The sequence below is a fragment of the Mycobacterium lentiflavum genome (genome assembly GCF_022374895.2).
Classification (GTDB): Bacteria; Actinomycetota; Actinomycetes; order Mycobacteriales; family Mycobacteriaceae; genus Mycobacterium; species Mycobacterium lentiflavum.
On sequence record NZ_CP092423.2, the window covers coordinates 2,732,233 to 2,962,918 of the forward strand.

207 protein-coding genes, 3 pseudogenes and 2 riboswitches (2 of these 212 running past the window's edge) are annotated in these 230,686 nt (G+C 65.7%); of the genes and pseudogenes, 117 read left to right on the forward strand and 93 right to left on the reverse strand.

Annotation, left to right across the window (positions count from 1 at the left end; genetic code table 11):
• From MJO58_RS12755 to MJO58_RS12765, 3 genes are all read left to right on the forward strand, one after another.
• On the forward strand, positions 1 to 2,737 hold the 3' portion of the coding sequence (locus MJO58_RS12755) for a non-ribosomal peptide synthase/polyketide synthase (protein WP_239723024.1). It extends 28,382 nt beyond the left edge of the window; 2,737 of the gene's 31,119 nt are visible here — the last part of the coding sequence; its start codon lies beyond the left edge, outside the window; the stop codon is at positions 2,735 to 2,737.
• Positions 2,738 to 2,905: 168 nt separating this feature from the next.
• Positions 2,906 to 3,202, forward strand: a complete 297-nt coding sequence (locus tag MJO58_RS12760; RefSeq protein ID WP_239723025.1) for a hypothetical protein — start codon at positions 2,906 to 2,908, stop codon at positions 3,200 to 3,202.
• 106 nt (positions 3,203 to 3,308) lie between these two features.
• Positions 3,309 to 4,049 (forward strand): SDR family NAD(P)-dependent oxidoreductase, encoded by a 741-nt coding sequence (locus tag MJO58_RS12765; RefSeq protein WP_090601820.1) that lies wholly within the window; start codon positions 3,309 to 3,311, stop codon positions 4,047 to 4,049.
• Positions 4,050 to 4,091: 42 nt separating this feature from the next.
• Here the strand turns inward: MJO58_RS12765 and MJO58_RS12770 are convergent, their stop codons facing one another.
• Entirely contained in the window at positions 4,092 to 5,123 is a 1,032-nt protein-coding gene (locus MJO58_RS12770; protein ID WP_239723261.1) for a GGDEF domain-containing protein, read from the reverse strand.
• A 259-nt stretch (positions 5,124 to 5,382) separates the two neighbouring features.
• Here MJO58_RS12770 and MJO58_RS12775 point away from each other — a divergent pair, with 259 nt between their 5' ends.
• The 4 genes from MJO58_RS12775 (at position 5,383) to MJO58_RS12790 (ending at position 9,349) form a co-directional block, all read left to right on the forward strand.
• Positions 5,383 to 6,258: a maleylpyruvate isomerase N-terminal domain-containing protein gene (locus MJO58_RS12775; RefSeq protein WP_175364420.1), complete on the forward strand. Its 876-nt coding sequence runs from the start codon at positions 5,383 to 5,385 to the stop codon at positions 6,256 to 6,258.
• Between the two features lie 78 nt (positions 6,259 to 6,336).
• Complete coding sequence (locus MJO58_RS12780; RefSeq protein WP_090601825.1) at positions 6,337 to 6,558, forward strand: hypothetical protein; 222 nt, start codon at positions 6,337 to 6,339, stop codon at positions 6,556 to 6,558.
• Positions 6,559 to 6,772: 214 nt separating this feature from the next.
• Positions 6,773 to 8,242, forward strand: a complete 1,470-nt coding sequence (locus MJO58_RS12785; protein ID WP_090601827.1) for an MFS transporter — start codon at positions 6,773 to 6,775, stop codon at positions 8,240 to 8,242.
• 78 nt (positions 8,243 to 8,320) lie between these two features.
• On the forward strand, positions 8,321 to 9,349 hold the full coding sequence (locus tag MJO58_RS12790) for an epoxyqueuosine reductase (protein WP_239723026.1): 1,029 nt from the start codon (positions 8,321 to 8,323) through the stop codon (positions 9,347 to 9,349).
• On the opposite strand, the gene MJO58_RS12795 is transcribed toward MJO58_RS12790, so the two are convergent.
• Positions 9,346 to 10,035 carry a DUF899 domain-containing protein gene (locus MJO58_RS12795; RefSeq protein WP_239723027.1) on the reverse strand — a complete coding sequence of 230 codons (690 nt, stop codon included), beginning with the start codon at positions 10,033 to 10,035 and terminating at the stop codon, positions 9,346 to 9,348. The two genes, MJO58_RS12790 and MJO58_RS12795, sit on opposite strands and share 4 nt — an antisense overlap.
• 212 nt (positions 10,036 to 10,247) lie before the next feature.
• Between MJO58_RS12795 and MJO58_RS12800 the strand changes: the two genes are divergently transcribed.
• Both MJO58_RS12800 and MJO58_RS12805 read left to right on the forward strand, forming a co-directional pair.
• Positions 10,248 to 11,015 carry a class I SAM-dependent methyltransferase gene (locus tag MJO58_RS12800; RefSeq protein ID WP_090601839.1) on the forward strand — a complete coding sequence of 256 codons (768 nt, stop codon included), beginning with the start codon at positions 10,248 to 10,250 and terminating at the stop codon, positions 11,013 to 11,015.
• A gap of 99 nt (positions 11,016 to 11,114) precedes the next feature.
• Positions 11,115 to 11,381 carry a hypothetical protein gene (locus MJO58_RS12805; protein ID WP_139043272.1) on the forward strand — a complete coding sequence of 89 codons (267 nt, stop codon included), beginning with the start codon at positions 11,115 to 11,117 and terminating at the stop codon, positions 11,379 to 11,381.
• Between the two features lie 52 nt (positions 11,382 to 11,433).
• Here the strand turns inward: MJO58_RS12805 and MJO58_RS12810 are convergent, their stop codons facing one another.
• A complete protein-coding gene (locus tag MJO58_RS12810) occupies positions 11,434 to 12,087 on the reverse strand; it encodes a C39 family peptidase (RefSeq protein WP_090601841.1) in 654 nt (217 codons plus the stop codon).
• A gap of 500 nt (positions 12,088 to 12,587) precedes the next feature.
• On the opposite strand from MJO58_RS12810, the gene MJO58_RS12815 reads away from it, so the two are divergent.
• The 5 genes from MJO58_RS12815 (at position 12,588) to MJO58_RS12835 (ending at position 18,923) form a co-directional block, all read left to right on the forward strand.
• On the forward strand, positions 12,588 to 13,625 hold the full coding sequence (locus MJO58_RS12815) for a sulfate ABC transporter substrate-binding protein (protein WP_090601844.1): 1,038 nt from the start codon (positions 12,588 to 12,590) through the stop codon (positions 13,623 to 13,625).
• Entirely contained in the window at positions 13,622 to 14,509 is an 888-nt protein-coding gene (gene cysT / locus MJO58_RS12820; RefSeq protein WP_239723028.1) for a sulfate ABC transporter permease subunit CysT, read from the forward strand. Before MJO58_RS12815 ends, cysT begins: the two co-directional genes overlap by 4 nt.
• On the forward strand, positions 14,506 to 15,321 hold the full coding sequence (cysW, locus tag MJO58_RS12825) for a sulfate ABC transporter permease subunit CysW (RefSeq protein ID WP_239723029.1): 816 nt from the start codon (positions 14,506 to 14,508) through the stop codon (positions 15,319 to 15,321). The genes cysT and cysW overlap by 4 nt, the downstream gene beginning before the upstream one ends.
• Before the next feature lie 145 nt (positions 15,322 to 15,466).
• Positions 15,467 to 17,644 carry a glutamine synthetase III family protein gene (locus MJO58_RS12830; RefSeq protein ID WP_239723030.1) on the forward strand — a complete coding sequence of 726 codons (2,178 nt, stop codon included), beginning with the start codon at positions 15,467 to 15,469 and terminating at the stop codon, positions 17,642 to 17,644.
• A gap of 148 nt (positions 17,645 to 17,792) precedes the next feature.
• Positions 17,793 to 18,923, forward strand: a complete 1,131-nt coding sequence (locus MJO58_RS12835) for a hypothetical protein (protein ID WP_239723031.1) — start codon at positions 17,793 to 17,795, stop codon at positions 18,921 to 18,923.
• Here MJO58_RS12835 and MJO58_RS12840 read toward each other — a convergent pair.
• The 3 genes from MJO58_RS12840 to MJO58_RS12850 form a co-directional block, all read right to left on the reverse strand.
• Positions 18,914 to 20,605, reverse strand: coding sequence for a serine/threonine-protein kinase (locus tag MJO58_RS12840; protein ID WP_090601859.1), 1,692 nt, complete (start codon positions 20,603 to 20,605; stop codon positions 18,914 to 18,916). The two genes, MJO58_RS12835 and MJO58_RS12840, sit on opposite strands and share 10 nt — an antisense overlap.
• Positions 20,606 to 20,871: 266 nt before the next feature.
• Positions 20,872 to 24,111 carry an MFS transporter gene (locus MJO58_RS12845; protein WP_239723032.1) on the reverse strand — a complete coding sequence of 1,080 codons (3,240 nt, stop codon included), beginning with the start codon at positions 24,109 to 24,111 and terminating at the stop codon, positions 20,872 to 20,874.
• A gap of 33 nt (positions 24,112 to 24,144) precedes the next feature.
• Positions 24,145 to 25,218, reverse strand: coding sequence for an adenylate/guanylate cyclase domain-containing protein (locus MJO58_RS12850; RefSeq protein ID WP_239723033.1), 1,074 nt, complete (start codon positions 25,216 to 25,218; stop codon positions 24,145 to 24,147).
• 662 nt (positions 25,219 to 25,880) lie between these two features.
• Here MJO58_RS12850 and MJO58_RS12855 point away from each other — a divergent pair.
• A complete protein-coding gene (locus tag MJO58_RS12855; RefSeq protein ID WP_090601865.1) occupies positions 25,881 to 27,653 on the forward strand; it encodes a cyclic nucleotide-binding and patatin-like phospholipase domain-containing protein in 1,773 nt (590 codons plus the stop codon).
• On the opposite strand, the gene MJO58_RS12860 is transcribed toward MJO58_RS12855, so the two are convergent.
• Together MJO58_RS12860 and MJO58_RS12865 are read right to left on the reverse strand one after the other, a co-directional pair.
• The gene (locus MJO58_RS12860; protein WP_090601867.1) at positions 27,632 to 28,033 is read right to left on the reverse strand and encodes a response regulator transcription factor; all 402 of its coding nucleotides are present in this window, start codon (positions 28,031 to 28,033) and stop codon (positions 27,632 to 27,634) included. The two genes, MJO58_RS12855 and MJO58_RS12860, sit on opposite strands and share 22 nt — an antisense overlap.
• A gap of 48 nt (positions 28,034 to 28,081) precedes the next feature.
• On the reverse strand, positions 28,082 to 29,302 hold the full coding sequence (locus MJO58_RS12865) for a sensor histidine kinase (protein WP_239723034.1): 1,221 nt from the start codon (positions 29,300 to 29,302) through the stop codon (positions 28,082 to 28,084).
• 379 nt (positions 29,303 to 29,681) lie between these two features.
• Here MJO58_RS12865 and MJO58_RS12870 point away from each other — a divergent pair, with 379 nt between their 5' ends.
• Positions 29,682 to 31,124 (forward strand): adenylate/guanylate cyclase domain-containing protein, encoded by a 1,443-nt coding sequence (locus MJO58_RS12870; RefSeq protein WP_239723035.1) that lies wholly within the window; start codon positions 29,682 to 29,684, stop codon positions 31,122 to 31,124.
• An 8-nt stretch (positions 31,125 to 31,132) separates the two neighbouring features.
• Here the strand turns inward: MJO58_RS12870 and MJO58_RS12875 are convergent, their stop codons facing one another.
• Positions 31,133 to 32,926 carry a serine/threonine protein kinase PknE gene (locus MJO58_RS12875; protein WP_239723262.1) on the reverse strand — a complete coding sequence of 598 codons (1,794 nt, stop codon included), beginning with the start codon at positions 32,924 to 32,926 and terminating at the stop codon, positions 31,133 to 31,135.
• Positions 32,927 to 33,061: 135 nt separating this feature from the next.
• Positions 33,062 to 33,403: a hypothetical protein gene (locus MJO58_RS12880; protein ID WP_090601877.1), complete on the reverse strand. Its 342-nt coding sequence runs from the start codon at positions 33,401 to 33,403 to the stop codon at positions 33,062 to 33,064.
• A 358-nt stretch (positions 33,404 to 33,761) separates the two neighbouring features.
• Here MJO58_RS12880 and MJO58_RS12885 point away from each other — a divergent pair, with 358 nt between their 5' ends.
• A complete protein-coding gene (locus MJO58_RS12885) occupies positions 33,762 to 34,247 on the forward strand; it encodes an SRPBCC family protein (RefSeq protein WP_239723036.1) in 486 nt (161 codons plus the stop codon).
• Between the two features lie 17 nt (positions 34,248 to 34,264).
• Here MJO58_RS12885 and MJO58_RS12890 read toward each other — a convergent pair whose 3' ends face one another.
• The 5 genes and pseudogenes from MJO58_RS12890 to MJO58_RS12910 all read right to left on the reverse strand — a co-directional run bounded on the left by MJO58_RS12890 (position 34,265) and on the right by MJO58_RS12910 (position 38,281).
• Positions 34,265 to 35,023: a pyrimidine reductase family protein gene (locus MJO58_RS12890; RefSeq protein ID WP_090601882.1), complete on the reverse strand. Its 759-nt coding sequence runs from the start codon at positions 35,021 to 35,023 to the stop codon at positions 34,265 to 34,267.
• Positions 35,020 to 35,460 (reverse strand): flavin reductase family protein, encoded by a 441-nt coding sequence (locus MJO58_RS12895; protein ID WP_090608958.1) that lies wholly within the window; start codon positions 35,458 to 35,460, stop codon positions 35,020 to 35,022. Before MJO58_RS12895 ends, MJO58_RS12890 begins: the two co-directional genes overlap by 4 nt.
• Before the next feature lie 145 nt (positions 35,461 to 35,605).
• Positions 35,606 to 36,695 (reverse strand): annotated as a pseudogene (locus MJO58_RS12900) (zinc-binding metallopeptidase family protein).
• A gap of 69 nt (positions 36,696 to 36,764) precedes the next feature.
• A complete protein-coding gene (locus MJO58_RS12905; RefSeq protein WP_239723037.1) occupies positions 36,765 to 37,892 on the reverse strand; it encodes an FAD-dependent oxidoreductase in 1,128 nt (375 codons plus the stop codon).
• Positions 37,892 to 38,281 (reverse strand): hypothetical protein, encoded by a 390-nt coding sequence (locus tag MJO58_RS12910; RefSeq protein ID WP_239723038.1) that lies wholly within the window; start codon positions 38,279 to 38,281, stop codon positions 37,892 to 37,894. The genes MJO58_RS12905 and MJO58_RS12910 overlap by 1 nt, the downstream gene beginning before the upstream one ends.
• A 166-nt stretch (positions 38,282 to 38,447) precedes the next feature.
• Here MJO58_RS12910 and MJO58_RS12915 point away from each other — a divergent pair, with 166 nt between their 5' ends.
• Together MJO58_RS12915 and MJO58_RS12920 are read left to right on the forward strand one after the other, a co-directional pair.
• The gene (locus MJO58_RS12915; protein WP_090601893.1) at positions 38,448 to 38,894 is read left to right on the forward strand and encodes a DUF1003 domain-containing protein; all 447 of its coding nucleotides are present in this window, start codon (positions 38,448 to 38,450) and stop codon (positions 38,892 to 38,894) included.
• A gap of 79 nt (positions 38,895 to 38,973) precedes the next feature.
• The gene (locus tag MJO58_RS12920; RefSeq protein WP_175364421.1) at positions 38,974 to 39,825 is read left to right on the forward strand and encodes a hypothetical protein; all 852 of its coding nucleotides are present in this window, start codon (positions 38,974 to 38,976) and stop codon (positions 39,823 to 39,825) included.
• Positions 39,826 to 39,954: 129 nt separating this feature from the next.
• Here MJO58_RS12920 and MJO58_RS12925 read toward each other — a convergent pair whose 3' ends face one another.
• Complete coding sequence (locus tag MJO58_RS12925; RefSeq protein ID WP_239723039.1) at positions 39,955 to 40,875, reverse strand: TIGR03619 family F420-dependent LLM class oxidoreductase; 921 nt, start codon at positions 40,873 to 40,875, stop codon at positions 39,955 to 39,957.
• Positions 40,876 to 41,085: 210 nt separating this feature from the next.
• Here MJO58_RS12925 and MJO58_RS12930 point away from each other — a divergent pair, with 210 nt between their 5' ends.
• On the forward strand, positions 41,086 to 41,697 hold the full coding sequence (locus MJO58_RS12930; protein WP_239723263.1) for a PadR family transcriptional regulator: 612 nt from the start codon (positions 41,086 to 41,088) through the stop codon (positions 41,695 to 41,697).
• On the opposite strand, the gene MJO58_RS12935 is transcribed toward MJO58_RS12930, so the two are convergent.
• On the reverse strand, positions 41,694 to 43,397 hold the full coding sequence (locus MJO58_RS12935) for a 3-ketosteroid-delta-1-dehydrogenase (protein ID WP_239723040.1): 1,704 nt from the start codon (positions 43,395 to 43,397) through the stop codon (positions 41,694 to 41,696). The two genes, MJO58_RS12930 and MJO58_RS12935, sit on opposite strands and share 4 nt — an antisense overlap.
• A 102-nt stretch (positions 43,398 to 43,499) precedes the next feature.
• Here MJO58_RS12935 and MJO58_RS12940 point away from each other — a divergent pair, with 102 nt between their 5' ends.
• A complete protein-coding gene (locus tag MJO58_RS12940; protein ID WP_239723264.1) occupies positions 43,500 to 44,615 on the forward strand; it encodes a 3-ketosteroid-9-alpha-monooxygenase, oxygenase component in 1,116 nt (371 codons plus the stop codon).
• Positions 44,616 to 44,629: 14 nt separating this feature from the next.
• Positions 44,630 to 44,929, forward strand: a complete 300-nt coding sequence (locus tag MJO58_RS12945) for a ferredoxin (RefSeq protein WP_434086350.1) — start codon at positions 44,630 to 44,632, stop codon at positions 44,927 to 44,929.
• Positions 44,930 to 44,956: 27 nt separating this feature from the next.
• Here the strand turns inward: MJO58_RS12945 and MJO58_RS12950 are convergent, their stop codons facing one another.
• The 8 genes and pseudogenes from MJO58_RS12950 to MJO58_RS12985 all read right to left on the reverse strand — a co-directional run bounded on the left by MJO58_RS12950 (position 44,957) and on the right by MJO58_RS12985 (position 53,127).
• Positions 44,957 to 45,739, reverse strand: coding sequence for an SDR family NAD(P)-dependent oxidoreductase (locus tag MJO58_RS12950; RefSeq protein WP_239723042.1), 783 nt, complete (start codon positions 45,737 to 45,739; stop codon positions 44,957 to 44,959).
• A 17-nt stretch (positions 45,740 to 45,756) separates the two neighbouring features.
• Complete coding sequence (locus MJO58_RS12955) at positions 45,757 to 46,833, reverse strand: hypothetical protein (RefSeq protein ID WP_239723043.1); 1,077 nt, start codon at positions 46,831 to 46,833, stop codon at positions 45,757 to 45,759.
• 13 nt (positions 46,834 to 46,846) lie between these two features.
• Positions 46,847 to 47,864, reverse strand: a pseudogene (locus tag MJO58_RS12960) (alpha/beta hydrolase).
• A 1-nt stretch (position 47,865) separates the two neighbouring features.
• Positions 47,866 to 48,738: an SDR family NAD(P)-dependent oxidoreductase gene (locus MJO58_RS12965; RefSeq protein ID WP_239723044.1), complete on the reverse strand. Its 873-nt coding sequence runs from the start codon at positions 48,736 to 48,738 to the stop codon at positions 47,866 to 47,868.
• Positions 48,735 to 49,214 carry a nuclear transport factor 2 family protein gene (locus MJO58_RS12970; protein ID WP_239723045.1) on the reverse strand — a complete coding sequence of 160 codons (480 nt, stop codon included), beginning with the start codon at positions 49,212 to 49,214 and terminating at the stop codon, positions 48,735 to 48,737. Before MJO58_RS12970 ends, MJO58_RS12965 begins: the two co-directional genes overlap by 4 nt.
• A 71-nt stretch (positions 49,215 to 49,285) precedes the next feature.
• The gene (locus MJO58_RS12975) at positions 49,286 to 50,305 is read right to left on the reverse strand and encodes an acyl-CoA dehydrogenase family protein (protein WP_239723046.1); all 1,020 of its coding nucleotides are present in this window, start codon (positions 50,303 to 50,305) and stop codon (positions 49,286 to 49,288) included.
• A complete protein-coding gene (locus MJO58_RS12980) occupies positions 50,302 to 51,441 on the reverse strand; it encodes an acyl-CoA dehydrogenase family protein (protein WP_239723047.1) in 1,140 nt (379 codons plus the stop codon). Before MJO58_RS12980 ends, MJO58_RS12975 begins: the two co-directional genes overlap by 4 nt.
• A gap of 96 nt (positions 51,442 to 51,537) precedes the next feature.
• A complete protein-coding gene (locus MJO58_RS12985; protein WP_239723048.1) occupies positions 51,538 to 53,127 on the reverse strand; it encodes an acyl-CoA synthetase in 1,590 nt (529 codons plus the stop codon).
• Between the two features lie 103 nt (positions 53,128 to 53,230).
• Here MJO58_RS12985 and MJO58_RS12990 point away from each other — a divergent pair, with 103 nt between their 5' ends.
• Together MJO58_RS12990 and MJO58_RS12995 are read left to right on the forward strand one after the other, a co-directional pair.
• Positions 53,231 to 55,171, forward strand: a complete 1,941-nt coding sequence (locus MJO58_RS12990; protein ID WP_239723049.1) for a flavin-containing monooxygenase — start codon at positions 53,231 to 53,233, stop codon at positions 55,169 to 55,171.
• A complete protein-coding gene (locus MJO58_RS12995) occupies positions 55,168 to 56,067 on the forward strand; it encodes an SDR family NAD(P)-dependent oxidoreductase (protein WP_434086351.1) in 900 nt (299 codons plus the stop codon). Before MJO58_RS12990 ends, MJO58_RS12995 begins: the two co-directional genes overlap by 4 nt.
• Here MJO58_RS12995 and MJO58_RS13000 read toward each other — a convergent pair.
• The 8 genes from MJO58_RS13000 to MJO58_RS13035 form a co-directional block, all read right to left on the reverse strand.
• Positions 56,064 to 56,690, reverse strand: coding sequence for a Dabb family protein (locus tag MJO58_RS13000; protein ID WP_239723050.1), 627 nt, complete (start codon positions 56,688 to 56,690; stop codon positions 56,064 to 56,066). The genes MJO58_RS12995 and MJO58_RS13000 overlap by 4 nt on opposite strands.
• Entirely contained in the window at positions 56,683 to 57,030 is a 348-nt protein-coding gene (locus tag MJO58_RS13005; protein WP_239723051.1) for a hypothetical protein, read from the reverse strand. The genes MJO58_RS13000 and MJO58_RS13005 overlap by 8 nt, the downstream gene beginning before the upstream one ends.
• Positions 57,031 to 57,090: 60 nt before the next feature.
• A complete protein-coding gene (lipP1, locus tag MJO58_RS13010) occupies positions 57,091 to 58,014 on the reverse strand; it encodes a LipP1 family hormone-sensitive lipase (protein ID WP_239723052.1) in 924 nt (307 codons plus the stop codon).
• Positions 58,011 to 58,856 (reverse strand): IclR family transcriptional regulator, encoded by an 846-nt coding sequence (locus MJO58_RS13015; RefSeq protein WP_239723053.1) that lies wholly within the window; start codon positions 58,854 to 58,856, stop codon positions 58,011 to 58,013. The genes lipP1 and MJO58_RS13015 overlap by 4 nt, the downstream gene beginning before the upstream one ends.
• A 103-nt stretch (positions 58,857 to 58,959) precedes the next feature.
• Entirely contained in the window at positions 58,960 to 59,400 is a 441-nt protein-coding gene (locus MJO58_RS13020; protein ID WP_239723054.1) for a pyridoxamine 5'-phosphate oxidase family protein, read from the reverse strand.
• Positions 59,401 to 59,490: 90 nt separating this feature from the next.
• Positions 59,491 to 60,963, reverse strand: a complete 1,473-nt coding sequence (locus MJO58_RS13025) for an FAD-dependent oxidoreductase (protein ID WP_090608968.1) — start codon at positions 60,961 to 60,963, stop codon at positions 59,491 to 59,493.
• A complete protein-coding gene (bphC, locus tag MJO58_RS13030) occupies positions 60,963 to 61,883 on the reverse strand; it encodes a biphenyl-2,3-diol 1,2-dioxygenase (RefSeq protein WP_090601896.1) in 921 nt (306 codons plus the stop codon). Before bphC ends, MJO58_RS13025 begins: the two co-directional genes overlap by 1 nt.
• 14 nt (positions 61,884 to 61,897) lie before the next feature.
• Entirely contained in the window at positions 61,898 to 63,082 is a 1,185-nt protein-coding gene (locus tag MJO58_RS13035) for an acyl-CoA dehydrogenase family protein (RefSeq protein WP_090601898.1), read from the reverse strand.
• 176 nt (positions 63,083 to 63,258) lie between these two features.
• Here MJO58_RS13035 and MJO58_RS13040 point away from each other — a divergent pair, with 176 nt between their 5' ends.
• The 3 genes from MJO58_RS13040 to MJO58_RS13055 all read left to right on the forward strand — a co-directional run bounded on the left by MJO58_RS13040 (position 63,259) and on the right by MJO58_RS13055 (position 66,233).
• Complete coding sequence (locus MJO58_RS13040) at positions 63,259 to 64,830, forward strand: flavin-containing monooxygenase (RefSeq protein ID WP_434086368.1); 1,572 nt, start codon at positions 63,259 to 63,261, stop codon at positions 64,828 to 64,830.
• The gene (locus MJO58_RS13045) at positions 64,827 to 65,630 is read left to right on the forward strand and encodes a mycofactocin-coupled SDR family oxidoreductase (RefSeq protein WP_239723056.1); all 804 of its coding nucleotides are present in this window, start codon (positions 64,827 to 64,829) and stop codon (positions 65,628 to 65,630) included. Before MJO58_RS13040 ends, MJO58_RS13045 begins: the two co-directional genes overlap by 4 nt.
• Positions 65,631 to 65,744: 114 nt before the next feature.
• The gene (locus MJO58_RS13055) at positions 65,745 to 66,233 is read left to right on the forward strand and encodes a nuclear transport factor 2 family protein (protein ID WP_239723057.1); all 489 of its coding nucleotides are present in this window, start codon (positions 65,745 to 65,747) and stop codon (positions 66,231 to 66,233) included.
• On the opposite strand, the gene MJO58_RS13060 is transcribed toward MJO58_RS13055, so the two are convergent.
• The 3 genes from MJO58_RS13060 to MJO58_RS13070 all read right to left on the reverse strand — a co-directional run bounded on the left by MJO58_RS13060 (position 66,230) and on the right by MJO58_RS13070 (position 67,950).
• Positions 66,230 to 67,093: an alpha/beta fold hydrolase gene (locus MJO58_RS13060; protein WP_239723058.1), complete on the reverse strand. Its 864-nt coding sequence runs from the start codon at positions 67,091 to 67,093 to the stop codon at positions 66,230 to 66,232. The genes MJO58_RS13055 and MJO58_RS13060 overlap by 4 nt on opposite strands.
• A gap of 170 nt (positions 67,094 to 67,263) precedes the next feature.
• Positions 67,264 to 67,704, reverse strand: coding sequence for a nuclear transport factor 2 family protein (locus tag MJO58_RS13065; RefSeq protein WP_090601906.1), 441 nt, complete (start codon positions 67,702 to 67,704; stop codon positions 67,264 to 67,266).
• Between the two features lie 63 nt (positions 67,705 to 67,767).
• Positions 67,768 to 67,950, reverse strand: a complete 183-nt coding sequence (locus MJO58_RS13070) for a hypothetical protein (protein WP_239723059.1) — start codon at positions 67,948 to 67,950, stop codon at positions 67,768 to 67,770.
• Positions 67,951 to 68,130: 180 nt separating this feature from the next.
• Here MJO58_RS13070 and MJO58_RS13075 point away from each other — a divergent pair, with 180 nt between their 5' ends.
• The 3 genes from MJO58_RS13075 (at position 68,131) to MJO58_RS13085 (ending at position 71,556) form a co-directional block, all read left to right on the forward strand.
• Positions 68,131 to 68,556 (forward strand): PPOX class F420-dependent oxidoreductase, encoded by a 426-nt coding sequence (locus MJO58_RS13075; protein ID WP_239723060.1) that lies wholly within the window; start codon positions 68,131 to 68,133, stop codon positions 68,554 to 68,556.
• Positions 68,557 to 68,607: 51 nt separating this feature from the next.
• Positions 68,608 to 70,866: a molybdopterin-dependent oxidoreductase gene (locus tag MJO58_RS13080; protein WP_239723061.1), complete on the forward strand. Its 2,259-nt coding sequence runs from the start codon at positions 68,608 to 68,610 to the stop codon at positions 70,864 to 70,866.
• A gap of 183 nt (positions 70,867 to 71,049) precedes the next feature.
• Positions 71,050 to 71,556 carry an isoprenylcysteine carboxyl methyltransferase family protein gene (locus MJO58_RS13085; protein ID WP_239723062.1) on the forward strand — a complete coding sequence of 169 codons (507 nt, stop codon included), beginning with the start codon at positions 71,050 to 71,052 and terminating at the stop codon, positions 71,554 to 71,556.
• 4 nt (positions 71,557 to 71,560) lie between these two features.
• Here MJO58_RS13085 and MJO58_RS13090 read toward each other — a convergent pair whose 3' ends face one another.
• The gene (locus tag MJO58_RS13090) at positions 71,561 to 72,406 is read right to left on the reverse strand and encodes an SDR family NAD(P)-dependent oxidoreductase (protein ID WP_090601920.1); all 846 of its coding nucleotides are present in this window, start codon (positions 72,404 to 72,406) and stop codon (positions 71,561 to 71,563) included.
• A gap of 171 nt (positions 72,407 to 72,577) precedes the next feature.
• Between MJO58_RS13090 and MJO58_RS13095 the strand changes: the two genes are divergently transcribed.
• Complete coding sequence (locus MJO58_RS13095) at positions 72,578 to 73,594, forward strand: alpha/beta hydrolase (RefSeq protein ID WP_239723063.1); 1,017 nt, start codon at positions 72,578 to 72,580, stop codon at positions 73,592 to 73,594.
• Between the two features lie 33 nt (positions 73,595 to 73,627).
• Here the strand turns inward: MJO58_RS13095 and MJO58_RS13100 are convergent, their stop codons facing one another.
• Positions 73,628 to 73,831 carry a hypothetical protein gene (locus MJO58_RS13100; RefSeq protein ID WP_239723064.1) on the reverse strand — a complete coding sequence of 68 codons (204 nt, stop codon included), beginning with the start codon at positions 73,829 to 73,831 and terminating at the stop codon, positions 73,628 to 73,630.
• A gap of 128 nt (positions 73,832 to 73,959) precedes the next feature.
• Here MJO58_RS13100 and MJO58_RS13105 point away from each other — a divergent pair, with 128 nt between their 5' ends.
• Entirely contained in the window at positions 73,960 to 76,677 is a 2,718-nt protein-coding gene (locus MJO58_RS13105; protein ID WP_239723065.1) for an FHA domain-containing protein, read from the forward strand.
• Positions 76,678 to 76,710: 33 nt separating this feature from the next.
• Here the strand turns inward: MJO58_RS13105 and MJO58_RS13110 are convergent, their stop codons facing one another.
• The 3 genes from MJO58_RS13110 to MJO58_RS13120 all read right to left on the reverse strand — a co-directional run bounded on the left by MJO58_RS13110 (position 76,711) and on the right by MJO58_RS13120 (position 78,445).
• Positions 76,711 to 76,866 carry a hypothetical protein gene (locus MJO58_RS13110; protein WP_239723066.1) on the reverse strand — a complete coding sequence of 52 codons (156 nt, stop codon included), beginning with the start codon at positions 76,864 to 76,866 and terminating at the stop codon, positions 76,711 to 76,713.
• A 140-nt stretch (positions 76,867 to 77,006) separates the two neighbouring features.
• A complete protein-coding gene (locus MJO58_RS13115; RefSeq protein WP_239723067.1) occupies positions 77,007 to 77,831 on the reverse strand; it encodes a hypothetical protein in 825 nt (274 codons plus the stop codon).
• Positions 77,828 to 78,445 carry a TetR/AcrR family transcriptional regulator gene (locus MJO58_RS13120; protein ID WP_090601931.1) on the reverse strand — a complete coding sequence of 206 codons (618 nt, stop codon included), beginning with the start codon at positions 78,443 to 78,445 and terminating at the stop codon, positions 77,828 to 77,830. The genes MJO58_RS13115 and MJO58_RS13120 overlap by 4 nt, the downstream gene beginning before the upstream one ends.
• A 189-nt stretch (positions 78,446 to 78,634) precedes the next feature.
• Between MJO58_RS13120 and MJO58_RS13125 the strand changes: the two genes are divergently transcribed.
• From MJO58_RS13125 to fadD1, 8 genes are all read left to right on the forward strand, one after another.
• Complete coding sequence (locus MJO58_RS13125) at positions 78,635 to 79,825, forward strand: acyl-CoA dehydrogenase family protein (protein ID WP_239723068.1); 1,191 nt, start codon at positions 78,635 to 78,637, stop codon at positions 79,823 to 79,825.
• Positions 79,826 to 79,828: 3 nt separating this feature from the next.
• Positions 79,829 to 80,950 carry an acyl-CoA dehydrogenase family protein gene (locus tag MJO58_RS13130; protein WP_239723069.1) on the forward strand — a complete coding sequence of 374 codons (1,122 nt, stop codon included), beginning with the start codon at positions 79,829 to 79,831 and terminating at the stop codon, positions 80,948 to 80,950.
• Complete coding sequence (locus MJO58_RS13135) at positions 80,943 to 81,443, forward strand: MaoC family dehydratase (protein WP_090601940.1); 501 nt, start codon at positions 80,943 to 80,945, stop codon at positions 81,441 to 81,443. Before MJO58_RS13130 ends, MJO58_RS13135 begins: the two co-directional genes overlap by 8 nt.
• A 7-nt stretch (positions 81,444 to 81,450) precedes the next feature.
• The gene (locus MJO58_RS13140) at positions 81,451 to 81,891 is read left to right on the forward strand and encodes a hotdog family protein (protein ID WP_175364424.1); all 441 of its coding nucleotides are present in this window, start codon (positions 81,451 to 81,453) and stop codon (positions 81,889 to 81,891) included.
• Entirely contained in the window at positions 81,888 to 83,099 is a 1,212-nt protein-coding gene (locus tag MJO58_RS13145; protein WP_090601946.1) for a thiolase family protein, read from the forward strand. The genes MJO58_RS13140 and MJO58_RS13145 overlap by 4 nt, the downstream gene beginning before the upstream one ends.
• Before the next feature lie 4 nt (positions 83,100 to 83,103).
• Positions 83,104 to 83,514 carry a Zn-ribbon domain-containing OB-fold protein gene (locus MJO58_RS13150; protein ID WP_090601950.1) on the forward strand — a complete coding sequence of 137 codons (411 nt, stop codon included), beginning with the start codon at positions 83,104 to 83,106 and terminating at the stop codon, positions 83,512 to 83,514.
• A gap of 133 nt (positions 83,515 to 83,647) precedes the next feature.
• Positions 83,648 to 85,261, forward strand: coding sequence for a flavin-containing monooxygenase (locus MJO58_RS13155; RefSeq protein ID WP_239723070.1), 1,614 nt, complete (start codon positions 83,648 to 83,650; stop codon positions 85,259 to 85,261).
• Positions 85,262 to 85,265: 4 nt separating this feature from the next.
• On the forward strand, positions 85,266 to 86,870 hold the full coding sequence (gene fadD1, locus MJO58_RS13160) for a fatty-acid--CoA ligase FadD1 (protein WP_090601954.1): 1,605 nt from the start codon (positions 85,266 to 85,268) through the stop codon (positions 86,868 to 86,870).
• Between the two features lies 1 nt (position 86,871).
• Here the strand turns inward: fadD1 and MJO58_RS13165 are convergent, their stop codons facing one another.
• The gene (locus tag MJO58_RS13165; protein WP_239723071.1) at positions 86,872 to 87,717 is read right to left on the reverse strand and encodes a DMT family transporter; all 846 of its coding nucleotides are present in this window, start codon (positions 87,715 to 87,717) and stop codon (positions 86,872 to 86,874) included.
• 97 nt (positions 87,718 to 87,814) lie between these two features.
• Here MJO58_RS13165 and MJO58_RS13170 point away from each other — a divergent pair, with 97 nt between their 5' ends.
• Positions 87,815 to 88,555: an SDR family oxidoreductase gene (locus MJO58_RS13170; RefSeq protein WP_239723072.1), complete on the forward strand. Its 741-nt coding sequence runs from the start codon at positions 87,815 to 87,817 to the stop codon at positions 88,553 to 88,555.
• On the opposite strand, the gene MJO58_RS13175 is transcribed toward MJO58_RS13170, so the two are convergent.
• Together MJO58_RS13175 and MJO58_RS13180 are read right to left on the reverse strand one after the other, a co-directional pair.
• Positions 88,552 to 89,433: an alpha/beta fold hydrolase gene (locus MJO58_RS13175; RefSeq protein WP_090601963.1), complete on the reverse strand. Its 882-nt coding sequence runs from the start codon at positions 89,431 to 89,433 to the stop codon at positions 88,552 to 88,554. The genes MJO58_RS13170 and MJO58_RS13175 overlap by 4 nt on opposite strands.
• Positions 89,434 to 89,491: 58 nt before the next feature.
• Complete coding sequence (locus MJO58_RS13180; RefSeq protein ID WP_239723073.1) at positions 89,492 to 90,037, reverse strand: hypothetical protein; 546 nt, start codon at positions 90,035 to 90,037, stop codon at positions 89,492 to 89,494.
• A gap of 588 nt (positions 90,038 to 90,625) precedes the next feature.
• Between MJO58_RS13180 and MJO58_RS13185 the strand changes: the two genes are divergently transcribed.
• From MJO58_RS13185 to MJO58_RS13195, 3 genes are read left to right on the forward strand one after another with little or no spacing between them, the layout of a single operon-like run.
• Complete coding sequence (locus tag MJO58_RS13185; protein WP_239723074.1) at positions 90,626 to 92,248, forward strand: class I adenylate-forming enzyme family protein; 1,623 nt, start codon at positions 90,626 to 90,628, stop codon at positions 92,246 to 92,248.
• Complete coding sequence (locus tag MJO58_RS13190) at positions 92,235 to 93,008, forward strand: class II aldolase/adducin family protein (RefSeq protein ID WP_239723075.1); 774 nt, start codon at positions 92,235 to 92,237, stop codon at positions 93,006 to 93,008. Before MJO58_RS13185 ends, MJO58_RS13190 begins: the two co-directional genes overlap by 14 nt.
• Positions 93,009 to 93,056: 48 nt before the next feature.
• Entirely contained in the window at positions 93,057 to 94,325 is a 1,269-nt protein-coding gene (locus tag MJO58_RS13195) for an amidohydrolase family protein (protein ID WP_239723076.1), read from the forward strand.
• A 4-nt stretch (positions 94,326 to 94,329) separates the two neighbouring features.
• Here MJO58_RS13195 and MJO58_RS13200 read toward each other — a convergent pair whose 3' ends face one another.
• Positions 94,330 to 94,668 (reverse strand): hypothetical protein, encoded by a 339-nt coding sequence (locus MJO58_RS13200; RefSeq protein ID WP_239723077.1) that lies wholly within the window; start codon positions 94,666 to 94,668, stop codon positions 94,330 to 94,332.
• Positions 94,669 to 94,886: 218 nt separating this feature from the next.
• Between MJO58_RS13200 and MJO58_RS13205 the strand changes: the two genes are divergently transcribed.
• The gene (locus tag MJO58_RS13205; RefSeq protein WP_239723266.1) at positions 94,887 to 95,708 is read left to right on the forward strand and encodes a class I SAM-dependent methyltransferase; all 822 of its coding nucleotides are present in this window, start codon (positions 94,887 to 94,889) and stop codon (positions 95,706 to 95,708) included.
• A gap of 14 nt (positions 95,709 to 95,722) precedes the next feature.
• Here MJO58_RS13205 and MJO58_RS13210 read toward each other — a convergent pair whose 3' ends face one another.
• Positions 95,723 to 96,445, reverse strand: a complete 723-nt coding sequence (locus MJO58_RS13210) for a hypothetical protein (RefSeq protein WP_090601981.1) — start codon at positions 96,443 to 96,445, stop codon at positions 95,723 to 95,725.
• 210 nt (positions 96,446 to 96,655) lie between these two features.
• Here MJO58_RS13210 and MJO58_RS13215 point away from each other — a divergent pair, with 210 nt between their 5' ends.
• Entirely contained in the window at positions 96,656 to 96,880 is a 225-nt protein-coding gene (locus MJO58_RS13215; protein ID WP_090601984.1) for a hypothetical protein, read from the forward strand.
• 49 nt (positions 96,881 to 96,929) lie between these two features.
• Here the strand turns inward: MJO58_RS13215 and MJO58_RS13220 are convergent, their stop codons facing one another.
• A complete protein-coding gene (locus MJO58_RS13220) occupies positions 96,930 to 97,949 on the reverse strand; it encodes a nitronate monooxygenase (protein WP_239723078.1) in 1,020 nt (339 codons plus the stop codon).
• A 93-nt stretch (positions 97,950 to 98,042) separates the two neighbouring features.
• On the opposite strand from MJO58_RS13220, the gene MJO58_RS13225 reads away from it, so the two are divergent.
• Both MJO58_RS13225 and MJO58_RS13230 read left to right on the forward strand, forming a co-directional pair.
• The gene (locus tag MJO58_RS13225; protein WP_239723079.1) at positions 98,043 to 99,665 is read left to right on the forward strand and encodes an arylsulfatase; all 1,623 of its coding nucleotides are present in this window, start codon (positions 98,043 to 98,045) and stop codon (positions 99,663 to 99,665) included.
• A 237-nt stretch (positions 99,666 to 99,902) separates the two neighbouring features.
• Positions 99,903 to 100,892 carry a Gfo/Idh/MocA family protein gene (locus tag MJO58_RS13230; protein ID WP_239723080.1) on the forward strand — a complete coding sequence of 330 codons (990 nt, stop codon included), beginning with the start codon at positions 99,903 to 99,905 and terminating at the stop codon, positions 100,890 to 100,892.
• A gap of 10 nt (positions 100,893 to 100,902) precedes the next feature.
• On the opposite strand, the gene MJO58_RS13235 is transcribed toward MJO58_RS13230, so the two are convergent.
• On the reverse strand, positions 100,903 to 101,721 hold the full coding sequence (locus MJO58_RS13235; protein ID WP_239723081.1) for a sugar phosphate isomerase/epimerase family protein: 819 nt from the start codon (positions 101,719 to 101,721) through the stop codon (positions 100,903 to 100,905).
• The gene (locus tag MJO58_RS13240) at positions 101,718 to 102,290 is read right to left on the reverse strand and encodes a preprotein translocase subunit SecD (protein WP_090601999.1); all 573 of its coding nucleotides are present in this window, start codon (positions 102,288 to 102,290) and stop codon (positions 101,718 to 101,720) included. Before MJO58_RS13240 ends, MJO58_RS13235 begins: the two co-directional genes overlap by 4 nt.
• Positions 102,291 to 102,468: 178 nt before the next feature.
• Between MJO58_RS13240 and MJO58_RS13245 the strand changes: the two genes are divergently transcribed.
• From MJO58_RS13245 to MJO58_RS13275, 7 genes are all read left to right on the forward strand, one after another.
• Positions 102,469 to 103,176: a TetR/AcrR family transcriptional regulator gene (locus MJO58_RS13245; protein ID WP_239723082.1), complete on the forward strand. Its 708-nt coding sequence runs from the start codon at positions 102,469 to 102,471 to the stop codon at positions 103,174 to 103,176.
• A gap of 269 nt (positions 103,177 to 103,445) precedes the next feature.
• Entirely contained in the window at positions 103,446 to 104,648 is a 1,203-nt protein-coding gene (locus MJO58_RS13250) for a cytochrome P450 (protein ID WP_090602002.1), read from the forward strand.
• Positions 104,648 to 105,484 carry a mycofactocin-coupled SDR family oxidoreductase gene (locus MJO58_RS13255; RefSeq protein ID WP_090602005.1) on the forward strand — a complete coding sequence of 279 codons (837 nt, stop codon included), beginning with the start codon at positions 104,648 to 104,650 and terminating at the stop codon, positions 105,482 to 105,484. The genes MJO58_RS13250 and MJO58_RS13255 overlap by 1 nt, the downstream gene beginning before the upstream one ends.
• A gap of 34 nt (positions 105,485 to 105,518) precedes the next feature.
• Entirely contained in the window at positions 105,519 to 106,487 is a 969-nt protein-coding gene (locus MJO58_RS13260; RefSeq protein WP_090602008.1) for an enoyl-CoA hydratase/isomerase family protein, read from the forward strand.
• A gap of 19 nt (positions 106,488 to 106,506) precedes the next feature.
• Positions 106,507 to 108,855 carry a CaiB/BaiF CoA transferase family protein gene (locus MJO58_RS13265; protein ID WP_434086352.1) on the forward strand — a complete coding sequence of 783 codons (2,349 nt, stop codon included), beginning with the start codon at positions 106,507 to 106,509 and terminating at the stop codon, positions 108,853 to 108,855.
• A complete protein-coding gene (locus MJO58_RS13270) occupies positions 108,852 to 109,616 on the forward strand; it encodes an SDR family NAD(P)-dependent oxidoreductase (protein ID WP_239723083.1) in 765 nt (254 codons plus the stop codon). Before MJO58_RS13265 ends, MJO58_RS13270 begins: the two co-directional genes overlap by 4 nt.
• A gap of 4 nt (positions 109,617 to 109,620) precedes the next feature.
• Positions 109,621 to 110,880: a hypothetical protein gene (locus MJO58_RS13275; protein ID WP_239723084.1), complete on the forward strand. Its 1,260-nt coding sequence runs from the start codon at positions 109,621 to 109,623 to the stop codon at positions 110,878 to 110,880.
• Here the strand turns inward: MJO58_RS13275 and MJO58_RS13280 are convergent.
• The 11 genes from MJO58_RS13280 to MJO58_RS13330 all read right to left on the reverse strand — a co-directional run bounded on the left by MJO58_RS13280 (position 110,877) and on the right by MJO58_RS13330 (position 124,856).
• Entirely contained in the window at positions 110,877 to 112,238 is a 1,362-nt protein-coding gene (locus MJO58_RS13280; RefSeq protein WP_239723085.1) for an HNH endonuclease signature motif containing protein, read from the reverse strand. The two genes, MJO58_RS13275 and MJO58_RS13280, sit on opposite strands and share 4 nt — an antisense overlap.
• Before the next feature lie 88 nt (positions 112,239 to 112,326).
• Complete coding sequence (locus tag MJO58_RS13285) at positions 112,327 to 113,439, reverse strand: M24 family metallopeptidase (protein WP_239723086.1); 1,113 nt, start codon at positions 113,437 to 113,439, stop codon at positions 112,327 to 112,329.
• Positions 113,429 to 114,664: a M24 family metallopeptidase gene (locus MJO58_RS13290; protein ID WP_239723087.1), complete on the reverse strand. Its 1,236-nt coding sequence runs from the start codon at positions 114,662 to 114,664 to the stop codon at positions 113,429 to 113,431. The genes MJO58_RS13285 and MJO58_RS13290 overlap by 11 nt, the downstream gene beginning before the upstream one ends.
• Positions 114,664 to 115,830 (reverse strand): amidohydrolase family protein, encoded by a 1,167-nt coding sequence (locus MJO58_RS13295; protein WP_239723267.1) that lies wholly within the window; start codon positions 115,828 to 115,830, stop codon positions 114,664 to 114,666. The genes MJO58_RS13290 and MJO58_RS13295 overlap by 1 nt, the downstream gene beginning before the upstream one ends.
• Before the next feature lie 36 nt (positions 115,831 to 115,866).
• Positions 115,867 to 119,382 carry a carboxylic acid reductase gene (gene car, locus MJO58_RS13300; protein ID WP_239723088.1) on the reverse strand — a complete coding sequence of 1,172 codons (3,516 nt, stop codon included), beginning with the start codon at positions 119,380 to 119,382 and terminating at the stop codon, positions 115,867 to 115,869.
• A gap of 34 nt (positions 119,383 to 119,416) precedes the next feature.
• Complete coding sequence (locus tag MJO58_RS13305) at positions 119,417 to 120,364, reverse strand: SDR family oxidoreductase (RefSeq protein WP_239723089.1); 948 nt, start codon at positions 120,362 to 120,364, stop codon at positions 119,417 to 119,419.
• Entirely contained in the window at positions 120,358 to 121,587 is a 1,230-nt protein-coding gene (locus tag MJO58_RS13310) for a cytochrome P450 (protein ID WP_239723090.1), read from the reverse strand. Before MJO58_RS13310 ends, MJO58_RS13305 begins: the two co-directional genes overlap by 7 nt.
• A 28-nt stretch (positions 121,588 to 121,615) precedes the next feature.
• Entirely contained in the window at positions 121,616 to 122,293 is a 678-nt protein-coding gene (locus MJO58_RS13315; protein WP_239723091.1) for a TetR/AcrR family transcriptional regulator, read from the reverse strand.
• Between the two features lie 80 nt (positions 122,294 to 122,373).
• A complete protein-coding gene (locus MJO58_RS13320) occupies positions 122,374 to 123,249 on the reverse strand; it encodes a DUF4344 domain-containing metallopeptidase (protein WP_239723092.1) in 876 nt (291 codons plus the stop codon).
• A gap of 67 nt (positions 123,250 to 123,316) precedes the next feature.
• On the reverse strand, positions 123,317 to 123,940 hold the full coding sequence (locus MJO58_RS13325; RefSeq protein ID WP_239723093.1) for a hypothetical protein: 624 nt from the start codon (positions 123,938 to 123,940) through the stop codon (positions 123,317 to 123,319).
• Positions 123,941 to 124,046: 106 nt separating this feature from the next.
• Positions 124,047 to 124,856 carry a SigB/SigF/SigG family RNA polymerase sigma factor gene (locus MJO58_RS13330; protein ID WP_090602042.1) on the reverse strand — a complete coding sequence of 270 codons (810 nt, stop codon included), beginning with the start codon at positions 124,854 to 124,856 and terminating at the stop codon, positions 124,047 to 124,049.
• Positions 124,857 to 125,330: 474 nt separating this feature from the next.
• Between MJO58_RS13330 and MJO58_RS13335 the strand changes: the two genes are divergently transcribed.
• The 4 genes from MJO58_RS13335 (at position 125,331) to MJO58_RS13350 (ending at position 129,267) form a co-directional block, all read left to right on the forward strand.
• Positions 125,331 to 126,212, forward strand: coding sequence for an SDR family NAD(P)-dependent oxidoreductase (locus MJO58_RS13335; RefSeq protein ID WP_239723094.1), 882 nt, complete (start codon positions 125,331 to 125,333; stop codon positions 126,210 to 126,212).
• A gap of 346 nt (positions 126,213 to 126,558) precedes the next feature.
• Positions 126,559 to 127,962 carry a WS/DGAT/MGAT family O-acyltransferase gene (locus MJO58_RS13340; protein WP_239723095.1) on the forward strand — a complete coding sequence of 468 codons (1,404 nt, stop codon included), beginning with the start codon at positions 126,559 to 126,561 and terminating at the stop codon, positions 127,960 to 127,962.
• Positions 127,963 to 128,104: 142 nt separating this feature from the next.
• Positions 128,105 to 128,890, forward strand: coding sequence for a heavy metal-binding domain-containing protein (locus tag MJO58_RS13345; protein ID WP_090602051.1), 786 nt, complete (start codon positions 128,105 to 128,107; stop codon positions 128,888 to 128,890).
• The gene (locus MJO58_RS13350; RefSeq protein ID WP_090602053.1) at positions 128,890 to 129,267 is read left to right on the forward strand and encodes a DUF5073 family protein; all 378 of its coding nucleotides are present in this window, start codon (positions 128,890 to 128,892) and stop codon (positions 129,265 to 129,267) included. The genes MJO58_RS13345 and MJO58_RS13350 overlap by 1 nt, the downstream gene beginning before the upstream one ends.
• 75 nt (positions 129,268 to 129,342) lie before the next feature.
• Here the strand turns inward: MJO58_RS13350 and MJO58_RS13355 are convergent, their stop codons facing one another.
• From MJO58_RS13355 to MJO58_RS13370, 4 genes are all read right to left on the reverse strand, one after another.
• A complete protein-coding gene (locus tag MJO58_RS13355) occupies positions 129,343 to 130,125 on the reverse strand; it encodes a cutinase family protein (RefSeq protein ID WP_434086369.1) in 783 nt (260 codons plus the stop codon).
• A gap of 131 nt (positions 130,126 to 130,256) precedes the next feature.
• Positions 130,257 to 130,730 carry a hypothetical protein gene (locus MJO58_RS13360; protein ID WP_090602056.1) on the reverse strand — a complete coding sequence of 158 codons (474 nt, stop codon included), beginning with the start codon at positions 130,728 to 130,730 and terminating at the stop codon, positions 130,257 to 130,259.
• 31 nt (positions 130,731 to 130,761) lie between these two features.
• Entirely contained in the window at positions 130,762 to 131,430 is a 669-nt protein-coding gene (locus MJO58_RS13365; protein WP_090602060.1) for a TetR/AcrR family transcriptional regulator, read from the reverse strand.
• 290 nt (positions 131,431 to 131,720) lie between these two features.
• A complete protein-coding gene (locus tag MJO58_RS13370; RefSeq protein WP_239723096.1) occupies positions 131,721 to 132,320 on the reverse strand; it encodes a TetR/AcrR family transcriptional regulator in 600 nt (199 codons plus the stop codon).
• A gap of 212 nt (positions 132,321 to 132,532) precedes the next feature.
• Here MJO58_RS13370 and MJO58_RS13375 point away from each other — a divergent pair, with 212 nt between their 5' ends.
• Positions 132,533 to 133,078 carry a class I SAM-dependent methyltransferase gene (locus MJO58_RS13375; protein ID WP_239723097.1) on the forward strand — a complete coding sequence of 182 codons (546 nt, stop codon included), beginning with the start codon at positions 132,533 to 132,535 and terminating at the stop codon, positions 133,076 to 133,078.
• 10 nt (positions 133,079 to 133,088) lie between these two features.
• On the opposite strand, the gene MJO58_RS13380 is transcribed toward MJO58_RS13375, so the two are convergent.
• The 4 genes from MJO58_RS13380 to MJO58_RS13395 form a co-directional block, all read right to left on the reverse strand.
• Positions 133,089 to 134,459, reverse strand: coding sequence for a DEAD/DEAH box helicase (locus MJO58_RS13380; RefSeq protein WP_090602072.1), 1,371 nt, complete (start codon positions 134,457 to 134,459; stop codon positions 133,089 to 133,091).
• A 304-nt stretch (positions 134,460 to 134,763) separates the two neighbouring features.
• The gene (locus MJO58_RS13385; RefSeq protein ID WP_239723268.1) at positions 134,764 to 135,045 is read right to left on the reverse strand and encodes a nitrile hydratase subunit beta; all 282 of its coding nucleotides are present in this window, start codon (positions 135,043 to 135,045) and stop codon (positions 134,764 to 134,766) included.
• Positions 135,046 to 135,135: 90 nt separating this feature from the next.
• On the reverse strand, positions 135,136 to 135,846 hold the full coding sequence (scnC, locus tag MJO58_RS13390) for a thiocyanate hydrolase subunit gamma (protein WP_239723098.1): 711 nt from the start codon (positions 135,844 to 135,846) through the stop codon (positions 135,136 to 135,138).
• Entirely contained in the window at positions 135,843 to 136,700 is an 858-nt protein-coding gene (locus tag MJO58_RS13395; RefSeq protein WP_239723099.1) for an SH3-like domain-containing protein, read from the reverse strand. The genes scnC and MJO58_RS13395 overlap by 4 nt, the downstream gene beginning before the upstream one ends.
• Before the next feature lie 126 nt (positions 136,701 to 136,826).
• Between MJO58_RS13395 and MJO58_RS13400 the strand changes: the two genes are divergently transcribed.
• Positions 136,827 to 137,660 (forward strand): enoyl-CoA hydratase-related protein, encoded by an 834-nt coding sequence (locus MJO58_RS13400; RefSeq protein ID WP_090602077.1) that lies wholly within the window; start codon positions 136,827 to 136,829, stop codon positions 137,658 to 137,660.
• On the opposite strand, the gene MJO58_RS13405 is transcribed toward MJO58_RS13400, so the two are convergent.
• Genes MJO58_RS13405 through MJO58_RS13440 form a run of 8 tightly spaced genes read right to left on the reverse strand, consistent with a single transcriptional unit; the run spans position 137,657 to position 146,302 of the window.
• Positions 137,657 to 139,357, reverse strand: coding sequence for an FAD-binding protein (locus MJO58_RS13405; RefSeq protein WP_239723100.1), 1,701 nt, complete (start codon positions 139,355 to 139,357; stop codon positions 137,657 to 137,659). The two genes, MJO58_RS13400 and MJO58_RS13405, sit on opposite strands and share 4 nt — an antisense overlap.
• The gene (locus tag MJO58_RS13410) at positions 139,354 to 140,730 is read right to left on the reverse strand and encodes an aromatic ring-hydroxylating oxygenase subunit alpha (protein WP_239723101.1); all 1,377 of its coding nucleotides are present in this window, start codon (positions 140,728 to 140,730) and stop codon (positions 139,354 to 139,356) included. Before MJO58_RS13410 ends, MJO58_RS13405 begins: the two co-directional genes overlap by 4 nt.
• A gap of 22 nt (positions 140,731 to 140,752) precedes the next feature.
• Positions 140,753 to 142,285, reverse strand: coding sequence for an acyl-CoA synthetase (locus tag MJO58_RS13415; protein ID WP_090602087.1), 1,533 nt, complete (start codon positions 142,283 to 142,285; stop codon positions 140,753 to 140,755).
• 8 nt (positions 142,286 to 142,293) lie between these two features.
• Positions 142,294 to 143,163: an enoyl-CoA hydratase-related protein gene (locus MJO58_RS13420; RefSeq protein WP_239723102.1), complete on the reverse strand. Its 870-nt coding sequence runs from the start codon at positions 143,161 to 143,163 to the stop codon at positions 142,294 to 142,296.
• Between the two features lie 16 nt (positions 143,164 to 143,179).
• The gene (locus MJO58_RS13425; RefSeq protein ID WP_090609005.1) at positions 143,180 to 143,416 is read right to left on the reverse strand and encodes a lipoyl domain-containing protein; all 237 of its coding nucleotides are present in this window, start codon (positions 143,414 to 143,416) and stop codon (positions 143,180 to 143,182) included.
• On the reverse strand, positions 143,409 to 144,407 hold the full coding sequence (locus MJO58_RS13430; protein ID WP_090602092.1) for an alpha-ketoacid dehydrogenase subunit beta: 999 nt from the start codon (positions 144,405 to 144,407) through the stop codon (positions 143,409 to 143,411). The genes MJO58_RS13425 and MJO58_RS13430 overlap by 8 nt, the downstream gene beginning before the upstream one ends.
• Positions 144,408 to 144,411: 4 nt before the next feature.
• Positions 144,412 to 145,395, reverse strand: coding sequence for a thiamine pyrophosphate-dependent dehydrogenase E1 component subunit alpha (locus tag MJO58_RS13435; protein ID WP_090602094.1), 984 nt, complete (start codon positions 145,393 to 145,395; stop codon positions 144,412 to 144,414).
• Positions 145,396 to 145,438: 43 nt separating this feature from the next.
• Complete coding sequence (locus MJO58_RS13440) at positions 145,439 to 146,302, reverse strand: mycofactocin-coupled SDR family oxidoreductase (protein ID WP_239723103.1); 864 nt, start codon at positions 146,300 to 146,302, stop codon at positions 145,439 to 145,441.
• Between the two features lie 211 nt (positions 146,303 to 146,513).
• Here MJO58_RS13440 and MJO58_RS13445 point away from each other — a divergent pair, with 211 nt between their 5' ends.
• From MJO58_RS13445 to MJO58_RS13455, 3 genes are all read left to right on the forward strand, one after another.
• On the forward strand, positions 146,514 to 147,734 hold the full coding sequence (locus MJO58_RS13445) for a CaiB/BaiF CoA transferase family protein (protein WP_239723104.1): 1,221 nt from the start codon (positions 146,514 to 146,516) through the stop codon (positions 147,732 to 147,734).
• A gap of 131 nt (positions 147,735 to 147,865) precedes the next feature.
• Positions 147,866 to 149,230, forward strand: a complete 1,365-nt coding sequence (locus MJO58_RS13450) for a wax ester/triacylglycerol synthase domain-containing protein (RefSeq protein ID WP_239723105.1) — start codon at positions 147,866 to 147,868, stop codon at positions 149,228 to 149,230.
• Between the two features lie 221 nt (positions 149,231 to 149,451).
• Positions 149,452 to 149,739 (forward strand): ANTAR domain-containing protein, encoded by a 288-nt coding sequence (locus MJO58_RS13455; protein WP_090602106.1) that lies wholly within the window; start codon positions 149,452 to 149,454, stop codon positions 149,737 to 149,739.
• Positions 149,740 to 149,828: 89 nt separating this feature from the next.
• On the opposite strand, the gene MJO58_RS13460 is transcribed toward MJO58_RS13455, so the two are convergent.
• The gene (locus MJO58_RS13460) at positions 149,829 to 150,356 is read right to left on the reverse strand and encodes a MarR family winged helix-turn-helix transcriptional regulator (RefSeq protein WP_259608761.1); all 528 of its coding nucleotides are present in this window, start codon (positions 150,354 to 150,356) and stop codon (positions 149,829 to 149,831) included.
• A 324-nt stretch (positions 150,357 to 150,680) separates the two neighbouring features.
• Here MJO58_RS13460 and MJO58_RS13465 point away from each other — a divergent pair, with 324 nt between their 5' ends.
• From MJO58_RS13465 to MJO58_RS13485, 5 genes are read left to right on the forward strand one after another with little or no spacing between them, the layout of a single operon-like run.
• Positions 150,681 to 152,168 (forward strand): YHS domain-containing protein, encoded by a 1,488-nt coding sequence (locus MJO58_RS13465; RefSeq protein WP_239723107.1) that lies wholly within the window; start codon positions 150,681 to 150,683, stop codon positions 152,166 to 152,168.
• A 10-nt stretch (positions 152,169 to 152,178) separates the two neighbouring features.
• Complete coding sequence (locus tag MJO58_RS13470) at positions 152,179 to 152,427, forward strand: toluene-4-monooxygenase system B family protein (RefSeq protein ID WP_090602114.1); 249 nt, start codon at positions 152,179 to 152,181, stop codon at positions 152,425 to 152,427.
• Complete coding sequence (locus MJO58_RS13475) at positions 152,417 to 152,788, forward strand: Rieske 2Fe-2S domain-containing protein (RefSeq protein ID WP_090602116.1); 372 nt, start codon at positions 152,417 to 152,419, stop codon at positions 152,786 to 152,788. The genes MJO58_RS13470 and MJO58_RS13475 overlap by 11 nt, the downstream gene beginning before the upstream one ends.
• Entirely contained in the window at positions 152,769 to 153,080 is a 312-nt protein-coding gene (locus MJO58_RS13480) for an MmoB/DmpM family protein (protein WP_090602119.1), read from the forward strand. Before MJO58_RS13475 ends, MJO58_RS13480 begins: the two co-directional genes overlap by 20 nt.
• Positions 153,081 to 153,084: 4 nt before the next feature.
• Complete coding sequence (locus tag MJO58_RS13485; protein ID WP_239723108.1) at positions 153,085 to 154,089, forward strand: aromatic/alkene monooxygenase hydroxylase subunit beta; 1,005 nt, start codon at positions 153,085 to 153,087, stop codon at positions 154,087 to 154,089.
• A 45-nt stretch (positions 154,090 to 154,134) separates the two neighbouring features.
• Here the strand turns inward: MJO58_RS13485 and MJO58_RS13490 are convergent, their stop codons facing one another.
• A complete protein-coding gene (locus MJO58_RS13490) occupies positions 154,135 to 154,881 on the reverse strand; it encodes an IclR family transcriptional regulator (protein ID WP_239723109.1) in 747 nt (248 codons plus the stop codon).
• 66 nt (positions 154,882 to 154,947) lie between these two features.
• Here MJO58_RS13490 and MJO58_RS13495 point away from each other — a divergent pair, with 66 nt between their 5' ends.
• Both MJO58_RS13495 and MJO58_RS13500 read left to right on the forward strand, forming a co-directional pair.
• Positions 154,948 to 156,288: an FAD-binding oxidoreductase gene (locus MJO58_RS13495; protein WP_239723110.1), complete on the forward strand. Its 1,341-nt coding sequence runs from the start codon at positions 154,948 to 154,950 to the stop codon at positions 156,286 to 156,288.
• Positions 156,288 to 157,106, forward strand: a complete 819-nt coding sequence (locus MJO58_RS13500; protein WP_239723111.1) for a DAPG hydrolase family protein — start codon at positions 156,288 to 156,290, stop codon at positions 157,104 to 157,106. Before MJO58_RS13495 ends, MJO58_RS13500 begins: the two co-directional genes overlap by 1 nt.
• A gap of 6 nt (positions 157,107 to 157,112) precedes the next feature.
• On the opposite strand, the gene MJO58_RS13505 is transcribed toward MJO58_RS13500, so the two are convergent.
• A complete protein-coding gene (locus MJO58_RS13505) occupies positions 157,113 to 157,661 on the reverse strand; it encodes a TetR/AcrR family transcriptional regulator (protein WP_239723112.1) in 549 nt (182 codons plus the stop codon).
• A 107-nt stretch (positions 157,662 to 157,768) separates the two neighbouring features.
• On the opposite strand from MJO58_RS13505, the pseudogene MJO58_RS13510 reads away from it, so the two are divergent.
• A pseudogene (locus MJO58_RS13510) lies at positions 157,769 to 158,875 on the forward strand (cytochrome P450); the annotation flags it as partial.
• Between the two features lie 7 nt (positions 158,876 to 158,882).
• Here MJO58_RS13510 and MJO58_RS13515 read toward each other — a convergent pair.
• Complete coding sequence (locus MJO58_RS13515; protein WP_239723113.1) at positions 158,883 to 160,682, reverse strand: DUF4407 domain-containing protein; 1,800 nt, start codon at positions 160,680 to 160,682, stop codon at positions 158,883 to 158,885.
• Positions 160,683 to 160,860: 178 nt separating this feature from the next.
• Here MJO58_RS13515 and MJO58_RS13520 point away from each other — a divergent pair, with 178 nt between their 5' ends.
• From MJO58_RS13520 to MJO58_RS13530, 3 genes are all read left to right on the forward strand, one after another.
• On the forward strand, positions 160,861 to 161,418 hold the full coding sequence (locus MJO58_RS13520; RefSeq protein ID WP_090602139.1) for a hypothetical protein: 558 nt from the start codon (positions 160,861 to 160,863) through the stop codon (positions 161,416 to 161,418).
• Positions 161,419 to 161,609: 191 nt separating this feature from the next.
• Positions 161,610 to 162,023: a hypothetical protein gene (locus MJO58_RS13525; RefSeq protein WP_090602142.1), complete on the forward strand. Its 414-nt coding sequence runs from the start codon at positions 161,610 to 161,612 to the stop codon at positions 162,021 to 162,023.
• Between the two features lie 133 nt (positions 162,024 to 162,156).
• A complete protein-coding gene (locus tag MJO58_RS13530; RefSeq protein ID WP_239723114.1) occupies positions 162,157 to 162,585 on the forward strand; it encodes a type II toxin-antitoxin system Rv0910 family toxin in 429 nt (142 codons plus the stop codon).
• An 8-nt stretch (positions 162,586 to 162,593) separates the two neighbouring features.
• Here MJO58_RS13530 and MJO58_RS13535 read toward each other — a convergent pair whose 3' ends face one another.
• The 3 genes from MJO58_RS13535 to malQ form a co-directional block, all read right to left on the reverse strand.
• Entirely contained in the window at positions 162,594 to 162,866 is a 273-nt protein-coding gene (locus MJO58_RS13535; RefSeq protein WP_090602147.1) for a hypothetical protein, read from the reverse strand.
• Between the two features lie 74 nt (positions 162,867 to 162,940).
• Positions 162,941 to 163,411, reverse strand: coding sequence for a nuclear transport factor 2 family protein (locus tag MJO58_RS13540; protein WP_239723115.1), 471 nt, complete (start codon positions 163,409 to 163,411; stop codon positions 162,941 to 162,943).
• Between the two features lie 11 nt (positions 163,412 to 163,422).
• On the reverse strand, positions 163,423 to 165,579 hold the full coding sequence (malQ, locus tag MJO58_RS13545; RefSeq protein WP_239723116.1) for a 4-alpha-glucanotransferase: 2,157 nt from the start codon (positions 165,577 to 165,579) through the stop codon (positions 163,423 to 163,425).
• 407 nt (positions 165,580 to 165,986) lie between these two features.
• Here malQ and eccB point away from each other — a divergent pair, with 407 nt between their 5' ends.
• Together eccB and eccCa are read left to right on the forward strand one after the other, a co-directional pair.
• On the forward strand, positions 165,987 to 167,507 hold the full coding sequence (gene eccB / locus MJO58_RS13550) for a type VII secretion protein EccB (protein ID WP_090602153.1): 1,521 nt from the start codon (positions 165,987 to 165,989) through the stop codon (positions 167,505 to 167,507).
• Entirely contained in the window at positions 167,504 to 171,676 is a 4,173-nt protein-coding gene (gene eccCa / locus MJO58_RS13555; protein ID WP_090602155.1) for a type VII secretion protein EccCa, read from the forward strand. Before eccB ends, eccCa begins: the two co-directional genes overlap by 4 nt.
• A gap of 42 nt (positions 171,677 to 171,718) precedes the next feature.
• Here the strand turns inward: eccCa and MJO58_RS13560 are convergent, their stop codons facing one another.
• Positions 171,719 to 172,894, reverse strand: a complete 1,176-nt coding sequence (locus MJO58_RS13560) for a cytochrome P450 (protein ID WP_090602158.1) — start codon at positions 172,892 to 172,894, stop codon at positions 171,719 to 171,721.
• Between the two features lie 258 nt (positions 172,895 to 173,152).
• On the opposite strand from MJO58_RS13560, the gene MJO58_RS13565 reads away from it, so the two are divergent.
• The 22 genes from MJO58_RS13565 to MJO58_RS13670 all read left to right on the forward strand — a co-directional run bounded on the left by MJO58_RS13565 (position 173,153) and on the right by MJO58_RS13670 (position 198,884).
• A complete protein-coding gene (locus MJO58_RS13565) occupies positions 173,153 to 173,347 on the forward strand; it encodes a ferredoxin (RefSeq protein WP_239723117.1) in 195 nt (64 codons plus the stop codon).
• Between the two features lie 481 nt (positions 173,348 to 173,828).
• Positions 173,829 to 175,064: a PPE family protein gene (locus tag MJO58_RS13570; RefSeq protein WP_276553226.1), complete on the forward strand. Its 1,236-nt coding sequence runs from the start codon at positions 173,829 to 173,831 to the stop codon at positions 175,062 to 175,064.
• Between the two features lie 173 nt (positions 175,065 to 175,237).
• Positions 175,238 to 175,537, forward strand: coding sequence for a PE family protein (locus MJO58_RS13575; protein ID WP_036469081.1), 300 nt, complete (start codon positions 175,238 to 175,240; stop codon positions 175,535 to 175,537).
• A 10-nt stretch (positions 175,538 to 175,547) separates the two neighbouring features.
• The gene (locus MJO58_RS13580) at positions 175,548 to 176,762 is read left to right on the forward strand and encodes a PPE family protein (protein WP_276553227.1); all 1,215 of its coding nucleotides are present in this window, start codon (positions 175,548 to 175,550) and stop codon (positions 176,760 to 176,762) included.
• A gap of 296 nt (positions 176,763 to 177,058) precedes the next feature.
• Positions 177,059 to 178,288: a PPE family protein gene (locus MJO58_RS13585; RefSeq protein ID WP_276553228.1), complete on the forward strand. Its 1,230-nt coding sequence runs from the start codon at positions 177,059 to 177,061 to the stop codon at positions 178,286 to 178,288.
• Between the two features lie 422 nt (positions 178,289 to 178,710).
• Positions 178,711 to 179,940 carry a PPE family protein gene (locus MJO58_RS13590; protein WP_239723118.1) on the forward strand — a complete coding sequence of 410 codons (1,230 nt, stop codon included), beginning with the start codon at positions 178,711 to 178,713 and terminating at the stop codon, positions 179,938 to 179,940.
• Between the two features lie 88 nt (positions 179,941 to 180,028).
• Entirely contained in the window at positions 180,029 to 181,258 is a 1,230-nt protein-coding gene (locus MJO58_RS13595; protein ID WP_090602175.1) for a PPE family protein, read from the forward strand.
• A gap of 309 nt (positions 181,259 to 181,567) precedes the next feature.
• Positions 181,568 to 181,867: a PE family protein gene (locus MJO58_RS13600; protein WP_090602177.1), complete on the forward strand. Its 300-nt coding sequence runs from the start codon at positions 181,568 to 181,570 to the stop codon at positions 181,865 to 181,867.
• A 232-nt stretch (positions 181,868 to 182,099) separates the two neighbouring features.
• On the forward strand, positions 182,100 to 182,396 hold the full coding sequence (locus MJO58_RS13605) for a WXG100 family type VII secretion target (protein WP_090602180.1): 297 nt from the start codon (positions 182,100 to 182,102) through the stop codon (positions 182,394 to 182,396).
• Between the two features lie 48 nt (positions 182,397 to 182,444).
• Positions 182,445 to 182,729, forward strand: a complete 285-nt coding sequence (locus MJO58_RS13610) for a WXG100 family type VII secretion target (protein WP_036469090.1) — start codon at positions 182,445 to 182,447, stop codon at positions 182,727 to 182,729.
• Between the two features lie 91 nt (positions 182,730 to 182,820).
• Positions 182,821 to 183,723, forward strand: coding sequence for an ESX secretion-associated protein EspG (locus MJO58_RS13615; RefSeq protein ID WP_090602183.1), 903 nt, complete (start codon positions 182,821 to 182,823; stop codon positions 183,721 to 183,723).
• Positions 183,724 to 183,984: 261 nt separating this feature from the next.
• A complete protein-coding gene (gene eccD / locus MJO58_RS13620; RefSeq protein WP_090602187.1) occupies positions 183,985 to 185,496 on the forward strand; it encodes a type VII secretion integral membrane protein EccD in 1,512 nt (503 codons plus the stop codon).
• Complete coding sequence (locus tag MJO58_RS13625) at positions 185,474 to 187,357, forward strand: S8 family serine peptidase (protein ID WP_239723272.1); 1,884 nt, start codon at positions 185,474 to 185,476, stop codon at positions 187,355 to 187,357. The genes eccD and MJO58_RS13625 overlap by 23 nt, the downstream gene beginning before the upstream one ends.
• Positions 187,358 to 187,376: 19 nt before the next feature.
• A complete protein-coding gene (eccE, locus tag MJO58_RS13630) occupies positions 187,377 to 188,576 on the forward strand; it encodes a type VII secretion protein EccE (RefSeq protein ID WP_090602193.1) in 1,200 nt (399 codons plus the stop codon).
• The gene (gene eccA, locus MJO58_RS13635) at positions 188,573 to 190,405 is read left to right on the forward strand and encodes a type VII secretion AAA-ATPase EccA (protein ID WP_239723119.1); all 1,833 of its coding nucleotides are present in this window, start codon (positions 188,573 to 188,575) and stop codon (positions 190,403 to 190,405) included. Before eccE ends, eccA begins: the two co-directional genes overlap by 4 nt.
• A gap of 132 nt (positions 190,406 to 190,537) precedes the next feature.
• Positions 190,538 to 190,710, forward strand: a riboswitch (M-box (ykoK) riboswitch).
• A 351-nt stretch (positions 190,711 to 191,061) separates the two neighbouring features.
• Positions 191,062 to 192,261 (forward strand): PPE family protein, encoded by a 1,200-nt coding sequence (locus MJO58_RS13640; protein ID WP_276553229.1) that lies wholly within the window; start codon positions 191,062 to 191,064, stop codon positions 192,259 to 192,261.
• 21 nt (positions 192,262 to 192,282) lie between these two features.
• Positions 192,283 to 193,476 carry a PPE family protein gene (locus MJO58_RS13645; RefSeq protein WP_239723120.1) on the forward strand — a complete coding sequence of 398 codons (1,194 nt, stop codon included), beginning with the start codon at positions 192,283 to 192,285 and terminating at the stop codon, positions 193,474 to 193,476.
• Positions 193,477 to 193,482: 6 nt separating this feature from the next.
• A complete protein-coding gene (locus MJO58_RS13650) occupies positions 193,483 to 193,833 on the forward strand; it encodes a DUF732 domain-containing protein (protein WP_239723121.1) in 351 nt (116 codons plus the stop codon).
• A gap of 1,086 nt (positions 193,834 to 194,919) precedes the next feature.
• Positions 194,920 to 196,155 carry a PPE family protein gene (locus MJO58_RS13655; RefSeq protein ID WP_090602205.1) on the forward strand — a complete coding sequence of 412 codons (1,236 nt, stop codon included), beginning with the start codon at positions 194,920 to 194,922 and terminating at the stop codon, positions 196,153 to 196,155.
• Between the two features lie 5 nt (positions 196,156 to 196,160).
• Entirely contained in the window at positions 196,161 to 197,552 is a 1,392-nt protein-coding gene (locus tag MJO58_RS13660; RefSeq protein ID WP_239723122.1) for a PPE family protein, read from the forward strand.
• 35 nt (positions 197,553 to 197,587) lie between these two features.
• Positions 197,588 to 197,911, forward strand: a complete 324-nt coding sequence (locus tag MJO58_RS13665) for a DUF732 domain-containing protein (protein ID WP_090602213.1) — start codon at positions 197,588 to 197,590, stop codon at positions 197,909 to 197,911.
• A gap of 262 nt (positions 197,912 to 198,173) precedes the next feature.
• Positions 198,174 to 198,884, forward strand: coding sequence for an MgtC/SapB family protein (locus MJO58_RS13670; RefSeq protein WP_239723123.1), 711 nt, complete (start codon positions 198,174 to 198,176; stop codon positions 198,882 to 198,884).
• Positions 198,885 to 198,887: 3 nt separating this feature from the next.
• Here MJO58_RS13670 and MJO58_RS13675 read toward each other — a convergent pair whose 3' ends face one another.
• On the reverse strand, positions 198,888 to 200,087 hold the full coding sequence (locus MJO58_RS13675) for an NAD(P)/FAD-dependent oxidoreductase (protein WP_239723124.1): 1,200 nt from the start codon (positions 200,085 to 200,087) through the stop codon (positions 198,888 to 198,890).
• An 81-nt stretch (positions 200,088 to 200,168) separates the two neighbouring features.
• Here MJO58_RS13675 and MJO58_RS13680 point away from each other — a divergent pair, with 81 nt between their 5' ends.
• Together MJO58_RS13680 and MJO58_RS13685 are read left to right on the forward strand one after the other, a co-directional pair.
• Positions 200,169 to 201,110 carry a sterol desaturase family protein gene (locus MJO58_RS13680; protein ID WP_239723125.1) on the forward strand — a complete coding sequence of 314 codons (942 nt, stop codon included), beginning with the start codon at positions 200,169 to 200,171 and terminating at the stop codon, positions 201,108 to 201,110.
• A 119-nt stretch (positions 201,111 to 201,229) separates the two neighbouring features.
• A complete protein-coding gene (locus MJO58_RS13685; RefSeq protein WP_239723126.1) occupies positions 201,230 to 201,910 on the forward strand; it encodes an Rv1815 family serine proteinase in 681 nt (226 codons plus the stop codon).
• 4 nt (positions 201,911 to 201,914) lie between these two features.
• On the opposite strand, the gene MJO58_RS13690 is transcribed toward MJO58_RS13685, so the two are convergent.
• A complete protein-coding gene (locus MJO58_RS13690; RefSeq protein WP_239723127.1) occupies positions 201,915 to 202,358 on the reverse strand; it encodes a nitroreductase/quinone reductase family protein in 444 nt (147 codons plus the stop codon).
• Positions 202,359 to 202,477: 119 nt separating this feature from the next.
• On the opposite strand from MJO58_RS13690, the gene MJO58_RS13695 reads away from it, so the two are divergent.
• The 3 genes from MJO58_RS13695 to MJO58_RS13705 all read left to right on the forward strand — a co-directional run bounded on the left by MJO58_RS13695 (position 202,478) and on the right by MJO58_RS13705 (position 205,334).
• Positions 202,478 to 203,161 carry a TetR/AcrR family transcriptional regulator gene (locus MJO58_RS13695; RefSeq protein ID WP_217493127.1) on the forward strand — a complete coding sequence of 228 codons (684 nt, stop codon included), beginning with the start codon at positions 202,478 to 202,480 and terminating at the stop codon, positions 203,159 to 203,161.
• A gap of 123 nt (positions 203,162 to 203,284) precedes the next feature.
• Entirely contained in the window at positions 203,285 to 203,785 is a 501-nt protein-coding gene (locus MJO58_RS13700) for a VOC family protein (RefSeq protein ID WP_239723128.1), read from the forward strand.
• 49 nt (positions 203,786 to 203,834) lie between these two features.
• The gene (locus tag MJO58_RS13705; protein WP_239723129.1) at positions 203,835 to 205,334 is read left to right on the forward strand and encodes an FAD-binding protein; all 1,500 of its coding nucleotides are present in this window, start codon (positions 203,835 to 203,837) and stop codon (positions 205,332 to 205,334) included.
• Here the strand turns inward: MJO58_RS13705 and bacA are convergent.
• Complete coding sequence (gene bacA, locus MJO58_RS13710) at positions 205,331 to 207,250, reverse strand: vitamin B12 ABC transporter pemease/ATP-binding protein BacA (RefSeq protein ID WP_239723274.1); 1,920 nt, start codon at positions 207,248 to 207,250, stop codon at positions 205,331 to 205,333. The two genes, MJO58_RS13705 and bacA, sit on opposite strands and share 4 nt — an antisense overlap.
• Before the next feature lie 94 nt (positions 207,251 to 207,344).
• On the opposite strand from bacA, the gene MJO58_RS13715 reads away from it, so the two are divergent.
• The 13 genes from MJO58_RS13715 (at position 207,345) to MJO58_RS13775 (ending at position 222,040) form a co-directional block, all read left to right on the forward strand.
• The gene (locus MJO58_RS13715) at positions 207,345 to 208,988 is read left to right on the forward strand and encodes an acetolactate synthase (protein ID WP_239723130.1); all 1,644 of its coding nucleotides are present in this window, start codon (positions 207,345 to 207,347) and stop codon (positions 208,986 to 208,988) included.
• Positions 208,989 to 209,113: 125 nt separating this feature from the next.
• A complete protein-coding gene (secA2, locus tag MJO58_RS13720; protein ID WP_090602241.1) occupies positions 209,114 to 211,438 on the forward strand; it encodes an accessory Sec system translocase SecA2 in 2,325 nt (774 codons plus the stop codon).
• 63 nt (positions 211,439 to 211,501) lie between these two features.
• Complete coding sequence (locus tag MJO58_RS13725; protein ID WP_090602246.1) at positions 211,502 to 212,092, forward strand: CDP-alcohol phosphatidyltransferase family protein; 591 nt, start codon at positions 211,502 to 211,504, stop codon at positions 212,090 to 212,092.
• Positions 212,085 to 213,008: a DUF881 domain-containing protein gene (locus MJO58_RS13730; protein WP_090602248.1), complete on the forward strand. Its 924-nt coding sequence runs from the start codon at positions 212,085 to 212,087 to the stop codon at positions 213,006 to 213,008. The genes MJO58_RS13725 and MJO58_RS13730 overlap by 8 nt, the downstream gene beginning before the upstream one ends.
• Positions 213,009 to 213,024: 16 nt before the next feature.
• A complete protein-coding gene (locus MJO58_RS13735; protein ID WP_036469126.1) occupies positions 213,025 to 213,357 on the forward strand; it encodes a small basic family protein in 333 nt (110 codons plus the stop codon).
• A gap of 5 nt (positions 213,358 to 213,362) precedes the next feature.
• Complete coding sequence (locus MJO58_RS13740) at positions 213,363 to 214,238, forward strand: DUF881 domain-containing protein (protein WP_239723131.1); 876 nt, start codon at positions 213,363 to 213,365, stop codon at positions 214,236 to 214,238.
• A gap of 24 nt (positions 214,239 to 214,262) precedes the next feature.
• Complete coding sequence (gene gcvH / locus MJO58_RS13745; protein WP_090602253.1) at positions 214,263 to 214,661, forward strand: glycine cleavage system protein GcvH; 399 nt, start codon at positions 214,263 to 214,265, stop codon at positions 214,659 to 214,661.
• A 167-nt stretch (positions 214,662 to 214,828) separates the two neighbouring features.
• Positions 214,829 to 215,302: a glycogen accumulation regulator GarA gene (gene garA, locus MJO58_RS13750; protein ID WP_420845424.1), complete on the forward strand. Its 474-nt coding sequence runs from the start codon at positions 214,829 to 214,831 to the stop codon at positions 215,300 to 215,302.
• Positions 215,302 to 216,048: a transcriptional regulator FtsR gene (gene ftsR, locus MJO58_RS13755; protein ID WP_090602258.1), complete on the forward strand. Its 747-nt coding sequence runs from the start codon at positions 215,302 to 215,304 to the stop codon at positions 216,046 to 216,048. Before garA ends, ftsR begins: the two co-directional genes overlap by 1 nt.
• Before the next feature lie 117 nt (positions 216,049 to 216,165).
• Positions 216,166 to 216,660, forward strand: a complete 495-nt coding sequence (locus MJO58_RS13760; protein WP_036469133.1) for a bifunctional nuclease family protein — start codon at positions 216,166 to 216,168, stop codon at positions 216,658 to 216,660.
• Between the two features lie 248 nt (positions 216,661 to 216,908).
• On the forward strand, positions 216,909 to 217,541 hold the full coding sequence (locus tag MJO58_RS13765) for a MerR family transcriptional regulator (RefSeq protein ID WP_217493128.1): 633 nt from the start codon (positions 216,909 to 216,911) through the stop codon (positions 217,539 to 217,541).
• 84 nt (positions 217,542 to 217,625) lie between these two features.
• A riboswitch (glycine riboswitch) is annotated at positions 217,626 to 217,723 on the forward strand.
• 156 nt (positions 217,724 to 217,879) lie between these two features.
• Positions 217,880 to 220,705 carry an aminomethyl-transferring glycine dehydrogenase gene (gcvP, locus tag MJO58_RS13770; protein WP_239723275.1) on the forward strand — a complete coding sequence of 942 codons (2,826 nt, stop codon included), beginning with the start codon at positions 217,880 to 217,882 and terminating at the stop codon, positions 220,703 to 220,705.
• Positions 220,706 to 220,759: 54 nt separating this feature from the next.
• Positions 220,760 to 222,040 carry a DUF222 domain-containing protein gene (locus MJO58_RS13775; protein ID WP_239719756.1) on the forward strand — a complete coding sequence of 427 codons (1,281 nt, stop codon included), beginning with the start codon at positions 220,760 to 220,762 and terminating at the stop codon, positions 222,038 to 222,040.
• A 12-nt stretch (positions 222,041 to 222,052) separates the two neighbouring features.
• Here the strand turns inward: MJO58_RS13775 and MJO58_RS13780 are convergent, their stop codons facing one another.
• The 6 genes from MJO58_RS13780 to MJO58_RS13805 all read right to left on the reverse strand — a co-directional run.
• A complete protein-coding gene (locus tag MJO58_RS13780) occupies positions 222,053 to 222,925 on the reverse strand; it encodes a haloalkane dehalogenase (RefSeq protein ID WP_090602270.1) in 873 nt (290 codons plus the stop codon).
• 29 nt (positions 222,926 to 222,954) lie between these two features.
• Complete coding sequence (locus MJO58_RS13785) at positions 222,955 to 225,060, reverse strand: substrate-binding domain-containing protein (RefSeq protein ID WP_239719757.1); 2,106 nt, start codon at positions 225,058 to 225,060, stop codon at positions 222,955 to 222,957.
• 53 nt (positions 225,061 to 225,113) lie between these two features.
• Entirely contained in the window at positions 225,114 to 227,312 is a 2,199-nt protein-coding gene (locus MJO58_RS13790) for a malate synthase G (RefSeq protein WP_239719758.1), read from the reverse strand.
• A gap of 245 nt (positions 227,313 to 227,557) precedes the next feature.
• Positions 227,558 to 228,640 carry a hemolysin family protein gene (locus tag MJO58_RS13795; protein ID WP_090602279.1) on the reverse strand — a complete coding sequence of 361 codons (1,083 nt, stop codon included), beginning with the start codon at positions 228,638 to 228,640 and terminating at the stop codon, positions 227,558 to 227,560.
• On the reverse strand, positions 228,637 to 230,007 hold the full coding sequence (locus MJO58_RS13800; protein WP_090602282.1) for a hemolysin family protein: 1,371 nt from the start codon (positions 230,005 to 230,007) through the stop codon (positions 228,637 to 228,639). The genes MJO58_RS13795 and MJO58_RS13800 overlap by 4 nt, the downstream gene beginning before the upstream one ends.
• 194 nt (positions 230,008 to 230,201) lie before the next feature.
• On the reverse strand, positions 230,202 to 230,686 hold the end of the coding sequence (locus MJO58_RS13805) for a GuaB1 family IMP dehydrogenase-related protein (RefSeq protein ID WP_239719760.1). 952 nt of this gene lie beyond the right edge of the window; the window shows 485 of its 1,437 coding nt (coding positions 953-1,437); the start codon falls outside the window, past its right edge; it ends in the stop codon at positions 230,202 to 230,204.

Below are 230,686 nucleotides of genomic sequence, written 5' to 3' on the forward strand. Positions count from 1 at the left end.
GGGCCTGCGCGTGGAGTACGACTCGGACGTTTTCGACGCGTACACCATCGACGCATTGGGCGCGCGGATGCAGCGGATACTGGCGGCGATGAGCGCCGATCCGAGCCGTCGGCTGTCGTCGATCGACCCGCTCGACGAGCAGGAGCACCGCCGTCTCGACGAGATCGGTCACCGCGCGGTGCTGACCCAGCCGGTTCCGACGCCGATGTCGATTCCGGCGTTGTTCGCCGAGCATGTGGCACGCACGCCGGACGCGGTGGCGATCAGTTGGGGCGCCCGGTCCATGACGTACCGGGAGGTAGACGAAGCCGCCAACCGATTGGCGCACCAGCTGAGGGATCAGCACGCACGCCCGGGACAGGCTGTGGCGCTGCTGTTTTCCCGGTCGCCGCAGGCGATCCTTGCGATCCTGGCCGTGCTGAAGACGGGAGCGGCTTATCTGCCGATCGACCCCGCTGCGCCGCCTGCCCGAATCAGGTTCATGCTCGCCGACGCTGCGCCGGTGGCTGCGATCACCACGGCCGGCCTGAGATCCCGGCTGGATTCGCGCGAATTGCCGATCATCGACATCGAGGATCAACGAGTTCACGCCCAACCGAGCACGCCGTTGCCGTCACCGGCCGCCGATGGCATTGCCTACATCATCTACACCTCGGGAACTTCCGGAGTGCCCAAGGGAGTGGCGGTCACGCACCAGAACGTGACCCGGCTGCTGGGATCGCTGGACGCGGGCCTGCCGCATCCCGGGGTGTGGACGCAAAGTCACTCGTATGCCTTCGACGTCGCGGTGTGGGAGATCTTCGGTGCGCTGTTGCGTGGCGGGCGTCTGGTGATAGTGCCCGAGTCGGTGACGCGGTCACCACAACACCTGCACGCCCTGCTGGTCGCCGAAGAGGTGAGCGTGCTCACGCAGACGCCGTCGGCGGTGGCGATGTTGTCGCCCGAGAAGTTGGAGTCGGTGACCCTGGTGATGGCGGGTGAGGCCTGCCCGATCGAGATAGTCCAGCGGTGGGCGCCGGGCCGGGTCATGGTCAACGCCTACGGCCCGACCGAGACCACGATGTGTGTGGCGATCAGTGCGCCGTTAGCCGGTGAGTCGCCGGAGTCGAGCATCGTGCCGATCGGGTCGCCCGTGCCGGGGGCGGCGCTATTCGTGCTCGATGGCTGGTTGCGCCCGGTGTCCGCCGGGGTGGTCGGTGAGTTGTATGTCGCCGGCGGTGGAGTGGGCGCCGGGTACTTGGGCCGAAGCGGTCTGACCGCATCCCGGTTTGTGGCCTGCCCGTTCGGCGAGCCCGGCGCTCGCATGTATCGCACCGGTGATCTGGTGTGTTGGGGCGCCGACGGCCAGTTGCGTTACTTGGGGCGCGCCGATGAGCAGGTCAAGATCCGCGGGTATCGCATCGAACTCGGTGAGGTCCAGGCCGCTCTGGCCGCGCTCGACGATGTCGAGCAGGCGGTGGTGATCGCCCGAGAGGACCGCGCCGGTGACAAACGCCTGGTGGGCTACATCACCGGGACCGCCGACGCGGCCGAGGCGCGTACCGCGCTGGCACAGCGGCTACCGGGCTACATGGTCCCGGTGGCGGTGCTGGGACTCGAATCGCTACCGCTGACGGTCAACGGCAAACTGGACACCCGGGCGCTGCCGGCCCCCGAATACGGCGGCGTCGGTGAATACCGGGCTCCGGCCAACCCCATCGAGGAAACACTCGCCGGCATTTACGCCGAAGTCCTCGGTACCGAGCGGGTTGGGGTCGACGACTCCTTCTTCGACCTCGGCGGCGACAGCATTTCGGCCATGCGACTGATCGCGGCCGTGAACACCAAGATGGACGCCGGGCTTGCCGTCCGCAGCGTGTTCGAGGCACCGACCGTACGAACATTGAGTCAGCAGTTGGGGACGCGTACACCGGTTGCACACGCGGTGATTCCGATCCAGACGTTGAACACGGGCACCGGCATACCTTTGTTCTGCGTCCACCCGGCCGGGGGAGTGAGCTGGTCCTATCAGGCGCTGAGCGGCTACCTGGACTGCCCAGTCGCCGGAATTCAGCAGGTCTGGACGGGCAGCCAAGCCGAACCGCGGTCGATTCGCGACATGGCCGAGCGCTATGCCGACCGGATAGAAAAGATCCATCCCACCGGTCCTTGCAATCTTCTCGGCTGGTCCTTCGGGGGTCTGGTCGCCCACGAGCTCGCCATCGAGCTGCAGCGACGCGGTCGGATCATCGCTGGCCTGATTGTTCTCGATGCCCAACCCGGCCCGGACAGCACATTCATCATGCCGGGGCTCCATTTCGATGCAGACCACGACGAGTCGCTGACCTACGAGCAGATGGAACAACTGGTAGGCGACCTCAGTGCGATCGACATCTCTTGGTATCAGGAGTTTTTCGATCTGCTGGTGCACAACCTGAATCAAAATGTGGCGCTGTATCGAGCGCATACGCCGCGTGTATTCGACGGCGATATCACGATATTCTCCGCGGTACGCGATCGGGCCGATCGCAGTGCCTACCTTGCGCAAAGTTGGCGGCCCTACGTTTCGGGCCGCATCGCCGTGCACCCGACTGACTGCACACACGATGGCATGCTGGCCGCCGAAGCGGTCAGCCATTACGTCGACCAACTCAGGCATGCACTGCGACGCGGCGAACTTGAGCTCCGATTCTCGTCAGAGGTGCGGCTGGAAGCGCGAGCTAACGACGGCGAATATGAGGACGAGCGTGCCGGCTGACGGCGCTCGACCCGGCGGGATCACCCTCGGCGCGCTGGCCGAGCCGGCGATCATCGCACCAAGCCACCCTCGGTGCGCGACCTCGGCGACAGCTCGCCTGGCCGTTGGTGGCCGAGGTGTATCTCGCGCGTGACCTGACCGCGACCACGGCAATGGACGCTCGTCACCATGGCGGTTCTGGTGCTGGTCTGCGCGCTCGCGACGACGACTTGCGTCGGCTATTACGTGGGCCGGCGCGCGAGCTCGTCGCCGCCGACCTGGCGACGGCGCACCAGTCGGGTCGCGATAGGCAGGCTCGCGATGAGCTTCGTCATGGTGGTGGCCGCGCGCCGGATCCGGCGCACGGTCTTGGTGCACCGCCTGAGCCGCGACGCAACGGGCGCTTCGGGTATGAGATCCATTGAGCCGCTTGAACTCTTGCGTGACGGCGTCGCGTTCGTATTGAGGCGCACCAGCTTGGTGTGAGGTGCCTCGCGGCCCCTGGTGGGAAGCGCAAGCGCGACAGTTGATTTGCTAGTCGCACGCTCCGCGAACCGCGGCGCGTCTGTGACCGCGGTTTGAGAGGACGAAGATGACGGCACTGCAGGGCAAGGTCGCGTTCGTGACCGGCGCATCGTCGGGCCTGGGCGCCGAAACGGCCAAGCTGCTTTCCCGGCAGGGCGCAACGGTTTTCGGCATAGCCCGGGATAGCGCGCGCCTAGCCGACGTTTTCGCCGGCGTCGAGCGGGGTTCCTACGCGTCGGTCGACGTCGGCTCGGCCCAGGCCTGCACGGACGCCGTCGAGCAGTGCGTCCGCGAGTTCGGCGGTCTCGATGTCCTGATCAACATTGCGGGCAAGCATCAGATGCGCCGAACGGAATCGATGACCGACGACGACTGGACAGAAGATCTCGCCGTCAATCTGAACGGTCCGTTCTATCTGTGCCGGGCCGCGCTGCCCCAGCTGCTGGAACGGGGCGGCAACATCGTCAACGTCGCCTCCATCGCCGGTGTCGAAGGGCAGGCCTATTCGGCCGGCTACTGCGCGGCCAAGCATGGACTCATCGGGCTGACCCGAGCATTGGCGGTGGAGTACACCGCGGATCGCTTGCGCGTCAACGCGGTATGCCCAGGCGGCATGCTCACACCGCAACTCGAACAGTTCACCGCGCCCGAGAATCCGAACTACGACCTGATCATGCGGACGGCCTCGCCACGCGGCATGATGCAGCCCCTCGATGTCGCGAATGTGGTCGCGTTCCTGGCCAGCGACGCCGCGGCGGCCGTTCACGGCGCCGTCTACCGGGTCGACAACGGCAAGGGGGCCGGGTAGTTAGCCGAGGCCCGTTCGTGGCCAAGCAAAGTCGCCGCCGGATCAGACCTGGCCGGCCCACCCACGCGAGTTTGCGTTGGACTTCTTTTCCGCGTACATCAACTCGTCGGCCAGGGTGATCAGCTCGTCCACGGTGGTGGTGGGCTCGTCGGCGGACGCGCGCACCAGACCGATGCTGGCCGAAAGACGATAGGGCCGATCGCTCTTCTCGTTGAAGGCCCGAAATGCCTGGGCCACCCGCTCCCGCAGCGTCGAGGTGCCGCCTGCGCTTTCGGTCACCATGATGCAGAACTCGTCACCGCCCAAGCGGGCGAGGATGTCGGACTCGCACAGTGTCTCGCCCAGCACGTAGGCGACATCTTTGATCAGCATGTCGCCGACCTCGTGGCCGTGTTCGTCGTTGACTCGTTTGAGACCGTCTACGTCGAGGAAAGCGACCACACTGTTGTGGCCGAGGTAGTGCGCCCCGCGAAGCTTTTGCTCTGCCAACAGGTAGAAACCGCGACGGTTGGTGAGCCCGGTCATTTCGTCGGTCACCGAGAGCTGGCGAATCTCTTCGTTGGCCTGCTCGAGCGCGGCGGTGCGGTCGCGAACCCGCTGTTCCAATTCGGAGTAGACCTGGATGTTCTCCATGGCGATCGAGGTCGAATCGGCCAGGGCCTGCAGTAAGCGGACCTCTTGCTCGGTCGGCTGATGTTCCTCGGCCCAATAGTTGCCGATCGCACCGATCGGATCGCGCCTGCGGATCGGAACCATCACCAGGCTCTTGACGAACGTAGGGCGGTAGACGTCGTGCGGGATGCGCGAGTCGAGATAGATGTCCGGGATGATCGCCGCATCGCGGTTGAGCATCGCCCACCCGCTGATGCACGACGTCATCGGAAAGCGCAGGCCTTTCCACAGCGGGCCGATCGCGTTCTCTTCGGCGTAAAAGCACTTGCCGTTGTCGCGCAGTACCAACGTGGCGCCGTCACAACTGGTGAGTTCGCGCGCCGACGACGAGACGAGCCGCTGGATGTCGGCCTGGCTGCGAGCCAAGGAGAGGTCCTGGACCGCCTGCAACAGGCGCTCCATCCCTTCGAGATACTCGGCAGCGCCGAATCTGGGGACTGGCGCAGCGGTTGGCAGGTCGGGCAGGAACGAGGGTTCCATGCCTACCTCCGCGAAAAGGCCGCACTCCACGGCTTCCCAAGCGGCCGACAACACCAACATTTACCGGTCGTCTCGCCGCGATAACTCGCCAATAATATGCGCTCCTGGGCTGGTCCTCGCACCACTTTGATGTCGCAAAAGCGCCAGCATGTGGGCATCTGCCCGTGATGTTGTGGCACCTGTGAACACGACCTTGACCAAAATTCTTGGGCGCCATGTGGTGCAAGCCGGTTTCGCTCGTGTGCTTGCCGACGTCCCCGGCGGCCCCGGGCTGCTGCGGTTGGCCAACACCCCCGCGCAGGGGGCGTTCATCGCCTTCGTGGCGGCCATGCTCGCCGCCGATCCCGACGCACCCACGCGGTGTGCCGGATGGACCGTCCACGAGCTCACTGCGCACCTGGCAGCGGGGTCTGCCGAAATCGCCGATCTAGTTGCGCTCGAGCTCTCCGGGGCTGCTTCCCGCCCCACCCGCGACTTCGAAGAGCGCGAGGCGCCATACCGGGCGCTTAGCCCAAAACGATTGCGTCGCAGGTTCTTTGAGGAAGCACTCAAGGCGACGGTTGCCGTGGAGCGACTGCGGCAGGCCCCGGGGCGCAGCGTGGCGTTCACCGGTGCTGTGCTGGACGCACGAGCCTTGACGCTGCACGTCGAAAGTGAATTGATACTGCACCGATGGGACATCGTCGGCGGCGACGAAATCAGCATCCGGGCGCTGAGCGACGCACGTATCGGCGTCCATGCCGCGACAACGGTCGCCGCCATGAAGCCGAACGTGTTTCCGCCCCGCGGTGGCGAATACGAGTCGGTCATCCTGCGCTCAGCGGGTGCCTCCGACATCACCGTTACAGGTGGGCCGGTGACGACAATCGAACTCGCCTCTGCAGACCATTTACATCCCGTCGTCGAATGTCATCCGGCGGCACGGACCCTATTGATTTGGGGACGATGCCCGGGACCCGATCTACCGGTCGGCGATCCGAAAACGGTCGACGCCGTCATCACGATGCTGCGGCCAAATCCGCACCGGGTGACGCACCACGAACACCAAGAATGTTGAACCGGGATCGCCCACCGAAGAAATAAGTTGTCGGCCTTTGTACAGGTATTGGATAGGTCAGCCGGGTAGCGTGCCCCCATGGCTTTTACAGTGACCTGGGCAGATGGCACCGAAATTACGTACGGTGACGAATTCCATTTCGACACCGATGGTGCGGTGCTCAAGATCGGGCCTTCCACGGGAAAGTGGACGTGGTACTTCTCGTCCCACCAGTGGGCACGCATCGAGAATGAGGATCCGCACACCTCGCTGCGACCCGAATTTCCCCCGGTGGTCGTCCACGCTCACCCCTCGGCCTGAGCGCCAGACCTGCCCGCGGGCAGGCACATACGCCGCGCCGGGTCGATCGGTGTGAACCGGCCCGGCTGGTAGGGTCCGCCAGGATGCCAGGCTGCGCGCGGCCATCCGTTTCGGCATTTCGCACGCAGGTCGCGACCGACCCGGGAGCTGGATTTTCCGCGGCGTACGACGCGCGGTGGCGGGTATCTCTCTATCCACCGAGAACGGAGACAGTATGAGCCCAGGCGCGCAAACGAAAACCATCACGACGCACGTTCCGGCGCGACTGGACCGGCTGCCGTGGTCGAGGTTTCACTGGCGCGTCGTGGTGGGGCTGGGCGGGGTCTGGATCCTCGACGGGCTCGAGGTCACGATGGTCGGCAACGTCTCGGCCCGGCTCACCGAGAAGGGCAGCGGCATCGAGCTCAATCCGGCGCAGATCGGCTACGCGGCGGCGATCTACATCACCGGGGCATGCTTGGGCGCCTTGTTCTTCGGTCACCTGACCGACCGGTTCGGACGGCGCAATCTGTTCATTCTGACCCTGGCGGTCTACCTCGTCGCCACCGTCGCGACCGCGTTCGCCTTCGCGCCGTGGTACTTCTTCATAGCCCGCTTTTTCACCGGCGCCGGCATAGGCGGCGAATACGCGGCGATCAACTCGGCGATCGACGAGTTGATTCCGGCCCGGGTGCGCGGCCGGGTCGACCTGATCATCAACGGCACCTACTGGTTGGGTTCAGCCGCCGGAGCCGCCGGCGCATTGGTCCTGCTGGACACGTCGAACTTCCCCGCGAACGTCGGTTGGCGGCTTGCCTTCGGCATCGGAGCCATCTTCGGCATCTTCGTCCTGCTGGTCCGGCGCAATATTCCGGAAAGCCCGCGCTGGCTGTTCATTCACGGGCGCGACGAGGAAGCCGAGCAGATCGTCGGCGAGATCGAACAAGACGTGCAGCGCGAAACCGGACAGCCGCTGCCCGAGCCGGACGGCGAGCCGCTGAGAATTCGTCAGCGCCATGCGATTTCGTTCATGGAGATCGCCCGGGTGGCGTTCAAGCTCTATCCCAAGCGCGCGGTCCTGGGGCTGGCGCTGTTTATCGGCCAAGCGTTCCTGTACAACGGCGTCACGTTCAATCTGGGCACGCTGTTGAGCGCGTTCTACGGCATTCCATCCGGAGAAGTGCCGGTGTTCTTCATCTTCTGGGCGATGAGCAATTTCCTCGGCCCGCTGGTTCTCGGGCGGCTGTTCGACACCATCGGCCGCAAACCGATGATCACCGGTACCTACATCGGCTCCGCGGTGATCGCGGTGGTCCTCGCAGTGTTGTTCGTGGATCAGGTCGGCGGTGTGTGGACCTTCATCGCCGTGCTGGCGGCGGCGTTCTTCCTGGCGTCCGCGGGCGCCAGCGCGGCCTACCTGACCGTCAGCGAGATCTTCCCGATGGAGACCCGGGCGCTGGCGATCGCGTTCTTCTACGCGGTGGGCACCGCGATCGGCGGCATCACCGGCCCCGTGCTGTTCGGTGAGCTGATCAACTCGGGCGATCGGGGCCAGGTGCTGTGGTCGTTCCTGATCGGGGCAATCGTGATGGCGATCGCGGGCCTGGTCGAGCTGTGGCTCGGCATCGCCGCGGAGCAACGCGCGCTGGAAGAGCTGGCGTTGCCGTTGACAGTGGCCGACGCCGAGAACGACGAACACGCCTGAGGCCGTGCTGATTCCGTAGGTCCAGCACGCCAGTTCTCCGGAAAGCGCACCAGCTGAGTAGCGTGTACTATACCTAGCATGAGCGAGAAACTTCCGGCTCGGCTGGCGAAGCACCCGACCGTGCGAAAGGTGCGATCGCGCCGGTTGCAGAAACCCGCAGTGCTCGACGCGGATTGGCTGCGCGAGTTGTGCCTGGAGGCAGGCGTCGACGACGTGGCTTTCGCCAGCGTGGACAACCCCGAGCTGGCCTCGGAGGTCGAGCACGTCGAGGCCGCGCTGCCCGGCACCAAGAGCTACATCTCGCTGGTGGTCAGGATGAACCGCGACAACATCCGCTCGACGGCGCGCAGCGTCGCCAATCAGGAGTTTCACCGCAGCGGCGAGTTGCTCAACGAGGCGGCTTACCGCATCGTCCGGCGGCTGCAGGATGCCGGTCACCGAGTGCTGAACCCGTCGGCGACCTTTCCGATGGAGATGGACAACTACCCCGGTCGGATCTGGGTGGTGGCGCACAAACCCGTCGCCGTGGCTGCCGGCCTCGGCGTGATGGGCATCCACCGCAACGTGATTCACCCCAAGTTCGGCAATTTCATCTTGCTGGGCACGATCTTGGTGGACACGCCGATCAGCAGCTACGGCGAGCCGCTGGACTACAGCCCCTGCCTGGAATGCAAGTTGTGTGTCGCGGCGTGCCCGGTCGGGGCTATCGGCAAGGATGGCAGCTTCGATTGGCTGGCGTGCTCTACGCATAACTACCGCGAGTTCATGGGCGGTTTCACGGACTGGGTGCAGACCGTCGCCGACAGCGCGGACGCGGCCGATTTTCGTTCGCGGGTAACCGATTCCGAGAACGCGTCGATGTGGCAGAGCCTGTCGTTCAAGCCCAACTACAAGGCGGCCTACTGCCTGGCGGTGTGCCCGGCCGGCGAGGACGTGATCGGGCCCTATCTGGACAACCGCAAGAGCTTCATGGACCTAGTGCTAAAACCGTTGCAGGACAAGAAGGAAACCCTGTACGTGCTGCCGAACTCCAAGGCGGAGGAATACGCGCAACGCCGCTATCCACACAAGCAGGTGAAGGTCGTCGACAGCGGGCGGCGGGGCTAAGAAGAACCGTAGGCGCGGGCGATGTCCGGGGAGTCCAGCCAGCCCGAGTAGGTAGGCCGCGACGGCCAACCCGCCGGCGAATCGAGCCATTCCTCCTGACGGCCCCACGGCAAGAGGTCGATCAGCGCGAACGAATGGCTGAGTTGTTCGGTGCCGCGCCCATTCGTGTGCCAGGTGCGGTACACCGTGTCGCCGTCGCGCAGGAACACGTTGACCCCGAAGCCCCCGCCCGGGGGCGCGTCCATGTCGGCGCCGAAGGTGCTCTGCGACGACGAGTACCACTGCATCCGATTGCCGACCCGCTGCTTGTAGGCGAGCGCCTCCTCGATCGGGCCGTTGGTGACAATGACGAACCGGGCGTCGTAGTTGTCCAGGAATTCGAGCCGGGTGAACTGCGAGGTGAAACCCGTGCACCCGGCGCACTGCCACTGAGCTCCGTCCGACCACATGTGGTGATAGGTGATGAGCTGCGATCGGCCATCGAACACGTCGGCAAGGCGAATCGGCCCGTCGGCGCCGATCAGGGTGTAATCGGGCAACTCGACCATCGGCAGACGGCGCCGCTGCGCGGCGATCGCATCCAGTTCACGGGTAGCGGCCTTCTCGCGTTTGCGCAGTTCATCGAGCTCGACGCGCCAGGTCGGGGCATCGACGATGGGCGGTAGCGCCGTGTGATTCGGGGACATGGGATCCACCCTCTTTCTGTCGGAGCTCTCGGCTCAAAGGTCTGACAACTCGTCTGCCCGGAATTCATCGGCGAGCGCCGGCGAGCGCGAAACCCGCTGCTCACAGCTGAGAACTCGCTTTGAATATGGTTTGCGACGCGCGCGCTCGGGTATGTATGTGCAAACTTTAGATGTCACGCGGGGGGACCCTGGGTCCGGAAAGGCGACGCAACATGACTCAGGGGTTGAGCCCGAACATCGACGACGTGCAGGCGCGGTACGACTTGTCGGACGACTTTTTCCGCCTGTTCCTCGATCGCACCCAGACCTACAGTTGCGCGTACTTCGAGCGCGATGACATGACGCTGGAAGAGGCCCAAATCGCCAAGATCGATTTGGCGCTGGCCGAGCTGGACCTGCGGCCCGGCATGACGCTGCTCGACATCGCCTGCGGTTGGGGCACCACGATGCGTCGGGCAATCGAGAAGTACGACGTCAACGTCGTCGGCCTGACGAAGTCCAGCGATCAGGCCGCCCATGTCCAGAAAATGTTCGACGAGATGGACACCGAGCGCAGCAAGTGGGTGCTGCTGCAGGGCTGGGAGGAGTTCACCGAGCCCGTCGACCGGATCGTGTCCATCGGGGCGTTCGAGCAGCGCCGCTACGACCGCTACGACGAATTCTTCGAAATGGCCTACACCGTTCTTCCGGACGATGGTGTGATGTTCTTGCACACGATCACCGGTCTCCCGTCGATCGACCCGGTGGAGCAGCACGCTGCCGGAGCGGGTTTCACGATGAAGCTGCGCGAGCCGCTGCAGCCGCATTACGTCAGGACCCTCGACCTGTGGGCCGAGGCGCTCGAGGCGCATCGGGCCGAAGCCATCGAAATGCAGTCCGAAGAAGTCTACGAGCGATACCTGCACTACCTGACCGGGCGGGCCAACGCGTTTCGTACCGGCCAGATCGGCGTCAACCAGGTAACCCTCGAGAAATACTGACCGGTCACGCGAATCTGCCACAACGACACGGCCAACGAGACGATAACGATTCGCACATCGCCCTGGCATGGCGTCAACGCCAGTGGGAGGGTGGTGCCCGTGAGTGTTCATGTCAACGACCTGGCGCATGGTTCGCGCACCCAATGGATGGACAGACCACCACAACGGTGTGCACGTGGTCACTGGCTGTTGCCGGGACACATGATCGTGGCAACCGTGCCGTGTTCCTGCGGCCGGCATATCTGCTGGGAATGCGAGTGCGGTGCGGCCGTCTATGGGCCCGAGCTGGCCGAGTCGTGCAGCCTCGCCCACGGTCGGCGCGGGTCCGCAGTGATCGTGTCGGAGTCGATGAAAAGCCTGTCCTGAACCAGGTTTAGCGTCCCTGTCACAACCGGGCCACAACCGGGCCACAACCGAGTCACAACCGGGTCACGACCGCGGAGTTGTGATTGGGCGCCCATGCCCGTTCGAAGGTGGCGATCGGTATCTGCTCGTCGCGGCCGCTATCGATGCCGCTGTCGTTGAGATGCACCACACCGGCCTTGGTGTCGATGCCGGTGACCACCACAAAGTGGTTCCCGACGTCGCGATTGCCCGGGTGGTTCCAGATGGTTTCGGCGTTGACAAGGGCGATCACCCTGCGTCTGTCGGCCAGATTCTGTTGTAAGGCTGCGACATTGGTCTGGATGTTGTCGGCCCTGACCCAGTAGTGCCAGAGCAGCGGCGGCAAGTCTCTGATATCGGTGTTGCCGGGCGGATTCCATATCGGCTTGGAACCCGTTGCCCCCAAGGTATTTTCGGCGACGGCGGTGATCTGCCACTCGGTGGGCTGGCGGCCGGTGAGCTCGCCGACCACGTCGGCGACCGCGATCTCGCCGCAGTCCGAAGAATGTTGCCGACGCCAATGCGCGGCGGCGGCCGTCGGGTCGCCGTACATGGTCGCCTCGTGGTCGGCATCCGGCGCGGGCGGGCCCGGGGTGGCGTGGGCAGCGGTGGCCCAGCCGACCGATGTCGCGGCGGTCGCCCATAACAGAGCGGCCGTGGCGGCTCTCGTCGTCAGGGTGCGGGCCATGGGCGTCCTTTTCTCGAGCCGCGGTGGCGGCGCGCAACGGTATTGAGAAAAGGGTTTCTAGGCGCCCTCTCCGGAGCATTAAACGGCACGGCGGTCAAGATCGTAGACAAACGCGCCGAAATGTTGCCGGCATGAGACCGCGCGGATCCACCAGCTGCCGCCCGGTGTCCGGTTCTTTTCATCAGCGTGACTTTTACGCCGGGTGCCGCTCATGGGAACGCGCGACGTCGACGTCACACCCGGCAAAGTCCGTGTGCGGCCTCCGTCCAACGGCGAATACCGTGTTGTGGCAGCGCCGTACGGGCACGCGTGCTTTGCTACGCTCGCGCCATGCATGCGGCAGCCGGTTCTCTGGAGCGCTTTGCCGGCGTGCGCTGTTGTCGCTGACTCCGCTGTCCGTTCGCGGTCTGGTCTCGAGTTGGCGAATTCCTCGGATGCCTTAGTGCCCTTCCGCAGCAACGGGATCGACGCGCCCACGTCCCGCACTGGAAGGCCGGCTCATGCTCGACGACATCGGTATCGGACCCCGGTGGCGCCACGGCGTCGTGATGCTGTCGGCCGCCGGCCTGGTGGCGGCGTGTGCCGGCGGTGCCAGCGATGCCGTGGGCGGCAGTGGGCTGAACAACGCGGACATCAAGATCACTCTGGTCGCCTATTCGGTTCCAGAACCTGGTTGGAGCAAGGTAATTCCGGCCTTCAATGCCTCGGCAGAAGGCAAGGGCGTCCAGGTGGTTACGTCTTACGCGGCGTCAGCAGACCAGTCGCGGGGGGTCGTCGAAGGGAAACCGGCCGACATCGTGAACTTCTCGGTCGAACCCGACATCACCCGCTTGGTGAAGGTGGGAAAGGTGGCCGCGGATTGGGATAAGGGAGCCGGCCATGGCAACCCATTCGGGTCGATCGTGACTTTGGTTGTGCGCAAGGGTAATCCGAAGAACATCAGAGATTGGGACGATCTGCTCAAGCCCGGCGTCGAGGTCGTCACGCCCAGCCCGCTTAGTTCGGGTTCGGCGAAATGGAATCTGCTCGCGCCGTATGCCGCCAAGAGCCGCGGCGGCGCGGATCCGCAGGCGGGCATCGATTTCATTAGGACATTGGTAGCCGAGCACGTCAAGTTGCGGCCCGGGTCGGGGCGGATCGCCACGTCCGTTTTCGCCGAAGGTAGTGGCGATGTGTTGATCAGCTACGAGAACGAGGCCATCGCCGCCGAGCGGCAGGGCAAGCCCGTCGAACACATCATCCCGTCGCAAACGTTCAAGATCGAGAACCCGGTGGCCGTGGTGAGCACCAGCGCGCACCTGGATGTCGCGACCGCCTTCCGGAACTTCCAATACAGCGCCGTGGCGCAGAAGCTGTGGGCGCAAGCAGGTTTCCGGCCGATCGACCCCGCCGTCACCGCAAGTTTCCGGAGTCAGTATCCGGTGCCGGTCAAACTCTGGACGATCGATGACCTCGGAGGCTGGGGCACGGCGGATTCGCAGCTGTTCGACAAGAACACCGGAAGCATCACGAGGGTCTACATGCAGGCCACCGGATGACGACCGCACTTATCCCGGATCCAGACGCGATCCGGCCGGAGCTGGCCACGCCCGGACTTTCGGAGCTGCCGGAGGGGCTACGCCCGACGACCAGGCCGGGTCTGACCTCACTTCGCGTCGGGGTGACGGCGCTGTGGCTGTCGGTGATCGTGCTGCTGCCGTTGTTCGCCATCGCGTGGCAGGCCGCCGGCGGCGGATGGCAGGCCTTTTGGCTGGCGGTAACCTCGCACGCCGCGGTGCAGTCGTTTCAGGTGACGTTCGGGATTTCCTTGGTGGTAACCATTCTCGACGTGGCGTTCGGGCTGGCGACCGCGTGGGTGTTGGTGCGCGACAGTTTCGTCGGCAAAGGGCTGATCGACGCGGTGATCGATCTGCCGTTCGCGTTGCCGACCATCGTGACCAGCCTGGTGATGCTGGCCCTCTACGGCAAGAACAGCCCCGTGCATATCCATTTGCAGCACACGCCGCCCGGCGTGGGGATGGCGCTGGCGTTCGTGACCCTGCCGTTGGTGGTGCGCGCCGTTCAGCCGGTGCTGCTGGAGATCGATCGCGACGTCGAGGAGGCGGCGGCATCGCTGGGGGCCAGCGGCCTCAAGGTGTTCACTACGATCGTGCTGCCCTCGCTGGCGCCCTCGTTGCTGACCGGGGCCGGATTGGCGTTCTCCCGGTGTATCGCCGAGTTCGGCTCGGTGGTGACCATCGGCGGTGCGGTTCCGGGCAAGACCGAGGTCTCGTCGCAGTGGATACGCTCCTTGATCGAGAACGACGACCGCACCGGGGCGGCCGCGATATCCATTGTGCTGCTATCGATCTCGTTTACCGTACTCGTGCTGTTACGGATCCTGGGCGGGCGCACCGCCAAACGTGAGGAAAAGGCCGCGTGACGTCGTCATTGGCCCGCTACCTGACCCGATCCGTGACGCTGGCGTATATCGGCGTCATGCTGATCGTGCCGGCGTCGATCATTGTGTGGCGGACGTTCAAACCCGGGTTTGGCCAGTTCTACGCATGGATCACCACGCCGGCGGCGATCTCGGCGCTGCACCTGTCGCTGTTGGTGGTCGCCGTTGTGGTGCCTCTGAACGTGGTCTTCGGTGTGCTCACGTCATTGTTGCTCGCGCGCAGCCGGTTCCGCGGTAGGGCCGCGCTGCAGGCGATTGTCGACCTGCCCTTCGCGGTCTCGCCCATCATCGTCGGAGTCGCACTGATCCTGCTGTGGGGATCGGCGGGTGCGCTGGGCTTCGTGGAGAACGATTTCGGAATCAAGGTCATCTTCGGCTTGCCCGGGCTCATCCTGGTGAGCATCTTCGTCACCTTGCCGTTCGTCGTGCGTGAGGTCCAGCCGGTGCTGCAGGAGGTGGGCACCGAGCAGGAACAGGCGGCGGCAACCCTGGGTTCGGGTCCATGGCAGACGTTTTGGCGGATCACCCTGCCGACCATCCGATGGGGCCTGATCTACGGCACGGTGCTGACCACCGCGCGCACCCTCGGCGAATTCGGCGGGGTCATCATGGTCTCGTCGAACTTGCCGGGGGAGTCGCAAACGCTGACGCTGCTGGTGAACGATCGCTACGCCCGCGGCGCCGAGTACGGCGCGTATGCGCTGTCCACGCTGCTCATGGGCGTGGCGGTGGTGTTTCTCATCGTCAAAACGAGCCTGCTGGTGCGCCGGAAGCGGGCCAGCGCCGCGGCCTGATGTAAAGAGGTCGTCTCACTTCCGCAATGCTTGAAGCGCGCCGTTGACGCACGCGTAACAAGTTCGGAATCGAAGGTTCCTAGTGTGGGGCGGTCCACCTTCCCGCAAGGGCAGGTCGTTGACCCCCTCAGCGATAGGAACTCCATTGAGCGGAAACGCAGTGCGCCTGCAGGCGATCAACAACGTCGAGGCCTATGTCCCCCCGGCCGTCAGTTTCGTAGCCGGTGAGACACCCGGCGAGGTCTTCGGCTCGAATGTCTTCACCAAGGCCGAAATGCAGGCACGGCTGCCCAAGTCGGTCTACAAGTCGGTGGTGGCGACCATCGAGAAGGGCGCCAAACTCGACCCGGCGGTCGCCGATACGGTCGCGGTGGCCATGAAGGACTGGGCACTGGAGAAGGGCGCCACCCACTACGCCCATGTCTTCTATCCGATGACCGGCCTGACCGCCGAGAAGCACGACAGCTTCTTGGAACCCGTCTCCGATGGGCAGACACTCGCGGAGTTCGCGGGTAAGACCCTGATCCAGGGTGAGCCCGACGCCTCGAGTTTCCCCTCCGGCGGGTTGCGCAGCACCTTCGAGGCCCGGGGCTACACCGGCTGGGACGTGACCAGTCCCGCGTATGTCCTGGAGAACCCCAACGGCAACACGCTGTGCATCCCAACGGTTTTCGTGTCGATGACCGGCGAGGCGCTGGACTACAAGACGCCGCTGCTGCGCAGCCAGCAGGCGATGGGTATCCACGCGGAGCGCATCCTGACGCTTTTCGGGCACAAGGACCTGAACAAGGTGGTGTCGTTCTGCGGCCCCGAGCAGGAGTACTTCCTGGTTGATCGGCACTTCTTCCTGGCGCGGCCGGACCTGCTCAACGCCGGTCGCACGGTGTTCGGCGCCAAGCCGCCCAAGGGCCAGGAGTTCGACGACCACTACTTCGGCGCGGTTCCCGAGCGTGTCCTGGGCTTCATGATGGACACCGAGCGGGAGCTGTTCAAACTCGGAATCCCGGCCAAGACCCGGCACAACGAGGTGGCCCCCGGTCAGTTCGAGATCGCGCCGATGTTCGAGCGGGCCAACATCGCCTCCGACCACCAGCAGCTGCTGATGACGATCTTCAAGACGATCGCCAAGAAGCACGGCATGGAATGCCTATTCCACGAGAAGCCGTTCGCCGGCGTCAACGGATCGGGCAAGCACGTCAACTTCTCGATGGGCAACTCCGAGCTGGGCTCCCTGCTGGTGCCGGGCGACACCCCGCACGAGAACGCGCAATTCCTGGTGTTCTGCGCGGCGGTGATTCGCGCGGTGCACAAATTCGCCGGCCTGCTTCGGGTGTCGGTCGCCTCGGCCACCAACGACCACCGGCTCGGCGCCAATGAGGCACCGCCCGCGATCATCTCGATCTTCCTGGGTGAGCAGCTCGCCGACGTGTTCGACCAGATCGCCAAGGGCGCGGCCACCTCGTCGAAGGGCAAGGGCACCATGATCATTGGCGTCGACACCCTGCCCCCCTTGCCGACCGATGCCGGTGACCGCAACCGGACCAGCCCGTTCGCCTTCACCGGGAACCGGTTCGAGTTCCGGGCACCCGGCTCCGGCCAGACGGTTGCGGTGCCCCTGATCGTGCTCAACACGATCATGGCGGACTCGTTGGACTACATGGCCGGTGTACTGGAGCAGGCCGTCGCCGACGGTGAGGACTTCGATCAGGCTGTACAGAAGCTGCTCACCGAAGTCATTACCGAGCACGGCGCGGTGGTGTTCAACGGGGACGGTTATTCGGAGAACTGGCAGATCGAAGCTGCCGAGCGCGGCCTGCCGAACCTCAAGACCACGCTGGACGCCATCCCGGAGCTGATCAAACCGGACGCGATCGAACTCTTCGCGAAATACGGGGTGTTCAACGAACGCGAGCTGCACAGCCGCTACGAGGTCCGCTTGGAGCAGTACGCGTTGACGATCGCCGTGGAGGCGAAGTTGGCGCTCGAGATCGGGACGACCATCATCTTGCCGGCCGCAATCCGCTACCAGACCGAACTCGCGCAGAACGTCGCGACGCTGAAGAAGGCCGGCGTCGCAGCCAGCACGGCGGCGCTGGAAGCGGTTTCGGCTCCGCTGGCCGATCTCTCCGCGGCGCTGACCGAGTTGAAGGCGGCTTTGTCCGATCACTCGGCGGAGTCGGCTCTCGCCGAGGCTACGCATGCCCAAGAGGCGCTGTTGCCGGCGATGGAGGCGGTGCGTACCGCGGCCGACACGCTGGAAGGCGTTGTAGCCGACGATTTGTGGCCGCTGCCCACCTACCAGGAGATGCTCTACATCCTCTAGATCCGTCGTCGGGCGTGGGGGTCGACCGCGCGCTCGCGGAGCTTGGTAATCCGCGGCTCCCACGCCCGGCGACTCGATTTCCCGCTACACGTGCCGCACCGGACGCGTTAAGTTCTGAAGGGACGAAGTCGCGCGGTCAGGGGAGAGCATGGGGCCATTTGACGACGGCCAGCGTCGTGCCGCCGAACTGGAGGCTTACCAGGCGCTGTGGAACCTGTGGCGTTGTGCGCGGCGAACCGACATCGAGAACTGGGAGTCGGCGTGCCAGATGCTCGAGAATTACTACACCGTCGGCAAAGCCCGGGACAACGCCGAAGTCTGCGAAATGCGGATCCACTACTTGGAGATCGCGGAACCGTTACCCCGGCTCGCGGACTTCGTGCAGCCGCCGCCCTACGACCGAGTGCCCGACGCCGAGCGGCTACTGGGGCAGGCCCGCTATCAATATCAGCTGGCCCGCCGGCGGCACCCGGTGCGCGAACAGCAGCGATTGAAAGAACTCGAAACGACCAAAGCGCTCTACGCGGCGGTGCGGGCCGCCGAAGCCCGGGCCAAAGCCGCGGAGTTGGCCCGCCGCCGTGAATGGCAACAGAGCTGCTGGCCCAAAGGCGTTGTGCTGGAACGCGACGTGTACGACCTCGACGGCGTGGCCGCGCAGGTGGATCGGCAGAACGCGAAAATCGAATCCCAGGTAGCCGCCCTGACCGAGCTGTTGCAAACAGGATTGCGCCAGCTGCCCGACGCTCCGACGCCCGCCCCGGCCGAGTTGGCGGCCCACGTCGAATCGGTGCTGGCGGCAATGTCGTTGCCGCCCGGCATCACCCCCAAGCCCGTCGTCGAGTTTGCCCCGGCGACGGGCGAATTGGTCGTCGAATATGAACTGCCCACCGTGGTGGTTGTCCCGGCGGCCAAGGCGTACCGCTACGTCAAGAGCCGTGACACCGTGGTCGAGACGGCGCGGCCGGTGGGGCAGGTGAAAGCGTTGTACGCCAGCACTATTGCGCAGCTGGCGCTGCTGGCTTTGGCGACCGTCTTCGCCCTCGACAGCGAGCACCGTTTCGGGGTGGTGATCTTCAGCGGTGTGGTCGAGACGACGGATCCGAACACGGATAAACCGGTCCGCCCGTGCTTGATCAGTGCGCGGGTCGACGCAGACACGTTCGCCGGGATCGACCTGCACGACGTCGACCCGTCGGTGTGCCTCAAACGGCTCTCGGCGCTAGTGTCGCCGAACCCGGCGGAACTCGTCCCGGTGTCGCCCCTGGGCGATCAACCGTAGGCGTCCCACCACGTGTGCAAGTCCTCGACGGTGGCGGGATCGCCCGCGACGTCGCTGAGCATCAGCTTTTCCTCGTTGGTCCAGATCACGTTCGGGTGGCCGTTGTAGGTGCCGCAGGCGATCAAACCGGCCATCTCGTTGGGGGTTTGGTCGTAGTGCCAGCTCACCGGGGAGGCACCCTCGCCGGGGCAGTTCACCAGGCTGACGTTGGCGATGTCATCGGTGAAGGACTTCTTGAGCCGGTCCGGCGTCGGGAACAGGCCGTAGGTGGCCTTGCTCGGGCCGCCGGGCTGCGTGTTCTGCCCGCACGACACCATCGCCACCGCGTTGGTCCAGATGCTTCCCGATTCTGGGGTGGCCGGCGTGCAGGTGCCGGCCAGGTAGCCGGGCGGCAGCAGGCTGATCAGCCGGGCCTGGTCGTTGCTGGGGCCCTGGCTGGACGGCGCAGTGGTCTTCCCGCTACCCGCCCTGGGCGGCGGTTGCTGCGGGGTGGGCGAGGGCTTGATAGTCAGCCAGATGCCGACTGCGGCAACGGCGATGACGACCGCGGCGCCGGCCGCGGCCAGGATCGGCCAGCGGCTGCGCTTGCCTGGCGTCTCTGGCTGAACCGATTCGGCGGCCCCCGGCACGGTTTCGGGGCTGGGTTGCCCGGCGGTGGCTGCCGCACCGGCGTCGTTGGTCAGCAGCGGCGGCGGGCTGGCCGGCTCCGTCTCGGGTCCGGACGTCAGCGGGTTGTACCGCGTGTGCGGCGAGCTCGACGACTCGGACCCTATGTTCGGCTGGGTGTCTTGTGGCTTCGCCGATGTTTCACTGCGCCGCAGAATGGTTGCGGCGCGGTCGCGCTCCGGCCGGGAAAGGGCGTCGTGCGCGGCCTCTGCCAGATCACCGGCGCTGGCATAGCGTTCGATCGGGTTTTTCGCCATGCCGCCCGCGATTACCGCGTCGAATGCCTGGTCCACGCCGAAGCCTTGGGCGCTCGGCAGGGGGATGGGTTCCATCATGTGCGAGGTGACCAGCACGCCGGTGCTGTCGGCGGGATAGGGCGGCGCCCCGGTCAGGCACTCGAACAGCACACACGCCAGCGCGTACACGTCGGCCCGTGGGGTCACCTCGTCGCTCGAAAAGCGTTCCGGGGCCATGTATTTCCAGGTTCCCACCGCGGTGCCCATTTGGGTGAGCTTCTCGTCGGTTTTCGCGCTGGCGATACCGAAGTCGACGAGATAGGCGAAGTCGTTGCGGGTGATCAGGATGTTCTGCGGTTTGACGTCGCGGTGCGTGACCCCGGCGGCGTGTGCGGCATCCAATGCCGCGGCGACCTGAAGGATGATGGCCACCGCGCGGGGCGGAGTCAGCGGCCCGTCCCGCTCGAGCAGGCTGCCCAGGTCGATGCCCTCGATCAGGCGCATCTCCAAATACAGCTGCCCGTCGATTTCGCCGTAGTCGTGGATAGGCACCACGTGGGGCTCCAGCAAACGGCCGGTGATGCGGGCCTCACGCTCCATCCGCTTGCGAAAAACCGGATCCTGGCTGTACGCAAGCGACATCAGCTTGAGCGCCACCGTCCACTGTTTGACGGTGTGCTCGGCCTCGTAGACCTCGCCCATGCCGCCGCGGCCCAGCAGCCGTTTGAGATGGTAGGGACCGAACATCGTCCCCAACCGCGAGCCCTGCGCGCCGCTCATCGCTGACTCCTATTCACGGTCTGGCAACCTGACGGTAAGCCCCGACCAATATCACCGCTCGAAAACTACAACATCGCGGTGGCAAATGCGCGATCGTGTTACTCCCACGGGTACCGGTGTTTTCGTCCGGGTCACCGCTATTCGCGCTGGCCCCGGCCGGCCGATGCGAACGGTTGGTGAATTCCAAGCAACGCGAGAGTTCGCGATCTTGCGAACCTGCTTCAAGGGAGCACGAAAACCCTTTTATAGCAACGTGTTTAGCGTGCTCAGCGATGCGCGAGCGCCAGGATCTGGGGCAGCGCTTCGCGGGCCGCGGCTCGGCCGGCCTCACGGGCCTGGTCGATCTGATGGAACTCCAGCAGCCCGACACCGCGGGTGCTGGGTCGGATCACCACGTCGGCTTGAGCCAGTGTCGCGGCGGCGGCCAGCCCACTGCCCATCATCATCGTGCGAATGAGGGTTTCGCCAATCCCGGGAACACGTGGGGGATCGGCGAATTCGCTGCTGGACACCGTCGCGTCGCCGCCGAAACCGACGGCGACCGCGACCAGCGGGCCCTCGGTGCTCGACAGCGATGAGACGGGAAGGTTGTCGAGCACCCCTCCGTCGACGTGCAGCGTGCCGCCGTAGACGTAGGGCGGGAAGATTCCGGGCAGCCGCAGCGAACATCCCACGGCGTCGGCAACCGGGCCCCGGCGATGCACGACGGTACGCCGCCCCAGCAGGTCGACGCTGACGCACCGGAACTCCTTCGGCAGTTCCTCGATCAGCCGCTCGCCATAGGCGCGACGCAGCAGCGCCGGAATGCGCCGCCCGCGCGTCAATCCCTTGATCGGCACGGTGTAGTCGCGAATCGGATTGGTGCGGATGAAGTACTCGTACACGTAGGCGTCGACGCCCGCCGCGTCCAGGCCGCTGGCCGCCAACGCCGCGACGATCGCGCCCATGCTGGTGCCGGCGAATCGGTCGACGACGATCCCAGCGGCTTCCAGCTCCTCGAGCACGCCGAGATGAGCGAACGCCCGAGCGCCCCCACCGCCCAGGACCAAACCGATCGAACGCCCGACGATGCGCGCGGCGAGCGGCCGCAGGTCTTCGGCAGAGCCGGAGGTGTGCAACGTCAGGACCGACCGCGGCGTGATCAGTTCTTCCCAGGCGCGCCGGTGCTCCCGGCTGGCCGGCGGACCGGCCAGCAGCAGATCTGCGCCGACCGCGCGCTCAGGCAGGCCGTCGGCCGGTGGCGCCGGATTTCCGGCGACGAGCACGATCCGATCGGCAACGCGCAGGCAGAAGTCTCGCCATTGGCCATCGTCGACCTGCGCCTGCAACACCACCTTGTCCGCGGCCCGCTCGGCGCGCTCCAGCCCTGCGCGGTCGACGCGCCCCGGTCGCACCGCCCGCACGTAGCCCGACAGCAGGTGCACCAGTTCGTGGGCCACCATCGTGACGGGCGCGTCGGCGTCGACACCGACAATCGCGACCACCACATCGCAGGTGGTCAGGTTCGCCGTTGTCGGCGGTGGCAATTGGTGCAGGCGGGTGGCCAGCGAGCGCACCAGCGCGCCGAGCATGCCGACGTCGGCGATCTTGTCGAACTGCTCCTTGGTCAGCCGTACCAGGGTGGTGTCGCGCACTGCCCGAATGGAGGCGGATCGCGGCGTGCCGGTGAGCAGCGCGAGCTCGCCGATCACGTCGCCGCGTCCCAGTTCCCGGATCGCAACGCCCTGTTGCAGCGCTTGAACACGGCCGTTGCGCACCACGTACAGGGAATCGGCCGCATCGCCCTCGTGGAACAGATACGAGCCCGCCGTAAGTTCGATCTCCTCGGCGCTATGCCGTAGGTCGGCAAGAGCGTCCGCGTCCAAGCCGGCGAACAGCGGCAGGTTCTCCAGGAGGTCGTCTTTGCGGTCGACCGCAAGCACCTGTTCGTGCCGCGCGACCGCCGTTGCGCGCGAACGTGGTTCGAGTTTCGGTGGCGGTTGGGCGACGACGGCGGCAGCCGCCGCCTGTTGACCGGTGCGGCCCAGGAACAAAGCCCCGACGGCTACCGCGGCGAAGCAGATGGCTGCCATCACCCAGCCTCGTCGCAACGCCTCCGCGGCCTCACCGCGTGCCGGTGTCCCGATCAGGACGACCAGTAAGGCGATTCCGATCACCGCGCCGAGTTGACGGCAGCTGCTGACCACCGCCGACGCGGTCGCGTAGCTGCCGCCCTTGGGGACCCGGGCCAAGGCGGCGCTGCCGAGCAGCGGCAGCGTGGCGCCGACGCCGAGCCCCTGCAGCAGCTGGCCGGGCAGCCACTCGCGCAGGAAGTTCGGATGCGTTCCAACGCGCTGGTAGTACCAGACCAGGCTGCCGGCCCAGATCAGCGCTCCGATGAAGATGATCGCGCGGTGTCCGCGCCGGTCGGCGATTTTGCCCAGCTTCGCCGCGACGACGGCCGCGACGAGCGCGGCCGGGGCGACCGCGAGGCCAGTCTTGAGCAGGTTGTAGCCCCACACGTAGTTCAGGAACAGCACGTGCGTCAGGAGGTAGCCGTAGAAGCCCGCGCCCGCGACGATCGTCAGGGCGTTGCCCGCGACGAAGGACTGGACGCGCAGGTAGGCGGGCTCGATCAGCGGCGACGGGTGGTGTCGCGAGCTGATCACGAACCCGACCAGGGCGACGGCCGCGGCGACGAACGACCCGATCGCGCCGGTGCTGGACCAGCCCCAGTCCGGCCCCTTGATCAACCCGAGGGTCAGCAAGCCGAGTGCGGCCGCGAGCAGCACCGCCCCGCGCAGATCGGGCAGACGTCGCTGTCCGGGCGACCGGCTTTCCACCAGCTCGCGTCGGGCCACCACCACCGCGACGACGCCCAGCGGGACGTTCACCAAAAACGCCCAGCGCCAATCGGACACCTGCACGATCGCCCCGCCGATCGGCGGACCGAGGCCCGAGGCGATGGCCGCCGCGGCACCCCACAATCCCACGCCGTGGGCGCGACGCGCGACCTCGAAGCCCTCGACGACCAGGGCAAGGGATGCCGGTACTAGCAGCGCGGCGCCGATGCCCTGCAGGATCCGGAACGCGACCAGTTGCTCAACGGTGGCGGCCAGCGCGCACAGCCACGAGGCCGCCGTGAACAGTACGACGCCCCAGATGAACATCCGCTTGCGCCCGAGTAAGTCGGCGAGTTTGCCCGCCGCCACCAGGAACGCCGCAAACACGATGTTGTATGCGTTGAGCACCCAGGACAGGCTGCCGATGGGGTAGGTGGGGAAGGACTGCTGGATGTTCGGGAACGCGACGTTGACGATCGTCGAGTCGAGGAAGGCGAGGAAGGCCCCGAACGCCGCTACCAACAGCACCGCCGTCGGGGACGGTTGGCGGCGCACGGTGAGTGCGCCCGTCACCGGATGGTTGTCCCGACGCGTCGCGGCCGTATTGCCTTTCGCCGCACCGTTACCCGTCGTGGTGTCGGCGACTTTGGAGTGCCCGTGCGCACGGGACGTTTCGAGATCCATGATTGACCCCTGGGGTGAAAGCCGGCGGGCGGCTCAGTCGGCGTTTCGGATGGGCATTTCCGCGGTGGATTCGGGACCACCGCCCGGATCCACCGCCGCGTTTCTCCCCGGAAGAGTCGTCGACTCGCTGGTCTGCTGACCGCGGCCGAGAACGGGAAATACGGTCTCTTTCCCGCTTCGGCCCTTGAGCTCGACTTCTTCGCCTTCTCCCCATGTGAAGTGACTCTCGACTGTGCGGCGCACTCCGCTGGTCACCATGACCGACGCGCGCCCTTGACGCCCGGCGAGGCCGGCCAACCGGAACGCCACATTGGTCGAATCGCCGATCACCGCCTCTACCGATCTCGTCATCGCGGCCAGCGCGACCCGGCCGACCACCACGCCCCAACCCATCCGGATCGGCGAGCCGTCGGGGCTGCGCAACGGCAGTCGTGGTCCCAGCTCTCCGACAAGCCGGTTCGCGGCGAGCGAAAAGTCGATCGCGCGTTCGGCGGCATCCGGAAACCGATTCGCCTCCCAGATCGCGAAGATCGCGTCGCCGGCGTAGTGGTTCAGCGTGCCGCGATGGGCGTGCAGCACACCACCGACCTCGTGCCACAGCGTGTGCAGGCTCTGCGCGATGACCTCTTCTTCGGTCACTTCGGAGATCGTCGAGTAGTTGATAATGTCGCCGACCACCATCACCATGGCGGCCTGGCTGATTCGGGTCCGGGTAAGGCCCGGGGCAATTCCGGCGTCGACGGCGGTGAATCGCTGCGAGCGGAAGATGAGTGCCACATCCGCGATCCGGATCTCGTCACCGGGCTGGATCGGCCGGGGTACGGCTCGTTCCAGCCGCATCCCGTTGAGCAGTGTCCCGTTGGTGCTGGTGTCGATCACGAAAGCCTGATCGGCGACGGCGTCCAAGCGGATTTCGAGATGAGTCCGGGAGATCTCGGGATCGCGGATCACGAGCCTGCGTGACTCGCTGATTCCGGCGCACTCTCGACCGATGAACAACTGATCGATGATCGGCACGCTGTGCTCAGTGCCGCCGTCGCGCAATTCGAGGTAGGCCAGCGGGGTGCCGGGCGGCGGGCTTGGCATCCCGATAGACGACGTCATCATTGCCTCGCTGCTCGCCGTGTCAGTCCGCTCACCCGAAAGTCGGTTGGTGCCAATGCTCCTCCGCAGTCACGACGTCGCTGCGGTCTCATGACACGCCGTCATCAGCCGGGGTAGGGCGCCAGTTCGCCAATCGTCACCCATAAACTGCCTTTCCCGGTGATTAGACTCGCCGCGACCACGTCGACTCGCTGGTCCTTCGAACTCACGGCTGTCCTTCGTGCCGGTGATTGGTGACGGTGCGGACATTACCGGAAACGACCCCGGGGAGTTCAAAAATTCAGAAATGGCCTACAGAAGCGAAATTATGGGTAAATCGCCGGTTAATCAAGGATGACGTTTGCCCGCGCTCGTTTTCCGCCCCCGAACGTTCCGGCCCTGACGCCGGGTTGGATTCGGCCCCAAAGGATTCGAGCGGCGGGCAGTCGCCGTAGTATTGGCGACCGAATACTCCGTTGCATCCGCAGCGCTGACCGCGGCATACGGGGGATCGTTTCGGCCGAGGGCAGGCGGAATTTCGAAAGGCGCGTCGGTCGGCAGATAAGCTCCTGACCGACACCTCAATCCTTTTGGAGCGCCGGGGAGCAGGAGCATGTGTGCAGCAATCCCGTTTGCGGACACCGAGGCGGTCCGTTCGCCCGGCTCCATCGACGTACGGTCATTAGATGAGTACTAAGCGGCAGTGGCGAGTCGCCGACGCGCGAAAGGCGCTGTGGAATGTTCCGATACTCGCCGACATCGACGCGAAACAACTCAACGACCTGGCGAGCGCCGTGGACCGCCTGCATATCCCGGCTTACGAATGGCTGTTTCGGTTGGGTGAGCCATCCGACGCCATTTACGTCATCGACTCCGGACGGTTCGCGGCCGTCGGGGCCGATGGGCAGGTCATCCGCGAGATGGCGGCCGGCGACTCCATCGGGGACCTCGGTGTGATTTCCGGATCAGTCCGTTCGGCGGGAGTCCAAGCGCTTCGTGACGGCGTGGTCTGGCGTATCGCGGGCGAGACCTTCAGCGAGGTGCTTGCCAACACTCCGCAACTGCAACTGGCGATGGTCAAGGCGATGGCCGGGATGCTGCGCGACTCCCGGTCAGCCAATGTCTCTTCGGCGCCGCGTGTCATCGGCATCGTCTCGACCGGATATGCGGTGGCGGCACCCTTCGTTGATGCGATTGCGACGCGGCTGGGCGAATACGGCTCGATCGCGGTGGTCGCGCCGCCCGCCGAGAAAACCGCCGAGGCCACCGCGCACGCCGAACTCGTCGAGGCGTTCAGCGAAACCCTCGACCGCGCCGAGCGCAGCCACGATTGGGTGTTGGTGGTGGCCGACGGGGGGTCGGGCGAGTTGTGGCAGCGATACGTTGTCGCGCAAAGCGATCGGCTCGTGGTGCTGGCCGACCAAGCCGAGCCGCCGGACTTGCTCGATCAGCTCAATGTCCAGGGGCCGGTCCACTTGATTGCGCTGACCGAGCCGGATACCCGCTGGTGGGATCTGCTGGAGCCGGTGTCGCATCATCGCGGCGACGACGACGGAATCGCCGCATTGGCTCGCAGAATCGCCGGCCGGTCCTATGGACTCGTGCTGGCGGGCGGCGGCGCACGGGGGCTCGCGCACTTCGGCGTCTACGAAGAACTCACCCGGGCCGGCATCGTCATCGACCGCTTTGGCGGCACGAGTGCCGGTGCCATCGCCGCCGCGGCCTTCGCGCAGGGAATGACCGCGGACGAGGCGACGGACGCGGCCTACCGCTTTGTCGGAAAGACCAGCCCGCTCGGCGATTACACGATCCCCGCGATCGCGCTCACCAGGGGGACCCGCATCGAGCGTTTGCTCGAGGAGTTCTTCGGCGGCAGTGTGATCGAGCATCTGCCCAAAGGATTCTTCTCGGTCTCCGCGGACATGATCACCGGTGAACAGATCATCCATCGTCGGGGATCGCTGACGCTCGCGGTGCGCGCGTCGATCTCGATCCCGGGTCTCATTCCGCCGGTGCAGCACGGCGAGCGCCTGCTGATCGACGGGGGACTGTTGAACAACCTGCCCGCCGACGTGATGTGCGCAGACGGTGACGGCGAAGTCATCTGTGTCGACTTGCGGCGAAAGTTCCTGCCGTCCAAGGGCTTTGGGTTGCTGCCCGCAATCGTTCAGCCGCCCGGATTTGTCCGGCGCCTACTCACCGGCACCGATGTCGCTTTGCCGCCGCTGCAAGAGACGCTGCTGCGCACTGTCGATCTGGCGGCCTCCACCGGAGACCTGCGCGCGCTGCCCCGGATCGCGGCCATCATCGAGCCCGATATCTCAACGATCGGTCCGCTGGACTTTAAGAAGATCGATGCCGCCGTGGAGGCCGGGCGGGTGGCCACCCGGGCCGTGCTGGAAGCGACTCCACACCTCGGCGGCGCAACGGCGGAGGCTCAAGTCGCGAACATGATCTGACGCAGCGCCGAGAAGTCCAGCGGCTTGGTGAAATAGCCGTGGGCGCCGAGGTCGGCCGCGCGCTGGGTGTAACTCGGGCTGTCGTAGGCGGTCGCGAGGTAGATGCGGACATGCGGCCACTTGTCGCGCACGTGTTCGAGTAATTCGAGACCGTTCATCTCCGGCATCTCGATGTCGCTGAAGATCAGGATGACGTCTGGGTCGACCATCTCGAGGACCTCGAGGGCCGCGCGGCCGGTGTCGGCGAATTGCATGATGATCTGGCCCGAGCGCAGTTCGCGGCGAAAGCGCTGGCGAAACAGCGTCACGACATCGGTTTCGTCGTCGACGACGAGCACGTGAGTCGCCTTCACGGCCACCGCGGTGTCAGTTCCGTCCATCCGTCTGCTGCCCCTTATCGGCGTGAAATGGGTTGGGTGTCAATCGCTCTAGGCGGGTGCGGCGGCTTTCGCGGCCACTGCCTCCAGCGGGAGTTTTACCACGAACCGAGCGCCGGCCCCGGGCGCGTTGCTGGCGGACAGCTCGCCCTGATGCCGGTTGTCGACGATGTTCTTGCTGATGGAAAGACCAAGGCCGGTGCCTCCGCTGCGGTACTTGGTGGTGAAGAACGGCTCGAAGATGCGGGGGAGGGTCTCCGGGTCGACGCCCGGCCCGTTGTCCGTCACGACGACAGTCGTCCATCGATCGTCGTGCTGCACCGTGATGTGCACCTCGCCGACCCGGTCGGCGTCCGTCGACGCGGCCTCGAGCCCGTTCATCACGAGATTGATCATCACCTGGACGAGATCGCCCTCGAAGCCGCGCACGATCGGGTCGTCGTCATCGAGGCTGATCCGAATTGCGCAACGCACGCCCTGGTGGCTGGCTCGCCACGAGTGCTCGGCGAGCCCGGCGCTCTGCTCGACGATTTTGTTGAGGTGACACGGTTGTGCGTCGCCCGCGTGTGACCGACCGACCTGAAGCATCGTCGCCATCACCGCGAGTGCCCGGTCGGCGTGGTGAACGATCTTCTTGGTGTTCTCTTCGACATCGCAGACCAGCTCGTCGCCGTCCTCGGGGATCACTTCTCGCAGCTCGTCGCAGAGCTCGAGGTTCAACTCCGCGAAATTCTTGACGAAGTTCAGCGGATTCTTCGTCTCGTGGGCGACGCCGGCGGTCAGCGTTCCCATCGCGGCAAGCTTGGCCTGTTCGACGAGGCTCTGGCGAAGCTCGCGTTCGGCCAGCTGGCTCGAATCAAGGGAATTCAGCAGGTAATTGAACGACGCGGCGGTCCGGCCGAATTCGTCGTCGCTGTAGACGGGCAGGCCGTAACGCAGCGTCAGCGGCTCCCACGTATCGGTTCCGATGCTGTCGGCGATCTCGCGTTGGGCCGCCATCAGCCGATCGGAGACCACGTGTAACCGATGGCGCACGACCCGGCCGACGATCACATAATTCAACAGGCCGATAAGAATCCCTGCGGTAATGCTGATGACGACAGGCTGGACCCGAAATGCTTCATCCCGGTGGATTCCCAGTCCGAGCAGCGAGATTCGCCCCATGATGGCGACGAGGATGCCAAAGCCGATCATCGCTATCGCGAGATTCCAAAAGACCTTGGTCGTCGGCCACGGCCGCCGGACGTTGGGCGCACTGCTGTCTTGTTCCACGCTGCCTCATCGGTGTTCGTGTGTATGCGCAGTGTAGGGACTGCGCAGTTGCAGGGACAATGTATGGACAATGTATGGACAATGTTGCCGCTCACGCGCGACAACCGGCAGAACGTACCGGCCGAATTCCATTGCGGCACTGAATCGCCGGGCGGAGCTGCGGATAAAGCCGAAATGTAACCTTGCGTTCAACTGCGAGATAGGTTCCGGCGGCGTGGAATCGCACTCGACCCCAATGGGGGTCGGCTACGATACGGGGGAACTTCAGTCGACGCGGGCAACGCGATGCAGCTGCACAATGCATTTCGAGCTGGTGAACAAACACCGAACCCACAGGTCGGCAGGTAATTGAGTTGATGCGCCGACGATTGGGGCCACTGTGCCAGAGACTGATCAACCGGTGCGGCTTCTGGTCGTCGATGACGAAGAAGACGTCGGGGCACTGTTCAAGGGCCGGTTCCGCAAGGAGTTGCAGCGCGGGGAGTACGACCTGATCTTCACTACGGATCCGGTGTACGCGTTGAAGTTGGTGGATGCGAGCCCGGATCTCGAGGTCTTGATCACCGACCTGAACATGCCGCAGATGAACGGCCTCGAATTGCTCACCGAGGTGACAAAGCTGCGTCGCCCGCTCAAGACCATCGTGCTCACCGCCTACAACGATCTCGAGAATGTGCGCGCGGCAATGATGCGGGGGGCCTTCGACTTTCAAGTCAAACCGCTTGATGTGGCAGACCTGCGGACCACGATTACCAAGGCCGTCACGATCGTGCGCGAACTGCAAGCCGGCGAGGATGCGCGGCGACAGGCGAAGGAGCTGACCGAACAGAAGCGCCGTGTCGAGGAGATCTTCGGCCGTTATGTCTCCGAAGAGGTCAAGGCGCGGCTACTGGCGCGCCCGGAAGGAAACCTGAGCAGTGAGCGACTCACGCTCACGGTGCTGATGGCCGACATTCGTGGGTTCACCGCTTTGTCCGAAGTTCTTCCGCCGGAACAGGTGGTCCAGGTGCTCAACGGCTTCCTCGAGCGAGCGACCGAGGTCATGTTCCGCCGCAACGGCACGATCAACGAAATCCTCGGCGATGGCCTGCTCGTCTTCTTCGGTGCACCCATCACCGACGACAACGCCGCCGAGCATGCGGTCGTCGCCGCACTCGAGTTGCAGCTCGCGATGAACGATCTCAACGCGGGGCATCGCGAACAGGGGCTACCGGAGCTTGCGCTGGGGATCGGCGTGCATACCGGGGAGGTCGTGGTCGGCACCATCGGCTCGCGGCGACGGCAGAAGTACACCGCGGTCGGCAAGACGGTCAACCTGGTCGCCCGCATCGAAGCGCACACCGTCGGCGGCCAGGTTCTGGTCTCCGATTGGACACATCGCGAGATCAGTGGCATCGCGAGCACTTTGGGTTCGTTTCAGATCCGCGCGAAGGGCTTTAATGATCCGGTGACCGTCCACGACGTCAGAGGCCTGGCCGGCCAGTACGACCTTCAGCTGCCCAGTGCCGACCGGGTCCTGAGCAGTCTCGCGGTGCCGAAACCGATTGGCATGGCCATCATCAGGGACAAAATCCTCGGCGAACAACATGCCGCCGAGGTGATCGCCAGCGGCGTGGAAGCGCTTCGCATTCGCACCGAAGTGACGGTCTGTCCGTTTGACGACCTCGCTCTCGAGGTTGCCGGCCAGCAAGCGTTCGTGAAGGTGATCGAATGCGATATGCAAGAAGGGGTTTGCGACCTCTTCGCCGTATATACGTCGGTTCCGGCCGGCGTGCGGGAAGCGCTGTCGGCAGTCAACGGCGCCGATCCGGTCCGTTCCTGACGCGGGGACTACCCGAGAAGTTTGGTCAGCCAGGTCGCGTCTTGGTAGTTGATCGACTTGTTGCCGTCCCAAACGAACGGTGTCCCAGAGGCATTGAACCCGGCCAGCGTCGTGTCGCCGGCGTCGGCCTTTGTCTTGGCCGTGGCCATGTCGTCGCCGGCTTTGATGCAGTTGATCACGTTCGCGTCGACACCGACGGTCTTGGCCAATTGCGCTAACTCGCCGTCGGTCCGGTCTTCGGGGGCGCCTTCTTGCGGCTGGAAGGCGCTGGCGAATATCCCCGAGTAGAAGTTCATGTAGAGCTTCGGATCGTTCTGGGCCGCGACGCAGTACGTGGCCGCCACCGCGCGAGTGGAGTAGTTCTTGCTGTGCGACTTGTCGTCGAGGAAGTTCAGCAGGTGATAGCGCACCGCAAGTTTCTGGTTGTTCACCGCGGTTTCGATGTCGCCCGCATTGGAGCGGATGAAGCTGCCGCAGGGCGGGCACATGGGTTCGTTGAAGATGTCGATCGTGACAGGTGCCGCCGCGCTGCCCACCAACACGCCGTCGTCGAGTACGCGGAGCTCAACCCCGTCGGCCGCGGTCGGCGGTTTGGACGAGGGCGGTCCCGGCGATCGCCACGGCTGGGCGACCACAAGAACGGCCCCCACCAGCGCTACGACGACGAAACTCGCCAGACCGACCCATAGCCACGCTTTGCTTGCGCGCCGGGGTGCCGACGGCTGGGCCCACGCCGTGCCGACGCTGGAGGGGTCGCCCCAGCCGGGAGCGCCGGGCCATCCCGTCGGTTGTGGGATCGGTCCGCTTGGCGGAGCGGGGATCCCGGTCGCCGACGGGGGCCAACCCGGGACCTGGTTCGCCATCGCGGGCGGGGTGGACGCAAAACCCAGCTGCGCCTGACTCGCGTACGCGGCCGGTAGTTCGGCGACTTGGCTGCGTTGCAGAATATCGGTCGCCCGGTCCTGATCGGGCGTGGCCAGCGCGGCGTACGCGGCGGCCGACAGATCGCCGCAGGTGGGATAGCGGTCCAGCGGATCTTTGGCCATGCCCCGCGCGATCACTTGGTCGAAGGCCGCCGGGATGCCCGGCCGAGCGGCGCTGGGCCGTGGGATCGGCTGGTGCAGATGCGCGCTCATCACACTGACCTGATCGCCCTGGTATGGCGGAGATCCGGTCAGGCACTCGTACAGGACGCAGGCCAGCGCGTAGATGTCGGCCCGGTACGTGACGTCCTTATCGCTGAAGCGCTCCGGCGCCATGTACTTGAAGGTGCCCACCGTGGTGCCGAATTGGGTCAGCTTCTCGTCGGAGGTGGCGCTAGCGATCCCGAAGTCCACCAGATAGGCGAAGTCGTCCCCGCTCACCAGGATGTTCTCCGGTTTGACGTCGCGATGCGTGATACCGGCCGCATGGGCGGCGTCGAGTGCAGAGCCGATCTGGCGCACAATCGCCACCGCCCGCGGCGGTTTCAGCGGCCCGTACCGGCTCAAAATGGTGGCGACGTCCCGGCCGTCGATCAGGCGCATGTCCACATAGAGTTGGCCGTCGATCTCACCGAAGTCGTGAATCGGCACGACATGGGGCTCCTGCAGCCGGCCCGCGGTGCGGGCCTCACGTTGCATCCGGGTGCGGAAGACCGGGTCGCTGGACAGCGTCTGGGACATCAGCTTTAGCGCGACGACCCGCTCACGGACCGTGTCCTCGGCCTCGTAGACATCGCCCATCCCGCCGCGACCCACCAGCCGTCGCAGCAGATAGGGCCCAAACCGCGAGCCCTCCCGCGAACCCGCGGTGTCACCCATCGCCGACTCCTCTGTGCCAGGCATAAGGCTAATAGTTTGGGTCAACCGGAGGCACGGTGAATAGGGAGAATGCCAGCTAATTCGATAGCGCGCGCGTTGCGCGGCCGGAAGAGCACTTTCAGCAGCCGTCGAGTATCAGCGGCGTTCCTCGTCACCGGTCCGGCGTTCGCTGAGGCCTTCTCTCGATAGTGCCCGGAGGAACCCATAGGCGTGAATCCCGGCCTTACCGGGATTCTTGACGATCCATTCGTTGATGTTTCCCAGCGCCGTGGCCAGGTGGTCGCGTCTGATCCGCACCAAGTAGGTCAACCGATCGTCGTCGGGATCGTCGCTGGAGTCGGCCACCGCGACGGGATTCTTGAACGCGTATGCAATGCCATGAACGAAATCGTGGTTTAGCGCCCAGCGAAGTTCGTTGGGTCGCAGCCCGTTCACCGCGATATTGCGGTAGCCGTCATCGTCGTCTGAATTGCTCACCTGGCCGATGCTCCTCCTCTGGAACCGCGTGAAAGCCGACGACGGTGCGCTGAAGGTGATGTCGCACAGGCAATTCGACGACCGTTTGATCTCGTGTCACCGCAGTGAAACCCGGCGCATGCTCCGGACTTGCCCGTCGTAGGCCAAGGCGGGGGATAGGCCCGGACGGGTATTCGGGAACTGCATCGACACATCAATCCACCGTGACACAGCACCCCGGTTGGCGCCATCGCAGCAGCGCAGCGCAGGTGCCGCGGGACGGCGAGGCAACCCTTGCGCGGCATCCGGTTTCGGACATCGACCGGCGTGAGCGTCGTAGAGTAACCTCCCGACCCATCAACGTTGGCTGGGAGGCCGCATGACCGAACGCATTGAGATTCAGCGCACCATTGCGGCGCCGGCGCCCGACATCTTCAGGGTGCTGTGCGACCCGCAAGGTCATGTTGCGATCGACTCCACGGGAATGCTGCAGGACGCCGACGGCGATCCGGTGACGGCGGCCGGCGAGAGCTTCGTCGTGCACATGGACCGCGAGGCCCTCAACGACTACCCACAATTCGGCAAGTACGACGTCACCGTCGAGATCACGGAGTTCGACCGGGACCGACTGATCGCGTGGACGGTCCTCGGTCAGCTCCGCCCCCAGATCGGCCACATCTACGGCTTCCAGCTCGAGCCGACCGAGGACGCGGCGGGCACCGTGGTCACCTCGTTCTACGACTGGTCGAAGATCGACCCGAAGTGGCGTGAAGCCGGGATTTTCCCGGTGATCTCCGAGGGCGCACTGCGGGCGACGCTGGGCATTCTCGACCGCACCGTGCGCCGCGGATATCCGCGGGGATAGCCCTCGGCGCCCCGGGATCAGCGGCGATACTTCAAGAAAAGGTAGTCGTCGTGGGCCAGCGCGTGCTCGAGCCGCAACGCGGCCGGCAGCGGCAATCGCGACGGCTGCCGTCGGTGACCCATCGGTTGGCTCGCGGCGAGCTTGGGGGCCAGCGTGACGCAGACCTCCACGACGACATCGGCGTCCACGAGTTCGTCGAGCAGGGTCGGTCCGCCCTCGCACAACACCCGGGACAGTCCGTGCGCGCGGAGCAGCCCAATCGCGCACGCGACATCGACGGTGTCCTCGCCGGCGACCAATACGCCGCATGGTTGATCGCTGCTGCGGTTGTGCCGCGCCGCGGACTCCGCGCAGGTCACCAACAGCGGCGGTTGGCTCGGGTCGCTGACGAGTCTGGTCGGGAGCCGGCAGGTCTGGCTGATCACGGCGATCGGGGGCGGCTTGCTCCTGCCTGCGCGCTGCCGTTCGGCCTGTTGGGCGTCGCTGAGCTGCACCGGGCCGTAGTTCTCGGCGCGCGCGGTGGCGGCGCCGACCAGCACCACGTCGGCGAATCCCCGCAGGATCTTCAGCAGCTGTTGGTCGGTTTGGCTCGACAACGGGCCGGCACGACCGCCGAATGCCGCGGCGCCGTCGGCGCTGTAGATCATGTTGACGCGCACCCCGTCCGGGGGCTCGGCATAGAACGACGCGAGTTCGGCGATGTCGCTGACGGTCCCGACGCGGGGCGCATCGTTGACCGTGTCCGCCTGCTTGCGGTGATGATCGGACGCCGTCATGCCTCGTGGCCCGGGTCCAACGAGCGAACATCGTCAAAGGACACCCATTGCTCCTCTTCGGTCGGCGGGTCGCCATCCAGCGGTTCCAGCAGGTGCCCGACGTGATCGCCGAGGGAGAAGCGATCGAGGATCTTGCCGACGAACCAGGCGGCCGCGTCATCGAGGATGGGTAGCTCAGCTGGGCCGCGGTGCCAGCGGCAGCGGTTGAATTTATTGGTCTCATCGCCCGTCTGGCTGCCGAACAGCTCGACCAAGTCGATGTGTTCGATATCGAACACGTGTACGGCCAGATGGGTGGCCTCGGCGGCCACGCGGAAGGTGTGGTTTTGCGAGGACAACCCGACCAGGAATCGAGGCGGACGGATGCTGGCCTGGCAAGCGAAGCCCACCAGGCAGCCGGCCGTCGACCCGTTGGACTGCGTGGTTACCACGAACATCGGATAGTTGAGCAGCGCCACCAACTTCTCAAACGCACTAACCCCCGGCTCGCCCACCCGCTCTCTATTCCCATTCGGTGCCGTTTGGAATCACTTCGACTTCCATGGCCGTCAGCAGCATGGTCAGGCTGCCTAATCGGGCCGTTCAGAGGGTATTCGGCGGTCCTGTGTAATCGTTGCGAGCGACCTGACATATCACCTTGTGCACGAAGCCCAATTTGCGGATCACCGGGGGCGGGATTTCGAAGGGGTACAACGGCGCCTTACCCATTGCGGTGTTGATGCGATTGAAAAACAGCGCGAGCCATTGCCAGTCATAGAGCAGTTGCTGGATGGGGGCCTGCGCGTAAGAGGCGAGTGGAACGATGTCGCGAGGAACGGCGACGCTCGCGCGGTCGGCGACCAGAATCAAACCGGCCTCCCGCACGGTGTTGATCGTGTCGGTGATGTGCAGATAGTGCGCAAAGCATTCCGCGAAGTCCTCCCACGGATGCATCGTCGCGTATTCCGAAATGAACGACTCTGCCCAGTTCTCGGGCGCGCCATGCTGGTAGTGACGAGCGATTGCGGCTTGGTAATCGGCGCGTTCATCACCGAACAGCTCCCGGCATTCGTCCAGATAGCCCACGCCGGGGCCGGTCTCGACCAACAGATTCTGGTAGTAGTGACCAACCTCGTGCCGGAAATGGCCCAGCATCGTGCGATACGGTTCGCCGAGGTGCACCCGCAGTGATTCCCGGTAGGCGTCCAGGGACTCCGTCAGGTCAATGGTGATCACCCCACCGGCATAGGCCGATCACGATTTTCTGCCCCGAGCTGTAGCTGGACAACAGGTCGAAGGCAAGGCCGCCCTCGGCACGCCAGAACGGATCCACCGGGAGTGCGAGGTCCAACAGCTGATAGATGAGCCTGCGCAGGTCGACCGTGGTGGACACCAGCTTCTCGAGCGCAATGGTGTCGTCGGCGGCCGGTTCCCGCCGGATCAGTGAATCGGGCAGGCATCGTCCCCGGCTGGCATGATCCGGCTGTTCGGCGGGAACGAGCCAATTGCAGCTCAGGTCGCCCGCTTTCGTGCACCCGATCCACCGGCCACCGCCCACCGTCGCGGCACCTGATGAGGTCGCGACCATGGCCATCGACGGCGCGTGAAAACCCAACGCGGCCTGGCAATTCGAGCAACGGTGCGATTCGAATGTCACAAACCCGTGGCACACCGGGCAGGCGAATGCGCGCACGCGATCATCGTGGCATAGAACCAAGTCGAACAGTACCCGCCGCGATCAGACGTTCACGCTCGCAGGCGATTATCGAAGCGGGTCGTTCGCCCGCACTCCGCGATACATGCCCCAGCGGACGAGACCCGGCATCACCACGCGCTGTACCGACCAAGCGGGCAGCCGGAAGGCGTGGCCGGTGGGCAGGAAGACCTCCAGCCCGTCGGCCTGGATTCCCACCAGCGAGCCCCACCGTCGGCCCGGCGTTCGATAGGTGCGCAGCCGTCGACCGGAGAACTCGGCACGGATGTTGTGCGCTACCAACGAATCTCCGCGGTTTCGCGCGGAGCTGCGCAGGGGGTCGCTGGCGGCGACGTCTCCGACGGCGAACACACCGCGATGGCCGGGCACCTGCAGCTCGGATGACACCCGAACGAAGCCGTGTTCGTCGAGCAGTTCGGGCGGCAGCCAATCGGTGTTGGGTTGTACCTTGCCGATGGCCCAGAGCACGGCGTCCGCGGTTGCCGGCGGTTGTCCCGTGGTCCAGCTGACGGGTTCGCTGGTGATCTCGTGGCCGGCGGCGCCGTTCGAGATCACCGCGCGGTGGCCGGGATGCACGCCCACACCCAGTTGGGTGAGCCGGCCGCGGATCCGGTCCCAGGTCCGGGGGTGATACCCGACCAGTGCGGCCTCGCCGGGGAAGTACAGGTCAATTCGCTTGTCCGGCCAGGTGGTTGCCAAGTTGACCGCACTGCTGACCGCCGCCGCCCCGCCGCCGACCACGATTACCGAGTCCGCTGCGGCCAGGCGGTTGTGCGCGGCGTGCAGCCCGGCGCCGATCTCGGCGGCCGATTGCATGGTCGGCTGACGCCAGAAGCCGTTCGTCACCCCAGTGGAGATCACCAGCGCGTCGAACTCCTCGGCGATAGTCGCGCCGTCGCCGCCGCGGCCGAACACCGTTCGGGAAGCCAGGTCCACTCCGGTCAGTGTGGCCTGCACCGTGCGCACCCGATCCAAACCGCGGAACCGGTCGAAAGGAATCCAGTAATCGCGTGCCCAGTCGCCGGGGCGCGAGATTCGGACGCCGAGTTCCTGACCGCTTACCAGCGCGGACTTGGCCGAAATTCCGACGACATCGGCATGCTTGGCCAGCCGGATCGCCGTCAGCAGGCCCACGTCGCCCAGCCCCGCCACGACGACACGCTTGCGCGCCGCCATTAGGACGTATTCCCTTCTGCTGCAGAGTGTTTCCGTGAAATCGGACGCACGCGGCCACCGGCGCTGGAATCCATGCGGGCCTCCTCGCCGTGAAACGTCCGGCTGGCAAAACCACCGGCCGGAATCGGCAAACTGTAACACGTTCTACTATGCCACCCGGGTCGCCGTGGCCGGTTGCGGGGAACCCAGGCGAGGCAGGCGAATTGGTGGTTCACTAAGCCGATCGGCGCCATTTTCAACTCGCGGTTCAACTCGCGGTTCAACTCGCGGTCGGGATGCCATTCGACCACGGCATCGGCGCCGTCGTCGGCGGTCACGTCGGTGGCCGCCAGCACGGGCGTATACGGCGACCCGGTTGCCGCGGCCAAAACGACCCCGGTGCCGACCACCCGGACGAGCAGGTCAGCGTCGGCACCTTCACAAAAGCCTGGCAACCGGGCGAGGAATCGATCGTCGTTACGGCGAGGTCCGGCTGAGCCGCAACGTCTTCGCCGTGCGCGGCCATTTGGCCACTAGCATTAGCGCGCGCATCACCATGGCAGAAAGGAACGGCTCATGACGACCCACGCCGACGGCCATCGACACAACCCACAATTGATCCCACGCCGGCTGCTGCGCAGCGGACAGGTCCATCACCCGGCTGTCCTGGACGAAGCCAAGAGGCGCAGCGCCGACTTTCAGCTGCGGCTGGCGGACCGGATCACGGCATTTGCCGGATCGATGAATTTCGTCTGGCTGCACGCGGCCCTGTTCGGCGTGTGGATGGCGTTTGTGGAACCCAGTCCATGGCCGACGCTCACTCTGGTGGTGTCCCTCGAGGCGATCTTCCTGTCGACGTTCGTGATGATCGGCCAGAACCGTCAGGCAGCCTTCCAACAGGCCAGGGCCGACCACGACTTTCAGACTCAGGAGCTGGAGTTGAAGACCAACACCGAGCTCACCCGCGAGATCCATGTGCTCACCCAGGAACTGCACCGGCGGTTCATCAATCACCAAGCTTGAGTGACCTGTTTGGTCAACGAAGCGAAAAGCATTGGCAGAGCAGGTGATCGCGCGGTCGGTCGATCGGGTGGGGGTTGACATGGTGGAGCTGCAACAGACGACACACCCACGGTTGCGTGCCGTCTTGCGAACGATGGTGCGGGCATCCGCACCTCGCCCCGCCGCGGCCAAACGGGCAGCCAAGGAGTTGGCGCGCCCGCTGTGGCCGGCCGTTGCGGCCGAAATCCGCTGGGCCTTCGCCCCGCCCCGGACCTGGCTGATGGGCGTGGTAGCGAACTTCATCTTCGCGGTGGGGTGGTTGGCGGTGCAGCCGCTGACGCTGGGCCGCCACCAGGACTGGGTGGTCCTGGTCGGCACCTACTTCTCGTCGTGGATCCTCGCCGATGTCACCACTACGAATCTGCTTGGTGCCGACCATTATCGGGTCATCCAGGCCATGTCCGACGGCGTGCCGTTCTGGCGGGTGCTGGTGATCAAGAACGTGACCCTGCTGGTGATCGTCGGCCTGCCGACCTTGGTGACGGCGGTGGTGCTCACACTGTGGCTGGAAACACCGCAGCGCCTGGGCATCACGATCCCCACGGTCGCGGTGCCCATCGTGTCCTGGCTCGGGGTAGGCAACTTCTTCTCGGTGCTGCACCCGGTCGGCGTCGCGCCGCTGACCCGGCGATGGCGGCAGCGTGGCGACCATCGCCGCACCCGAGGCTGGATCGTTGCGCTGACACTGCCCTACGCGCTGTATTACTTCGCCGATCCGATGAACGGGGTGGAGCATCGGCTGCTCTGGACAAAGGTGCCCGCCCTGATCTGGCCGGTGTTCGGCCGCGACACGAAAAGCATGGTGCACCTGGGCATTGCGCTGACGGTGTGGGCGGCCGGAACCATCGCGGCGGTGCTTTGGGTGCGCAAGCGTGGTCTGCGGATCCGGTGACCTGCTAAGCGGCGCGGTCGGTGACCGTCCGCAGCAGGGCGCGGGTATGCAACGTATTTCGCGAGAACTGAGCTCGTGCGGAACAACGAAGGTCTTTTTGCCGACGGCGGTGTGCAGGATCGAACCCAGCTAACGGACGTTCGGCTTGATCTCCTCGATCACCCACTGCGCGTAGTCAAGATATTCGTCGACGCCGCGTACCGCCGGAATGGGAACGGCGCTGACCGTCACGCCCTGTTCGGCAAACCAGTTCAACCTGTCGATGATCTGCTCGGCGCTCATACCCGGCCGGTCGCGGATGTCCTTCTGGACGACATGCCCCTCGCCGACCCGATTGGTTCCCATCCCGTGCATCACGTCGAACGGCCGACCGTCGTAGCCCGGCTGGGATTTGATGTAGTCCACCTTTTCGGCAATTCGCTCGGGCGGTGTCAGAAACGCCCACCAACCCGAGGCGTGCCGGGCCGCTCGGCGCAGTGCGGCGTCGGCGTCACCGCCGATCCAGATCGGAAGGTGGGGTTTCTGAACGGGTTTCGGCTCGAACACGATGTTGTCGAAGGATACGTAGCGGCCCTCGAATTGCGGTGCGTCGCTGGTCCACAGTTCGACGATCGCGGCGAGGTACTCGTCGGCGATGCGGCCCCGCTCGTGAAACGGTACCCCGAGCAATTCGAACTCCCGTGCCAGCCAACCCACTCCGAAGGTCACCATCATCCGGCCCCCACTCATCCAGTCGGCGGTGGCCAACGCCTTGGCCAGCACGATCGGATGCTGCAGTGGCAAGACGGTGACACAGGAATTGATCGCGATGCGATCGGTGGCACCGGCGACATGGGCTTGGGCGACCGTCGAGTGCAGATAGTGCGGCCCGGACAGTTCGACATGCTCGGCCGGAATGACGAGATGCTCCGGGAAAGCGATCATGTCGTATCCCCATTGATCGGCGCATTTGGCCATCCGGGTCTGATCGGGCCCGGTGACCTCTGGTTCCCAGGGCTGCATCGTGGCCTTGAGGCGGAGCATATGCGGAAGGGGGAAGACAAATTTCACGCGGGAACTCCTTCTCGAATGCGGCCGACAAGGAAATCAAAGCCCACCCGGCAGCCGTCGTCACCCAAAATCGGCCACCCAGCGGTGTCCCGGCCAGCGGTCAGTGCCGCGCACGCTGCCAGCCTGTGTTGTTAACCTGGCGACGTGGCGCAGACCAGCGGAAAGCTGAACAGGTCGGCGCTTGCCGCCACTAGTTGGGCGCTGCTAGGCATGATGTCCTATGAAGAAGAAGTCTCCGGCTACGACCTGAAGAAGTGGATCGACTGGAGCGTCGACCTCTATTACTGGAGCCCGTCGTTCAGCCAGATCTACACCGAGCTGAAGAAGCTGGAGGGTCTGGGCCTGGTGAACTCGCGTGTCGAGCGCGACGAGGGCACCCGCAGCCGCCGGCTGTACAAAATCACCCCGGCGGGGATGGACGCGATCACCGAGTGGACAAATCACGCGCCCGTGGATCCGCCGGTGCTCAAACACAGCGTGCTGCTGCGGATGACGTTCGGGCATCTGAGTAACCCCGCGCGGCTCAAGGAACTACTGCAGGAACACGTGGATTACGCCGAAGCCAGGCACCGTAAAGCCGTCGAGGACGCCGAGGGGGCCGAAGCCGAACCCGCCTGGGCGTACTCGGTACTCGCGCTGCGCTGGGCGGCCAAGTATTACGCCGCCGAGCGCGAGTTCGCCCTGGACCTGATGAAGGAAATCGACGAGGCCGACCGCATCCTGCAAACGGCGCCGAAGGGTAGTGCTGGTAAACCGCGGCCGACGCCCGGCTATTGGCGCGAGGTCGAAAAGCAGGTCGAGGCCAAGCGCGAAGCCGACTAGCCAGCCCCGGCCGCGTCTCGCGCGGCGATGTAGCCGTAGACCAACCCCTGCGCGATCGTCGCGCCCGCCCCCGGATACGTCGTACCGAAGGCGTTGGCGGCGGTGTTCCCGATTGCGTACAACCCGTTGATCACCGCGCCGTCCTCGCGCAGCACCCGCCCCCGGTGGTCGGCTTTCAGCCCGCCGCAGGTGCCCAGGTCGCTGAGCACCATCTTGACGGCGTAGAACGGTCCCTTGGTCAACGCGCGCAGGTTGGGATTGGGCGCGATCGTCGGGTCGCCGTAATAGCGGTCGTAGGCACTGCGGCCCCGGCCGAAGTCGGGATCGACACCGGCAGCGGCGTTCTCGTTGAAGGCGGTGACCGTCGCGGTGAACTCCGGGACCGGCACGCCGATCCGGGCGCCCAGCTCGGCGAAGCCGTCCGCACTTACCGCGATGCCGGCGTCGTACCACGTCTGCGGGATGCGCATCCGCGGAAACAGTTGGGCGCCGAAGACATAGCTGTTGCGGTACTGCTGGTCGAAAATGATCCACATCGATTCGACCGGGCTGCCGGCTCGTTCCAGCTCGAGCAGTCGCTGGCCGAAAGACATGTAGTCCGACGACTCGTTGGCGAAGCGGCGGCCGTGCTGGTTCACGATCAGGCTTCCCGGCAGCGATCGTTCGGCCAGCATCACCGCGGGTGGCTGACCGGGCAGCGGCGCGACGGCGGGAAACCACCAGGCCTGGTCCATCAGATCGATGCCGCCGCCGAGTTCCTGTCCGGCGCGAATGCCGTCGCCGGTGTTGGCTGCCGCACCGAGACTCAGGTTGGGGCGCAGCGACTCCGACTGGAATTTCCACCGCATGTCCATGCTGTGGTCGAAACCGCCGGTGGCCAGCACGACCCCGCGCCGGGCGGTGATCACCACCTCGCGGCCGCCGTGCGACACGACCGCGCCGCGGACCCGGTCACCGTCGACGTCCAGGCGCAACAAGCTGGTTTCGGTCCAGACCGGGATGCCGGCCCGCAGCACCCCCGCGAACAGTCCGGCGGCCAGGCCCTGACCACCCGCGGCGTACCGCCGGCCCAGCATCAGGCCGCCCACCCCTTGCGCAATTCGCTTGGCGAACGTCGGAATTCCCTTGCGCGGCACCCGCGCCACCAGATTCATCCAGCGGTAATCGGCACCCGTCGTCGGGACCGGGACGCTCGCCTCCATCAAGCCCGGCTCCAACCGGGCCCGGTAGGCGCCGAGCCGCGACGTGTCGAACGGGTGGCATTCGCAGGTGCGGCCCGCGGCGCTGCCACCCGGCTCCTCGGGGTGGTAATCGGAATAGTCACGCGCCCAGAAGAATCGCAGGGGAGTGGTCCGCCGCAGCATTTCGACCGTCCCGCCCACATGCGTCAGAAATGCCGCCGAGCGCTGCCGCGGCGCCGAACCCGCGACCACCGAGTCCAGGTACGTCGCCGCCTGCTCCTGCGTATCGCCGGCATGCGCCTCGGCCAGCACCGGACCCGCGGGCAGCCACAACGCGCCACCGGAGCGGGCTGTCGAGCCGCCCACGTGCGACGCCTTCTCCACGACCAGCACCGACAGCCCGAGTTCGTGGCCGGCCAGCGCTGCGGCCATCCCGGTTCCCGAGCCCACGACCAGCAAGTCGACGCTGGTGTCGGCCACGGAAAGTCCGGCAGGGATCGTCGCGCTGTGTGCTGTCACGCGCAGAACGGTATGTCGCGGCGTCGATGCGGCGGAATAGTCGTCCTGATGAGTGGAACAGGCATCCCCTCTCTCGGCGATGTGCGGAGTTGAATCATGCCCATGCATGACACCGACGAAATTCGGCTTATTGAAGCCCAGGCCGCCCCGGCGCGGTTTGCCCGTGGCTGGCATTGCCTGGGTTTGATCAGAGATTTCGGTGACGGCAAGCCACACGCGATCAAGGCGTTCGGTCAGCAGCTGGTCGTCTTCCGAAGCGGGGACGGCACGATCAACGTCCTGGACAGCTATTGCCGGCACATGGGCGGCGACCTGTCCCAGGGTGAGGTGAAGGGTGACGAGATCGCCTGCCCGTTTCACGACTGGCGCTGGGGCGGCGACGGCCGATGCAAGCAGGTGCCTTACGCGCGGCGCGCGCCGAAGCTGGCCCGCACCGCGACCTGGACGACGCTCCAGCAGGACGGCATGTTGTTCGTCTGGAACGACCCGGAGCGCAAGCCGCCGCCGCCGGAGGTGACGATCCCGCGCATCGAGGGTGCCGCCAGCGACGCGTGGACAGACTGGCACTGGTACACCACCGTGGTGAACGCAAACTGCCGCGAAATCATCGACAATGTGGTGGATATGGCGCACTTCTTTTACATCCACGGATCGTTGCCCACCCAATTCAAGAACATCTTCGAAGGTCACGTAGCGACGCAGTACATGAACAGCGCCGGACGTCCCGACCTCGGCGGTGAGGGCCCCAACATGCTCGGCACCACCTCGGTGGCCTCGTATTGGGGACCGTCGTTCATGATCGACGACCTGACCTATCACTACGAGGACGCCGACCACCAAACGGTGCTGATCAACTGCCACTACCCGATCGACGCGAATTCATTTGTGCTGCAGTACGGCATCATCGTCAAGAAGTCGGACGCGATGCCCGAAGATCTGGCCATCCAGACCGCGATTACCCTCGGCGACTTCGTCAAAATGGGCTTCGAGCAGGACGTGCAGATCTGGCGTCACAAGGCGCGCATCGACAATCCGCTGCTGGTCGAGGAAGACGGGCCGGTCTATCAGCTGCGTCGCTGGTATGAGCAGTTCTACGTCGACGTTGCCGACGTTCAACCTGACATGGTGGACCGTTTCGAGTTCGAGCTGGACACCACCCGGCCGCACGAGGCGTGGATGAAAGAGGTCGAGGCCAACTTGGGGGCTAGGGCCAGATGACGCGGGTCTCGTCTATGCGCGAGGATAATCGGCTCCGCGAGATGCCGATGGCCCCGGTAGCGTGTCGCGAGTGTGGTGCCCGGGTACTGGTACGCAAAAGCAGTTGGAACCAGACCAGCGTGCAGTGGAACGCGGGTGCGTCGGCGCGCTGCATCCAGCGACGTGAGGCCGAACGGCTGGCCGGTCATCACCGCGGGCCGTTCCTGGTATGTGCCGCCTTGCGGGACTCGATTCAGGTTGCCGTTGCGACAGGAGAATTGGCGGTCGTCGACACCACTGACTACCGTCAAACGCAGAGCGAGGGGCGGTGGTGACCGGTGCCAGCCGTGGGGCCGCCGTAATCAGGCGTGCGCGCCACCGTCGATGCGGATCTCGGTCCCGGTGATGAATGCGCCGTCGTCAGAGGCCACCATGGCGACCACCGCTGCCACCGAACTCGGGTCACCCAGAATCTCGTTCTCCTTGCCGTGCAGTAGCGGAGTCTGCTTAGCCCACAGCCCGAGGTCATAACCTTCGGGCATCTTGTCCAGCGTGCTCATCGCCAGTGCGGTGGCGACCCCACCCGGCTGGATGTTGACCGCCCGCAGACCCCGTTTGGAATATTCGAGCGCCAGCGCATGGGTGAAGGACAACACCCCACCCTTGCTGGCCGCGTACGCCGCCATGTACGGGTGCGCGAAAGATGCTGCGGTGGAGGTGAAGTTGACGACCACGCCGCGCCCGGAGGCCAACAGCGCCGGGAGTGCCTGCCGGGTCATCAGGAAGGTTCCGGTCAGGTTGACCGCCAGGGTGGCATTCCAGTCGGCCAACGTGTGCTCGTGGGTATCCGCGCAGCGCTGGATGGCGGCGGCGTTGACCAAGACCTCGACACCGCCGAGGTCGGCGACGGCGGCATCCACCGCCGAAGCGACCGCCTCCTCGTCGGAGATGTCGAGGACCGCGGTGGCCAGCCGCTGGCCGGTGCCGGCCTCGCCGGCCGCAGCCGTTGTGCGCTCCAGGCCGTCAGCCGAAATGTCGTAGGCGACCACGGTGGCGCCCTCGTCGAGCAACCGGGCCACGGTCGCCTGTCCGATGCCGGAGCCCGCTCCGGTGACGATGGTCCGCCGATCCGCGAAACGATGCACCGTGCAATACCTTTCGGTCACGTCAGCTGGAAGGCGCTGATCGGTGCCTCCTCCGGATATGCGGCCGGACCGCCGATGTCATATGCGGCGTTGAGCGCCCTGATGAACTCCGGGTCGTGCAACGGTTCGCTGGGGATGTCGAGCTTGACGCCTTTGGAGTTGACATCGTCGACCATGATGTCGATCGCCATCTCGACGGTGAGGTCGTCGGAGCCTTCCATGTTCTTCTTCAATTCGTCGTAGTCGGTGAACACCTCGGCGGACCAATGCACCAAGAACCGCAATTCGTCGGTGTGGTGGCGCGCGATCACCTGATCGCCATTCTTGAGCAGCCAGTGGTCGCGGTCGTCGGGATCACCGCTGAAGATCGTCTCGAAGGCCAAGCCGGCCGGAACCTGTTGGTCTAGTGGCCCGTTCGCCTCGCCGCGGTGCACCATCATCTCGTTCTGGACGACGACGCCGCGGTTGTTGATCGGCGGCAGGATGCGCTGGGGCGCCTTGAGCGGCCCCTCGGGCCAGTAGGTGAATCCGCTCCCGCCATCGAGCGAGAACCACGTGATCACCTGGGCCATCTTGATCAGATAGTCGGTGAACAGACCGGACTTGCCCATCACACTGGTCAGCCACGTCGGCGCGTTCTCGTGCCGGACACCGCGAAAGCTCGGCGAATCCAGGTGTCCCGGATCGCGATTGGCGCACGGCCCATTGATGTTGAACAGCATCAGCTCGGGCTTGGCATACGCTGCGCCCCAATAGCGCTTGGCCAGCTCCAGGAAGCGTTCGTTGTAGAAGCAGTCGTGCAGCTGCGGATAGAGCACCGCGCCGTAATTCGCGAGGTAGCCGCGGAAGGTCGGGGTGAGGAACAGGTCCAGCGATGGGGTGAACCCTTCCGGGAACAATCCGCTCATCGTGGCGATCAGCTCGTCGGCCGACGCGAAGTGCTGGGCGATGATCAGTCGCCAGGGGCCCTCGGTCCAGACCACGTCGAGTAATCGCTCGCGCTGGTCGTCGGTGTAGACGTTGTCGATCTCGCGAGGCGGGGCGGCCGGTCGCAGCACGTCGGAAAGCTCCATCCGCCGCTCGTCGGTGAGCATCAGCCATCTCCTTCTACCGTTGGTGAATTTCAGATTGTGCCCAGCGTGACCGCGGGACGCAGCGACGATGTCCGGTGATCGGGACGTCAAAATCGCAGCGGGTGAGCGAACTTCGCCCGCAGCAGCGCCCCGATCTCGGCGATGGCGAGCCGGCCCCGCGCGATTGCCTCCGATCTCATCAAAAACCCGTGATACATCCCCGGATAACGGGTGATCGTGGTCTGTACGTCGGCGTCCCGGAGCCGGTCGGCATACCGTTCACCCCAATCCCGGATGGGGTCGCAACCGGCGGTCACCACGATCGCCGGCGGCAGCCAGGACAAGTCGGTTGCGTAGGCAGGAACCAGATACGGGTCATTCGGTGGTCCACCGTCACCGTCAGCGAGTGTGTGCAAATAGTCGATGTCGTCGCGGGCGAGCAACGGCGCATCGGTCAGGGCGGCGATCGACGGCACGGTCATGTCGCGGTCGAGTCCGGGATACATCAGCACCTGCGCGCAGATCGGCGGCCCACCGCGGTCCCGGGCGGCCAGCGCGACCCCCGCCGCCAGTGATCCACCGGCGCTGTCGCCGACCACGGCGAGCCGGCAGTCGTCGACGCCGAGATCGGCGGCGTTGCGCCACACCCATTCGGTTGCGGCATAGGCATCGTCGAACTGTGCGGGCGGCGGCGCCTCCGGGGCCAGCCGGTAGCCGACGGCCACGACGGTGGCCTCGGCCGCCGATGCCAGTTCGCGTGCCAACGGCTCGAACGAGTGGTTGGAACCCATCACCAGCCCGCCACCGTGGAAGTACACCAGCGCCGGTCCGCTGGAAGCGGTTCCGGGACGGTAGATCCGGGCGGGGATGTCTCCGGCGGGCCCGGGGATGGCGGAGTCGGTGATGGCCGCCATCTCGGGCATCTCCGCGGGCAGCGGGGCGGATTCGAGCCCGGCCCGCAGGGCGGCCAGACCGCGCACGCGCATCGACGGCACCGTTCCGAAAGAGGCGATCCGTGCGGCGGCATCGGGATCCAAAGCGGGCGTCACCATGTCATGGCTTCGCGGAGTTGAACCGGCTGGCAGTGCGCAGTATCGGAGCGTTCTGTGCGGCAAGAACGTTCGCCCGGTCGGCCATCGCCGCGCCTACCGCATCCGGATGCGTATGGAGGTAGAAGCGACCCGACGCGGCCTGCCCGAACAACACCTCGGCTGCCCTGAGCGGATCCATGGCGGTGGCCTTGACCTCCAGCATCGCGGCGCGTTGGGTCTCGGCTGCGCCGGCGTCGGTGGCCCGCGCCGGGTCGACGCCACCAGCGGACTCGAAGATGTCGGATACCACGGCCCCGGGAAGTACGGCCTGTACGTGGATGTGCTGATCGTGGCCGGCCGTTTGGACCTCGAGATATAGGCACTCGGTCAACGCGAGCACCGCGTGCTTACTCATGATGTAGGGCGCCTGAAAAGGAATCGCGACGACACCGCCGACCGACGACAGGTTCCACACCCACGCCTGGTCGTCGGTGGCCATCATTTTGGGTAGGAACGCCTTTATGCCGAAGAAGACGCCGCTGACGTTGATATCGACAACGCGCCGCCAGTTGGCCACCGGTGTGTCCCACAAGTAGCCGAACTGCTCGACGCCGGCATTGTTCACGAGCAGACGCACTGCACCGACGTCGCGGTAGACCCGGTCGGCGAGTTCTTGCATTGCGTCGGGATCGCGGACGTCGCAGACGATCTCGACCGACTGGTCCCCGGCCGCCCTGAGCTCGTCACGCAGTGCGGCGATCGCGTCGCCGTCGATGTCGGCCAACACCACCGTCATGCCCAGTCGGCTGGCGTAACGTGCCAACCCGGCGCCGATTCCGGCGCCGGCACCGGTGATGACCGCGACACCGCCGCCGAAGGTATCCCGAACGTTCACGAACCGACGGCGGTGCCGGCGGTCAGCTCCGACAGCAGAACTGAGTTGGTGGTGTCGAGGATGACGTCCATCTCGGTGAACTCCAATCCGGAGGCGCCGCGCCGGACCGCGACGTTGACCACCCCGCTGGATACCGCGAACGGCACGAAGTCGGCGATCTGGTTGACGAGGATGTAGAACCGCGCCTTCGTCACGTCACCGTCGCTGCCGTTGCGGTGCACGTTGGTGGCGTGGTGGCGCAACGGGTAGGGGCTCTGCTTACGGTGCTCGGACAGCCATTCCATCACTGCGTCGCGCCCGTGCAGTTCCGGTGACATCAGTTCTTCGAAAGGGCTTGTGCCGGAATCGCTTCGGCTCGCGTAGCGGACGTCTTCCGCATAGCTGGCCGCCAGCTCGTCGTAGTGCGCCTCGTCGTAGTGGTACCAGAAGCCGGCGATGAACTCCTGCAGTTCGGGCAGGCTGATGTCGGTGCTCATGGCGTCAGTCAACTCCGAATGTGGCCGGGTCGACAGCACGGTTGCCCGGTCAGTGGAACACGGTCTGGGACTCAGCCGGTGATCAGGCTCCACAGCCCGCCCGCACTCGCGTACAGCGCCGCGTCGGTGACCTGTTCGTCCCAGTAGCGCACCGAGCCGAACTCCGAACGCCAGGCGAGCGCGGCTCGGGTGAACTCGTGCAGCCGGTGCTCACGGGTGGTGCCGATGGCGCCGTGCACCTGGTGAGCGTTGCGGACGACCACTGATGCCGCGTGGCCGGCACATGAACGGGCGACGGCGACACGCAGGCCGAGGTCTGGGCCCGACCAGTGGCCGGCCACCGACGCGCTCAGCGCCGCCTCGGTCGCCGCACGGGCGAGGGCCGCCTCGGTTGCGATGTCGGACACCAGGTTTTGCACGGCCTGGAATTTCGCCAGCGGGCGGCCGAACTGGGCCCGTGCGGTCACGTGCTCGATGCACAGCTGCAAGATTCGGTCCAGGGCCGCGCACACTTGGATCGACCGCACCAGGCCCGACTTCAACCGGAGTTGGGTGATGAGAGCAAGACCGACCGGAGCCCCGTCCGCAGCGGCCAGATCCGCGTCCACAGTGTCTCGTGGTTCGCCGATCAGGTTGAAACCCGGTGTGATGGCGAGTGTTTCGCGTGCTACATCTGCGACGCGATGTTGGCCGTTGGATCGCCAGACGAGAACAACGCGGTCGGCCGAAGCGGCCCATGGCACTTGAGTTGCGGCTCCCCGTTTGTCGAGCACGCATACGGTCCGCACCGCGTCGCCGACGGGCATGCCGGTGGCATCGAGTAGCCAACAGGCCAATAAATCGTGTTCCGCCAACGGGATTCGCACTCCGTGACCGACCGCGGCAGTCAGCAATTCGGCCGCTTCGAACCAGGTCGCTCCGCTGCCGCCGTTTTGCTCATTACCGGTCAGCCGGACCAGACCGAGCTCGTCGAGCTGCCGCCATAAATCCGGATCCCGCCGGACGATCGTGGTGGGCGGATGTTTTTCACGGTGACCGGCGAAAACGGCCGCCATCATGTCGACGAGTGCGCCGTCAACGGCGGCAGTCATCGCATACCCAAACCGCGTGCGACGACGCCACGCAGCACTTCGTTGGTACCGCCGCGCAGCGTAAAGCCGGGTCGCTGGTCCACCGCCGCGCGTTTCAGGCCGGCGAACACCGAATCGGGGGAGTCCTGCAGGTCGGCGAATTCCGCGATGTCGCCCTCGGTCGTGGTGCCCAGCACCTTGACCACCGCGGCCGGCAGGTCGGCGGGCTCGTTTCGTTCCAGCGCACCGGCCACGGCGGTGGACATCTGATGCAAACCGGCGATGCGCGCCACCAGCCGCCCCAGATTCGGATCGCGGGGGATGGCGTTGGACGCCATCCGATCTGCGCAGGCCGCCAGCAGCACGAAGGTGGACAGGAACCGCTCGGGCCCGCTGCGCTCGAAGGCGAGTTCCGAGGTCACCTGTTGCCAGCCGTTGCCGATCTCCCCGAACACCATCGCGTCGGGGACGAACGCCGAATCCAGGATCACCTCGTTGAAGTGGTGGTCGCCGTTCATGGACATGATCGGGCGGATCTCGACGCCGGGTCCGCGCAGGTTCACGATGAACTGGCTGAGCCCGGCATGGCGGTGCGTCGGATCCACCGCGGCGGTGCGCGCCAGCACGATGAACGCGTGCGCCCGGTGTGCGCCCGACGTCCAGACCTTGGTGCCCGTCAGCGACCAGCCCCCGTCGACGCGCTCGGCCCTGGTGTGCACGCTGGCCAGGTCGGACCCGGAGTCGGGTTCGCTCATGCCTATGCCGAGGAAGCACTCGCCACGCACGATTCGTGGCAGAAACTCCGACTTTTGTTGCGCTGTACCGTATTTGAGCAGCGAGGGCACGATCTGGCGGTCGGCGATCCAGTGCGCGGCAACAGGTGCACCGGCGGCCAGCAGCTCCTCGGTCACGACGAAGCGCTCCACGAACGAGCGGCCGCGTCCGCCGTACTCGGACGGCACTGTCATACCCAGCCAGCCGCGCGCGGCCAGCGCGGCAGTGAAGTTCTCATCCCAGCCCGTCAGCCAGGCATCGACCGAAGGCGTGAACGCCCCGGCCGCGAGCTGCTCGGCGAGGAACTCTCGCACCTCAAAACGGAGGTCCTGGGTCGCCGCGGCGTCGATGCTGGCGGGCGGCACCAAGCGGGGGAGCGCCATCAGCGTGTCTGCCAATTCGCGAAGAGCTCACCCGGTCCTTCGACATAACCTTCATGCACGAGTGACGAACTCCTTTCGGGCAGAGCTGATTCGGATCTAGCTCAGCACATGCTGTTCGATGCTGAAGCGTTCTCGCAACAATCGCTTGAGCAATTTGCCGCTCGGGTTCTTAGGTAACGCATCGACGAAGAAGACACGCTTGGGTGTCTTGAACCCGGCCAGGGACGCTCGGCAGTGCGCGATGACGTCCGATTCGGTCAGTGTCGCGCCCTCGCGTGGCACGATCGCGGCGACCACCGCCTCGACCCAGACCGGGTGCGCGAGCCCGAAGACCGCGACTTCCTGAATGCCACTGTGTCGGTATAGGACTTCCTCGACCTCGCGGCTGGCTACGTTTTCGCCACCGGTCTTGATCATGTCCTTCTTGCGGTCGACGACGTGCAATAGGCCGTGCTCGTCGTAGTAGCCCAAGTCCCCCGAGTGGAACCAGCCGCTGCGGAAGGCCTCGGCCGTGCGGTCCGGGTCATCCAGGTAGCCGGTGGCCAAATGCGGGCTGCGGTGCGCGATTTCGCCGACCAGGCCCGCGGCCACCATGTTGTCGTCCTCGTCGAGGATCACCGTTTCCACGTTGACTACGGGGCGCCCGGCCGACCCGGCATGTGTGTCTTGCTCGTCGGGTCCCAGCGCGGCGGCGAGCGGCGCCATCTCGGTCTGGCCATAAAAGTTCCACAGCCTCAGATTCGGCAGCCGCTCCCGGATCTCGGTCAGAATCTCCACAGGCATCGCTGAGGCGCCGTAATACCCTTTACGCAGGCTCGACAGGTCCACTTCATCGAACAAAGTTGAGCGCAGCAGCGAGATCCACACCGTCGGGGGTGCGAAGTAGCTGGTGACGTGGTAGCGCTCGATGGTGTGCAGCACCGCTTCCGGGTCGGGCCGCGGCAGGATAATGCTGGTGGCCCCCAGATAGATATCGGTGGCCAGAAAATTGTCCAGCTGCGCACAGTGATACAGCGGCAACGAATGGACCTCGACGTCGTCGTGCGACATCTCGCCGGCGACAATCGTGCTGACGTACTGCCACATCAGGCCGCGGCTGGTGTGCATGGCCGCTTTGGGGCGGGATTCAGTTCCGCTGGTGTACATCAGTCGCACCAACCGGTCGTCGTCGATGTGCGGATGCGGGGCCGGTGTCTCGGTGTGCAGCCATCGCGCGAAGTCGTCCCACCCGGGCGCCGGCCGGTGTCCGCCGGGTATCAGGGCGACCTGGGTCGTTACCACTCCACCACGCCGCATCGCCTCTTCGGCCGTCGGCGTCAGGTCGGCTTCGACGACGAATCCGCTGACTTGACTGTGGTCGAGAAGGTAAGCGATCTCCTCCGCGGTCAGCATGTAGTTGATCGGCACCAGAACCACCCCGGCGCGCGCCGTCGCGAACACCAGCACCGCGTACTGCCAGCAGTTGTGTGCCAACAGGCCGATGCGATCGCCGACATCGAAACCGTTGTCGTGCAAAGCGGCCGCAGCGCGGTCCACGAGGTCGTCGAACTCGGCAAAAGTCAGCACGACATCGCCGTCGATGATCGCGACTTTGTCCGGGTGCCGGCGGGCCGATCGGCGTGGAATCTCGCCGAGGCCATGGCTACGAGCCCGCGCAACCAGAGCGTTGAGGTCATCGGACGGCATGCCTGCCACCGTAGGCGCCGGGACTGAGGCGCGAGTCATCCGCGTCCCGCTGAGTAGACAAGGCCCTGCCGACCGCGCCCGATCACGCCGATACTCCGTTGGCATGAGCACTGGCTTCCCCGTGACGACCGAGAGCGCCGGACGGGCGGGTCTGGATCCCCAACAGGTCGGCGAATTGCGGGCCAACCTGCATCAGGCAGATCCCGGGGTGCTGGTCGCCGTACTGGCGCAGCTGACCGGCGATCCGGCGGTGGTCGACCGATTCGCACCGAAGATCACCCATGTGCCCGATCCGCCGGAGCAGGCAGGCAGCACCGATCCGGATACTGTCGAGCGGCTCATCCAGGAGATCGTGGCTGCGCTGCGGGCTTCCCGTCCGGCGGATGCGCTACCCGCCGACGATCCCAGCCTCTTTGCTCGTGTCGCGCCTGTGGCACTGGGCGGTGAGGTCGGCTCCGAGTATCTCCAGCTGCTCCTTGAGCAGGGTGGATTCCAGCCTTCGCAACCCGTATTGCCACGTACCGCGAAGCTTCCCAACGACTTCCGAGTGGTCATCATAGGCGCGGGTATTGCCGGGATCACCGCCGCGCTCGCATGCACGGACGCTGGCATCGATTTCCAGATCATCGAACGCAACGCCGAGGTTGGCGGCACGTGGTACACGACCGCCTATCCCGGCATCGGGGTGGATACGCCTTCGGCGTACTACTCGCTGTCGCGTGATATCAACGGTGACTGGTCGAGTTACTACCCGCAGGGTGCGGAGTATCAGGCCTACCTCGTGTCGGTGGCGGACAAGAACCGTCTCCGCGAGCGCACGCGATTCGGTACCGAGGTGCAAGCGTTGTGGTGGGAAGAGCGGTGCCAGCAGTGGCAGATCCATTCGGTCGGCCCGGACGGCACCCGTGACGTCAGCTACGCCAACGTGGTCATCCCGGCCGCTGGCTACCTCAATCGGCCACGTTGGCCGGATCTAATTGGCCGCGAGACGTTTTCGGGGATCTCTGTCCATTCTGCGCAGTGGGATCGCGAGCTGGATCTGACGGGCAAACGGGTCGCGATCATCGGAGCCGGCTGCACCGCAGTGCAGATCGTCGACGCGTGCGTGGACCAGGTCGCGCACTTGACGGTGTTCCAACGGCAGCCGCATTGGGTCGCGCCGCGACGGCGGGCGTCCGACGAGGTTCCCGCCTACCAGCGGTGGCTGGGCACCCGGTTGCCGTACTACGCCAATTGGATTCGGCTCAAGTCGTATTGGGGGACATCGGACAACAACTATCCGGTGATCCTGCATGACCGCGACTGGGCGGCCAAGCATTTGTCGATTTCGCCGGCCAATGATGTCCTGCTACGGATTTGCCTGGAGTACATCGATCGCGTGTTTGGTGCGGGCAGCGAACTGGCGCGCAAGGTAACCCCCGATTTTGCTCCGTACGGCAAGCGCATCATTCGCGATCCGGGCGGGTACTACGCGGCCCTGGCGCGCGAGCATGTCGATGTCGAGGCCAGTGAACCGGCCCAGGTCAACGAGCAGGGAATCGTGACCGCCGACGGTCGGCAGGTCGACCTCGATGTCATCATCTACGCGACGGGGTACTACCTGGATTTCCTTTCCACCGTAGATATTCGGGGCCGGGCCGGCAAGAAGCTGACCGACGAGTGGGGCGATATTCCGCGGGCCTATCGCGGCGGCATGGTGCCTGGCTTCCCAAATATGTTCATCTCTTCGGCGCCCAACTACAGCCCCGGGCACGGGGGCGGCCACAACTTCGGCGTCGAGGTGATGGTGCACTACGTCATGGAGTGCCTGCAGTTGATGGCGCTGCGCCAGGCCTCGACCCTCGAGGTGACCCAACGCGCCTACGACGAGTACGTTGCCGACATCGACGCGATGATGGCCGGCACCGTCTGGTGCCACACCCCGTCAGCCCACACCTACTACCGTTCCGGCGGCGGGCGGATCGTGACCGCGTTCCCGTACCGGCTGGTCGACTTTTGGCGCGACCACCGCGCGCCCGTCGAAGACGATCTCGAGCTGGAATGATCCCAACCATTCCGGGAAAGCTCTGCGGGAAAACGGCTTTGGTGACTGGCAGCAGCCGCGGAATCGGACGGGCGGTCGCCCAACGGTTGGCGGCCGAGGGTGCCACGGTGGTGGTGACGGCGCGCTCCGACGCGACGTCCGAGTCGATTCGGGCCGGTGCCGTCGCCACCCTTCCCGGCACGATCGGCGAGACGATCGGGTTGATCGAGGCTGCCGGTGGCAAGGCATTTGGTGTCGCGGCGGACCTCGAGGATCCCGGACAGCGCGATCGACTGATCGACGAGGTGCTCGACCGTGCCGGCCGCATTGACATCCTGGTCAATAATGCCGGTTTCGCGGACTACTCGGTGGTCGAGCACATGAGCCTGGACACCTTCGACCGCACCATCGAGCACTATCTGCGGACCCCATTCGTGCTGACGAAAGCGGCTGTGCCGCATATGCGTAAGCAAGGCGCCGGTTGGATCGTCAACATCGGCTCCGTCACCGGGGTGGCCCCGGTGCGTCCCTATCGCGAGTACAACAAAACGTCCGGGGACGTCATTTACGCGTCGTGCAAGGCGGCCCTGCACCGCTTCACCCAGGGCGTGGCGGCCGAACTCCTTGACGCCAACATCGCGGTGAATTGCGTCGGCCCATCGACCGCTGTACGCACACCCGGTGCGGCACAACTAATCCCGGACCCGTTCCCGACCGAGCCGGTGGAATACTTGGCCGAGACTGTGCTGGCGATGTGCCATTTGCCCGCCGTGCAGCGCACGGGGCTGGTCGCGTTCAGTCTGCATTACCCGTGGTCGCAGCAATTACCGGTACACACCTTGGACGGCACGGTGGTGTTGCCGGCCCTGCCGCCACCCCCGACGGCCAACCCCAACGTCCACCCCGCCGGAATCTAGCCCAGCACCCGGCCGGTGATCGCACAGAAACTGTGGCAGACCCGATCGCGGATGATGACGTCGTTGGTCTCGGGATCGAACCAACGGTCTACCACCGCCCAGTGGATAGGGTGCATCAGGTAGGGGCCCATCAAGGCATTCACATCTGCGAATTCCTGCTCGAACACGTGCGTCCAGGGCGAGGTTCCGATCGCGTCGTCGACGCGACTGAGCTGCCACGCCTTGATGCCCGATATGTAGCGCGGCATCGAGGTGAGCTCACTTTCGAAGCGGCGCATGGTTTCTGGATCGGTGTCGGGCAGCACCCGTAACAGCAGCGCGCGGTAGACGGTTCCCGATGCTTCGTCGCAGCGAACGGGTGCACCCGCGTAACCGGCGCCGTTGACCCGGCTCACCGACGCGTCAGTCAACAGGCGGGCGAAATCGTCAGCCGCACGGTCCCGTTGGTCCGCGGTGGCGAATCGCAGGTGCACCAGAATGTCACCACCGTTGCGCGACCCGGGCAGCGTCGGCTGCACCACGCAGTGCAGCGGCTTGGCCAATGTGGCGGCGGTGCGCAACTCACCGATAAGCCGATCGTGCTCGGACGGGGTGATGTCGATCAGCCGGGTGACGCTATACATCGCACAGCCCGTCGACGTGTTGCGCCGCCGCGGCGAAAGAGCGCGACCGAGTGGTCACCAATTCGCTTATCCGCGACCACCATTCGCCCAGCGCCGAATCCGGCCGCGCCTTCCACGTCATCTCCCACCAAGCCTTCGCGTTTGGCAGGGTCCATATGACGGTGATGACATTGGCGTCGTCGTTGAACCAGATCGGCGGACTGACCAAGATGTCACGCAGTGTCATGCCCCGATCCCGCGCTCCGGGTACGTACTCGGCGAGGTAGGTGTCGACGAAGCGGCGAGCGCATCCGGGCCGGGTCTCCACCCGGTCGATTACGAAAATTTCGGCGTCGGCCATGTGCCGACCGTATGGCAACCTGATTCGGCCGGACTGCCGACTCCCGACCATCGGGAACGTTTAGCCGCGCAAAAGATCACCTAGAGCCGCGGCCGCCTGTTTGCGCCCCCGATGCGCGATGTCGAGCATCGGCATAGTCAGAAACCCGTGAATGCCGCCCTCGAAGTGGAGTTGGGTTATGGGCACGCCGGCTCGATGCAGCGCGGCGCAGTAAGCGAGTCCTTCATCGCGCAGTGGGTCGTGGCCGGCGACCACCACGACGGCGGGCGGGAGCCTGTGCAGGTCGGCGTTAAGCGGTGCAACGTAAGGGTGCGATCGGTCGTCGGGCGACGGCACGTAGCAATCCCAGTACCACTGCATCGCTGCTTTCGGGTTGTAGTAGCCCTTCCCGAACAGCCGGTAGGACTCGGTGTCGAAGTCGGCCGCGATGACCGGGTAAAGCAGCAGCTGACCCGCGAGAGCCGGGCCGCCGCGATCGCGGGCCATGACCGCGGTGACCGCGGCCAGGTTGCCGCCGGCGCTGTCACCGCCGACGAGCACGCGTTCGGGGTCGCCGCCCAACTCGACGGCGTTGCGGCGGGCCCAGTACGTTACGTCGTAGACGTCCTCCGCGGCGCACGGCCAGGCATGCTCCGGAGCCAGCCGGTATTCGACCGAAATGACAACGGCAGGAATAAGATTGGCGATACTGCGGCAGAGCTCGTCGTGACTGTCCAGTCCGCAGAACACGAATCCGCCGCCATGGGCATACACCAGGATTGGCAGTGGGCCAGCTGCGTCGGGTTGATATATCCGGACCGGCACAAGTCCATCCGTGCGGTGGACCGAGCGGTTGACGACCTGGGCGACGGCCTCGGGTTGGGCGGTCGGCTGCAATCTCGACCGGATGAGTGCTCGCGCCTCGGCGCCGCTCATCTGGTGCACCGGTGGGAACGCGCCATCGAGTTGCTCGATGATCGCGGCGATTTGCGGGTCGAGGCTCACGCGTACTGCAGCGCGGGTGCGGGGTTGCGCCGCTGGGGCAGCAGTGGCCGCAGCGGCTGCAGGGTCGGTGCCACCCGGCGCGGTCCGTCCTCCGCGTTGCGCCAGATGCCCATCGCCGTCATGCGTACCGGTGCGGTCAGCCGCTGATCGAACATCATTCGGCTCATTGGGCCGCACACCGACACCGCGGCAACCGCTTCGCCCGGTCCGCCGATAGGCGCTGCGACACAACCGAAGCCAAGCAACGATTCCTCGCGCTCGAACGCCACACCGTGGGCCCGCACCTTGGCCAGTTCTGCGGCCAGCTGCGAGCCGGTGGAAACCGAGTACTTGGTCTTGCGGACCCGCAGATCGACCTGGGCGTCCTCGTCGTGGTAGGCCAGGATCGCCTTGCCCACGGCGGTGCAATGCGCGGGTTGGCGGCCGCCGACCCGGGTGGGGATCGCGTCGGCCATCCGGTCGCCGACCTTGTCCAGGTAGACGACGTCGGGTCCGTCCAGCACCGCGAGATGCGCAACCAGCCCGGTGGCGCGGTGCAGTTCGCCCAGCAGCGGCCCGGCTGCTCGGACCAGGCGGTCCTGATGCACGGCCAACGACCCGAGTTCCACCAGTCGCATCCCGAGCTCGTAGTCGCGCCCGCTGCGGCGCAGCCAGCGCAGCTGCACCAGGCGCTCGAGCATCCGGTGCGCCGAGGAACGCGGCAGACCCGTGCGCCGCACGAGCTGGGCCAGCGTCAGCCGGCCCGGCCCGTCGAATGCGTCGAGGACCAATGAAATGCGATCGATGACGGCCGTGGGAGTGCTCGATTCTGCGGTCGCGACGGAGCGCACGGTCCCTGACATCGGTCCTCCATGTGTGTCTGGCTGCCATATTCCTATTAGGAATATCTATTTGTATCACACAGATGTGGCCGCTGTCACAGACAGGCCGCTGGCGGGCGGTGGGTCAGTTCGGCGCGATGCGCAGGCCGGTAATGACGCCGGGCTCGATGGCGACGGCCCTGTCGGCGTGGTTGACCCACGGATGCAGTAGTTGCTCGTAGCGCGAGACCTGGTCGGGATCGGTGATGGTGTACGCGTGTCCCGTGACGACGACACTCCAGCCCGTTCGAGTCTGGGGGTCGATACTGTCGGCTTCATAGGCGACGACGACGCCTTCGCTGGATCGCACGGCAGCGGAGATCGACGCCGTCAGACGGGTGCGAATGATGATCCGGCCGCGGTCGAGCAGATGATTGACCGGGCGGATCGCCGGAAGCGCGTTGAGAGTGAAGAAGACCCGCCCATAGCTGACGCTCGCCAGCAACCGCATCGCCTCGACACTGTCTAACCGCTGAGCGCCCGCGGCGTGCTGCCCTAAGCCCAGTCCGCCGTCGTAGTCACTCATGCCCTCAAGCATCTGTCGTACGTAGCTGAGCACATAGGGCCATATGGCCCCACCGCGAACCCACGTCAATAACACTCCGCAAGGGCCAGGTCAGCCCTTGGCGGCCGACCGTCCGGCGCGGCGGCCGTAGAAGCTGCCATCACCGAGCGAGACGCCGCTGGCATAGCCCCAGGCGGCCAGGCCGGCGGTCGAACGGCCAGCGGCGAACAGCCCCGGGATCGGCTCGCCGCTGACGTGCAGCACCTCGGCATCCAGCGTGGTGGCCAGCCCGCCCAGGGTGAATCCGCCGGTGTTCTCGCGCAGGTCGATCGCGCCGACCGGGGTGCCGATCGGCTTGATCCACTCCGGCTTCTTGTGCAGCAGCGGGTCCTCACCGCGTGCGGCCCCTTCGTTGTAGGCCGCGACGGTCGCCTGCAGCGACCCGGGTGCCAGGCCGATGTCGCGTTCCAGGTCCGCCACGCTGTCGGCGACCCAGGTCGCTTCCCGCAGCATGAACTTGGGCGACCACGACGCCATCGCCTCTTCCTGGGCATCGCTGTCGATGATCAAATAGGCGACGTTGTCCTGGTGGTAGAGAGTGAGCTGCCCGACGCGGCCCGGATAGGTGTCCTCGGCGACATAGCGCTGACCGCGGCCGTTGACCAGGATCCCGCGCACCAGTTGCTGGGGGTCGATGAAGATCGCGACCTCGGTGGCGTCCATGTGCGCCAGATCGGCGCCCAACGCCTGAGCCATCCGGATCGCCTGGCCGTCGTGCTGCTCGATCGACGCGGCCGGACGGCCCGCGATCCGCGGAGCGTAACGCGCCACCATGTCCTCGTTGTAGGCGAAGCTACCCGTCGCCAGCACGACGCCCGTGCGCGCCCGAATCGTCATCTCGGTGCCGTACTGACGGGCCCGGATCCCGGCCACCCTGCCGTCGGACTCGACGATCAGGCACCGCGCTCGCACGTCGTAAAGCCCGCGAGCACCCGCCGCCGTGGCGCTTTCGACGAGCGGTTTCATCAGCATGTATCCGGCGCTGGCTTCGCCCTGCTTCTTGTTCTGCATCTGCGGGACGTGGCCGCGCGGGGCGGGGGAGGCGATGGTGTTGAACGGGTAGGAGTTTTCGCCGCCGCTGTACATCAGGCCCTGATCGCCCATCGGCTCCCAGCCGGGCTCGGAGAAGAACTCCGCCTTGAACGGGACGCCGCACCCGACCAGCCATTCGAAATGGGCGACGCTCCCGGCGCAGTAATCGGCGATCCGGTTTTCGTCGGCGCCCGGTCCCATCGCCACGTTGAGGAACGCTCGCATGTTTTCGACGGAATCCGGGAAGCCGCAAGCCTTTTGCAAGGGCGTGCCGCCGCCAAGATAGATGAATCCGCCGGCCATCGCCGCCGCGCCGCCCCATGAACCGGTGCGCTCCAGCACCAGGACGTCGGCCCCGGAGCGCGCTGCTTCGACCGCGGCCGCCGCACCGGCGACCCCGTAACCGGCGATGACGACATCGGCCTCGTGATCCCACGCGGTGATCGACGACGCCGGGATCGGCGTGACGTCGGTATCAGGTGTCTTGGACATCACAGCCGCATCGCCGCCGGCATTTCGCCGACCCATTGGTGGCCCCAGTAACTGTCGGCGGTGATTTCCTCTGCGGTGTAATAGGTTTCGTCGACTCGCATGCCGTCAGTGCCGAATTCGATATCCCAATCGCCGGGTGCCCGGACGTAGAAGGAGATCATCTTGTCGTTGGTGTGGCGGCCGAGCGTCGACGACAACTGAAAACCCTCGGCGTTGACCCGGTCCAGCGCCTGGCCTACCGCGTCGAGGCTGTCGACCTCGACCATGATGTGCACCAGACGCGGGTCACGCATATGCGCGGCCGGCACGATCGCCAGGCTGTGATGGCGCTCGTTGATTCCGAGGAACCGAACCCGCACCGGGCCAAACTCTTTCGGCAACGGCACCCGGAACGCGCCGCGCGACCGGAAACCCAGCACCTCGGTGTAGAAGTCGAACACCCCGTTGGGATCCATCGCAGGCACCACGACGTGGCCCATCCCCTGATCGCCGGTGACGAATCGTGCGCCGAACGGGGTGACGACCGGGCTGTGATCGAGCACCGCGCCGTGGAAGACCTCGAGCGTGGTGCCGGCAGGGTCCTCGAAGGTGATCACCTCTTCGACCCGGCGGGCCTCGGCCTCCTCGACCGACAGCTGTTTGAACGGCACCCCGGCCCCGTCGAGGGCGGCTTTGATCCGCTGCAGCGCCGGATGATCGCGCACCTCCCAACCGATGGTGAGCACCCGATCGGTGTCACCCGGCACCACGATCAACCGGGCCGCGCGCTCGTCCATCCGCAGATAGAGCGAGTCCTCGTCGGCGCCTTTTAGACCAGGGGAGCCCTCGGCGAAACCCAGGACCCCGAAGGCAAAGCGGCGCCAACGGTCAATGTCGTTGGTCGAGATCGTAATGTAGCCAAGGCTTTTCAGGTCAGTCACGTCTGCCCCTTCGCTCAGATCAGCGCCCGCAGCGGGCCCTCGGGTGGTTCGACGCCGAGAGAACTGAGCGCCGCCGCATGATAGGTGGTGCCGGGGACATGGATGGCATGCATCTGACCGACGTGGACGTCGCGCCAGTATCGCTGCAGGGGCTTGTCCATTCGGGCAGCGTTGCCGCCGGAGCGGGCGAAGATCTCGTCGACGGCCGACACCGCGCGCCACACCGCGCGCACCTGGGTGCGGCGTCCGGCCGCGCGGTCGGCGAACGACACTTCCTTACCGGCCGCCACCATGTCGTAGATGCGGTCGGCGTTGGTCAGCAGTTCCTGGCGCGCGGCGTTGATGTCGGCGGCGGCCTCGCCGATCGCGTGCATGACGTACGGGTCGTCCTTGATCGCGGTTCCGGTGGCGCCGACGCGCTCGCGCTGATAGTCCAGGTGCGCGGCCAGTGCGCCCTCGGCGATGCCGATCGTCGCCGACGAGATGCCCAGCGGGAACATCGTCGACCACGGCATCAGATACAGCGGCTCGGTCATCCCGGCCTCGCGCTGGGCGGTGCCGTCCATCACCTTGGTGGCATCCATCGTCCGGTAGCTCGGCACGAACGCGTCCTTGACGATCACGTCCTTGGAGCCGGTTCCCCGCAGCCCCACCACATTCCACGAATCCTCGACGATCTCGTAGTCCTTGCGTGGCAGGATCATGTGCAGCATCTGCGGCGGCATCAACGGAATGCCGTTTTCGTCACCGCGCATCGCGCCCAGGATGATCCAGTCGCAGTGGTCAGTGCCCGAGCTGAACTGCCAGCGGCCGCTGAAGAGGTACCCGCCGTCGACCGGCTTGGCCACGCCCTGCGGAGCGTACGGGGAAGCCATCCAGGTGTCGACGTCGTCGGCCCAGATCTCGGCGGCGACCCTCGGGTCCGCATACGCCAACTGGTAGGGATGCACGCCCACCACGCCGACGATCCAGCCGGCCGCCGGATCGAGCGCCGCCGTGGCCATCGTCGTCTCGGCGAACTCGCGGGGGTGGACCTCGAAGCCCTGGTACTGCTTGGTCTGCAGCAGCCGGATCAGGCCGGCGCTCTTCATCAGCTTGACCGTGTCGTCGGTAAGCCGGCCGATCTGTTCGGCCTCGGCGGCCTGGTCGCGCAACTGGTCCGCCATGGCAACTACCCGGTCGAGTACCCGGTCGCTCATATCGTTGTCCTTACGTGGGTGGGCTAAGTAATGGTCTACCGCAGTCCCCGCCCGTCCCAAAGGAAATCCCGATGAGCGGGCAGAAATACGTGTCCGGTGACCGGGAACGCCGGCGCCCAGCGCGGACCCGGCCGATAAGGTGCCTGATTGTGAATGACGCTCTCGACGTGATCGTGGTGGGAGCCGGGTTCGCCGGCTTGTACGCCTTGCACAAGCTGCGCGGGCAGGGACTGTCGGTGCGGGTGCTCGAGGCCGCACCCGAGGTCGGCGGGACCTGGTATTACAACCGGTATCCGGGCGCACGCTGTGACGTCGAAAGCGTCGACTACTGCTACTCGTTCTCGGACGAACTCCAGCGGGAGTGGAACTGGACGGAGAAGTACGCCACCCAATCCGAGATCCTTGAATACCTGAACTGGGTCGCCGACAAACTCGACCTGCGCCGCGACATCGTCTTCGGCACCCGCGTCGTTTCGGCGGTGCTCGACGAGACAACGCTGCGCTGGACGCTGAGAACCGATACGGGGCAGGCGCTCTCGACCCGGTTCGCGGTCATGGCGACAGGGCCGCTGTCCGCCGCGATGACCCCAGATTTCCCTGGCCTGGCCACCTTTGCCGGTGAGACCCACCACACCGCGCACTGGCCCCATGAGCCCGTCGACTTCACCGGCAAACGGGTGGCGGTGATCGGCACCGGATCCTCGGGCATCCAATCGATTCCGATCATCGCCGAGCAAGCCGCGCACCTGTACGTCTTTCAGCGCACCCCGAACTACAGCGTCCCGGCGGGCAACGCACCGCTGTCGCCCGCCGAACTCGACGAGATCAAGGCCGGGTACGCGCAGCGACGCGACTTGTCGTGGCGAAGCGGCGGCGGCTCTCCACACCAGACCGCCGCGAAGCCGACGATGGAATTCAGCCCGGCCGAACGGCGTGCGGCGTTCGAAAGACGATGGCAGCTGGGCGGGGTGCTGTTCTCGAAGACGTTCCCCGACCAGATCACCGACCTGGAAGCCAACGAAGAAGCGCGCAAATTCTACGAGGAGAAGGTGCGTGCGGTCATCGACGATCCAGCGGTGGCCGACCTGCTGATCCCTACCGACCATCCGATCGGGGCGAAGCGAATCTGCACCGATAGCAACTACTTTCAGACATTCAACCGACGGAACGTGACGCTGGTCAGTCTGCGTGACACCCCGATCGAATCGATCGACCCGGCGGGCATCAACACCACCGACTCGCACTACGATCTTGACATGATCGTGCTCGCAACGGGTTTCGATGCGATGACCGGAGCACTGAGTAGCATCGATATCGTCGGGCGCGACGGCGTCACGCTGCGCGAGGACTGGGCCCAGGGGCCGCGCACCTATCTCGGACTGGGTGTCGACGGTTTCCCCAACCTGTTCCTGATCTCAGGCCCGGGCGCTCCCGCTGTGCTCGCGAACATGGTGCTCCACGCGGAGGCGCAGGTCGACTGGATCGCCCAGGCGATCGGCTACCTCGACCGCCAGGGCTGCGCCGCCATCGAAGCCACCCTGGACAGCGTGGACGGCTGGGGCGCCGAATGCGCCCGGCGTGCCGAGACGACGTTGTTCACCAAGGCGAACTCGTGGTACATGGGGGCCAACGTGCCCGGAAAGCCCAGGGGCTTCATGCTGTTCGTCGGGGGATTCGCCACCTACAACGACATCTGTGCCGACGTGGCCGACGCCGGCTATCGCGGCTTCGATCTAATCAAGCGATGACCGGGTTACTCGACAAGGTCGTCGTGGTCACCGGCGCCGCTAAAGGCACCGGGCGGGTGCACTGTCAGCGCTTTGCCGAAGAAGGTGCCGACGTGATCGCTCTCGACATCGTGGCGCTGACCGACGAGTTAGCCGGTACCGCAACGGAAGTCGAACGCCGGGGCCGTCGCTGCGTCACTGGTATCGCGGACGTAAGCGACCTCGCGGCGGTGACGTCGGCGATCGACAGCGGCGTCGCCGCGCTGGGCCGCCTCGACGTCATCATCGCCAACGCCGGTGTCCACCTGCCGGGTGGCCCGTCCTGGGAACTCGACCCGCAGGTGTGGCAACGGACTCTCGACATCAATCTCTCCGGGGCCTGGCACACCGTCAGAGCCGGCGTGCCGCACATCGGCGCCGACGGTGGATCCATCATTCTGATCAGCTCTACCAACGGCCTTCGGGGGACCACGAACACCGCGCACTACACGGCCAGCAAGCACGCGATCGTCGGGTTGGCGCGCACGCTGGCGAACGAGCTGGGACCCCGCGGCATCCGGGTGAACACCGTGCACCCGGGGCCGGTCGCGACGCCGATGGTGCTCAACGAGGCGATGTACCGCAAGCTGCGGCCCGATCTGACCAACCCCACGGCGGCCGACGCGGCCGAGGTACTGCAGGCGCGCAACCTGTTGCCGGTCCCGTGGGTGGAGCCCGTCGACATCGCCAACGCCGTCGTGTTCCTGGCTTCGGATCAGGGCCGCTACATCACCGGGACTCAGCTCGTCGTCGACGCCGGCCTGACCCAGAAAACGACATGACCGGACGGCTGGCAAGCAAGACCGCGCTGATCCTGGCCTCTGACGAGGCGCGCTACACCACGGCGATCGTCCTGCCCGTCGACGCGGGCGCCACCCAGCGATGAGGAGATGACGATGACAGATCTGGCGGAATTGACGGCCCGGCTGCGCCGGCTCGAGGACGACCGCGACATCAGGCAGTTGATTGCGTCCTACGGTCCGGCCGTCGACGCCGGCGACGCGGATGCCAGCGCGCGGTTGTGGGCGATCGACGGCGTGTACGACGTCGACGGCTGGCGGATGGAAGGCCGTGCCGACGTGCACGCGATGATCGGCTCGGACGCCCACCAGAAATTGGTGAGGAAGGGTTGCTCGCACTTCCTCGGGCCATGCGTCGTCACCGTCACCGGCGACGAGGCGGTCGCGGTGTGCGAGTCGCTGGTCCTCGTCCGCGAAGACTCCGAAAAAAGGTCCTACCGGGTGTGGCGCGCCACCGCACACCATTTCGCGCTGCGCCGCATCGACGACCAGTGGCAGATCATCACCCGCACCAGCCGGGTGCTCGACGGCAATCCCGACGCGCACGCCATGCTGCTGAAAGGCCTTGCGGGAGAGCAAATTTAGGGACGGGACAGGAAGCCCAGGACCGTACTTTCGAAGGCTGCCTTGGCCTCGATCATGGCCCAGTGCCCGGAGTTCGGGAAAACATGCAGCTCTGCGTTGGGGATGGTGCGCATTGGGATCAGCGCCATATCGGGCGGACTCACCCGATCGTCGCGGCCCCACGTCAGCAGCGTGGGGGCGGCCAGCTTGTGCATCATCGCCCACGGGAAGGGCCGGTCCGAGGCAGCCATCGCGGAGTTCATCGCGGCGAACGCCGCCTTGCCGTACATCCGGCGCGCGGCGTCCAGCGTGACGGGATCGGTGGCCAGCTGCCAACGCTCCTCGATGAGTTCCTCGGTCACCAGGGCCTGGTCGTACACCATCGACTTCAACCAGTCGACGAGACGCTGCCGGGTGGGGTCCTCGACGAACTCCTGCAACAGCCGGATGCCTTCACTCGGGCTGGGACTGAAGATGTTGGTGCCGATGCCGCCAATGGTTACCAACCGGTCGACGCGGTCCGGGTTACCGATGGCGAAGTTGATGCCGACGCCGCCACCCATCGAGTTGCCGACGATGTGCGTCCTCTCGACTGCGAGGGCGTCCAGGAACGGCGACACCACGCCGAACGCCGTGACCATCGGATGGCCGCCGAAGTCGTCCGTGACCCCGAAGCCGGGGAATTCCAGGATCAGGCAGCGAAAGTGCTCGGCGAATGTCGGTAGTATCCCGCGGAAATTGCGCCAGCCGGTGACCCCGGGGCCGGAGCCGTGCAGGAACAGCAGCACCGGGCCCGAATCCGGGCCGGTGTCGTAGTAGCGCAAAGCGCCCTTCGGGGTGGTGATTTCACGCAGGTCGTGCTCGACGGAAGTATTGGCCACGCATGTCACCCTGCCATGTCGCCGCGACGCGCATGAGCGGTGTTCCGCTGATCGGCATTAATGCGTGTGCGCGCTCTTTGCTTCGAGTGCGCAGCCAGGGCGGGGATTTCGCCGACCCTTCGCCCAGGATGCACACTCAAGCCTTACGAAAGCGACTGCGCGCCAAGGATTCAGGATGGCCGGGCCATGGCGGAGTCGGCGGCCGCCCAATCCGTCGATACCTTGCGATGCTTGATCAGCCAGGTGCCACCGTCGGGCACCAAAACATCGCGATAGCGGCCGAAATGGTCGAGCCCAATGTGGGTGACGACGGTGAAGTAGCACGAGACCTGCGCCTCGCCGGGAGTCAACGAAGTGAACAGGATGTTGGCGACGTTGTGCCGAACGACCGGCTTGACGTTCGCCGCGACGGCGAGCTGGCCGGTGACACCACCGAGGAACTCGAAGATCTCGGATCGGCCCCGCAGCGGCTGCCCACCACGAACCTCGAGAACGCCGTCGACACAGAAGGTGTCGGCCAGGCCGTCGAGCCGGCCGGCGTCACCCGACCAGTTGTATCGGGCGAGGGTGTCACGGATCTGCTCGCGGGCCACCAGCTCCCACATCTCCATCACCCCGACTCCTCACCGACCGCAGGCACTCTCACAGCACCTTAGTCAGGCGGCCGCGTGCGCCTACTGGACGATGCGCGGGTGGAAGCGCTGCAACGGCTTAGGCATGACGCCGTTCAAGTCGAAAACGGCTATCATGGCCCGCAAAAGGGCGGGGGACCAGTCGTCGAGTGGGTGTGCGTCTATTCGGGCGAGCACTTCACGTCGGAGGTACTCGATGTTCATCGGGGGCTGCTGATCGGTCATGGCCGCGCCTCCGGCTCCTAGCTCCTGGGCAGGTCGTTCGGTCGTACATGACGCTAGGGCTGATGCCTCGTCGATGTATAGGTAACTTGTCAGATTCAAATGTCTCTCAAGGAATAGCGCCGCGGGTTACACACTCCGACGCCTGGGAATGAATCGTGTCGCGATGCCGTAGAACAACGCATGGAACTCAACGACGCCGCACGAAAGCTCATCGGCAAGGGTGTCGACGCCACCCTGGTCACCATCAATCCCGACGGCAGCCCCCAGGTCAGCCTGGTCTGGGTCGCTTTGCAGTCCACGCCGGACGGCGACGAACTCGTCAGCGCACACCTGGCCGACTACAAGAAGCTGCGCAATATCCGCAAGGATCCGCGGGTAGCCGTGACGATCGTGGCGATAGACGACCAGGGCATCCGGCCCCGGCCATACCTATCGATCGCCGGGACGGCGCGGATTGTCGAGGGCGGCGCCCCGGAATTACTGCGGGAACTCGACGCCCAGCTGGGAAGTCCGGATGTGCAGTTCCCCCCGGACGACGCTCCGCCTGGATACCTCAACCGCATCCGCATCGAGAAGGTCGGCGGCATGGGTCCGTGGGTGGCTTGAGCTGAACTTTTGCCACTTCCGCTACCCGGAGTATCGCAATACAGTGGGTGGATGGAACCCGGAGCTGACGGCAAACATATTCGGACCTGTCCGCTGTGTGAAGCCATGTGCGGCTTAGAAATTCACGTCGAAGCAGGTGCGGTCACGAGCATTCGCGGCAACCGCGACGACGTGTGGAGCCGCGGACATCTCTGCCCGAAGGGCGTGTCACTGGGTGCGGTGCATCACGACCCGGACCGCGTCCGCAGCCCGATGATCAAGGTCGACGGGACATGGCAGGAGGTCAGCTGGGACGCCGCGTTTCGGCGCTGCACCGAGCTGCTGACGCCGGTGATCCAGAAGTACGGGATCGGCGCGGTCACCGCCTACACCGGCAATCCGCTGGCACACTCGTTTTCGCTGGCGCGCTACGCCGGCGTGCTGATGGGGATGTCCGGGATGCCGGTCACGTATTCACCGGGGACGGTCGATCAATGGCCGAAGAACCTGTCGTCGCACCTGATGTATGGCCTGTGGTGGAACTTTCCTGTGCCCGACATCGAGCGCACCGACCTGCTGGTCATCATGGGCGCCAACCCCGCCGCGTCGCAGGGATCGCTCTTGGCCGCGCCCGACGTGATGGGCCTGATCGACGGAATCCGCCGACGCGGCAAGGTGATTGTGATCGACCCGGTGCGCACGCAGACCGCGGCACACGCCGATCAGTGGCTGCCAATCGTGCCCGGTACCGACGCGGCGCTGCTGCTGGCGGTCGCGCACACCCTCTTCGCCGAGGACCTGGTGAATCCCGGCCCGCACGTCGATGGCCACATAGATGGCATGGACACGATCCGTGAAGTCGCGGTGGACTGGCCGCCGGAGCGGGTCAGCGATGTCACCGGCATCGACGTCGACACCATCCGACGATTGGCACGCGAACTCGCCGGCGCCGAGAAATCCGTGGTGTATGGCCGAATTGGCTTGTGCAACCAGGAATTTGGCAGTCTGGCTAGCTGGATGGTCGATGTGATCAACATCTTGACCGGCCATTTCGACACCCCCGGCGGCGCGATGTTCCCCAAGCCGGCGGCCTGGTCGATTACCACGCAGCCGCTGCCCGGCCTGGAGGGCGGCCTGCCGGAATTCGGCCGCTGGCACACGCGGGTGCGCGGCGCCAAGGAGGTGCTGGGGCAGGCCCCGGTGTCGTGCATGACCGAGGAAATCGCCACACCGGGCGACGGGCAACTTAAGGCGCTGATCACGGTCGCGGGCAACCCGGTGCTGTCCACGCCCGGCGGCGACAAGCTCGACGAAGTGCTGCCGATGCTCGAGGCGATGATCTCCATCGACCTCTGGCTCAACGAGACGACGCGCCACGCCGATGTGTTCCTGCCTGGGCTGTCACCGCTCGAGCAGCCCCACCACGACGACCTGATCCTGCTGTTCGCGATCCACAGCATCGCGAATTACTCGGCGCCGGTGTTCGACCCCGGTGATCGCCCGCAAGAATGGGAGATCCTGATCCGGCTGACCGGCCTGTGCACCGGCACACCGGCCGAGGATGTCGACGTCGCGGCGATCGACGACGGCTTCTTCGATTACCTGGCCTTCACCCGTGGCGTCGACGGCGCCGAGATCCGCAAGCGCTACGACGCGGCCGGTTTGACAGGCGGGCCCGAGCGGATCCTGGACCTTACGCTGCGAACCGGTCCGTTCGGCGATCAATACGGCAAGAACCCGGGCGGGCTGACGTTGGACCTGCTCAAGGCCAATCCGAACGGCATCGACTTCGGGCCGATGGTGCCGCAGCTTCCCGACATCCTGGGCACCCCGGACAAGAAGATCCGGCTGGCTCCGCAGTACCTGCTCGACGACCTACCGCGGCTGGCAGCGCGGATGGAGCGGCCGGCCGAGCCGTTGGTCCTGGTCAGCCGACGGCACCTGCGCTCGAACAACACCTGGCTGCACAACGTGCCCGCACTGATGAAGGGCAAGGACAGGTGCACGTTGCTGATCCACCCGGACGACGCGGCGCGCTGCGGCGTGTCGGACAACGACGTCGTGACGGTGAAATCGGAGGCCGGTGAGATCAAAGTGCCCGTCGAGATCACCGATGCGATCAGACCCGGTGTCGTGTCGATGCCACACGGCTGGGGGCATGGCAAGCCGGGCACGCGCATGTCGGTCGCCAACAGCTCACCGGGCGCCAACACCAACGCCCTCTCCCTGCCGACATTTGTCGACGAGCCATCCGGTAACGGCGCCCTCAACGGGATACCGGTGACCGTCCTAGAGGATCAAGCCCGCTTCGAGGCCGCGCCGACCGGCTGACGGTATCGAAAATGTCACCGCGACAACGGTTCTGGTAATAGGCATGCCGGTCGCGACGACCATGGACACCTGGTCGACACACGGTGCGCGGTGTGGGCCGGTTCACGATCGCCCCGTTTGCTGAACCGTCGAATGCGGATCCTCGTTGCTATAGACAGAACGTCGTAGGAAGGGGGAGAAGCCATGTATTGCTACCTGCTGTTCATCGCGTTGATCAGCGTTGAGCGCCTGATCGGGCTGGTCGTCGCGCATCGAAACGCTCAATGGGCAATCGCCCACGGAGGCAAGGAATTCGGCCACGACCACTTCCCTGCGATGGTCAGCCTGCACGCCTTGCTGCTGGCGTCATGTGTGGTGGAAGTCTGGGCGCTGGGACGCCCATTCGTGCCCTGGCTGGGATGGCCGATGCTCACCGTCGTGGCGCTCAGCTGTGTCGTCCGCTGGCGCTGCGCCGCGGCGCTGGGTAGGCACTGGAATCCGCGGCTGATTGTGATCCCGGGCGCGCCGCTGGTGCGGCGTGGTCCGTATCGATGGGTGCGTCACCCCGACTACATCGCCGTCGTCGCGGAGGTCGCGGCACTGCCGCTGATCCATTCGGCCTGGTTGACGGCGATCGTGTTCAGCATCGCCAACGCGGTGCTGCTCAACGTGCGAATCCGGCTGGAAAACGCGGCATTGACCTACGTCTGAGCGATCAGGGGGCGATGGGCCGGTTCGTCCACTCCCGGTCGGCCCGCCGCGACGAACGGAACCATCCGCCGGCCGCGCCGGTGCCGCCGTCGGTGGGGATGGTGTGACCCGTGACGAAGGCCGATAGGTCTGAGGCCAGGAACAGGATCACGCGGGCCTGGTCCTCGGGCAGCCCCATCCGTCCGGCCGGAACCCACTGCGGCCATTGCGCCTGCTCCTCGGCCGTCAGCCACTGCGAGTAGGGCACCTGTAGCGATTCGGTGACATCAGGGCCAATCGCGTTGACGCGCACACCGTCCCGACCCACCTGAACCGCGAGGCTGCGGGTGAAATGAATGACGGCCGCCTTGAACGCGGCGTAGACCGGGTCCTCGGGGTAACCGCGCAGCCCTTCGACCGAGGAGACGTTGACGATCGAGCCGCGGCGTTGGCCCACCATCGCCGGCAGGAACGCGCGGGTGACCAGAAATACGTGGTGCAGGTTGATCCGGTAGAGCTCGTCCCACAATTGCGGATCGGTGTCGACGAAATTGCCGGGGTGGCGCAGCCAATGCCCGACATTGTTGACCAACACATCGATTCGGCCGAACCGATCGAGCACCGATCGTGCCAGGGCGGCAACCTGATCGGCGTCGCGTACGTCGGCAACGATCGGCACAGCCACCCCACCCGACACCGAGATTTGATCGGCGGTCTGCCCCGCGAGTCCGGCGTCGATATCGGCGATCACTACCTGGGCACCGTTTCGGGCGAACAACTGCGCCGTGGCCGCCCCGATGCCGCCACCGCCGCCGGTGACCACCGCCACCCGGTCGGCCAGCATCGCACCGCTGTCAGTTGCCTGCTCCATGCTCACATCTTCGGGCACTCGGTGAGACCATTCGGCATCGAGGGCAGCGCCGGCGCACAAGTTAACGTGGAAGTACCCACGCTTGTGCCCGCCAAACGGCGAGAAAGCCAGCGTCCCTCAATGGTTCACCTGCGATTATTGCCGCGACAAGATGGGTATTCTGCCGCCCTTATGAGTGGATTGAAAACGGCTGGCAAACCCACGCGTCGGATTCACCATCGTCGCAGCCCGCAATCGATCGCCGTGTCTATGGCCAGTCGTGTGATCGTGAAGAACGTAGTGCGCGCCTGGGCGCTGCAGCCGAATCTGCACTGGCCTTTAGGGCAGATCGACGGATTTGTGGGCTTGCTGCCTCGTGCCAAATCCGCCGCCCGGGTTGAGCCGGTACGCCTTGACCACTGCCGCGCCGAATGGGTCTGCGCACCCGGTGTATCGCCGACGCGGGCAATTCTGTATCTGCACGGCGGGGCCTTTCTCACCTGCGGCGTCAACACCCACCGGGCTCTGGTCAGTCGCTTGTCGCGGATGGCCGATGCCGGCGTGCTGATCGTCGGATACCGGAAACTGCCCTCGCACCAGATCGTCGACGCGATTGACGACGGCCTCTGCGGACTGCGCTGGTTACAGCAGCGCGGCTACGACCCCGGCCGCGTGGTTGTTGCGGGCGACTCGGCGGGTGGTTATCTCGCGTTCATGACGACACTGGCCGCGATCCGCACGCGGGTGGCTACGCCGGCCGGCGTAGCCACCGTGTCTCCGTTCACGGATGCGGACCCGACCCGAAAGCTCAAGCACCGCAACGCACGTAAGTGCTCGATGTTCACCGCCGGGGCGTTGTCGATATTTTCGCGGTACCTCAGCGAGGTTCAGCTGCCGGTCGGTCGTTCGACGGGTCATGTTGTATCGCCGGTCGACGCCGACTTATCGGCACTCCCGCCTGTAACCATCCACGCTGGTGCCGACGAGCTGCTGCTCCCGGACGCCGAACTGATGGCGGAACGCTTGGCAGCCAACGGGATCCGCTGCGACTTGCACGTCTGGGAGGGCCAAATTCACGACTTTCCGTTGGCGGCCGATGTTCTGCCCGAGGGTCGGCGGGCCATCCGGTACCTCGGGGATTTCGTCAAAGAAGTCACCGCCGAGTCTTGGCGCCGCGGGAGCGGACAGGTCAGCGCCGCGGCAGGATAGCGTGGCGCCCGCGAATAATACTGCGCTGCAGTATCATTCGCGCTCGTAGAAGTCCGGGTCGTCGACGACCATCTGCCGCTGTTCCTGCCAATCGAAATCCGTTGCCTCCAACGGCACATCGGTGTCGTAGGGCCAGGCCGCCGGGTCGTCGTCAGATGAAGACTCGCCGGTCGTGCGTTGTTGCTCAACGGCGTCGGCAATGGGCACGTCGTCGGGGAACTCGCCGTTCTCCTGCATGCGCGTCGGGTTACCCGAGCCGCCGCCCCCGAAACCCGTGCATTCTCGTCGTGCCAGGGCTGCAAAGCGGACACCGGCGGCAACGCGTATCGGCGACCAGTCCCCGCTTTGGCCCCGACGCCGATACAGTGGGGCTCGTGAGCCGAGCAGCCCCACCTGTGCTGACCGTGCGGTACGAGGGATCCGAAAGGACCTTTGCACCCGGCAACGATGTGGTCATCGGGCGTGACTTGCGGGCGGACGTCCGCGTTGCGCATCCGTTGATTTCCCGAATACACCTGGTGCTGCGCTTCGATCAGGGCCGGTGGATCGCCATCGACAACGGCAGCCTCAACGGTTTGTACGTCAACAATCGCCGGGTCCCGGCCGTCGACATCCAGGACGGTCAACGGGTCAACATCGGCAACCCGGACGGGCCGACGGTGACCTTCGAGGTCGGGCGCCATCAGGGTCTGGCGGGAACGCCACCACTAACGACGTCGATCCCTATCGTCAACCCGCTTGCCGGGCCGGCGGATCCGCGGCTGGCCCAGGGCCGCCCACCGACCGGTTCGCTGTCGCAGGGACTGCCGCCGCAGCCACCGGCGAGCCCGTCACGGCCAATGCCGACACATCAGACCCCGCCATCGCAAGCCGGCCCGCCATCGGGGCCCCTTCCGACATACCCGACCGGCGCGCAACCGAGCCACGCGTCCGGTCCGGTGCAACAGCACCACCCGACCGGCACCCAACCCGCCGGCCCGGCCAGCGGACCGATGTCGTCACCGCACATTTACCGGCCACAGCCGGCCCAGGTTCCGCCGGCCGCGCCGGTCGATCCTCCGACCGCCCTGACGGGCCGCGTCGGTGGCGGCGACAGCTCGAACCTGGCGACCTCGATGATGAAGATCCTGCGGCCGGGCAAGGCGGGCGTCGACGCGCCGGGCGCGATCAAGATCGGCCGTGCCAACGACAACGACATCGTCATTCCCGAGGTCCTGGCCTCGCGGCACCACGCGACATTGATCCCGACGCCGACGGGCACCGAGATCCATGACAACCGCAGCATCAACGGCACCTTCGTCAATGGTCAGCGTGTCGACTCCGCGTTGCTGAAGGACGGCGACGTCGTCACGATCGGCAACATCGACCTGGTGTTCGCCGGCGGCACGCTGGCCCGCCGGGACGCCGACACCGCGGCGCAGACCCGCCTCGGCGGTCTGGATGTGCGCGGGGTGACCTGGACGATCGAAAACAACAAGACACTGCTCGACGACATTTCGTTGGGCGCCAGTCCCGGAACGCTCACCGCGGTGATCGGTCCGTCCGGCGCGGGCAAGTCGACCTTCGCGCGGCTGGTCGCCGGATACACCCACCCCACGAACGGCACGGTCGCGTTCGAGGGCCACAACGTTCACGCCGAATACGCCTCACTGCGCAGCAGGATCGGGATGGTGCCGCAAGACGACGTGGTCCACGGTCAGCTGACCGTGGAGCAGGCGCTGGGCTACGCGGCCGAGCTCCGGCTGCCGCCCGACACCACCAAGGCCGACCGTGAGCAAGTGGTGGCCCGGGTGCTCGAGGAGCTCGAGATGACCCAGCACCTGCACACCCGGGTCGACAAGCTGTCCGGTGGTCAGCGCAAGCGCGCTTCGGTGGCGCTGGAGTTGCTGACGGGGCCATCGCTGCTGATCCTCGACGAGCCGACGTCCGGCCTGGACCCGGCGCTGGACCGGCAGGTCATGACGATGCTGCGGCAGTTGGCCGACGCCGGTCGGGTGGTGCTCGTGGTCACCCACTCGCTGACCTACCTGGACGTCTGCGACCAGGTACTGCTGCTGGCTCCCGGCGGCAAGACCGCGTTCTGCGGCCCACCCGCGCAAATCGGTCCGGCCATGGGGACGACGAACTGGGCCGACATCTTCAGTTCGGTTGCCGGTGATCCCGACGCGGCCAAGGCGAAATACCTGGCGCGGACCGGGCCGCCGCCACCGCCGCCGCCGGCGGAGAAGCCGGCCGAGATCGGCGATCCGTCGCACACCAGCCTGCTGCGGCAGTTCTCCACGATCGCGCGGCGCCAGATCCGGTTGATCGTCTCCGACCGCGGCTATTTCATCTTCCTGGCGTTGCTGCCGTTCATCATGGGTTCGCTGTCGATGTCGGTGCCGGGCAACGTCGGCTTCGGCATTCCGAACCCGGTGGGCGACGCTCCCACCGAGCCCGGGCAGATCCTGGTGCTGCTGAATGTCGGGGCGGTGTTCATGGGGACCGCGTTGACGATCCGAGATCTCATCGGCGAGCGCGCCATCTTCCTGCGAGAACAGGCGGTCGGCCTGTCCACCACCGCCTATTTGTTGGCGAAGGTCTGCGTCTACACCGTGTTCGCGATCGTGCAGTCGGGCATCGTCACCGTGATCACGCTGCTGGGCAAGGGCGGTCCCACCCGGGGTGCTGCGGCGCTGGGGAAGGCGCCGCTGGAGCTTTTCGTCGACGTCGCCGCGACCACCGTCGCCTCGGCGATGCTCGGGTTGGCTCTGTCGGCGATCGCCAAGTCCAACGATCAGATCATGCCCCTGCTGGTGGTCGCGGTCATGTCGCAGCTGGTGTTCTCGGGCGGCATGATTCCGGTCACCGGCCGCATCGGACTCGACCAGATGTCCTGGGCCACCCCGGCACGATGGGGTTTCGCGGCATCGGCGTCGACCGTCGACCTGACCAAGTTGGAACCCGGTCCTCAGGTCCCGAAGGACGCGCTGTGGCATCACAATGCCGGAACGTGGTGGTTCAACTTCGGCATGCTGATCGCAATCAGCACGTTCTATCTGAGCTTCGTGCGCTGGAAGATTCGCCTCAAAGGTGGGCGCTGACCACGACCCGGCGGGCGGCGATGCCAGTACTGGCTAGGCTCCCTTGCGGACCGTCTGCAGGGACGCGGCGTGCATCCGATCTGACAGCTCAAGGAGATCGTGCTCGCCGATGCCCTGGGGCAGGGTGTACGCCAGCCGACGCAATTCAACGGCGTAGTCGCGCAACTCCTGGCGGAGGCGCGTCTCCATAGTCGGCATGACTTCTCCCGATCTTCGATCCGCCAATTTCAAGATCATCGCAGGCCGGCCCTATTTCTGCGACGCGGCCGACGGGTTTTAACGGGAGTTTGACAGCGTATTTACAGAACGACCATCTCGGTGGACGGCGGTCACGGGTGTGCGGCAACGAATGTCTCGTTTGGAACACCCGCGGCGAGCCCGGCGACGTCGAATGGCGCGTCGAGGCGGGCGTGCAGTTGTTCTCGATCGGTGAGAAGGCTGATCTCGGCGGTCTGACGGGCGATCAGTCGCCCGAAAGTCGGGTAAAGCCAACGCATTACGGCTCGCTCCGTGTTGCTGCAACGCGCCGCGCAATAACCGACATGGCCCAGCTCGTCGGTCAGGATCTCGGTGTAGAGGCGTTCGATTCGCGCGGCGACGTCTGGCTCGTCGGCGAACAATTCGACGCCGACGCGGCGTAGTTCGTCGAACATGATGCAGCCCGCCATTTCTGCGGCGCCGACGAACGGGAACCCGAACCGCTCGGGCAGAAACACTTCCATCTTGACGAATTGGCGCATCACGAACGGCGGCACCACCACCTGGAACGGCAGACCGAAAATGTCGAGCACGTAGGCCAATAGCCGGGTGTGGTAGTGCTCCTCGAGCGCGAGGTAGATCCGCTCGGGCGGCTCGTCCTCGCCGCCGATGCGCCCGTAGGTGTCGCCGAGGTCCACGCCGAACCGCTCGGCCTGGTTCAGCTTCGCGGTGGCCAACAGGAACAGCATCTCCCGTGACAAGCCCGGTTCGGGCCGGCGGCGGCGCAGGTTCCGCAGAAACACCTGCCGATCGATTGGACGAGCCGAACGCACCGGGTCGACTTCCAATGACGTGAAGAAGTCTTCACGGTTTCCCAGCCGACGATGCAGCAGGTCGGCGTCGCCGTCCCGGTGCGCGAGGTAGTCCCGGTAACCGTCGATACCTGTGCCGGTCATATTGGCTCCATTCCTTTGACGATCGTTTTGACGAAGCGGTCTAACAGCCCGGCACGCGTCTTCGACGCTCCGCCGGTGACTAACAGGGCGAACAGGCCGGTCAAAAAGATCACCCCGAGCTCGTCGGCGTTGGCATCCGACGACACCTGTCGCGCGGATTGGGCTTGCTTGATTGCGGCGATGACGAATTCGGCCAACGGATGCTCAGCGGTCTCATCCTCGATGGGGCGGGTCGCGGAGAAGTGCAATCCCAACATGTCCCTGAAGACCACTGGGCCGAGCCGTTCTTCGGCGGCGAGCACCTGACGTATCAGCAGCTGCAGCATTGACGACAGGTCGCCGGCCCCGCTCGTCTTGGCGGCGAGTTTGGCCACGATTTTGGTTTCTTCGGCCCGCTCCAGCTCGACGAGGATGTGCTCTTTGGTCGGAAAGTGGAAGTAGAAGGTGCCCCGCGCGACCCCGGTGGCCGCGGCGATGGCCGCGACGTCGGTACCCGCCAATCCGGATCGCCCGATCTCGGCGACCGCAGCATCGAAAAGACGCGCGCGCGTTTGGAGTCGCTGCGCCTCACGACCGACCGGGGTAGTCCGGGAGGCCGGTGTCGTCGACGGCATGGCAGGAAACGTACGGGTTTCACTGGCGGGTGTCAATGACGGCTGTCAGCGAAACTTCATGACGCAGTCCGCGGGGCGGACCAAGCCCGGCCCGGGCGTAACCTCTGTGCGAAATGGCGGTCGAAATCTCGCAGCGGCGTTACGCTGACGCGGCCAGAAGAAGGGGTCGAAAGGGTGAGGTGGGCCGGAATGGATTTCGAACTCGACGCCGGGCAGTACGCGTGGCTGACCGAGGTTCGCGAATTCCTTTCCGAGAACGTCACCCCGGAATTGAGGGCCGAACTGGCCGAGCACGATCTCGAATTGCCCAACGGCGAGGTGGCCCGTTTTCGCCGCAAGATCGGTGCCAAGGGTTGGTTCGGACTGAACTGGCCGCGTGAGTACGGCGGTCTCGCCGGACAGGGAGGCCTCGGCGCGGTGCATCAACATCTGCTGATGAGCGAATTCGAATACGCCGGCGTGCCCGGGCCCGATCTCACGGTCACGTCGGTAGCGCCGATGATCATGCGGCACGGCACCGAGCAGAACAAGACCGAATGGCTTCCGATGATCGCCAAGGGCGAAATGATCTGCGCCGTCGGCTATTCCGAGGCCGAGGCCGGAACGGACCTGGCTAGCCTGCGGACTCGGGCGACGCGAGATGGCGACCATTGGGTGATCAACGGCAGCAAGATCTGGAACAGCGGGGCGCAGCGCGCCACCCACGAGTGGCTCTGTGTGCGAACGGATCCGAACGGTGTGCGCCATCGCGGGATTTCGGTCATCATCGTGCCTATCGACAGCCCGGGGGTCTCGATCCGGCCGCTGTACGCGTGGTCGGGCTACCGCACCAACGAGGTCCATTTCGACGATGTGCGGGTCCCTGTCTCGAACCTGATCGGAGAGGTCAACCGCGGCTGGACTTACATCACCGGCGCGCTCGATCTGGAACGCGGAGCGCTGACCAATGCCGGCGATCTGCGTCGGGCGGTGGACGAGTTATGCGACCTGGCCCGCCGCCCGCGACGCGACGGTTCGGTGCCCGCCGACGATGCGGGCCTGCGGCGCCGGCTGGCGCAGGCCGAGGCCGACGTCGAGGTGGCGACGTTGACGGGTTACGAGGCCTCCTCGATCCTGGACAGCGGCGTGATTCCCACCGTCGAGGTCAGCGTCGAGAAGATCTTCACCAGTGAACTGCGGCAGCGTATCGCCGATCTGGCGCTCGATCTGCTCGGCCCCGACGGACTGCTCGCCCATCGCAACGAAAGCGCCCCTCTGGCAGGCAAATTCGAGCGGCTGTATCGGGCCGCTCCATTGATGCGCTTCGGTGGCGGCACCAACGAGGTGCTCCGTGATGTGATCGCCCAGCGTGGCCATGGAATGCCGTCCTATGGGCGGTGAGGCGTGAAAGCGATCCCCACCGCTGAACAGCGCGATTTCGCCTCGTCGGTGCGCGCCCTGCTGGCCGCGGAGTGCCCGGTGAGTCTGGTGCGTGCACTCGCTGAACCGGGCGCCGACCGAAGCACCCCGGCGCTGTGGAACACCCTGGCCGACGCCGGTGTGTTCGGGCTCGCCGTCGCCGAGGAGTACGGCGGGTCGGGTGGCTCGCTGGACGACCTCGCCGTGTTCTATACCGAGGCCGGCCGCGGCCTGTGCCCCACGGCAGTGCACAGCACCATCGCGGCGGCGCTGGCGATCGACCAGCTCGGTTCGTCGGACGTCAAGGCCGCGTGGCTGCCGGGTCTGGCAGGCGGGAAGGTCCGCGGCACGACGGCGTTGTGGAATGTCGCCGACGCCTCGGATATTTCGCCTAAGCTGCATGCGGATTCGGGCTCATCCGGCTGGCGGCTCAACGGAATAGCCGACTATGTCGCCGACGCCGACGTCGCGGACCTGATCGTGGTGTCAGCCTCGGCGGGCGGGCGCACGCTGGTCTTCGCCGTTGCCGCCCGCGCGACCGGGGTGAGCATGGAGCCGCTGGCCATGGCAGGCGGATACCGGGCGTTCACGGTCCGGTTCGACGATGTGACGGTCGGCGCCGAAGCGCTGCTCGACGCTGACCCACCGGATCGGACCGCGTTGCGCCGCTTGGCCAATGCGGCGGTGTCGTTGGTATCACTTGACCTGGTCGGGGTCGGTCAGGCGGTGCTGGACCGCACCGTCGAGTACACCAAGCTGCGTCATCAGTTCGGCCGTCCGATCGCCTCGTTCCAGGCGGCACAGCATCTGATCGCCAACATGCACATTGCCTTGGCGGCGGCGCGATTGGCCGCGCATTCCGCCGTCTTCTGGATCGGGCGAGGACAGCCGGCGACCCGCCAAACCGCCATTGCGCGTATGCATTCCGCGACAGCGGCCCGGCGGGTCACGCTGGATGCGCATCAGCTGCACGGCGGGATCGGTTACGTGACCGAAACCGATCTGCACTTGTGGACCGAGCGGGCAAGGCTCGGTTCAACTCTCGGCGGTGGGGCAGAAGTCGCCGCGGTCTGGCTGGAGGAAACGTTGGAGGAAACCCGTGAGTGAGGACACCCTGATCGACGCCGAGTCGGCGTCGCGCGTGGGTACCGTCGCCGCGACCGCGACCGGCGAGGTGAATCGGCGTGATTGGCAGCGGTGGGCGGCGGCGGTCGGTGACCACAATCCGCTGTACTTCGATCCGGACTACGCCCGCGCCAACGGCTTTCGCGACATCGTTTGCCCGCCGCTGTATCTGCAGTACGCGGTGCTCGGCGTCGCGCGACTCGATTCGTTGCGGCCGGACGGTTCCTCGGGTGCGGTTTCGGGAAGTCTCGCGTTTCCACGTGCTCCCAAACGGATGGCCGGTGGTGAGAGCTTCACCTTTCATCTGCCGTCCTATCACCGCGACGAGATCGAAATGGTGCGCACCGTCGAGTCCATCGTCGAAAAGCGCGGTCGCTCCGGCAAATTCGTGTTGGTCACCTGGCGCACGGTGTACCACAACCAGCACAACGAGCTGGTCGCCGAAGCGTCGACGTCGATGATCGCCCGACCCTAGGAACGTGATGACTGCACAGGTCTTTTACGACGACGTCGCTGTGGGCGACCAGATCCCCACGCTGACCGTCACCGCCGACGAGACGCAGCTGTTCTTCTTCAGCGCCGCCACCTACAACGGTCACCGCATCCACTACGACAAGGGGTGGGCCCGCGACGTGGAGGGGTACGACAACGTGTTGGTGCACGGTCCGCTTCAGGCGGCGCTGCTGGCCCGCGCGCTCGGCGACTGGATCGGCGGTCGTGGTCGTCTGGTCTCCTTCTCGGTGCAAAACCGGGCGACCGCGTTGCCCGGTGAGTCGCTGACGTTCGGCGGGGTGGTCACCGGCAAGCGCCTGACGGACGGTGCCGGGCTGGTGGATCTCGAGATCGGCGGCCGCCGCGACGACACCGTGCTGATGCCCGGCACCGCGACGGTTCAGCTGCCGCTGCGCGGAACGCCGTCGTGACCGGACTGCGGGGCGAAGCCGCGATCGTCGGCATCGCGGAGTTGCCGGCGCAGCGCCGTCCGGCCGGGCCGCCGCTGTTCACCCTCGACCAGTACGCGCTGCTGGCGAAGATGGCCGTGGAGGATGCCGGTGTCGATCCGGCGCGCATCAACGGCCTGCTGACCCATGGGGTGGCGGAATCGGCGATGTTCGCGCCGGCGACGCTGTGCGAATACCTCGGCCTGGCCCTGGATTTCGGCGAGCGTGTCGACCTCGGCGGGGCCACGTCCGCCGGAATGATCTGGCGGGCTGCCGCCGCGATCGAGTTGGGAATCTGCGATGCCGTGCTTGCCGTCGTGCCCGGATCGGCATCGGTGCCGCAATCCGAACGGAAATCTTCAGAACCGGCCGCGGCCCCGAATTGGTTTGGGGCATCGTCGAATAACTATGGGTCGCCGCAGGCCGAGTTCGAAATCCCGTACGGCAACCTGGGCCAGAACGCACCGTACGCGCAGATCGCGCAGCGCTACGCTGCGGAATTCGGTTACGACCCCGCCGCGGTCGCCAAGATCGCGGTCGACCAGCGCACCAATGCCGGTGCGCATCCCGGCGCGGTTTTCCACGGCACCCCGCTCACCGTCGAGGACGTCCTCGCCAGCCCGATGATAGCCGATCCGATCCACCTGCTCGAAACGGTGATGCGTGTGCATGGGGGAGTCGGCGTCCTGCTCGCCAATGCCGACGTCGCCCGCCGCAGCCGTCACCGCCCCGTGTGGATCAAAGGTTTTGGCGAGCACATCGCATTCAAGACGCCGACCTACGCCGAGGACTTGCTGCACACCCCGATCACGCGCGCCGCCGACAAGGCGTTTGCGATGTCCGGGCTGAACCGGTCGGACGTCGATGTCGCCTCGATCTACGACTGCTACACGATCACGGTCCTGATGAGCCTGGAAGATGCCGGCTTCTGCGCCAAGGGCGATGGCATGTCCTGGGTCGCCGAGCACGACCTGACCTACCGTGGTGACTTCCCGCTCAACACCGCCGGCGGCCAGCTGTCGTTCGGACAGGCCGGCATGGCCGGCGGCATGCACCATGTCGTCGACGGTGCGCGCCAGGTCATGGGCCGGGCCGGCGATGCCCAGGTACCGGACTGTCACACCGCGTTCGTCACCGGCAACGGCGGCATCATGAGCGAGCAGGTCGCGCTGATCATGCGGGGGGACTGACGCCTTGAGTACCGAACCCCGTCCGGTTCCCGAGCCCACCCCGGTGTCGAAGCCCTTCTGGGATGGCCTGGCGCAGCACCGAATCGTGGTGCAGTACTCGCCCTCGCTGCGACGCTACGTGTTCTACCCGCGCACGCTCGCCCCGGGATCCCTGGCCGATGACCTGGAATGGCGCGAAATCGATGGTGCGGGAGCGTTGTACACCTTCACGGTTGCCCGCAGACCCACCGGCCCGCCCTGGGCAGATGCGGTGCCGCAATTGCTCGCAGTCGTGCAGTGGGATGCTGGACCCCGGATCAGCACCGAACTGGTCGACATCGACCCGAGCGACATCCGGATTGGTATGCGGGTGGAGCCGGTGTTCTACGATCTGCCCGAGGCCGGCATCACCTTGTTGCGATATCGGCCCGCGTGACCTCAACGGTGAGGTCGGAGGTACAGATGGACGATGCCGTGCAGGCGATGCTCGACCAGTTGAGCGCGGGGTTTCGGCGCGGCGCGCTCGCCACCGACCCGCGCTGGCACCGGGCATACCGAGACGTCTCGATATGCCCGAGGTAAGCGACGCCATCGTGATCGGCGCCGGGTTCGCCGGGCTCTACGCCGTGCACCGGCTCGCGACATCGGGCTTGTCGGTGATCGCCGTCGAGGCGGCCCCCGATGTGGGCGGCACGTGGTACTGGAATCGCTATCCGGGAGCGCGATGCGACGTCGAAAGCGTGGACTACTCCTACTCTTTCGACGACGACCTGCAGAAGAGCTGGCAGTGGAGCGAGCGCTTCGCCGCTCAGCCCGAGATCCTGGCCTACCTGCGCCACGTCGCCGACCGATTCGAGCTGCGTCGCCATTACCGATTCGGTCTCGACGTGGTCGGTGCCACGTTCGACCTGGGCGACGGTCGCTGGCACGTCCAGACCGCGACCGGTCAAACATATGCGGCACGATTTCTGTTATGCGCCACCGGTTGCCTGTCGGCGGTGAATCGGCCCAATATCGCAGGCGTTGAGGACTTTTCGGGCGAGGTGTATTTCACGGCCGCGTGGCCGCGCGAAGATCCCGATCTGCGTGACAAGCTGGTGGGCCTGATCGGCACGGGATCGTCCGGGATCCAGGTGACGCCGATCATTGCCGCCCAAGCCCGGAAACTCGTCGTGTTTCAGCGATCGGCGAACTACACAATTCCCATGCCCAACCGGCCGTGGTCGATCGAGGAGCTACGAGAGATCCAGGAGCAGTATCCCGAGCGTCGCCGGGCGTCGGCGTACGCATCGGCCGGCACACCGCACGGCACCTACCCCAAGAACGCCGTCGACGCCGGACCCGAGGAGCAGGCCGAGGCGTTGTGGAAGCGCTGGCGCGAAGGTGGCGTTCTTTTCGCCAAGACTTTCCCCGACCAGACCAGCGATCTGGCCGCCAACGACGTCGCCCGGCGGTTCGCCGAGGAGCGGATCCGGGAAATCGTCACAGATCCCGTCGTCGCAACCGATCTCATTCCGGTCGACCATCCGATCGGAACCAAACGGATCTGCACGGACAACGGGTACTACGCCAGCTTCAACCGCGACAACGTGGAGCTGGTGAACCTGCGCCGCGAGCCCATCCGAGAGATCACCCCGCATGGGGTACGCACCAGCGAAGCGACCTATCCGCTCGACGTGCTGATCTTCGCCACCGGCTTCGACGCCATGACGGGGGCGTTGACGCGAATAAACCCGTGCGGTCCCGGGGGAGAGCGACTGCGGGACATCTGGCATGACGGGCCGCTGACCTTCCTCGGTCTGATGGTGCCCGGTCTGCCGAATCTGTTCACGATCAGCGGGCCGGGAAGTCCGTCGGTGCTGGCGAACATGGTGCTGCACGCCGAGGTTCAGGTCGACTGGGTCATCGACCTGATTCACGCCGCGCGACAACAGGGGGCGAGCGAGGTCGAGCCGCGCCTCGACGCGGCCGTGGCGTGGACCGATCAGGTGGCCCAGGCCGCCGAGCGGACGCTGTTCCCGAGGGCCGCGTCGTCGTGGTATCTGGGTGCCAACATCGAAGGCAAGAAGCGCACCTTCATGCCGTATATCGGAGGGTTCGGTACCTACCGGCGCCACTGTGATGATGTGGCCCAACACAATTACGCCGGGTTGGTGTTGACGACGAGATCAAAGGGAAAGTGAGACAGTGCCGGAGACGGTTCAGCAGTTATTGCGGCTGCGCAGGCATGACGACACGCCCGCGATCGCACACGGCGAGGCCACCTGGACTTGGCGTGAGCACCTGGCCGAGGCCGAGGCCGAGGCGGCGGCGGTGATTGCCCTCGCCGACCCGGACCGCCCGTTACACGTCGGTGCCGCGCTGGGCAATTCACCGCCGATGCTGCGCGCGATGGCCGCCGCCGCGCTGGGCGGCTATGTGCTGTGCGGGCTCAACACCACCCGCCGCGGGCCCGCGCTGCTTTCCGATATCCAGCGCTCCGACTGTCAGATCCTGCTGATGGACGACGAGCACCTGCCCTTGTTGGAAGGTCTTGATCTCGCGGGAATTCAGGTTCTGAACGTGGGATCGGTGCGCTACGCCGATCTGGTGGCCGCGGCGCCGCCCATGACTGCGCACCGCGAGGTCACCGCCGCCGACACGTTCATGATGATCTTCACCTCCGGAACCAGCGGCAATCCCAAGGCCGTGCGGTTCGCACACGGAATGGCGATCATGTGCGGCGCCAGCCTGGTCTTTCAGTACGACATCACCGCGGCCGATGTCTGCTATCTGGCGATGCCGCTGTTTCACTCCAACGGCGTTGCCGCCGGTTGGGCCGTCGCCGTGGGCAGCGGGGCGCTGATGGTCCCCGCCAAGTTCTCGCCATCGCGGTTCATCGATGATGTCCGCCGCTACGGCGTGACCTACCTGAATTACGTCGGCAAGCCGCTTTCGCTGATCCTTTCCACCCCCGAGCGTCCCGACGACGCCGACACGACGCTGCGTATGGCGTTCGGCAACGAGGCCACCGATCGCGATATCACGGAATTTGCCCGGCGTTTCGGTTGCCGGGTGGTCGACAGCTTTGGGTCCAGCGAGTTCGCGGTGATCGTGGTGCGCGAGGACGGCACGCCGCCCGGCTCGATCGGCAAGCCGTATCCCGGTGTCAGCATTTATGACCCCACAACTTTGACGGAGTGCGCAGTCGCGCAGTTCGACGAACACGGCGCGCTGACCAACTTCGACGACGCTGTCGGCGAACTGGTGAACACCACGGGAGCGGGGCCGTTCGTCGGCTACTACAACGATCCGGACGCCACCGCGGAGCGGATGCGACACGGCATGTACTGGGCGGGCGATTTGGCCTATCGCGATGCCGACGGCTTCATCTACCTTGCCGGCCGCACCGCCGACTGGATGCGGGTGGACGGCGAGAACCTCGCGGCGGCACCGATCGAGCGGATCCTGGAACGACTGCCGCAGGTCAGCCAGGTCGCGGTGTATGCCGTGCCCGACGAGCGGGTCGGCGACCAGGTAATGGCGGCGCTGGTGCTTCGTCGCGGAATGGATTTGCGGCCAACCGATCTCGAGCAGTTCCTGGCCACCCAGCGCGATCTCTCACCGAAGGCCTGGCCACGCTACGTGCGCATCAACGACGACCTTCCGACGACCGCCACCAACAAGATCCTCAAGCGTGAGCTGATCGCCGCCGGCATCGACGCTGCGGGCGGAGTGCTGCTGATCAGGGAACCGCGCGGCACGACGTATACGACTGCGACACAACCGGTTTCAGAGGCCGCGCCGTCCTAGCTCACTGCGCGGTACTGGGCGCCTCGCCAAATCGGGCCAGGACCAACGTGCCGCCTACGGCCACAACGAACCCCAGGATGACCAACCACCCCCAACCGGGCCGCGCGGTGTCACCCAGCCACAGCACGCCGACAAGTGCGGGCGCGATGGTTTCACCGACGACCATCGCGGCCACCGTGGTGGTGACGGATCCCCGCTGTAGGGCGGAGGTGAACAACAGAAACCCCGCGGCGCCACCCGCGGCCGCGGCGTACAGCGCCGGGCTGGTGTAGAACGCGGACTTGGTCGGGTCGATCTCGTCGACCAGGCGCACTCCGATCTCGACGACGCCGAATCCGCTTCCGGCACCGAGGCCCAGGACCAGCGCACGTTCGCGGTCGGGCAACCGGCCGGCCACGGCGCCGACGAGGAAGATGGCGGCGGCGACGACGATCAGCGCCCAGCCAAGGCCGGCCGGCCCATGCTGGAAGTGGCCTGGCCCGGCGGCACAAGCGAGCGCAAAGAGGCTCACGCAAACCACACCGACCGCGGTCCACTCGGCCTTGGACAGCCGAGTCGAGAGCACCCACGCCGACACGATGCCGGTGACCGCGATCGAGGCGGCCAGCGCTGCGGCGACGACGTAGATCGGCACCAGGCGAAGCGCCGCGACCTGCAGCAGGAAACCGACGCCGTCCAGGCCAATGCCCGCGATGTAGCGCCACTGCCGTACGGCACGTAGCAGCAGCATCGCGTCGACGCCGGAGGTACCGCCTGATTCCACCGACCGCGCCGCGACAGCCTGCAGTACCGAGGCGGTGCCGTAGCACACCGAGCAACCCAGAGCGAGTAGGAATCCGATCAGCACAGTGCAGACAGTAGCCGAGGCGGAGTTCGTGGGCAGGGCCTGCGGCGCAGGACGACAATGGCGCCGTGGGGCATTCACCGGCGTGGAGGGGATAGCGATGACGGGTATCGAAGGCAAGGTCGTGGCCGTCACCGGGGCGAGCGGCGGGATCGGCGAGGCGACCGCGCGTCTGCTCGCCGGACGCGGCGCGCGCCTGGTCCTGGGAGCCCGTCGCGTCGAGCGCCTTGACGAAATCGCAGGCGAGCTATGCGATCACGGAGGACAGGCCGTCAGTTGCCGGGTCGACGTCGCCCGTCGGGAGGATCTCGAGCGGCTCGTCAGTACCGCCGTCGACCAGTTCGGTCGCCTCGACGTGTTGGTGAGCAACGCCGGAATCAGCAAGATCGGGCCGATCTCCGAGCTGGACGTCGACGGCTGGGCGGCAATGATCGACGTCAACCTTCGCGGGGTGCTGCACGGATTCGCCGCGGCACTCCCGGTGTTTCGCCGACAGGGCCGCGGACACTTCGTGACGACGGTCTCGACGGCCGGGCTGAAGATCGTGCCGACCATGGCGGTCTACGCGGCGACCAAAAACGCGGTGCGCACGGTGATGGAAGGTCTGCGCCAAGAGTCGACCGATGGCGTGATCCGTACGACGTCGATATCGCCGGGTTTCGTTGACACTGAACTCGACAAGTCGATCGACGACGTCGTGTTGCGCGAGCAGATCCGGCGCGCGATGAACGACGTCGGTATTCAGCCGGACGCGGTCGCACGGGCCATCGCGTTCGCCGTCGAGCAGCCCGACGAAGTGGAGGTCGGGGACATCACCATCCGGCCCGCGGTCCAGGGCTAGCGGTGTCGGCTCACGAACCGTTCGACCGCATCGGCGATCTCTTGGGGCTTGTCTTCCTGTAGGAAGTGCTTTGCCGGCAACAGGATTGAATCGGTGGCGCCCGCGGCTCGTTGCGCTTGGATCCCCCAGCGCCGCCAGGGGAGCATCCTGTCGCGCGCGCCCCACACGACTTGCACGGGGTACGGTCCGTCCCGGACGGCGTCGAGATAGAGCTTTTCCTTCGCGGCGGTCAGCTCGAAGCCGCGCATGATCTTCAGGAACGCCCGCCCCCCGTCGTCGCCGAATAGCAGGGGCACCCAACACGCGATCTCCGCGGCGGGAACATGGCGGCTGACCCCGACGAGTCGCATGATCGACAGAAATGCGCCCGGTACGCGCAGCGATGCCAGCCACGCTTCGCCGATACCCCGGTGGGCGAAAGGTTCCATCGGCCATGGCCGGTGGAACGACTCCACTTCAATGATGGTGTTCAGCAACGTCATCGACAGCACCCGCTCGGGTACGGCGTTGGCCACCTCGAAGCCGATGGGCCCGCCGATGTCGTGCACGACCAAGTGGAAGCGGTCGAGTTGCAATTCGTCGATCGCCGTCAGCAACCATCGGCCAAGTCCGGTCCAGGTGTAGTCGGCGTCGATGGGCCGTTCGGCAAACCCGAGGCCCGGCAGGTCGATTGCGATGCCGCGCAAACCGGTCCCGGCCAGCGCCGGAACGACTTTGCGGTAGAGGTAGGCCGACGATGGCACACCATGCACGCATACCACCGGGGGTGCGTCCGGCGGACCGGCGTCCAGGACGAATGAGGCGATTCCCCCGGCGGTGAAGGAACGGCCCGATGACCGATATCGTTCAAGCAGCCGATTGGTCCTTGCGGTGCCCATGCAGACATGAAACGTCACGCCACGCGAAAAGCTTCCGTTCGGCGTTAGGCCGCGACCCCTAGCCTGACGGAAGTGTCTGGCCCGCGGGCCAGCACAGTGGCGCGAGGTAGTGCAACACCAGGGCGGTGACTACGCCGTAGCCGAGATGCGGAATCAGATCGCTGATCCAGTCGACGGGGCTCCATGTGAGCGGGTCGGTGACCCCGAGAACGGTCATCGGTCCGTTCGTGCCCATCAGGGCGATCGCCGAGGCGACGAGCGTGGCGACCAGTAGTCCGGGCCGCCAGCCTAGGGCATACGCCACCCCGAGGACGATGCCCATGCCGATGCCCGCGGCATACCCGGTCAGCGCGCCGAGGCCGGAGATCCGGTTGGCGAGCACGTCGCCGCTGCCGGGAACCGTGAGGCCGAACAGCCTCGCCATGGCTTCGACGGTTCGTTCAGGCGTACTGCTGGTCGGACGGCCTCGCACCGCGATGTCGAGGTAGGTGATGACATTCAGTGCGGTGGTGCCCGCCGCGCCGGCGGCCGCGCCGCATAGCACGCCCGGCCAGAGCCGTTTACCTTGCAGGCCCGACAAAATGGCAGATTGCCTGATTTCCATGACGACCGTCTCCTCGGCTGTGGCTCTACACAGCATGCCGCAAAGGATCTAAAATTAGGCACGTGAGTAATCGCACGGCCAGGACTCCTGGTGAGGTGCACACCAACCCTGCGCGTCTTCCGCAATCACAGGCCGCCCCAGCACTTCCGGGCGCCGGCCCGGCGCACGGGCTGTAGTCGGCCGACAAGTATGCGCGCAGAGGTTACTGTGGATGGGGTGGCGATCTACAAAGGCAGAACGGTAGCAGCGTTGTGCGGTGGTGCGGCCGTACTTGCCCTGGCGTTCGGCGGTATTGGCTCGGCTGACGAGTCGCCGAGCAGCACTGCTGTTCCGGCGTCCAGCGTGGCGCCCACGCCGCCAGGGAATAGCGGCGGCGCCCTGCGGGTCAAACCCGCCGGCGGCGGCGGTGGCTGCATCAGCGGCCTGAACTGTGGGCCCATCAATCCCGACCGGCCGCCGCCCCCGAAGCGCCCCCCGCGTCTCGTGCATGGTCCGGGGGATCCTCTTCCATTGCCGCAGCATCCATAGCCGGTTAGCTCAGCGCTGGCCCGCCATCCGTATCCCGCATAGGTTTCCTATCATTTGGTAATGAGCGCCGGTGAGCTGGATACCGTGAGCTCGCCGGCATTCACCGACGAGGACTCGGCACTGTTTCGCGCGGCCGGATGGTGGTCCGACTCGACGCTGTCGGACGCGGTGCGGCGTAACGCCGAACGATCACCGGACCGCGTTGCCTATTCCGACGAACCCGGCACTTCACTGACATGGCGCGAATTCGATTCTGCGGCTAATAATTTGGCGGGCCAGCTGGCCGGGATCGGCATCGGGCGCGGAGACCGAATTGCGGTGTGGCACGGCGACTCCAGCGCGATCCACATGCTGTTCGTTGCGATCGAGCGTTGTGGTGCCGTCGTCGTCGGCATCGGGGCGCGCGCCGGGGCCCGTGAGGTCGGCGCGCTGCTGCGCAACGCGGCGCCGAAGATCCTGATCAGCGACCCCAAGCACAGCGATGACGCGGCCCGGGCCACCACGGAGTCATCGGTGTCCCTGCTGATCCTGGGCAAGGAAGCCGGAACCCCGCGGCTGAACAGCGACGCGCGCCCCAAGGCGGTCGCCGCCGAATCTCAACTCGGTCCCGACGATGTCTTCCTGATCAACTCCACGTCGGGGACCACCGGCCTGCCCAAGTGTGTCGTGCATACGCAGAATCGATGGCATTACTTTCACCAGAAGGCCGTCGCCAACGGGTTGTTGACGTCCGACGACGTGTTCTTGCCGGTCATCCCCATGCCTTTCGGTTTCGGAATATGGACCAGCCACACCACCCCGATCTATCTGGGCGCCAGCTCGGTGATCCTGGATCGCTTCACGGCGCACGCGGCGTGTGCGGCGATAGCCCGGCACAAAGCGACCGTATTATGTTGCGTCAGCTCACAATTGACGATGCTGATGGCTGACCGAGCGTCCAGGGATTACGACCTGAGCTCGCTGCGAGTTGTTTTCACCGGCGGTGAGGCGATTCCGTACCGGCCGGCGGCCGAATTCGAAGAGCTCACCGGCGCGAAGATCCTGCAGTTCTACGGCTCGAATGAAACCGGCCTGCTCAGTGCGACGACCGTGGACGACCCGCTGGATCGTCGACTGCGCACCGGCGGCCGGATCGTTCCCGAAATGGCGGTCCGGCTCTTCGACGGGGATCAAGACGTCACCGCGACGGGACGGGGTCAGCCGGCGTGCCGAGGCCCAGCGACCAGCCTCGGCTATCTCGGGGGTGCCGACCACGACCAGCTGTTCACTCGCGACGGCTGGATGCTGATGGGCGACATCTGCGAGCTCGACGCCGACGGCTACTTGACCATTACCGGCCGAACGTCCGATTTCATCCTGCGGGCCGGCAAGAACATCAGCGCGGCACAGGTCGAGGACGCCGTGATGACTCACCCCGCGATTGCGCTCGCCGCGGCGGTGGCGATGCCGGATCCGATGTTTGGCGAGAGGGTCTGCCTCTACGCCGAACTCGCCGACTCCGCGACCCTCGACTTGCCCGCACTCGTCAGCCACCTACTGACACTCGGGGTTTCCAAAGAACTGCTACCCGAACGCCTCATCGTCGTCGACGAAATACCGCGATCATCCGGCGGAAAAATCGCCAAAGGCGATCTGCGCCAAGATATTCGAGCAAGAGTGGAGGCCGAGCATGAACACGTCTGATCCACGACGAGGTGGTCTGGAGGTGTGGGCGCCGTCCGTCGTACCCCTGATCGGTGTCGACCTGACCGAGGAACAGGCGCTCGCCGTGGCCTTCCGCCATCTGGCCGGTATCGGGTTCTCCGAGAACATGGCCGGACACATCACCTGGCAGCTCGACGGACGAACCGACATGTTGGTCAATCCTTGGGGCTTGTGGTGGCAGGAACTCACCGCGTCCGATATCTGCTTGGTGGACAGCGAAGCTCGTGTGGTGCGCGGTCGGTGGGACGTCACTCCTGCGATCCACATCCATACCGAACTGCATCGGGTCCGCGCGGACGCCCGAGTGGTCATCCACAATCATCCGTATTACGTCTGTGTGCTCGCGGCGCTGGGCAGACTGCCCGAACTCGTGCATCAGACCGGCGCGTTGTTTCTGGACGACCTGTGCCTGGTGGCCGAATACGATGGCGAGATCGACAGCCCCCGCCGCGCAGCCGATCTCGCGGCGCGCATCGGCGGTGCCAACCTCACGATCCTGGCCAACCACGGCGTCATCGCCACTGGCCGCAACCTCGCCGAGGCGGTCTACCGGGCGGCGTCGATCGAGCGGGTGTGCAAGCTGGCCTACGACGTCATGCTCACCGGCAAGGAGCCGGTCACGATGAACTGGTCGGACATGGCGGGCATGCAGCGATCCCTGATCGAGCGGGCCGCTGACGTGTACTGGGCCGGCGCGGCGCGGATGACGATCAAGGCGGATCGCGATGTACTCAGCTGAGCCCGGCCGGCATTCACCGTCCACCGACGCCGAAGGAGATTGCCGCCCATGAAATCGATTGACGAGCTGGCCTCGAATCTGAATTTCACGACGGCCAAGACCGGCGACGAGCGTTCGGTCACGTTTCTGCCGGACCCGCCGCGTTCGCCGCGCCACTACACGGTGATCTCGGTCGACGACCACATCGTGGAACCCCCGGACACCTTCACCGGCCGGCTGCCCCGAAAGTTCGCCGACCGTGCGCCGCGGGTCGTCGACACCGACAGCGGCGGACAGACCTGGGTCTATGACAATCAGGAACTGCCCAACGTCGGGTTCAACGCTGTGGTCGGGCGCCCGGTGGCCGAGTACGGCTTCGAGCCGGTCCGATTCGACGAAATGCGCAGGGGCGCATGGGATATCCATGAGCGCGTCAAGGACATGGACCTCAACGGCATCTACGCGTCGCTGAATTTTCCGTCGTTTCTGCCTGGCTTCGCCGGCCAGCGGTTGCAGCAGGTGACCAAGGATCGCGATCTGGCACTGGCCTCGGTCCGGGCGTGGAACGACTGGCACCTCGAGGTGTGGGCCGGTTCGTATCCCGAACGAATCATTCCCTGCCAGCTGCCCTGGCTGCTGGACCCCGAGCTGGGCGCCAAGATGATCCACGAGAACGCCGCGCGCGGCTTCCACGCGGTGACGTTCAGCGAGAACCCCGCCATGCTGGGGTTGCCGAGTATCCATTCAGGACACTGGGATCCGATCATGGCCGCATGCGCCGACACCGAAACGGTGGTGAATCTGCATATCGGATCGTCGGGTTCCTCGCCGTCGACCACCGAGGACGCTCCGCCGGACGTACAGGGCGTGCTGTTCTTCGCCTACGCCATCTCGGCGGCCGTGGACTGGTTGTACTCCGGATTGCCGAGCAGATTCCCGGATCTCAAGATCTGTTTGTCGGAAGGCGGAATCGGCTGGGTGGCAGGCCTGCTCGATCGCCTCGATCACATGCTCAGCTACCACGCTATGTACGGCACCTGGCAGGCCCTAGGGGAGAAGCTCACTCCCGCAGAGGTTTTCACCCGCAACTTCTGGTTCTGCGCGGTGGAGGACAAGTCGTCGTTCGTGCAGCGCGACCGAATCGGTATGGAAAACATCATGCTCGAAGCCGACTATCCGCACTGCGACTCCACCTGGCCGCACACGCAACAAACGATCCACGAGGAGATCGATGACCTGCCGCCGGACGCGATCCGCAAGTTCACCTGGGAGAACGCGTCGCGGTTGTACCAGCACCCGGTGCCAGCAGCGGTCCAGCAGGATCCCGACGCGTTCTGAAGGCTCAGTCGGCACTCTTCGGGCAGGGGCAGTCACCGGAGTCGGCCACCGCGTCGGTCCGCGCCGCGGTGCGAAATGCGCCGTCCGCGGTGGTGCGGACCGGCTTGTCCGTCAGCGGTGCGGCGGTCCCCGCAGCCACCGCCACCGCTGACGACGACCCTGAACTTGCTTCCAGGCACGACGGCGTAACGACCCAGTCCATGAATTGCCAAACCGCGGCAACGAGGGTCAACAGCAGCAAGACCGTCGCCACGGCGTGGGCCACCAGGTAGTAGCAGTATCCGGTTGAGGTAGGTGGTGAACCGTCGCCGGCAGCGACCATTTTGAACGTCACCTGTCGCATTGAGCGGCCCCTTTCTTGACCTAGCGGTGTCACCCGCCACAACCGTTGCTCGACAGTTCTTCGGAGCACCGGGTCGATCGGATGGGCGAACTCTTTATTCGAAGCGCATGCAGGACGTCACCAGCTTGTTTGCCGGCGGAGTGCTTCGGGGGGTAGCCATCGTGGGCCGGATGCGCTTCGCTATCGGTAAGCGGCTAGTCCAGGCGGGGCAGGAGGGGATTTTGACGACGGGCAAGGTTGATTTCACTTCGGTCCGCTGGGGCTCAGTCGAGTGGACGAACCTCGTGACGTTGTATCTGCGTGCCCACGAAAGCCGTTCCCGGCATCCGATTCTCGGTGACCATGCCGCCGCGGATGCCGTCGCCCGGATCGACTACGACTTCAAACGCATACACCGGAATTCGTTGCCGGCGTCCAATCAATACCTGGTCGCGCTGCGCGCGAAGCAGCTCGACGTGTGGTGCGCCGATTTCCTTTCGCACCACCCGGACGCGGTCGTCTTGCACCTGGGCGCCGGCCTCGACGGTCGGGCCTTTCGCCTGGATTTACCGCCGGCGGTGCTGTGGTTCGACCTCGACCAGCCGAGCGTTATCGAGCTTCGCCGGCGGCTTTACGACGAAACCGAGCGGTACAAGATGATCGGCTCGTCGGTCACCGAGTCGAGCTGGCTCGATCAGATTCCTACCGGCCGCCCGACACTCGTCGTCGCCGAGGGCCTGCTGATGTATGTGGAGGAGAGTGCCGTCCGCGAGCTGTTCGCGCGCGTGCTGGACCGATTCGATTGCGGGGAGCTGCAATTCGACACCCTCTCCGCGCTGGCGCCGTTGCTCTCAAAAGTGCTCACCCGGGGCATTATCAGATGGGGGATCGGCAATGCGCGTGACATCGAAACGTGGAATCCAAAGCTGCGATTGGTTGAACAGACACCCGCACAGGCCGGCTACGAAAAGATCGACAGCACCGTCGTGCGGTGGATATACCGATTCTTCAATGCGTCGCCGTTCGGCCCGTACGACACGTTGAACCGGTTTGCGTTCTAGCGCTCTGGGCGATCTCAGGACTGGTTGCCCGCCACGCCCAGGTCTGCGCGAGCCTCATCGATCAGGTCCACTCGTGCCCGGATCATCGCGGTCCGCCGAGAATCGAATTCCCGGACCGCCGCCTCGATCTTCTCGCGATTAGTCGGCTCGCGTAGATACTCGCTATTCAGTGCCGCGTAAGCACTGGCGAGGGCGTTGTTGGCCTCGCGCAGCGCGAGGGTCCGAAGCCGCATGGATGCCGATCCGACCAAGTCGACCGCTGCGGCGGCATTGGACAATTCCAGGCTTGCCGCTTCCCATTTGCCTATTTCGTTGAGGAACGCTGGTTCGGTCAACGGGTCGGCCGCCCGGCTGTAGCGAGATACATCGACCTCTTGCTCGATGGCCACCATGATCTGCATCTTGGCAAGCAGATCCGTATAGATGCTCTTGCGCTCATTCCGCGCAAATTCGGCTGCGCTGTGTTTGTGCAGGTTTTCGGCCGTAGCAACGCTGGTTTGGTACGAGTAATGCGAGGCGGCTACGGCGGTGATAAGCATGGCCAGCATTGCGGCCAGAGCTAATACGAGTTCTTTGGTCCAGAAACGCGCAGTGGGCTGGGCGAGCTGGATTGGTGCCGTCGTCTGGTGAGAACCGACGGCGGTCTGCGGTGGGCTCGGAGCCAGTTCGGTTACCGCATCGGGGTGCGCGTCGACCACTTGCCGGACTCTGGTTACGTCGGCCGGCGGGGCATCCATCAGCCCAATTTAAGGCGTGCAAGCGTACGACGCAGGCGGCGCACGCGGCTATACATCACCATTTCATCGCCGGGCTACGGAGCACGGTGGCCCAGCTGCGAAGTCCGCGCGAATCTGGTCATTGCGTGGAGGATTCCCAGTCGGTAACGTCGAGGCTCAGCAAACCCTGGCGTCGGGACCCAGCGGGCGGACGCGAGCAGGAGGCATTCTGTGAAGAAATTGATCGCTGCAGCTACATTGGCCTTTTCGGCGATGATGACCACCGGCGTGGGTGTCAGCAACGCCGACGAGATCCTCGTCGAAGGCAACTATGCGACGGAGGCCGGGTGCATGGCGGACGGCCCGCATGTCGAAGTCGTCCATCCCGGCACCTGGACTCACTTTTCCTGTGTTCAGCATTCCGATGGTCTTTGGTACCTCTATCTGAGCAACTGATACCTGAGCAACTGATATCTGAGCAACTGAGTCCGGCAGCCGCCGACCATCACAGATTGGAAGCAAGCCGCCGCAGAATGTCCGCGGTGGGTGCGGCGGCGGCGTGCCGGTATCCCGTCCCTGCCCACAGGTGGACGTAGTCGGGCTTGCCCGCAGCCGCGGCGGCTTTGCGCAGCGGGCTGGTCAGGTAGTGAATTGCGGGATAGCCGAACGGCGCGTGTTCCTCGTGGTCGTCGATGAACCTGTTGCGCAGTCCGCGGGCGGGGCGCCCGGTGAAGGCATGGGTCAACACCGTCTCGGTCCGAGCGGGATCGGTCAGGGCGGCCTGGTGGGTCGCCGACGCACCGCTTTCGGTGGCGCGCAACAGAGCGGTGCCGACGACAGCCGCGGCGGCTCCCGCCCGGATCACGTCCGCCACCGCGTCGGCTGTTGCCAGCCCCCCGGCGGCCAGTACCGGCAGCGGCACCGTCGCGGTCACCTGTTTGACGAGGTCCACGATCGGGACCGGCTGCACCGGTCGCAGCGGTGTGAGGGTGCCGGAATGCCCACCGGCGGCGGCTGCCTGTAAGGCCAGCATGTCCACGCCGGCATCGCGGGCCTGCACCGCCTCCTGCGCCGTCGTCACCGTTTGGACCACCACGGTTTTGGCCTGCTGCAGCGCGACGATCACGCTGCGCGGCGGGATGCCGAACGTGAAGGACACCATCGGCACCGGGTCATCGAGCAACAGCGCGATCTTCTCGTCGAACCGATCGGTGTCCTCGATGGGGTCGGCGGGCAGGGCGAGGCCGAACTGGTCGGCCTCCTTTTGGATGATCGCTGCATAAGCGCGGTAGCTGTCGGGGTCGACCGGCACCGGGTTGGGTGCAAACAGGTTGATGCCGAACGGGATTCCCTCGGCACGCACGGTCTTGAGCTCGGCTTCGACGGCCTGCACCGTCTTATAGCCCGCGGCGAGCATGCCCAGCCCGCCTGCCGCGGTGGCGGCCGACACCATCGCCGGCGTGGTCGGGCCGCCCGACATCGGGGCGGCAACCAGCGGAATCGACATCTCGAACTGTGCCAACATTGGACGCCCCTCCGGGATCAGTGTTTCCCGAATCGAGCGTAGTCAGTTCTTGAACGTTCCATTCGGGTGCCGGACCTGACAGGATGCTTCACCGTGAAGCGGCCTAACTTTTTGGTGATCCTGGCAGACGACCTCGGGTTTTCCGACATCGGGGCGTTCGGCAGCGAAATCGAAACGCCCAACCTCGACCGTCTCGCCCACGCGGGCATCAGGCTCACCGATTTCCATTCGGCGCCGGCCTGCTCGCCGACCCGGGCGATGCTGATGACCGGAACCGACCACCACGTCGCCGGTATCGGCACGATGCTGGAAGTCGCGATCCCCGGATTCCAGGGGGCGCCCGGCTACGAGGGTTATCTCAACGACCGCGTCGTCGCGCTGCCGGAACTCTTGCGCGACGCCGGCTATTTCACCCTGATGTCGGGCAAATGGCATCTGGGCCACACGATTGAAAGATCGCCGTGGGCAAGGGGTTTCGAGCGTTCTTTTGCGCTGCTGCCTGCCGGTGCCAGTCACTACGGCGGTGCCGCCGGCCGCGGATTCTCGCCGGTGCCAACGCTTTACACCGAAGACGACCAGTTCGTCACGGTGGGAGAAGACTTCTACTCGTCGGACTCCTACACCGACACCTTGCTCGGCTACTTCCGCGACCGCGCGGCCGACCCGAAAGATCGAGACCGGCCGTTCTTCGCATACCTGCCGTTTCAGGCGCCGCACTGGCCGCTGCAGGCGCCCGATGGGTCCGTTGCCAAATACCGCGGCCGCTACGACGCGGGCCCGGATGCGTTGCGCGAGGAGCGGTTGGCGGCGCTGAAGCGCCTCGGTCTCTGTGCGCCCGACGTCGAGCCGCATCCGGTCGTCGCCGATGGCGCGCCGGAGTGGGCCGATATGACAGACGAGGAGCGCGCGATTTCGGCCCGCTCCATGGAGGTCTACGCCGGCATGGTGGACCGGATGGACTGGAACATCGGCCGGGTGATCGACTACCTGGCCGAGACCGGCGAGTTGGACAACACCGTCGTGATGTTCATGTCCGACAACGGCGCCGAGGGCGCGATCGTCGAGGCGATGCCCTTGCGCGGCCCCCAGATCGCCGCGCAGATCGAAAAGAACTGTGACAACAGCCTGGAGAACCTGGGCCGGCCGACGTCGTTCATCTGGTACGGACCCCGCTGGGCACAGGCCGCCACGGCGCCTTCGCGGTTGCACAAGGCCTTCACCACCGAGGGCGGTATCCGGGTGGTGGGTTTCGTCACGTGGCCGGGCTTCGCGCGCCAGCACGCGATCGGCACCGCGTTCGCGACCGTCATGGACATCACTCCGACCGTGCTGGAACTGGCCGGCGTCGAACATCCCGGCGCCTCTTACCGCGACCGCGACATCGAGCCGATGCTCGGGCGCTCCCTGGTGCCGTACCTGTCGTGCGACGCCGAAGCGGTCCACCCGGGCGAGACCGGCACCGGCTGGGAATTGTTCGGCCGCCGCGCGATCCGACAAGGCGACTGGAAAGCCCTGTATCTGCCCCCGCCATACGGGCCGGGCGCCTGGCAGCTCTACGACCTTTCGTGCGACCGGGGTGAGATCCACGACCTCGCGGCCACCCGTCCCGACAAGTTGGCCGAGCTGCTCGCGTTGTGGGACCGCTATGTCGAGGAAAACGGTGTGCTCACGGAGCCGGTCTCGGTGTACGACGCCGACCCGCAATTGCTCGGTTAATCACGGGGGCAACAGATTTAGGGGCCGATCACTGAGACGACAACGTGCGCGGTGATTGGCGGCGGGCCGGCCGGAATGGTCCTTGGGCTGCTGCGGTCGGTGACGTACGTCGACGGACCTCGGCGGCCGTCCTGGGTGTGATCCAGCGCCTGGCGTGGCTATCCTTCATCCCCGCCTATTTCATCGGGGTCAGACCCGAGCGCGCGCCGGCCTTCGCCCGTCGGTAGCGTCGGGTCCATGGCTGAACACCTGCGGATCGGCATCTTGGGCGCCGCTGCGTTCGCACCGATGGCGCTGGTCAAACCCGCCAAGAACAACGCCGAGGTCGTGGTCGCCGCGGTGGCCGCACGCGATGGCGCGCGTGCCCGAGCTTTCGCTGCCAAGCACGGCATCGCCCGGGTGCATGACGACTACGCCTCGCTGATCGCCGACCCGGATCTCGACGCCATCTACAACCCGCTGCCAAACGGGTTGCACGGCAAGTGGACCCGAGCCGCGCTGGCCGCCGGTAAACACGTGCTGTGTGAAAAGCCGTTCACCGCCAACGCCGCCGAAGCCCGCGAGATCGCCGGGCTGGCCGCGCAGTCCGATCGAGTGGTGATGGAAGCCTTCCACTATCGCTACCATCCGCAGACCTTACGGGCCGAGCAGATCATCGCTTCGGGGGAACTGGGCAAGCTCACGCACGTGGAAGCCACGCTGTGTTTCCCGCTGCCGAGGTTCTCCGACATCCGGTACAACCACGCCCTGGCCGGTGGTGCGACGATGGATGCGGGCTGCTACACGGTCCATATGGTTCGTACGTTCGGCGGTTCGACCCCGGAAGTCGTTTCGGCGCAAGCGAAACTGCACAATCCTCAGATCGACCGGGCGATGACGGCCGAGCTGCGATTCGCCGGCGGACACACCGGCCGGGTCCGGTGCTCGATGTGGTCGCGGCGCCTTTTCGATATCAGTGCCAAAGTGGTCGGCGAACGCGGCCAGCTCCATCTACTCAATCCCGCGATGCCACAGATGTTCCATCGGCTCTCGGTTCGAACCGCGGACGACAACCGCGTGGAGAGTTTTCCACGTCGCGCCTCCTACGCCTATCAGCTCGATGCATTCGCCGCGGCGGTGCTTCGCGGCGAGCCGGTGAAAACCTCCGCGCAGGACGCGATCGAGAACATGACCGTCATCGACGGTATCTATCGCGCGGCGGGTCTGCCGCTTCGTGAACCGAGCTGAAAAGTCAACGCTAGCGGCCGATTTCGGCTAAAAGCCGGCGTGCTGCCTCGACGCACGGGCGCACCCGGTCGACCGGGCTGACCCCGGCCAACGCCAATGACCGCCTGGGTACTTCGATTTCGAGCACGATATCGAAGGGAAGCACGGACAGGAGGTCGATGAGCGGAAGCTCGCCTTCGCCGGGGACCATGCGCTCGAACATGGCTTCTTCCATGTAGTTATTTAAGCGCGGCTGCAGCGTCGTGTCGTTGAGTTGTGCGTAGCCGATGTACTCGGGGTCGACGGCCGCGAGATCGGCGGCGCTGGACCCCGAGCGCACCAGATGCATGGTGTCGATCAGCAATCGAAAGTCCGGCCGCCCGACATATTCTCGTGCGGCCAGCGCGGTGGGCAGATCCCCCACCGTCAGCCCGGGAACCGGCTCGACGACGGTCTGGATGCCACGCTCGGCGGCGAGCTCGGTCAGCGCCGCGAACTCGTCGAAGGTGCGGTCGAGATCGGGATCCAGACTGACGACATTGACTCGGGGCACCCCCAATTCGGCCAATACATCGAGATCGGCACTGAACGACCGACTTTCGGTGTCCGGCAGCACCAGGAATCCGTCACCGAGGGAGGCGGCCACACCACGCTGCTGCATCGCCGCGAGCACGTCGCGTCGCAGCGCAGCGTCGTCCTTGAGTGAAAAGGGCGGATAGCCGAGCGGCACCAAGGGTGCGCCCTGCACCACCACGGAGATGTAGCGGCAGCCAAGATCTGCCGCCAGCTCGACGAATTCTATTGGCGGAAGGCCGAATCCATTGAGAAAGCCGACGGCTAATTCGGTCATGCCGGACGGCTCGCCAATTGCGCCAACTGGGCGGCAGCCGGAGCCGTTTGGGTCGTCAGCGCGATCTGCCCAAAGCTGACCTGATCCTCGATCATCGGCGCCTCTAGGACCAGATCGTCGCGGATGAAGGCGACGTGGGCGTGCAGATGCGCCGCGGTGAATGCCGCCCAAGCCGTCTCCGACGCCGGGTCCATCGTCAGAGTCACTTGATAGAAGTCCGCTGTCAGCGGTTTGGGTGCGTCCACGTGAGTCAGCTCGAGTCGCATCGTTTCCGGTCCCAACGTATACCGCGTGGTCCGGGCGAGGTCGCAGGTGACCAGGACGCTATCCGGCGGTGCCGGGGCGGCCGGATTCGTCGGGGGGCATTTGTCGGGTGAGGCCGGCTGCGATTTCTCGACCGGTCGGACCGGCAACGGCGCAATCCGAACCACCTGCGGTATGGGCGGGGGCGCCGACGTGACGGTGCTGGTCGGCGCGGTGGGGACCGCGTGCTGGGCCGTATGGCAGCCGCACGCCAGCACGCCGAGCAGAATGGCGCTGGTCAGCCGAACGGTTGCGGTAGCGGGCATCGAACCCAAGCAAAGTAGGTCGAGTGCTCGTTGTCGCCCATTACGTCAGAATTCGGGTGAATCGTGATGACACCGTTGCACGAGCGACGTGCTTTACGGACACTACGAACATAGAGTATGGTCGTGCTGCACGTCAGCGAAAGTTCACTTTAGATCCTTGCCACGAAAGCCTGTGTTCATGGCTCGATACCCGTCTGCGCCGGCAAAAAGACGAAAGCCCAACCCCGCGGAGCGCCGCCGCGATCTGTGCGATGCGGCGATCGAGTTATTGGCCGCCGACGGGGCCAAGGGGCTGAGCCATCTCAAGGTCGACCGTAGGGCCGCCGTTCCCGACGGCACTACATCCTTCTATTTCCGGACCCGGTCCGCACTGCTGCGTGCGGTGGCCGAACGGCTGGCCGAGCTGGACCTGGAACGGCTGCAATCCATCGCCGACAGCGCCGGTAGCACAGGAGACAATCCCACGCCCTCGTTGTTGTCGCAGGTGGTGATTCAAGCCGGCACCGAGCCGCAGCTGTCGTGGACCAAGGCCCGCTATGAGCTGACGATGCAGGCCGCCCGGGATCCCGCGATGGCCGCGATCCTGCAGCAGGCCACGGATGCGTTCACCAAGTTGCACCGCGAGATCCTCGTGCAGCTGATGCCCCATGGGGCCGAGCTGGAGTCGGCGGTGGTCGAGGATCTGAGCAACGTCACGCTGACGTTCATCAACGGTCTGCTGATGCGGGCCGCGCATGGCGACCGGATTGTCGATACCCCCGAGCAACTCGACGCGATCCTGGCGGCCATCGCGACCGGAATCCTGAAGAGTCCGCACCGGGGCGCCCTCACCGAGGGCGCCGGGGCGCACCCGAGCCGCGGCGGCCGGGCCGCTGTCTCCGGCTGAGCGGCGACAAACGCACGACGCGCCGGGTTTCGTGCGTTTGGGTCTTGCCACAGCATCCGCTATATGGTTCTCTACGAGAATAGAGTGTACCGACGCTCACGGGCCGTCGGTACGCCTGCTATCAGCCGAGCCCGTGCGTTTGTCGAAGCAAACGCATTTAAGCGGAGTGTACAAATTGCCCGACCTGGATCCGGCGCCGACGCGCAGCCAGCTGCAACGGTGTCTCGGGCATGTCGCTCCCCGGAATCGGAAGCGCTAGGAGGGATTTCGTGACGGCGAGCACCGAGAGTCACGTCAGCTTTGATCCGTACGATGTCGAGCTGATTGCCGACCCGTATCCGATGTTCAAGCGCTTGCGTGACGAGGCGCCGCTCTACTACAACTCCGAATACGACTTTTACGCGCTGAGCCGATTCGCCGATGTCAACAAGGGCATCATTGACCACGGCACCTACAGCTCTGCGCGGGGCGTGATCATGGAGCTGATCAAGGCCAACCTCGAGATCCCATCGGGGATGCTGATCTTCGAAGACCCACCGATCCACGACGTGCACCGCAAGTTGCTGTCGCGGATGTTCACGCCGCGCAAGATCGCCGCGCTGGAGCCGATGATCCGCGACTTCTGCGCGCAATCGCTGGATCCGTTGGTGGGTTCGGGCCGATTCGACTTCGTCACCGATCTGGGCGCGATCATGCCGATGAAGGTCATCAGTGCCTTGCTCGGGATTCCCGAAGAGGATCAGGAGTACATCCGCGATCGCGGGAACGCGCAACTACGCACCGAGCCCGGCAAGCCGATGAGTGCCGCCGAGCACGGCTTGTCGGTGGGCGAGCAGTTCGAGGCCTACATCGACTGGCGTGCCGAGAACCCGTCCGACGACATCATGACCGAGCTGCTCAATGTCGAGTTCGTCGACGAGACCGGGACCACCCGGCGGCTGCGCCGCGAGGAGATCTTGGTGTATCTCAACGTGGTGGCCGGAGCGGGCAATGAGACGACGACTCGTCTGATCGGCTGGGCTGGAAAGGTTCTCGCGGAGCACCCAGACCAGCGTCGCGATCTCGTCGAAAATCCCGCGCTGATCCCGCAGGCGATCGAGGAGCTGCTGCGCTTCGAGCCGCCCGCGCCGCACATGGCGCGGTATGTGACCCGCGACGTCAGCCTGTATGGCCAGACGGTGCCGGAAGGCAGCGTGATGCTGATGCTCATCGGTGCCGCGTGCCGCGACGAGCGCCAGTTCGGGCCGGACGCAGGCGAATTCAACATTCATCGCGCCCCCCGCCCGCACCTCACGTTCAGCGTCGGTGCGCACTTCTGCCTGGGCTCGGCACTGGCCCGACTGGAAGGCCGTGTCGCCCTGGAAGAAATCCTCAAGCGCTTCCCGGAGTGGGAACCCGATTTGGCCAACGCCACGCTCAGCCCGACGTCGTCGGTGCGGGGCTGGGAAACCCTGCCGACACTGGTGCCCTGATGCCCGGCCGCGTCGAGGGCAAAGTCGCCTTCATCAGCGGTGCAGCCCGCGGGCAGGGCCGCAGTCACGCGGTGCGCCTGGCGCAGGAGGGTGCCGACGTCATCGCGATCGACATCTGCGGGCCGATCGACAATTTGGCCTACCCGCATTCGACGCCCGAGGATCTCGCCGAGACCGCCGACATGGTCAAGAACCTCGACCGGCGCATCGTCACCGCGCAGGTCGACGTCCGCGACTACGAGGCGCTCAAAGCGGCCGTCGACAGCGGGGTGGAACAACTCGGCCGGCTCGACATCATCGTCGCCAATGCGGGCGTGGGTACTGATGGCAGGAAGCTGCACAAGATCCGCGAGAACGTGTGGCAGGACATGATCGACATCAACCTGAGCGGTGTCTGGCACACCGTCAAAGCGGGTGTACCGCATATCCTTTCGGGTGGCCGGGGCGGATCGGTCGTGCTCACCAGCTCGGTCGGCGGGCGCAAGGCCTACCAAAACACCGGCCACTACGTCGCCGCTAAGCACGGCGTCATCGGGCTGATGCGGGCCTTCGCCGTCGAACTGGGTCAGGATATGATCCGGGTCAACTCGGTGTTACCGACCCAGGTCAGCACCACGATGGTGATGAACGACAACACCTATCGGCTTTTTCGCCCGGACCTGGCCGAGCCCGGGCCCGAAGACTTCGCGCCGATCTCGCAGATGATGCACACCTTGCCGGTGCCGTGGGTGGACCCGGTGGATATCAGCAATGCCGTCTTGTTTTTCGCCTCTGACGAATCTCGTTATGTCACTGGCGTTTCGCTTCCCGTTGATGCGGGCAGCTTGCTCAAATAATCCTCAATTAAGCACGACGAACTGGAGAAAACTCATGCCTGAATTCGACTACGAAAAGCTGAAGAAAGAAGCAGAGCAGTACATCAAGTTCGAGAAGGACAAGAAGAACCGGATCGCCTACATCACCTTTGACCGCCCGGAAGCGCAGAACGCCACCAGCCTGGGCATGCGGCAGAACTACGCCGACCTGATCCACAAGTGCAATGTGGACGACGATGTCAAGGTCGTCGTCATCCGCGGTGAGGGGGAGGATTTCGGCAGCGGCGGTGACCTGCCCGAGCAGCGGCCGATGCTGGAGAACCCCGGCCTGCCGCTGCACCACGAGCTCGCAATCAACGATGACGACGTCAAGTACCCGCCGGGTGGATCGTACCGTTACCTGTCCACCGTGACCGACTTCTACGCCAAGGCGCGCGCCGGTAACCGTCCGCTCCAGGAGCTTCGGAAGATCAGCATCATCGAGGCCAAGGGCTACTGCTACGGCTGGCACTTCTACCAGGCCGGTGACGCCGACCTGGTGATCTCCTCCGACGATGCCCTGTTCGGCCATCCGGCGTTCCGCTATGTCGGCTGGGGACCTCGGCTGTGGTGGTGGGCCGAGACCATGGGACTGCGCAAGTTCTCCGAAATGCTGTTCACCGGACGGCCGTTCAGTGCAAAAGAAATGTACGACTGCGGATTCGTCAACAGCGTGGTGCCTCGCGACAAGCTGGAAGCCGAAACCCTCAAGTACGCAATGGCGTGTTCACGATCGCGTCCAACCGACACGGTCGCCGTGCAGAAGACGTTCTTGGAGCTCTACAAGCAACACAAGGGCGAATACTTCGGTAGCCTGCTGACCGGCATGGTCGAGGGCATGTTGCCGATGATCAAAAACGACGCGGAAGAAGTCGACCTCACGGGTGGCACCTTCGAAAAGGGTCTCAACAACGTGGTGAAGGACAACGACATGAACTTCCCGCCGGAGTGGCGCCTCAGCCGCTCGGGACGCGCGAAGCCCTGACCGTCTTGGGAGGGCTCGCATGTCGGCGCTGACTGGTTTCAGAGTCGTTGAGCTGGCTGGGTCGGTGGCAGGGGAGTACTGCGGAAAACTGCTGGCCGACTTCGGCGCCGAGGTGATTAAGGTCGAGGCGCCCGGGTGCGGCAGTTGCACCCGGGCGTTTTCGCCCATCCTGGGCGACGCCCCGGGGTCCGACGGCAGTGTCTTGTTCGCGTATCTCAATACGAACAAGAACTCCGTCGAACTTGATGCTCGCGACCCGCGGTTGCATGCGTTGATCGCCGGCGCCGACGTGGTGATCGACGACGGCGCGACGCGCTTGGCGGCCCGGTACCCGAGTGTGGTTTTCTGCTCGATCACCCCGTTCGGCCAGAATGCCGCACCGGAGTACGCGAATGCCAAGAGCATCAACGTATTCCACGCCAGCGGCTGGGGATACCACACTCCCAGCCATCCGGACGCCAGTAAGCCGCCACTGCGGGGGCCAGGCCGGTTTATGGTCGACTACGAAGCCGGACTCGAGGCGGCACTCTGCGTGGCCTCAACGCTGTTCGGGCGGCTGCACCACGGCCGGGGTGAGGTCATCGACATCTCCCAACATGCCGTGCTGGTCTCGCGGGCCGATTGCATTTTGGGCCGCTTGATCACCGGCGAAGTCCCCGCCCACGGCACCCGCGAGGACTACGATCAGCAGGGCCCGGCGTCGTTCTTCGCCTGCGCCGATGGCTTCGTTTACCTCTACATGACCAGCCGCGCGCACTGGCTCGGCGTCAAAAAGCTGATGGGGCAACCCGAATGGCTCGACGAATTCGACGACGACTGGCTCGAGTTCTCGGTCACAGCGGAAAAGGTCAAGGCGTTCCAGCAGGGCTTCGCGGCGTGGGTCCGCGATCTGCCCAAGGAGACGGCGGCCGACGAAGCTCAGCGCCTGGGCGTGCCGCTGGTTCCGGTCAATGAGGCCGCAGATCTGCACCGATCGCCGCAGTACCGGCACCGCGGTTTCTTTCAGAACGTCAGCCATCCCGTGTTGGGCAATGCCGCCTACCCCACGGTGCCCTACTTGCTGAGCGCATCGCCAGCTGAAATAACCGCTGCGGCACCGGCTCTCGGTCAGCACACCGCCGCGATCTTGAGCCGCCTCGATACGAAACGCACACCACCTAGCGTGCGAGTGCCACAGCTGAAGCCGCCGAAGACCCCGCGGGGTGGGCCATTGCAAGGGGTGCGAGTCGTCGAGCTCACCAAGGTGTGGGCGGGTCCGTACGCCGGCAAGCTGCTGGCGATGCTGGGGGCCGAGGTCATCAAGGTCGAAACGGCGGCACTGCCCGAGGAGATGCGCGCCTACGGCGGCACCGACATCAACCACGCGCCGTTCTTCCTGAGCATCAACCCCGAGATCCTCAGCGTGGACCTCGATATCAAGTCAGCCGAGGGCATGGCGCAACTGCGTGAACTGATCGCGCGCAGTGACATCGTGATCAACAACCTGCGCCCGGGCGCGATGGAGCGCCAAGGCTTGAGCTATCAGGAGCTCACCGAGATCAAACCGGACATCATCTCGGTGTCAATCAAAATGTGGGGCAACGACGGGCCGCTGGGTCACCAGACCGGTTACGCGCCATGCTTCGCCGCCCTGGCCGGTCTCGCCCCACTGGTCGGCTACCCGGGCGGGCCCCCGCTCGGAACGAGTATGCGCTACGGAGATTCTACGGTCGGCGCCTCTGCCGCATACGCCGCCGTGGTTGCGCTGCTGCATCGCGAGCTCAGTGGCACAGGACAATTCGTCGACGTCTCGGCCGTCGAAACCCTCTCCTCGATGATCGGGGACTGCCTGCTCGAACAAAGCCTCACCGGACGACGCCTCGGACCGGACGGCAACAATCACCCTGATATGTGTCCGCACGGCTGCTACCCCTGCGCCGATGGCGCGTGGGTCAGCGTGGCCGTCGCAGGCGACGACGAATGGCGCCGGCTCTGCGACGTGCTCGGTGGCCCCGCGCTGGCCGACAATCCGCACTACGCCACATCGGACGGCCGACGCAGACACGTCGACGCGCTCGATGGCGACATTTCGGCGCTGACCCGCGACCATGATGCCGGCGCCCTCGCGCACCGGCTGCGGGCCGCGGGAGTGCCGGCCACCAAGAGCGCCACCGCAATCGACGTGATCGGCGATCAGCAACTCTGGGATCGCGAGTTGTATCGCTTCGTCTCCGATCACCGCGAAGGCCAGCGCCCGATCCTAGGGCCGGCATGGCGGATGGCGCGCGAGCCGGCGCGCATCGAGCGAGGTGCGCCCGACCTGGGCGAGGACACCGACTACATTCTGCACGAAATACTCGCTGGGGCACCGACGTTGGGCGGGTTATGACCGGAACACTGACACAGACCGTGGCACTGGTTACCGGCGCCAGCAGCGGCATCGGCGAAGCGACCGCTCAAGCGCTGGCGGCCGAGGGCGCAGCAGTGGCGCTGCTCGCCCGCCGCGCCGAGCGGCTGACCGACGTGAAAGCCGCGATCGAATCGTGCGGCGGTACGGCGCTGGTCGTGCCAGCCGACGTCACCGATGCCGAACAAGTGGCCGCCGCCGTCCAGCAAACCGTCGCCGAGTTGGGACGGCTGGACATTCTGGTGAACAACGCCGGCCTGATGCAGTCGGCGCCCGCGACCGAGGCGCCATTGCAGGACTGGGACCAGATGGTGTCCGTCAACGTGCAGGGCGTGCTTTACGCCACCAAAGCGGCACTGCCGCATCTGATCGAGGCGGCCGCCGATTCGCCACGCGGCGTGGCCGACCTGGTCACCATCAGTTCTACCGCCGGCTGGGTAGCCCGCCCCAACACCGCGGTCTATTCGCTGACCAAGTTCGGCGTCAACGCCTTCAACGAGGGGCTGCGCCAAGAGGTACTCGGCAAGCGCGTCCGGGTCGGCATCGTAGGCCCCGGCACCGTCGATACCGAAATCTTCAGCCACCTGGCCGAAGGCTCGCGGGAGGCGTTCGAACGCCAAACCGCCGGCATGGTCAAGCTGCGGCCCGAGGACATCGCCGATGCGGTGCTGTTCATGGTGACCCGCGACCGCCGGGTGGCCGTCAACCACATGCTGGTGCGCGCGGCGGAACAGACCTGGTAATCATTTGAATGCGCAGTGGGTCACCGGTGACCAGTCCGGGCTGACGTTTCCCGCCGACCCCGCGGCTTTGCGCGAAGGCGGAGCCCGGTTTCTTAGCGACGCGTTCAGAGCGTCCGGTGTGCTCACCGAGGGCAATGCGGTCAGCCGCGTCACCGACTTCGGCGAGGTGCCTGGCGGCAGCACGGGCCGCAAAGTCATGCTGGCAGTCGAGTACGACACGGCCGCAGCGGATTTGCACACCGACCTCTTCGTGAAATTCTCGCGCGATTTCGACGATCCAATCCGCGATCGCGGCAAGACGCAGATGGAGCCGGAGGTGCGATTCGCCTCCCTTTCGCGAACACCCGGTTTTCCCATCGCGGTGCCCAGCGCACTCTTCGGGGACTATCACCATCGCAGCGGTACCGGAATACTGATAACCGAGCGAATCCGATTCGGCGACAACGGAATCGAACGGCAGTATCACAAGTGCCTCGACTACGAAATGCCCGAACCCCTGGAGCATTACCGAGCGCTGCTGACCGCGCTGGCCCGGCTGGCCGGAACCCATCGATCCGGTCGGCTACCCGCCGAAGGCTTTCCGCTGGACGTACCGGCCGCGACGGTGGGGGAACGGGCACCGCTGTCCATCGACAAGCTGCAACGCCGGCTGGACCAGCTGGGCGAGTTCGCCGACACTCATCCCGGGCTGCTGCCCGCGAATGTTCGCTCGCCGGAATTCCTGGCGCGGCTGCGCGACGATGTGCCCCGGGTCGCCCGCCACGAGCACGCCGTCACCGCCCAGTTGGCCGACGACGCCGACTATGTCGCGCTGTGCCATTGGAACGCCAACATCGACAATGCGTGGTTTTGGCGCGACCCCGACGACGTGCTGCACTGCGGCCTGCTGGACTGGGGATGCGTCAGCCAAATGAATCTCGGCATGGCCATCTGGGGTGCGATGTCCGGTGCCGAAACCGAGCTGTGGGACGTTCATCTCGACGCGCTGTTGCAGTTGTTCGGCACCGAAGTCCGTCGTCACGGCGGCCCGCAGCTCGACCCGGCCCGCCTGCGCCGGCACACCTTGCTTTACGCCGCCGCGATGGGAGTCGCGTGGCTGTTGGACGTTCCGGCCTTGATCCGCAAGCGATTCGGAGCTGATCCGCCCACCACCCGCAAGGACCCGCGGATCCGGGAGGACGAAAGCGTCCGTGCGCCATTGCAAATGTTGTGTAACCTGCTGAGCGCCTGGGAGCGCTATGGCGTGGGGGAGTTACTGAGCTAAGGCGCGTCGTCGTCCCGGTCCATCAGCAGCTTCTCGGGGTGGTGGAACGTATTTACGCGTGGCTGACCATGATCGAGGTGCGGCGGCGGAAGCCATTCGGTCTCACCCCTCGCGTTCTTGCGGGTGGTCCAGCCGCCGGGCTGCAGTAGGCGGTGCTGGGCGCCGCAGGCAAAGGTCAAGTCGTCGACATCAGTGGTGTGACACGTAGCCCAATCGGTGACGTGGTGCACTTCGCAGTAATACCCGGGGACGGTACAGCCCGGCGCCGAGCACCCGCGGTCCTTGGCGTACAGAACAATTCGCTGTCCTGGCGATGCCAGTCGCTTGGTGCTATACAGCGCCAATGCCTTGCCCTTGTCGAAGATCGCAAGGTAATGCCGCGCATGACGCGCCAACCGGATCACGTCGCTCATCGGGAGGATGGTGCCGCCGCCGGTAAGGCCCCGCCCGGCGGCGGCCTCTAGCTCGGCCAGCGTGGTGGTGACGATGATCGAAGCCGGCAGCCCGTTGTGCTGTCCAAGCTCCCCTGAGGCGAGTAAGCCTCTCAGTGCAGCATTCAGCGCGTCGTGCTGGCGTTGTCCAGCGCTGCGAAAATCCCGCAAGATGGCCTGCTCGGCGGGATTTCCTTCCACACAGGGACTTTCATCGTCGGGATTGCACATTCCCGGAGCGCCTAATTTCGCCCACACCGCTTCCACAGTGGCACGGGCCTCAGGGGTCAGCCAGCCCCGTAACTCCGACATCCCGTCGCGGCCTTGGTTGCCCAGGCTCAGTCCGCGGCGCCGCGCACGATCCTCATCGGTGTAGCTGCCATCAGGATTGAGGCAATCGGACATAATCGCAGCGAGCTCCGCGACTTGTTCGGGCCGGAACTTGGTGCCTTCCATGGCCAGTTTGGCTTCCGCTTGTTCACGCGTGACAGCATCGATCCAGCCGGGCAACTGGTGGTAGAACTTTCGGATCGCGGCTACTTGACGGGGCCCGAGCGTGCCCTGACGCTGTTTGGCGGCAGAGGCTGCCAACACCGGTGCGAGCGGTTCGCCGGTCAACCCGCGCCGCGGCCCTAAGTCGGCGGCTTCCCGGATGCGCCGCGACGCCTCGGAACGACTGATCAAAGTAGCTTCGGCAATCGCATGTGAGAGTTTGCCGCCGATCTCCTGCGGAGTGGCCTGGCGGACCAGGCCGTTGATCAGTGGATGCTCAACCGCCGGCAGCCGACGCCGAATCTTCTCGCACCGCAACAACAACGCCAATTGCTCATGGGTGAGTAGCGCATCGCATTCTTGGGCCATCAATTCGTCGAAGGCACCGTCGATGGTGTCGAAGGCCGCCGACAGGGCCTCCCGATCGATACTCACAACCCAAATGCTATGAAGACCCACCGACAAAAAGCGGCAAATTGTTACCGCTGAAACAGCAGTAGCACAAGGGATTACGAGGCGGGGGCTAACTGTCCCGCCACGTCGGGCTGTGCGTCAGCACGTCGACGCCGTCGTGGGTGATGTGCACGCTGTCGCGGCGGAACACCGCACCGATGCCCTGCTCCCACACATAGCCCGTGATCGCCAGCACCATGCCGGCCTCGAGCCGGTCGTCTTCGCCCGCAGCCACCAGCGTTTCGGACACCACTGGCGGATCGAAACCCAGCCCCAGCCCATGTGCGATCGGCATCGGCGGTATCGGTTCCCCCGCCGCGCCGTAGGCGGCCAGCAGATCGCGTGTGGATGCACCGGGCCGACAGGCGGCAAGCATCTTGTCGTACAACATGTTCGAACGCTCGAACAGCACGCGAGGAGCAGAATCGCCAACCGGCCAGGTCCGGCCAACCTCCGCGACGTAGCCATTCGCCAACGCCCCCGCGGCGAAGGCGACGAGGTCGCCCGGCCGGGCCGTGGCGTCACCGCGATGCCACGGCCGCTCCCGCGAGGTCACCCACGCGGCGTCCTGGGTGGCCGGCGTGCTGACCCCACCCGCGGCCATCGCCTCCATCATCACCCCGGCCAACGTCCGCTCCGAGACACCGGGCGTCAATTCGGCCAAGGCAGTTGCCAATCCGTGCTCGGCAATACGCAGTGCACTGTCCATCGCCGCGATCTCGTCGGGCGTCTTGATGCGCCGCGCCGCGCGCATCGCCGGCTCGGCATCGACAAGCTCCGCGTTGGGGAACGCGTCGGGCAGCAATGCGGCGAAAGTCGGAGTGATCGCGTCGGTTCCGACCCGCCGCGCGGCCTCGGCGCCGTCGACCTTCCTCAGCACGTCGATCAGGGTCATCGGGTTCCAGGCCAGCCCGTAGAGGTGATCGTGGTCGATTTCCTCGGGCACCCCCTCGTCGTCGGTGCTGTTGAGGTAGATATCCCCGGTGGCGCGCACCAGGACACACATCGGGCCGAACGGCCGCGTCCCGGCTATCCAGAGTTGGGGCGCGCCAGTGACATAGCGAATGTTGGCTTGGCGGCCGAGCACCAGGATGTCGAGGCCGTGTTCGTCCATTTGGGCCAGCGCGCGCGCCCGGCGCCCGGATCGTAGTGCCCGGGTGTCGGGCAGAACCTCAGTCGCCATAGGGCGTATAGGGGTAGTCGGTAATCGGCGCGTAGCCGTCTTCGGTGATCACCACAATCTCCTCACTGCGGTATCCTCCTGTTCCGTCCTCCCACATCACGGGTTCCAGAACCAGAACCATGCCGGGGGGAAACACGAAGTTGTCGTCGAACTCCTCGCCGAGATCGGTTCCGATCATCGGCGCTTCGGCGGGGTAGGTGCCGATGCCGTGGCCGAGATAGAAATGCGGCAGCCACGGTTTGCGGCCACCGTTGGCGGCGATCGCCGCCCGCGCCAAATCCCCTGATGTCACACCGGCTTTGGTCACCGCGAGGACGGCGTCCAGGACCGTCCGCCACTGCCGGAATTGATCCAGCTGTCGTGAGGTCGGTTTCTCGCCGACAATCCAGGTTCGGCCGAAGTCGGAGCAGTACCCGTGAAAAGTGATGCTGATATCGGTCCACAACACATCGCCGGCCGCCAGTTTGCGGTCGGTGGGCAGCAACGGCAGCGCGAGATCTCCGTGCGTGGTCCAGACACCGGCTTCCCGTGAACTCGGCATCACCTGCCAGATAGCCTCCAGCATGTTGGTGGTGGCCCCGAGCTCGAACGCGCGACGCACGAAGGTGGCCGAGAGATCGATCTGCCGCACACCCGGCACCAGGGCCTGCTGCACGTCGACAATGGCTTGTTCGGTGATGCGGGCAGCCTTGCGCAGGCAAGACAGCTCGTCGCGGGTCTTCACCAATTGCGCGGTGCCGAGCACGATCGCGGCATCCGTCGGCGGGCCACCGGGAAAGAGCTTGGGTGTTGCCCGTCGCATTGCTCCGGTGAGCTCGTCGACGGCGATGCTCGCTCCCGGCGGGATCAGATCGGCCAGCTGTCGCGCGAATTCCTGGACGCCGTGGTCGAATTCGAGGTAGGCGGGGCCGTGCAGATGGTCGTTGGGCACCGGCGACTCCGCCGATGATCCGCTGCGCAACGGCATGAACAGGTGCGGATGCTCATCGTCGGCGAGCACCACCGCGACCGGGCGCTCCACATGCGAGAGGCCGGCGTCGAGCAGGGGCCAGCTGGCTCCCGTGGCGTAACCGACGTAGCCGTTCATCAGCAGGATCAGCGCGTCGACGCCGTGCTCGGCCATCGCGGATCGCAATCGTGCCCCGACCTCCGTGCGCATCCGGGCCCAGTCCGGCTCGGCGGGCGCGTCGAGGACCGAGCGTCGGGCGGACAGTGTGTTCGTCATCAAATCCCCAGGAATTTCTTGATGTTGCCTCCGACGACACGCACGGCGTCCTCGGGTCCGACGGCGTCGACCACCGCGGCCAGCGACCTCTCCGAATAGCCGAAAGTGCTTTCGTTGTGCGGATAGTCGGACGACCACATCACCTTGTCGATTCCGATCTCGTCGATCTGTCGCAGGCCAAGGCCGTCAACCATGAACGAGGCACACATGTGGGTGTCCCAGTAGTAGCGGATGTCGTGCTCGGGCTGATGCCGCAGCATGTGCTGATACGAGGCCAGCACATGTTCGGCGTCCTGTAGAGCCGTTGGCACCCAGGCGATTCCGCCCTCGAACCAGCCGACACGCAGGCGCCGGTGCCGGTCCAGGATGCCGCTGAAGATGTACTTGGAGAACATCTCCCGAAACGAGTCGATGTTGACCATCATCGCCACCGCGACGCTGTTGACCTCGCTGGGAAACTTCGGTTGACTCTCACCGATGTGGTGGGTGATGGGCAGAGCGGCCTCCTCGATCTCGTCCCACACCGCGCTCATCGCCGTGCTGGAGTAATCGATGGGCTGCCCGTTTTGGTCGTTACCGGGGCTGATCGGCATTAGAAATGTCTTCAGCCCCAACGATTTCAGTTCCGTCAACGTGCGACGGGCCCCACGCGGATCCCACCAGTTGATCAGCCCTACCCCGTAGCAATGGCCGTGAGAGCGCTCCTGGACCCCGGCGATGTGCTCGTTGTAGACACGGAAGATGCGCTCGCGGATCTCGTGGTTCGGGTGGTGGAACAGCGCAAGCACCGCGTTGGGGAAGGCCAGTTCCTTGTCGACGCCGTCCTCGGCGAGCTCGCGAATCCGGGCTTCGACATTGTTGGTGGCCGCGCCGGCGAGATCGTCGTATTGCATCAGCACCGCACTGAAATCGCCGACCACCATGGACTGTCCTGGCTGGCCCAGCAGATACGCGCCATCCTCGTACCAGATCCGCGGCGCCTGATCCTTGAGGTCGTCGGGAAACATTTCGTAGAAGATGTCGTCGGCCACCGAGATGTGGTTGTCGGCGGAGAACACCTCGGTGCCGGCCGGCAGGCCGGTGTTGAATTCCGCCGCCCGGCCGTGCCGGTGCTTGGGCGCGCCGATCATGCCATCGGGGTAGAGGGTGTTGGCTGGGCTGGACATCATCGTCCCTTCGTCGGGATCACTTCTCGTTACGCATCACCGGGTGAGCACGCCGATCTGTTCCAGGTCGGCAAGGTACTTCTCGATCAGCTGCTGCGAGACGTGCGGGATCGCGCGACCCGAGTGTTCGACCGCGGACTCAAATTGCGCGCCGGGTACCGGTGACCCGGCGATAGCGAGCATGGGTTCACGGTAGACGTCCAGCACGGTCAGCACCGACTGGGCGCGCTGCTGCTCGGGCAGAGCCCCCATCGCCGTCTCGAAGCGGGTGACCCAATTCGAGTAGTCGTCGATCTTTTCGATGGAATAACCCGCGGCGATGATCCAGTCGACGAACGTGTCCATCGAGATGCCGTCGTCGTGCGGGTTGGTGGTGTTGTACGTGGCGAAGCTGCTGCCGTGTCGCGGTCCGATCGCGGCGATCGCCTCGGCGAGGAAGTCGACCGGCAGCCCTTCGTAGTGCGGCCTGGCGTCACCGGCCCGGTAAAACGACCTCGGGGCGACGCCGGTGGCCACCAGGCTGAACAGCAGGCGGGTGAAGATGTCCGGCACGTTGAGCTGTCCCGCATAGCGGCTGTCGGCGAGGATCATGCCCGGCCGGAACACCGCCACCGGCAGTCCACATAGGTCGTGGGCCTCGCGCATCAACACCTCGCCGGCCCACTTGCTGATCCCGTACCCGTTGGCGTAGCTGTCGCCGACCACGCACGCGGGGACCAAGCGACGGATGTCGGTGTCTTCATCCACGAGCTGGTGCGCCACGGCACTGACGCCCAACGTGGAGATGTAGTGGATCGGCTTGAGTTTGGTGGTGATCGCCAACCGGATCACCTCGGCGGTGCCCACCACATTGGGACCGAACAACTGCTGATAAGGCAGCACGTGGTTGACGTGGGCAGCCGGGTGCACGATCAGGTCGACGGTCTCGCTCAGGCGCTGCCAGGTCGCGTCGTGGATCCCGAAGCCGGCTTCGCCGATGTCGCCGGCCACGACTTCGAGATGGCCGTCGGCCAGGCTCCGGAAGCGGTCCAGCAGCTTGGGATCGGAATCCAGAGCGGCCTCGATGCGCCGACGAGCGTGGGCGGCATCGGCGCCGCGCGTCAGGCACACCAGCGTGCCGCCCGAATCGGCCAGGCGCTGCAGCCATTCCAGCCCGAGGAACCGCCCCAGGAACCCGGTCGAGCCGGTGAGCAGAACAGTGCGGATCTCGCTGGTGAGGGCGGGCAACGACGTCGCCGCCTTCAGGATGTCGTCGTCGATGAACTTGTCCAGGCGTAGGTCGCGGGCCGACACCCGGTGGCCGGCGCTGTCGTGCACGGAGGCGTAGGTGGGTCGCCGCACGTCGGAATTGCGTTGGCGTTCGATGTGATCGGCGATGCGGAGCAGATCGCCGGTCGGGTCGATCACCACGCCCACCGGAACCTCGACCCCGTAGATGTCGGTCAGCAGCGTCGAAAAAGTCAATGCGGACAGCGAATCGCCGCCGAGATCGCAGAATCTGGCTTCGGGGGAGACGTCGGCCGCCGAAACACCCAGGGTGGCCTGCACCGCCTTACTGACGGTCGCCAGCACCGGCTGGTCGGCGCCGCCCGTGCGCAAGGCGCGCAGCTGCCGCAATTGATCGTCGGCCATGGCAGCGTAGAGCTGCTCCAGGCGCTCTCCGTAGCGCTCTTTGAGCTTGGGTCGCAGGAACTTTCCGACACCGGACAACAGGCCGTTGGCCAAGCTGAACGGATCGGTCTCGATCAGGAAATCGCGCGGGATCTCATAGCCGTTGAGGCCGTTCTCACGCGCGATCCGTCGCAGCGAGTCGGCGATCATCGAGGTGGCGACACCCGCGTCGATCGGCACGATCACGGCAAGCAGGAAGGAACGTTCGCTGTTGCCATAAATGTAGATCTGGTGAATCAGCGGGCTGGTCGAGTACAACGCCTCCAGTCGCGAAACGGCGACGAATTCACCCTGCGCCAACTTGATGACGTTGTTGCGGCGATCGACATAGCGTAATTGGTCGGGCCCGACCTCGGCCATGATGTCACCGGTCTTGTAGTAGCCGTCCTCGTCGAACATCGTGGCCGTCAGGTCGGGACGGTTGTAGTAGCCGGCCATGAAGCGAGCCGACTTGACCGCCAGTTCCCCACGGGGAAAAGGCTTGTCGGTGTTGAAGTAGCCGAGCTCGGGAACATCGAGCAGCTTGTAGTCGATCACCGGCGGCCGCAGTACATGCTCGTCGGCCACGATCATCCCGCCGGCGATCTCGGTGGACGAATACCCGATCAGCAGGTGCTGATCGAGCACGATCTCCATAAACTCCTTGATCTCCGGGGACAGCGCCGCCGATCCGCAGCCCACCGCCAGCACGCGGCCGCCCAGAATCTGCTCACGGATCTCGGTGGTCAGTTCCTCGGCCGTTTCGTCGGATGCGCTTCCGGCCAGGCCGCGCCGGTCCGACTCGCGCTGATAGTGGTGGTAGAACATCTCGCAAACCCGCGGCACCAGACTCATCGAGGTCGGCCGCACCAACGCCAAATCGTCGAACAGCGTCGACAGATCGCTCCTGGCCGCGAAATAGCTGGTGCCGCCGTTGGCCAAGGTCAAAATCACGTAGCCGTACCCGATCAGGTGACTCATCGGCATGTAGCTCAATGTGATGACCGGCTGATCCGACTGTGCGAGCCAGGTGCCGATACACAAACTCTCGGTGAACATCGCGCCTTTAGGTGTTCCGGTGCTCCCGGAGGTGTAGAACACCCAAGCCAGCGGATCCTCGTCGGCTGCTGCCACGTGCAGCGGCGGGGTAGGCAGTGATTTGCCATGCGCGACAACATCATCGAGTGTTTCGATGACAAGCCCGCTGCCCGAAGCGGCCAGCCGGTCGCGCGCGGCTTCGTAGCTGGCTCGCTGATCGTCGTCGCGTGGTTCGTAGTCGAACACGATCAGCCGCTGCGGCGCGGTACCGGTCGGGGCCACCGCCAGCACTGTCTCCAAGGCGATCTCGAGGTTATCGATCCCGGCGGCGAAGATCCGTGGCTGGGTCTCGGTGAGGATCGGCGCATGCTGGGCGGCCGGTGCGCTGGTCTGCAAGGGCACCACCACCGCGCCGAGGTGAATGCAGGCGCACTCGATCGCGGTGTAGTCGATGCTGGCGAAACCCAGCACGCACACGAAATCGCCGGTTCGCACCGGATGTTGTTCGTGCTGGTGCCAATCACCGGCCACCGCTTGGACACGCGCCCACAGCTGCGCGTAGCTGACGGTCTCGAAGCGCGACAGGAAGTTCAGTGTCGAGCGTCCGGTCGCGGGATCCGTAACCACTTCGCGCACCCGCTGTCCCAGCGCCGGCCGGTCGGCGTAGCCCTGCAACACGATCGCCATGACCTCGCCGATCCGCAGCCCGGGTGCGCGCGCCGCGGCGGCGACGCGCTCGTCGGGGCGGGTGGCGGCGAATTGCGCATCCTCGGCATAGAGTCGCTCGCGCCGGCGCGCCAACCGTTCCCACTGGTCGTGCTGCGCGCCAGGATCCTTTACGTCAGAGCGGGCGACGAACGCCATAGTTCACCACTTCCCTGTGCTGAAGCCATCCCGGTCAGTCCGGATAGCTGACGCCGGTGAATTCTTCGGAGAGCTGCCACAGTCGTTCCCTCTCGATTTCGCTGCCCGCCAGCCGCGGAACGCCCGCGAATGTGACTCCGCCCCCGGCAGTTTCGTAGAATCCACGCGGTCCGTAGTAGCAGCCGCCTTCGGCATCCGGCGAGACCGCCGCGTACAGGGTCGGCTTGATGCCCTCGTCGACGTCCAGCCACATGAAAGGCAGTAAGCGCCAGGTCAATTGGGTGAGCCTCGCCTGTAGTGTCGGTTTGTCCCGTCCATACGATGCGCCGCTGAGTAGGTTGGTTTTGCTCAGTCCCGGGTGCGCGGCATTGGACATGACGCCCCAGCCACCCCGGCCGCTGCGCCGGTTCAGTTCGACCGCGAACATCAGCTGCGCCAGCTTGGCGATGCCGTAGGAGACCATCGGTTTGTAGCCGTGCCGGGCGTTGGGGTCGTCAAAGGTCAGTTTCGGTTGGGTGGCGGCGATGCTGCTCACCGTCACAACGCGCGACGACGCCGCGGCGCGCAGCAGCGGCAATAAGTGCGCGGTGAGGGCGAAGTGGCCCAGGTGGTTGGCGCCGAATTGCAACTCGAAGCCGTCGCTGGTGCGGTGCAGCTCAGGCGGGGTCATGACGCCGGCATTGTTGATCAAGACGTCGATCGGCCGGCCTTCGGCAGTCAGCTCTTCGCCCAGCGCCGCAACACTTTCCAGCGATGCCAGATCCAGCTGCTTGATGCTGAGCTTCGCGGCGGGGACTTCGCGGCGTATCTGCGCGATGGCGGTCTCGCCCTTGGCGTTGTTCCGGATAGCCATCACGACGTCGGCGTCCGCGGCCGCCAACCGCTTCGCGAGCCCGAATCCCAGGCCGCTGTTGGCCCCGGTGACAACCGCACGCTTGCCGGCCAGATCCGGGACGGCCAGCGTCAGGTCCGGTTTCACCATGTCACGGGAAGCTCGTAGACACCGTAGGCCAGCGTGTCGTGCTTGAACGGCAGCTCCTCGACCGCAACGGCCAGCCGCAGGGTCGGCACCCGACGCAGCAACGTGGGCAGCGTGATCTGTAATTCCATGCGGGCCAACTGCTGTCCCACGCACTGGTGGCGGCCGTAGCCGAATCCGACGTGTGCACCCTGATCGCGAGTCAGGTCCAGCCGGTCGGCATCGGGGAACTGGCGGTTGTCCCAGTTGGCCGGTGCGACATCGAGGATGATGCCTTCACCCGCGCGGATCGTCTCACCACCGACTTCGATGTCCTCGATGGCAATGCGACGTTGACCGGTTTGGATGATGCTCAGATACCGCATCAGCTCCTCGACCGCATTGGCGATCGCCTTCGGATCGTCGGTTTCGACCAGGAACTGCCGCTGATCGGGATGCTCGAGCAGGGCCGCGATACTCAGACTGATCATGTTCGCGGTGGTCTCGTGGCCCGCGATCAGCACGCCGACGGCCAATTGGGTGGCTTCGCGCACGCTGATCTCTTCGGCGTTGACCCGCTCGGCCAGATCCGACACCAGATCCTCCGACGGGCTTTCCATCTTGACCCGAATCAGCTTGGCGAGGTACTTCGCCAACGACGCGGCGCCCTGGGCCGTGTCCTCCTCGGTCGCGTAACGCCCGGTGCCACGTTGAGCCTGTTCCTGGAAGAAATCGGCGTCCTCGTAGGGCACGCCCAGCATTTCGCTGATGACCAGCGTCGGGACGGGCAGCGCCAGCGTGCTCACGATGTCGCCGGGGTTGGGGCCGGCCAGCAACGCTTCGATCCGCTCGTCGACGATCTTCTGTACCGCGGGGCGCAGCCCCTCGACCCGCTTGAAGGTAAAGGGTTTTGACAGCATCCGGCGATAGCGCGTGTGCTCCTCGGCGTCGGAGGTGAACACCGAGCGCGGCCGTTTGTGCACCGTCGCCAGCATGCCCTCGTTCCAGTGCGGATAGCCCGGCAGCCGGTCGTCGACGCTGGTGCGCGAGTCGGTGAACAACGATCGGATCGCGTCGTAGCCATGAATCAACCACGGTGTGCTGCCGTCCCAGATCCGCACCCGGCTCAGCTGCTTGGTTGCGTTGAGCGCCAACGATTCCGGGGGAGGGGCGAAGGGGCAGCTCGCGGCCCGCGTCATCGGGAAGTCCGGAATGTCGGTGGCTGGATCAGTTGAGACGTCGGTCATCGTGCTCCTTGTTTTCACCCGTGATCGGTCAGTCGCCCGCTGCACCCACATGAACCGGCGCGCGCCACAACCCGACGATCGCGTCGATCAGGCCCTCGCCGGCGACCGGCCAACTGGAACGCGACCGCGGTCCGTGCTCGGCCAGTGCGCCTTCATGCTCGGCGCAGGTGTGCATCAGCAGATTTCGGACCATGACGATCCGTTCGGATCGCACTCGTTTGGGCAGGTCGGGCAGGCATCGGTTGATGCCGTCGACGGTCTGCACCAGCCTCGGCGACATCAGGGCGTCTTTGGTGACGACATGGTGGTAGGTCGGATCGGCCATCGCCTGGGCGGCAAACCGCGCATAGCAGCTCGGCGTGCCCAGCGCGGCCAAATGATCGGTGAGTGGCCGCACCAGGGTGCTCACCCAGTCCCGCAGGTCGGTCGAATCCCCGATGTCGTCCAACATCTGCGCACGCAATTCCTCGATGGGCTCACGGTGTTTGCTTTCGATCGCGCGCAACAATTCGGTCCGGGTGCCGAAGTGATAGCAAGCTGCGGCATTGTTGCCTTGCCCGGCCGCTTCGCTGATCTGCCGGTTGGAGACGGCGTACATGCCCCGCTCGGCGAACAACCATTCGGCGGCCGACAAGATCGCCTCACGCGTACCCAACGACCTGTCGGTGCGCGCGGTCCGCTCGGCCTTCACCGCCTCAGTGAACACTGGGCGGCGGATTAAATCAAGCCATTTATTTAATGCGTGTCGCGGACGGTGCCCCCGTCGCGTTCCGCCGGGTTACCGCCTCAGCTGGGCTTCCTGATATGCGGTCCCAGCAGGGACTGCCAGCCACGTTGCATGTTCTGAAACTCTTCCTCGCAGTTCCCGGCGCGACTCTCCGGAAGGTCCCCAGAGGAGACGATGCTGGCGTTGGCCTCCGGGTTGGAGCCGTAGATCCAGCACTCCCAGTTGTACATCCGGGTGATGTCCATGGAATGCCCGTCCCAGAACGGAAGCTCGTTGGCGTCACCGTCTTCCTTTGCGCTCAGCTTCCATTCCGCCGCGGTGTTGGTGGCGATACGCACACCATCGGGATACGGCTTTCCGTCGGCGCCGGGGTTGAGCAGCATGAACGCCGAGAGCTGATCGGCCACGTCCTCCTCGCGCCCGGTAAACGCGAGCTGATAGATGGCGAGGGTGGCGTGACCGAGCTCGTGGTAGGCAGCTGAGATCGTCTCGTCGAGCGCGGGGGTGACCGGATCAGGCATTCCGCTGCCCGCGGCGAGTTTCTCGGCGTGCTCCCTGGCCTCGTAGCAAAGCTGTATCTCGTTGGCATCGGGAAGGTAGAAATCGTTTTCCGTATCGCATTGCTTGCCGACCACACCCAAGTCGGACGGCAGCACCAAGGTGTCCTGGATGTGGTGTGCGAGATCTTCCAGCACCTTCGCGTCCTGCATGAGTTGGCGGCCGCGCTGCGCCTGCGGTGTCGTGGCGTCTTCGTAGCGGATCTTCACCGTTCCCGGCCCAGGAGGCGTCGGCTCGCCCGGCTGCTTCGGGGACTCCGTCGACGGTTGCGCGGTCGGCGAATGCGATTCGGCCGGTTGGCTTTTGGAACCGCCACACCCGACCGTGCAGAAGAGCACAGCGCACGCCGCGGCGATCGGTTTCGTTATCGCTCTCATCGTTCGCATTCGCGCCCCATCCGCTCAGCTCGTATTGGAGCGCGGCGCGAGAGACGGCGACTTTGACTCAGCCGCCGAGCCCCTTCTTCACCGCTGCATCCTGCTTTTGGCCGATGTCGTTGATGAAGTCCGGTGGCGGCAACGTGTCCGGCGGGCCGTCGAATTCCAGCGTGACAAAGGCCTTGCCCTCGGTGAACAGCAATACCGCGATGCCCTTGGAATTGTCGGGCGAATTCCCTGACACCACTGTTCCGTCGGTGCCGATCTTGACCGCGTCCGTTGTCGGATGCTTGATCGCACCGCCCTGTGCCGATTTCGCGGCATTCAGTGCGCTGGTTGCCGCATCGGCGTCCGGCAGCACCTGGATGGTGGCTTTGATGGTGTGGCTGTTGTCCTGGGTGTTGAATGTCGTCGCGGCGCCGGGCTGTCCGTTGGGATTGTTCGTCGGCGGCGTGCCCGTGAAGGGCACCGGCGCGTCGATATCGGTCACCTGGATCAACCAGCCCGTGTAATCGACCGCCGGCGCCGCGGGCGCCGAGGAGGTCGGCGCCGCGCTGCTCTTGGTGGTCGACGAGGTGGCCGATCCCGACGTCGTCGGCGAAGGCTTCTGATTGCCGCCGCAGCCGGCCACGGTCAACGCCAGCGCTGTCGCCACCGCGGCCCCCGCGACCAACGGTTGTGAAAGTCTCATCGCATCGTGCTCCTTCCAGGCTCGATCTGGCGATGGAGTCGATTTCACCCCAAAGGCACAGTACAGTGCGCATGTCGTCAGATCGGCTGGGCACCGATGTCGCGGGCTATTCCAGCTGATCGCGCAGGGATGCCAAGGTATTCGCGAGAATGCGCGACACCTGCATCTGCGACACCCCAATTCGTTTCGCGATCTGGCTCTGCGTCAGCGATTCGAAGAACCGCATGTGCAGAACCTCTTGTTCGCGGGCGGGGAGCGCGGCTATCAGGGAGCGGACCGCTTCGCGGTTGGTGATGTGGTCGATGTGGGGGTCGACGGCACCCACCGCGTCGGCGACCAGACGGTTCCGCCCGGATGCGTCGGCGCCGACCGGTGCGTCCAGGGACTCCAGCTGGTAGGCGTCGCCGGCAACGAGGCATTCGACGATCTCGTCGTGAGCGACGCCGAGCTCTTCCGACAGCTCGCGAGCCGTCGGTGCGCGGCCCAGCCTCTGGACCAAATCTGCTGTCGCTCTGCTGATCTGGACATGAAGCTCACGCAACCGGCGTGGCACTCGCATGCCCCAGCTGTAGTCGCGGAAGTGGCGCCGAACCTCGCCCATCATGGTGGGAATCGCGAAACCGATGAAACTCGGCCCTTTGTCGGGGTCGAACCGGTTGATGGCGTTCATCAGGCCCAGCCGCGCGACCTGGGTCAGGTCGTCGAGACCCTCACCGCGCCGTCCGAAGTGACGAGCGACGTGGTCAGCCAGCGGAAGACATCTGCTCACGATGCATTCGCGCTGACGGTGGTACTCGTGCGATTCGGCCGGCAGGGTGCGCAACACCAGAAACATGTCGATGACGTCGTCGTAGGAATCGTCGTTACGAGTGCTAGCCGGCCGGGTGGGCCGGGGGGGAGCAAGGACTTCGGTCATCTGGACAACCGCCCCCTCGCCACTACAGGTGTGAAGACAGTCGTGCACAAAGGGATTCGCATTGCGGTACTTCCTTCGAAGTCGCGTGCAGTGAGGTTTCGCAGTCGACTGCCGACACCACGCTGCAACCGTCGGTTGGACACGGATCGGTTGTTCGCAGCGCACGGGGCGCCGAAGGAAGGGAACCGGAAGATGTCGATCGCCGGAGCCACAGCCCAGCAGCCGTGCGGCTAGCTGACCGCTTTTAGCTAAACGGCGACGTGTCCAGAACGGACTCAAGATCAGAGTCTACCCCCTGAACCCGGATGGTGCGATTGTTCGCCAATTGGGGGAAGCTGAGCAACCTCGTGTAGCCCGAACCGCCACCGTTGCCGGCGGTCGACACCCAACGCGTACTGTTCGGCAGATGGTGAGCCGCGTCACCGGGCGCTCCTCTGGGCATTGTCGGGAACACGCTGCTTGGAGTCCGCCACGATGAGCAAGCACGGTTTGCTGGCCGGTCGCGGCGCGGTGGTGTCCGGCGGAAGCCGCGGCATCGGCCGTGCGGTCGTCGAACTGATTGCCGACCTGGGCGCCGCAGTCGTAGTCAACGGTCGTGATGCCGACGCCGTGACGGAAACCGTCGCGGCGGTCACGGCGACGGGTGGGCGAGCCACCGCGGTGGTCGGAGCCGCCGACGACGAGGCCGTCGCCGGCGCGCTGGTGGAGACTTGCCGTGACACCTTCGGACGGTTCGACATCCTGATCAACTGTGCTGGTATTGCCGAGCCGCCCGGCTCCTCGATCCTGGACATCTCGCCTGACGACTTCAATCGCCTGATGGGCGCCCACGTCGGCACGGTCTTCCATACCTGCCGGGCCGCGGCGCGCGCGATGGTCGGGCAGGGATACGGGACGATCGTCAACACCAGCTCGGTGGCCTTTCTCGGCGACTACGGCGGCACCGGTTACCCTGCGGGCAAAGGCGCCGTCAACGGCTTGACGGTGGCCATTGCCGCCGAGCTCAAAGCCAACGGGGTGCGGGCTAACGTGGTGTGCCCCGGCGCACGAACACGCCTTTCCACCGGAGACGACTACGAAAAGCACATCGCCGATTTGCACCGCCGCGGATTGCTGGACGACGTGACGATGCAGGCCTCACTGGATCCTGCCCCGCCCGCGTTTGTGGCACCGCTCTACGCGTACCTCGCCAGCGACCTGTCGCGTGACGTGACCGGTCAGATCCTTGTTGCCGCAGGCGGATTCGTCGGCCGGTTTGATCGCCCGGTCCCGTCTCTGCTGGGCTATCGCGACCACCATGATGCCGCGCCCTGGGGGATTGAAGACCTGCACAAGATGATTGGTGCGGGCGGGTAGCCGGAACGTCGAAATTGACATCCCATGTAGTCCGAAGGGATCGGCCTGGCCGAGATGCGGTGTGTGAGTTCGCCATTCCTTGAACCGATTCGCGCGTGCTTACGTGTCCACGAGAGCGACCAGCGGGAGCAAGGTAGCCCAATGCGTTAGCGAGACCCAACCGTGATGGATTCATCCAAGGCGCCCGGGAGCGGCGGTGTCGTCCGCTGCGGCGAGTTGAATACCGTGGCGGTATGTCATCGAGATTTAACCAAGAGCGTTTGCTCGCGATGTAGCCCTGCATTTTTCTGCTACCTAAACTCCTAGGGGTTCGGGGGGTTTAAGGTCACTAGTCGAGCAGGCGGCTATGGAACGACTGAGCGGGCTGGATGCGTTTTTTCTTTACTTGGAGACGCCGACCCAGCCATTGAATGTGTGTTGCGTGTTGGAGTTGGACACGTCCACCATGCCGGGGGGCTACACGTACGGCGGGTTTCGCGCAGCATTAGCGAAGAGCATCGCGGCGGTGCCGGAATTCCGGATGAAACTCGCCGACAACCAGCTGAATTTCGATCACCCGGTCTGGGTGGACGACGAGAAGTTCCGACTGGAACACCATCTGCTGCACGTTGGTGTGCCGACGCCCGGGGGGCGCCGAGAGTTGGCCGAGATCTGCGGGTATATCGCCGGGCTGCCGCTGGACCGGGATCGACCGCTCTGGGAGATGTGGGTGTTGCAGGGCGGCGCCAACAGGGACGCGGTCGTGGTGATGCTCAAGGTTCATCACGCGCTCGTCGACGGCGTCGCGGGCGCTAATTTGCTGTCCCACCTGTGCAGCGCGCAACCCGATGCGCCGGCCCCGAAGGCAATCACCGGTGCGGGCGGCGCGCACCCCTTGCAGATCGCCATGACCGGTCTGATCGGCTTTGCTCGCCGGCCCTTGCGGTTGGCGACCGTGGTGCCCGCAACGATGTTGACGGTGGCGCATACCGTGCTGCGGGCGCGCGACGGCCGCACGATGGCTGCGCCGTTCTCCGCCCCGTCGTCGCCGCTCAACGGTTCCGTCACGCGCTACCGCAACGTCGCCTACACGCAGCTGGACATGCGCGACGTCAAGCGAGTCAAGGACCGCTTCGGGGTGACCGTCAACGACGTCGTCGTGGCGTTGTGCGCTGGGGCGTTGCGGCGCTTCCTGCTCGAGCGCGGTGACCTGCCCGACAACCCGCTGGTGGCTGCCGTGCCCGTGTCGGTCCACGGCAAGTCCGATCGCCCCGGGCGCAATCAGACCACCTGGATGTTCTGCCGAGTGGAAAGCCAAATCAGTGATCCGGCCGAACGTATCCGCGCGATCGCCGCTGGAAACAAGGCCGCCAAAGAGCACACCGCGGCTCTGGGTCCAACCCTCCTGCACGACTGGACGCAGTTCGGCGGCCCGACGATGTTCGGTGCCGCGATGCGCCTGCTGCCGCACATTCCGATCAACCGCAGCGCATTCAATTTGGTGCTGTCGAATGTGCCGGGCCCGCCGGATCAACTGTATTTCCTGGGGTGCCGCGTCGGCACGATGTACCCGCTCGGCCCGATCATCGGCGACGCCGGACTCAACATCACCGTGATGTCGCTCAACGGAGAACTCGGCATCGGCCTGGTCGGCTGCCCCGATCTGTTGGACGACCTGTGGGGCATGGCCGACGCGTTTCCCGATGCGCTCAAAGAGTTGCTGGAGTGCCGCGACAGCCAGGTCGACGACAGCTACTCGCTGGATGTGTGAGGCCGCGAGCGCATCGACGGTAGCCGGTTTCCGATAAACAGGGCATCGTCACGTCCACTGGGTCGACAATGTCGCACGTTATGTGGGTGTCCGAAGGCACCGCGGCCTAGGCTGGCTGCGAACCGCAGGAGGGTCATTGACAATGGAACCGAACCAGCTCGACCCCGTCGCCAGCGAACGTCTCTCGCATGCCGGCAAGTTATGGACTTCTGATCTTTCGATCAACGAGTTCGCACTGCTGCATGGCGCCGGGTTCGAGCCGATGGAACTCGTGATGGGGGTCTCCGTCTATCACGTCGGCTATCAATTCACCGGTATCCGGCAGCAGTCGGAGTTGCCGGTGCTCACCGACGCGACCTACCGGGCGCGCTGGAATGCGATGTCGCGCATGCAGGCCGAAGCCGATGCGCTGGGCGCCGACGGAGTGGTCGGCGTCCGGCTCGATTGGCGTCATCAAGGCGAAGGCGAACACCTCGAATTCATTGCGGTCGGAACCGCCGTGCGATACGTCCCCAAGCCGGGAGCGTTTCGAAGGCCTAACGGGCAGGCATTCAGCAGTCACCTGTCCGGCCAGGATCTGACCACCCTGCTGCGCTCCGGGTTCGCGCCGGTCGCATTCGTGATGGGCAACTGTGTGTTTCACGTCGCCGTGCAAGGCTTTCTGCGGACACTCAGTCAGGTCGGGCGCAACGCCGAGATGCCGCAGTGGACGCAGGGCAGCTACCAGGCGCGGGAGCTGGCCATGTCGCGCATGCAGAGCGAGGCCGAACGCGACGGTGCAAACGGCGTCGTGGGTGTGCATTTCGCCATCTCGAATTACGCCTGGGGGCATCACACCGTCGAGTTCTACGTAGCGGGCACCGCCGTGCGCAGCAGTAGTGAGCCGCAGACCATCACACCGTCGTTCGTGCTGCCGATGAGTGATTGATGACAAATTACGACCCTGAGCGCGCCAGCCGCGCGATCGGAGCAGCCCTGGCCGGACCCGGCGGAGTCGGACAAGTGATCACGGTGTTTTGCGGCGTTCCCGGCGTCATTCTGACGCCCGCGCGGCGCGGCCTGTTCCGGTCCGCGCCGCAGCGAGTCCAGATCGGCGACTGGCGCTACGAACTCACCGCCGACGGTCGACTGAGCGCCGGTCATATCGTCAATGGCATCGTGTTGGCCGAGGAAGTCTTGGCTGCCGGGATCGTCGGCCCGCACATTGCCCGCGCGCTGGGGCAGCTCGTGGGCCAATACGGGCCGACCATCATTCCCAACATCGACGCGGCCGTCGAGGTCCTCGAGGCGGCACCCCGCTACTGAGTGAATCGCTCTGCGGGACAATGCGTTTAGCTCGCGAACGCCTGGACATGACAGCGCCCGGTTGCTTCCGGTCCGCTACGCTGCCGGTCCCGGGGGCGGGCCGGGGTGATGCGATGCCACCGGCGCAGGTGACGGCACGGCTGACGGTGCCGGTGTCGCCGTCGGCGGGTGTGCTTGTCCCGGTGTCGGCGACGGGGTCGGTGCAGTGGCCTGGGCAATACGGTCCGCGGTGAAATCGGCCGCCTGATCGATCATCCCGGCCTGCTGGTACTGCCTATGCGCGGAGAAGTCACCAGAGCCGGCACAGATCGGGTCATTTGGGACACACAACTCGATAGCCTTCGGCGCATACAACGGACCGATCGTGACCGGTGGCTGGTTGATCATGCTCATGAACTGGCTCGCCGGTTTCCCGAACAGCGCGACCGCGGCAACGTGGTTGGCGACCTCGGCGGGCATGGGTTGCAGGTCCTGCCCCACGCGGGCGTCCTCGGGCACCTGGTTCGCGGTGACGAAACCCATCACGGCCGCGCCCTGGGAATATCCGCCCAACACCATTTGGGTTTTCGGACAATTCGCCGCGGTCTGCTGGATGTGAGCGCCCGCGTCGGTAATGCCGTCGACCGCTCGCGGGAAGCTCATGGTGGCCGGGTAATCGACCGGATACACGCTGAGCGACTTCGAGCCGAGGCGCGCGCGCAGAGCATCGACGAAGCCCTCGCCGATGTCGCCGACTCCGGGTGCCTGGTCGGTGCCTCGGGCGAACACGACCTCGACATCGGGGCACGGTTCGGCGGTCACGGCGGGAATGGGGGCGATCAGCAGCGCCCACGGGGACGTAGCAGCGGCACAAAGCAAAACGGGGAGGGCGTGCGCCTTCACGTGTCGAATTTTGTCACATTTTCCCCAGCAGCGCCTGCTGTGCTTTCCGTATCGACTGGCGTGTCGTCCGCGGCAGGCCAGCGATGAGTTATAGCGTTGGAGCGCAGCTACTTTGGTGCGTCCCGGGTGCCGGCATGGCGCCGGTGCAGAAACGCGCTACCCGCACGCAGCACGCCACGAAACGCGTAGCCGGCCGCCACCACGCACAGCAAGACCAGCAGGATGAACATCGGCAACCAGTTGCCTCGGCTGTGGTCGACGCCCCACCAGACGATCGTGAAGAGCACCGCGCACAACATCACCACCACATCCCGCCAGTTGCCCTGGTACGACATCGCGGCCCGACGCATTGCGCGGCTCCGATTCGCGGCGTCGACCAAGTCGTCGACCCGGGCATCGATCGAGCGGCGCAGCGCTTCGCGTCTCTCGGTGGCCTCGGGTGGCAGGCGATCCAACAGGTCCATGTCCTGCTGGATCAATTGCCGATAGTCGGGACCCCGGAATTGCACGGCCGCCAGCGCGAGTAAGACACCGCCGAAAGCGGGCGCGCTGTCCAACGCGAGCTGTCCAAGTCCGACCATGGTTACTCCTCCTTGAGCAGCTGATCCCGGATCAGGACGCCGCCGAGGGCCGCCGCCGGGCTTGCGGCTCGGGAGTCCGCAGCGGGTCCATTGCCTGAGCGATTTGCGGGTAGGCGATCGCCGGTCCGATCCAGCGGACCAGGTAGCGCCGAAGATCCGCGCCGCTGCGCGCGGGCCGGCCGGGGTCTGCGAGGAACGAGTGCAGCAGCCGAAGGGTGAACTCGTTCAACTCGTCGAGGCCCGCGTCGTCGAAACCGTGCTGCTCCCAATCGATATCGAAGCGGTGCAACATTGATCGCCCGAAGGCCAGGGCGGTATCCGACACGATGGAGATCGTTTGACCCCCGCGGTGGCGCCGATTCAGCACCAACTCCAACTGATTGTCGGAAGCCAGCTGCTCGACGCAGAAGGCAAAACTCTCCGTCACGGCCAAGACGGGATCGGTGATGCCTTTGAGGTGGGCCGCCAGATGATCGAGGAAGCCGTCGGCCGATCGCATCGCGCTCGCCACCAGCAATGCCTGGGTCCCGGGGAAATACCGGTACACGGTCTGCCTGGTCACGCCCAGAGCGCGGGCGACGTCGGCGATCCGCATGGCCGAGCCGCGCTCGTCGATGATCTTGTCCGCCGCGTCCAGGATCCGCTCGATCGCCTCCTCATCGGAGGCAGGGGTGTTCCCGGCCCAACCGTGACTGCGCATTGCTAGCGGGCGGCAAACATGTCGTCGGTGCTCATCACCGCTAGATCATATCGTCGCAGCTAGACGATCGTTGCTGACGCGCTTAGCCAATCCGGAATCGGGCCCGCGGTCCGATCAACCAAAGACAAGACACTCTCCGAGGGCAACCCGGCCCGGACGCTTACGCCAGCGTCTCGCCGAATTCTGTTGCGCTGGGCTAACTTTCGGCGGCAACCTCCTGACCCACCGATAGTCGGCCTTGCCGGCCGGTGAACGCTGGATTGGTCCGATTCGCCTGTGCGGCCGGCTAATCAGGCAACCGAGGCGCCCAAGATGAGGTTGACTGCCTCGTCGAGTTGCCCGGCGATCTCCTCGTAGCTGACGAATCGCGCCGTCATCAACGCGCCGGCGAACGTCATCTGAAGGGTGGTCTTCACGGCGCGCGGCCAGCCCGGGCCCAGCGCCGCGGCAATCCGCTTGGACACTTCTTCGCCGATCTGTTCGCGCAGCGGCACGACGGCGGGATCGTCGGCCATCAAGGCCGCTCCGCAGGCGGCACTCAACTCGGGCTCGTCGGCGACGGCCACCGCCATGTCCCGCAGCGTCGCGCTCACTCTGGTCTTGGTGGTGTCGTTGACGTCGGTGTGCAGCGGCAGCGCGCGCAGAAAACGTAGATAGACGGCAGCCACCAGGGCGCTCTTGGACGGGAAGTAGGTGTAGGCGCTGGCCGGGGATACCCCGGCACGGGCGGCAACGGCCCGCATCGTCAGGTTGGCGTACGACGATGCGCGGAGTTCCGCCAGGCCGGCGTCGAGGACCTTGCGAATCGTTTGACCTGGCCGGCGATCCGAGCGGCGGGCACCCGCGGCACCGACCACCGGCCGGGCAGCAGGCGCCACTTCTCTAGACACTCGTCCAGTGTAGGAAACGGAATGCGCACGGGCCAACTACCCGCCACCTGGCGAGGAAACGTCCCGGTACTGCATAGACGGCTTCTGTCTAGCGCCGCCCGGTGAGCACGCCAGCGTCGACCTGCGGCGTCAAACGCAGACAGTTGTCCAGAACTTTTGGCTCTGCGTTTCGCTTGCCAGCTCGTGGCGGCGCGGGTCGTAAGGTGACGGCTGTGACCCGGGAGGACCAGCGCCGTTGGGACGAGCGGTACGCGAGTAACGGACCGGCGTCCGGCGAAGCGGTCGGGCCTCCAGCTGCCTTCGCCGCTTATGCGGACATTTTCCCGACGACCGGGCGGGCCCTCGACGTCGCCTGTGGCCGGGGATTCGCCGGGGTCTGGCTGGCGCAGCGCGGGCTGGAGGTCGTCGGATTCGATGTTTCCGCCGTGGCCATCGGCCAAGCCCGGGACCTGGCCCGGCACAGCGGTGTCGACGAGCGATGCCGGTTCTCCGTCGTGGATCTCGACGACGGGATGCCGGATGGACCACCCGTCGACGTGATCCTGTGCCACAAGTTCAGCGACCGCCGCCTCGACCAGGCTTTCATCGATCGCTTGGCACCGGGCGGCCTGCTGGCCGCGGCGGCGCTCAGTGAGGTCGGGGCCGAACGCGGTCCGTTTCGCGCGGCGCCCGGCGAGCTCGCCGTGGCGTTCGGCGCACTGGATGTCATCGCCGCAGGCGAAGGCCAGGGCCTGGCCTGGCTGCTGGCACGGGCTTAAGGCCCGCGAACTACCCCTGCGCGCGGCTGGATCGCCGGCGATGTTCGACCCGCCGCGTCGGTGTCGCGGTGCGGTGCGACGCCCCCGATTCGGTCCGCGCGGTATAGGCCTTCGCGGATCGAGTGCCGCCCTGACGGCGGCGATTCCCGCCGGAGTTCGGTCGGGGTTGCCGGGGCGGGCGCGATGGGGCAGCGGCGGGCGCCGGGGCCTGGTAGGGCGCGACCTCGCCGACGAGCGCTTGCACCGCCTCCGATGTCGCGGTCACCTGCTGAGGGGCGACCTTGATGCCAGCCTTGCGCATCAATGCCTGCGTGTCGTGTCGCTGCTCGGGCAGCACCACGGTGACGACGTCACCGGAGCTGCCAGCCCGTGCCGTGCGCCCGGACCGGTGCAGATAGGATTTGTGCTCCGCGGGCGGGTCGATGTGCACGACGAGTTCAACCTCGTCGACGTGCACGCCGCGGGCGGCGATATCGGTTGCCACCAGCACCCGGGCGCCGCCCGAGGCGAACATCGCCAGGTTGCGCTCACGGGCGGGCTGAGACAGGTTGCCGTGCAAGTCGACTGACGGAACTCCCGATTCGGTGAGCTGTTTGGCGAGCTTGCGGGCCTGATGCTTGGTGCGCATGAATAGAATCCGGCGCCCGGTGCCGGAAGCGAGCCGCTGCACGACTTCCTTCTTGGCTTCGGCGTTGGCGACGTGGAACACGTGATGCGTCATCTCGGATACCGGCGAGTCGGCACTGTCGACGGAGTGCGACACCTCATTGCGGAGGAACCGCGTGACGAGCTTGTCGACACCGTTGTCCAGGGTCGCCGAAAACAGCATTCGCTGGCCGCCGTTGGGCGTCGCGGCCAGAATTCGGGTGACGCCGGGCAGAAAGCCGAGATCAGCCATGTGATCGGCCTCGTCGATCACCGTGATCTCGACGGCATCGAGGCTGACCAGTCGTTGTTTCATCAGATCCTCGAGCCGGCCCGGGCAGGCCACCACGATGTCGACGCCGGCCTTGAGGGCGCTCACCTGACGAGATTGTGATACACCGCCGAAGATCGTCGTGACGCGCAGACCGCAAGCGGTTGCCAGCGGCTCCAGCGTCGCCGTGATCTGGCTCGCCAGCTCACGGGTCGGCGCAAGCACCAAACCCGATGGCCGCGACGGGCGGCGGTTTCCATCGGTGAGCCGGCCGACCAGCGGGATCGAGAAGGCAAGCGTCTTACCGCTGCCCGTCTTCCCGCGGCCCAGCACGTCCCTGCCGGCCAGCGTGTCGGGAAGCGTTTCGACCTGAATCGGAAATGGATGTTCGATGCCGCGCTTGGCGAGCGCGCCGACGATTGCTCGTGGCACGCCGAGGTCGGCAAACGTTTTGTCGGTAGTCACTTTTCGGTGCCTTTCAGGCATCGGTAGTGCCGAGCCGGCGACGAGTACATCGTGCGGCCATCAGCACTGGTTGGCGAGATTGCCGGTCGGCAAAATCGATCGCCGCGAGACAAGCTAGTGCGGATGCACGGTCATCTGGATTCGGTGTTGCGCTCAGATTTTGGGCTGGCACCGGAGGATGAGGAAGCGTTCCACGACGTCGTCGGCATTCGATGTAGACGAGACCAACGTTGCCCACAGCCTAGCGCACGCCACGAATTAGGCGGTGCCGCAGGGGTGTGATGTTCGTCGCTGGAAAGTGTGGTCAGGCTTCCAGCCGGGACCTGACTGCCGCCAGTCGTTCGGCCAGCTCGGCTTCGTCGATGACGCCGCGTGCCACCAGCGAGTGCGCCAAGGCGACCAATCGGCTTTCCGGGTAGGGCAGGTCGGCGTAGACCGTCGCCGACAGCGCATCCTCTTCGTTGCGGCGCTCGACGAAATTGAGTACTGCTGGGCCACAAGCACTTTGGTCAAGGGCATCGCAGATGCCATCCAGGCTTGTCTTCCAGGGCGGCACCGGATTGTCGACACCGTATTTCTCCGCCATTCGGGCCCAGACCTGGTTGCGTTCAACAATTTTCGCCAACGGCGCGATGGTGGACCGTTCGGAGGTGTTCACTTTGGCCGCCCTGGGTGATCAGTCGCCGACCGGGTGGGTGGCGGGCCGGGTCGCGGTGATCGCGTTCGTCGTCACCCCGGCCTTGGGCAGCGCGACGCCGATCAGGCAATCGCGAGTGAGGATCTCGACCAGCTGGTCCTCGGTCCAGCCGTCGGTTCCTTCGGGGCGAACGGGCATCACCATGAAGCGGTGTTTCTGGTTGGAATCCTCCACTCGGATCTCGACGTCCTCGGAAAGATAGAGCCCGAACTCCGCGAGCACCTGGCGCGGCCAGCGCACGATGCGACGCCGGAAGTTGGGCGTCCGGTACCACTCGGGCGAATTGCCCAGGATCGGACGGGGATAACACGAACACAGCGTGCACACGATCACGTGGTGCAGCGTGGGCGTGTCCACCAGAACGTGGAAAGCCGTGAAATCGCTCGGCGTTCCGAACCCCGTCGGCTGCAGCCAATCGACGCCGACTTCCTTGCTGGCTGCGAGCGGGTCGGAAACGACCAAGTCTTTGAACTCGGGGTCGAGCCACGCCCGGGCCACCAGGCGCGCGGCCGGCGTCGGGCCGATCTGTTCGGCGTACTCGGTCATCAGCCGGTGTTCCTCCGCGGTGAAAATCCCTTTCTCGATACACAATTCGCGAAGGGCGATCTCCAGGACCTCGAAGTCGGTGATCTCGTCCACCATCGGCGCGGCGGTGCGATCGTGATCGTGATCGTGATCGTGAGCGGTCATGCTGAGGCCCTCTCGGATCCGGCCGCTTCGAGCCATCGCTCGGGTATCTCGGTTTGCAGGGTGTCGTTGGAGGGACCGGTGTAGCCGTGCCAAAGTTCGGCGAGGTTGAACCGAACGATGTAGAACCACTCGGGTTTTTGATCGGGGCCCGCCCAGGTCTCGTCCTCGGCGGCGGGGCTTTCGTAGGTGACCACCGCGATTTCACCCGTCGCGCCCCGCACATATTCCTGGGTTCGGGTATAGAGCAGAATCGGCAGCTCCTTCACGACGACCTTGTCGCCGACCCGAAACTTGGGTTCGCCGGCCTGACCGGCGAATATCTGCGGGTCGCCGGTGCCGACGGCACGGATGTGGTGTTCGTTGCGTTTGACCTCGGCCGGATCGCCTGCGAATTTCGGCTTGGCCTCTAATGCCTTCCCCTGCAGGCCGCCTTCGTATCGGGCCTTCACCTCGGTCATGCGCTCGGCTAATTCGCTGAGCCCGATGTGGTGTTTCTCGACCAGCACGCGCACGACGGCGAGCAGCCAGCGCACGTAATACGGGAGACCAAGATAGATCGCGCGGCCCAGGTCGACGTTGCCCATCCGCCGCCGTTCCTCCGACAACCAGATACCCCGCCAGCCGAGCACCTCGCACATGATGTAGGTGTTCTCTTCCCAGATCTCGTACTGCTTGTTCTGGTATTCGATCGGGGCATCCGGCTCGCCGCCGACGTCGTGCGGTGTCTTGGTGTACGCGGCGAATCGCTCGTGATCGATGAGATCGGGGGTGGGCGCGTCGGGAAGTTCCGGGTAGGAGGACTTGAGCCTGGCGACCAGATCCAGTTGCACTGCGCGGTCAAAAGGAGTCGCCATCTCGGCTCCAATCATGCGTCGCGATCTAGACCTGTGCACAGCCCGGTGCGCACCCAATACAGCTCACTCCACTCGTCAAGATCACGCAACCGCTAAACCAATTGCGCGCAGGGTAATGTCACTGCGATGGAGCGTCGCGTCCTCGAGGCGATCATCTATGAACGTGAACCGCCGATCGCGCGGATAATTTTGAATCGGGTCGACAAAGCGAATACCAAAGATGCCGTGCTCGTCACCGAAGTCGACGATTGCCTACACGAGGCGGACCGAGACAGCGAGATCAAGGTCGTCATTCTCAAGGCGAACGGCAAGGGTTTCTGCGGCGGCCACGTCGCGCGCTGGGGCCCTGACGAAAACCCTTATCCCGATTTCGGAAATACGTTCGAGGACCTCTACAAAGGCACCGCGGACCTATTTCTGTGGCCCACGCTGTACTTGTGGGAGTTCCCCAAGCCGACGATCTCGCAGATTCACGGCTATTGCATGGGCGGCGGGATCTATCTCGGGCTGTTGACCGACTTCTGCGTGGCCTCCGACGACGCCTATTTCCAGATGCCGCTCGCCCAAAGCCTCGGAGAACCGGGCGGCCACACCATGATTGAGCCGTGGTTACTGATGAACTGGCATCGCACCATGGACTGGCTGTTGCTGGCGCCGACGCTGTCCGCCCAACAAGCCCTGGAGTGGGGGCTGCTGAATAGGGTGGTGCCGCGCGAAGATCTCGAGGACACGGTCGAACAGATGGCGCGCAAGATCGCCCAGATCCCGTTGACCACACTGATGGCGGTGAAGAACAACGTCAAGCGCGCATGGGAATTGATGGGTATGCGCGTGCACCTTCAGGTCAGCCACATCCTGACCAACATGGTCGGTGCCGCGACCGATGTCCAGGCGCGGCGTGCCGAACTGATGCAATCAGGCATGAAGCCACGCGATTTCGTCGACCGCGACGATTCCTAGCGGCTTTTCTCGCCGGCGATTCTGCGGCCGGCCGCATGCCGTGCGGCGACGTAACCGAAAACCATCGAGCTGGCGATGCTCGCCCCCGCACCCGGATACGTGCGGCCCATCACCGTCGCGGTCGTGTTGCCCGTCGCGTACAGGCCATCGATCACCTGGTCCTGCTGATCGAGCACTTGCGCGTATTCGTTGGTGATCACACCGCCGCATGTTCCGACATCCGCTGGCAGAACACGGGTCGCGTAGAACGGCGCGCGGTCCAGTGGGCCGATCGCGGCGTTCGGTCGATATCCCGGATCACCGAGGCAGTCGTTGTAGGCCGACTGCCCACGTCCGAAGTCGGGATCCAATCCCTTAGCGGAGAACCGGTTGAACCGTTCGATGGTGCGCGACAGCTCATCGGCGGGCAGGTCGATCTGGCGGGCCAGATCGGCGATCGTGACGCCGCGTTTGACCGCACCCTTCTCGATCAGCTCCGGGGGCAGGTGTTGGTTGCGTTTCAGCGGGTTGGAACTGGTGACGTACCGACGCACGTATCCGTCGTCGAAGATCATCCAGCAAGGGACCGCCTTGTTGGCGTACATCGCCTTGCCGACCTCGACGTAGGAGTTCGACTCGTTGCAGAACCGACGGCCGGACGAGTCGACGTAGATGGCGCCGGGCCGCTGCCGCCCCGAACCCAGGGACGCGGCGACCGCACCGCCGTTGGCGATGAAAACCGAAGGCAGCCACCATGCTTCGTCGAGCAGATCGGTCTTGGCGCCCAGCCGCATTGCCGTTTCGAGCACTTCGCCGGTATCACCGGCGTTGGCGATCGACCATTGGCCTTCGTTGGGCTGGTCGCCGCTGTACCGGCGACGCATCTCCTTGTTGTGGCCGAAGCCGCCGGCGGCCAGCAGAACTCCCTTGCGCGCTTCGATGTTCAGCGCGACGCCGTCGCGATTGACCCGAGCACCGACGACACGGCCGTCCTCGACGATCAGGTCTTCCATCGCGGTGTTCGTCCACAGTGGCGGTTGATCTCCTCCGAGGTCGATCAGCGCCTTGAGCATCTGCGCGATCAGTGAGGCGCCGTTGGTGAGCAATTGGGTGCGGCGAGCTCGTGCCGCGGCGGTGCGCGCGAACACCTTGGTGGCGACCGCGAATGCGCGTGGCGCACGGTTGAAGTACTGAACCGAACGAAGCTCGTTGGTCAACACCACGTACCCGTAGTTCTTGGCCAGCGGCGGCTGCACCTTGTCGTGCCAGCTGCCGAGCTCGGCAGCGTCGAACGGGATTCCCTCTACGGCGCGGCCGGACTCGTTGCCGCCCTTGTGGTTCGGGTAGTAGTCGCTCCAACCGGCGCAGCGGATCAGCCGAACACCCTTGCGGATCAGGAAATTGATCATTTCGTAGCCCGCGGTGAGGAACATCTCCCGGCGCGCAGGTGAGGAAGCCGCACCGATATCGCCGACCACATCGGCCAGATAGGCCAGGCCGTCTTCGTGCGAATCGGCGATGCCGTCGGCGCGCATCAACGGGTTGTTGGGCAGCCAGACGATACCGCCGGAAAGCCCGGTCGATCCGCCGACCAGGGCCTGCTTTTCGACGATCAGGGGTTCCAGCCCGCTGTCCAGTGCCGCAAGCCCGGCCACCATGCCGCCGCCACCGCTGCCCGCAATCAGCAGGTCGACCGAGCGGTCCCACTGCGTCGTCATTGTGCCTCCGAGCGAAAGCCGAGATCCGCGATCGGCACGTCGATCGTGGTGTTGGTCTTCCGGATCGCCGGAACCAGCGCGTCATACGGCAGTCCGGCGAGGAACCCGTCAATAACCCGTTCGAAGTTCGAGATCAAACCTTCGATCTGGTCGGAAAGTCGCATGAACTCAAATCCCCTGGAGTGCAATCCTTTTTGCTGCCGCGGCAAGTTGGAGAAGTCCTGGGCCGGAATCGGCGGCCAGCGCGGGTCGTCGGGTGCCATGGGTTCGGGTGGAGTGGGCTTGCCGGTGACCTGGTCCGGCGGGATCCGCGTCAGCGACCAGATCTCGAACAGGGTCTCCTCGGGCCCCAACGGTCGGATCCGGTACGACGAAGCGCTGCTGTATTGCGGCAGCAAAAAGTAATGGGGGAAAGCGAAATTGATCGCCTCGGTGATGCCGCGCCGTTCCAACTCGTTGAGATCGGGCATGTCGCAACCCCGGGCGCGATGCCAGCCGACGATGGCGTCGTTGAGCGTCCTGCGCCAGGTGACCATGGCCTCGGCCGGATCGGCCGGCAGCTCAATGTTCTGCAAGCCCTCGGCGATGCGGACGTCGTTCTCGTGCGTCATGCCCGCCATGCCTTCGCCGAGCGTGCGCATGAAATACAGGTTGGTCTGCGCCAGGCCAGGCTTCGCGGTGGTGGTAGGCATGCTCGACGGCAGCAGTTGCGGGTGCGTCTGCGGAACGTGGTAACCCTCCATGAATGCCGCCGTCGCCAATTTCCAGTTCACCGGCAGTCGGCAGGATTGCCACCACTCGGTGCGCAGCGTTTCCACGTGCCAGGCGTCATAGATCGAGGCGAATGGTTCCATGCACTCCCGCAACGCCGGCGCGCCGGCGTCGAGGTTGATCCACGCGCAACCGCCCCAGAGCTCACAGCGGACCGAGACGAGTTCGAGGTCGTCGCGGCGCATGTTGTCCTCGGCGAACGCCTCGGGCCGCGCCACGTTGGTGTTGCGGCCGTCGATGCCCCAGCACCAGCCGTGGAAAGGGCACACGAAGGTACGCCGATTTCCGTTGCCTTCCACCAGCTTTACCCCGCGGTGGCGACACGCGTTGTGATAGGCCCGCACCGTCTCGGTGTCGACCCGCACCACGATGATCGACTCGTCGAGAATCTCGTACTCGACGTAGTCGCCGGCCTTGGGTATCTCCTCGAGCCGGCAAGCCATCTGCCACACCCGGGGCCACAACATCTCGGCCTCCAGCGCGTAGAAGTCCGGATCGTAGTAGCGCTGCTTGGGAATTCGATCGGCGGCCGCCACGGCCCACGGCACCGGTAACGCCGTCCAGTTCGCCTGGGCACGTCTCGGACCTGTTTCTACAGCCATCTCGTCATCCCTTGTGTCAGCGTCACACGATTCGCGATGCCCGCCCCTGCCAGTAACGCTCGCGAATGCGCCTCTTGTACAGCTTTCCGTTCGGATCGCGCGGCAATTCCGGGTCGAATTCGATTGTGCGCGGGCACTTGTAGCCGGCCAGGTGTGCTCGGCAGTACGCGATCAGCTCGGCCTCCAGGTCGGGCCCGGTCTCGACGCCGGCGACAGGCTGCACGACGGCCTTGACCTCTTCGCCGAACTCATCGTTGGGCACGCCGAAGACCGCGGCATCGACCAGTTTGGGATGCATGACCAGAAGGTTCTCCGTCTCCTGCGGGTAGATGTTCACCCCGCCGGAGACGATCATGAACGTCGACCGATCGGTCAGGTACATGTAGCCGTCCTCGTCGACATATCCCATGTCCCCCAGGGAGCGCCAGCCGCGGTCGTTGTATACCGACGCGGTCTTGGCGGGATCCTTGAAGTACTCGAAATCGGGTCCACCTTCGAAGTAAAGCTCTCCGGCCTGGCCGATGGGAAGCTCTTGTCCGTCGTCGCCGACCACGTGCACCGGGGCCATCGGGATGCCCACCGAGCCCGGGTGGGCCAGCCACTCCTCGGGACCGATCACGGTTCCCGCGAATCCTTCAGTGCCGCCATAGTATTCGTGGATGATCGGCCCGAGCCAGTCCATCATCTGGTGCTTGACGTTGACCGGGCACGGGGCGGCCGCATGGATGACGCAGCGCAGGCTGGAGACGTCGTAGCTGCGCCGCACCGCCTCGGGCAGTTTGAGCATCCGGACGAACATCGTCGGAACGAACTGGGCGTGGGTCACCCGGTGCGCCTCGATCAGTCGCAAGACCGCTTCGGGGTCGAACTTCTTCATGATGATCGACGCCGCACCCACCCGGTTGGCCGCCATCGTGTAGTTAACGCCGGCCGCGTGATACAGCGGCGCCGGGGACAGGTACACACTCGATTGGTCCATGCCGTACTTGTGGATCAGTGCCAGCTCGAGCACCGACTGTGCCCAGGAGCCGTTACCGTCGGACGGCAGCGGCCGGCGGACCGCCTTGGGCCGTCCGGTGGTGCCGGACGAGTAGAGCATCTCGGATCCGTCCGACAACGGTGGCGCGGCGCCCGCGGCTGCCAGTGCATCCTCGTACCGGGCCCAGCCGGGCAGTTCTGCGCCAACGCCGATGTGGACGTCGACGGCGGTGTTGACATTGCGGACGTAGGCGGCGACTTCGGGCATCGAGGCATCGATGAACACCACCCTGGCATCCGAGTCGCCGATCACGTAGGCAACCTCGTCGGGGGTGAAATGGGTGTTGACGGCGGTGTAGTAGAGACCGGAAAGCTGGCAACCCCAGGTGATTTCGAAGAATTCCGGTCGATTCGGCAGGACCAGGGCCACCCCATCGCCGCGGCGCAGCCCCGCGTCGTGCAGCGCCGCGGCGACCCGTTGGCTGCGGTCGTAGAGTTCGCCGAACGAGATCGTGCGGCCGTCGGCAATCAACGCCGGCGACTGTGCGGCCGCGATCGCATGATCGGCGATGTTCACCAGCGGACCTACGTGGCCGCGGCGCCGTCGGTCTGTGCGGCGGCGGCCTGACGCCGCGCGTGCTCGGCCGGTAGCACCTTGTCCTTGAAGACGGTCTGGATCAGCTGTTGCACGTCTTTGCTGATCGAGGCCAGTGCGACGAGATCGTTGGAGCTCTGCCAGTGCACCCGCATGCCCATCAACTCCCAGGCCCGCTTCAGATTGGCCTTGGTGAGCATCAACGTCGTCAACGGCGCCTGGGCGATGTGGCGGGCGATCGCGTCCACCCGGTCGTCCAGGTCCTCGCGCTTGACCACCTCGTTGACCAGGCCGACCTCCAGTGCCTTCTTGGCGTCGATCACCTCAGCGGTGAACAGGTAGTAGGCCGCGCGGCGCCAATTCATGAACACCCAAGGCTCGATGGAACATTCGCCCGAGGGCATGCCGAAACCCTGCAGCGGCGGGTAAGAGAAGTAGGCGTCGTCGGCGGCGATGACGATATCGGTGGTCAGGCCCATATGCGTCCCGCCGCCCACGCAGTAGCCGTGCACCTGCGCGATGGTGGGCTTGGAGAACTCCCAGAGGTTCAGCGTCGGCTTGACGAAGAGATCCGACTGTGCCTTCCACGGGTGGCCCGTCACCATCGCGTTCTCCACGAACGACGGGTAGTCGACGGCATTGTTGCCGATCGCGTGCCCGGAGCAGAAACCCTTGCCGTTGGCCTTGAGCACCAGCACCTTGATGTCGTAGTCGCGGTCGGCGTCCAGCAGTGCGGCATCGACCTCTTCGGCCAGCTTCTGGTCCTGCGCATTGGCCTTCTCCGGCCAGTTGAGGATGATCTTCGCGATCGGGCCATCCTTCTGGTAGATGATACGTTCGCGAGTCTCGTTGAGGTCCATATGCTTTGTCCTTCCGTTATGACGTGATGACGCCGATTTCGGCGCCGATGTCGTAGATGGTCCCGACCTGACCCGTCCACTGGACGATCCCGGATGCTCCTGCTTCGATCTCCTGTTCCACCTTCTCGGTGGCGATCACATAGATCGGTGTTCCCGCGTCGACGTGCTCGCCGGCGCCGACCAGCAGCCCGGTGAGTTCGGCTTCGGACACCGCGACTGACACGCGGGGGATACGAATAACGAAGTCAGCCATGCGCATTCGCCCTCTTGCAGGTGCGCAGGGCCGCTTCGAGGATGCCGGCCGCGGACGGATACACCTGCGCCTCGAGCGCGGCGGCGGCCGGGTTAGGGACGAACCGGGCGCCAACCCGCTCGACGGGTGCGGCGAGCTCGCCGAACAATTCCGATTGCAGGATCGCGGCGATCTCTGCCCCGGGGCCGGCGAATTGGACCGCGTCGTGGACGACTACGGCCCGGCGGGTACGCCGTACGGATTCGACGATGGTCTCGACGTCGAGCGGCACCAGGGTGCGCAGATCGACGACCTCGGCGCTGACACCGTGGGTGTCCAGGGTGTCAGCCGCCGCGAGCGCCTCATGCACGCAGCGGCCGTAGCCGATCAGACTCACGTCGGTGCCCGGCCGCTTGATGTCGGCCTGGCCGAGCGGGATGGAGAACCCGGGATCAACGGGAACCGGCCCCTTCTTGCTTTGCAGCCGGATCGTCTCGACGAACAGGCATGGGTCGGGGTCGAAGATCGCCGAGGCCAGCAGGCCTTTGCCGTCGCGCGGGGTGGACGGCACGATCACCTTCATGCCCGGGATGTGCATGAACCACGCCTCCAGGCTCTGCGAATGCGTGGCACCGGTGGCCAGCCCCGCGTACACCTGGGTACGAATGGTGATCGGCGCCGTCGTGCGGCCGGCGGTCATGAACCGCAGCTTGGCGGCGTTGTTGATCAGCTGGTCTGCGGCGATGCCGATGAAGTCCATGATCATGATTTCGGCCACCGGCAACAGTCCGTCGATCGCGGCGCCGATCGCCGCACCGACGATCGCGGCCTCCGAGATCGGAGTGTCCAGAACTCGGTCGTGACCGTATTTCGTCGACAATCCTGCCGTCGGACCGGACGCGCCGGGATCGGCGATGTCCTCACCCAACAGAAACACTCGGTCGTCGGCCTGCAGCGCCTGATCCAGCGCGAGGTTCAGCGCCTCGCGCATCGTCATCTCTTTCTCGTCCATGTCCTTACACCGGGAACTTGATCGGAGTTGCGTACACGTCACGCTCGAGCTCGTCGGCCAGGGGGGACTCCGCGCTCATCACCGTCTGCAGCGCCGCCTCGACGGTGGCCAGCGCTTCGGTGTCTATGCGCGCGAGCTCCTGCTCGTCGGCGAGGCCGGCGTCGGCGAGATGCCGACGGAAGCGCGGCACGGGATCGGCGGCCATCGCCGCTTCCAGTTGTTCCTTCGGGATGTAGGGCATCCGATCGCCGAAATAGTGACCGCGGAAGCGGAATGTCAGGCATTCGATGAAAGTGGGGCCTTCGCCGCCGCGGGCCCGCCGCAGTGCCTCGTCAAGCGCGGCCGTCACCGCCAGCGGGTCGTTGCCGTCGACCCGAACGCCCGGCATCCCGTATCCGGCGGCCCGGTCGGCGACGTGCTCGAGCTTCATGGTGTCGTGCGTCGGCGTCATTTCGGCGTACTGATTGTTCTGGCAGACGAACACCATCGGCAGATCCCAGAGCGCAGCCATGTTGGCTGCCTCGTGAAAGGACCCGGTATTGGTGGCGCCGTCGCCGAAGCTGACCACGGTCACGCGATCGAGCCCCTTGCGTTTGGCGGCCATCGCCAGCCCCACGGCCACCGGCGGTCCGGCGCCGACGATCCCGGTCGAAAGCATCACGCCCACTTCGGGTTTGGCGATGTGCATGGTTCCGCCCTTGCCGCGGCTGGCACCGACGGTGCGTCCCATCATCTCGCCGTAGATCTCCTCGAGCGGGACGCCTTTGCCGATCAGATCGTGCAGCCCGCGGTAGGTGGTCACCAGCTGGTCGTCGGGCCGCAGCGTGACACCCATCGCGGCGGCGATCGCCTCCTGCCCACGCGACGGCCAGTACACGCACATGAACTCGCCGGTCCCAATGCCCTTGGACAGCCGGTCGTCGGCCGCCTTCATCAGCACCATCAGGGCGTAGAGGCGTTTGACGTCCGGGGATTCGGTGTCGGTCATCGCGTTGTTCCGTTGTGGTGCAGTCCGATTGGTGCCACCGCCGTCATGCGCCCGACCATGGCTTGACCTTGAGGAAGCCGCCGCCGTCGACGCGCAACTGTTGTCCGGTGATATAGCGGGCGGCGTCGGAGGCGAGGAACAGCACCGCCTCGCTGATGTCCTCGGGTTCGACGTAGGGGATAGGCATCGCCTGGACGAGCGGGAAAACTGGTTCGGCGTCCTCGCGGGTCGGCTCTTTCAAGTCGGGGCGAAAGGCGCGATACATCGGCGGGCTGTGCAACATGTCGGTGTTGACGTTGGTCGGATGTACCGCGTTCATCCGGATGGAGAACGGTGCCAGCGACCGTGCGAAGTCGTTAACATAGTGCGCCGCAGCGAGTTTTGCGAAAGCGTAGCCCGCACCGCCGGGACCGCCGTCGATGCCGGTGGTGTTCATCGACGACATGAATGCCGCGTTGGAACCGATCACGATGATCGACGCGCCGGCCTGTAGGTGTTTGAGACTCGCGTGGACGAGATTGAGCACGCCGACCAGGTCCACGTCCACGGCATCGGCGAACGCCTTCGGGGGCAGTCCCGCGGTGAGCGGGCAGATGCCCGCGTTAGCGACCACGATGTCGAGGTGTCCAAGTTCAGCGACACCCTCATCGATCGCGGCGGACAGGGCCACCCGGTCGCGCACGTCGGCAATCGCCGTGAACGCGCGCTGTCCCTCCTTTTCGACCAGCCGCGCCGTCTCGTCCAAGTCCTCCGGCCGGGCCAGCGGGTACTCGTTCGTGTCGATGTCCGCGCACAGATCCACCGCGATGATGTCCGCACCGTCGGCGGCCAACATCCGCGCGTGCGATCGTCCCTGACCTCGCGCGGCACCGCTGATCACGGCGACCTTGCCCGTTACCCTGCCCATCGCTGATCCTTCGTCCCGGTGGCTGCTTCCAACGACCCAAGTTGGGGCCCACGTGGGGGCTCGTTACCGCGGTGGTGTGGCGAGCCGGCGAAAGTGCCTACACCGCTCATCTGCAAAACCTGCACGTGGCTGTAGCCGGGCTATCAATATCCCTTAGAGTAACTAGAATACCTAAAATAGCAAGGACAGGTGCGGACCGAGGGGGTTGGCGATGGCAGGCGTCCTTCAAGGGGTGCGAGTAGTCGAGTTGGCCTCCTGGACATACGTCCCCTCGGCTGGAGCGGCGCTGGCGGACTGGGGCGCGGACGTCATCAAGGTGGAGGGCGTAGCGTTCGGCGATCCCGGACGGGCCTTAGTCGTCGGCGGCTTCACCCGCGAAGCGGCCCGCCCGGACGCTGATTTCATCCTCGAGTTGGGCAACCGCGGCAAGCGCAGCATCGCGATCGACATCAAATCCGAGACCGGTCGGGAATTGTTCGGCCGCCTGTTGGCCACCGCGGATGTGTTCCTGACGAATTGGCTGCCCGGCGCACTGGATCGCGCCCGGCTCACCGTCGACGACATTCGCGCGTTCAACCCGAAGATCATCATTGCGCGCGGCACCGGCCTCGGGGTGCGCGGCCCGGACCGCGATCGCGGCGGCTTCGATGCGGCCACCTATCTGGCCCGCGGCGGGGTCGCCTACACCCTGACCCCGTTCGGGACAGATACCCCGGCAGTCCAGGGCCCCGGCTTCGGTGACCTGCAGGGCGGGGCCACGCTGGCCGGTGGCGTGTGCGCGGCGCTGTTCCACCGGGAACGCACCGGCGAGCCGACGATCGTCGACTCCTCCCTACTGGCCCAGGCGATGTGGTCGATCGCGCCGTCAATCTGTGCCGCGGATTTCTTTGATATCGACGGCATTCCGGGGGCGCCACCGGGATTGGCCATCAATCCGCTGGTGAACCGGTACAAGACGAAGGACGGTAGATGGATCCAGCTGGTCTTCCTACAGCCCGACAAATTCTGGGCCGGTTTCTGTGAGCGCATGGGACTTTCGGAGTTGGCCACCGACGAGCGCTTCGTACCGTCGAGCAATCTAATCGCGAACGCGGCCGCGGCGACCGAGATCGTCGCGAAGACATTTGCCAGCCAGGACCTTGCCCACTGGCAGAAGGTGCTCGAAAGCGAACCGGGAGTGTGGGGTGCACTCGCTACACCGCGGGAGACGCTCAATGATCCGCAAGTCGAACCCAACGGCTACGTGGTGACAAACGTCGACGATTACGGTGAGGAATATCGAATCGTCGCCGCGCCGGTCCAATTCAACGAAACGCCACCGCTTCCCGCGCGCGCTCCAGAACATGGTCAGCACACCGAGGAGATTTTGCTCGAACTCGGCGTCGAGTGGGACGACATCGCAAAGGCGAAGGACCTCAACTCGATCCTCTGACGGATCACGCTCGGCGGCCGCCTCGCCGGCAGTTGACAAATGGCTCCTATTCCAAGGACCAAAGTCATTGGCTGCCAACAACCTGATGACGTTAGCCGCGCCCCGCCGTAGTTTTGTGCCTGAGGTACATCATGGCCACCTTCATGCGCAACAGCGACGCCTTCACCTGGGCGATGGAAACCGATCCACGACTGCGATCGACCGTCGTCAGCGTCGTGTTGCTGGATCGATCCCCGGACTGGGCTGGGGTGCGTGATCGATTCGACCTGATCAGCAGGAAACTACCGATGTTCCGGCAGCGTGTAGTGGCGTCGCCACCGCCGGCCCCGCCCCGGTGGGAGTATGTCCAGGACTTCGACCTCGACTACCACATTCGTCGAGCCGTCTGCCCCGGCGGCGGCACGCTCGATGACGTACTCGAGATGGCCCGACTGGCCGAGATGCAGGACTTCGACCGGGCGCGGGCGCTCTGGGAGGTGACACTGCTCGATGGCCTCAAAGACGATGGCGCGGCGATGATCTGCAAGTTTCACCATGCGCTCACCGATGGAATCGGCGGCGTGCAGATCGCGATGAACTTGTTCAACCTTTCCGAAGAGCTCTATGGGCACGAGTCCTTGCCGCCCGAGCCGCAGCGATCCAGCCCGACGCTGCTGGGGGATTACCGCGATTCCTGGCGCTACGACGCGGACCTGATGGGTAAGGCGTTGATGGGTGTGGTCAAGACGGCCCCACGCCTGATCGTCGACAGCGTTCGGCGGCCTCTTACGACGGTCCGATCCGCGGCGGCCACCACGGCATCGGTCTACCGGACGGTGCGGCCGATAGCCCGGACCGGGTCACCGCTGGTCACCGAACGTGGCCTGATCCGGCGTCTCGGCGTCCACGAGGTGCCCAAGTCGCTCCTTCGGGAAGCTGCGCACCGTTGCGGTGGCGCGCTCAACGATGCGTTTGTCGCCGGCGTCGCCGGCGGGTTACGCCGATACCACGAGAAGCACGGCGTCGAGATCGGCGATCTGCACCTTTCCATGCCGATCAGTCTGCGCACAGCGGCCGACGACATGGGAGGCAACCGGATCACGCTGATGCGCTTCGACGTGCCCGTGAGCGAGGCCGACCCGGCCGCACGAATCAAGGCAATACACCAGCGCACCGCCGCGGTGCGCGATGAAAGATCGCTGCCCTATACCCAGTTGATTGCCGGCGCGCTGAACCTGATGCCGCGGTGGTACATCGGTTCGGTACTACGCCACGTCGATTTCGTGGCCAGCGACGTGCCCGGAGTCCCGGTGCCGGTCTTCCTCGGTGGCGCGCCGGTACGCGCGCAATACGCGTTCGGCCCGACGATCGGCGCGTCGGTCAATGTGACGTTGCTGACCTACGTGGACATCTGCGCGATCGGCATCAACGTCGATACCGTCGCGATACCCGACTACGACGTGTTCTACGACGCGATCGTTGCGGGCTTTGACGAGTTAACTTCGCTCGCAAGCTAATTCGGAGTTGAATCCCCGGCGGCGTGACTACTGGCCGATACCGACACGGTCACAAGCACATATCGATGTCAGCGGCGGTATGGCGTAACGTCGCCAATCCACAAATCATGGCACAGTGCGCCTTTGAGAATTCCGATGGCGAGTTGTGCGTTGTCCAGGGATTCTTGTCCGCTATGCCGAGTAGCGGGTTTCGTTGGGGGGCAACAGGAGGTAGGAAGAGCATGGCGAACTGGGTTCCCGCGCAGGCCTCGTGCGGACCGAACTCCAGCCGCATTCTCGACACCGCGCGGGGGATCATCATCGGACTTCGCCGGTGTCGTTCGGAGGCGGCGTTCGACGAACTGCACACTGCGGCGCTACGTCACAAGGTTCCGGTATTCGCGATGGCCTGGGCGCTTGTGCACCTGGCCGGCGAGGGCGAAAAGACATCCAGCTTCGTCGAGGCGCAGTCGGCTGCCCGCCACGAGTGGGGTCAACTATTCAGCGGAGCAGCAGCACTGAGCTGTTGAGAAGTGATCGCGATCTTGGCGCGGCCGGGGTTCCCTGGGGGGTACCGCGGCCGTGCCAACCCATTTGGCGGCCCAGGCCCGGCCGAGCGTCACTGACTCGGTGCGGGGACGTGGTCGACGCAGTCGACGCGCAGTTCGTCCACCGGCAGGGAAGTCTCATAGAACCGGCACCAATATCTGCGCTGCTGTGCGTCCAGTATTTCGAGCTGGACGCATGTGCTGCACGCCCGGCTAATCGGAACGAGATCAGCGTCGTGCAATTCCCCCAGGAGCCGGACCAGACAGTCAAGGAGCACCTCTGCGTCGGCGCGACCAAGCCGTGACGCGGCAACCTCTGCCGGGGCCGTCCATCGAGAGACCATCGCGGCGGTGCGGCGTCCCGATGGGGTGAGCACCAGTTGCTGGCTGCGACCGTCAAGGGGGTCGCGGCGTCGAGCCACCAGTTGCTTGCGCGTCAGCGCGGCGACGGCGTCACTCACGGTGGGGTCCGAGACGTTCAATTCGCGGGCCAGCGCAGTGCTGCGCGCGGTGGGCGGAGGCCCGACGTACAGCCACACGAGTACTCGCATCTGCGTGCTGGATAGGTCGTGCCGCTCCGCCGCCCGTCTCGCCAGCACGTGTAACGAATCGCCGATTCGGTCGAGTGCGGCGACAATCTTCGAATCGAGACTGGGGTGGCGTTCTCCGTTGTGCTTCAGGAGTCGGCTCCGGCTGGGTAGCCGGCCGGCACTGCCCGGACGGGCGGGTCGATGTGGCGCATGCGGCAGGCTCCTCGGTGAATTCGTTCTTCCAGATCGTTGCGGACCGGGCGCCCGGCGATGAGCGTACAAATCAGCGTGATCGAATATGTAGGACTCCTTTCTATCTTAACTAGGATCTAGCAGGTATCGACAGCCCGGTGCACCGGCGCACGGTCCAACATCGACAGAAGGACTCAGCTCATGCCGAAGCTACTGCGCAGTGACTGGTATGACCTCTCCCGCGACACCAACTGGACCTTCCGGTACGTGACCGAAGAGGAGGTGTTCCCCGAAGGCCTATCGGGAACTCACCGCGTTCCCGCCGAGGGCTGGTTGAAATGGGATGAGCCCTACAAGGTCAGTTACCGCGAATACGTGCACAACCAGGTCACCAAGGACACCACGACCTATTCGCTGAAGAACACCGTCCGGCGGTCAAAATTGTTCGACCAACTTGATCCAGGCTGGAAATCGGTGATCGTCGCCCACTATGGCGCAATCACTATGCCCGAATATCTGGCATCCATCGCCGAAGCCAGGATGGGACGCTTCGGACGTGCTGCGGCCTGGCGCAACACCGCCACGTTCGGCACCCTCGACGAAGTCCGGCATGGCCAGATTCAAGGCTTCTTCGCCCACGGATTACTCGACAGGGAGCCACGCGCTGACTGGGCGTTGAAGGCCTATCACACCAACGACTGGATCGTGCTGGCGGTGCGCTACCTGTTCGACGACATGTTCGTCGCCAACGACGCCGCCTCCATCGCGCTACAGCTGACCTTCACGCTGGAAACCGGATTCACCAATCTGCAATTCCTCGGCATGGCCGCGGACGCGATCGACGTCGGCGACCTGGAGTTCGGCGCCCTGATCTCGTCGATCCAAACCGACGAAGCGCGGCACGCCCAGCAGGGTGAACCGACGATCAAGGTCTTCATCGACAACGGCGAAAAAGAGTGGGGCCAATTTCTGATCGATCATATGTTTTGGCGGTCCTGGCGCATCTTCGCATTGCTTACCGGACTGTCCATGGACTACTACACACCGCTCGAAAGTCGACGGATGTCGTTCAAGGAGTTCATCGAGGACTGGGTGGTCAAGCAATTCGCTGATCAATTCCGGGATTACGGCCTCGAATATCCTTGGTACTGGGATGAATTCATCAACGAACTGACCTGGTATCACCACGCGATTCATCTGGGCGTGTGGTATTACCGCCCCACCGTGTGGTGGAACCCCGACGCCGGTGCCTCACCGGCGGAGCGGCTTTGGCTGGAGGAGAAATATCCGGGCTGGAACCGCAACTTCGGCCGGCAGTGGGACGTCATCACCGAGAACGTTCGCAATGGCGACATCGCCGCGACGCTGCCCGAAACCCTGCCCATCACCTGCAACCTGTGCCAGCTGCCGATCGTACGGGCGGCCGGGGTTATCGCCGGCGCGCACACCGACGCGACACCACCGGTCCATGTCCATAACGGACGCAAATACCTCTTCTGCTCCGAACCATGCCGCTGGATCTTCGCCCAACGACCCGACCGATTTGCCGGGCACCAGTCGCTGATCGACCGGGTGCTGTCCGGGGAGATCAGCCCACCCGACTTGGGCACGGTGCTGCATTATTTCGGCCTCTCGCCCGATGAGCAAGGCAAAGATGCCGACGACTATGCCTGGGCCGCGCACCACTGAGGAGTCTTGAATGGCGCTACTTCCACTGACCGCGAACTTCGAGGGTGATGTCCTCGAGCTGCTTATCCCCGTCGACGACGCCGACACCGTCGAGCACGTGGGCCAACAGGTGGCCCACCACGTGGTCGGCCACCGGGTACCACGTCAAGACGCACCGCTTCATGTCCGCCATGAAGGTCGGATCCTGGCCTCGGACACCATCATTGGCGCCTCGGGCGTAGAACCAATGGACCATCTTGAGGTGTTCTATGGCGAGTGACGACGGGCCGGGCTGGACGCCCGAGTGGAAGATCGTCGCCGCTATCGATGACCTCTGGGCTGGTGACGTCGGTGAATTTTACGTCGACGATTTGCCAATCCTGCTGGTGCACTTGCGAAACGGTGAACTTCGCGCGTTTGCCGGAAACTGTCCGCACGCAGGTTTTCCGCTGGCCGATGGGGATATCGACGGCAACGTGTTGACCTGCGCCGCGCACAGTTGGGAATTCGACCTCAGCACGGGCTCCGGGCTCAATCCCGACAACTGCCGACTGGAGTGTTATCAGGTACGCCGTGATGGCGATCGCATCGCGGTCGCGATACCGCAGAGGGGAGCAAGCCATGACGTCGTCGACCGATGAACACAAACTCGTCGGGCCGATCGTTCGGGGCTTCGATCCCGACATCGTAGCCGCCCTGACCGAGGCGATTCAGCTCGACAACCCGGACGCCGACATCGTCGTCGAGGATCATTCGGGTTATGTCCGAATCCACGCGCCATGGTTTCTCAAGGTAACCAGCGACAGCCTGGAGTACGTTGCGGGCGAATCGATCCCGCTGGCGTCACTGGAGCCCGCAATCGCCGGATTCGCTGGCCGTATGCGCTATGTGGGCGACCACGAATTGCACTGGTACCTGGAACGGGAGGACTGAGACGATGACTACCGCAGCGCCGCGTCGACTGAAGACCTGGAGCATCGCCGGCAACACCGGGCGCAAGCCCACCGAGTACGAAATCGCAACCGGCAACTTCCACTATCACTTCAACCGCAAACCCGCGCCCTTCGACCTGGATCCCGACACTGCGATCAATCGCTGGTACCTCAAATACCGTGAAGGATCTCCGCTGCGCGCCGATGACTGGGAAGGGTTTCGTGACCCGGCGGCGCTCAGTTACCGGCGATACATCGCGCTACAGCACGACCGAGAGGTCTATGCAGAGGGAGTGGTCGACCACTACGAAACCCTCAACCACGACCAGCAACTCGACCCGGCGTGGGTGGCGATCCTCGAGCGTGTGTATGTGCCGGCCCGCTTCGTCCACCACGTCCTGCAGATCACCGGTCTGTACCTCGGCCAGCTTGCGCCCAGCGCCTACATCACCAACGCGGCGTTCTTTCAGGCCGCCGACGAGTTGCGAGCATTGCAGTGGATCGCTTATCGAGCTAAGTCGTTGTCCCTGGCCCACGGTCCGCAACTGGCCAACTCTGAGGCAACACGCCGTATTTGGGAGCTGGACGAAGCCTGGCAGCCAGCACGGGAGACTCTCGAACGGTTGCTGCTCGCCTACGACTGGGGCGAGGCCTTCGCCGCGCTGAACTTGGTTGTCAAGCCAACCCTCGACGCGTTTTTCAAGGAGTCTCTGGCCGAGTTGGCCGCATCACACGGCGACGGGCTAACTGCGGCACTCCTGCAAGAGTCGCGGGTGGACACGATCCGTAGCCAGGCATGGTCGGCCGAGCTGGTCCGCTACAGCGTCTCCGCCAATCCGGCTAACCGCGACGTCCTGGCACGGTGGCAGACCGAATGGCAACCGTTAGCCGATCGTGCCCTCGACGGACTCGCCACGATATTCGCAGACGCGCCGCGTCCGAATGACCCTGTGGCCGTTGGCCGGCGAGTCGCAGCGTCGGTTTCTGAATTCCAGTCATCCTTGGAGTAATGGCGCCAAACACCTAGCGGATCTTCACCGCGTATTCACGCCTCGTCAACGAGTCCAGGCCGGCGAGTCGATCGCCGTGCGCAATGCTGCGACGATGCGTTGCTCCTTCTCCAGGAAGCGCTCGGTGGGTGCCGGCACCGAGATCGCGACGACGCTGTCGCCCAACGTCCGTCGCGCGATGGCGGCCGCCGAAATACCGGGGGTGTGTTCTCCACGGTCGAATGCGAGCCCAGTGCGCCGGATCTCGGCGATCTCGCGGCGAAGCCGCTCGGCCACGCCGGAACTTAACCGGGAGATCATCGCCTCCGCGTCGGCGTCGCCCAGCGCCGCCAGCGCGGCCTTGCCGTTGGCGGTCACTTCCAGCGGGAATCGGACGCCGATGGCGGAGACCGCGCGGAGCCGGTGGGACGATTCGATCTGGTCGACGAACCACATTCGCTGGCCGCGCAACACGGACAGGTCGACGGTTTCGCCGTCGGTCGCGCGCGCTACCCGTTCGATGGTCGGCCGGAAAATCGCCGAGACGTGCGGTCCCGCGGCGCTGCCGAATCCGAGCAGGCGCTCGCCCAGCGAGAAACGGCCCTGTGAATCCACCCCGGCCAGCCCGACTTCCACCAGCCCGACCAGAAGGCGCCGCGCCGTCGATTTGGCCAGTCCGAGCCGCTCGCCGAGGTCGACCAGCCGGAGCCGGCCGGGCTCGGCAGCGATCTCGTCCAATGCCGCGGCGGCACGACGCAACACCTGGATGCCTTCGTCGCGATTCGTATTCGAAGCGGGTTCCGGGGGCGCCACTCTTCCACTATAGTGTTCCGCATTGCGGACTGCCAAGAACCGAAATATGGATCAAAGGAGCTCCAGATGAGTGCGCTACCTGCAGGGCGGCACTTTTTTCGCAACGACGACGGATACGAAGACGCCCGCCGCGGCACGGTATGGAACCAACGAGTCCCCGCGCGCTACCCGGACCTGATCGTTCAGGCCGTCGATACCGACGACATCGTCAGCGCCCTGCGCTACGCCAAGGCCAATGGCCTCAAGGTGAACATCCGGTCGGGCGGCCACAGCTGGGCGGCCAACCACCTGCGCGACGGAGCCGTGCTGCTCGACGTCAACCGGATCAACCACGCGAATATCGATGCCGAAAAGGGCGTCGCCGTCGTCGGTCCCGGCAAGGGTGGCAGCATCCTGATGGCCGAGCTGGAAGCGCAGAATCTCTTCTTCCCCGCCGGGCACTGCAAGGGTGTGTGCGTCGGCGGATACCTACTGCAGGGCGGGTACGGCTGGAACAGCCGGATCTGGGGCCTGGCGTGTGAAAACGTCATCGGTCTGGACGTGATCACTGCCGAGGGCGAACAAATCCATTGCGACGCAGACAATCACGCGGACCTGTACTGGGCCGCACGCGGCGCCGGTCCGGGCTTTTTCGGCGTGGTCACCTCGTTCTACCTGAAGCTCTACCCTCGCCCCGGCGTCTGCGGCACCAGCGTCTACGTGTATCCGATCGAGTTCGCCGACGAGATCTACACGTGGGCGCGCAACGTCAGCGCCGAGGTGGACCGTCGCGTCGAAATGCAAATCGTGGCAAGCAGAAGCGTCCCGAACATGAACCTCGACAGGCCTGCCATCACCTTCGCGTCGCCGGCATTCGCCGACACCGAGAAGGAAGCCGAGGAGGCCCTGGCCATCTTCGGTACGGTGCCGGTTGTCGACAAGGCGTTGGTTGCAATTCCTTACATGCCAACCGATATGCCCACCTGGTACACCGCCGTGATGAGCAACTACCTGCCCGACCACCGCTACGCCGCCGACAACATGTGGACGTCGGCCTCCGCCGAAGATCTGCTGCCGGGCATTCACAACATCATCGACACGATTCCCGACCACCCGTCGCACTTCCTGTGGCTGAACTGGGGGCCGTCGCCGGCCCGCCCGGACATGGCCTACAGCATCGAAGACGAGGTCTACCTGGCTCTGTACGGCGCCTGGAAGAACGAATCCGACGACGCGAAGTACGGCGACTGGGCCCGTTCCAACATGGCCGCGATGTCGCATCTGGCCACCGGCATTCAGCTCGCTGACGAGAATCTCGGCCAGCGTCCGGCCCGATTCGCCAGTGACGCGGCCATGGCCCGCCTGGATAAAATACGAACGGCCTACGACCCAGATGGTCTGTTCAACGCGTGGATGGGACGACTCTGATGGCCGGCGATCTTTACCTGGGTTATCGCAACGACGATGCGAACACGCCGTTCGGCAAATTCTTCAACCCCGAAATGGCGCCGCTGCCAACACATGTCGTTGAGGCGTTACAGCACGGTCCACAAGGCGGGATGGCATTGCTGGCGTTCGAAGACGCCGCGACGGTCGCTGAGGCGGGCTACCAGCAGACCGAGAACGGCTACGGCGTCCTCGACGACGGCAGCTATCAGGTGTCGGTCCGCACCGACATGCCCCGTGTCACTCCGGCGATGTGGTCCTGGTGGTTTGGCTGGCATGGCAGTGACACCCGCCGATACAAGCTGTGGCATCCGCGGGCGCACCTGTCCGCGGCCTGGAAGGACGGCTCGAAAGATGGCGCTGACGGCCGGCGAGGCGCCCAGCGCTACATCGGCCGCTGGTCGTTGATCAGCGAGTACATCGGATCGACGATGCTCAATGGCGCAATCCAATTCGTCGATCCCGCGGAGATGGACTGTCCACCCGACAGCGACGATGCGGTGGCGATCTGCGCCCGGCTGGGCGCCAGTGACGCTCCGGTGGATGTCGGATGGTTCATCCATCACGTCCGGTCCACGCCGACCGGATCCGAAATGCGGTCCCGGTTTTGGATGGGCGGGCCGTACATCGCGGTGCGCAACGCCCCGGGCGTCGCTTCAATAGCCCTGCGCCCCATCGCATCTCGCATCCTCGGCAACCCGGAGGCCAACGCCCGGAATCTGCTCGTGCACTGCGCCCAGGAGATGAATCACCTGGCTGGTTTCCTGCCTGAGCTCCATGCGGCGTTCGGCGACGAATAACCGTATTCAGCCGGCATAGGCAGGTGCGACGAAGCGCTCTACCAGCCGCCGTTCGGCCTCGTCGTCGCCGACGGGCCAGTACATCAGCGACAGCACAACGCGAACTACCCACTGCGCTCCCTGTGCATCGCCGTAGGTGAGTCCGGTGAGCTCCGTGGCGAACCCGGCCAATAGCGGTGATCCCGTGAGCCAGGCGATATCGCCGGCCCGGACCGGACTGATCATCAGCTGATACAGCGGGTCGGCGCGGATCAGCTTGAGCGCCACGGTGATGGCGGTGACGACCCGCTCCGGACCACTCATGGACTCGACGGTCTGCCGCACGGTCTCGATGATGCGCGACGCAGCGCGGGTGATGACCGCGTCGCGGATTTCGGCCTTACCGCCGGCGTAGCGGTAGATGGTGGCCCGTGAACAGTGGACGCGCTTGGCCAGCGTGTCGATGTCGAAGCGGTCCGGTCCCTCGTGTGTGATCATCTCGGTGGCGGCCGCATAGATGCGCTCGGCCGCGATTTTGCGGCGGTCGCCCCCCACCAACCAGTCGTCCCGCGGCATCGTTCACCGCCCTTCGTCGCGAGAAGTGAGAATGCCTTTATCTCACACTGAGACAGAGCGAGTCATTTATCTCACCATAGACGCAGGTGCCGGTTATCCGTTGAGACAATTCCGAGTTCTATGCCGTATGCAGCTGGGACGCCATTGAAGACGTCATCAGCCGGCCCGAGGAATTTTCGGCGAACCTGACCGCGACAATGACCTACACGGCCGACGGTGGCATCAAGGCGTTCGAGATGGAACCGCTCGGCGGAGCGACCCACGTGCTGGCCACCGCCGACGATCCCGCCCACGCCGTGCACCGCAAGCTATTGGTGCGCCAGTTGGCGGCCCGCCGGGTTCGCGCGATCGAGCAGTTCGCGGCCGACGCCGCGGACCGGTTATGGGACGAGGCGTTACGCGACGGGCGCATCGAATGGATGGACGCCATCGCCAACCGCCTGCCGATGATGGTGGTGGCAGAGCTGATCGGGGTACCCACGACCGACGCCGCGCAGTTGATGAAGTGGGGCTACGCGGCCACCCAGACGGTAGAAGGTCTGGTCAGCGATGAGCAGCTGGCCGCTGCGGGGATCGCGGTCATGGAACTGAGCGGCTATATCAACCAGCAATTCGATCTCGCCGCGGCGGATCCGCAGGACAATCTGTTGGGTGAGCTTGCCGTTGCCTGCGCCTCGGGCGAGCTGGAGACCTGCGCCGCCCAGGTGATGATGGTGATCTTGTTTGCGGCCGGGGGAGAGTCGACCGCGTCGCTGCTGGGCAGCGCGGCCTGGATTCTGGCGAACCGTCCCGACATCCAGCAGCAGGTGCGCGAAACTCCAACGCTACTAACGGCATTCATCGAGGAGACGCTGCGCTACGAGCCCCCGTTTCGGGGTCATTACCGACATGTGCGAAACGACACCGTGCTGGCCGGCGTCCAGCTGCCCGCAGACTCGCACCTGTTGCTGTTGTGGGGCGCGGCCAACCGCGACCCGGCCCACTTCGACAGGCCCGGCGAGTTCCTGCTGGATCGCGCCGAAACCAAGGGGCACCTCAGTTTTGGCAAAGGAGCACACTTCTGCGTCGGGGCCGCGCTGGCCCGCCTGGAAGCCAAGATCGTGTTGCGCCTGCTGCTGGATCGGACCTCGACGATCGCGCAAGCCGACGTGGGGCGATGGCTACCCAGCCTTCTCGTGCGTCGTCTCGAACGACTCGAGCTGGCCGTCAGCTGATCCGTGGCTATTTCCCGGGCGGCAGTTGGCGTGGGCCTTCGGGTCGGCGAAGCTGGCGCGGGCCCTCGCGTTGCGTCAACGTCCGTGTGCTATCGCTGTCGGCGGGCGCCAGCGCTCGGCCGTCGGCGTCCTTGACGGAGAGCCGCGGTGCGCCTTGCTCGCCCACCTGCGGTGCCGGGTGGTGGTGAGTCTTGTGGTGCTCGCGCGATGAGGCGATCGGTTCGGGGCGCTCGGTCGTCGACGACCGCGGCGGCTTCTCGCCAGGCCCGGAGCTCTCAGTGTCGAAAGTGACTTTGCGCGTGCGCCTGAGCGCGAACGTGATCTCCTCGACCTCTTCGAACACCTGGCGCGCCGTGCGCAGCGGTGCGGTGGAGCCGTCGATGGCCCGCGCGACGAAGGGCGGCACCAGCGGACGGATCCATCTCGCCGCGGCCCTGGTCGCGTCGGGCAGCGACGGGATGGCCGAAGGGGTCGGCTCGTCCGGGACTTCAACCTCGCGGGCCGGCTCGACCTCCGCCGGTAGATTCTTCACCTCCGGCATCGCTTGGGAATCCGCTGCGCCGGAGGGTAATTCGGCGATAGCCCGACTGGCGGCCTCTGCCTCGGCGGCGATCGGTAGGTAGATGTCTTCCTTCACCCGCTCGAAGGCCCGAACGGGCGGAACGGGCTGCGGTCCCTCGATGGCTTCGGCTACTCGACGACGTTGCTGCTCCCGGTCGATTTCGGTCTGCGCCTCGATGGCCAGCCGCGCCTGCGTGAGTTGGTGCTCGGCCCAGAGGATTTCGGCTTCGCGGCGGACTTCGGCCCGCTTGATCGCGATCGCGGTATCCGCATCGAGTTCGGCGCGCTCACGTTCCGCGCGGGCCGTGGCGTGGCGATCGTGGGTGGTCTCGCCGCGCCACCCCCGCAGAATCAGGGGCAGCAAGTAAACGAACGCGAAAAACGCGATGATCAACAGCCGCAACACCGACGCCCCGGAGCTCGCGAATGTGAGGTCGTTCATCGCCATCCAGCGCGCACCAAGGCCACCCGGGCCGGCATCGGCAAGCACCCGTTGGCGGGCATCGTTGACGGCCTGCTCCTCGCGGAAAATCGTGGCGTCCAAAGCGGGTGCCTGGCTGTCGCGGGCGGCCAACGCCTTGTCAAGCTCACGCTGCGCATCGGCGAGAATCTGGTTAGCCGTCCGGGTTTCCGGCCCGGCACCGGGATCGCCGGTGATGCGAGTTTGTGGGCATGCCGGGCTGGGGTGGTATTCGCAGCGCGCGACGACGAGGGCGTTGTCCTGGCCGTTGCGGGCCTGGGTGACCGCGGCGTCGAGCCCGCCACGCGCCGCACGGGTCTGTTGCAGCGCTGCCGCCGCCTGCTCGACAGCCGGTGCCGAGTCGGCGGTATGCAGCGCCCGGTCCTCGAGATGGTGATCGATCGAGCCGGAAAAGACAACGAGCGCGGCTAGTTCGCCGACGACCACGCCGACCGCCACCGCAACGGCGACCCGTCCCGCGATACCGCGCCAACCACGCCGCGGGCCGCTCGCGATGCCGCGCGTGACCGCCCCGACCAGCAGGCCGAACACAAGCGTCAGTGCGACGATCGCGACCAGCGGCCAGCGCGCCGACGCATTAACCGCCAAGGACGCGACCAGCCAGGCCAGCACAGCTCCGAGCAGTACCACTGCACCCGCGACAGCGTGGGTGGACCGCTCGTGACGTTCACTTAACTCGCGCCAGTGCCCGCCACCAAGCCAGGCGAGTACCCCCTCGACCCGGGAGACGGCTGAGCGCGGCTCAATTACTTCGTGGGCGCCCATCAGACTCCAACACCTCCGTGGTCAAGCGTCCCAGGCCATCGGCCGACACACCGAATCGAAGCGCCGACGTGTGGCGTTGTTCACAACGCCACACGGTGGGGGCGGATGAAGGTGAAATTCCTGCGACGCGGACAGATCAGCGAAGTTTCCGGCAAATGGCGTGAGACGGTGTAAGCCTATGCAAAACCACGACTACGTCACCTACGAAGAGTTCGGACGCAGATTCTTCGAGGTCGCCGTCACGCCCGAGCGTGTCGCCGCCGCATTCGCCGATATCGCCGGCAACGAATTCGCGATGGAGCCGATTGCCCAGGGACCCGGCGGGATTGCCAAGGTCAGCGCAAACGTCAAGATCCAAGACCCGCGTGTCACGCGACGCTTGGGTGACAGCATCACCTTCGTCGTTCACATTCCGCTCTCGATTGATCTGCTGCTGGATTTGCGGCTCGACAAGCAGCGTTTCCAGGTTTCCGGCGACATCGCGTTGCGCGCGACCGCACGGGCGGCCGAGCCACTGATTCTGATCGTCGACGTCGCGAAACCCCGGCCCTCCGATATCACCGTCAACGTGTCGTCGAAGTCGTTCCGCGGCGAGATATTGCGCATCCTGGCCGGTGTCGACGGGGAGATTCGCCGATTCATCGCTCAATACGTCGCCGACGAAATCGATGCGCCCCACTCGCAGGCCGCCCAAGTCATCGATGTCGAAGAGAAACTGAACGAGGCCTGGCCGTAGTCGACGCGCCGGCGCCGGTGCGCGCCGGTCACGATCCGGCTGCCCACCAGTGGCCGAGCCGCGGTCCGGGCAAACGGATCCAACTGCCGAGAGCGGATGACGAATTAGTCACACCGCAAAGTCCAGTGGGCTATTGTACGGCCGTGCGATACCCATTTCCGCCTGATAATTCGACTACATAGGAGGTTCACATGGCCCAACGGTGGTTACTCGCGGCGACGCTGATCGCGGGACTAGCGATCTCGGGTTGTTCGTCCGGCAGCAAAACGACGACTCCCTCCGGATCAACGACAAAGAATTCCACTTCTGCGTCCGCCACGTCGAGCTCCTCGTCCAGTGAAACCACCGAGGCGGCACCGACAACCACCCTGGACATCAGCCAGTGCGTCGACGTCACCGGGGCCAACGCCGACCTGCTGACCGCGTCGGACAACGCTGGCGCTCGCAAAGCGGCAGACACTCTCGAGAAGTACAACCCGCCGGCCAAGGTCAAGGACGCGATCGAACACTTCGTCACCACCGGCGGTGCTCACTTCGACGACCCGGACTACACGAAAAACAACAAACTCGTCAGCGACTGGGTGAAGGGCGTCTGCCCGACGTAACCACCGATCACGGCAAATCGATTTCCGGGGCCAGCAACGGCCCCGGAATCATGTCGCGCGTTTTACGGTTTCCCGGGCGGGTATGTAGCACCTCGACTGAACGCTCAGGACGGTTCAAGAGGAGCGACAAACCTTGGCGCAAGTAGATGTTTCGACGACGTCGGATCTGGACCCCAGTGCCGCCTGGAAATTGGCGTCCGATCTCGGTCGATTCGACGAGTGGATGACGATCTTCGGTGGTTGGCGTGGTGAGATGCCATCGACGATCGAGCAAGGCACCAAAGTGTCGTCGTGCGTCAGGGTCAAAGGATTTCGCAATGTCGTGCACTGGACGGTGACCCGCTACGACGAGCCCAAATCGATTGAGCTGCAAGGCCGCGGTAGGGGTGGGATTCGGATCACCGTGGCGATGGACGTGACCGATACCCAGCCGGGGTCGATCTTTCACCTGAACGCCGACATCGGTGGCGGGGTGCTCAGCGGTCCGGTCGGCAAGGTCGTGGCGCGCGTGCTGCGCTCCGATGTGCGCAAGTCGGTCGAGAATCTGGCCGCACTGCAGTAACCGACGCGTCAACGCGCGGGATGACGTCCGAACCACTCCCGTTCCGCCTGGCGGATTCGCCTGCCGTCCATGGCAAGCCAGTCCAGCCCGACGCCCAACGCCATCAGTCCGACGATGGCTGCCGAAAGACCAATGCCGATCTCGTCGAGGGCAAACCCCGTGATGCATACCACCAGCGCGAGCACGGCCGCACCGACAAGGAGTATTCCGGGTGTCCGCGCGAATTGTCGCGGCGGTCCATACCGGCCATCGTCAACGGTGCTGAGGCTGTTGTGCTCCATTCGACGCGGCTACCCGAAACACCGCGTGGCCAAACGACTTCGGCGCCCGGACCTTCGATCTGTGGCGAACGCGTTCAGTCCGGATCCCACGACAACAGTCGACGCACCGGACGCGTCTCGATGGCGTTGACGGTCAACAGCCGGCGCGTGATCCGCCACCCCGAGTCCGTCGACTCGTACTCATCGTCGTAGCGCAAATGCCAAGCCGCGTCGAACACCTCGTCATCGCGTCGAGTCCAATGATGCGCGACGCACGCGATCCGGCCGCGCGCTGCGCCGGGACGCGGCCCGCCGTCGTACACCTCCCCGACGATCGCGTGTTCGGTACGGGCGACCGCGGCCACCGCCGCGACGGCCCGCGCAATAGCCGGCCGGCCGCGATGCGTGTGGATCGGCGTCAAGGTGGCCGGCGGCTCGGGCACCATCAGTTCGGCCTCTATCGCGAAAAGTGCTGCCACAGACTCGAATTGACGGTCGTCGACTCCGGCGGCGTAGCGGTGCACCAGATCGCTTAGTGCGGATCGGTCGTTCGCGGACAGCGTCATGGCACCCGAAGCTAACAGGCGCCCGGCTGGCTGGTTGGCGCTGCCAGCGTGTTGCGCACCGCGTCGGCCAGCGCGGCGGCCCGGCGACTGGTGAATACGTCCTCAAGCATCATCGGTTTGCCGTCGGGGCCGGTCAGCGGAACCCGCCAGTTGGGGTATTCGTCGGTGGTACCCGGTTGATTCTGCGTCCGGCGATCGCCGACCGCGTCGGTCAGCGCCACGCCCAACAACCGCGACGGCGTGCGGCCCAGGTAGCGGTAGAGGGCGAGGACGATCTGTTCGGGATCGTCCTCGTGCTGCCCGAGTAGCCCCACCCGGCGCAGCTCGGCCATCCAGGCCGCCAATTCCGTCCGGTCGGACTCGAGTTCTTCGGCGACGGGCCGGGTCAGCAATCCCAGCGACTCGCGCAGCCGGACATGGTCGCCGGCCAGGTACCCGGCCGTCGGCGGCAGATCGTGGGTGGTGACCGACGACAGGCAGTACTCGCGCCAGCGCTCGGCGGGCAGCGGACCGCCGGTTCCGTCGCGGTCGAGCTCGAACCACAAAATCGACGTGCCCAGCAGCCCCCGGAGTAAGAGGTAATCGCGAACCCACGGTTCGACCGTGCCGAGGTCCTCGCCGACCACCAGCGCACCGGCGCGGTGCGCCTCCAGTGCCACGATGCCGATCATCGCCTCGTGGTCGTAGCGCACGTAGGTACCTGCGGTAGGCGGTGCACCCTCGGGGATCCACCACAACCGAAACAACCCGATGATGTGGTCTATCCGTACCCCGCCGGCATGCCTTAGCACCGCCCGGATCAGCGCGCGGAACGGCCGATACTCCTGCTCGTCCAGGCGGTCGGGGCGCCACGGTGGCTGCGACCAATCCTGGCCGAGTTGATTGAACTCATCGGGCGGCGCGCCCGCGGTAACCCCCAGCGCCAGGACATCCTGCAGGGCCCAGGCGTCGGCCCCGTTCGGGTGCACGCCGACTGCCAGGTCGTGCATGATGCCCAACGACATGCCGGCCCGCACCGCCTGCGACTGTGCCGCCGCGAGTTGTTCGTCGATCTGCCATTGCAGCCAGCGGTGGAAATCGACTGCGTCCGCGTGCTTTTCGGCAAACCGGGCGACGCCGATAGCGGTCGGATGCTGCAGGAAATTCGGCCAGCAATGCCAGTCGCCGCCGTACTTTTCGGCCAGCGCACACCAGACGGCGAAGTCGTCGAGCGCGCTGCCCTCACGCTCGCGGAAGGCGGCGTAGGCCAGTTCCCGGCCCGCAGACCGAGGTATCCGGTAAATCAGCTTCAGCGCCTCCCGCTTGGCCTTCCATGCACTGTCGCGGTCGACGGCATCGAGCCGCGCGGTGCGCTGTTGGACCTCGTCGCGAAGCCGCCGCAACCGGCCGCGCTTGGCCAGGTCGGTGAATTCGGGAATGGATTCGACGCGAAGATAAAGCGGATGGAAGAAGCGGCGTGACGTCGGAAGATAGGGAGAAGGCTCCATCGGGATCGTCGGGGTGGCCGCGTGCAGCGGGTTGACCAGCAGGTAGTCGGCGCCGTGCCGCGAGGCCGACCAGACGGCCAGGTCGGTCAGATCGGTGAGGTCTCCGACACCCCACGACTGCTCGGACCGCACACTGTAAAGCTGCGTGGCCAGGCCCCAGGCCCGGCGCGCGCCGAGTTGCTCCGGTAGTCCGAGCCAGTCGGGCGTCACGATCAGCGCGGAGCTGGTTTCGATTCCCCTTGATCGCAGATGCAGGCGGTGGTAGCCCAGCGGCAGATCCGGCGGCAGCACAAAGCTCGCCTCTCCGACCCATCGCCCGTCCAGATTGAACGGCGGCGTGAAGTTGTCGACCTGCTGTACGCCGCCGTGGACGGTCCCGTCCTCGAGCCGCAACAAGACTTCGGCGGGATCCCCGTGGGTGACGTGCACCCAGAACCGCGTCGGGGTGCCGGTGCGGGCGACGATGGTCGCCGGCAGTTGACGCGACCAATAGGTGCGCGACTGACGGGCCAGGGCCTCGTTGCGATCCTGCTCGGTGCCGGCGTCCACGCCGAGAGCCGCGAGCACGGCAATCAGCGTGCTCTCCGAGATCTGAGTTTGCCGGCCCGTCCAGTCCTCGAACCAAGTGGAAATGCCGAATCTTGCGGCAAGTTCGACCAACGAAGGTGCGAGCTCAGTCATGCCGCTCATCTTGCTGCCAAAACCCGCCCGGCACGACGCGAGCCCGGCGACGAACGCCGCCGATGTTGCTGGCGTCCGATTACGTAGCAGGTCAGCGGAGCGCCGCGGACGTGCATCCTCGACAGGACGGGTTGGCCGTCCGCAGCTACGATCCCAATGGAGAGGTAAATAGTCCGGCCGGGGGATCCCGTGGGGAACTTGGAAACTGCCAGCTCAGCGGCGTTTGCCGACGCTGGACGGGTTGCCGATGCCGTTTAACCCCGGCCGGATTGATGGATGTGACGAGGCTTTGAAGTGAACGCCACATTGCGCTAGATGGCGAGGTCATTGCGGGTGGCTTACGGTTGTCGATGTGATTCGCGTGCTGGACGATGTCCAGGCGTTCTAACAGACCGGATGGTGAATTAGTGGCGGAAGAGAGTCGCGGGCAGCGCGGCTCGGGGTACGGCCTCGGGCTATCGACGCGCACGCAGGTGACCGGCTATCAGTTCCTTGCGCGGCGAACCTCGATGGCGTTGACCCGCTGGCGGGTCCGGATGGAGGTCGAGCCGGGACGACGCCAGACCTTGGCCGTCGTGGCGTCGGTCTCCGCAGCGGCCGTGATCTGCCTGGGCGCGCTGTTGTACTCCTTCATCAGCCCGGCCGGTCAGGTGGGGGATTCGCCGATCATCGCCGACCGCGACTCCGGTGCCCTGTACGTCCGGGTGGGCGACAAGCTGTACCCGGCGCTGAACCTGGCCTCGGCCAGGTTGATCACGGGACGCCCCGACAACCCGCACCTGGTGCGCTCCAGCCAGATCGCCAACATCCCGCGTGGCCCGATGGTGGGTATCCCCGGCGCGCCGTCGACCTTCGGGCCCAAGACCCCGTCTATGTCGTCGTGGCTGATCTGCGACACCGTCGCCGGCTCGACCGGCGTCGGCGCACCCTCGGGTGTGACCGTGACGGTGATCGACGGCACGCCCGATCTCAGCAACCGCCGCCACGTATTGAACGGCTCGGACGCCGTGGTGTTGAGCTACAGCGGCGACACCTGGGTAATCCGGGAAGGACGCCGATCGCGAATCGACGCGGCGAACCGCTCCGTGCTGTTGCCGCTCGGGTTGACACCGGAACAAATCAGCATGGCAAAGCCGATGAGCCGCGCCCTATTTGACGCGTTGCCGGTGGGCCCGGAGCTGACGGTGCCCGAGGTACAGAACGCAGGCAGCCCTGCGACCTTCCCCAACGCCCCCGGCCCGGTGGGAACGATCCTCGTCACGCCGCAAATTAGTGGTCCCCAACAGTATTCGCTGGTCTTGCCCGAAGGGGTGCAGACACTGCCGCCGTTGGTCGCGCAGATCATGCAGAACGCCGGCGGGGCCAACAACAGTAAGCCGGTGACCGTGGAACCCGCGGCGCTGGCCAAGATGCCGGTGGTCAACAAGCTGGACCTGTCGTCCTACCCGGACACCCCGCTGAATGTCACGGACCTGCGGGAGAACCCGGCGACCTGCTGGTGGTGGGAGAAGACCAGCGGCGAGAACCGGGCCCGTATCCAGGTCGTGTCCGGACCGACCATCCCGGTGTCCCAGTCCGAGTCGAAAAGGATTGTGTCGCTGGTGAAGTCGGACACCACCGGCCGCACCGCCGACCAGGTCTACTTCGGTCCTAACTTCGCCAACTTCGTGGCCGTCACCGGCAACGATCCCGGTGCCAAGACCACCGAATCGCTATGGTGGGTGACGGATGCCGGCGCCCGATTCGGTGTCGACGACACCCGCGATGTGCGTGAGGCGTTGGGTTTGCAGACCAACCCGAGCCTGGCGCCCTGGGTTGCGCTCCGGCTCCTTCCGCAGGGCCCGACGCTGTCGCGGGCTGATGCGCTGGTGGAGCACGACACCCTCCCGATGGATATGTCCCCTGCAGAGTTGGTGGTACCGAAGTGAAGCGTGGATTCGCCCGGCCGACGCCGGAGAAGCCTCCGGTCATCAAGCCGGAAAACATCGTCCTGCCGACACCGCTGAGCATTCCGCCGCCAGAGGGCAAGCCGGTATGGCTGGTCGTGGTCGGCGTTTTGGTGATCGGCCTGATGATCGGCATGGTCGCCATGGTCTTCAGCAGCGGCTCGCGGGTGTTCGGCGGCGCGGGCGCGATCTTCCCGATCTTCATGATCGGCGGCGTCGCGATGATGATGTTCGGCGGCCGGTTCGGCGGCCAGCAGCAGATGAGCCGCCCGAAGCTCGACTCGATGCGCGCCCAGTTCATGCTGATGCTGGACATGCTGCGTGAGACCGCCCACGAGTCGGCCGACAGCATGGACGCCAACTACCGGTGGTTCCACCCCGCTCCCGACACGCTCAGCGCTGCAGTGGGATCCCCACGGATGTGGGAGCGCAAGCCCGACGGCAAGGACCTCAACTTCGGTGTGGTCCGCGTCGGCGTGGGTATGACGCGTCCCGAGGTGACCTGGGGTGAGCCCCAGAACATGCCGACCGATATCGAGCTGGAGCCCGTGACCGGTAAGGCGCTTCAGGAATTCGGTCGCTACCAGAGCGTGGTCTACAACCTGCCCAAGATGGTTTCGCTGCTCGTGGAGCCGTGGTATGCGCTGATCGGTGAGCGTCCGCAGGTATTGGGATTGATGCGGGCGATCGTCTGTCAGCTGGCGTTCTCCCACGGCCCCGACCACGTGCAGATGGTCGTGGTCAGTTCGGATCTGGACGAATGGGATTGGGTCAAGTGGCTGCCGCACTTCGGCGATCCCCGGCGCCAGGACGCGGCGGGTAACGCGCGGATGGTCTACAGCTCGGTGCGCGAGTTCGCCGCGGAGCAGGCCGAATTGTTCGCCGGCCGTGGATCGTTCACGCCTCGCCATGCCAGCTCGTCGGCCCAGACGCCGACGCCGCACACCGTGATCATCGCCGATGTCGTTGACCCGCAATGGGAATACGTGATCAGCGCCGACGGTGTCGACGGCGTGACCTTCTTCGACCTGACCGGTGCGTCCATGTGGACGTCGGTCCCGGAGCGGACGCTGCGGTTCGACGACAAGGGCGTAATCGAGGCCCTGCCTCGAGACCGCGACACCTGGATGGTGATCGACGACAAGCCGTGGTTCTTCGCCCTGACCGACCAGATCAGCTCCGCCGAGGCCGAGGAGTTCAGCCAGAAGATGGCGCACTGGCGTCTCGCGGAGGCTTACGAGGAGATCGGCCAACGCGTCGCGCACATCGGCGCGCGGGACATCTTGGCCTACTACGGGGTCGACGATCCCGGCGACATCGACTTCGACGCGTTGTGGGGTGCTCGCACCGACACGATGGGCCGCTCGCGGTTGCGGGTGCCATTCGGCAATCGCTCCGACAACGGCGAGCTGCTGTTCCTGGATATGAAGTCGCTGGACGAAGGTGGTGACGGCCCGCACGGCGTCATGTCCGGAACGACGGGTTCCGGGAAGTCGACACTGGTGCGCACCGTGATCGAGTCGCTGATGCTCGCCCACCCGCCCGAAGAGCTGCAGTTCGTCTTGGCCGACCTCAAGGGTGGATCGGCGGTTAAGCCATTTGCCGGGGTGCCGCACGTTTCCCGGATCATCACCGACCTCGAGGAAGACCAGGCGCTGATGGAGCGCTTCCTCGACGCGCTGTGGGGCGAGATCGCCCGCCGCAAGGCGGTCTGCGACAACGCCGGTGTCGACGACGCCAAGGAATACAACTCGGTGCGCTCCAGGATGCGCGCCCGCGGTCAGGACATGCCGCCGCTGCCGATGCTGGTGGTGGTTATCGACGAGTTCTACGAGTGGTTCCGCATCATGCCGACCGCGGTCGACGTCCTCGACTCGATCGGCCGGCAGGGACGCGCCTACTGGATCCACTTGATGATGGCCTCGCAGACCATCGAGAGCCGCGCCGAAAAGCTCATGGAGAACATGGGCTACCGCTTGGTGCTGAAAGCGCGTACCGCCGGAGCGGCGCAGGCGGCTGGTGTGCCCAACGCCGTAAACCTGCCCGCGCAAGCCGGTCTGGGTTACTTCCGTCGTAGCCTCGAGGACATCGTCCGGTTCCAGGCGGAGTTCCTGTGGCGTGACTACTACTCCCGCGGGATCACCATCGACGGCGACGAAGCGCCGGTGCTGGTGCACAGCATCGATTACATTCGCCCGCAGCTGTTCACCAACTCGTTCACCCCGCTCGAGGTCAGCGTCGGCGGGCCGGACATCGACCCGGCGCCGATCCTGGGCAACGGCCAGGTGGTCGAGGCCGACGGCGCCGAGAGCGAAGAGGATGACGACGAAGGCATCAGGACGCCGAAGGTCGGTACGGAGATCATCAACCAGCTCCGCAAGATCGACTTCGAGCCCTACCGGTTGTGGCAGCCGCCGCTGACCCAGCCCGTCGCGATCGACGAATTGGTCAACCGGTTCCTGGGCCGTCCCTGGGATCAGGACTACGGCTCGGCGAAGGACCTGGTGTTCCCGATCGGGATCATCGACCGGCCGTTCAAGCACGACCAGCCGCCGTGGACGGTGGACACCTCCGGGCCGGGCGCCAACGTCTTGATCCTGGGTGCCGGTGGTGCCGGCAAGACCACGGCTCTGCAGACGCTGATCTGCTCGGCCGCGCTGACCCACACCCCCGAGCAGATCCAGTTCTACTGCCTGGCCTACAGCAGTACCGCGTTGACCACGGTCGCGCGCCTGCCGCACGTGGGTGAGGTGGCCGGTCCGACCGATCCGTACGGCGTCCGCCGGACGGTGGCCGAACTGCTGGCGCTGGTACGCGAGCGCAAGCGCAGCTTCCTCGAGTACGGGATCGCCTCGATGGATGTGTTCCGCCGCCGCAAGTTCGGTGGCGAGGCCGGCCCGGTGCCCAACGACGGCTTCGGCGACGTCTACCTGGTGATCGACAACTACCGGGCCCTCGCCGAGGAAAACGAGGTCCTGATCGAGCAGGTGAACCAGATCATCAACCAGGGTCCCTCGTTCGGGGTGCACGTTGTGGTCACCGCCGATCGCGAATCCGAGCTGCGGCCACCGGTGCGTAGCGGATTCGGATCCCGCGTCGAGTTGCGCCTGGCCGCGGTCGAAGACGCCAAGCTGGTGCGGTCCCGGTTCGCCAAGGATGTCCCGGTCAAGCCGGGGCGCGGCATGGTCGCCGTCAACTACGTCCGACTTGACAGCGACCCGCAAGCGGGCCTGCACACGTTGGTGGCCCGGCCCGCGCTGGCCACCACCCCCGACAAGATCTTCGAGTCCGACAGCGTGGTCGCGGCCGTCAGCCGGCTCGCGAGCGGCCAGGCGCCGCCGGTGCGCCGTCTGCCGGCACGGTTCGGCGTGGAGCAGGTGCGGGAGCTGGCTGCGCGCGACCACCGCCAGGGTGTTGGTGTTGGCGGAATCGCCTGGGCCATCTCCGAATTGGACCTGGCGCCGGTCTACCTGAACTTCAACGAGAACGCGCACTTGATGGTGACGGGCCGCCGCGAATGTGGGCGTACCACGACGCTGGCCACGATCATGTCCGAGATCGGCCGGCTGTATGCGCCGGGCTCGACCACCGCACCGACGCCGCCGGAGGGCAAGCCCTCGGCGCAGGTCTGGCTGGTCGACCCGCGTCGTCAGCTGCTGACGGTCCTGGGCACCGAGTACGTGGAGAAGTTCGCCTACAACCTCGACGGTGTGCAGGCGCTGGTGGGCGAGCTGGCCGCGGTCCTGGCCGCTCGCCAGCCTCCGCCGGGGCTATCCGCCCAGGAGTTGCTGTCGCGGTCGTGGTGGAGCGGTCCGGAGATCTTCCTGATCGTCGACGACGTCCAGCAGCTGCCGCCGGGCTTCGATTCGCCGCTGCACCAGATCGCTCCATGGGTGACCCGGGCCGCCGACGTCGGCCTGCATGTCCTCGTCACCAGGACGTTCGGTGGTTGGTCGTCGGCGGGCAGCGACCCGATTCTGCGGGCCCTGCACCAGGCGAACACGCCGCTGCTGGTGATGGACGCGGACCCGGACGAGGGCTTCATCCGCGGCAAGATGAAGGGTGGCCCGCTGCCCCGCGGTCGAGGTCTGCTGATGGCCGAGGACACCGGTGTGTTCGTACAGGTGGCCGCAACCGAGGTCAACAAGTAGGACAGCAGCCGCTGAGTTGGGCATGCCGCAGGTCGACCGCGGTCAGTCCCAGCTCAGCGGCAATGCTTTGAGCGCGAATGTCTTTGACGGAAACCTGATTTCGGGCGTGTAGTCCGGCGGCACGTCGAAGTCGGGAATCTGCTTGAGCCATTCGGCGACAATGACGGTGAGTTCGATGCGCGCCAGATGAGACCCCAGGCAACGGTGCGGTCCACCGCCGAATCCCCAGTGCCGGTGCACCTTTCCGTCCATCACAATGTCGTCGGTCGACACCGAGTCGGTGCCGTCGCGATTGATCGCCGCCATGCACAACCGCACCGACGTGCCGGGGGGTAGCGTCATTCCCCCGATTTCGACAAACTCGGTGGTGACCCGGGGAGCGACCGGCGCCGATGGCTCCAGCCGGACGATCTCTTCAATGAAAACCCTTGTCTGCCTTGGGTTGTCGCGAAGCATGTCGCGTAGCTGCGGTCTGCGCGCGAGCTCGTAGATGGCGTATCCGATCGCCGCGGTCACCGTGTCCAAGCCGGCCAGGATCAACAGGTGGCTCATCCCCAGCAGTTCGAGATCGCTGAACTCGCCGTCGCCCGTCATGACCTGGGACAGCATGTCGGTGCCGGGGTTTTGCCGGCGTTGGGCGATCACGTCGGTGAGGTAGTTCAACAGCAGGTGGCCCTTGTTGAGGTCCTCCTGGCTCAGGTAGGGATTGTCCGCGATCAGGGCGTCTTTCCAGCCGATTAGCATGTCGCGATCTTCCAGCGGGAGACCGTAGAGGTCGAGGAACACCTGAAAGGGATACAGGTTCGCGAATTCGGCCATCGCCTCGCACTTGCCGCGACCGGCGAACTGCGCGATCATCTCGGCGGCGTGGCGCTCGAGCACCGGCCGCGACTTGCTGAGCGCGTGCGGGCTGAAGTACGGCTGCAGTATCTTGCGGTAGCGGGTGTGTTCGGGCGGGTCGAATGCCAACGGCACCACCGGTAACGGGTAGCCGGGGGGCTGCAGCGCCAGCCGCGACGAGAAGACCTTGGGATTGCGCAGCGCGGCCAGCACGTCGTCGCGCCGGGTTATGTAATAGAAGCCGTTCATGAAGACGACCGGGCCTGCGTCGCGGAGCACCTTCCATCCGACACCTCGGTCGACGGCCATGGGCAATTTGGCGTATTCGAGCCGCGGTAGGTAGAAGTCGCCTGGCTGATAATCGCCAGAGATGCTCATGCGCTCGATCTCCGCTTGTCGTCTGCTATTTCGTTCCTGGTGCCCGACTCGGCCAGTCCGGCTTGCGACGATGTCACCGCCGGATTTTCGGGTGGCACATCAATATCGCACGTGTGTCGGACTTGCTCCAATCCGGCTGGTGGACCGTGGAACTGGCCAACCGCTAGCGTGGAAACGATCTTTTAGAATGCAGAGCGGTATCGATTCGTCAAATCCGATCTGGCGCGATTTTGTGGACGCGGCGGGGGAGGGAACCTTGTGAGGGTTCGTCTCGAGAAATCGAAATGCGTGGGCCACGCCCAGTGCTACGCCGTCGATCCCAATCTGTTCCCCATCGACGAGTCGGGCTATTCGATCCTCGAAGAACGCGAGGTGCCACCCGAGGAAGTGGAGCTGACCCGGGACGGCGTGGCCTCCTGCCCGGAGATGGCGCTCATCCTCGACGAGGACTAACGCCGCCGGCGACGTCCGATCCTAAACAGGCAGGCGAACCCCGGGTAAACAGCCAACCCGCGCAAATGAACGCCAGTTGGCCGGGAGTGAACAATGGCTGGCCTGGTGTGAATAGTTGGCTTCGCCGGTCGGTGGCTGGGGTATAAGCCATTAATGTTTTTCACGAGCGGCAGTTCAGCCCAAACGAGCTGTCGCTTGGTTGCTGGTAGTGGGGGGTAATCGAGGCGGGATGGGCATGACGTTCCTGACCAACTGTCCGGGAAACACGGTGGTCGAACACCGTGCCGGGGATGGCGAGCGGATGCACCAGGACCTACCGGATTGCCTGCTCAATGGGTTTGCTAACTCGTGGGTTCGACTGGCTTCCAGGGGGTCGGCGGTCAGGGGATAGCAGGTCTGAGGCAGCCGCTAACGGTTTGTAAAGGTTCTTACGCGATAGCCGAGATTGCCACCGCAATCCCGGCCAATTGAGGAGGACACGGTGTTGGACTTCGGAGCGTTACCGCCCGAAATCAATTCCGGTCGCATGTATGCGGGCCCGGGATCGGGGCCAATGATGGCCGCCGCCGCAGGCTGGGACGCGCTTTCGGCGGAACTGGCCATAGCGGCCAGCGCATATAACTCGGTGATTTCCGAGCTGACCAGCGGACCGTGGATGGGGCCCGTCTCGCAGCGGATGCTCGCCGCGGTGCTGCCGTATATGACCTGGCTCAGCTCGATGGCGGCCGATACAGAGCAGACCGCGATGCAAGCCCGGGGGGCGGCCGCCGCATTCGAGGCGGCGTTCATGGCGACGGTGCCACCGCCGGTGATCGCGGCCAACCGCGTGTTGCTGGCGACCCTGATCGCGACCAACTTCTTCGGCCAGAACACCCCGGCGATCGCCGTCACCGAAGCCCAGTACATGGAGATGTGGGCCCAGGACGCCGTCACCATGTACAGCTACGCGGCCGCGTCGGCGATCGAGGCGGAAGTGCCCCCGATCACGTCGTCTCCGCAAACCACCACCCCGGACGGGACGAACAACCAGGCGCAAGCCGTGGCAAAGGCCGCCTCCGAGCCGGCGGGCCAGTCGGGTCAGACGGCGGCCAACGCCGGCACGCAGCTGGCCTCCAACAGCACGGTGCCGCAGATGCTGCAGCAAGCCTCGGTGAACGCCCCGGCGGCAGCGCCCCAGCAGCTCGCCGCCGCGCAGGATCCGCCCTGGTGGCAGGGATGGTTCACCATCCCCACACCGGACAACCCCAATGGTTGGTCTCCAGGCTTCTTCAACACGCTGCGCCAGGGCCTGCAGGCCTACTTCGGCGTCGGTCTTGGGGCCTTCGGTTACCAGATGCAGCAGCAGTTGACCTTCGGTATCGGTACCACGGCCGGTGGTAGTGGTGCGTGGTACCCGACGCCGCAGTTCGCTGGTTTGGCCGCGCTCGGCGGCGGCCACCCTGGCGGCGTCGCGGCCACCGCGCACCTGGCCTCCTCGGTCAAGGTCGGCGGACTTTCGGTCCCCAACACCTGGGCCGGTGCGGCACCCGCAGCCATCGAAGAACCAGCCATCCATGCGACCACGGTGAACTACGCCACCAGCGCCGCCGGGCCCGCCAACAACGGGATCCTGCAGGGCATGCCCATGACCGGTACCGGCCGACGCGCCGCCACCGGCTTCACCCACAAATACGGGTTCAAGCGCAACGTGCTTGTCCGTCCACCGTCCGCGGGATAACGGCCATGAGCATGTGGAATCTCGAGGAACAGAAGTGACCGCCAGATGAACAGAGATTGTCCGGTTCTGAACAGTTCGCATGGACAGGGCAAGTCCAACTGCGAGCGAACTAACGTCATCATCAAGAAAACCCGCCGGTGCGCGCACCGGACGGTTACCGAGGAGGGAATCACATGTCGTTTGTGACAACGCAGCCAGAAGCGTTGGCGGCGGCGGCGAGCACGTTGCAGGGGATCGGTTCGGCGCTGACCGCCCAGAATGCTGCGGCCGCGGCTCCGACAACGGGTGTGGTACCGGCCGCTGCCGACGAGGTGTCGGCGCTGACCGCGGCGCAGTTCGCTGCACACGCCCAGATGTACCAGGCGGTCAGTGCACAGGCCACCGCGATCCACGAGCAGTTCGTCAACACGTTGAGCATGAGCTCGGGATCATATGCGCTGACAGAGGCGGCCAACGCGGCCGCCGCGGGCTAAGGGGATCACGATGATCGATTTCGGAGCGCTACCTCCAGAAGTGAACTCTGCGCGCATGTATTCGGGTGCGGGTTCGACGTCGATGACCACGGCGGCCTCGTCCTGGCGTTCGCTTGCCGCGGAGCTGAACTCTGCCGCGTTGGCCTACGACAACGTGATCACCCAGCTGTCGAGCGAGGAGTGGCTGGGGCCGGCTTCGGCCGCGGCGGTCCAGGCCCTGACCCCGTACGTGACCTGGATGAAGACCACCGCGGCCCAGGCCGAGGAGGCTGCCCAGCAGCTCGACTCGGCCGCCGTGGCTTTCGAGACGGCGTTCGCCTCGTCGGTGCCGCCGCCGCTGATCGCGCAGAACCGGGCACTGCTGACCCAGGCCATGGAAACCAACGTGCTGGGTCAGAACACCGGGGTCATCGCACAGCTCGAGTCGCAGTACGGCCAGATGTGGGCTCAGGACGCCAGCACGATGTACAACTACGCCGGGCAATCGGCTTCGGCGACCAAGGTAACCCCGTTTACCGCGGCGCCCGAGGTCTCTACCCAGGACGCGGGCGCCAAGCAGGATGCCGCGACGTCGGCGGCGGCCAGCACCGGGGCGGGCAACGCGGCGCAGACGACCGCGCAGGCGATCACGCAGACGCCGCAGGCGCTGCAGGCCGCGGCGGCACCCGCGGCGGCGACCTCGTCCAGCGACCTGCTTACCCAGGGGTGGTTCCTGCTGACCGGCCAGACCGTGCTGCCGAGCAGCTTTGCCACCTTCGTGAACGGTTTGAGTCCGTTCGTCGGTTTCGCCTATAACACCGAGGGTCTGCCGTACTTCTCCGTTGGTATGGGTAACAGCGGCGTGCAGATCGCCAAAAGTACTGGTGCCCTCGGGGGTGCGGCCGCCAGCGCGGCGTCCGCGGCACCCAAGGGGTTGGCGGGTCTGGGCGGCATGCTCGGCGGCGGCGCCCACGCGGCGCCGGCGGTGTCAGCCGGTCTGGGCAACGCGGCCTCGGTCGGCCGCCTGTCGGTGCCGGCCATGTGGTCCGGAGCCGCTCCGGCGGTCAGCCACGCGGCGGCGGTACCCGTCAGCGCCATTACCGCGGCCCCTGAAGCCGCCGGCTCGGGCAACCTGCTCGGTGGTATGCCGCTGGCCGGCATGGGCGCCGGCCAAGGTTTCGGCGCCTCGGGTCCGCGCTACGGTTTCCGTCCCACCGTGATGGCCCGCCCGCCCTTCGCCGGGTAACCATCTGATTCGCTGCGAATGCACGCATGACGGCCGCAGGGTCGTCATGCGTGCATTTTGTTTGCCCCGACTCGGTTCGAGCGACCGAAACCCGGCGCAGTTGAGCGGGTTTCACGTGCCCTAGTGCTCTCACGTTCCGAGTCACAGGTCCCAGACTGCCAGCGCGTCACACGGCGCGGCAACGGATCCGGCCACCCGACAACGCCCGTCGTCACAAGCCGAAACTCGTAGACCCGCTGGGCTATTCGCGATGGAATCGACACGCGCAATCTGACCAGGATCCGGGAGGCTTAGTCATGTCGATTGATTTTGGGGCGTTGCCGCCAGAGATCAACTCTGTGCGCCTATATGGGGGTGCGGGCGCGACGTCGTTGATCACGGCATCCTCAGCGTGGAACTCCCTTGCGGCCGAGTTGAATTCGGCCGCAAGAGGCTACGAGAACGTGATCACTCAGCTATCGAGTGAGCAGTGGCTGGGGCCGGCCTCGGCGAAGGCCGTCCAAGCCCTGACGCCGTATGTGACGTGGGTGAAAACCACTGCGGCCCAAGCCGAAGAGGCCGCCCAGCAGCTGTCCGCGGCCTCCGCGGCGTTCGAGACCGCGTTTTCCTCGGCCGTGCCCCCGCCGGTTGTCGCGCAAAATCGCGCGCTGCTGGTCCAAGCCATGGCAACCAACGTGCTCGGCCAAAACAGCGGGCTGATCGCTTCGCTCGAGTCGCAATACGGTCAGATGTGGGCGCAGGACGCCACCACGATGTATCGCTACGCCGCTCAGTCGGCCTCCGCGACCAAGGTGACGCCGTTCAAATCGGCGCCCGAGGTCACCGACCCCGCCGGCCAGGCAAAGCAGGGCGAGGCGACCTCGTCGGCGGCCGCAACCGGAGCCGGCGATGCCGCGAACTCGACGGCCAATGCGATCACCCAGACACCCAGCACGCTGCAGTCGGCGGCGACGCCCGCGGCGGCTGCTGCGGCGGCCACCACGCCCACGGACCCGTTCACCGAACTGTGGTTCCTGTTGACCGGACAGACGACGTTGCCCACCAGCTTCGCCACGTTCGTCAACGGTCTGAGCCCGTTCGCCGGTTTCGCCTACAACACCGAGGGTCTGCCGTACTTCTCCGTTGGTATGGGTAACAGCGGCGTGCAGATCGCCAAAAGTACCGGCTCCCTCGGAGGTGCGGCCGCCAGCGCGGCCGCGGCGGCACCCAAGGGCTTGGCCGGTTTGGGCGGCATGCTCGGCGGTGGCGCGACCCATGCGGCGCCGGCGGTGTCAGCCGGTCTGGGCAACGCGGCCTCGGTCGGCCGCCTGTCGGTACCGGCCGTGTGGACCGGCGCCGCGCCGGCGATCAGCCATGCCACGGCCGTGCCGGTCAGCGCCATCAGCGCGGCTCCCGAAGCCGGCTCGGGCAACCTGCTCGGCGGCATGCCCCTGGCCGGCATGGGCGGCGCCCACGGTGTCGGCGGCTCGGGCCCCCGCTACGGCTTCAAACCGACGGTCATGGCCCGGCCCCCCTTCGCCGGGTAACGGGTCGAGCGGCCGCTGCACCGACGGGCTGACGCCGACGTGACCGTCATGGCTGCATTTTGCCGCCCCGGAAGCAGCGGTGCCCGGCGGGTTTTATCCGCGGGCGGATTTTTATCCGCCGGTCGCGTTCTCGCACCGTCCGTCTCACCCGTCGCCGTTGCGCTCGGCGGCGGCCGCATCGCCGCGCATCTGGCATTTGCCCAGGTGATGGCCCGCATTCGCGATGCGGTAAGCCACCGGTGTGATCTTGTACCCCTGTCGGATAGCGTCACGGGTCCGGCTGCCGTCGCCCGATCGGCCGACTCACGCGGCCGCAGCCGCCGGGCCGCGCGCCTTAGCCTCGCAACCAACCATTTCGGTCAAGGTCGTCGAAAAATTCCAGGTGCGAGGAACATATGCCGTTCGAGCCGGGCGCTGCGTAGATGGACTACGGTGCCGTTCCGCCAGAGATCACTTCGGCCCTGATGTATACGGGTCCGGGGTCGGGTCCGCTGATGGCCGCGGCCGCCGGCTGGGATGGGTTGGCGGCAGAGCTGGCAACCGCGGCCAGCGGCTACAGCTCGGTGATCTCCGAACTGACCAGCGGGCCGTGGATCGGTCCGACGTCGGCGTCGATGATTTCGGCGGTGTCCCCATTCGTGAGTTGGCTCGGTGCCGCTAGCACCCAGGCTGAGGAGACCGCCGCGCAGGCCCGGGCCGCCGCAGCCGCGTTCGAGGCGGCGTTCATGGCGACGGTGCCCCCGCCGGTGATAGCGGCCAACCGCGTGTTGTTGGCGACCCTGATCGCGACCAACTTCTTCGGCCAGAACACCCCGGCGATCGCGGCGACCGAGGCCCAGTACCTGGAGATGTGGGCCCAGGACGCCGCCGCCATGTTCGGCTATGCGGCCGCATCGGCGCTCGCGACGGAACTGACCCCGTTCACGCCCTCCCCCCGGACCACCGACCCGGAGGGGACGACGGACCAGGCGCAAGCGGTGGCAAAGGCGGTCTCCGAGCCGGCCGGTCAATCCGGGCAGACCGCAGCCAACACCACCACGCAAGCGGTCGCCACCAACGCCGTTCCGCAAGCAGCGCAACAAGTTTCGACCAACGCGGCTGCCGGTCCTTCGGCCACGGCGACCGATCCGCCGTGGTGGTCCAATTGGTTCACCATCCCCACTCCGGACAACCCGATGGGATGGGGTCCCAGCGTCCCGCAGACCATCTTCAAACAGCTCAGCGGCCTTCCCTACTTCGGGACGGGTTTGGGCGCCTTCGGCTATTCCATCCAGCAGCAGACGACGTTCGGTTTGGGAACGACGGCCGGCGCCAGTGGCGCGTGGTATCCGACGCCGCAGTTTTCCGGCCTGGCCGCGCTGGGCGGTGGCCACCCCGGTGGCCTCGCGGCCACCGCACACCTGGCCTCCTCGGTCAAGGTCGGCGGACTCTCGGTCCCCAACGCGTGGGGCAACGCCGCACCCGCCGCACTCGAAGAGCAAGCCATCCATGCCACCACCGTCAACTACGCCACCAGCGCGACCGGACCCGCCAACAACGGTGTCCTGCAAGGCATGCCGATGACCGGCGCGGGGCGACGCGCCGCCACCGGCTTCACCCACAAATACGGCTTCAAACGCAACGTCCTTATCCGACCACCATCGGCAGGATGACTCGTGCCCACTCGATCCACCCTCGTGCAGTCACCCATCAGCGATTCACACCACCGTGCAGTCCGCTCAGCATCCAGGAGGCTCAGCTATGTCGATTGATTTTGGAGCGTTGCCGCCAGAGGTCAACTCTGCGCGTCTATACGCGGGCGCCGGCTCGACGTCGTTGATCGCGGCGGCCTCGGCATGGAATTCCCTTGCTGCCGAGCTGAATTCGGCTGCGTTGGGTTATGAGAGCGTGATTTCCCAATTGTCCAGCGAGGAGTGGCTGGGCCCGGCTTCGGCCGCCGCGGTCCAGGCGCTGACGCCGTATGTGACGTGGGTGAAAACCACTGCGGCCCAAGCCGAAGAGGCCGCCCAGCAACTGTCCTCAGCCTCGGCGGCGTTCGAGGCCGCGTTCGCCTCGGTGGTACCGCCGCCGGTGATCGCGCAGAACCGGGCGCTGCTGACCCAGGCTTTACAAACCAACGTGCTGGGACAGAACACCGGCGTGATCGCGCAACTCGAAGCCCAATACAGTCAGTTCTGGGCACAGGACGCCGGCACGATGTACAACTACGCCGGGCAGTCGTCGTCGGCGACCAAGGTGACCCCGTTCAAGTCGGCGCCCGAAGTGTCGACTCAGGACGCCGGGGCCAAGCAGGAGGCGGCGACCTCGGCGGCTTCGAGCTCCGCGGCTGGCAACGCCGCGCAGACCACGGCCAATGCGATCACTCAGACACCCAGCACCCTGCAAGCCGCGGCGACACCCGCCGCGGCCGCAGCCGCCGCCACCACCACCACGGATCCGTTCACCCAGGCGTGGTTCCTGCTGACCGGGCAGACCATTCTGCCGAGCAGTTTCGCCACCTTCGTGAACGGTTTGAGTCCGTTCGTCGGTTTCGCCTACAACACCGAGGGTCTTCCTTATTTCAGTGTCGGTATGGGCAACAGTGGTGTGCAGATCGCCAAAAGTACCGGCGCCCTCGGAGGTGCGGCCGCCAGCGCGGCGTCCGCGGCACCCAAGGGCCTGGCGGGTCTGGGCGGCATGCTCGGCGGCGGCGCCCACGCGGCGCCGGCGGTGTCGGCCGGTCTGGGCAACGCGGCCTCGGTCGGCCGCCTGTCGGTCCCGGCCGTCTGGTCGGGGGCGGCGCCGGCGGTCAGCCACGCGGCGGCGGTACCCGTCAGCGCCATCAGTGCGGCCCCTGAAGCCGCCGGCTCGGGCAACCTGCTCGGCGGTATGCCGCTGGCCGGCATGGGCGGTCAGGGCGGTATCGGCGCCGCCGGCCCGCGCTACGGTTTCCGCCCCACCGTGATGGCCCGCCCACCGTTCGCCGGCTGAACAAAAGCAGCAGCTCGGGCGCGATGCCGGCGACGAGATTTTATGCCCGCGGCCGCCAGCACGGACCCACGGCAACGTCCCTGCCTGCGGGCTTTCGACAACGAGGGAGGTCAGACCGTGCCAGTCCTGTGATTTCGCTGCTCAGGGGCCGCAAACTAGGCCTTACGCTGTTACTGTGTCGTTACTAAAAGTGAATTTGCCGTACCGTTCCGTGAACAATTGCGAACGGGCAGTCCACGGATCAGGCTTTGTGGATCACGGTCAACTACTCTCATCAGAGAGTTTGGGGATTATGGAGGAGGAAAAATCATGTCGTTCGTGACGACACAGCCGGAGGCTTTGGCCGCGGCAGCCGGGACCCTGCAGGGTATCGGGTCTGCTCTCAGCGCCCAAAACGCGGCTGCGGCGGCCCCGACGACCGGGGTAGTGCCGGCGGCTGCCGACGAAGTTTCAGCGCTCACCGCGGCTCAGTTTGCCGCACACGCGCAGATGTACCAGGCCGTCAGCGCCCAGGCTACGGCGATTCACGAGCAGTTCGTGAACACGCTGTCGATGAGCTCGGGCTCTTACGCCGCTACTGAAGCAGCCAACGCGGCCGCTGCCGGCTAACTGGTTTCTGCATTTGAGGCTAAGGACACCCACATCGAAGTGGGTCACGCCAGCCGCCCAGCGGTCGGGCAAACCGTTTGCTGATGTAGACGGTCCGGTGGGTACTGGCTAGGAGGGGGATCATCCTTAGGTGTTCGGTCCGGCAGTTGCGTCTCGCTTGTAGCTGATCGGACCCATCCACTGTCCAACACAACAAAATCTCGACTCGCAAGTAAATAAGGAGAAAGGCAACATGGCAACACGTTTTATGACCGACCCGCACGCGATGCGTGCGATGGCGGGCCGTTTTGAGATGCACGCGCAGACGGTGTCGGATGAGGCTCGCAAGATGTGGGCGTCGTCGATGAACATCGCCGGTGCGGGCTGGAGCGGTCAGGCTCAGGCCACGTCGTACGACACGATGGGTCAGATGAACCAGGCGTTCAACAACATTGTCAACATGCTCCACGGCGTGCGTGACGGACTGATCCGTGACGCCAACAACTACGAGACGCAAGAGCAGGCCTCGCAGCAGGCCCTCGGCCACTAGTCGTAACAACTACGGCTGCGTAACCTTCAGACATTAGGAGAAAACGCTATGAGCATTAACTACCAGTTCGGAGATGTGGACGCGCACGGTGCCCTGATCCGCGCGCAGGCCGCTTCGTTGGAGGCCGAGCACCAGGCCATCGTGCGTGATGTGCTGGCTGCCGGTGACTTCTGGGGTGGCGCCGGTTCGGTGGCGTGCCAGGAGTTCATCACCCAGTTGGGTCGCAACTTCCAGGTGATCTACGAGCAGGCCAACCAGCACGGGCAGAAGGTGCAGACCGCGGGCAACAACATGGCCAGCACCGACAGCGCCGTCGGGTCCAGCTGGGCCTGACACCCGAAACTCCAGGCGCGGCAGCACACCGAACGACTGGTGTGCTGCCGCGTCCTGCGGTTACCGTGCACGACGACCATCCGGGGTACTAATGGACCAACAGAGCACACGCACCGACATCACCGTCAACGTCGACGGCTTCTGGATGCTCCAGGCGTTACTGGACATTCGCCACGTCGCTCCCGAGCTGCGGTGCCGGCCCTATGTATCCACCGATAGCAGTGACTGGCTCAACGATCACCCAGGTATGAAGGTGATGCGGGAGCAGGGCATCGTCGTCGGCGACGATGTCAATGAAGAAGTAGCGGCGCGGATGCGGGTGCTCGCCGCGCCCGATCTCGAGGTCATCGCCCTACTGTCGCGGGGAAAGCTGCTCTACGGTGTGGTCGATGACGAAAACCAGCCCCCAGGCTCGCGCGACATCCCGGACAACGAGTTCCGGGTCGTGTTGGCCCGCCGCGGGCAGCATTGGGTCTCGGCGGTGCGGGTCGGCGCCGACATCACCGTCGACGACGTCGCCGTCGCGGACAGCGCGTCGATCGCCGCCCTCGTCCTGGACGGCCTGGAGTCGATTCACCACGCCGAGCCCGCCGCGATCAACGCGGTCAACGTTCCGCTAGACGACATGCTGGAAGCCACCAAGTCGTGGCAAGAGTCCGGCTTCAACGTGTTCTCCGGTGGCGACCTGCGCCGGATGGGCATCAGCGCTGCCACCGTCGCCGCGCTGGGCCAGGCGCTTTCGGATCCGGCAGCCGAGGTTGCTGTGTATGCGCGCCAATACCGCGACGACGCCAAGGGCCCCAGCGCCTCGGTGCTGTCACTAAAGGACGGTTCGGGCGGCCGTATCGCCCTTTATCAACAGGCGCGGACCGCAGGTTCGGGGGAGGCCTGGCTCGCCATCTGTCCGGCGACCCCGCAGCTAGTGCAAGTCGGCGTCAAGACCGTGCTGGACACGCTTCCGTACGGCGAATGGAAGACCCACAGCAGGGTGTAACGAGAAGTATCAAATGTTAAGGCTTGTAACGCTTTTGAACTCAGGGTGCGGCCAAGCCACGAACAGGTCATACTGCTCTATGAATAAGCAGCAAATAATAAAAGTCAGTGTCAGCGGATTCACCAATCGCGAGGCGGGGTAAATGGAGTTGGAAAAGGTCGAACTACTACTTTCCGAAGCCTCGGTAAGTAGGTCGACAGAGCCCTTCGCGCGATTGGCGAGCCGGAGCCACACGTTCACCACGACAGGGGGTGCAGCCCGATGACTGCGGTAGCTGATGCGCCACAGGCTGATCTTGAGGGAATCTCACAGCCACGGGCAGTCGTAGTCGGCATCATGGCCGGCGAGGGCGTCCAGATCGGCGTCCTGTTGGACGCCAACGCCCCGGTGTCGGTGATGACCGACCCGCTGCTGAAGGTGGTCAACAGCCGCCTGCGCGAGCTCGGCGAGACGCCGCTGGAGGCGACGGGCCGCGGCAAGTGGGCGCTGTGCCTGGTCGACGGCTCGCCGTTGCGCGCCACCCAGTCGCTGAGCGAGCAGGACGTCCTCGACGGCGACCGGTTGTGGATCCGGTTCGTGCCCGACACCGAAAAGCGCTCGCAGGTCATCGAGCACATCTCCACCGCCGTCTCGCAGAACCTGAGCAAGCGGTTCGCCGCGATCGACCCGGTCGTCGCCGTGCAGGTCGGCGCCGCGATGGTGTCCGGCGGCGTCTTGCTCGCCACGCTACTGCTGGGCTGGTGGCGCTGGCACCATAACTCGTGGCTGACCACGATCTACGCGGCGGTCATCGCCGCGGTCGTCCTGGGCGTTTCGATGATGCTGCTGATGCGGGCCCAGACGCAGGCCGATCGGCGCGTCGCCGACATGATGCTGGTAAGCAGCCTGGCCCCGTTGTCGATCGCCGCGGCCGGAGCACCACCCGGCGGGGTGGGATCTCCGCACGCGGTGTTGGGCTTCGGCGTCCTCACCATTGCCGCGATACTCGCCCTCCGGTTCACCGGACGCAGGCTGGGGTTGTACACCGCGATCATCACCGTCAGTTCGCTGACGACGATTGCGGCCCTGGCTCGCATGATCGCCATGACCAGCGCCGTGACCATGTTGACGACCATCGTGCTGGTCTCCGTGATCGGCTACCAGTGCGCCCCGGCCATGGCGCGTCGGCTGTCTGGTATCCGGTTGCCGGTGTTCCCGTCGGCGACCAGCCGCTGGGTCTTCGAGGCCCGGCCCGATCTGCCCACCACCGTGACTCGCACCGGTGGCGGCCCGCCGGTGCTCGAGGGACCCGCGTCGGTGCGCGACGTGCTGCTGCAAGCCGAACGTGCCCGGTCATTCCTCTCGGGCCTGCTGCTCGGCTTCGGCGTGCTGATGGTGGTCTCGTTGGCAGGGCTGTCGGACCCGCACACCGGGCAACGCTGGCTGCCGCTGCTGCTGGCCGGTTTCAGCGCCGGGTTCCTGATGCTGCGCGGTCGCTCCTACGTGGATCGCCTGCAGGCGATCACCCTGGCCGGCACGTCCGTGATGATCGTCGCGACGGTCGTGGTGCGGTACGCGCTGGAACTGCAGTCGCCGCTGTCGGTGTCGATCTGCGTGGGGATCCTGGTGGTGCTGCCCGCGGCCGGCCTGGTGTCCGCAGCGGTCGTGCCGAACAGCATCTACAGCCCGCTGTTCCGCAAGTTCGTGGAATGGATTGAGTACGTCTGCCTGATGCCGATCTTCCCGCTGGCGTTGTGGTTGATGAATGTCTATGCAGCGATCCGGTACCGGTAACGGCAGGGTGTGGCGTAGGCGCGCATCTCGTGCGGCGATCGCCGCACTCCTGCTCACATCGGGTTCACTAGCCGGGTTACCACCCGCCTACGCAATATCGCCGCCGACGATCGACCCGGCGGCGGTGCCGCCGGACGGTCCGCCGGGGCCGCCGGCGCCGATGAAGCAGAACTCGTACTGCACCGAGGTCGGGGTGCTGCCGGGCACCGATTTCAAGCTGCAGCCGAAGTACATGGACATGCTGAACATGCAGGAGGCATGGCAGTTCGGCCGCGGCGCCGGAATCAAGGTCGCCGTCATTGACACAGGCGTAACCCCGCACCCGAGGTTTCCGCACTTGATCCCCGGCGGGGACTACATCATGGGCGGCGACGGGCTGTCCGACTGCGACGCGCACGGCACCATCGTGGCGTCGATGATCGGTGCGGCACAGGCAAACGGCGCGGCGCCGCCGCCGGTGGCGGGACCGCGCAAGCCGGTGACGATTCCAACCACCGAGGCGCCGCCGAAAGCGCCACCGCCGCAGACGGTGACCCTGTCTCCGTTACCCCAGACGGTGACCATGGTTCCGGCCACGCCGCCATCCGAGGGCCCGCCGCCACCACCGTGGGCACCGCAGCCACCGCCGTCGGAGCCCGCGCCGGCACCCGCCGCGCCTGCCGCACCGGCCTCGCCGTCGCAGGCTCCGCAGGGAGCACCGCCGGGGCCGCCACCGGCGCCAGCGGCTCCCGGCGCCGCCAACCACGGCGGCGGGACGGTGACAATCCCGGCCTACTCCGGCGGTGGGCAGACGATTCAAGTCGGCAATCCGCACCCGCTGGCGCCGACGCCTACGCCCGCACCCCCGCCGCCCCCGGCACCGCCCCCGTCCGCGGGGCCCGATGCCTATAGCGGCATCGCCCCCGATGTCGACATCATCTCGATCCGCCAGTCCAGCCAGGCCTTCGGTCTCAAGGACGCCTACACCGGCGATGAGGACCCGCAAACCTCGGCGAAGATCACCGGCGTCGAGACGATGGCACGGGCCATCGTGCACGCCGCCAACATGGGGGCCTCGGTGATCAACATCTCCGACGTGACCTGCATGAGTGCGCGCAACATCGTCGACCAGCGGGCGTTGGGAGCGGCCGTCCGCTACGCGGCGGTCGATCGCAATGCCGTCATCGTCGCCGCCGCCGGCGACACCAGCAAAAAGGACTGCAAGCAGAACCCGATCTTCGATCCGCTGAAGCCCAAAGACCCACGCGACTGGAACGCCGTCACGACCGTGGTGACGCCTTCCTGGTTCAGCGACTACGTCTTGACCGTCGGCGCGGTGGATTCGGAGGGTCACCCGCAGACCCAGGGCAGCAATGGGCAGGGCCCGTCGAGCGTTGCCGGACCGTGGGTGGGGATCGCCGCGCCCGGAACCGACGTCATCGGGCTCTCGCCGCGCGACGACGGCCTGATCAACGCGATCGATGGACCGGACAATTCGCTGCTGGTCCCCAGCGGCACCAGCTTCTCGGCCGCGATCGTGTCCGGGGTGGCCGCACTCGTGCGCGCCAAGTACCCGCAGCTGTCGGCATATCAGGTGATCAACCGGCTGGAGCGCTCCGCGCGCGCACCGGCCCGCGGTGTCGACAACCAGCTCGGTTACGGTGTCGTCGACCCGGTAGCGGCACTGACCTGGGATATTCCCGACGGCCCGCTCAAACCGCCGCAGCAACTGTCGATACCGTTGAACGTGCCGAAGGCGCCTCCGCATCGCGACATGCTGCCCGTGTGGGTGGCGGCCGGGGGATTGACCGGAGCACTCCTGATAGGCGGCGCTGTGTTCGGTATCGCGACGTTGATGAAGCGTCGCAGGCAGCAACAATAAGGGCGGAGCAGGAACTGCAATGAAGGCTCAGCGCAGGTTTGGGTTGTCTTTGTCGTGGGCGCGGGTCACGGTCGTGTTCTTGGTGGTCGTCGGGATCCTGTTGATCGCCAGCCACTGCCCCGAGTCGTGGCAGGGCAAGTACCACATCGCCTGGTGGGTGGGTGTCGGCATCTCGGTGATCATCACGTTGCTGTCGCTGGTCACCCATCACGGCCTCACGGTGACGTCCGGGCTGGCCGGTTGGCTCTGGGACTGGTCCGCCGACCCGGGCACCACGCTGGCTGCGGGTTGCACCCCAGCGCTCGACTACCAGCGCCGATACGGGCGCGACAAGGTCGGGGTGCGCGAGTACGACGGCCGCCTGGTCACCGTGATCGCGCTGGACGGCGACGACGACGGGGCAGCGCGCCACCACCGCCAGAAGAGCGCACCGCCGGCCAGCCTGCTGGTGCGATCGGTTGCCACCGGGCTGCGCCAGTTCGACGTCAACCTGGACGGCATCGACATCGTGTCGGTGCAGATCCGCCGCGGCGGTAACGCCGCCGAATTGTCCAAGCTCGACAAGTTGGGTCCCGAGGAGTGGGGACTGGTCAGCGATCAGCCCGCCTCGTACGTGCGCCGCACCTGGCTGGTGCTGCGGATGAACCCGCAGGCCAATGTCGCCGCGGTAGCGGCCCGCGATTCGCTGGCTTCCACGCTGGTCGCGGCCACCGAGCGGCTGGTCCAGGATCTCGACGCACCGGGCTGCGCGCCCCGGCCCCTGACCTCCGAGGAGATCGCCGAGGTGGACAGCGCCGTGCTGGCGGACCTGGAGCCGACCTGGAGCCGCCCCGGCTGGCGTTACCTCAAGCACTTCAACGGGTTCGCGACCAGCTTCTGGTTGACGCCGTCGGACATCACCACCGAGACGCTGGAGGAGCTGTGGCTGCCTGACGCCGAGGCGACCGTGGTGACCATCCAGCTCACCGCCGACGACGGCTACCCCCAGGTCTCCGGGTGGGTGCGTTATCACAGCGACAGCCGGTTGCCCAGGGGAGTGTCGTCGGGACTCAACCGGCTCACCGGCCGGCAGCTTGCCGCGGTGCGCGCTAGCCTGCCTGCTCCGACGACTCGCCCACTGCTGGTCGTGCCCACCCGAGGGCTGCTGCCCGACGACGACTTAGTGCTTCAGGTGGGCCAGGTGCGGGAGGGCGCTGAGCGCTTGCTCGCGGGTCAATGAGCCGCCCGCAATCGACGGCGGAGGACGCCCGCAACGCAATGGTTGCCGGCCTGTTGGCGTCGGGAATCTCCGTCAACGGTCTTCAACCCAGCCACAACCCGCAAGTCGCACTGCGGATGTTCACCACGGCCACCACGCTCGACCCGGCGATGTGCGACGCCTGGTTGGCGCGGCTGTTAGCGGGTGACCAGAGCATCGAGGTGATCGCCGGAGCCTGGGCGGCGATAAGCACGTTCGGCTGGGAAACCCGTCGGCTCGGTGTCACGGAAATGCAGTTTCATCCCGACGTCTCCGACGGGCTGTTTCTGCGCCTGGCGGTGCTCAGCGTGGAATCGCTGGCGTGCGCGTACGCCGCGGTGCTCGCGGAGGCAAAGCGCTTCGAGGAAGCCGCCGAGCTGCTCGACCGAGTCGAACCCCGCCAGCCCATCGACGAAGAGCTGATCGCCTACGTGCGGGGGATTCTTTACTTCCGCGCCGGACGATGGCCGGACGTCCTCGTGCAATTCCCCGAGGTAAAGATCTGGCGTAACCCGGAATTGAAGGCGGCCGGCGCGGCCATGGCGACCACGGCGCTCGCGTCGCTCGGCGTCTTCGAGGAGGCGGTGCGGCGCAGCCAAGACGCCATCGAGGCGGATCGGGTTCCGGGAGCGGCCAACGTCGCGCTGTACACCCAGGGCATGTGCCTGCGGCACCTCGGGCGCGAGGAAGAAGCCGTCGAGGTGCTGCGCCGGGTGTACTCGCGCGACCCGAAGTTCGCCCCCGCCCGCGAAGCCCTGGACAATCCCAACTACCAGTTGGTGCTCACCGATCCGGAAACCATCGAGGCCCGCACCGACCCGTGGGACCCGGACAGCGCACCGACCCGCGCGCAGAACGAGGCGGCCAAGCAAGCCGAGACGGCGGCCAAGTACTTGGAAGAGGGCGATGCGGAGCTCAACGCCATGCTGGGCATGGAGCGGGCGAAGCGGGAAATCAAACTCATCAAGTCCACGACCAAGGTGAACCTGGCCCGGGCCAAGATGGGTCTTCCCGTGCCGGTTACCTCGCGCCACACCCTGTTGCTGGGACCGCCCGGAACGGGAAAGACCTCGGTGGCGCGCGCTTTCGCCAAGCAACTGTGCGGGTTGACGGTGCTGCGCAAGCCCGTGGTGGTGGAAACCAGCCGCACCAAGCTGCTGGGCCGCTACATGGCCGACGCAGAGAAGAACACCGAGGAGATGCTCGAGGAAGCGTTGGGCGGGGCGGTGTTCTTCGACGAGATGCACACGTTGCACGAGAAGGGCTACCAACAGGGCGACCCGTACGGCAACGCGATCATCAACACCCTGCTGCTGTACATGGAGAACCATCGCGACGATCTGGTGGTGTTCGGCGCCGGCTACGCCAAGGCCATGGACAAGATGCTCGACGTGAACCAGGGTTTGCGACGGCGCTTTTCGACCGTGATCGAATTCTTCAGCTACACGCCGGACGAGCTGGTCGCGCTGACCCGCTTGATGGGCCAGGAGAACGAGGACGTCATCACCGAGGAGGCGGCCGAGGCCCTGCTGCCGTCGTACACCAAGTTCTACTCCGATGAGAGCTACTCCGAAGACGGGGACCTGATCCGCGGAATCGACACGCTCGGTAATGCCGGCTTCGTGCGGAACGTGGTGGAGAAGGCCCGCGACCACCGCAGCTTCCGCCTCGACGACGAGGACCTCGACGCGGTACTGGCCAGCGACACCACCGAATTCACCGAGCTTCAGCTACTGCGGTTTAAGGAACTCAGCGGCGATGATTTGCTTGAGGGACTCAGCGCGGCAGTCGCCGAGAAGAAGTCAAGCTGAACGGTCTTCACCACATCCGCTAACACGGCGTCAGGGCGCCCGAATGGAATCGGTGTGGCGGCCCAGTGAATTGTTGCGAACACCTCGCAGCAAGCTTGACTGACTCTGTCTCCAATGCCACGATGGCGTGTGCAAGCACCTCGTTAGGTGAGGCTTCCATTACGGATATAGGCCACTGACCTCAAACGTCGAAAGACGCCCAGGGTCAGGACAGCTCTTCCCGGCTTAAGGGTTGAGCCCAAGTGGCTTCTGGCTTCGGCCGGATACGCAGTGTGGTGCCGAAGCTCTGATGAGAGGGGTGCCGGATCCGGTGAATGCGCCGGGTGTCCTCATCCCTTCGTGCAGAATATAGGCATCTCGGTGTGCCCAGGCCGCAAGGAGGTGAGAGCGAAATTAGTCCCCATAGTCCTTATTCTCGATCGATGACGTTTCGTTCGAGCCGACCCAGGCTTCGCGCTTGCCTATCGGCTTGCACCGAGTCGCCCACCCACATTGCGCAATCGGTGTATGTCCTGGCAAGGGTCGCGCTTCCGGCTCACCCTTATTCCTGAGGAGAACTCCGATGACCTTTGTCAACGTACAGACCACTGCCGGTTCGCGTGCGGCTATAAAGGCAGCCAACGTAGCGGCCACCTGCTAGGCGCCGAGGGGGAATCATGCTGGATTTTGCGGCGTTACCGCCGGAAGTCAATTCGACGAGGATGTATTCCGGCCCGGGGTCGGGGCCGTTGCTTGCCGCTGCGGCGGCCTGGAATGCCCTGGCCGCTGAAATGCGTTCCGCGGCAACCGATTACGAATCGGTGATTCGGGAACTGAGCAGCGCGGATTGGATTGGTCCGTCGTCGGCGTCGATGATGGCGGCGGCCGCGCAGTATCTCGCGTGGCTCAACGCCACTGCTGCGCAGGCTGAACAGGCGGGGATGCAGGCTCATGCGGCCGCCACCGCTTTCGAGGCGGCGTTCGGGATGACGGTGCCCCCGCCGGTCGTTGCGGCCAACCGTACTTTGCTGGCGAACCTAGTGGCCTCCAACATTTTCGGGCAGAACACCCCGGCGATCGCGGCCACCGAAGCCCAGTATATGGAGATGTGGGCGCAAGACGCCGGCGCGATGAACGGCTACGCCACCGCCTCCAACGCCGCGGCGCAGATGACACCGTTCACCTCGCCGCAGACCAACACGACCCCTGATGCGGCAACCGGGCAAAACGAGGCGGTCTCTCAGGCATTGAACTCGGCGGCCGGCAATGCGCAGTCACTGCTGTCGGCGGACCCGGCCAATGACGTCAACGCCCTGGCCGCTCCGCAGGCGTCGGGATCGCTCTACGATTACCTGACGCAATTCTTCGGCAACACCAACAACACGGCCGCGGGCCAGTTCTTGAGCAGTAACTTTTTCGCTAACTCGATCCGGAATGGTTCGCTGGCCGGTGGCCCGTTTAACCCGCAATCCATCATTTCAACCGTCGAGGGCTTCAACTTCCTGCAGACCACGGCGACGACGCTGGGTGGTTTGGACGACTTCACCGGCGGTGCCGAGGCCGCCGTCACCAGCCTGAGCGCCAACTCGGTGGGGTCGGTCAGCGCGGGGGGCGCGTCGGCGGGAATCGGTAACGCGCATCTGGTCGGTTCGATGTCGGTGCCGCCGAGCTGGAGCAATGCGGCCACGATCAGTGCCGGTCAGGGGCCGGCGCCGGTCACCGGGCTCAGTGATATCGGGTCGGCCGGGACGCCGGCTGCGGGCGGGCCGGGTGGGGTGGCCGGGCCGCTGGGGGGCACCGGCAAGCGGTTGCGCCGCGCCATCCCCCGGTACGGGTTTCGGCCCGTGGTCATGCCACGTCCGCCGGCCGCCGGTTAAGAGACGTCAGGAGGAGATGTCATGCTGAACTTTGGGGCGTTGCCGCCGGAAGTCAACTCGGCCAAGATGTATGCCGGACCTGGATCGGGGTCGATGCTGGCCGCCGCGGCGGCCTGGAACGCGATCGCTGCTGAGATGCGTTCGGCGGCAAGTAATTACGACGCGGTGATCCGTTCGCTGGTCAGTGAGGGCTGGCTGGGTCCGGCGTCGGCGAAGATGGCGGCGGCACTGCAGCCGTATCTGCAGTGGATGAGCACCACCGCCACGCAGGCCGAGCAGGCCGGCGCTGCGGCCAACGCGGCCGCTGCCGCCTACGAGGCCGCGTTCGCCGCGACGGTGCCCCCGCCGCTGGTGGCCGCTAACCGCACGCTGCTGGCGAACCTGGTGGCTACCAACATCATCGGCCAAAACAGCGGGGCGATCGCGACGACCGAGGCGCAATACGGCGAGATGTGGGCCCAAGATGCCTCGGCGATGACCAGCTACACCACGGCGTCGCGGGCCGCCACGCAAATGACGCCGTTTAGCGACCCGCAGTCCGACACCAGCGCGGACGCAACGGCGTTGCAGGCCGATGCGGTGACCAATGCCAACGCCCTGGCCGCCCCGTTGGCCGCCGGCGCGGGAAACAACATATTCACGCCCGGCTCGGGTTCAGACACCACCGGACTTTCCGGGTTGCTGAACATTTTCAGCAATTCCAACCCGAATCTGCTGGGGGCTTTCCTCAACAACAGCGTCTCGGGCCTGTCGAACGCCTTTACCACCAACGGCATCCTGAACCCGACGACAATGATAGATCCCGCCGCGACAGCCGTCGCGAACGCCGCCGTACAAGGGGCGACCACCTCAGGGCTGGAGGACCTGGCCGCCGGCCTTGGTGGGGCGGCTGCGGTGTCCTCGACGACCAGCCTGCCGGGCGCGGCCGCCACCGCCGCAGTAGGGCAGGCCAGTCTGGTGGGGGCCCTGTCGGTCCCGCCGACCTGGGCCGGCAGCGGCGCCACCGTCAGCACCGTCGCGGCCACAACGCAGGTCGGCGCCGGGGCCTACCACAGCTTCGGCGCGGCCACCCCGATGGTGATGGAAGAAGCCGGAGCAGTGGGCATGCCCGGCGTGCCGCTAGCCGGCGTTCCGGGGGCGCACGAGGATGAATTCGCCGACCCGATCTACGGGTTCCGGCCCCGCGTCATCGGCCGCCCACCCGCCGCCGGTTAACGACACATGAAAGCCCTACCGCTGCTGACAAGCCTCGCCGCCCTGATCGGCCTGGCCGCACCGGCCCACGCCGACCCGGCTGACGACGCCTTCCTTGCCGCGCTCAACAACGCCGGCATCACCTACCACGACCCGGAGCATGCGATCAAAGCCGGCCAAAAAGTCTGCGACCTCGCCAACTCCGGAACGTCTCAGCTCGACATCATCCGCGACATCCGCGATCTCAACCCATCCTTCACCATGGCTAAGGCCGCCCAGTTCGCCAAAGCCGCCGCCATGGCCTACTGCCCCGAACGCCTGGCAACCGACAGCGGCGGCAACGATCCCCGCAGCGCCGGCACCTATCCCAACAGCTGAGCACAAGCGCCCGCCGGCCTAGGCATTTCTGGCCGTAGGGGTTGCTGCTGCACGCCTGGCCTTCGGTGGTCAACTGCCGGTGCGGGCGGCTCCGCCGCAACGGCGAACGCGCGCAGTCGCGACCGCTCGCCCTCACAGCAAACCTCCAGAAGTCAATAAGCCTGGTAGCAGTTCTACATGTTTACGTTAGGTGAAATGTAGGGGAGCTCAGTATGACCATTGCCTATCAGTTCGGCGCCGTCGACGGCCGTGCGGCGCTGATCCGCGCCCAGACTGCCTCGCCCGAGGCCGATCCTCCCTAGTCCGGCACCGGGGGATGTGCTTGCCGCAGGGGACTTTCGGGACGACGCGAGGGCAATGGCACATCATGTGTCGATTGCCCAGCCGGGCCGGAATTCGAGCACGGTATACCGCCACGCGAATACCTACGGGCGAATAGTCCTAATTGCTAGCGGCATTTTCGCAAAACACCGACCGTGCAGAGGTACGCCATTCCAGATGAATGTAACGTGCATTTCGGATAGTCCGCCCATTCGACCCGCTATCCCGCGCTATCCCGGCATTTTCCCATTTCTATATATGTTTATGCTGAAATTATCTACGGGAGAACAAAAACTCATGATCGCACCGGTAGCCATAGCCTTCGATAGCGGGTGACACGAGTGCGATTGGGGTCGGCCAGACACGACATTCATGGGAATTCTGGATATCCAGGGTCTACTGGGGACGGTGGCTGAATGCTGCCACGATACTGTCTATCCTGGCGTTTTTCCGACGTTGGTGTTAGCTACATCACTTTCATGATCTCACACGAGCGATCCATACATTGACATTTCTTTTTTACCGCGCGATTACCCGAAGGGAACGCATCGCGCATAATTTTTGCCGACAATAATCGCGACATTGTGACCGCGCGTCCGAATCAGGACCGGACGAATTTTAGCCGGGAGAGTACAAACATGCGATCGCTAAACATGTGTCATATAACGTGGATTCGATGTATTTCATTAGAGCTGCGGCGCGTTTGCGGCGGGGCCCGTGAAGCCGGGCCTACCATGGCGACCAAATGAGGGAGCGGAGGTAGAAATGTTGGACTTCGGGGCGTTACCACCGGAGATCAACTCCGGTCGGATGTATGTCGGTGCGGGATCGGGGCCGATGTTGGCCGCCGCCGCCGCCTGGGACGAATTAGCTGCAGAACTGTTCTCGACGGCGGCGCTGTACGGCTCGACGATCCAGAGCCTCTCTGTCGGGCCGTGGACCGGCCCCTCCTCGATCGCGATGGCCGCCGCGGCCGCACCGTACGTGCAGTGGATGAACGCGACGGGGGCGCAGGCCGAGCAGGCGGGTATCCAGGCCAAGCTTGCTGCAGGCGCTTACGAGGCTGCTTTCGCGGCGACAGTACCGCCGCCCGTCGTCGCGGCCAACCGCTCCCTGCTGGCGACGTTGATCGCGACCAACATTTTGGGACAGAACACCCCGGCGATCGCGGCCACCGAAGCCCAGTACCTGGAGATGTGGGCGCAGGACGCCGCCGCGATGTACGGGTACGCCGGGTCGTCGGCGACGGCGTCACGGCTGCCGGCGTTCACCGAGCCGCCGCAGACCACGAACGAGCCCGGCTCGGGGATGCAGGCTGCGGCGATGGCCCAGTCGAGCACCTCGTCGGGCACCAACTCCGCGACACAACTCGTCCAACTGGCGGCCGCGGACCCGGCGGCGACGTCACCCATCACCTTGCCGCCGGTGCCGCCGGCCCTAACCGAGTGGAACAACATCTTCGCGACCATCGCCTCCGGCCCGTACTCCCTGCAGGGCCTGACTTCCATACCCGGTGGTCCCTTCCTGTCGTTCGGTCAGGCCTACGCTTGGGGCCAGAACGGGCAGAGCGCTGCCGCCTACCTGTCCGGGCCGAAGTTCATCAAGGGTGCGTTGGAACCACTGACCAGGGTGCCCAGTGCCGTCCATCCGATGCTGAGCTCCGCGGTCGGTGGCGCGCCGGTGACGGGCTCGATGGGCAGGGCGGCCTTGGTCGGCAGCATGTCGGTGCCACAAGGCTGGACCGAAGCGGCCCCGGCGATCAGAACGCTCGCGACGGTGCTGCCGGCTACCGAGGCCGCACTACCGGCCGCCTCGCTCGCCGGTGAGGGCGGCGTCTTCAGTCAAATGGCGTTGTCCAGCCTGGCTGGACGTGCCATTGCCGCGACCTCTACTCATTCGGTGAGCGGCAATGCCGCGACCGCAGCGGCACTGGGTGGCCTCGTCGCCGAAGCCGACCCGGCCGCCGCAACCATCATCGTGATTCCGGACCTGGAGGACTGAACGACATGTTTTACGCAGCCTTTCCACCGGAGTTCAATTCGGGGCGGATGTACAGCGGGCCGGGTGCGGGGTCGTTGGTGACGGCGGCGTCGGCCTGGGAGAACCTGGCCGCCGAACTGCAGTCCGCGGCGGCCGCCTATGCGTCGGTGGTGTCGAATCTGAGCGGCGGGGCCTGGATGGGTCCGTCGTCGTTGACCATGGCGGCCGCGGCCGCGCCCTACGTGGCGTGGATGCAGCAAACCGCGGCCCAAGCCGCCAAAACCGCGGACCAATTGACGCAGGCCGCCGCCGCGTACGAAACCGCGTTCGCCGCCCATGTCCCACCGCCGCTGATCGCCGCCAACCGTGAACTGCTGACCCAGTTGATGGCCACCAATCTCTTCGGGCAGAACACCGCGGCGATCGCCGCCACCGAGGCGCAGTACGCGGAGATGTGGGCCCAGGACGGCGAGGCAATGGACACCTACTTCGCCTCCGCGGCGACCGCCTCCGAGCTGACGCCGTTCACCGAGGCGCCGCAGACCACCAACCCCGCAGGCACAGCGATGCAAGCGGCGGCCGCACCGACGGCGGCAGCCGCGGCGGCCGCGACACCAGCGGCAGCAGCCGCGGCAACCGCCACCTCGGGCACCCCGCTGGCATTTCTCTCGCAGCTGGCGACCGAGTACACCAACTTCATCAACGGGCTCTTCAACTCGGCCCTTGGGCCCAACGGATCAGCGTGGGTGAACGCCCTCTACACCGCCGTCAGGGGCCCACTCGGCTTTACCACCGGGTTCAACGACATCGGGTTGCTGATCAACTTTCCTGTGTCGCAATGGCTCAAGTTCGCGCCTCCGGTGGCCTACGGTGCACTTCCCAAAGACGCGTTGGGCGCCGGTCTGGGCGCGTTGGGCTTCACCCGGGGGACCCTGTTCGACGCGGTGACCCCGACGGCCGGATTCGCGCGCGGCACCCTGGTCGGATCACTGACGGTCCCGCCCAGCTGGGTCTCGTCGACGCCGGCAATCAGGACGGTGGCCGCCGCCTTGACGGCCGCCGGGCCGGAGGCCATCCCGGCGGCGGCGCTCAGCGAGGGCAGCCTGTTCAGCTCGATGGGGATGGCGGGAATGCTGGGCAGCGCCCTTGGCGCCGGAGGTCCCACCGTGGTAAACGCCAGCGTCCGCAATCGGATGAAACCGCTCAAAGACCTCAAGGATAAGAGCTCGCCGGAACACCTGAAACGGTTGGTGGCACAGATTTCGGAGAAACCCGAAACCGTGCAGCATCACAACGTCGATCAGGAAGGTCTCGACGCACTGCTCGAGCAGCTGGCCAAGAAGCCGGGTATCCACGCGGTGCACCTGAAGAAGGGCAAGTCCAAGGTCATCCCGTCCGAAGATGCCCAAATCGGTTGAGGAACAACCTCATTCAGCACGGAAGAAGGTAACCGATGAAACGGCTATTTGCGGTACTCGGCGTGTTCGCGATGATTGGCCTCGCGGGGCCGGCGTACGCCGAACCAGTGCCGGAACCCGACGGTGACGACGGGGCCTTCCTGGCCACACTGCGCCAGGCCGGCTTCAGCTTTTCCAGTGAGGCCTCAGCCGTCACGGCAGGGCGCGCGGTGTGCTCGTGCCTGAACAACGGCGAGTCCGGGCTGGAGCTGGTGCACGACGTGAAAAATCACAACCCAGGAATGAGCATGGAGATGGCATCGGACTTCGCGCTGATATCGGCGAAGTTCTATTGCCCGCACCAACTTTCGAAAGCGTGATGCGATGGCGCCCGCACTGAGGCGGCCACTGCTTGGTGCTGCCGCGATGACGCCAGCTTCCTTGCGACGGGACCTACTGCCCGCAACGGCTCAACAAACCGTCCTCGGCGGGGTAGCCACGCCAACGCCCGGCTGCGTAGAGGTTGCGCGGGAACGTCCAGCCGGGAACCAGCTTGGCTGGCATCCACCCACTGTTCATGATTAGCTGGCCGCGATCGGCACGGCGGCGGCGCGGCCATGCCGTCGGGGGAAGGAGTCCGGTATGTCGCAGACGCTCAGCGTCGCCGATTTCGCGCTCCGGCTGGGCGTCGGGGTGGGCTGCGGCGCCCTGGTCGGAATCGAACGGCAGTGGCGAGCACGCCGGGCCGGTTTGCGGACCAACGCGCTGGTGGCCGCTGGCGCCACCTTGTTCGTGCTGTACGCGGTCGCTACCCCGGACAGCAGCCCCACCCGGGTCGCGTCCTACGTAGTGTCCGGTATCGGCTTTCTCGGCGGCGGGGTGATTCTGCGCGAGGGCGTCAACGTCCGGGGCCTCAACACCGCCGCAACCCTGTGGTGCTCCGCGGCGATAGGGGTACTGGCCGCCTCCGGAAACTTGCTGTTCACCTTGATCGCCACCGTCGCCGTCATCACTATCCACGTGGTGGGCCGCCCGCTGGGGCGGGTCATCGACCACGACAACGACACTGAGGAAGACGAAGGCCGTCGACCCTTCCTGGTTCAGGCGATCTGTCGCCCAAAATCCGAGAAGTACGCCCGCGCACAGCTGGTACAGCATGCCAGCAGCAACGACCTGACGCTGCGCGGCATCCAGACCGGGCAGTCCGACGACGACGAGATCACTTTGACCGCACACCTTCTCGTGGATGGGCATACACCGGCCAAGCTCGAGCGATTGGTCGCCGAGCTTTCCCTGCAGCCCGGTGTTCGAGCGGTGCAGTGGTATGCCGGTGACGAAGAGCGTGCCGACTGACGACTACGGGCGCGCCTGCAACTCCGGTGCGGCCGCGGCCAACAGCTCGGCGCGGATGCCGGTCAGTGGGGGATAGATCCGCTTGGAATTGATGGTCTGCTTGGTCGTCTTGGCGTCCGCGCCCGTGGCTACCACCACGCGGTCCCACCCTTCGGTGTAGACGGCGCCAGCCGGTCCGAGATCGAGAACCGTTACATACCAAGGGATTCGAAGGGCACGCATCGGCTCGCCGAACAGGTCACTGATAACGTTGTAGCCGGCATAACGGCCCATCGGCCGCCCATGCTGACACGACATCACCGACAGGTGTTCGTCGTCCATGCGGGCGGCCGCCACATCACCGGCGGCGAAGACCGACCCGACCCCGATCACCCGCAGATAATCGTCGACGGGTACCCGGCCCGAGCGGTCGCGTTCGACCGGCAGTTGTTCGGTCAGCGAGCTCGCCCGCATCCCGGCACACCACACCACCGTGGCCGCCTCCAGCTGCTCACCCGAGGACAGCGTCACGCCGTTGCGGCTGACAACGTCGACACCAACTCCGGTCCTTGTCTCAATCCCGTTGTCCAACAGCGCTTTTTGAATCACCGGCCGTGCCGAAGCTCCCATGTCGGAGCCGACCAGTGGATTTCGGTCGACGAGAATCACCCGGGGGTCTCCGGAGAGCAACGCGCGCAACCGGTTCGGCAGCTCGCATGCCGTTTCGATGCCGGTCAGCCCGGCGCCGACCACGACGACGGTCGACGTCGCGGGCGCCGGCGCACGGTCGGCGAGCCGTTGCAGATGCCGTTGCAGCTCGACTGCGCCGTCATAGGTGTCGACGTCAAAACCGAACTCCTGCAGCCCCGGCACCGCGGGTCTGAGCACCCGGCTACCCGACGCCAGCACCAGCCGGTCGTAGCCGTAGGTCGCACCATCGGCCGTGCGGACCGTGCGCGTGCCGGCGTCGATCGCGGTCACCTCGGTCGCGGTGTGGGCCACGCCGGCGGGATCCAAAAGCTCGGCCAGCGGGATGCGGCAGGCGCTCAAGTCGGCCTCGTAGTTGCGGACCCGGATGTCATGGAACGGCGTAGCGCTGAGCACAGTGACGTCGACGGTCCCCGCCGGCACCGCGAGCTCGTCGAGTCGCCGAGCGGCGCCCAGCGCTGCCCACAATCCCGCAAATCCGGAGCCGATGATCAGCACCGCCAGCTTGTCTGCCATCAGCCACAGTCTGGACTGTCCGACGGCGCGAGCAACAGATCGGGCCGGTGACCGCCGTGTGCGAGGCCGTAATCTGTCTGTGTGAGCGCGATCACCGGGTTCTTAGCCGTACTGCCCCCGCAGCTGCGGGACCCGGTGCTGTTCGCGATTCCGTTCTTCCTGGTGCTGCTGATTCTCGAGTGGACCGCGGCGCGCAAGCTCGAACGGCTCGAGGCCGCCGCCGAGGATCCCCGGCCGGCGTCGGGCGCGTATTTGACCCGCGATTCGTGGGCCAGCATTTCGATGGGCCTGGTTTCGATCGCGACTACCGCCGGTTGGAAGACTCTGGCCCTACTCGGGTATGCCGCGATTTATGCCTACCTGGCGCCGTGGCACCTGCGGGTGGACCAGTGGTACACCTGGGTCATTGCGATCGTCGGCGTCGACCTGCTGTACTACGCCTACCACCGCATCGCGCACCGGGTGCGGCTGATCTGGGCCACTCACCAGGCGCATCACTCCAGCCAATACTTCAACTTCGCGACCGCGCTTCGCCAGAAGTGGAATAACAGCGGCGAGATCCTGATGTGGATTCCGCTGCCGCTGTTGGGGATTCCACCCTGGATGGTGTTCTTCGCGTTCTCGATCAATTTGATCTACCAGTACTGGGTGCACACCGAGCGGATCGGCAAGCTCGCGCGACCGATCGAGTTCGTTTTCAATACGCCGTCACACCATCGCGTGCACCACGGCATGGACAAGGTGTACCTCGACAAGAATTACGGCGGCATCTTCATCCTCTGGGACCGCCTGTTCGGCAGCTTCCAGGCTGAGCTGTTCCGCCCGCATTACGGGCTCACCAAGCAGGTGGACACCTTTAACATCTGGAACCTGCAGACCCGCGAATACGTCGCGATCGCGCGCGACTGGCGCTCGGCGAACCGGCTGCGCGACCGGCTGGGTTACGTATTCGGACCGCCGGGCTGGACTCCGCGCCCGGCCGCCGCAGTCGACGAGTCCGTGCGGCTGGCGACGTCCTCGTAATCGATGTCGCTGTAACGCCAGCCCCGGCTGGCGCGAAAAGGTCGATGACGAAACAGTAACGACGTAATCTCAACTTGTGGTCGGAGCACCCGCCGGCCTTGACGGAACGGAGTCCGTCCATGGTGTATCGCATGGCACTTCGCGTACTCGCCGCGGCGATTGCGGCCGTGGCCTGTACACCCGGCTCGCCGGCAGCCACGGCACACGCCGACCCGGTGGTGGTGTCGCCGGGCATGGAGATCCTGCAGGACAACCGGCTGTGCACCCTGGGCTACGTCGATCAGGCCGCGAGAATCGCCTATACCGCCGGGCATTGCCGCAGCACCGGAAATATCGTCACCGACAGAAACCGCAACCCGATCGGCCATCTCGCGACTTTCCGCGACGACACCCCAAGCGGCTCGACCGTCGCCGTCGACCAGGCCATCAGCGACTACGAAGTGATCGCGCTGGATCCCAACATTCCGCTGAACAACATGCTGCCGGGCGGACGGCCGCTGGTGTCGAGCCCGAACGTAGCGCTGCAGCCCGGGCAGGCGGTCTGCCACTTCGGCGTCTCCACCGGCGAAACCTGCGGGACCGTCGAGGCGGTGAACAACGGCTGGTTCACCATGTCCCACGGTGTCCAGAGCCATCCGGGCGACTCCGGCGGACCGGTGTACTTGGCCTCGGCCGCCGGTCCGGGGCAGATCGTCGGGATCTTCAACAGCATGTGGGGCGACTTTCCCGCGGCGGTATCGTGGCGGGCCACCTCCGAACAGGTTCACCAGGACATGGCGGGGCAGCTCAACGGCGGCTAGCGTGTCACTGCGACCCGAGTACGAAGACGGGTATGGACGGGGCGCCTGCGCGGAACTCTTCCTCGCTGGAATCCGGCGTCAGGCCGCCCACATAACCCTTGACCTGCCAGTACCACCTGTCTAGATACCGCTTCAGCACCGCGGGCTTAGCCGCGTCCTCGACCTCGGCAGCCGTCAGGTGTTTGCGCCGCCACCGCGGCCCCACCTCGACGGCACCGGCGGCACGCACGTTGCGTGCCCACTGGGTATTGCCTCGCGGCGAAACGAGATAATCCACGCCGTCGATGGTCAACAGGTTGATCACCACCGCACGCGGCTTTCCCGATGTGCGCCCCCGGACGCGCAGCGCCCGGGTGCCCGCGATGCTGACCCCGAGTTCGGCGAGCCATCGAATCACGGCGTTACCGGCGCGGGCGACACGGGTGGGTTCTTCGTAGCGGGTGGACATGGAGGATCCTCTCGGCCGGCCTGGAAAATTCTGAGAGCAGTGCTCTCCGCTTGGTCACGATGACACAACACCGATCGAAAATCAAGAGCGGTGTTCTCGGTTTGTGCAAGACTGACGACGTGGGCAAACGCCAGGAGTCACGGGAACAGATCGAGGCGCGCATCGTCGAGCTGGGCCGGCGGCACCTGGTCGACCGCGGCGCGGCCGGGCTGTCACTCCGCGCGATAGCTCGCGACCTGGGCATGGTCTCCTCGGCGGTGTACCGGTATGTGTCCAGTCGAGACGAACTGCTCACCCTACTGCTCATCGACGCCTACTCCGACCTGGCCGACGCGGTGGACCGAGCCCGCGACACCGCGGACGAAGTGTGGAGTGACGACGTCGTCGCGATCGCCCGGGCGGCGCGGCGCTGGGCCGTGGCGCACCCCGCCCAGTGGGCCCTGCTGTACGGCAGCCCGGTCCCCGGTTATCACGCTCCGGCGGAACGCACCGTCGGAGTCGGCACCCGCGTGGTGGGAGCCATCTTCGACGCCATCGCCGCCGGGATCACCACCGGCGACATCCGGCTGACCAATACCGTTGTCCCGCAACCGATGTCGTCGGACTTCGACCGAATCAGGCAAGAGTTCAGCTTTCCCGGCGACGACGCCGTCATCGCCAAGTGCTTCTTGTTCTGGGCCGGGGTGCTGGGCGCCATCAGCCTCGAGGTGTTCGGACAATACGGCGCCGACACCCTGACCGATCCGGAAGCCGTGTTCAACACCCAGCTCGCACTGCTGGTGGACATGCTCGTCCAGCACTGACCCGCGGTTTGGGCCGGAATTAGAACGTGTTCACCCCGCGTCTCAGGGTGCCCAGCGCCGGATCACGGCAAAGAATCTCTGGGCCTTTCTCGGGGCCGATCGACTGGGCTATCCTGCCAAACGATGACGCTTGCAGTTCAATCACCGATACAGATCGCCTGGGTCACCCAAAATCTGGATGCCACCGAAACGGCTCTCACCGGCCTGTTAGGCGCCCGGAAGTGGGTGCGGATACCCGACGTGCACTTTGCTCCGGACAGCTGTAGCTACCGTGGCAAGCCGGCCGACTTCGTCGCCCACATTTCCTTGAGCTATCTCGGCGACATGCAGCTGGAGCTCATCGAACCGGTCAGTGGGGAGAACATCTATAGTGAATTTCTTCGTGACTCCGGGCCAGGTTTGCACCACATCTGCGTGGCGGCCGAAACCCCCGAGCGATTCGACGCGGCACTGGCCGACGCCGCCAATCACGGCGCCGCGGTGGTGCAGCAGGGCGTGATGCCCGGCGGAATCCAATTCGCGTACGTCGCAGCGCCACAGGCGGGCGTGCCGTACGTGGAGATCGCGTACATCTCGCCCGAGATGAGGGCGTTTTACGACTACATCAAACAGGAGCAAGGGTGAGCTGCGCCGACGACGATGCAGAGCGCCGCGATGAAGAGGAGTGGCGCCAATGAGCACCGAGATTCCAGCAACGGTCAAGGCGGACACAGTGACGTCGTGGTCGGACGACGTCGACGTGCTGGTGATCGGCTTCGGCATCGGCGGTGGCTGCGCCGCGGTGAGTGCGGCGGCCGACGGCGCGCGGGTGCTGGTCTTGGAGCGCGCTGCCGCCGCGGGCGGAACCTCCTCCATGGCCGGCGGTCACTTCTACCTGGGCGGTGGCACCGCGGTTCAGCAGGCCACCGGGCAGGACGACACCCCCGAGGAGATGTACAAGTACCTCGTCGCGGTGTCGCGCGAGCCGGATCTCGAGAAGATTCGGGTGTACTCCGACGACAGCGTCGAGCACTTCGATTGGCTGGAGGACCTTGGCTTCCAGTTCGAGCGCAGCTACTACCCGGGCAAGGTGGTCGTCCCACCGGGGACCGAGGGGCTGAGCTACACCGGCAACGAAAAGGTATGGCCCTTCTGCGAGCAGGCCAAGCCCGCGCCGCGCGGGCACTCGGTACCGGTGCCCGGCGAGTTGGGTGGCGCGGCGATGGTGATCGACCTCCTGGTCAAGCGCGCCGCTGACTTGGGAGTGCAGGTGCGCTACGAGACCGGGGCGACCAACCTCGTCGTCGACGACCACGGTGCGGTGGTCGGCGTCGCCTGGAAGCACTTCACCGAAACCGGTGCGATCAAAGCAAAGTCGGTCATCATTGCCGCCGGCGGATTTGCGATGAACCCGGAGATGGTCGCCCAGTACACTCCCGCACTGGCCCAGGAACGGAAAACCAAGCATCACGGCACGGTGGCGCCCTACATCCTGGGCAACCCCAACGACGACGGACTGGGCATTCGGATGGGCGTCTCGGCCGGCGGAGTCGCCAAGAACATGGACGACTTGTTCATCACCGCGGCGGCGTACCCGCCCGCTATTCTGCTGACCGGTGTGATCGTCAACAAGGACGGCAAGCGCTTCGTCACCGAGGACTCCTACCACTCGCGCACCTCGGCATTCGTCCTCGAGCAGCCGGAGCAGACCGCCTACCTGATCGTCGACGAGGCGCACACCGAGATGCCCGAAATGCCACTGATCAAATTCATCGACGGCTACGAGACCATCGCCGAATTGGAGGACGCGCTGGGCATTCCGACCGGCAACCTGGCGGCGACCCTGGACCGCTACAACGAGTTCGCGGCCAAGGGCGAGGACCCGGATTTTCACAAGCAACCGGAATACCTTGCGGCGCAAGACAATGGGCCGTGGGCGGTGTTCGATCTGTCGCTGGGCCGGGCGATGTACTCGGGGTTCACGATGGGCGGCCTGGCCACGTCGGTGGACGGTCAGGTGTTGCGTGAAGACGGCACACCGGTGCCGGGGCTCTACGCGGTCGCGGCGTGTGCCTCCAACATCGCCCAAGACGGCAAGGGCTACGCCAGCGGCACCCAGCTGGGCGAGGGCTCGTTCTTCGGCCGCCGCGCCGGAACGCACGCCGCCCAGCAGGCCGTGGGCGCGCAGCGCTAGACCGTCACGGGCTCCTGGCCGACCGGCCCGAGCTGCCAGCGGCCGCCGCCGAGCAATTGCAGCTCTTGTTCGTGATGCTGCTCGACGGTGTTGCGATGGCTGACGCTGACCACGACGCACTCCGGAAGTTCGTTGCGCAGTAGTTGATAGAGCGCGAATTCCAGTCCCTCGTCGAGCGCGGAGGTGGCCTCGTCGAGGAAGACGGCGCGCGGCTTGGTGAGCAGAATCCGGGCGAAGGCAACACGCTGCTGCTCACCCGGCGACAGCACCTTGGCCCAGTCCTGCTCTTCGTCGAGCCGTTGGATCAGCGGGGCCAGCGCCACCTTGGTCAGCACCTCGTGCAGCTCGCCGTCGCTGATGTCATCCGGCGAGTTCGGGTAGCACACCACGCCGCGCAGACTGCCCAGCGGCACGTACGGCAACTGCGAGAGGAACATCGTCGCGTTGTCGCCGTCCGGGCGGCACAGTGTTCCCGAGGCGTACGGCCACAATTCGGCCAGACTGCGCAGCAGCGTGGTCTTGCCCGCGCCGGAACGCCCGGTGATCACCAGCGTGTCGCCGGTATCGAGCTCGATGTCGAGCGAGTCGATCAGCTGATCTCCCGCCGGGGTGCGGACCTCGATCCCGGCCAGCTCGACCGCCTTGTCCTGGCTCGGTTTGACCAGCACCGCCGGCAGCGCGCGGCCCTGGGCGTTGGCGTCGACCAATCCGTGCAACCGGATGATGGCCGCGCGGAACGAGGCGAACGCGTCGTAGTTGTTCCGGAAGAACGACAGCGAGTCGTGAATGTTGCCGAATGCCGTTGCGGTCTGGCCGACATCGCCGAAGTTGATCTTGCCGGAGAACAACCGCGGTGCCTGGATGATCCACGGCAGCGGGACGATCGCCTGCGATACCGACCAGTTCCAGCCGTTGAAGATGATGGTCCGGCGGACGAACTTGCGGTAGTTGTCGATGATCGGCGTGAAGCGCTGCCACAGTTGCGCCCGCTCGGCCCGCTCGCCGCGGTAGAAGCCGACCGCTTCGGCGGCGTCGCGCAGCCGCACCAGGGCATAGCGGAACGCGGCGTTGAGTTTCTCGTTGTTGAAGCTGAGCCAAATCAGTGGCCGCCCAAGCCAAATCGCGACAACCGTCGCGATCAGCACATAGACCAGCACGGTCCAGAACATGGCCCGTGGCAACGTGATACCGAACAGGGTCAGGTCCCCGGACAGGTTCCACAGGATGGCGGCGAACGAGATCACCGAAGCGACCGCGTTGACGGCCCCGAACAGCAAGGTGCCGCCTGTGCCGTTGGACGGGTTGTTAGGGGTTCCACCGGCATTCGCGGTGAAGATGTCGATGTCCTGCTGGATACGCTGGTCGGGGTTGTCAATCGTGTTGTCGATGAACAGATCCCGGTAATAGGCCTTGCCGTCCAGCCAGTCGTCGGTCAGGTGCGCGGTCAACCACATGCGCCACGCGATCATGAACCGCTGGGTGATGTAGATGTCGAGCATGAATCGGATGACGTAGAGCGTGGCCAGCACGCTGAAAATCAGCAGCGACATGTAAAAGCCGTGAATACCAGACTGTTTGACGGTGTCGTCGCCGGCAGCCGTGCCCTGGACCGCGATCTGCACCGACGTGTACAGGTCGTTGCCCTGGTAGCTGAGCAGCACGGTCAGCCGCACCGCAAGCAGCACCGAGAGCAGCAGCACCCCGAGTACCAGCCACACCTTGACGCTGGCCGGGCCGACGAAATACCCCCGGGTGATCCGCCAGAACTGCCGGCCCCAGGGCGTGAAGAACCTGAACACCGTCAGCACGACGATCAGACATACTGCGCCGACCGCCCAGGCGATGGCGACCCATTGCAACGAGTCCACAAGTGCCGACGACCAGTCGATGGATGGCTTGAATAGCGTGGGACCCAACTTCGACGTCTCCTTGCTATCGAGGCATCTGGAGGAGCCTCGTGGCGAATGCTTCCCCGCGAAGGTACCCGAGACCGGCGGATAGGCTGCCAGGATGAGCATCGACGCTCCGTCAAGCCAGATTGTCCATGCGGGCCGATTGATCGCCCGGCGCCTGCGGGCCAGCGGTATCGACACCGTCTTCACGTTGTCGGGCGGTCACCTGTTCTCCCTCTACGACGGCTGCCGTGACGAGGACATTCGACTCATCGACACCCGCCACGAGCAGACTGCGGCGTTCGCCGCCGAGGGTTGGTCGAAGGTGACCAGGGTGCCCGGCGTGGCTGCCCTGACCGCAGGGCCCGGAATCACCAACGGCATGAGCGCGATGGCCGCCGCGCAGCAAAACCAGTCGCCGTTGGTGGTGCTCGGCGGACGCGCGCCCGCCCAGCGCTGGGGTATGGGTTCGCTGCAGGAGATCGACCACGTGCCGTTCGTGGCCCCGCTGGCCCGCTTCGCGGCCACCGCGCAGTCCGCGCAAGACGCGGGCCTGCTGGTCGACGAGGCACTGCGCGCCGCGGTCGGCGCGCCATCGGGGGTGGGATTCGTCGACTTTCCGATGGATCACGTGTTCGCCGTCTCCGAGGACGACGGCCGTCCCGGTGCGCTGACCGTGCCGCCACCGTCGCCGGCTCCCGACGGCAACGCGCTGGACCGGGCCGCGCACCTGCTGGCGGGTGCGCGGCGGCCAGTGATCATGGCCGGCACCAACGTGTGGTGGGGACACGCCGAGGCCGCGCTGCTTGGGCTGGCCGAGCAGCGGCGGATCCCGGTGCTGATGAACGGGATGGCCCGCGGCGTCGTGCCCGCCGATCACCCGTTGGCGTTCTCGCGGGCGCGCGCCAAGGCGCTGGGCGAAGCGGATGTCGCCCTTGTCGTCGGGGTGCCGATGGACTTTCGGCTCGGCTTCGGCAAGGTGTTCGGACCGGAAACCCAGCTCGTCGTCGCGGATCGGGCCGAACCCGATCGGGAGCATCCGCGGCCGATCGCGGCGGGCCTGTACGGCGATCTGACGGCCATTCTCTCGGCGCTGTCCGGGCGCGCCGGCGCCGAGCCCGGCGACTGGATCGCCGCGCTGCGGTCGGCCGAGACCGCGGCCCGTGATCAGGAGACCGCCGACCTGGGCGACGACCGCATCCCGCTGCACCCGATGCGGGTCTACGCCGAACTGGCGCCGATGCTCGACCGTGACGCCATCGTGGTCATCGACGCCGGTGACTTCGGCTCCTACGCCGGCCGGGTGATCGACAGCTATCAGCCCGGCTGCTGGCTGGACAGTGGCCCGTTCGGCTGCCTGGGCTCGGGCCCCGGCTACGCCCTGGCCGCCAAGCTGGCCCACCCCGAGCGTCAGGTCGTGTTGCTACAGGGCGACGGCGCCTTCGGTTTCAGCGGCATGGAGTGGGACACCCTAGTGCGCCACCAGGTTCCGGTCGTATCGGTGATCGGCAACAACGGCATCTGGGCGCTGGAAAAGCATCCGATGGAGGCGATCTACGGCTACTCGGTGGTGGCAGAGCTGCGTCCGGGCACCCGCTACGACGAGGTGGTGCGCGCCCTGGGCGGCCACGGTGAGCTGGTCTCGGCGCCCGTCGAGCTGCGCCCCGCGCTGGAGCGCGCGTTCGCCAGCGGCCTGCCCGCGGTCGTCAACGTGCTCACCGACCCGAGCATCGCGTACCCGCGCCGATCAAACCTGGCCTGATTGGTCGGCTTGCCCCCTCGCCGCTGCGCGGCTGGGAGGTACCCCCACCGCACTCCGCGTCGCGGAGCTCGTCGTCGCCGACCGGCCTAGCCGGAGCTGTGCTGGTCACCGCGTACCGTTGATCTGTGCCAAAGACCACCCGCACCCAACCGGGCCGCCTGAGCAGCAGATTTTGGAAGCTGCTCGGCGCCAGTACGGAAAAGAACCGCTCGCGCTCGCTCTCGCAGGTCAGCGACTCCTCGGAATACGACGAGAAGGCCGCCGGCCTGTCCGACGAGCGGTTGCGCAAGGCCACCGGGTTGCTCAACCTCGACGATCTCGCCGACTCCGAGGACATCTCGCAGTTCCTGGCGATCGCGCGGGAAGCCGCGGAGCGGTCAACGGGCTTGCGGCCGTTCGACGTTCAGCTGCTGGGCGCGCTGCGCATGCTCGATGGAGACGTGATCGAGATGGCGACCGGTGAGGGCAAAACACTGGCGGGCGCGATCGCGGCCGCCGGATACGCGATCGCCGGCCGACACGTCCACGTGGTGACCATCAACGACTATCTGGCCCGCCGGGACGCGGAATGGATGGGCCCGCTGATCGAGGCGATGGGACTGACGGTGGGCTGGATCACCGCCGAGTCGACGAGCGAGGAACGCCGCGCGGCCTACGACTGCGACGTCACCTACGCCTCGGTCAACGAGATCGGGTTCGACGTTCTGCGGGATCAGCTGGTAACCGACGTCGACGACCTGGTGTCGCCGAATCCCGATGTGGCCCTTATCGATGAGGCCGATTCGGTGCTCGTCGACGAGGCGCTGGTACCGCTGGTGCTGGCCGGCACCACGCACCGCGAAACGCCGCGGCTCGAGATCATCAAACTGGTCGGCGAGCTCGCCCCGGGCACCGATTACGACACCGACTCCGACAGTCGCAACGTGCACCTCACCGACGTCGGCGCACGCAAGGTCGAAAAGGCGCTCGGCGGGATCGACCTGTACTCCGAGGAGCATGTCGCCACCACGCTCACCGAGGTAAACGTCGCACTGCACGCGCACGTGCTGCTGCAGCGCGACGTGCACTACATCGTCCGCGACGACGCGGTGCACCTGATCAACGCCGCGCGCGGCCGCATCGCGCAACTGCAGCGCTGGCCGGACGGCCTGCAGGCCGCCGTCGAGGCCAAGGAGGGCATCGAGACCACCGAGACCGGCGAGGTGCTCGACACCATCACCGTGCAGGCGCTGATCAACCGCTACACGACGGTGTGCGGCATGACCGGGACCGCGCTGGCCGCCGGTGAGCAGCTGCGCCAGTTCTACAAGCTCGGCGTGTCACCAATTCCCCCGAACGAGCCCAACATTCGTGAGGACGAGCCCGACCGGGTGTACATCACCGCCGCGGCCAAGAACGACGCGATCGTCGAGCACATCGCCCAGGTGCACGAGACCGGACAGCCGATCCTGGTCGGCACCCGCGATGTCGCCGAGTCCGAGGAGCTGCACGAGCAGCTGGTCCGCCGCGGCGTGGCGGCGGTGGTGCTCAACGCCAAGAACGACGCCGAGGAAGCCGAGGTGATCGCGGAGGCCGGAAAGTACGGCGTCGTCACGGTGTCCACTCAAATGGCGGGGCGCGGCACCGATATCCGCCTCGGCGGATCTGATGAAGCCGACCACGAGCGGGTCGCCGAGTTGGGCGGGCTGCACGTGGTCGGCACCGGCCGCCATCACACCGAGCGACTGGACAACCAGTTGCGCGGGCGCGCGGGCCGTCAGGGTGACCCCGGCTCGTCGGTGTTCTTCTCCAGTTGGGAGGACGACGTCGTGGTGGCCAACCTCGACCGCAACAAGTTGCCGGAGCAGACCGACGAGGACGGCCGGATCGTCAGCCCCAAGGCGGCCGGGCTGCTCGACCATGCCCAGCGAGTCGCCGAGGGCCGGATGCTGGACGTGCACGCCAATACCTGGCGTTATAACCAGCTGATCGCCCAGCAGCGCGCTATTATCGTGGACCGCCGAAATACCTTGCTGCGCACCGCAACTGCGCGCGAAGAGCTCGCCGAACTGGCCCCGAAGCGGTACCAGGAGCTGTCGGAGGAAATCTCGGAAGAACGCCTCGAGACGATCTGCCGGCAGATCATGCTCTATCACCTCGACCGCGGCTGGGCCGATCACCTGGCCTATCTGGCCGACATCCGCGAGAGCATTCACCTGCGCGCGCTGGGCCGGCAGAACCCGCTCGACGAATTCCACCGCATGGCGGTCGACGCGTTCGCGTCGCTGGCCGCCGACGCGATCGAAGCGGCTCAGCAGACGTTCGAAACGGCCAACGTCCTCGAGGCAGAGCCGGGCCTGGATCTGTCCAAGCTGGCCCGACCGACGTCGACGTGGACCTACATGGTCAACGACAACCCGTTGTCCGACGACACGTTGTCCACCCTGAGCCTGCCCGGGGTATTCCGCTAGACGGCGTCGCGTGGCTCGTCCCGCGGTGCGGACCACATCGTCACCGAGCTAATGTCACGCCTCATGGAGCCGGTTCCGCCAGACCGGGTGCTGACAGTGCCCAACCTGCTGAGCGCGCTGCGCCTGGTGCTCATCCCGGTGTTCATCTACGTACTGTTGGTCGCCCACGCCAACGGCTGGGCGGTGGCCATCCTGATGTTCAGCGGCGCCTCCGACTGGGCCGACGGCAAGATCGCCCGCACGCTGAATCAATCGTCGCGGCTGGGTGTGCTGCTGGACCCGGCGGTCGACCGGCTCTATATGGTGACCGTGCCCGTCGTGCTGGCGGTGAGCGGCATCGTGCCGTGGTGGTTCGTCATCACCCTGATCGCGCGCGACGCGCTGCTGGCGGCCACGCTGCCGCTGCTGCGCAGTCGCGGGCTGTCGGCGCTGCCGGTGACCTACTTCGGCAAGGCCGCGACGTTCGCTTTGATGTCCGGCTTCCCGCTCGTGCTGTTGGGCACCTGGGACGCGTTGTGGAGCCGGGTGATCGGCGCCTGCGGTTGGGGCTTTCTGATCTGGGGAATGTACGCCTACCTGTGGTCATTCGTCCTGTACGCCGTGCAGATGGTCCTGGTGATGCGGCGCATGCCCAAGGTCGATGCGCATGGCTGAACCGGATCGCCTGCTCGGCGGCTACGACCCCAACGCGGGCCGTAGCGCGCACGCCGCCGCGCGCCCCACGCTGATCCCGGTGCCCTCGCTGTTGCGCGCGCTGCTGTCGGAGCATCTGGATCCCGGTTACGCCGCGGCCGCCGAACGGCGCGCCGGACAGGGCACACCGCAGAGTGGGCGCACGCGCGTGTTCGGCTGGCTCTGGCAAGCCCTGGCGGCGATGCTCGTCGCCACGGTCTTCGCGGCCGCGGTCGCACAAGCCCGTTCGGTCGAACCGGGTGTGCGCACGGCTCAGCAGCTGCTGGCACGCAGCGTGCGATCGATCGAAGAATCCGACACGAAATTGGCTCAGCAGCGCAGCGTGCTGTCGAGCAAGGTCGACGACGTGCAACGGCTCGCGCTGGCCGACGACGCCGAGGGCCAGCGGCTGCTGAGCCGACTGGACCGGCTCAGTCTGGCGGCGGCCAGCACGGCGATCATCGGTCCCGGCCTGACCGTGAAAGTGACCGATCCCGGGGCCAGCCCGAACCTGTCCGACGTGTCCAAGCAGCGCGTGAACGGGAGCCGGCAAATCATCCTCGACCGCGATCTGCAGCTCGTGGTCAACTCGTTGTGGGCCAGCGGCGCCGAGGCGATCTCGATCGGCGGGGTGCGCATCGGGCCGAATGTGACGATCCGCCAGGCCGGGGGAGCGATCCTGGTCGACAACAACCCCACCAGCAGCCCGTACACGATCCTGGCGGTGGGGCCGCCGAACGGGATGCGCGACGTCTTCGAGAACAGCCCCGGATTGCAGCGTCTGAGGCTGCTGGAGGTCTCCTACGGTGTCGGCATCACGGTGAACGTCTCCGACGGTCTGTCGCTGCCGGCCGGATCGGTCCGGGAAGTCAAGTTCGCCAAACAGATTGGGCCCTAGTGAGAAAAGTCCTCGGATGATCGGTATCGCGGCGCTTGTGGTCGGCATCGTGTTGGGCCTGGTTTTCCATCCCGCCGTGCCCGAGGTCGTCCAGCCGTATCTGCCCATCGCAGTGGTCGCCGCGCTCGACGCGGTCTTCGGCGGTCTGCGGGCCTACCTGGAGCGAATCTTCGACCCAAAGGTCTTCGTGATTTCGTTCGTGTTCAACGTCTTTGTCGCGGCGCTGATCGTTTACGTCGGCGACCAGTTGGGCGTGGGCACGCAGTTGTCCACGGCCATCATCGTCGTGTTGGGCATCCGGATCTTCGGCAATGCCGCCGCGTTGCGGCGCCGGCTGTTCGGGGCGTAATGGAAATGAGCCAGGATCAGCCCGACGGCGTGGCCGACGAAAGTCGCGACGCGCCAACCAGACACGACGATCCCAAGCCTGGGGCCGACGATGCCGCGCAGCGCGGTCGCCACGAATTACCCGCGCACCGCCCGCGCCCCGAGATCGGGGCAGTAGGCCGGACCGGGTTGTCCGGGAGGCTGCGCAGCGGGCGGTCGCGGCTGATATTCGGAACGCTGGCGATCCTGCTCTGTCTGGTGCTGGGCGTCGCGATCGTCACCCAGGTTCGCCAGACCCGGTCGGGTGACTCGCTGGACACCGCGCGCCCCGCAGATCTGCTGGTGCTGCTGGATTCGTTGCGGCAGCGCGAGGGCACGTTGAACGGCGAAGTCAACGAGCTGCAGAACACGCTGAATTCGTTGCAGGCGTCCGGCAACACTGACCAGGCCGCGATCCAGAGCGCCCAGGCCCGGCTGGCCGCGCTGTCCATCCTGGTGGGCGCCGTCGGCGCGACCGGACCCGGCGTCACCATCACGATCGATGATCCCGGTCCAGGGATATCACCGGAAGTAATGCTCGACGTGATCAATGAGTTGCGCGCCGCCGGAGCCGAGGCGATCGAGGTCAACGGCGGACACCAGTCGGTGCGGGTAGGTGTCGACACCTGGGTGGTCGGCACACCCGGTGCGCTGACCATCGACACCAAGGCGCTGTCGCCGCCGTATTCGATTCTGGCGATTGGCGATCCGCCCACGCTGGCCGCAGCGATGAACATTCCCGGCGGTGCCGAGGACAGCATCAAGCGAGTGGGCGGAAAGATGTCCGTGCAGCAGGGCGACCGCATCGACGTGACCACCTTGCGGCAACCAAAACCGCACCAATACGCTCAGCCCGTCAAGTGAGACACCGAAAAGAACAGGATTGCCGTGAGCGATATCCCACCCGATCTGCACTACACCGCCGAACATGAGTGGGTTCGCCGGAGCGGTGACGACACCGTGCGGGTCGGCATCACCGACTTCGCGCAATCGGCGCTGGGCGACGTGGTTTTCGTCCAGCTGCCCGATGTCGGCACCGAGGTGAGCGCGGGCGAATCCTTTGGCGAAGTGGAGTCGACGAAATCCGTGTCGGATCTGTACGCGCCGCTGTCCGGCAAGGTGACCGCCGTCAACGGCGAACTGGAAGGCGACCCGCAGCTGGTTAACTCCGACCCGTACGGTGCCGGCTGGCTGCTGGACATTCAGGTCTCGGACGTCTCGGAGTTGGAGTCCGCCGTTTCCGCGCTGCTCGATGCCGAGGCCTACCGCGGCACATTGACCGAGTGACGGTTGCTAATGTCCCTGCCACGGGGGCCAAACGATCGGATGGCGATCCTGCCGGTGGCTAGCGCATTCGGAACCACCGCGCGGTACGGTCAACCTAGTGGGAAGCCGGCCGAACGGCCCGGTCAGACAACGCCACAGCGGCCAGTGAGGAGCAGCGCGTGACGGATATGGACTCAGGACGTCAGGAAGACCAGACTTCTGACGAAGTCACCGTGGAGACAACTTCGGTCTTCCGCGCCGACTTCCTCAACGAACTGGACGCGCCCGCCCACTCGGGAACCGAGAGCACGGTCTCCGGGGTCGAAGGACTTCCGGCGGGCTCGGCGTTGCTGGTCGTCAAGCGCGGGCCCAACGCTGGATCGCGCTTCCTGCTCGACCAGGCCATCACGTCGGCCGGACGGCACCCCGACAGCGACATATTCCTCGACGACGTGACGGTGAGCCGCCGCCACGCCGAATTCAGGTTGGAAAACAACGAATTCCACGTGGTCGATGTGGGTAGCCTCAACGGCACGTACGTCAATCGTGAGCCGGTGGACTCGGCAGTGCTGGCGAACGGTGACGAAGTACAGATCGGCAAGTTCCGCTTGGTGTTCCTGACCGGACCCAAAGGTGACGACGACGGAGGATCCGGAGGCTAGTGAGCGCACCCGATAGCTCGGCTCTTGCCGGGATGTCGATTGGGGCGGTCTTGGACCTGTTGAGGCCGGATTTCCCCGATGTCACGATTTCCAAGATTCGGTTCTTGGAAGCTGAAGGACTGGTGACGCCGCAACGCGCCGCGTCGGGATACCGCAGATTCACCGCTTACGACTGTGCGCGACTGCGCTTCATTCTCACCGCGCAGCGCGATCACTACCTGCCGCTGAAGGTGATCCGGGCCCAGCTCGACGCCCAGCCCGACGGCGAGCTGCCGCCGTTCGGATCGCCTTATGGCGTACCACGATTGGTTTCGGTGAGCGACGGCGATGCCGACCCCGAAACCGGACCCGACGCGGCCGCGGTGGCACCTACCCGCGTCCGGTTGAGTCGAGAAGACCTCCTCGAACGCGCGGGTGTGGACGAAGACCTGCTGACTTCGCTGCTCAAAGCGGGCGTTATCACCACCGGGCCGGGCGGATTCTTCGACGAGCACGCCGTGGTGATCTTGCAGTGCGCACGGGCGCTGTCCGAGTACGGCGTCGAGCCACGGCACCTGCGTGCGTTCCGCTCGGCGGCGGACCGCCAGTCCGATCTGATCGCCCAGATCGCGGGGCCCCTCATCAAAGCCGACAAGGCCGGCGCCCGCGATCGCGCCGACGATCTGGCGCGTGAGGTTGCCGCGCTCGCAATTACTTTGCACACGTCGCTGATCAAGTCCGCCGTTCGCGACGTTCTGCGACGCTGAGGACTAGACTTCCCTCAACAGCTTGGCGTCCCACGACACGGAGAGGAATGGTGCCCCACCGGGTCGTCGCGCCGAGTGAAAGTCGGACACGGCGGCATGTGCGGAGGGCAGACACAAATGGGTGAAGTTCGTGTTGTCGGCATTCGCGTCGAGCAGCCGCAGAACCAGCCGGTGCTGTTGTTGCGCGAGGCCAACGGAGACCGCTACCTGCCGATTTGGATCGGGCAGTCCGAAGCGGCCGCCATTGCACTCGAACAACAAGGCGTCGAGCCGCCCCGCCCGCTCACGCATGACCTGATTCGCGATCTCATTGCAGCACTTGGGCATTCACTCAAAGAGGTCCGGATCGTCGATCTGCAGGAAGGCACTTTCTACGCCGACCTCGTCTTCGACCGCAACATCACCGTGTCGGCACGCCCGTCGGACTCGGTGGCGATAGCGCTTCGCGTCGGAGTCCCGATCTACGTCGAGGAGGCCGTTCTGGCCCAGGCGGGCCTGCTAATCCCGGACGAGAGCGACGAGGAATCCAACACCGCTGTTCGCGAAGACGAGGTGGAGAAATTCAAGGAGTTTCTCGACAGCGTGTCGCCCGACGATTTCAAGGCCACCTAGGCCGGAAACCCCGGGTTAAGGTGGGTACCGACATCACGGATCCGTCTCATCTGACACTGTTATGTCGACACGCCTGACGGATAGCGCGGCCCTTGCCCTTATGGCCCCCATACTTTGAGGACAAGTTAAGGCACGGGAGCGATTGGACAGCGTAAGCTCTCTAACACTCGGGCCTTGGCTAACGCGGCTGTAAAGGCAGCCAGTGGATGCAGCTAGTGACTAGAGCGCGATCGGCGAGAGGATTCACTGTGAGCGACCAGCCACGTCAAGAACAGCTGGACCTTGCTGACCAAGCGGACGCCGCAACCAATGGTGAACCTAGCGTCACCGTGGCCCCCGGCCCCGTGCAGCCCGGCCTGTTTCCTGACGATTCGGTGCCCGACGAGCTCGTCGGCTACCGGGGGCCAAGCGCCTGCCAGATCGCCGGAATCACCTACCGGCAGCTGGACTACTGGGCACGCACCTCGTTGGTGGTGCCGTCGATTCGCAGTGCGGCCGGTTCCGGCAGCCAGCGGCTGTACTCCTTCAAGGACATCCTGGTTCTCAAGATCGTCAAGCGGCTGCTGGACACCGGCATTTCGCTGCACAACATCCGCGTCGCCGTCGACCATCTGCGTCAGCGTGGCGTCGAGGATCTAGCCAACATCACGCTGTTCTCGGACGGCACCACCGTTTACGAGTGCACATCGGCCGAAGAGGTCGTCGACCTGCTGCAGGGCGGTCAGGGCGTGTTCGGCATCGCCGTCTCGGGCGCCATGCGGGAGCTGACCGGCGTCATCGCCGACTTCCCGGGTGAGCGTGCCGACGGGGGCGAGTCGATTGCCGCGCCCGAGGACGAGCTGGCCTCGCGGCGCAAGCATCGCGACCGCAAAATCGGATAGCAACCCACTGTTGGTCGTCTCGCCATGCATTGTTGGGCTAATTCGTGTACCGAGCTTCACTCACGGGTAAACTAGTCGTTGCATCACGCCCGCGCGGGAGAGTTCTGTGGCAGCCAGCCATGGACGCCGAAGGAGCAACACCTCTCCGTCAACCTCTCAGGCACCCGGACCGCGTCACGGTGAAGATGCCTCTGGAAAGCGGTGCCGCCTCGAGCGGTCCACCCGCCGATGGGGAAAGGCGCTTGGGGGGACTACGCGCCGAATCTCTCAGGCGCCCATGACTGGGTAAGGACAGAGGGAGAGGGCCGATAGTCCCTCTGCCGATGTCAGGAGTACCCGTGGTCGACAAATCCAGTTTCGCCGCCCGTCATATTGGGCCGGATGCCCAGGCCATCGAGGCCATGCTCGACGCGATCGGGGTCGGCTCGCTTGACGAGCTGGCGTCCCAGGCCGTACCGGCCGGCATTTTCGACAAACTCTCCGACAGCGGCCTCGCGCCGGGTCTGAGCGCGCTGCCGCCTGCCTCCAGCGAGGCCGAGGCGCTGGCCGAATTACGGGCGCTGGCCGACACCAACACGGTCGCGGTGTCGATGATCGGGCAGGGTTATTACGACACTCTCACCCCGCCGGTGTTGCTGCGCAACATCATGGAGAACCCCGCTTGGTACACGGCCTACACGCCGTACCAACCGGAGATCAGCCAGGGCCGGTTGGAAGCGCTGCTGAACTTCCAGACCATGGTCGCCGATCTGACGGGGCTCGAGATCGCCAACGCCTCGATGCTCGACGAAGGCACGGCCGCCGCCGAGGCCATGACCCTGATGCACCGGGCGTCGCGCGCCAAGACCAACCGGCTTGCCGTCGACGCCGACGTCTTCGCGCAGACCGCTGCCGTGCTGGCCACTCGCGCTCAGCCGTTGGGGATCGAGATCGTCACCGCTGATCTGCGTGACGGCCTGCCGGACGGCGACTTCTTCGGTGTCATCACCCAACTGCCCGGCGCCAGCGGCCGGATCACCAATTGGTCCGCACTGGTCGCCGAGGCTCACGAGCGGGGCGCGCTGGTCGCGATCGGCGCCGACCTGCTGGCGTGCACGTTGATCACCCCGCCGGGCGAGACCGGAGCCGACATCGCGTTCGGTAGCACTCAAAGATTCGGTGTGCCAATGGGATTCGGCGGCCCGCACGCCGGGTATCTGGCGGTGCACACCGCGCACGCACGTCAGCTGCCGGGCCGACTGGTCGGCGTCTCGGTCGACAACGACGGCTCACCGGCCTACCGTCTGGCCTTGCAGACCCGCGAACAGCACATCCGCCGCGACAAGGCGACCAGCAACATCTGTACCGCCCAGGTACTGCTGGCCGTGATGGCCGCGATGTACGCCAGTTACCACGGCGCCGCCGGCCTGACCGCTATCGCCCGCCGGGTGCACGGCTGCGCCCAATCCATCGCCGCCGCACTGGGTGAAGCACTGGTGCACGAGAGGTACTTCGACACGGTGCTCGCCCGAGTGCCGGGACGCGCGGACGAAGTGCTGGCCAAGGCCAAGGCCAGGGGCATCAACCTCTGGCGCGTCGACGCCGATCATGTGTCGGTGTCCTGCGACGAGGCCACCACCGACGCCCACGTGGCGATCGTCCTGGACGCCTTCGGGGTGTCGCCCGCCGACCCTTCCGGCACCGATATCGCCACGCGCACGTCGGAATTCCTCACCCATCCCGCCTTCACGCAGTACCACACCGAGACGGCGATGATGCGCTACCTGCGCACCCTTGCCGACAAGGACATCGCCTTGGACCGCAGCATGATTCCGCTCGGCTCGTGCACGATGAAGCTCAATGCCGCCGCCGAAATGGAGTCGATCACCTGGCCGGAGTTTTCCCGGCTGCACCCGTTCGCTCCCGCCGCCGACACCCCCGGAATGCGCCGGCTGATCAGCGACCTGGAGACCTGGCTGGTGCACATCACCGGCTACGACGCGGTTTCCCTGCAACCGAACGCCGGGTCGCAGGGGGAGTACGCCGGCCTGTTGGCGATCCACGACTATCACGCCAGCCGCGGCGAAGCGCAGCGCGACGTGTGCCTGATTCCGTCCAGCGCGCACGGCACCAACGCGGCGTCCGCTGCCCTGGCTGGTATGCGGGTGGTCGTCGTCGGCTGCCACGACAACGGGGACGTCAACCTCGACGATCTGCGCGCCAAGATCGGCGACCATGCCGATCGGCTGTCGGCGCTGATGATCACCTACCCGTCCACGCACGGGGTGTACGAGCATGACATCGCCGAGATCTGCGCGGCCGTGCACGACGCCGGCGGCCAGGTGTACGTCGACGGCGCCAACCTCAACGCGCTGGTCGGCCTGGCCCGGCCGGGCAAGTTCGGCGGCGATGTGAGCCACCTGAACCTGCACAAGACGTTCTGCATCCCGCACGGTGGCGGTGGCCCCGGTGTGGGTCCGGTCGCCGCGCGTGCGCATCTGGCGCCGTTCCTGCCGGGCCACCCGCACGCACCCGAACTGCCCGAGGGACACCCGGTGTCGTCCGCCCCGTACGGATCGGCGTCGATCCTGCCGATCAGCTGGGCCTACATCCGGATGATGGGCGCCGACGGACTGCGGGCGGCGTCGCTGACCGCGATTGCCTCGGCCAACTACATCGCCCGCCGGCTCGATGAGTACTTCCCGGTGCTTTACACCGGCGAGAACGGCATGGTCGCCCACGAGTGCATCCTGGATCTGCGCGGCATCACCAAAGCCACCGGCGTGACCGTCGACGACGTGGCAAAGCGCCTGGCGGACTACGGTTTTCACGCGCCGACCATGAGCTTCCCGGTGGCCGGCACGCTGATGGTGGAGCCCACCGAGAGCGAGGACCTCAATGAGGTTGACGCGTTCTGCGACGCCATGATCGCCATCCGCGCTGAGATCGATCGCGTCCGTTCGGGGGAGTGGCCCGCCGACGACAATCCGCTGCGGGGCGCGCCGCACACCGCCGAGTGCCTGCTGGTCTCCGACTGGGATCACCCGTACACGCGCGAGGAGGCCGCCTACCCGCTGGGCAAGGGCTTCCGGCCCAAGGTGTGGCCGCCGGTGCGCCGCATCGACGGCGCCTACGGGGACCGCAATCTCATGTGCTCGTGCCCGCCGATCGACACGTACTCCTGAGCTGACGCTTGCCCGCACCGGTCGTTGTCGGTGGCAACCGCTAAACTCGAACATATGTTCGATAAACTTGCGGTGCTCGATCCGCTGGCCGACCAATCGGCGTTGATCGAGCGCATCGCGGAACTGGAAAGGATCAAGTCCGCGGCCGCGGCGGGCCAGGCCCGGGCAGCGGCCGCACTGGACGCGGCGCGCCGGGCAGCCGAAGCGGCCCTCGGAATGCCCGCGGCGCAGCGTGGGCGCGGGGTGGCCAGCGAGATCGCACTCGCGCGCCGGGATTCGCCGGCCCGCGGCGGCCGGCATCTCGGCCTCGCCAAAGCCCTCGTGCACGAGATGCCTCATACTCTGGCGGCACTCGAAGGCGGCGCACTCTCGGAGTGGCGGGCCACCCTGATCGTGCGCGAAAGCGCCTGCCTGGACGTCGAGGGCCGTCGCACTTTGGATGCCGAAATGTGCGCCGACGCGGCCGGCCTGGACGGAATGGGCGATGCGCGAGTTGCCGCCACCGCCAAGGCGATCGCCTACCGCCTGGACCCACATGCCGTCGTCGAACGGGCCGCCAGGGCAGAGAACGAGCGCACCGTCAGCATCCGGCCGGCACCCGACACGATGACCTATCTGACCGCGTTATTGCCAGTGGCCCAAGGGGTTTCGGTGTACGCGGCACTGCGCCGCGAAGCCGACACGCGCGGTGACGGACGCTCGCGCGGACAAGTGATGGCCGACACCCTCGTCGAACGGGTCACCGGCCGTGACGCGGCGGTCCCCATGCCGATAGCGGTCAACCTCGTCCTCTCCGACGAAACGCTGCTGGGCGATGGCAGCACCCCGGCCGACATCTGCGGCTACGGTCCCGTTCCGGCCGCGGTCGGCCGCACGATGGTCTCTAAGGCCGTCGCCGACCGGCGGTCCCGAGCGACGCTGCGAAGGCTCTATGCTCATCCGCGCTCCGGTGCGCTGGTGGCGATGGAGTCGCGGGCGCGGGTCTTCCCGCGCGGTCTGGCCAACTTCATCGAGCTGCGCGATCAACGTTGTCGCACGCCCTACTGCGATGCGCCGATCCGGCATCGTGACCATGCGCAACCATGGGCCGCGGCCGGAGCGACCACCGCAGCCAACGGTCTCGGCTTGTGCGAGCGGTGCAACTACGCCAAGGAAGCCGACGGCTGGCGGGTCACCACCAGTATCGACGACACCCACACCCACACCCACACAGCCGACTTCACCACGCCAACGGGACAGACCTACCGGTCGTCGGCCCCACCGCGGGCACCCACTATCACGGTCAGCGACATCGAAGTGCGAGTCGGCATCGCACTGGCTAAGCATGCCGCCTAGATTTGCAGCCGTTCAGCCGAAGCACCTGATGATCGCCGAGGCGATCTCCTCGGGCGCATCCTCCTGGATGAAGTGCTTGGCCGTGGGCAGCTCGACCAGCATGTGATCGGGGAACGTCGCCCGTATCCGCGGGATGGTCGGACCAGGCCGGAACGCGAAGTCTTTCATGCCCCACACCAGCAGCGTCGGCTTGGCGCCGAGCTTGGCCGGCACCTCGCGGCTCAGCCGTTCCAGCAGCGGGCGCGCGGCCAACAGCTCCTTGGGCATCTCGGCCACCCCTAAGCGTGCGGCCGGGCTGGGCTGCACGCCGCGGTAGTGGTCCATCACCGCGGTTCCAGGCCGTTGCGCGGTGCCCGCGGGAATCAATCGCTCCACGAAGAAGTTGCGCTGCAGGATCGCTTTCTGCATCGGGGGGCTGGACATCACGCGCGAAAAGATCTTGGTCGTCAGCACGTCGATCGGCCAGAACCAGGTGTTGCCCAACACGACACCGCGCACCCGCTCGGCACGCTGGACCGCGATCGCCATGCTGATCGGTCCGCCCCAGTCCTGACCCATCGTCAGATAGCCGTCCAGCCCAAGATGATCCACGAACTCGCCGATCACCTGGGCATGCTGGTCGATCTTGTACCCGAATCCGGGCGGACGATCCGACAGCCCGAACCCCAGATAATCCGGCGCTATGCAACGGAATTGGCCACGAAGGGCGGTGATGATGTCACGGTACAGAAAGCTCCATGTCGGGTTACCGTGGCACAGCAGCAGCGGCGGGCCGGTTCCTTCGTCGACGTAGTGGATGCGCCCCCGCGAGCTGTCGAACCAGCGCGACTCGAACGGATACAACCGCGGATCCGGAGTGAATTCCGGCTTGAACTCCTGATTCATGACCCGCCCTTCTCGTTCAACCCTGTGCGTCAGCTCAAGAATGTACTGATCGCGTTGGCCAGGTCAGGGGAGGCCGAGGTCGCCATGTTCTGGTAGCTGCCACCGCTGAGCTGGGCGACCGCTTCCCAGGTGGCGCGGTCCGGGTCCGCGCCGAAGTCGATGACGTTGACCGCGATCGGCTTAGCCGGGTCGGCGCTGGTGCGGAAGAAGTTCTGCAGTCCCGGTCCGTCGAGGGATTGGTCGGTATGCGGCCCCGCCGTAATCAGCAGAATCGAATTCGATTGTCCAGCTCGGTAATTGGTCTGCATATCCTGGTAGAGCATGCGCAGCGTGGTGAACGAAACCGCCCCGCCGGCCGAGGAATACTGCTTGTCTAGCGCGGCCGCCAGGGCCGCGGTGCGGGGCTGGCCGTTGACCGGGTCGGACAGCGGGCCCGTCGCGACCTCCGAGCGGCCCTCGTGGCCGTCGAACGTCCACAGTCCCAATATCGCGGTCGGCGGTAGCGCTTTGATCCGGTCCTGCAGCGCCGCAATCACGTTGGCCAGCCGGGTTTTTCCGCCTTCATCGCCGGGCATGGACTGGTCCAGCATGATCGTCGCGGCCAGCCCGCTCGACGGCGCGGCCATCACATCGGCCAGCGTGGCGCGCATGGCGTCGTCGCCCACCGAGAGCGTGGAAGGCAGTGCGGCGAAACTGGTCACCGGACTGCTCGGCGGTTTCACGCCGTTGACCCGGAACCCGGCCTTGGCCAGCTTCGCGAGTTGATCGGGCTTGCGCATGAAGTGGGCGAACTCACTGGCCGCCGAGGTCTGTTCCTTCGACAGCCATGAGCCGCTGAGCAGCACCGTGGGGTAGTCGGCGACCGGCGCCGGTCCCTGCGGCAGCCAGGATGCCAACGTGTTCTTGGCGTCCGACAGCGATTCGCCGCGCTGGAACAGCTGTTGCTCGGTGGTGACCACCGCGTGTACCGCAGCGGTAGCGGGGTCACCCTGCTTCAGCAGTGCGTTCATCGCCTCGGTGAGCGAGTTGTCGGCCAGTTTGGGTTGGCCGCTCGTCAACGAGCGCAGGGCGGCGGTGCCCTGGGTGAGCGGTGCGCCGGGAGGTGCCGACGCCGCCGCCACCGCTTCACCCGCCAAATAGGACGCGTCGCTGTTGCCGCTCGTCGGCAACGCCAGCCGCAGCGATCCCCACGCCGGCAACTTCAAGCCCGCCAACGCGTTTGGATTGGTTTGCAGGCCGGGCAGGGCACCCCAGTTTTGGTTGGACAGCGCCTGCTGCAGTTCGGGCCGAACGGCGAGCAACACCGGCGACGTCACCAGCGAGCGGCTGTCACTGATCGTCTTCTGGCCGGCGGCAGCGGCCAGCCGGGCGGCCGACACCGAGCTGCCCGGGATCCACAGCGCCGGTTGGGAACCCAAATCCGCCGGCCACTTGCCGATGAAACCGGCGATGACGGCGTCGGAGCCGGCCGGTTTGACGTCCACCACCATGCAGTGGTCACCGACCGGGCCGGCCGAGGAGTTGTAACTCTCCGCGAACGGCCGCACCTGGTCGACGATCGACGGATCGACAACGACGGCAACGGATTCCTTGCCTCCCACGCAGCGTGCAGCGGCATTGTGCGAGCGATGCGACAACGCGTCGCCGAAGAAGCTCCACAGAATGACGGTGCCGACCACCACGATCACCGCGACCAGGGCCACGATCACGCCGATGCTGACTCCCCGTCGCCCGCCGGCGCTGCGGTGCCCGCCGCGCCAATCGCCGAGGACGCGGCCCTGCTTTGGCTCCTCCGGCCCGGAACTGGCTGGCCGAGAAGGGAATTCGGGGTATTCGTCGTCGGCGCGGTCGGCGGCATAGTGGTCATCGTCAGCGTCGCCGGCGGGGAAATCCTCGTCGGGATAGGCGTCGCCTTCGTATTTCTCGTCGTCGGCGAAGTGCGTGTCGGCATCCCGCTCATCGCCATCGCCATCGCCATCGCTGTCGTAGTCGACGTCGTCCTCGTCGAGGTCCCGTGGATCCGGCTTGTCCCGTTCCTCTTGGTAGCGAGACACCAGGTCACGGGCGGTGAACTTGGTCGTGGACTCGTCGGAAGGCTCGTCGGACGACTTCCCGGGCATGCTGTGCCTACCCATCGCGGCGCCCGCTGCCTTTGCGTCGAATCGTCATCAGTCCGGGTGAGCCCGAATCAGGCACCGGCGCGGGCTTTGAGCTCACGCCGTCGCCGATGCAGGATCGGCTCGGTGTAGCCGCTGGGCTGCTGTCCGCCGGAAAGGATCAGTTCTTGGGCGGCCAAGAACGCGATGCTGTCGTCGAAGTTGGGCGCCATCGGGTGGTAGGCCGCGTCGCCGGCGTTCTGCTGATCGACCAGCGGGGCCATCCGCTCCAGGCTGGCGCGGACATCTTCGCTGGTGATGATGCCGTGGCGCAGCCAGTTCGCCAGCAGCTGGCTGGAGATCCGCAGCGTGGCGCGGTCCTCCATCAGGGCGACGTTGTGGATGTCGGGCACCTTCGAGCAGCCGACGCCCTCGTCGACCCAGCGCACCACGTAGCCCAGGATGGACTGGCAGTTGTTGTCGACTTCCTCGCGGATCTCCTCGGGTGCCCAAGCCAGTTCCTTGGCCAGCGGAATGGTTAGCAACTCGTCGATCGTCGTGCGCTTCTTGCCCTCGAGTTCCTTTTGCACGGCGAACACGTCCACCTGGTGGTAGTGCATCGCGTGCAGGGTGGCCGCCGTCGGCGACGGCACCCACGCGGTGGTGGCGCCGGCCTTCGGCTGGGCGATCTTCTGCTCGACCATGTCGGCCATCAGCTCGGTCATCGCCCACATGCCCTTGCCGATCTGGGCCTTGCCGGAGAATCCGGCCGCCAGCCCGACGTCGACGTTGGCGTCCTCGTAGGCCTTGATCCAAGTGGTGTTCTTCATCGCACCCTTGCGGATCATCGGACCGGCCTCCATCGAGGTGTGGATCTCGTCGCCGGTGCGGTCCAGGAAACCGGTGTTGATGAACACCACCCGGTCGGCGGCCGCTTTGATGCAGGCCTTGAGGTTGACGGTGGTGCGGCGTTCCTCGTCCATGATGCCGACCTTCATGGTGCCCTGCGGCAGGCCCAGCACGTCCTCGACGCGGCTGAACAGCTCGCAGGTGAACGCCACCTCGGCGGGACCGTGCATCTTCGGCTTGACGATGTAGATCGAACCGGTACGGCTGTTGGTCAGCGGCCCGTTGGCGTCACCGGTCTTGAGGCCGTGGATCGCGGTCAGACCGGTGAACAGCGCATCCATGATGCCCTCGAACACCTCTGTTTCCTCGCCGTTCGCCTCGGTTCTGACGATCGCGTCGTTGGTCATCAGGTGCCCGACGTTGCGGACGAACAGCAGGCTGCGCCCCGGCAGGGTCAGCTCGCCGCCGTCCGGGGTGGCGTAGGTGCGGTCGGCGTTGAGCACGCGAGTGAAGCTCTTGCCGTCCTTGCTGACCTCTTCGGACAGGTCGCCCTTGTTCAACCCCAGCCAGTTGCGGTAGCCGAGCACTTTGTCGTCAGCGTCGACGGCGGCCACCGAGTCCTCGAAGTCCATGATCGTGGTGACGGCGGATTCCAGGACCACGTCCTTGATGCCCGCGGCGTCGGTCTTGCCTATCGCCGACTCGGGGTCGATCAGGATCTCGATGTGCAGCCCGTGGTTGACCAGCAGCACCGACCAGCTGGGCGAGCCGAGCTCGCCGCTGTACCCGACGAATTTCTCCGGCCTGGCCAGCGCCGTAGACTCCGCGCCGAGAGCGACCTTCAGCTGGCCGTCTTCGATGCTCAAGCCCGTGGCGTCCACCCACGAGCCCGACGCCAGCGGCGTCGCCTGGTCGAGGAAGTTGCGGGCGTAGGCGATCACCTTGTCGCCGCGAATCCTGTTGTAGCTGCTACCTTTTTCGGCGCCGTCGCTCTCCGGGATGACGTCGGTGCCGTACAAAGCGTCATACAGGGAGCCCCAGCGGGCGTTGGCCGCGTTCAGCGCGAAGCGCGCGTTGAGGACCGGCACCACCAGCTGTGGGCCCGCGGTCGTGGTGATCTCGTCGTCCACCCCGGACGTGGTGATCGTGAAGTCGTCGGGTTCGGGCTGCAGGTACCCGATGTCGGTGAGGAACTGACGGTAGGCCTCGGCGTCGAGCGGTTCGATGACGCGCTGCCGGTGCCACTTGTCGATCTGGGCCTGCAGCTCGTCGCGGGTCTTCAGCAAACTCTGGTTCTGCGGGGTGAGATCGGTGACCACCTTGTCGACGCCGGCCCAGAAGCTGTCGGGGTCGATGTCGGTGCCGGGCAGGGCCTCGTTGTTTACGAAGTCGTAGAGCACTCGGGCGACGCGCAGATTCCCCGCCGGCACGCGGTCAGTCATTTTTCTCCTCCATAGTTGCCTCATTGGTCCCACTCGACTCCCGACTGGCCCCAACTAGCTACGCCGTCAGCCTACCGGCCCACGGCCCGAACGATCGCCGGCGTCCAACCCGCTATAGCAGGTCACGGTGCGGTTGACGGGCTTCGCCGCGGGCTTCCCGACGGGCCCTGGGGAGCGCCTTCTGGCAACGCGTGTTCCGCCGCCGCACCCTGCCCTTCGCCCCTTCTTGGACTGGCGCCGTTCAATCATACGGGCTGGACGGGCCCCTCTTTGGTGGGCGGCGGTTTCACTGCGCCTCGCGCATGCTGGCCGACCAGATCCTCCATCAGGTCCTCCATCGCCACCATGGCCACGACGCCGCGGCCGTCGGTTACCAGTGCCAGGTGGCTGTTGGTGCGACGCATCCGAGACAGGGCATCGGCCAGCGGCAACGTGATGCTGACCCGCGGCAGCGGGCGCACCAGCGAGAGGTCGATGACCGTCTGGGGGTCGTCGCCGAGCGGCAGCATGTCCTTGATGTGCAGGTACCCGATGAATCTGCCGTCGGCGTCCGCGACGGGGAAGCGGGAGTAGCCGGTCTGCGCCAGGGCGCTTTCGACGTCGCCGACCGTCGGCCCGGACCCCGGCGCCGCCACCGGCACCGCCCGGACCTCGTCGAGCGGGACGGCCACGTCGCCGACCACACGACTGCCGATCTGCAGCGCCCGGGTCAGCCGGGTGTGCTCCTCGGGGTCCAGCAGGCCTTCGGACACCGATTCGGCGATCATCGCGCTCAGCTCATCGGGTGAGACCGTGCTGTCGAGCTCGTCTTTGGGTTCCACCCGCAACAGGTGCAGGATCGCGTTGGCGCATTTGTTGTAGAAGACGATGAACGGCCGGGCGACGCGCACGTACGCCAGGTACGGCGGCACCAGCAGCATCGCGGTGCGCTCCGGGCCGGCCAGCGCGATGTTCTTCGGCACCATCTCGCCCAACAGCACGTGCAGTATCACCACCAACGCGAGCGCGATCACGAACGACAACGTGTGTCGTAACGCCAGGGGAATCCCGGTCAGCTCGAAAGCCGAATGCAACAGGTCGGCGACCGCCGACTCACCGACGCGGCCCAGCAGCAACGAGGCCACCGTGACGCCCAGCTGCGAACCGGCCAGCATCGAGGCCAGCTGCTCACCGGCGCGGATCACGGTTACCGCTCGCTTCTTGCCCTGTTCGGCCAGGGCTTCGAGCCGGTCGCGCCGGGCCGAGATCAACGAGAACTCCGCGCCGACGAAAAAGGCGTTGGTCGCGATCAGCAGGATCGCCAGCAGCACTCCAAGCAAGTCGTTCACCGCTGGCCCTGCTCCGCGTGTGTTTCCCTACGGCTGCTCAGTTCGGTCAGCACGACCTGATCGATCCGGCGGCCGTCCATTTTGATCACGGTCGCCTGCCAGCGAATTTCGCTGTCCAACAAGCCATCTCCGTCGAGCGCGGTCAGCTCGACGGTTTCGCCTACCACCGGGATGTGGCCGAGTTCGCGCAGCACCAGGCCGCCGATCGTTTCGTACGGACCTTCCGGAGCTCGGTAGCCGGTGGCGGCGGCCACCTCGTCGGTGCGCAGCAATCCCGAAACCTGCCAGCCGTTGCCGGCCGCCACGACATCGGGTGTGGCGTCGTCGTGTTCGTCGCGCACGTCGCCGACGATCTCTTCGATCAGGTCCTCGACCGTCACGATCCCCGCGGTGCCGCCGTATTCGTCGACGACCAGCGCGGTCTGCAACGGGTTGGCCCGGATCTCGGCCATCACCGCGTCACCGTCCAGGGTCGACGGCACCACCGGCACCGTCTGCACGAGCGTGGTCAGCAGCGTCGACGCGCGTTCGGCGCGCGGAACATTGAACACCTGCTTGACGTGCACGATGCCCACGGTTTCGTCGAGATCGCCGTCGACGACGGGAAACCGGGAGAACCCGGATTCGGCGGCGGTGGCGATCAGGTCCCGAACGGTGTCGTCGGTTTGCAGCGCCACGATCTTCGACCGCGGCGTCATCAGCTCCTCGGCGGTCCGGGCGCCGAACTGCAGCGACCGCCGGACCAGCGCGGCGGTGGCGGGATCCAGGGCGCCGGCGCGCGCCGAGCTACGCACCAGCGAGAGCAACTCCTGCGGTGAGCGCGCCGACCGCAACTCTTCGGCCGGCTCGATACCCATCTTGCGCACGATCCAGTTCGCCGCGCCGTTGGTCAGCCGGATCACCGGAGTGAACAGCAGCGAGAACATCAGCTGGAAACCGGCGACGGCGCGCCCGGTCGACAGCGGCCGCGCCACGCCCAGATACTTCGGGACCAGCTCGCCGAAGACCATCGACACCGACGTCACGATCACCATCACCATGAACGCGGTGATCCCGTCGGCCAGCCGATCCGACACGCCAAGGGCGTCCAGCCACGGGTGCGGCAGGTCGGCGACCATCGGATCGGTCAGATAACCGGTCACCAGGGTGGTGATCGAGATGCCCAGCTGGGCGCCCGAGAGCTGGAAGGACAACCGGTCCTGGGCGCGCTGTATGTAGCGGTCGCGCCGACCGCCCTTGCGGGCGTTGGCGTCGACGGTGGCGCGGTCCAGGGCGGTCAGCGAGAATTCGGCGGCCACGAAGATCGCGTTGCCGAAGACGAGCAGCGCGATGGCCAGCACGCTGATGAGGGTGACGGTGAGGTTCATCGCGGGCGCGGCGATCGCGATGGCCCAGGAGACGAAAGTCGAGCGGGTTTCCGCTTTGCCCGGATGGCTTGGGTCAGCATGGGGGTTCGACGGGTGCCTGCGGCACGTCATCCCTTTCGCTTGATGGCGCGCAGCGCGCTGCTGCGGGCGTGCAGATCTAGAAATTCATATGGTAGCGAAGACATCTGGCGCGATTACCAGCCCAGTGGCAGTGGGTGCCCCTCGGCGAAGCCCGCGGCCGACTGCACCCCGACGACGGCTTGCTCGTGTAGCTCCGCCAGGTTCGTAGCACCGACATAGGTGCAGGTGCTGCGCAGGCCCGAGGTGATGTGGTCGATCAGGTCCTCGACGCCGCCACGGTCGGGGTCCAGGCTCATCCTCGACCTCGAGATGCCCTCCTCGAACAACGCCTTGCGGGCGCGGTCGAACGCGCTGTCCGCGGCGGTGCGCGCCACCACCGCACGCTTGGACGCCATGCCGTAGCTCTCCTTGTACGGCTGGTCGTCGCGGTCGCGCATCAGGTCGCCGGGCGACTCGTAGGTGCCGGCGAACCACGACCCGATCATGACGTTCGACGCCCCGGCGACCAGTGCCAGCGCGACGTCACGCGGATGCCGTATCCCGCCGTCGGCCCACACATGTCCGCCGAGTTCCCTTGCAGCAGCCGCACATTCGAGCA

Bases quoted from the DNA above. Each gene is read 5' to 3' on its own strand.
- MJO58_RS12885 (WP_239723036.1), top strand. From the start codon at position 33,762: ATGACCGAACGCATTGAGATTCAGCGCACCATTGCGGCGCCGGCGCCC.
- MJO58_RS13360 (WP_090602056.1), bottom strand. From the start codon at position 130,730: ATGGTCGGACTTGGACAGCTCGCGTTGGACAGCGCGCCCGCTTTCGGC.
- MJO58_RS13775 (WP_239719756.1), top strand. From the start codon at position 220,760: ATGTTCGATAAACTTGCGGTGCTCGATCCGCTGGCCGACCAATCGGCG.
- MJO58_RS12795 (WP_239723027.1), bottom strand. From the start codon at position 10,035: ATGTCCCCGAATCACACGGCGCTACCGCCCATCGTCGATGCCCCGACC.
- MJO58_RS13705 (WP_239723129.1), top strand. From the start codon at position 203,835: ATGAGCACCGAGATTCCAGCAACGGTCAAGGCGGACACAGTGACGTCG.
- MJO58_RS13430 (WP_090602092.1), bottom strand. From the start codon at position 144,407: ATGGACGAGAAAGAGATGACGATGCGCGAGGCGCTGAACCTCGCGCTG.
- MJO58_RS13290 (WP_239723087.1), bottom strand. From the start codon at position 114,664: ATGACGAACACACTGTCCGCCCGACGCTCGGTCCTCGACGCGCCCGCC.
- MJO58_RS13505 (WP_239723112.1), bottom strand. From the start codon at position 157,661: ATGCCGCGGGACGACTGGTTGGTGGGGGGCGACCGCCGCAAAATCGCG.
- MJO58_RS13595 (WP_090602175.1), top strand. From the start codon at position 180,029: ATGTCGATTGATTTTGGAGCGTTGCCGCCAGAGGTCAACTCTGCGCGT.
- MJO58_RS13000 (WP_239723050.1), bottom strand. From the start codon at position 56,690: ATGTATAGCGTCACCCGGCTGATCGACATCACCCCGTCCGAGCACGAT.
- MJO58_RS13115 (WP_239723067.1), bottom strand. From the start codon at position 77,831: ATGACCGGCACAGGTATCGACGGTTACCGGGACTACCTCGCGCACCGG.
- MJO58_RS13220 (WP_239723078.1), bottom strand. From the start codon at position 97,949: ATGTTGGCACAGTTCGAGATGTCGATTCCGCTGGTTGCCGCCCCGATG.
- MJO58_RS13425 (WP_090609005.1), bottom strand. From the start codon at position 143,416: ATGGCTGACTTCGTTATTCGTATCCCCCGCGTGTCAGTCGCGGTGTCC.
- eccE (WP_090602193.1), top strand. From the start codon at position 187,377: ATGAAGGCTCAGCGCAGGTTTGGGTTGTCTTTGTCGTGGGCGCGGGTC.
- MJO58_RS12940 (WP_239723264.1), top strand. From the start codon at position 43,500: ATGCATGACACCGACGAAATTCGGCTTATTGAAGCCCAGGCCGCCCCG.
- MJO58_RS13400 (WP_090602077.1), top strand. From the start codon at position 136,827: ATGGAGCGTCGCGTCCTCGAGGCGATCATCTATGAACGTGAACCGCCG.
- MJO58_RS13540 (WP_239723115.1), bottom strand. From the start codon at position 163,411: ATGACGCTGTCCGCGAACGACCGATCCGCACTAAGCGATCTGGTGCAC.
- MJO58_RS13785 (WP_239719757.1), bottom strand. From the start codon at position 225,060: ATGGGTAGGCACAGCATGCCCGGGAAGTCGTCCGACGAGCCTTCCGAC.
- MJO58_RS13420 (WP_239723102.1), bottom strand. From the start codon at position 143,163: ATGGACCTCAACGAGACTCGCGAACGTATCATCTACCAGAAGGATGGC.
- cysT (WP_239723028.1), top strand. From the start codon at position 13,622: ATGACGACCGCACTTATCCCGGATCCAGACGCGATCCGGCCGGAGCTG.
- MJO58_RS13190 (WP_239723075.1), top strand. From the start codon at position 92,235: ATGAACACGTCTGATCCACGACGAGGTGGTCTGGAGGTGTGGGCGCCG.
- MJO58_RS12860 (WP_090601867.1), bottom strand. From the start codon at position 28,033: ATGGACGGAACTGACACCGCGGTGGCCGTGAAGGCGACTCACGTGCTC.
- MJO58_RS13340 (WP_239723095.1), top strand. From the start codon at position 126,559: ATGGAACGACTGAGCGGGCTGGATGCGTTTTTTCTTTACTTGGAGACG.
- MJO58_RS13670 (WP_239723123.1), top strand. From the start codon at position 198,174: ATGTCGCAGACGCTCAGCGTCGCCGATTTCGCGCTCCGGCTGGGCGTC.
- malQ (WP_239723116.1), bottom strand. From the start codon at position 165,579: ATGACTGAGCTCGCACCTTCGTTGGTCGAACTTGCCGCAAGATTCGGC.
- MJO58_RS13575 (WP_036469081.1), top strand. From the start codon at position 175,238: ATGTCGTTTGTGACAACGCAGCCAGAAGCGTTGGCGGCGGCGGCGAGC.
- MJO58_RS13410 (WP_239723101.1), bottom strand. From the start codon at position 140,730: ATGGCTGTAGAAACAGGTCCGAGACGTGCCCAGGCGAACTGGACGGCG.
- MJO58_RS13265 (WP_434086352.1), top strand. From the start codon at position 106,507: ATGTCGGCGCTGACTGGTTTCAGAGTCGTTGAGCTGGCTGGGTCGGTG.
- MJO58_RS13640 (WP_276553229.1), top strand. From the start codon at position 191,062: ATGCTGGATTTTGCGGCGTTACCGCCGGAAGTCAATTCGACGAGGATG.
- MJO58_RS12905 (WP_239723037.1), bottom strand. From the start codon at position 37,892: ATGGCGGCGCGCAAGCGTGTCGTCGTGGCGGGGCTGGGCGACGTGGGC.
- MJO58_RS13800 (WP_090602282.1), bottom strand. From the start codon at position 230,007: ATGAACCTCACCGTCACCCTCATCAGCGTGCTGGCCATCGCGCTGCTC.
- MJO58_RS13260 (WP_090602008.1), top strand. From the start codon at position 105,519: ATGCCTGAATTCGACTACGAAAAGCTGAAGAAAGAAGCAGAGCAGTAC.
- MJO58_RS13605 (WP_090602180.1), top strand. From the start codon at position 182,100: ATGGCAACACGTTTTATGACCGACCCGCACGCGATGCGTGCGATGGCG.
- MJO58_RS13045 (WP_239723056.1), top strand. From the start codon at position 64,827: ATGACCGGGTTACTCGACAAGGTCGTCGTGGTCACCGGCGCCGCTAAA.
- MJO58_RS12875 (WP_239723262.1), bottom strand. From the start codon at position 32,926: ATGGGTGACACCGCGGGTTCGCGGGAGGGCTCGCGGTTTGGGCCCTAT.
- MJO58_RS13120 (WP_090601931.1), bottom strand. From the start codon at position 78,445: ATGCCGTCGACGACACCGGCCTCCCGGACTACCCCGGTCGGTCGTGAG.
- MJO58_RS13255 (WP_090602005.1), top strand. From the start codon at position 104,648: ATGCCCGGCCGCGTCGAGGGCAAAGTCGCCTTCATCAGCGGTGCAGCC.
- MJO58_RS12890 (WP_090601882.1), bottom strand. From the start codon at position 35,023: ATGACGGCGTCCGATCATCACCGCAAGCAGGCGGACACGGTCAACGAT.
- MJO58_RS13690 (WP_239723127.1), bottom strand. From the start codon at position 202,358: ATGTCCACCCGCTACGAAGAACCCACCCGTGTCGCCCGCGCCGGTAAC.
- MJO58_RS12790 (WP_239723026.1), top strand. From the start codon at position 8,321: ATGAGCGAGAAACTTCCGGCTCGGCTGGCGAAGCACCCGACCGTGCGA.
- MJO58_RS12895 (WP_090608958.1), bottom strand. From the start codon at position 35,460: ATGTTCGTGGTAACCACGCAGTCCAACGGGTCGACGGCCGGCTGCCTG.
- MJO58_RS13055 (WP_239723057.1), top strand. From the start codon at position 65,745: ATGACAGATCTGGCGGAATTGACGGCCCGGCTGCGCCGGCTCGAGGAC.
- MJO58_RS13210 (WP_090601981.1), bottom strand. From the start codon at position 96,445: ATGGATGCCCCGCCGGCCGACGTAACCAGAGTCCGGCAAGTGGTCGAC.
- MJO58_RS13035 (WP_090601898.1), bottom strand. From the start codon at position 63,082: ATGAGCGACCGGGTACTCGACCGGGTAGTTGCCATGGCGGACCAGTTG.
- MJO58_RS13645 (WP_239723120.1), top strand. From the start codon at position 192,283: ATGCTGAACTTTGGGGCGTTGCCGCCGGAAGTCAACTCGGCCAAGATG.
- MJO58_RS13725 (WP_090602246.1), top strand. From the start codon at position 211,502: ATGGAGCCGGTTCCGCCAGACCGGGTGCTGACAGTGCCCAACCTGCTG.
- MJO58_RS13155 (WP_239723070.1), top strand. From the start codon at position 83,648: ATGCCCGAGGTAAGCGACGCCATCGTGATCGGCGCCGGGTTCGCCGGG.
- MJO58_RS13780 (WP_090602270.1), bottom strand. From the start codon at position 222,925: ATGAATCAGGAGTTCAAGCCGGAATTCACTCCGGATCCGCGGTTGTAT.
- MJO58_RS13185 (WP_239723074.1), top strand. From the start codon at position 90,626: ATGAGCGCCGGTGAGCTGGATACCGTGAGCTCGCCGGCATTCACCGAC.
- MJO58_RS13285 (WP_239723086.1), bottom strand. From the start codon at position 113,439: ATGGCGACTGAGGTTCTGCCCGACACCCGGGCACTACGATCCGGGCGC.
- MJO58_RS13515 (WP_239723113.1), bottom strand. From the start codon at position 160,682: ATGGGCGCCCACGAAGTAATTGAGCCGCGCTCAGCCGTCTCCCGGGTC.
- MJO58_RS13245 (WP_239723082.1), top strand. From the start codon at position 102,469: ATGGCTCGATACCCGTCTGCGCCGGCAAAAAGACGAAAGCCCAACCCC.
- MJO58_RS12765 (WP_090601820.1), top strand. From the start codon at position 3,309: ATGACGGCACTGCAGGGCAAGGTCGCGTTCGTGACCGGCGCATCGTCG.
- MJO58_RS13090 (WP_090601920.1), bottom strand. From the start codon at position 72,406: ATGGAGCAGGCAACTGACAGCGGTGCGATGCTGGCCGACCGGGTGGCG.
- MJO58_RS13520 (WP_090602139.1), top strand. From the start codon at position 160,861: ATGCAAAACCACGACTACGTCACCTACGAAGAGTTCGGACGCAGATTC.
- MJO58_RS13305 (WP_239723089.1), bottom strand. From the start codon at position 120,364: ATGGTGAAACCGGACCTGACGCTGGCCGTCCCGGATCTGGCCGGCAAG.
- MJO58_RS13600 (WP_090602177.1), top strand. From the start codon at position 181,568: ATGTCGTTCGTGACGACACAGCCGGAGGCTTTGGCCGCGGCAGCCGGG.
- MJO58_RS13015 (WP_239723053.1), bottom strand. From the start codon at position 58,856: ATGTCAGGGACCGTGCGCTCCGTCGCGACCGCAGAATCGAGCACTCCC.
- MJO58_RS13195 (WP_239723076.1), top strand. From the start codon at position 93,057: ATGAAATCGATTGACGAGCTGGCCTCGAATCTGAATTTCACGACGGCC.
- MJO58_RS13025 (WP_090608968.1), bottom strand. From the start codon at position 60,963: ATGTCCAAGACACCTGATACCGACGTCACGCCGATCCCGGCGTCGTCG.
- MJO58_RS12785 (WP_090601827.1), top strand. From the start codon at position 6,773: ATGAGCCCAGGCGCGCAAACGAAAACCATCACGACGCACGTTCCGGCG.
- MJO58_RS12850 (WP_239723033.1), bottom strand. From the start codon at position 25,218: ATGATGACGTCGTCTATCGGGATGCCAAGCCCGCCGCCCGGCACCCCG.
- MJO58_RS13470 (WP_090602114.1), top strand. From the start codon at position 152,179: ATGGCGCTACTTCCACTGACCGCGAACTTCGAGGGTGATGTCCTCGAG.
- MJO58_RS13560 (WP_090602158.1), bottom strand. From the start codon at position 172,894: ATGAGCATCTCTGGCGATTATCAGCCAGGCGACTTCTACCTACCGCGG.
- MJO58_RS13475 (WP_090602116.1), top strand. From the start codon at position 152,417: ATGGCGAGTGACGACGGGCCGGGCTGGACGCCCGAGTGGAAGATCGTC.
- MJO58_RS13110 (WP_239723066.1), bottom strand. From the start codon at position 76,866: ATGGAGACGCGCCTCCGCCAGGAGTTGCGCGACTACGCCGTTGAATTG.
- MJO58_RS13485 (WP_239723108.1), top strand. From the start codon at position 153,085: ATGACTACCGCAGCGCCGCGTCGACTGAAGACCTGGAGCATCGCCGGC.
- MJO58_RS13445 (WP_239723104.1), top strand. From the start codon at position 146,514: ATGGCAGGCGTCCTTCAAGGGGTGCGAGTAGTCGAGTTGGCCTCCTGG.
- scnC (WP_239723098.1), bottom strand. From the start codon at position 135,846: ATGACCGCTCACGATCACGATCACGATCACGATCGCACCGCCGCGCCG.
- MJO58_RS13330 (WP_090602042.1), bottom strand. From the start codon at position 124,856: ATGACCGAAGTCCTTGCTCCCCCCCGGCCCACCCGGCCGGCTAGCACT.
- MJO58_RS13235 (WP_239723081.1), bottom strand. From the start codon at position 101,721: ATGACCGAATTAGCCGTCGGCTTTCTCAATGGATTCGGCCTTCCGCCA.
- MJO58_RS13675 (WP_239723124.1), bottom strand. From the start codon at position 200,087: ATGGCAGACAAGCTGGCGGTGCTGATCATCGGCTCCGGATTTGCGGGA.
- MJO58_RS13730 (WP_090602248.1), top strand. From the start codon at position 212,085: ATGGCTGAACCGGATCGCCTGCTCGGCGGCTACGACCCCAACGCGGGC.
- MJO58_RS13740 (WP_239723131.1), top strand. From the start codon at position 213,363: ATGAGCCAGGATCAGCCCGACGGCGTGGCCGACGAAAGTCGCGACGCG.
- MJO58_RS13495 (WP_239723110.1), top strand. From the start codon at position 154,948: ATGAGTGCGCTACCTGCAGGGCGGCACTTTTTTCGCAACGACGACGGA.
- MJO58_RS12945 (WP_434086350.1), top strand. From the start codon at position 44,630: ATGCGCGAGGATAATCGGCTCCGCGAGATGCCGATGGCCCCGGTAGCG.
- MJO58_RS12915 (WP_090601893.1), top strand. From the start codon at position 38,448: ATGACGACCCACGCCGACGGCCATCGACACAACCCACAATTGATCCCA.
- MJO58_RS13760 (WP_036469133.1), top strand. From the start codon at position 216,166: ATGGGTGAAGTTCGTGTTGTCGGCATTCGCGTCGAGCAGCCGCAGAAC.
- MJO58_RS12845 (WP_239723032.1), bottom strand. From the start codon at position 24,111: ATGGATCTCGAAACGTCCCGTGCGCACGGGCACTCCAAAGTCGCCGAC.
- MJO58_RS13625 (WP_239723272.1), top strand. From the start codon at position 185,474: ATGCAGCGATCCGGTACCGGTAACGGCAGGGTGTGGCGTAGGCGCGCA.
- MJO58_RS13650 (WP_239723121.1), top strand. From the start codon at position 193,483: ATGAAAGCCCTACCGCTGCTGACAAGCCTCGCCGCCCTGATCGGCCTG.
- MJO58_RS13080 (WP_239723061.1), top strand. From the start codon at position 68,608: ATGGAACCCGGAGCTGACGGCAAACATATTCGGACCTGTCCGCTGTGT.
- MJO58_RS12995 (WP_434086351.1), top strand. From the start codon at position 55,168: ATGATCCCAACCATTCCGGGAAAGCTCTGCGGGAAAACGGCTTTGGTG.
- MJO58_RS12920 (WP_175364421.1), top strand. From the start codon at position 38,974: ATGGTGGAGCTGCAACAGACGACACACCCACGGTTGCGTGCCGTCTTG.
- MJO58_RS13075 (WP_239723060.1), top strand. From the start codon at position 68,131: ATGGAACTCAACGACGCCGCACGAAAGCTCATCGGCAAGGGTGTCGAC.
- MJO58_RS13140 (WP_175364424.1), top strand. From the start codon at position 81,451: ATGACTGCACAGGTCTTTTACGACGACGTCGCTGTGGGCGACCAGATC.
- MJO58_RS13310 (WP_239723090.1), bottom strand. From the start codon at position 121,587: ATGACCGACGTCTCAACTGATCCAGCCACCGACATTCCGGACTTCCCG.
- MJO58_RS13615 (WP_090602183.1), top strand. From the start codon at position 182,821: ATGGACCAACAGAGCACACGCACCGACATCACCGTCAACGTCGACGGC.
- MJO58_RS13170 (WP_239723072.1), top strand. From the start codon at position 87,815: ATGACGGGTATCGAAGGCAAGGTCGTGGCCGTCACCGGGGCGAGCGGC.
- MJO58_RS13295 (WP_239723267.1), bottom strand. From the start codon at position 115,830: ATGTCCAGCCCAGCCAACACCCTCTACCCCGATGGCATGATCGGCGCG.
- MJO58_RS13325 (WP_239723093.1), bottom strand. From the start codon at position 123,940: ATGAGACTTTCACAACCGTTGGTCGCGGGGGCCGCGGTGGCGACAGCG.
- MJO58_RS13240 (WP_090601999.1), bottom strand. From the start codon at position 102,290: ATGCCCGCTACCGCAACCGTTCGGCTGACCAGCGCCATTCTGCTCGGC.
- MJO58_RS13095 (WP_239723063.1), top strand. From the start codon at position 72,578: ATGAGTGGATTGAAAACGGCTGGCAAACCCACGCGTCGGATTCACCAT.
- MJO58_RS13070 (WP_239723059.1), bottom strand. From the start codon at position 67,950: ATGACCGATCAGCAGCCCCCGATGAACATCGAGTACCTCCGACGTGAA.
- MJO58_RS13585 (WP_276553228.1), top strand. From the start codon at position 177,059: ATGTCGATTGATTTTGGGGCGTTGCCGCCAGAGATCAACTCTGTGCGC.
- MJO58_RS13180 (WP_239723073.1), bottom strand. From the start codon at position 90,037: ATGGAAATCAGGCAATCTGCCATTTTGTCGGGCCTGCAAGGTAAACGG.
- eccA (WP_239723119.1), top strand. From the start codon at position 188,573: ATGAGCCGCCCGCAATCGACGGCGGAGGACGCCCGCAACGCAATGGTT.
- MJO58_RS13435 (WP_090602094.1), bottom strand. From the start codon at position 145,395: ATGACCGACACCGAATCCCCGGACGTCAAACGCCTCTACGCCCTGATG.
- MJO58_RS12980 (WP_239723047.1), bottom strand. From the start codon at position 51,441: ATGGCGCTCCCCCGCTTGGTGCCGCCCGCCAGCATCGACGCCGCGGCG.
- MJO58_RS12975 (WP_239723046.1), bottom strand. From the start codon at position 50,305: ATGACTGCCGCCGTTGACGGCGCACTCGTCGACATGATGGCGGCCGTT.
- MJO58_RS13345 (WP_090602051.1), top strand. From the start codon at position 128,105: ATGGAACCGAACCAGCTCGACCCCGTCGCCAGCGAACGTCTCTCGCAT.
- MJO58_RS13005 (WP_239723051.1), bottom strand. From the start codon at position 57,030: ATGGCCGACGCCGAAATTTTCGTAATCGACCGGGTGGAGACCCGGCCC.
- garA (WP_420845424.1), top strand. From the start codon at position 214,829: ATGGACTCAGGACGTCAGGAAGACCAGACTTCTGACGAAGTCACCGTG.
- MJO58_RS13790 (WP_239719758.1), bottom strand. From the start codon at position 227,312: ATGACTGACCGCGTGCCGGCGGGGAATCTGCGCGTCGCCCGAGTGCTC.
- MJO58_RS13230 (WP_239723080.1), top strand. From the start codon at position 99,903: ATGGCTGAACACCTGCGGATCGGCATCTTGGGCGCCGCTGCGTTCGCA.
- MJO58_RS12810 (WP_090601841.1), bottom strand. From the start codon at position 12,087: ATGGCCCGCACCCTGACGACGAGAGCCGCCACGGCCGCTCTGTTATGG.
- MJO58_RS13455 (WP_090602106.1), top strand. From the start codon at position 149,452: ATGGCGAACTGGGTTCCCGCGCAGGCCTCGTGCGGACCGAACTCCAGC.
- MJO58_RS13350 (WP_090602053.1), top strand. From the start codon at position 128,890: ATGACAAATTACGACCCTGAGCGCGCCAGCCGCGCGATCGGAGCAGCC.
- MJO58_RS13395 (WP_239723099.1), bottom strand. From the start codon at position 136,700: ATGGCGACTCCTTTTGACCGCGCAGTGCAACTGGATCTGGTCGCCAGG.
- MJO58_RS12780 (WP_090601825.1), top strand. From the start codon at position 6,337: ATGGCTTTTACAGTGACCTGGGCAGATGGCACCGAAATTACGTACGGT.
- MJO58_RS12770 (WP_239723261.1), bottom strand. From the start codon at position 5,123: ATGGAGCGCCTGTTGCAGGCGGTCCAGGACCTCTCCTTGGCTCGCAGC.
- MJO58_RS12985 (WP_239723048.1), bottom strand. From the start codon at position 53,127: ATGCCGTCCGATGACCTCAACGCTCTGGTTGCGCGGGCTCGTAGCCAT.
- MJO58_RS13610 (WP_036469090.1), top strand. From the start codon at position 182,445: ATGAGCATTAACTACCAGTTCGGAGATGTGGACGCGCACGGTGCCCTG.
- MJO58_RS13065 (WP_090601906.1), bottom strand. From the start codon at position 67,704: ATGGAGATGTGGGAGCTGGTGGCCCGCGAGCAGATCCGTGACACCCTC.
- MJO58_RS12800 (WP_090601839.1), top strand. From the start codon at position 10,248: ATGACTCAGGGGTTGAGCCCGAACATCGACGACGTGCAGGCGCGGTAC.
- MJO58_RS12760 (WP_239723025.1), top strand. From the start codon at position 2,906: ATGGCGGTTCTGGTGCTGGTCTGCGCGCTCGCGACGACGACTTGCGTC.
- MJO58_RS13175 (WP_090601963.1), bottom strand. From the start codon at position 89,433: ATGGGCACCGCAAGGACCAATCGGCTGCTTGAACGATATCGGTCATCG.
- MJO58_RS13660 (WP_239723122.1), top strand. From the start codon at position 196,161: ATGTTTTACGCAGCCTTTCCACCGGAGTTCAATTCGGGGCGGATGTAC.
- MJO58_RS13335 (WP_239723094.1), top strand. From the start codon at position 125,331: ATGAGCAAGCACGGTTTGCTGGCCGGTCGCGGCGCGGTGGTGTCCGGC.
- MJO58_RS12855 (WP_090601865.1), top strand. From the start codon at position 25,881: ATGAGTACTAAGCGGCAGTGGCGAGTCGCCGACGCGCGAAAGGCGCTG.
- MJO58_RS13685 (WP_239723126.1), top strand. From the start codon at position 201,230: ATGGTGTATCGCATGGCACTTCGCGTACTCGCCGCGGCGATTGCGGCC.
- MJO58_RS13125 (WP_239723068.1), top strand. From the start codon at position 78,635: ATGGATTTCGAACTCGACGCCGGGCAGTACGCGTGGCTGACCGAGGTT.
- MJO58_RS13535 (WP_090602147.1), bottom strand. From the start codon at position 162,866: ATGGAGCACAACAGCCTCAGCACCGTTGACGATGGCCGGTATGGACCG.
- MJO58_RS13385 (WP_239723268.1), bottom strand. From the start codon at position 135,045: ATGGCGGAGAAATACGGTGTCGACAATCCGGTGCCGCCCTGGAAGACA.
- MJO58_RS12930 (WP_239723263.1), top strand. From the start codon at position 41,086: ATGATGTCCTATGAAGAAGAAGTCTCCGGCTACGACCTGAAGAAGTGG.
- MJO58_RS13200 (WP_239723077.1), bottom strand. From the start codon at position 94,668: ATGCGACAGGTGACGTTCAAAATGGTCGCTGCCGGCGACGGTTCACCA.
- MJO58_RS13715 (WP_239723130.1), top strand. From the start codon at position 207,345: ATGAGCATCGACGCTCCGTCAAGCCAGATTGTCCATGCGGGCCGATTG.
- MJO58_RS12970 (WP_239723045.1), bottom strand. From the start codon at position 49,214: ATGAGCACCGACATCAGCCTGCCCGAACTGCAGGAGTTCATCGCCGGC.
- MJO58_RS13735 (WP_036469126.1), top strand. From the start codon at position 213,025: ATGATCGGTATCGCGGCGCTTGTGGTCGGCATCGTGTTGGGCCTGGTT.
- MJO58_RS13440 (WP_239723103.1), bottom strand. From the start codon at position 146,302: ATGGGCAGGGTAACGGGCAAGGTCGCCGTGATCAGCGGTGCCGCGCGA.
- MJO58_RS12955 (WP_239723043.1), bottom strand. From the start codon at position 46,833: ATGCTCACCGACGAGCGGCGGATGGAGCTTTCCGACGTGCTGCGACCG.
- MJO58_RS13665 (WP_090602213.1), top strand. From the start codon at position 197,588: ATGAAACGGCTATTTGCGGTACTCGGCGTGTTCGCGATGATTGGCCTC.
- MJO58_RS12835 (WP_239723031.1), top strand. From the start codon at position 17,793: ATGGGGCCATTTGACGACGGCCAGCGTCGTGCCGCCGAACTGGAGGCT.
- MJO58_RS13480 (WP_090602119.1), top strand. From the start codon at position 152,769: ATGACGTCGTCGACCGATGAACACAAACTCGTCGGGCCGATCGTTCGG.
- MJO58_RS12990 (WP_239723049.1), top strand. From the start codon at position 53,231: ATGAGCACTGGCTTCCCCGTGACGACCGAGAGCGCCGGACGGGCGGGT.
- MJO58_RS13320 (WP_239723092.1), bottom strand. From the start codon at position 123,249: ATGAGAGCGATAACGAAACCGATCGCCGCGGCGTGCGCTGTGCTCTTC.
- MJO58_RS13590 (WP_239723118.1), top strand. From the start codon at position 178,711: ATGGACTACGGTGCCGTTCCGCCAGAGATCACTTCGGCCCTGATGTAT.
- MJO58_RS13525 (WP_090602142.1), top strand. From the start codon at position 161,610: ATGGCCCAACGGTGGTTACTCGCGGCGACGCTGATCGCGGGACTAGCG.
- MJO58_RS13655 (WP_090602205.1), top strand. From the start codon at position 194,920: ATGTTGGACTTCGGGGCGTTACCACCGGAGATCAACTCCGGTCGGATG.
- MJO58_RS13020 (WP_239723054.1), bottom strand. From the start codon at position 59,400: ATGAGTGACTACGACGGCGGACTGGGCTTAGGGCAGCACGCCGCGGGC.
- MJO58_RS12840 (WP_090601859.1), bottom strand. From the start codon at position 20,605: ATGAGCGGCGCGCAGGGCTCGCGGTTGGGGACGATGTTCGGTCCCTAC.
- MJO58_RS13500 (WP_239723111.1), top strand. From the start codon at position 156,288: ATGGCCGGCGATCTTTACCTGGGTTATCGCAACGACGATGCGAACACG.
- MJO58_RS13450 (WP_239723105.1), top strand. From the start codon at position 147,866: ATGGCCACCTTCATGCGCAACAGCGACGCCTTCACCTGGGCGATGGAA.
- MJO58_RS12815 (WP_090601844.1), top strand. From the start codon at position 12,588: ATGCTCGACGACATCGGTATCGGACCCCGGTGGCGCCACGGCGTCGTG.
- MJO58_RS13700 (WP_239723128.1), top strand. From the start codon at position 203,285: ATGACGCTTGCAGTTCAATCACCGATACAGATCGCCTGGGTCACCCAA.
- MJO58_RS13100 (WP_239723064.1), bottom strand. From the start codon at position 73,831: ATGCAGGAGAACGGCGAGTTCCCCGACGACGTGCCCATTGCCGACGCC.
- MJO58_RS13365 (WP_090602060.1), bottom strand. From the start codon at position 131,430: ATGCGCAGTCACGGTTGGGCCGGGAACACCCCTGCCTCCGATGAGGAG.
- MJO58_RS13465 (WP_239723107.1), top strand. From the start codon at position 150,681: ATGCCGAAGCTACTGCGCAGTGACTGGTATGACCTCTCCCGCGACACC.
- eccD (WP_090602187.1), top strand. From the start codon at position 183,985: ATGACTGCGGTAGCTGATGCGCCACAGGCTGATCTTGAGGGAATCTCA.
- MJO58_RS13405 (WP_239723100.1), bottom strand. From the start codon at position 139,357: ATGACGACGCAGTGGGACCGCTCGGTCGACCTGCTGATTGCGGGCAGC.
- MJO58_RS13270 (WP_239723083.1), top strand. From the start codon at position 108,852: ATGACCGGAACACTGACACAGACCGTGGCACTGGTTACCGGCGCCAGC.
- car (WP_239723088.1), bottom strand. From the start codon at position 119,382: ATGGCGTTCGTCGCCCGCTCTGACGTAAAGGATCCTGGCGCGCAGCAC.
- MJO58_RS13085 (WP_239723062.1), top strand. From the start codon at position 71,050: ATGTATTGCTACCTGCTGTTCATCGCGTTGATCAGCGTTGAGCGCCTG.
- MJO58_RS13580 (WP_276553227.1), top strand. From the start codon at position 175,548: ATGATCGATTTCGGAGCGCTACCTCCAGAAGTGAACTCTGCGCGCATG.